This is a genomic window from Limnobacter alexandrii (genome assembly GCF_005871185.1).
Lineage (GTDB): Bacteria > Pseudomonadota > Gammaproteobacteria > Burkholderiales > Burkholderiaceae_B > Limnobacter > Limnobacter alexandrii.
Genome location: NZ_SWKN01000008.1, coordinates 173015 through 402731 on the forward strand (window position 1 = coordinate 173015; position 229717 = coordinate 402731).

Below are 229717 nucleotides of genomic sequence, written 5' to 3' on the forward strand. Positions count from 1 at the left end.
GCTGGTTCAACGTGAATTCAAGTTTGAATTGCCGTTACCATTGGACATTGAGGCTGCTTGCCCCCTGGAAGGTTTGCCACTTGAGTTTTTCGAGTACGACAGCGATGAATCTTTGTTGAGCCAAACCGCCAAAGCAATTACTGCATGTTTGCGGCATGGTTTTACGCGCGACAAAATTGCAGTGCTCAGCATGCGCGGTCATGAAAAATCGAAGGTACTGGCGCAAGCCAGTTTGGGGCCTCACAGCCTGAGGCACTTCACAGGCCGATATGATGACAATGGCAGCCAGGTTTTCACCGAGGGCAATGTGCATGCAGAATCAGTTTACCGATTCAAAGGCCAGGCCGCACAGGCAGTGGTGGTGACCGAGTTGGCTTTTGTGGAGTTTGATGAAGCGGACTTCCGGAAACTGTTCGTGGCCATGACCCGAGCCAAGTTGCTGCTGGTTCTGGTTGGACATTCGGACACCCTGCAGCGCTTGCGCAGGGCTGTATTTGGCTGACACTATTGCTGAATTTGCCAGGCCCCTTTGCTGGGGGAGCAGGCTTCACCGCGGAATTTGGTTTTTTCACCGTTCACAATCGTGACACCCAAGTATGTTCGACAAGTATCCGACTTGGCACCAGGCGACAAATACACACCCACACCGTTCACCGGGTTCAACCAGCGCACTGCTTGCCCTGAGGGCACCAATTCCATGGTGTGGCCAAAACAATGGGAGTCGACCGCGAAGGCATCCACCAACTGGGTTTCCGTAAAAATCACCTTGAAAGCATCGTTGGATTCGACGTAAGCCATTTGCTCTGTCAGAGTTCCTTTTAATGCTTCGCTTTGAACCAGCCTGGCTTCGCATTGGCCGCGCAACACGCCAAAGTCATTGTTCCAGCCCTTGCCTGTGTAACCGATGAAATTTTTTGCATGGGCAGCGTGGAAAGGCAGTGCCATGGTGAGCGCAAGCATGCAAAGAACAATGTTAGAGCGTACTTTGGCTATGGGCATGGAAGAATACTTAACAGGGCAGCCTGATGACATTGATAAAAACGGCGTGTACGAGAAATTCGTTGACGCAAAGAGTGTATCTTTTTCTGTGTAAAAAAACATAAGACAGCACCCGGAGACCGCACAAAATGACAGTTCAGGGCAAAACAGTATCCGCAATTGACATTGCAAGAGGCGCCTTGGGTTTTCTGCCTGACGTACCGCATATTTTACCTTCGCTGGCCAGTTTGGCATTTCTCAGACCCCATTCGCGCCGTTCGCTCGGCTTGTTGTTTCAGGAGACTGCACGCAAACATGCGAAATCGCCGTTCCTGAAAAGCGAACAGCAATGCTGGACTTACGCGCAAGCCAATTCAATTTGCAATCAAATGGCGCGAGGCTTGCTTTCGATGGGTGTCAAGGCAGGAGATACTGTGGGCCTGCTGTCGGTCAATCGGCCCGAAACCTTGCTTGCAGTCATTGCATGTGCCAAATTGGGTGCGGTTGCAGCGCTGTTGAATATCAATCAACAAGGGGCAGTGCAGGCGCACAGTTTGAAATTGGTCAAGCCCAAAATAATTTTGGCTTGCGATCGTGGTCTGGACATTCTCAACGAACTGGAATCAGGGCACAGCGCGCTACTCAAAGGCATTGAATTGCTCTCGTTGCAAGCCAGTAGCGCTCACTTGAGAGTGAGCGATTTTCGCAGTGCCTGGTGCACACAGCCCTCTCACAACCTGGCACAAACAGCCCAAATTGTGGCAAGTTCGCCTTGTTTCTATATTTTCACCTCAGGCACCACTGGCTTGCCCAAGGCCTCGGTGATGAGTCACTACCGTTGGTTGCAAGCAGCCTCGGGCATGAGCACAGCGGTGCGTTTGTCGTCCGACGATGTTTTTTACTGTTGCTTGCCGCTTTATCACAACAATGCGCTGACGGTGTCACTTGGGGTTGTGTTGGCCTGCGGGGCCTGTTTTGCGCTGGATGAAAAATTCAGTGCCAGTCAATTCTGGAAGCGTATTTCGCATTACAAAGCCACCGCCTTTTGTTACATCGGGGAGTTGCTGCGTTACCTGTTGAATCAGGCACCGGGCATGGACGATCAGAACCATGAAATTCGTCTGATACTGGGCAATGGCTTGCGCCCGGAAATATGGGAAGACTTTGAAAACCGCTTCGGTATTCACCAAATTTTCGAGTTTTATGGGGCAAGCGAATCCAACCTGGGCTTCATGAATGCCTTTGGTTTGAAGGAAACAGTGGGTTTTTGCCCCATGCCCTTTGAAGTAATTGCTTGCGATGCCGATTCGGAACAAGTGCTGCGAAACGCACGCGGATTTTGTGAAACTGTGGCCCGTGGTGAAGTGGGTTTGTTGATCAGCGAGGTCACTGATCTACGACCTTTTGATGGCTACACTGACCCAAAAGCCAATGAGGGGAAGTTGCTGCGCAACGTATTCAAACGGGGTGACTGCTGGTTCAACTCGGGCGATTTGGTACGCAGGCAAGGGTGGCAGCATATTCAGTTTGTAGACCGTTTGGGCGACACATTTCGCTGGAAAGGCGAGAACGTTGCAACGTCGGAAGTGGAAGGGGTGTTGGCAAAACTCCCGTTTCTTGAGCATGCGGTGGTTTATGGCGTGAAGCTGGACGGGTTTGATGGCCGGGCTGGCATGGCAGCAGTGGCTGTAAAGCCTGGAGCCCAACTGGACATGAGCGCACTGGCCGCGCATGTAACCAGCCAGCTACCCGCTTATGCCGTGCCCCAGTATGTGCGGGTGCTTCAAACCGTAGAAACAACCGGCACTTTCAAATACCAAAAAGTGCAATTGAAGAAAGAAGGCATCGACCCCCAACTGGTGAATGACCCCCTGTATCGTTTCGAGGCCGCCACCCGAAGCTACACCGCTTTAGTTTGAGGCAGTTTGTACTGTTTGGCCCTGAACCAGCTTGACGATTAAATCGAGCGTCTCGGTGTCGTACAACATGCCGCTGTGCGACACCCTTTTGCCGGGCAGCACGTCTTGAATATAAATGTTTTGGACGCCGGGCTCTTTGACAAACTGATTCTCAACGGGCAGAACCACTTTGTCGTTTTTGGTCACCAGAACACTGTATTGCACGCCCGGCATGGTGATTTGGCCTGTTTTCAGTTCGCGTAACAGTGCCGAACGAGGGTGTTGGTCTGCACAAGCCAAGCAATAATCCACCAAATCTCGGTTGGGTGTTTTTGCAATGGATGTACCATTCACGCTGGGCGCCAAGGCCACGAAGCGATCCACATGGTCGGCGCCTTGCAACATTTTGAGATAATAAAAACCAATCAAACCGCCTTGTGAATGGCCGACCAAGGTAACTTTGTTTTGTCCCGTGGCGGTTTTCACAAATTTCACAAAATCAGCCACGCGCTGAGCAGACTCGTCTACAGGGCCGACGCCCTTGAACCAGTCGCTGGGTTCGGCTGCGCCGTAATCAATTGAATACACGCACAAGTCTTGGTTGGCCAACGCGGGGCCCAATGCGCCGAACGAATACATGCTGGACGAAAAAGTGCCGTGAATCAGCACAACCGGGTTTTGACCGTTGGTGGGGCGACATGCCCAGTTGTTGACACCATCGGGCATGGTTTGCCCGCCGATCACCTGGCTTAAAAACGAGCTGGTCCAGTTGGACTTGGCCTGGTATTGGCCAGTCGAATTGGCTGGGCTGGTTGTGCTGCAGGCCGCCATGGTCAGCATGGTCAGGGTGGCGAGTAGCAAACGGCGAGTGAACTGCGTGGGCATACGTGTTCCCGGGTAAGCGTAGTTGTTCCTTAAGACCAGAATCTCAGCAAAGGGTTCTGCAATGCGCCAGCAAACAAATAGAGTGTTCCTCCAATTTCTGCCAACACCAAGGCGACCATGAAGGCTGCCACGCCCGCACGGGGCATGGGATGTTTGCCCATTTTGTGCGGCTGTCTCAACTGGTTGTCTGGCCCTTTCAAGGCGGCTTGCATCAGATAGCCGGCAACAGCCAATGCAAAAAATGCAATCACGATTGCTACTGCGAACAAATTGCGCTCTGGATGGAATGTGCTGAAATGTGCAAGGACGGCCAAGGTGATGCATGCGAAACCGTAGAGCAGGCTAGCCCTGTGGGCGATGTCCACGTAGGGATGTGCCAACCCTTGTTCACTACGCCACATCTGCAAAAACTTCCACAATCCGCTGAAAAGCCCAACGAGCAAAAAGATACCCGCTGAAATAACGGCAAAGGCACTGGCAGAACTGATTGTCATCTGGTTTACCTCTTGGGGGTAGTCGATTAAGGTGGCCCCCTTTGTGGGAAAGACTCACCCGTGTTTTTGGACTTAAATAGAGTCATCAAAACACATGTGCATTATGCACCGGGAGTATTGTCATGGACGATTTTGCAAACAAGAGCTTTGATGTGACCATGCTGGGTGAGCTGGAAACCAAACGGGAGTGGTTTGTCGGCGTTCTCGGTGCCTGTGTGTGCTACGGCCTCATTCTTTGGTTGCTCTGATCGCCCAGTCAATAATTCACTGCAGCCATAAAAAAACCCTCGAAAATTCGAGGGTTTTTTATTTACTCAAAGCTCAGCTCCAGCTGGGCCGCGTCTTTTCAGACAGAAGCCTTTGGTGTAGCGGCAGCACGCTTGGCACGTGGTGCAGCTGCTTTCTTGGCAGCAGGCTTCTTGGCAGCTTTCTTTACGCTGGCTTCGCCTTTCACGCCAATTTTCTCGAACAACTGGGCAGCAATTTGCTCAGCCTGTTCAATGGCGGGCTTCAGGGTTTCGTTTTTTTTGGCTTGCTCCAGGGCGCTTGCACCCATGGTGATTGCGTTTTCAGTCAAAGACTCGGCTTGTGACAGGGCCAAGGCAGCGTAGGAAAAACCTTTGTCGATTACAACTGGCAGTTGCTGTTCGAACAGTTCAACACCTTTCTGTGTGTAAACCTGGCTAACGCCAACTACTTTTTCCAAGCCTTGCTTGATCTCAGTGCGAGCGTTTACAACCACAGGCTTGTCAGCCAAAGGCAGCTTCTCGGCAGCGGTGAATGCGTTGCCCAAACCTTGTGACAACAGACCAAATTGAGCTTGTACCAGGCTGTTCAGAGCCTTGGCTGCAGCTTGGTGCTGGTTCTTCAGTTCAGTGTTGGTTTTGGTCAGCAGTTCAGCTGTTTTTTCAAATGCGTACATCGTGAGATCTCCTTGGGTAGCGGGTAGTCAAATTTCGTGACACTTCGCACTATAGGGAAATCGCTTTAGCAATGAAAGGGTTTGAACCTGAGGCTCTACACTAAAAATGAGTGTAAAAGCCTCAGGGGATTGAGTTTTTAGTCCATTCCGCGCGCAGGCACGATTGGCTCAGGCGCAGGTTTACCTTTAAAAAACTTATTAAGAACAATTGCAATCAAGGCGAGTACTGCGCCAGCAATGTCAGTGTACAAGCCACCCTCGATCATGCAGAGGGCTGCCAGCAACAAGACGCCGCGTACTACCCAATTTGAGTGCGCGCCCCAGAACCAGCCCTGGATTGAAGCGGCCAGGAAGAATACGCCGATACATGCTGTGACGAAGGCGCGCAAAATGACAAACCATTCACCTTCCATGAGCAGGGCGGCATTGTAGAAGAACATGAAGGGCACGATAAAGGCAGTCAAACCGATTTTGAAAGACGTGAATGACGTAGCCATGGGGTTGGCCCCGGAAATACCTGCTGCTGCATATGAGGCCAGCGCGACGGGTGGCGTGATGGCGGAGATGACAGCGAAATAGAACACAAAGAAGTGGGCCACCAAGGGCTGAATTCCCAGTTCAATCAGGCCGGGTGCAACCACGGATGCAGCCACCGCGTAGGCCGCAGTGGTAGGCATGCCCATGCCCAGCAAAATGGCGATACACATGGCGAAGAACAAAGCAATCAGCTGCGAGTTTTCCGCAATGTCCAGCAAAATTGAGGAGAACCGGGCACCCACGCCAGTCAAGGCGATTACCCCAACGATGATGCCCGCACAGGCGCACACCGTGATGATTTGGATGGACATGACACCGGCCAGATCGAACGCCTTGAAAATACTTTTGGGTCCCATTTTGAAAGGTGATAGCCAACTGACTACCGCCGCTGCGGCCGTGGCCAAGGTACCAGCGCGAATCACCGAATAACCCATGAACAGGGCAACAATCAAAATGATGATGGGGATGAAAAGGTATACCTGTTTCACCATTTTGGAGAACTGGGGCAACTCATCCGAACGCATGCCACGCATACCCAGCTTGGCCGCCTCAAAATCGACCATCAGGTAAGTGGAAAGGAAGTACAACACCGCCGGAATAACAGCAGCGATTGCAATTTCCGAATAAGGAATCCCGGTGATTTCAGCCATGATAAATGCGCCTGCACCCATGATTGGGGGCATGATTTGCCCACCAGTGGACGCAGCAGCTTCAATCGCGCCAGCGGTTTTTCCGTTGTAGCCCACTTTTTTCATGAGCGGAATGGTCAGTGAACCCGTGGCGACCACATTGCCCGCGCTGGTGCCGTTGATCATGCCCATCAGGCCTGAAGCGAATACTGCGACTTTCGCGGGGCCGCCCCGTGCGCGGCCAGCGGCGGCGAAGGCAAAATTCACGAAGTAGTCGCCTACTTTGGAGGCCTGAAGGAATGCCGCAAACACAATGAACAAAATAATGTAGGTAGAAGACACAGCGGTGGTTGCGCCCAATACACCGGCATCGGTGTAGATGTAGGAAAAGAAACGACTGAAATCAAAGCCGTCGTGGGTCAGAAAGCCTGGCAGGTAGGGGCCCACAAAGGAATACACCACGAAAATTGAGGCAATGATGACCAGGGCGCTTCCGGCGACACGGCGGGTTAGCTCCAGAATCAAGGCGAGCCCAACCATGGCAGCCCAGGCGTTGCCGGGCGAGGCGAAAGGAGTGCCTGCGCGCATGCGCAGCGCCGTGCCATCCAGGTGCACCATCAGGTACGCAGTGCTTGCAATGGTGGCCAGTACAAGCGTGCCGTCCAGCCAGTTGAAGCGGTGGCCTTCCGGGCGCAGAAACCACGAGGCCACAATGGCACCCAGTGCTGCTATGGCCAAGGGAATGCCAAACTGGTTGACTTCCATTTCGGGTGTGATCATTTCGCCGCTGGCGATGATCTGGCTCATATCGAACACGACATAAAGCGAATAGAGGGCAGGCAGGGCCAGTAAGACAGCCAATGCTTTGATCAGCATTTGATTGCCCCGTTGAGGCTGATCAATGTTGGCTGAGGAATAGGCAATGAAGCCGATTATTAGTGCGCCTGAAACGTGCAGTATGCGAAACGCCCAGGTTTCAACCGGTGCGACGTTCAAGGAAAACACATGCCAAAACGCATAAGCGGCAGAAATGATTGAGACAAACAGCGCCGTTTTTTGCACAAAATTGCGTTGGTTGCTCGCCATGGGCTCGTCATCGACGCCTTGGGCAATGAGGCGTTCCTCTTCTGCCTGACTGGATATGCTGGTGGATTTGGACATGATTGGACCGATTCAGAAAATTGAGAATTGAGGTTTGAGAAAAGCGCCGAACTCGCAAGTCGAGCTCAGCGCTTTCCGGTTCAGCCTTCAAGGCTGCTTGCTTTTTACTTGAGCTTCAGATTCGCCGGAATCTTGAAGCCTTTTTCTTCGTAGTACTTCACTGCACCTGGGTGGAAGGGGATGAAGGTGTTCTTGTCCCAGTTTTCTGCCAGGGTAGTGCGGGCACCTTTGTGGATGTTCAACATTTTTTCGTTGTTGTCCAATACCGCCTTGGTGGCCTCATAAACAAAGCTCTCTGGCAGGTCGCAATTGGCAATTGCGTAGTTCCACATGGAGACGGCGCGTGCGTCTTTGGTCAAGGTTTTATAAGTGTTTGCCTTGATCGGGAACGCAGACACGGGGTAGGTGTCCATGATTTTCTTCTGTTCAGCTTCTGTGAACTCGAGAATATTGATTTTGGTTTGTACTTCCAGTTGAGTTACCGCAGGAATGGGCACACCCGCTGCGAATGCCACCACATCGATCAGGCCATCTTGCAATTGACCGCCCAAGTCGCTCCAGCCACCGTTGCGACGCTCGAATTTCACGCCCAGGGTTTCAAGCATTTTCGGGAAGTAGGTGTCCGAGGTGGAACCTGCTGGACCAAAACCGATTTTTGAGCCAGGAGGGATGTCCTTGATGGATTTGATGCCACTGGAGGAAAGCACTGTGACAGAAAATGGGGTTTGGTACATGGGGAACATGGCGCAAACCTTGTTCATTTTCAAGCCGGGAGCCAGGGGGCTTTTGCCGTCCAGTGCCTCGCGGGCCGGGCCCATGGTGGTCATGCCAAACGCCAGCTTGCCGGTGTGCACCAGTGCCAGGTTCTGAGTGGGGCCACCAGTGACTTCCGCACCGCCTGTGATTCCCACAGTTTCGGCCACCAGGTTGGCCCAACCAGCACCGTAGGCATAGTATGTGCCGCCTTGTGAGGCGGTGCCTACTGTAAAGCTTTTGGGCCATTTGGATTTGTCGGCGTAAGCTGCGCCCATGGCGAATGCTGCCAGGCTGACCGCAACGGCGGTTTTTGCCAGAATTGCTTTCATTGGTATCCCCTATGTTTTGATGAAACTTGTGCCCATTGGGTATTGGGCTTTGTGGTTGTTTTCGTTCTTTTGTTGAACGAGTCGATTGTGTAAGAACACCTGGGTAATGTCGTATTTATAATAAAAATGAGCAATACGGGATGTCCGCAACAGGGTTTTTGTCAGGGTATTGATTTATTGATCGATATGAAAATGAAAGGGGGTGAATTTAAGCCCCCAGGCGTGTAAAATCACGGCTTTTGCGCCAAAGGGCTGCTGTGTCCATTGAATCCGAAGTCAAACGTCGCCGAACGTTTGCAATTATTTCCCACCCCGATGCAGGCAAAACAACGCTGACCGAGAAGTTGTTGCTGTTCGCGGGTGCCATTCAAATTGCGGGCAGTGTGAAAGCACGCAAGGCAAGCCGCCACGCCACCTCGGACTGGATGGAGATTGAAAAGCAGCGCGGTATTTCGGTGGCCAGTTCTGTGATGCAGATGGAGTACCGAGACCAGGTCATCAACTTGCTTGATACCCCCGGCCACCAGGACTTTTCTGAAGACACCTACCGTGTGCTGACCGCAGTGGACGCCGCCTTGATGGTGATTGATGCTGCCAACGGCGTTGAACCCCAAACCTTGCGTTTGATCGAGGTATGCCGCGCCAGAAATACACCCATTATCACTTTTGTTAACAAGATGGACCGCGAGGTGCGTGACCCCCTTGAACTGATGGATGAAATTGAAAGCACGTTGGGTATTCCTTGTGTGCCGTTTGCCTGGCCAGTGGGGCAGGGCAAGCTGTTCCACGGTATTTTCGATATTCGCAAAAACCACATGCGTGTGTTCACCCCGGGTGCCGACCGCCGCCGTGAAGAGGATGAAGTGGTTGATGGCGACAATCGAGAGTTGTTGCGAAGCCGTTTTGGTGCCGAGTTCAAGCAGGCTGAGCAGGAAATTGAGTTGGTGACGGGTGCTGCGCCAAGTTTCGATGCTGCGGAGTTTTTGGCGGGCAAGCAAACCCCGATGTTTTTTGGCTCTGCCGTGAACAACTTTGGTGTTCAAGAAGTGCTGGACGCCTTGGTAGACGTTGCACCACACCCAGGACCCCGCAAAGCGATTGAGCGTGAAGTGGCCCCCACCGAGAGCAAATTCAGCGGTGTGGTGTTCAAGATTCAGGCAAATATGGATCCTTCTCACCGTGACCGCATTGCCTTTGTGCGGGTACTTTCCGGGCGGTTTGAGCATGGCATGAAGTTCAAGGTGCTGCGCACCGGAAAAGACTTCCGCCCCACCAGTGTGGTGACCTTTCTGTCTCAGCGTCGCGACCGGGTGGATGAAGCCTACGCTGGTGACATCATTGGCTTGACCACGCATGGTGGTTTGCAGTTGGGCGATTCGCTCAGTGAAGGCGAAGGCTTGCAATTCACGGGATTGCCGTTTTTTGCACCGGAATTGTTCGCATCCGTTGAACTCAAAGACCCCATGCGAAGCAAGCAGCTACAGAAAGGTTTAATGGAACTGGGCCAGGAGGGCGCCATCCAGGTGTTCAAGCCATTGCTGGGTTCAGAAATGTTGTTGGGGGCCATTGGTCAGCTTCAATTCGAGGTAGTGCAGGCGCGCTTGAAAGGTGAGTACGGGGTAGAGGTGCGCTTGGCCCCGAGCCGCTACAGTTGTGCCCGTTGGGTGACCAGTAAAAATGCCAACGACCTGCGCCGGTTTATGGATGCCAATGTGGGCCGCATGGTGACTGATGCGGCCGATACACACGCCTTTTTGGCGACCTCAAGGTTCGATCTGGATGTGATGCAGAAGCGCTGGGAAACAATTGAGTTTCACCCAATGCGTGAACACGCCGGGCTTTTGCTCGCCAATCACTAAGCCTCTACCCCCGTGTAAAAACGGGGGTACAATCGTTCCAATATAAAAAAACACATCGGTCATGCTATGAGTGAACTGGATTCCCTGCTGGAACAAGTGTCTGGCTACTTTGCAGTCTTGTCTGAACCCACGCGACTAAAAATCATCCATGCCTTGTGCAATGGCGAGAAGTCGGTCAACGACATTGTGGAAGAGGTTGATTCAACACAGTCGAATATTTCCCGGCATCTGAATTTGATGTACAGGGCTGGTGTATTGCAGCGACGCAAAGAGGGAACCCTGGTGTTGTATCAAGTCAAAGAGCCCACTGTCGTGGAGCTTTGCAGAACCGTGTGTGTGCACGTGGCCGCGAAACTTGATGCTGTGCCAGTCGATTCCAAACAGTTACCAGATTTTTTCAAGCAGCCATAAAAAAACCGGCCATTGGCCGGTTTTTTTATGGGATTCATTGCCTTGATTTATTTCAGCGACTCAATCAGATCAATGTAATTCTGCATGGCCTGGTCATTGCTCGTGCCTTCAAGGCCTTTCCATGCATCGTATTTTGCACGCCCAACAATGTCGGTGAAGCCAGGGCGTTTGCCGGTGTTGTCGCCTTCTGTTGATTGTTTGAACAGGGCGTAAATTTTCAACAGGGTTTGGTTGTCAGGGCGGGCGGGCAGTGATTTGGATTCCGCCACGGCCTTTTCAAAACGGGCTTTCAAGTCGCTCATAAGTTCTCCTAAGTCTTGTTATGTGTTTTCTTCAGTAATAAATGATTGGGCCAGGCTTTCAAAAAGTTCTTTGGCATTGCCTTGCAAATAGGGCGCCAGCAAACACATCACCTGGTAAACGCCATTGGCCAGTGCGGCACTCATGGTGGCCTCATCGTTGAAGTGGCGTGGGTCGCGCACGTATTCAAACGAGAGCCAATAGGTGGCTACCACCACCATATTGGTGGCCAGTGCATTGATTTGTGGTTGAGAGGCCATCATGTCGCCCGACTCAACGAGGCCCTGGCACAGGCGGCGTGCAACATCCACCTTGTGTTTCAAAATTCGTTTGAAATGAATTTCAAGGGTACGGTTGCGCGACAGCAGGTCGTTCAAGTCGCGGTACAAAAAGCGATAGCGCCAGATCAGTTCGAATGAAACCTGAAGATAAAGCCAGGCATCTTCAATGTTGGCCTGACGGTTGCCAGGTACGTCGAGCAGGCCATCAATTTCCTTCTCGAAACTGGCAAAAATGCTGTTGACGATGTCGTCTTTGTTGCGGAAGTGATAGTACAAATTACCGGGGCTGATGTTCATTTCATCGGCGATCACGGTGGTCGTAATATTGGGCTCCCCGAATTCATTGAAAAGCCTGAGCGACAAATCAAGAATTCGTTCTCTTGTTCTTCTTGGAGGCTTGCGTTCCATGTTCTGGTCGTCTCCTGTCTGGCCAAAGTCCTGATCAAGCTTAAGACTTCATGCAGCAAGTCTGTTATTGGTATTTTTGAATTTTATTAGTCTACGTTGTTTTGTCGAGTATTTGGGGCTTCACTGCCCTTGTTACCAGTGTGTAATGGCGTCATCAAGCAGCATTTCTGGTTTTTGCAATCCGGATGTAACGATCAAGCTCGTTCAGCGAGTCTTCAAGCTGATCAAACTTTGACACCATCGATCCCGTGCGTGCCGGCTTCTTGCTGACCTTGTTGCTCAAATGCAAGGTGGGATCCTTCAATACTTCCAGGTTCAGTTCCAGCCCATGCCGTGAAAACCGTTCGGCCAGATCGTATCTGCGTGCCCACAATTCTTCGCGGGTGCGTTGGTAAGCGTGTTCGCACAAACGGCGCCTGCTGGCGTAGCTGAAAGGATTGGTGAAGAAAAATTCGCCGTCGCCGTGTTGCGGTTCAAACAGCACGATATCTGCATTGGGATAAAGGTGTCCGTAGCGTTCCATGCCAATGTCCATGCGTGAATGGATAATTGAGCGGAAGGTTTGTGACAACACCAATGGCAAGCCGCCTTCATACAAACGCGAACCGGGCTGGAAGGCCTTTCCCTTGGCGCGGCGGCGGTGATTTTTAGGGTTCAGCCTGTCGTCGTAAGGCACCAGCGGGTTCAGGCAAATCAATAGCTCTACACCTTCTTTCAAGGCGGTGGAAGCATGCAGGGTTTTTTTCAACGCACCGTCCACGTAATGCCGGTTGGCAATGCGTGTGGGCGGAAACAGGCCGGGTAGCGACGCGGAGGCCTGCACGGCTTTGGAAATTGGCACGTCATCAAACCCTGGCATACCAAAGGGAATGGAATCGCCCGAATCCAGGTCGGTGGCCACCAGAATGAGGCGGTTGCGCAGGCTGCGGAAATCGTTGGTGCCACCACCTTTGGCGATCAGGTCGGCCATCCATTCATGCAGTTCGTCGCCATTGAACAATCCAGTGGGTATTGCAGCCCCCAGGCGCTCGATGCAACTGACCCATGTGGCGTCGTCGCGCAAAAAATAATCTGAAATGGCGGTGCCCAACAGGCTGGGTACCTTGCGAAGGCGCATCCAGTATTCTTTCCAGGCCGGGCGCAACAAAATGGAAGGATCAAATGCGAATTCTTCGGGTTCGCCCTCTATGAACAATTTGTAGATTTGATGTGGGGTTAAATCGTGTGCCAAACCGGTGGCCACAATACCGCCTGCCGAAACACCCACATAGACACTCATGTCGTTCAGGTCGAGTCCGTCGACAGCCTCGGAAAGGGCGACCAAGGCACCAATTTCATAGATAGCGCCCAAGGGGCCGCCACCAGCCAAGGCCAACCCGATTTTCGGGCCAGGGTTTTGATTGTTCATGCGGGTTGTGAGCTCCAGCCCTGAAGAGTGTTCGACAAGACCGCCATTGGTCTTGTCGGCATGGGGTTCAATTACTCAGCAGATTTTTTGGTGCGCGCGGTGGTGCGCTTTGCAGTGGTCGCTTTGGTGTCCACTTTTTTGCCAGTCAATTCGGCAATCGCGGCAGACAACTGATCAATTCGTTCGGACAGTTGCTGAACGTCCTTGTTGGTGGGAACGCCCAATCGGCCCAAGGCGCGGGCTACGCGTTCCTCGAACACTTGTTCAAGCTTGTCCCAGTGCTGGGTTGCCTTGCTGGACACAGAGCCGGCCAGCTTGCTGACCTTGCCTGTCACTTCAACCACTTTTTGATCTGCAAATTTCACGGTTCGCTCCTGAATTTCATGGCCTTCCTTGACCAGGTTTTCCAAAACACGGTTGCTTTCTTCTTGCGCTTTGGTGATGGCACCCACGCCAGCGGTCCACAATTGTTGCGCGCTGTCGACTGCACCTTTGATGGGCTTTTTCTTACCGGCCATGTTGTCTCTCCTTGTGATGGCGAAAGGACCCATTGGGGTCACTGCCTTTTTTGTTTATTGTAGTAGTTTATCGAGGCCACACTAGAGAAGGCACACTAAACCCTACCTCGTGTTTTCCCGTAAGCAGGGTGCTGACAAAACACCGTCACAGCCCGCATGGAGTTTGAGAATTTCGGGCGGGCAGTTATAGTAAGCCTTCCAGAGACGTATCTTCCATAAAAAAACCCCGCGCGGAGAAGACATACATGAATTATTTTGTGACCGGAGCCACTGGCTTCATCGGTAAACGATTGGTGAAGCGCTTGGTTGAGCAAAAGCGCAAAGGCACCATTTATTTTTTGATTCGTGAATCAAGCCTGGACAAAGTCCCCGAGCTGCAAAAATATTGGGGTGCGAAAAAAGGCCAGTGTGTGCCTGTGGTTGGTGACCTGACCAAACCCAAGCTGGGTTTGAAAGCCACCGAAATCAAGGAACTCAGCAAAAATATTGCCCATTTTTTCCACTTGGCAGCGATTTATGATTTGGCCGCCGATGCGGAAAGTCAGCAAGAGACCAACATCAAGGGCACCGAGAACGCAGTTGACCTGGCCAATGCAATTGGCGCAGGCTGCTTTCAACTGACTTCCTCGATCGCCGCTGCGGGCTTGTATGAAGGCGTGTTCCGCGAGGACATGTTTGAAGAGGCCGAGAACCTGGACCACCCTTATTTCCGCACCAAGCACGACTCCGAAGAAATTGTGCGCAAGAAAGTAAAGGGTGCCTGGCGTGTGTATCGCCCCGGCTTTGTGGTGGGTGATTCCAAAACCGGCGAGATGGACAAAATTGACGGGCCTTATTACCTGTTCAAGTTGATCCAGAAAATGCGCAAGTTGCTGCCTTCCTGGGTGCCGACCATTGGTATCGAGGGTGGCCGAATCAATATTGTGCCCGTCGATTTTGTGGTCAACGCGATGGATTACATTGCGCATCAACCTGATTTAGACGGCAAGGCATTCCACCTGGTTGACCCCAGCCCCAATCGAATCGGCGATGTGCTGAACATTTTTGCGCGCGCAGCCCATGCGCCGAAAATGGAAATGCGGATTAATGCAGCCATGTTCGGTTTTGTGCCCGGGGCAGTGAAGAAAGGTTTGATGAGCCTGACCCCCGTTCGCCGAATTCGCAATGCTTTGCTGAAAGACCTGGCTTTACCTGAAGAAGTGTTTGGTTACATTAACTGGCCAACCCGTTACGATTGCCGCCAAACCCTGGCCGCGCTGGATGGCAGTGGCATTGAGTGCCCGCGCCTTGAAGACTATGCATGGGCGATTTGGGACTACTGGGAGCGTCACCTCGATCCCGACTTGTTCATCGACCGAAGCCTGACCGGGCAGGTGAAAGACAAGGTGGTGCTGATCACCGGTGGTTCATCCGGTATTGGTTTGGCTGCTGCACAAAAATTCGCAGCGGCGGGAGCAATTACCGTAATTTGTGGCCGCGATGAAGAAAAACTGGCAGAAGCCAAAGCCCTGATCAAATCAGAAGGCAACACCCTGCACACCTACTCCGTTGATATCGCAGACATGCAGGATTGTGATCGTTTCGTTGCGCAATTGCTGGCCGATTTCGGCCATGTGGATATTCTGGTCAACAACGCCGGCCGCTCGATTCGCCGGGGCATTGAAAACAGCTTCGACCGCTTCCACGACCTGGAGCGCACCATGCAGTTGAACTACTTCGGTGCACTGCGGGTAACTTATGGTTTGCTGCCAAAAATGATGGAGCGCCGCAAAGGCCATGTGGTGAACATTTCTTCGATTGGTGTGTTGACCAACGCGCCGCGCTTCTCGGCCTACGTCGCATCCAAAGGTGCGCTGGATGCCTGGACACGTTGCGCAGCCTCTGAATTTGCAGACTTGAACATTACTTTCACCACCATCAACATGCCGCTGGTGCGCACACCCATGATTGCGCCCACTAAGCTGTACAACAACGTACCTACATTAAGCCCCGAGCAGGCGGCCGATTTGATTGCGCAGGCAGTCATTCACAAGCCGGTTCGAATTGCAACGCGCCTGGGTGTGTTGGGCCAAGTGATGCATGCGCTGATACCGAAGCCGGCACAAATTTTGATGAACACGTCTTTCCGCATGTTCCCGGATTCGGAATCGGCGGCCAAAGGCAAGAAGGGCGGTGGACCCTCTGCAGAACAGGTGGCCTTCTCAACCTTGATGCAAGGTATTCACTTCTAAGCGCGATTTTCTGCCAGCGGGTAGGCCTGTGCATCTTCTGCAAGCCAGTTGAGAATCAGGTCTTCCGTGGTGGAGTCGTTCACCAAAGCCACGTGCCCACAACCGGGCACGGCGGTGTTTTTTCCAAACTCCAGTTTGCTCGAAACTGGTGGGCACACAATGTTGTCTTGTGGGCTCCAGAGTGACCAAATTTTGGTTTGAAATTCCCGGTCTGTGGGGTGCTCGCGCAGGGTTTTCAAGAAGAAACTTCCCCATGCCATTTGCTTCACATTTTTTCCGATACCCAAGGTGGACAAAGCAGTGCCGTAATGCGGGCTGCCAATCGTAATCATGCCGGCAATGCGGTGGTGCCCGTATTCGGTTGCGTGATAGCGCACCGCCACACCGCCCATGCTGTGCGCAATGATCTTGACTTGAGGGGCGCCAGTTGCCACCAACAATTCATCAATCGCCTCGTGAATGGCGTCGGAATAACTGCGAATGGACCCGATTGCAGGCTCAAGCGTAATGGCGTGGCTGCTTACGTCGGCGCGTTCAAGCAGGGCACGCGTGCCTGCCCACACTGCGGAATTGCACAGATAACCATGTACAAGCAATACGGGTAAAGGTTTCTTCTTGCGCCAGTTTTTGCCTGCCAGTTGAATGCCGTCGGGGTTGGGTGCCCAGGGCTGAAGCAGTGTGATCAGTTTCAATGAGCCAATACTTTCAGCCAACACTGCTTTAATCCAACGGGCAAGGCTAAGCCGATGAAAGCCTTCACCTTCGGTGCTGTGAAAGGGCAGCCCCTTGTCGCGCACTTGTGGAATTTGACGAACACTGTAGGACAGGGCAAAACCGGATATGTTGAAGCCCACATGGGCTGCAAACAACACACCGACTACCAAAGCAATGGCAGCCACGGCAGCGTTGTCTGTCCGTATCCCAAACCAGTGATGGAGCGCCCAATACAAGCCAAACATGACTGAAATGTAGCCAATCCAGTACAGCCTGTTGAGTTGGCGAATCATGTATTTCAGGCCAGCGCAGAGGCAGCCTGACCAGTCAGTTCAGCCACCAATTGCTGGCTGAGTTTGTTGGTAAGGCCGTAAATGGACAACTGCGGGTTAGCGCCAATGCTGGTGGGAAACAGAGAGCCATCGTGAATGGACAGATTTTCGATTTGCCAGTGGCGGCCATCCGGCCGTGCAACGCCCAGTTTTTCCTCACCGGCCATGGCGCAACCGCCCATCACATGGGCCGAAACCACTTTCATGGCCAAGGGCTTCATGTCGAGTTCATTGATCTGCTTCAAGGCTTCATCAATGTTGTTGGCAGGTTTCGAAAATTCATGCACGGGCAGGGTACTGAGCGCGCCCGCGGCATGTTGCAGTTCGGCCATGGCCACCAGGGCTCGGCGGGCAGCATCCCAAATTGCCGGGGTCAGTTTGTAGTCCAGCACAGGGCTGCCGTCGCTGTTCAAGCGCACTTGGCCGCCCACGCTGCCTGAATTGAAACCATCGCGAAGCAAGGCGAGTTGCATGTGCGTTTTTGAGAAATTGCGCATGACATCTCTGTGCTTTTTCGCAAAGCCGGGCAGGGTCGATGCAAAAATAACCGGGTGCAGGGGCGGTGCCTCCAGCTTGAAGCCCACTGGCCCGTCGATCGGGTCGGTGTGCAGGTAATGGTCGCTGTAGATGGTTTGTGGCGCACCGGCGTCCGCGCGCACTTCCTGTTCCATTGCAGCGGCAGAAATAACCACTGGGTGCAGGAAGGTGCGTTCGCCCAATCGGTCATAAGGATCGCTTGCATTTGATCGCAACAGTACGGCCGGGCTATTGATGGACCCGCCAGCCAACACAAAGTGCTTGGCAGTAATTTCCACTTCTTTACCAGAGGGCAACACGCCATCCGGGTTCATGACCTGGCAGCGCAGTGTGCGAATTCGACCCTGAGAAATTTTGAAAGAATGGGCTCGCAGCGAGGCGATCAATTCCGCACCTTGTTGCAGGGCGGTGGGTATGGTGGAGACCAACATGGATTGTTTTGCGTTGGTGGGGCAGCCCATGCCGCAATAGCCCAGATTCCAGCAGTCTTTCACGTTGCGGCGAATTGCACCCCATGAAATGCCCTTGGCCTCGGCACCACGGCGCAAAATGTCGTTGTTTTCGTTCGGTGGCACTTGCCAGTCTTCAATATTCAGGCGGCGTTCGGCTTGCTCAAACCAGGGGGCCATGGCCTCCACGGTCATGTCTTTCAAGACAAACTGGTTTTGCCAAAATGCCAGCGTGTCTGCAGGGGTTCTAAAGCTTGAAGTCCAGTTCACGGTGGTTGAACCACCCACGGCACGACCCTGCAAAATGTTGATGGCCTTGTCGGCTGTTTTGCGGCCAGCGCTTTCCTGGTAAAGCGTGGGGTAAGCCACGGATTCCAGCATTTTGAAATCTTTCGACGTTTTCAGCGGGCCTTCTTCAATCAACAACACCTTCAGGCCAGCCTTTGCACAAATTTCAGCAGTAATGCCGCCACCCGCGCCGGTGCCAATGATCACCACATCCGCACTCATCTGCTTGGGCATTTCGCGCTTGTGCGCCTCATAGGCTTTCCAGCCATTCGCAATGCCGGCTGCAAAAAGGTCGGGCACTAGTTCGCCCGATAGGGTAGCCATGGGTTTGATTTCTTGTTCAATCATTGGTGAGAAAAAGGGTCAGAGAACTTGGAAAGGTGGGCCAGGATAGCCCATGTCGGCCCACTGACTGGGCAGTCCATACCAGCCCGCCATCATCAGGTCGTGCAGTGCGTGGTAGCCGGGCTGAAGTGCTGGAATTGGGTGGTCACGAAACGACACCAGAAAGGCCTGCACCTGGGCTGGCGTGGCTTCTTCCCAGCTGTTGCCCAAATCAGCAATCAATCTTCTTCCCACCGGATTTTCAAGAATATTCAGCAATTGGCCCAGCTCGGCTTGCGCACTGGCAGCCAGTGTCTTCGTGGCATCCACAAACGCGTTGACTGCGGCCTCGATGGATTGTGTTCTGCCTGTTGCAGGCAGCGCAGGGTCCAGCAGCCCCTCTGCAATTGCTTTCAGCATGGGGATGTGCTGCTGCTGAACAACGGACTGACCAGCAAGCACTTCCACCTTGGCAAAGTGTTTGCCCAACCAGCTCAGGCCACCAGCCAGCAGCAGGCCGGCGGCACCGAACTTGAAAAATTGACGTCTGTTCATGAAGCTTTGGCTTATACCTTGCGGGTTAGCAGTTTGGTCATGAAGGCAAACATTTTGTTGTCATAGGGTGGCGACAACATTTCCATGACGTGGAAACGGCTTTGTTTGAAAATCGGCTTCAATTTGGTCATGGTGTCAAAACCGAACTTGCCATGGTAGTGGCCCATGCCAGAGTCGCCCACACCGCCGAAGGGCAGGTTTTCCTGTGCAATGTGGAACAGGGTTTCATTCAGACAAACGCCGCCAGCAATGGTTTGCTTCATCACCATGTCTTGGGTTTTCGATTCGTCGTCAAACAGGTACAAGGCCAGTGGGCGAGGGCGGTCGTTGATGTAGTCCAAGGCTTCATCCAGCCGTTTGTAAGTGATCACAGGCAGCACAGGGCCAAAAATTTCTTCCTGCATCAGCATGGAATCGGGCTTGGCATTGAACACCAAAGTCATTGGAATTTTGCGCCCCGGGCTGTCGCCAGTTTTCATGAGTGTCACCACGCGCGCACCTTGTTCCGCAGCTTCGTCAATTAGGCGTTGCAGGCGGGTGGCATGGCGATCGGAAACAATACCTGTGAAATCTTTGGACAAAATGCCGTCCGGGAAGCGGCGGTCAATAATGGCTTTGGCATGCTGGATCAACTGTTCTTCGCAGCCTTCCGGCACCATCAGGTAGTCTGGGGCAATACAGGTTTGCCCGGCATTGATCGACTTGCCGGACAATGTGCGCGCAATCGCATTTTCAAACCGGCTGGCGTTGGCCACGGTAGGCGCAGTGATAATCACAGGGCTTTTGCCGCCCAATTCAAGTGTCACAGGAACCAGGTTTTCGCTGGCGGCTTTCATGACCATTTTGCCCACCGGTGTTGAGCCAGTGAACAGCAGGTGGTCAAACGGCAAGCGGGAAAACTCTGCAGCCACTTCAGGGCCACCGTTGATTACCTGTACCACCTCGCGGCCCAAGGCTTTGCCCAATAGCTCGTCAAGCAAGGCGCTAAAGCGGGGGGTGTATTCGCTCATCTTGATGAACACACGGTTGCCTGCGGCCAGCGCGGCAATCATGGGGCCGATGGACAAAAACAGGGGATAGTTCCAAGGCACAATCACACCCACCACACCCAAGGGTTGGGGCATCAGGCGAGTGCTGGCAGGCTTGAACCAAATGCTGGCGCCTTCGTTGCGCGGCTTCATCCAGCTTTTACCGTGTTTGATGGCGTGGCGTATGCCTTCGAGTGAGGGGAATACCTCAGCCAACAGGGTGTCATTTTTTGAGCGGTAGCCGAAATCCTCGGAAATGGCTTCCGCGATTCGCAGCTTGTTGTCATAAATCATGTCGCTTAAGGCCATCAACCATGCTTTGCGCTGGTTCCACTCCGGGTAGGGGTTGATGCGGTAAGCTTGCTTCAAAGACTCCAAAGTTGCTTTTAGTTCTGCTGCTGTCAATTCTTGGCCGTGTGCTTTGGATGGGGCGTTCATTGTTGTCTCACTCTCCGGTTTAACATTAACGGATGTAAACATAAATTTTGACTATTTTCCATGTCTGATTTGTGTTGCTCTGCAGCATTTGTTTTCAAACTGATCTCAACCAACGATTGCCAATGACCATGCTCGACATTCACAGCGCACCCCTGGAGCTACAGAAAGCCATCACAGCCCTTCGTCAGGGGCAGGGGCGTTCCGCCGAGTTTTTAAAGTTGAAAAAAGACATAAAAATATTTCAAAACAACAGATTGGAAAGTACATATCAGGATTTACTTCAAGACAAGGGAATGCGTCCCGCTTGTCGCTTTTTCCTGGATCAGCTGTACTGCACACAAGATGTGAGTATGCGAGATCACCAAGTGGAACGTGTGTTGCCCAAGCTGGAGAAACTGCTGCCCGGTGCCGCAGTAGATACCGTGCGAAAAGTGATTTACATGGATTACCTGGCAGAACTTATGGATGATGAATTAACTTTATTTATCAATGAGAAAGGGTTTTATTCGGATAATTCACATCAAGTTATTTCCTACATTGAAGCCTTTAAGAAACAAGGGCAATTCGAATTGCGGGAACAGCAAATTCTTTTGGTTCGGGAAGTGGGCGAGTCCTTGCGCAAGTTGATGCGCCTGCCATTTTTGCGACCTTTGCTGCGAATGACGCGTGGTGCAGCGCAAAAGGCCAATTTAGAGGATTTCCACGATTTTTTAAGTCAGGGCCTGGATGCCTTCGCCTCGCTGGAAAAGCCAACCCTGTTTTTCCAGTTGATTCAAGAACGTGAAATGTCCATTCTGGAAGGGATTCGACAAGGAACCTTGTCGAAATTTCCTTGATCATGCCTTCAGGGCAGGTACACATCGCAATCGTAGTGCATTAGAATCCATGCTCTTTGATATTCCGGTATTGTTTTCCATCAATACAAAACAGTTGCGAAGCACGGCAGTGCCTACAAGAAGGAGACATTTGTGACAGATAAAGCCTGGATTCAAAGCTACCCGCCGGGTGTATCCACGTCGGTTGACTTGGATCAGTACCCCTCTATTCGGGATATTTTTGAAGACGCCAGTCGCAAGTTTGCCGATAAAACTGCATTCAGCAACATGGGTACAGCACTGACCTATGAGCGCCTGGATTCACTGACCCGCGATTTTGGAGCCTACCTTCAAAGCCTTCCGGGCATGAAAAAAGGCGATCGTGTCGCCTTCATGATGCCCAATCTGTTGCAATACCCTGTAGCCATGTTGGGTGCCATTCGTGCCGGTTTTGTGGCCGTGAATGTGAATCCGCTTTACACACCCACCGAGCTGGAATATCAGCTGCGCGATTCTGGCGCTAAGGTGATTGTGGTGTTTGAGAACGTGGCCCACACGTTGGAAAAGGTGATCAAAAACACGCCAGTTGAGCACATCGTATTGGCTTCAATGGGCGAAATGCACGGTTTTTTCAAACGCATATTGTTGAATTTTGTTGTGCGTTACGTGAAAAAACTGGTGCCCGCATTCAATATTGCGGGAACCATTACATTCAAAAAGGCGCTGGCCCAAGGCCGCAACAACGAACTGCGCAAGGTTAATATTACGCACGATGACCTGGCATTTTTGCAGTACACCGGCGGCACCACGGGTGTGGCCAAAGGTGCCATGCTGACTCACGGCAATATTGTGGCCAATTTGCAGCAGGCATCAGCCTGGTTGAGCCAGGACATCGAAGAGGGCAAGGAAATTGCGATTACCGCGCTGCCGATGTACCACATCTTCTGCCTCACGGCGAACATTCTGGTATTCATCAAGGTGGGGGGGCATTGCCTGCTGATTACCGACCCCCGCAACATGAAGGCGTTTGTAAAAACGCTGGCAGCGGTGCCGTTTACGGCGCTTACCGGGGTGAATACCTTGTTCAACGGCTTGTTGAATACGCCGGGATTTGAACAAGTTGATTTTTCTCATGTGAAGCTGGTGCTGGGTGGTGGTGCGGCCATTGAGCCCGCGGTGGCCGATCGTTGGAAGAAAGTAACCGGCACGCGTTTGTCTGAAGCCTATGGCCTGACCGAAGCGTCGCCTGCGGTTTGTATCAACCCCTTGCACGAGGAATACAACGGCTCTATCGGTTTACCCGTGCCTTCCACCGAGGTAACCATTCGCGACGATGACTTCAATGAATTGCCTGTTGGGCAAGAGGGCGAATTGTGCGTAAAAGGCCCGCAGGTGATGCGGGGTTACTGGAACAAGCCACGTGAAACCGCCGAAATTCTGACCCAGGACGGCTGGTTGAAAACAGGTGATATCGCCTACATGGATGAAAACGGCTACTTTTACATCACCGACCGCAAGAAGGACATGATCCTTGTGTCGGGTTTTAATGTGTACCCCAAGGAAATCGAGGCCGTGGCAACCTTATTGACCGGTATCTTCGAGGCTGCGGCGGTGGGTGTGCCTGACAGTAAAACCGGCGAGGCCGTGAAGCTGTTTGTGGTTAAAAAAGACCCTGATTTAACGGCGGAGCAGGTCATTGAGCATTGCCGCAAACACATGACCGCCTACAAAATTCCCCGCCACGTGGAATTCATGAAGGAGCTGCCAAAGAGCCCTGTGGGCAAAGTGCTGCGCCGCGAGCTTCGAGACATGGAAAAGAAGCGCTTGCAGGAGCAAGCTGCCTGATTTTTTAGAATCGTTGCCTGTTTTCTTAAAACCCACTATAATTTCGGGTTACCTGCTGCTACACCACGGGGGTGTGGCGGCTTTTCCAATTGTGGAAAATCCATAGGAGTTTATCAATGCGTCACTATGAAATTGCTTTCATCGTGCATCCCGACCAAAGCGAGCAAGTGCCTGCCATGGTTGAGAAGTATCGTGGAACCATCGAAGCCAACGGCGGCAAAGTACACCGCCACGAAGATTGGGGTCGCCGCCAATTGGCCTACCCAATCCAGAAACTGGCCAAAGCACACTATGTGTTGTTGAACATTGAATGCAGCCAGGAAGTTCTTGAAGAACTGGAAACCGCGTTCAAATTCAACGACGCCGTACTGCGTCACTTGACTGTGAAGATGAAAAAAGCTGAAACAGCGCCTTCTCCAATGATGAAGGAAGTTCAGCGTGAGCAAGAGCGCAAAGCCGCTTCTGCTACTGCGTCTTCGAGCGACGACAGTTCCGATTCAGACGAGGGTGATGACGAGTAATTCGTCCTTGCACAACACTGAATCAATGAATCAGGAGGAAGCAGCGGAAAATTCGAACAAGCTTGGGGAAGAAGGAAAAGCTGGCATTAACCAGTTCACCCTCACCGCCACATTGATTGCGAAATCAATATTGCGATACACCCCGGCAGGTTTACCCATTTGCGAATTCGAGCTTGAGCACGACAGTGAACAGCTTGAAGCCAGCAAGCCAAGAGTGGTGAAGTGCACAGTTTCAGCGGTCGCGCTGGGGGTGGCAGCCAACCAAATCAACGGCCTTGAAGTGGGAAGCCTGAAAAACTGGTCTGGATTTATAGCGCTTCGTTCGCACAAATCAAAAAGTCTTCGATTCCATGTTTGCGCAGTGCGCGAATGTTGAAGACTTGAAATAGTTGGAGAATATTATGGCTTTTGGTCGTAAAAATGATCGCAAGGGACGTCGTCCACAACAGAACCCCTTGTTCAAGCGCAAGAAATTTTGCCGCTTCACAGTGGGCAAGGTAGAGCAAATCGATTACAAAGACATCGACACGCTCAAGGATTTCATCAGCGAAAACGGCAAGATCATGCCCGCTCGTATCACTGGTACCAAGGCGAACTATCAGCGCCAGTTGGACACAGCGATCAAGCGCGCACGTTTCCTGGCTTTGCTGCCTTACACCGACAACCACTAAGCAGTACGGGAGAACACCATGCAAGTAATTCTTCTTGAGAAAATGCCCAATCTGGGTCAACTGGGTGACGTGGTTCGCGTAAAAGACGGCTACGCACGTAACTTCCTGATTCCTTATGGCAAAGCCAAGCGCGCCACAGAATCAGCAATCGCCGAATTCCAGGCTCGCCGCGCCGAACTGGAAAAAGCCGCTGCTGAAAAGCTGGCTGCTGCCCAAGCCTTGGGTGCAAAGTTGAGCGCAACGACTGTTCAACTGAGCGAAAAAGCTGCTGTAGATGGCCGTTTGTTTGGTTCTGTAACCAACCACGACATCGCTGCTGCCTTGAACGCATCTGGCTTGAAAGTAGAAAAAGCACAGGTACGCATGCCCAACGGCGCGCTGAAAATTGCTGGCGAGCACACCGTAACTGTAGCCCTGCACCCCGACGTGGTTGTAGACGTGAACGTCGTAGTTGCTGGCGAAGCGGCTTAATAAGTAGGCCAAGTCATACCCGGTTTTAAGGCGAATTAGACCCAAGAGATTGACCGCATTCGGTTATACTTTTTGGTCTGCCTGAACCAACAAAAAAGGTCACCTCAGGGTGGCCTTTTTCTATTGCGAAACTATGTCCGAAAATCGACTTACAGAACAAGAAATGACGGGCCTGCGTGTTCCGCCTCACTCGCTTGAATCCGAGCAATCCGTGGTGGGCGGCTTGCTGCTTGATAACCAGGCTTGGGACAAGATTGGCGACGTGATTCGCGCGGAAGACTTCTACCGATACGATCACCGGGTTATTTTTGAGCACATTGCCAAGTTGATTGATGGCTCCAAGCCAGCTGATGTGATCACTGTGTATGAATCGCTGCAATCTTCCGGCAAAGCCGAAGATGTGGGCGGACTGGCCTATTTGAACACCTTGGCAACCAATACACCTTCTGCTGCCAACATTCGCCGCTACGCGGAAATTGTGCGTGACCGCGCAGTGTTGCGCCGGTTGATCACGATCAGCGACGACATTGCCACCACCGCACTGAACCCCCAAGGCAAAGACACCAAAACAATTCTGGATGAAGCCGAAAGCAAGATTTTCAAGATTGCTGAAGATGGTGCGCGGGGCGCTGGTGGTTTTCAAGACCTTCAGCCGGTGCTGAGCAAAGTGGTGGAGCGTATCGATGAGCTTTACCACCGCGACAGCACCAGTGACATCACCGGGATTTCTACCGGCTTTGTAGACCTGGACGGAAAAACCTCCGGCTTGCAGCCCGGGGATTTGATTATTGTGGCTGGCAGGCCCTCAATGGGCAAAACGGCATTCAGCCTGAACATTGGTGAACACGTGGCAGTGGAAGAAGGGCACGCAGTGGCCGTGTTCTCCATGGAAATGGGCGCAACCCAGTTGGCCATGCGTTTGCTGGGTTCGGTGGGGCGTTTGGACCAACACCGTTTGAGAACTGGGCGATTGACTGATGAAGATTGGCCGCGGCTTACCTATGCGGTTGAGAAAATGCAGAACGCTCAGTTGTTTATTGATGAAACACCGGCTTTGTCGTCGATGGAAGTACGCGCCCGTTGTCGCCGTTTGGCGCGGCAGTGCGGCCAGCTTGGCTTGGTCATCATCGATTACTTGCAGTTGATGGGGTCTTCTTCTCCGGGTGAAAACAGGGCCACCGAAATTTCTGAAATTTCACGTTCCTTGAAAGGTTTGGCCAAAGAATTGAACTGCCCGGTGATTGCGCTTTCGCAGTTGAACCGCTCGCTGGAACAGCGGCCGAATAAACGCCCTGTGATGAGTGACTTGCGAGAATCGGGCGCGATTGAACAGGATGCTGACGTCATTCTGTTCATTTACCGCGATGAGGTTTACAACCCCGATTCACCTGACAAAGGCACGGCCGAAATTATTATCGGCAAGCAGCGTAACGGCCCGATTGGCACGGTGCGGGTGACGTTCCTGGGTATGTACACCAAGTTTGAGAACTATGCTGGGATGCAGCCGGAAGGGGAGTAGGCCAAATTGACCGCGCTGATTTTACTTCATGGCGCGTGCAAAAGGTTTGCCATTGGCGAGTCATATTCCCTGTTGGTGAATATAGGCTTCGCAGCAGCGCCACATCATTCTGCCTAGATCCAAGTCGAATTCCCCGGTGTTGAATCTGGCTCGGTTCATGCGAAACGCCAAAGGCGTGTTCGCATCGACCTTACAGGTCGCCCCTCGCTGCGAATCAAACCGGGCGACTTGATCTTGAATCGGCAGAACGATGCAACACTGCCGCGAAGCCTAGCCGGACCAATCACGCAATCAGTGTCGCTTGCAAAGTCGAATGTCACCGTCCAATTCCAAGCATTTGCGAAGTTCGCTTTGCCGTCTCTCCGCCTTCAAGAAAGCCTGCCCGTTTGAATTCAAACGCCACGTTCGGCTACAAGCCGACACCGAGTTCGGCCATCTGTTTTGCCGAATCTCGGTGAGTCAGTGTGAATTCAATGAGGGGGCATTCAGGCTTTCAGGCGGAGGAGGGCATGCGACTTTGCAAGTGCATGGTAACGGTCAGCCTTTGCGACTTTGCAGATGCAAACTAACGAAACGGTCAGGCGACTTCGCAAATGCGAATTAACGTAACGGATGGGCATGCAACTTCTCACATGCCCATCAATACATCAAAGGTTATCCGACGCAAAATCAGCCAGCCTTGAACGCTCGCCACGTTGCAAGGTGATGTGCCCCGCATGCGGCCAGCCCTTGAATCGATCCACCACATACGTCAGGCCAGAAGAACCTTCAGTCAAATAAGGCGTATCAATTTGCGCCAGGTTACCCAGACAAATCACCTTGGTGCCGGGGCCAGCCCGGGTAATCAGGGTTTTCATTTGCTTGGGCGACAGGTTTTGTGCTTCATCGATAATCAAAAACTTGTTGATGAAGGTACGGCCCCGCATAAAGTTCATCGACTTGATTCGGATCTTGGTGCGGATCAAGTCGGTTGTTGCTGAGCGGCCCCAATCACCACTGCTGGGATCTGGCTTGTTCAGCACTTCCAGGTTGTCTTCAAATGCGCCCATCCAGGGGGCCATTTTTTCCTCTTCCGTACCAGGCAGGAAACCAATGTCTTCACCGACCGGCACGGTGGCACGGGTCACGATAATTTCAGAGTATTGTTTGCTTTCAAGCACTTGTGACAAACCTGCAGCCAGGGCCAACAGGGTTTTGCCTGTGCCGGCTTGTCCCAGCAGCGTGACAAAATCGCATTCCGGGTTCATCAACAGGTTCAACGCAAAGTTTTGTTCGCGGTTGCGTGCAGTAATACCCCACACGCTGTTCTTGTTGTGGCTAAAGTCGCGCAGGGTTTTCAGTACCGCCGTGCGGCCGCTTACCTCCAGCACCTGAGCAATCAATGGAATGCCAGTTTCGCAGTACACAAACTGGTTCACCATCATGTCTTTCACTGCAGGGCCGCTGATGCGGTAGAAGGTGCTGCCACCTTGCTGCCAACTCTCGATCCCTTTGCTGTTCTTTTCCCAGAAGTCTGAAGGCAATTCCATGATGCCCGAGTACAGCAAATCGCGGTCTTCAAGCACCTGGTCGTTGAAATAGTCTTCGGCCAACAAACCCAAGGCACGGGCCTTGATGCGCATGTTGATGTCTTTGGACACCAAAGCCACTTCGCGATCAGGGTGTTGTTTGCTCAGCGCAAAGACCACGCCCAGAATTTGGTTGTCTGCTTTGCCCACAGGCAAAGTTTTGGGTAATTCTGCCGACAGTTCTGTTGTTTGAACCAGCAAACGCCCCATGGCGTCCACATTGCCCAGCCGGTCAAGTGCCACGCCTTTTTCAATGTCCTCAATGTTTTCCATCAAAGCATCTAGCGCGCGGCTTACTTGCCTGGCGTGGCGAGCCACTTCAGACATGCCTTTTTTGTGGTTGTCCAGCTCTTCCAGCGTGATCAGCGGCAGAAATACATCGTGTTCTTCGAAGCGGAACAGCGATGTGGGGTCGTGCATCAAGACGTTGGTGTCCAGCACGAAAATTTTCTTGCCCGTGTGGGTGACCTGTCGCTTTGTTTTGGTGATGGGCGTGGCCACGGGCTTGCGTGCTTTACCGGAGGCCGCCGCTGGAATGTTGCGTGTGCGGTTCGTCTCAGGGGCTTTGGCGGTAACGGTGTTGTCGGAGGCCAAAGTAAGCGGCGCTTTGCCTGTTGCAATGGTGTTGTCTGAAACTTCAGTTTTCTTGGCCGGCTTTTTCGGTTTGGGCGCCGTGATTGGAGGAATTTCGTTCAGTGTGGTTGCGGGTTTGCTGGGTTCTTTGGGCAGAGGCATTGTCAACGATCTGAAGTAGGAAGCTCATGAATCGCGCGGGGTCGTCACTCCCGCGCCCGTTGGGATATTAGTCCCCGATTGTGCGTACAAAGTCAAGCACCGCTTGCGCATGGCCCGGCACCTTCAAGCCGCGCCACTCCTGCACAAGAATGCCTTTCTTGTTGATTACAAAGGTACTTCTTTCCACGCCACGTACTTGTTTTCCGTACATGTTTTTCATTTTCATCACGTCGAAAATTGTGCACACCTTTTCGTCCGGATCTGAAATCAATTCAAATGGCATTTCCAGTTTGGCCTTGAAGTTCTCGTGCGATTTCAGGGAATCGCGTGAAACGCCGAAAACAAGGCAGTTGGCTTTCAAAAACTCGGGGTGCAAATCGCGAAAGTTTTCGCCTTCGGTGGTGCAGCCCGGTGTGCTGTCTTTGGGGTAGAAATAAATGACCAGGTTTTTGCCAGCATGGGCCGACAGGGTAAAATCGGCGCCGCCTGTGCAAGCTGCTGAAAAATCAGGCACTTTGCTGTTGACTTCAAGTGACACGGTACTGCTCCCTGAGGTGTTGTGCTTGTTGGTTGATGATTCAGTATAACCACAGCTTTTGACAGCAAAATGCAGGCAGTGTCAGGAACGCGCCAAAAGCGCCACACCCAGTACGATCACGCCAATGGCCACCCAGCGCTGCAGGCTAACCGGTTCATTCAAAAAATACTGTGCGGCAAAGGCATTGATTACGTAACCAATTGCGAGCATGGGATAGGCCAGGGTTACGTCTACCCGTGAAAGTGCCATCAGCCAAATGAGCAGTGAAAACCCATAGCAAAACAGGCCCAGGATCATGGGCCATTGCAAAAACAGGGCCGACATGGCGCCCAGGCTTAGCGCGCTGGAGGCCTCAATCACCCCCACCTTATTGGTGGCCATTTTGAGCAGCAATTGGGCCAGTGCATTCAAGATAACGCCAGAAAGCACCAAAATAGCGGCGTATGCGGTCATAGGAGAATCGCGGCAATCACGTGCCGGCCTTCACCAATCAAAATGTTGTAGGTACGGCAAGCGGCCTGACTGTCCATGTATTCTACGGGGCAGCGTTTGTTGGCGAAAAACTTGCGAATGTCCATGCCCGGAAAAACCTGTTTGGGACCTGTGCCAATCAGCAGCACTTCCATGCTTTCAGGGCACTGGCTGTATAGCCATTCGCAGTGGGCCAATTCCAGCGGGCCTGAACCCGCGTTTTCCCAAATTTTTGGGGTGAAATCGGTGCCAAACACCACGCTTTCAGTTTGAAGCCTGCCGCTGATCACGACACCTTCTTCGTCATACCGCTGAACGACGAATTGATTGTCGAGCGATTCAGGTTGAAATTTCATTCGAAAGATGCTCCAGGATGGGGCCAAAGCCTAGCAGGCATTGGCCTAAACGGTTAAATTATAAGACTTTGCGCGAGCAAAAGAATAAGCACCTTAATAACCACCACAACAATCCACACACAGGTCGACATGAAACCCATTCTCAAATCTGCCAAGCTGGCCAATGTTTGCTACGACATCCGCGGACCGGTGATGCAGCGAGCGCGGCAATTGGAAGAGGAAGGGCACCGAATTCTGAAGCTGAACATCGGCAACTTGGCCCCTTTTGGCTTTGAGGCGCCCGACGAAGTTCGGCAAGACGTGATCATGAACCTGGGCGATGCTTCGGGTTATAGCGACAGCAAGGGCCTTTTTGCTGCACGCAAGTCCATCATGCACTACACCCAGCAAAAGAAAATCAAGGGTGTCACACTCGACGACATCATTGTAGGCAATGGCGTGTCTGAACTGATTGTAATGAGCATGCAGGGCTTGCTGAACAACGGCGATGAGGTGCTGGTGCCCGCGCCCGATTACCCCTTGTGGACTGCTGCTGTCAGTATTTCTGGTGGCACACCGCGGCATTACCTGTGCGACGAGCAAAGCGACTGGTACCCAGACACCAAGCACCTGCGCAGCCTGATCAATGAAAAAACCAAGGCCATGGTCATCATCAACCCCAACAACCCCACGGGTGCTTTGTACCCCGAGGCGGTGTTGCAAGAGCTGATTCAGATTGCCCGTGAACACCAGTTGATTATTTTTGCAGACGAAATTTACGACAAGATGTTGTATGACGGTGCGGAACACACTTCCATTGCATCGCTGGCCGACGATGTGTTGTTCATCACCATGAACGGTTTGTCTAAAAATTACCGTGCCTGTGGTTACAGGGCAGGATGGATGGTCATTTCTGGCGACAAGCGCCACGCCACCGATTACATCGACGGTTTGGGCATCATGGCGTCCATGCGTCTGTGCGCCAATGTGCCGGGCCAGTACGCCATTCAAACCTCGCTGGGTGGTTATCAAAGCATCAACGACCTGGTCGGCCCGGGCGGGCGCCTTACTCGCCAGCGCGATTTGGCCTACGACCTGATGACAGCAATTCCCGGCGTTACCTGTGTGAAGCCCAAGGCAGCGTTGTACCTCTTCCCGCGGCTGGACCCTAAAATTTATCCCATCAAAAACGACCAGCGCTTTGTGCTGGAGTTGTTGGAGGCTGAAAAGGTGCTGGTGGTGCAGGGTACAGGCTTTAATTGGATCAATCCGGATCATTTCCGGGTGGTTTTCCTACCCAACACCGATGATTTGACGGACGCAGTTGGTAGAATTGCACGCTTCCTGGAAAGTTATCGAAAACAACACCTTGGCTGATTTAAAAATGAACAAACCTCTACGAGTGGCCCTGCTGGGTTTGGGTACTGTCGGTTCCGGCACTTTCAATGTGCTGAAAGACAATGCGAATGAAATTGAACGCCGTGTGGGTTTCCCCATTCAGATCAAAGTCATCGCCGACCTGAACACTGACAAAGCCCGTGAACTGGCTGGCCCAGGCGTTGAGGTGTTGGGCGATGCATTTGAAGCCGTGAAGCGCGACGACATTGATGTGGTGGTCGAGCTGATCGGTGGTTATACCATTGCCAAGCAATTGGTACTTGCTGCAATTAACGCTGGCAAGCACGTGGTTACTGCCAACAAAGCCTTGCTGGCTGTGCATGGCGATGAAATTTTCGCGGCAGCTGAAGCCAACAATGTGATGGTGGCGTTTGAGGCCGCAGTGGCTGGTGGTATCCCGGTGATCAAGGCAGTCAAGGAAGGCTTGGCGGCCAACAAAATTGAGTACGTGGCCGGCATTATCAACGGCACTTGCAACTTTATTTTGTCGGAGATGCGCGACAAGGGATTGCCATTTACCGAAGTGTTGGCGCAAGCCCAAGCCTTTGGCTATGCCGAAGCAGACCCTACCTTTGACATTGAAGGTGTAGACGCAGCCCACAAAATCAGCCTGTTAAGCTCGCTTGCTTTTGGTGTGCCGGTTCAGTTTGAAAAAGCCTACATTGAAGGCATCACCAAGCTGACCAAGGAAGACATTCAGTTCGCCGAGCAGCTGGGTTATCGTGTGAAATTGCTGGGCATTGCCAAGCGCACCGAGCAAGGCGTGGAATTGCGCGTACACCCCACGCTGATTCCTGGCAAGCGCTTGATCGCCAATGTGGAAGGTGTCATGAACGCAGTGCTGGTGAAGGCCAACGCGGTAGGCCCCACTTTGTACTACGGTGCGGGTGCAGGCAGTTTGCCCACAGCCTCTGCTGTGGTGGCTGACCTCATCGAGATTGCGCGCTCAAGCCAGGCGCCCTTGGCCAGCCGTGTGCCAGTATTGGCTTTCCAGAAAGCAGGTATTCAAAACCTGGACGTGTTGCCCATGGAGAAGGTGGTCACTGCCTTTTACCTGCGTTTGGCTGTGGATGATCGCCCGGGTGTGCTGGCTGAAGTGACCCGTTTGCTGGCTGACAATCAAATTTCAATTGAAGCCATGATTCAACGCCAAGCCACCAGCGAAAAAGAAACCGCTGAAATTGTGTTGTTGACCCACCGTTGTGTGGAAGGTGATGTGAACGAAGCCATTGCCAAAATTGAGGCCTTGGATAGCGTACATGGCCCCTTGACCCGAATTCGTGTAGAGGACTTGAGCTGAAATGAAATACTTCAGCAGCCGTGGGGGCATGGATCCCCAAGATTTCTCGGAAATTTTGCTGGAAGGCTTGGCACCTGATGGTGGTCTGGCCGTGCCCGAGTTTTACCCGCAAGTGGCTTTGCATGTGCTGGAAAGCTGGAAAAAGCTGAGCTACGGTGAGTTGGCGTTTGAGGTGTTGAAGCCTTTCGCCACCGACATTCCTGAAGCCGACTTGAAAGCACTGACCACCAAAACCTACACCAAAGCCGTGTATGGCACTGAAGAAATTACGCCAGTGCGAGAGCTGTTTGATGGCATGAAGGTGTTGGAGTTGTCCAACGGCCCCACGCTGGCTTTCAAAGACATGGCCATGCAGTTGCTCGGTAACCTGTTTGAATACCAGTTGGCCCGCACCAACCGTGAGTTGAATATTCTGGGTGCTACCAGTGGCGACACTGGTTCTGCGGCTGAATACGCCATGCGTGGCAAGAAGGGTGTGCGGGTTTTCATGTTAAGCCCGGCTGGAAAAATGAGTGCTTTTCAGCGCGCTCAAATGTACAGCTTGCAAGACCCGAATATTTTTAATATTGCCATTGAAGGTTTGTTCGACGACTGCCAGGACATCGTGAAGGCAGTCAGTGAAGACCTGGAATACAAGGCGCGCCAGAAAATTGGCACGGTGAATTCCATCAACTGGGGCCGCATTTCTGCGCAGGTTGTGTACTACTTCAATGCCTACCTGCGTACGGCTGAAAAAATTGGCGATCCGGTCAGCTTCGCAGTACCTTCCGGCAATTTCGGTAACGTGCTGGCCGGCCACATTGCACGGCAAATGGGCTTGCCCATTCGCAAGCTGATTGTGGCCACCAATGAAAACAATGTGCTCGATGAGTTTTTCAAAACTGGGGTGTATCGCCCGCGTAAATCTGCGGAAACGTACATCACTTCCAGCCCATCCATGGACATTTCCAAGGCCTCGAACTTCGAGCGCTTTGTGTACGACTTGCTGGGCCGCGACCCCAAGGCCTTGAAAGCCTTGTGGAAAGATTTGGCAGCGAATGGTCAGTTTGATTTGTCGCAGGATTCGCGTTTCAAGCACATCGAGCAGGATTTCGGTTTTCAGTCGGGTTCATCGAATCACCAAAACCGCCTGGACACCATCAAGGAAGTGTATGCCCGTACCGGCACCTTAATCGACACCCACACTGCCGATGCAGTGAAAGTGGCTCGAGAACTTGTGGAGCCAGGCGTGCCCATGGTTATTCTGGAGACCGCCTTGGCTGTGAAGTTTGCAGAAACCATTGAAGAAGCCACAGGCCAAACACCACCCGTGCCCGAGCAGTTTCAGGGCATCGAAAAGCTGCCACAGCGAGTCACGGAAATGCCAATTTCCGCAGACCAGGTCAAGGCTTTTATTGCCAAGAATACCGGGCTGTAATCTGGTGGGTTTCATTTTCAAACAATCGTTTGCCTGCAAGTAATAGGGTTTACCTAACTTGCAGGTCCAAACGGAATCATGAACAATGGCAAAGTTAAGTAACACCCCGTGAAGCCACTGTTTTGACCTCTCAATCCAACACTGTTGACCTCCCCAAAGTTGCCACCGGCCAAGGCATCGATGCCCAGCCCAGAAAGGGTTTGTCGGCGTTGGCTGTGGATGATGAGCCTGGCATGCGCCATTTCCTGGAAAAGGCGCTGGAAACCCGTTTTGCACGTGTAGATACCGCAGGCTCTGTTGAAATGGCCCAGGCCCTGTTCGACAACCATGACTACAGCACTGTGGTGCTGGACGTGAGCTTGCCCGGTAAAAGTGGCCTTCAATGGCTGAACGAGTTGCGCCAAGGTGGCTACGAGGGCGATGTAATCCTGATTACTGGCTATGCCGACATGGACACCGCCATTGGTGCCCTGCGCGCAGGCGCGCAAGACTTTCTCCAGAAACCCTTTCGTATTGACCAACTTTGGTACGCACTTGATCGCGCAGCCGACCAAAACCGCTTGAAACGTGAAAACTTCGTGCTGAAAAGGGCTGTTTCCAATCTTCAGCAAAACGAGCAGGTGATGGTCGGTGAAAGTCCGATTGTGCGCCAACTGCGAAAGCTGGTGGCCAAAGTGGCCCCAACCGATTCCACTGTGCTGCTCACGGGCGAGTCTGGCTCGGGCAAAGAAGTATTGGCCCGTACCCTGCATGGCATGAGTCTGCGAAGCGAGCGCCCATTTGTGCCCATTAACTGCGGTGCCATTTCTCCGGAATTGATTGAAAGCGAGTTGTTTGGCCATGCCAAGGGCGCTTTCACTGGCGCCAATGAATCGCACCAGGGCCTGTTCTACTACGCACAGGGCGGCACTCTGTTTCTCGATGAAATAGGCGAGTTGCCGCTGAGCATGCAAACCAAATTGTTGCGAGTTCTTGAAGACCGGCGAATTCGTCCGGTGGGCAGCACCAAAGAAGTGGATGTGGATGTGCGCATTGTTGCTGCGACAAACGTGAATCTGGATGTAGAGGTGAAGCGCGGGCGCTTCAGGCAAGACTTGTATTACCGATTGCAAGTGATGCCGATTGAAATGCCGCCTTTGCGCAGCCGCCCCGAAGACATCGAGCTTCTGGCCAACTACTTCATCAAGGTGTTTGCCAAAAAGCTGCGCATTGATCCCTTGAAAATAAGCCCGGAAATGCAGGCGCGTTTACAGGCCTACGAATGGCCAGGCAATGTGCGTGAACTGCGAAATTTCATTGAGCGTTCATTGATTTTGGGTTATTTCCCCAAGGAAGATTTGCCTTTGAATCTTGATCTGGATGAGCGGACTGCCATTGAAGAAGACCCTCAGAGCGAGTCGCTGGAGCAGGTTGAAAAAGCGCACATTCTGCGTGTGTTGAATGCCTGCAGCGGGAATAAATCCGAAGCAGCACGCCGCTTGGGCGTGTCCCGAAAAACACTTGAACGAAAGTGCATGGCGTGGAGCCAAGAATAGGTCAGCGGCCATTTCCGCCACGCGGGCATTTTTGGCCCAGCCACTGGACTGTCAAGACCAAACTGGTTGTAACAGCCTGCATCCCTTTGCTGGTGCTCATTCCCATTGTGGCCATGCTGGTGTGGTCGGCTGGGCAGGCCGCTTATACAAAAATTCTCATTTCAAAAGTGCGCAGCGATCTTGTGCTTGCGCAACAAGAGTTCACCGATGTGCAGGAAAGCAGGTCACAGGCCTTGAAAGCCTGGTCGGAAAGTGCCTTTCTTCGAAATCTGCTGAGCCAGCGGGGTGGCAAGCTGAACAACAAGGACCTGCAAACTCAAGCAGAGCGGCTCGGTTTTGCTTACCTGCGTTTGATCAGTCCAACTGGCATGGTGGTGAATTCGTTTCCCTCACGCTTGCCTTACATGCTCGACCCCGAGGTGCAAAAGTCAGTGAAGTTTCGCGAGTCAGGCAGCTACACCGTGTTGCTGTCGAACAAGGAGCTGATGGACATTTCCCCCGATCTCGCCTCGCGCGCGGTGCAGGCCATTATTCCAACTTCCAACGCAAGCCCATCATCCAAAAGCAAGGAGGACAGGGGCTTGGTTGTTCAGGTTTTGCAACCTGTTTTCAACGACGGGAATATGTTGGGTTATCTGGAAGGCGGTTTGCTGTTAAACGGCAATCTGGGTTTGGTAGATGAGATTAACAACCTGATTTATTCACCAAACACTTTGCTGGAAGGCTCCATCGGTACCACCACCATTTTTCTGGAAGACGTGCGCGTAGCCACTACGGTTCGTCGCGATGGCGAGTCACGTGCTTTGGGTACCCGTGTTTCTGACGTAGTTCGACAAAGCGTTTTGGGGCGCGGCGAAGTGTGGCTGGAACGTGCCTTCGTGGTGAACGACTGGTATGTGGCCGCTTATGCTCCGCTGTTGAGCCCGGAGGGCGCGCGGATCGGCATGTTTTATGTCGGCTTTCTGGAGGCACCTTACGCCAATATCAAAACCCAATTGCTGATTTTGTTTTTACTGGCAGTGGGGGCAGCCATGGTGCTGGGTGCCATGATGGTGGTGCGCTTAACTTCGGGTATTTTTTATCCTCTGCGCCGTATGAATTACATCATGAGCTTGCAGGAACGTGGTGATACGGCAGCCCGTGTGGGCGATCTTCGCCGCGAAGATGAATTCGCAGACCTGGCCAATCACTTCGATGCGCTGCTGGATCAACTGGATGCGCGCCGCAGCGAACTTCTTGGCCTCAATGAACAGCTGGATGAGCGCGTGCGGCAGCGAACCGCTGATTTGCAGGCGGCCAATCAAAAACTTCATCAGGCGGTGGAGCAGTTGCTGGCTTCGGAAAAATTGGCGGCATTGGGACAGTTGACTGCCGGCATTGCGCATGAATTCAACAACCCTTTGGCGATCATGATGGGGCATCTGGATTTGATCCGGATTACCCTGAATGATCCCGAAAGCCTTAAAACAGTGCGTTTGCTCGATGAGCAAGTACACCGCATGCGCAACATCGTGCAAAAGCTGCTGCAGTTTTGTCGGCCAGATGAATACGCGTCATACACCGAAGAGATCAATGTTAATGAAATCATTCAGGACAGCATTTTGTTTGTCCGCAATGAAATTGACATGGCACGTGCGCAGTTGAAGTTTGATTTTTCTGCACAACAAACTGTTCAAATCAGCAAAACTGAATTGCAGCAGGTCATGGTGAATTTGTTGATTAACGCAACCCATGCCCTTGAAGGGCCATTCGATGCGCAGTTTGCCGCATTGAACGAGGGCCCCACCATTTCGATAAAAACTGCAGATGTTCTCTTGAGCGATGGCCAGCCGGCCGTGCAAATTCTGGTACAAAACAACGGCGAAGCGATTCCTTCAGATCGCTTGCAACTCATTTTCAAAATGTTCTACACCAGCAAACAGGCGGGCCGAGGAACCGGCTTGGGTCTGCCGGTCTCGCGCATGCTGGTTCAACGTTATGGCGGCGATTTGTGGGCCACCAGCCCAGTGCTGCCGGAAGTTGAGCCACAATTCGGTGCCTGTTTTGAAATTGTGTTGCGTTGTAAGGCACGCCCATCCGCAGATATTTTGAAAGAAACAGGTCAGCAACTGTTGTTGATTGAAAAACAACTGTCAGAAGGAAACTGAAGTGCCCAAGGTGTTTGGCTTTGCCGGTTTTTCCGGCGTGGGTAAAACCACATTGATTGAGCAGCTCTTGCCCATGTTGATCGGCGAGGGCGTTCGCGTGTCTGTGATTAAACACGCTCACCATGATTTTGACATTGACCGCCCAGGCAAAGACTCCTACAGACATCGAGAAGCAGGCGCCTATGAAGTGCTGATTACTGCCAACAAACGCTGGGTGTTGATGCATGAGTTGCGCGATGAAAGAGAACCCACACTGGAGGAGCAACTTGAAAAACTATCCCCTTGCGACCTGGTGATTGTTGAAGGATTCAAGCGGGCAGATATTCCCAAAATTGAAATTTGGCGAGAAGCCAATGGCAAACCCATGTTGTATCCTCAGGATTCGAACATTATTGCAGTGGCCTGCGACACTGAAATTGAGTGCCGTGGTTTGCCGGTTCTGCCTTTGAACGACCCGGCTTCGATTGCGCAATTCATCCTGAAACGGTTTGTGAATGATTGATTTGAACGACTTGCTTGAACAGGTGTGGCCCATTGCCACCCAGCAGGCAATATCCACTGAATCTGTGAATTTGAAAAATGCCTTGGGCCGGGTGCTGGCCCAAGACATTCATTCCATCTTGAATGTGCCGCAACACGACAACAGTGGCATGGATGGTTATGCGGTTCGTTGTGGCGATTTCCAGGCCGGGCATAATTTTCAGGTGTCCCAACGTGTGCCAGCCGGTTCTTCACCAGAGCCATTGCAAGCAGGAACCGTGGCGCGAATATTCACTGGCGCACCAATTCCTGCTGGCGCTGATTCTGTGGTGATGCAAGAAGATGTTGTGGTCAATGACGATGCCAGTGTCACGTTCAGCGTTGTTCCAAAGCCCGGGCAATGGATAAGGCGTGCAGGTGAGGACATTTCAAGCGGGCAGGTGGTGTTGTCCAAAGGTACCCGTCTGGACGCCATTCATGTGGGCTTGCTGGCCTCAATTGGCGTGCCCATAGTGTTGGTCACCAAGCGCCTGAAAGTGGGGGTCATGGTTACTGGCAGCGAGCTTCAAAACCCCGGTCAAGTTTTACAGCCCGGCCAAATTTACAATTCCAACGAATATGTGTGGTGCGGTCTTCTTGAATCGATGAATGTTGAAGTGAGCTCGGTGGGTATTGTTCCTGATAATTTGGAAGCCACTTGCGCTGCGCTTCAATCATTGGCCGATTGCGATGCGGTCATCAGCTCTGGTGGTGTTTCGGTGGGCGAAGAAGACCACGTTAAACCCGCAATAGAGAAAGTAGGGCAGTTGCGTTCGTGGAAAGTGGCCATGAAGCCCGGCAAGCCAATTGCTTTTGGTCAGATTAATCGACCTGGTGGCGGGCAAAGCTGGTTTTTCGGACTGCCCGGTAATCCGGTTTCAAGCGCAGTGGCCTTTCAACTGATTGTGAAACCCTTTTTGAGTTTGCTGGAAGGGCAAACCCGGGAGCTTGTGGACTGGCGCCAGCGCACCAGACAGGTTCAGGCCAATTTCTCGTGGCCCACGCCCGACACTCGCCGCGAAGAGTTTTTGCGTGCGGATGTACAATCTGAAAAAGCAAGTTTGTTTGCAAACCAGAGTTCAGGGGTTTTGACCTCGCTGGCCTGCTCCAGTGGTTTGGTCAGGGTGGCCAAAGGGCAGCGGGTCCACCCGGGTGACTGGGTGGATTACGTGTCGTATCAGGATTTGATGAGATGAAAGTAAAAGTGCGGTTTTTCGCCAGTTTGAAAGAGCAGTTCGGGCAAGACAGCCTCGAAGTGAATGCAGCATTTTCACCGGCGACCGTGGCCGGTTTGCGCGCCCATTTGTGTGCTGAGTATCCTGGATTTGCCAAAGCCATTTCCGAGGTCGGGCGTTTGCGTGCCGCTGTAAACCAGGACATGGCCGACGATGAAACACCGGTTGGAGAGCTGGCTGAAGTGGCCTTTTTCCCGCCGGTTACTGGGGGGTGAAATGAAACGCGCCAAGGTGGTGGTTCAGGAGGCTGATTTTGATGTGGCTGAGGAAATTCGGTGGCTTCGACAGGGTTTGCCCGAAATTGGTGCGGTGGCAACCTTCATTGGCACTGTGCGCGACATCAATGAAAACAGCACTGTAAGTGCCATGACACTGGAACATTATCCCGGCATGACTGAAAAGGCACTTGAAAACATTCTGAAAGTGGCTGATGAACGGTTCGAGATTACATCGGCCATGATTATTCACCGAGTAGGGCCCTTGTATCCGGAAGATCAAATCGTGTTTGCTGCAGCCACCAGCGAGCATCGTCAGCAGGCTTTTTTGGCCTGTGAATTCATCATGGATTACCTGAAAACGGAGGCACCTTTCTGGAAAAAGGAAGATACGCCTGAAGGCGCCCGTTGGGTGTCTGCCCGTGACAGCGACGACTCTGCCAAAGAGCGTTGGGAGCAAGCGCAGTGAATGCATTGAATGCGCTGGCCGTGTTTGTGGGGGCTGGCCTAGGCGGTGTGGGGCGTTATGGCCTTGGCTTGCTGTTGGCTCAACCAGCGTGGCTGCCGTTTCAAATCGGCACTTTGACGGTCAACCTGATTGGCGGTTTTATTGCAGGCGCATTGTTTTCGGTGTTGGGGCCAGTCTGGCTGAAAGCCAACCCGGTGGGGCTGTTTCTCATGACTGGCGTATTGGGCGGGCTTACTACTTTTTCCGCTTTCACTGCAGAGGGTGCAAACCTGCTGCTCGACAAACCCATGCTTGCTTTGGGCCATGCCCTTGTTCATGTGCTGGGTTGCCTGGCTGCGTTCATGGTGGCTGGCAAGTTGTTCGGTCTTTTTGGGCAATAAAAACCCATTCAAGCCATTGGCCGGGCTGCTCAATGTTGCTCCCAAGGTAGCCCGTGAAAACGCCAGCCGTTGAGGCTTGAACGTTGGTGGAAATCGTTCTTGTCGCCCTCAAATCCTTCCAGCACATTGATTGCAAATTCAAATCCATGTTTGGCAGCCAAGGTGGCCGCGTGGTGGGACCGCGCTCCGCTTCGGCAGATAAAAAGAACTGGTTGATGCTTCTCAACCCTTGCCTCGATTTGCGCAATGAAATCGGGGTTGCGAATGCCATCGGGGTAATTGTTCCACTCCACATGAAACGAGCGGTCCTCTGAAAAGCTCACCTGACCAACCCAATCCAGTTCAGCGTCGGTGCGCACATCGATCAGAACAGCGTTCTCATCGGCATTCAGTAACTCCCAAGCTTCTTTGGGGGTTAGTGAACCCAAGTAGCCCAGACCCTTTTCAGAGGCGTATTGCCTAGCTTGGTCGATCAATTGTTGTGAAGTGGAGGACATGAAGTTGCATTCGCAAGTAATTTATTGATGAGTGTATTGTAATACAAGCATGCGATCGATTAGGTGAAATGCTAATAGGCACCAAATTAGTGCTTTGTGCACATTGTTGGTGCAGAAGTTTTGCGATGGATTCCATCGAACCAGCCAGAAACCTTGATTCAAGGTTGTCCATAACTTGGTATGGTCTTTGCTTTACGTCTCTATGTTGAAGTTTGAATTCGCTCTGAGCGTCATATATAGCGTTATCGAACGTGCTATTGTTTCGCTTAAATCAAAGCGTTCAACTTAGGTTTTTTTAAGATCACTATTCCACCTCACGTACCAGGAGATTTTCAATGGCGACCGCCCAAGAAGTAATGAAGATGGTTGCGGAAAATGAAGTGAAGTTCATTGACTTCCGCTTCACCGACACCAAAGGCAAAGAACAGCACGTGTCTGTGCCAGTTAAGATGTTTGACGAAGACAAGTTCGAGTCTGGCCACGCCTTCGACGGCTCTTCCATCGCCGGCTGGAAAGGCATTGAAGCCTCTGACATGCTGTTGATGCCTGATCCTGACACTGCGCGCATGGATCCATTCCGTGAAGAGCCCACTTTGATTTTGACTTGTGACGTCATTGAGCCAACCGACGGCAAGGGTTACGACCGCGATCCACGTTCCATCGCCCGTCGCGCTGAAGCCTACCTGAAGTCCTCTGGCTTGGGCGACACGGCCTACTTTGGTCCAGAACCCGAATTCTTCATTTTTGACAGCATCACCTGGGGTGATGAAATGTCTGGCTGTTTCTTCAAGATCAAGTCTGAAGAAGCCTCCTGGTCAACCAGCATTGATTACGAACACGGTAACCTGGGCCATCGTCCAACCGTGAAGGGCGGCTACTTCCCCGTGTCCCCAACAGATTCTTTCCAGGACATCCGTTCTGAAATGTGTCTGTTGCTGGAACAGCAAGGCGTGCCTGTTGAAGTGCACCACCACGAAGTGGCTGGCGCTGGCCAGAACGAAATCGGTACCATGTTCTCCACGCTGACCAAGCGCGCTGACTGGACACAAATTTTGAAGTACACCGTGTGGAATGTGGCTGCCAGCTATGGCAAAACAGCCACATTCATGCCCAAGCCAATGTGGGGCGACAACGGTTCAGGCATGCACGTTCACCAGTCAGTCTGGAAAGACGGTGTGAACCTGTTTGCTGGCAACGGCTACGCTGGTTTGTCTGATTTCGCCCTGTACTACATCGGCGGTATCATCAAACACGCTCGTGCCTTGAACGCGATTACCAACCCATCAACCAACTCTTACAAGCGTTTGGTACCTGGTTACGAAGCACCGGTGAAACTGGCTTATTCTGCCAAAAACCGTTCAGCTTCCATCCGTATTCCGCACGTGGCCAACCCCAAGGGCCGTCGTATTGAAGCGCGTTTCCCGGATCCCATGGCCAACCCATACCTGGCATTCTCTGCCCTGTTGATGGCTGGTCTGGACGGTGTTCAAAACAAGATTCACCCCGGTGAAGCAGCGACCAAAAACCTGTACGACCTGCCCCCAGAAGAAGACGCAATGGTACCAACCGTGTGTCATAGCCTGGAGCAAGCATTGGAAGCCCTGCAGGCTGACAACGAGTTCCTGACTCGTGGTGGTGTGTTCAGCAAGGAAATGATCGATGCTTACATCGAGTTGAAGATGGAAGAAGTTCAGCGCATGCGCATGAGCCCACACCCCATTGAATACGACATGTACTACGGTCTGTAATTCATACCGTATATATTGATCGGACGTGAAAATGGCCCTGCACTGATCAAGTGCAGGGCCATTTTTCATTTTCAGTTATTTGTAAAGAATCTACCCCGTCTGGTATCAGCACCCGCCTTCAATGGGGAGGGGCTTCAAGGAGGGATCGAGTATCATGAAAGTCGTCCCGAATTCTGTAGATATGCAATCATGGTGAAGTCGACTGTTTTTCAATATTCGCTAATGGTCTCGGTAATGGGCATTCTGTTGCTGCCTGCGGCGCAGGCCAAAGGCACCGAGATGTTCGTTTGCACCGGCGCCGACGGTGTGCGCACCTACCAGAACTCCGATGGTGGCGACGGTTGCGTGCCCTTGAACCTGAATCCGATTACTGTGGTTCCATCCCCGCGATCAGCCTCAAAAGGCAGCAGCATGTCCGAGCCCTCCTCAGCGGGCGGTTCAGGCAGACGGGCCACAGCCGCTTATGACAATCGCTCTGCCGCCGACTTCAATGCAAAAGACGATCGAATGAAAATTTTGCAGGAAGAACTGCGCATCGAAGAAAGCAAGTTGAAGTCTTTGCAGGACGAATACAAGAATGGTCAGCCCGATCGTTTGGGCAATGAGAAAAATTATCAAAAATATTTGGACCGGGTTTCTCGACTTGAACAGGAAATCATGGTGACCAATGACAATATTGAAATACTTAAAACCGAATTGATCAGGCTGTCAAAGTAAATTGATTAAACCGATCAGATCATTATGAGGATGAATTGAAAAAAGAACGCTTTCAAGGCCTGGAGTTGTTGGCCACTGCGGTTGTGGTCAGTAATCCGGAAGGCGTTGTGTTGTACGCCAATCTGTCCGCCGAAACCCTGCTGGAGGTTTCAAGGCGCAGCCTGGACGGGCAGGCCCTGGCGGCCTTGTTTGTAGAGGCGAATGCATTTCGGGAGTTTCTGAACAAGTCCCATGCCGATCCCTTTGGCGTGAAGCGGCAGGTATTCGAGTTGATTCGGCCCAGCGGAACGTCTGAACATGTGCATGTCACTTTGTCTTGTCCCGATGGCGCGAATGGCGTCACCATTATTGAACTGCGGGAAATCGAGCAGCAGTTGAAGGTGGATCGTGAGGCCCGAATGCTCGATCAGTCGCTTGCCAACAAAGAACTGATTCGCAACCTCGCCCATGAAATCAAGAACCCGCTGGGGGGCATTCGTGGTGCTGCGCAGCTGCTTGAAGTTGAGCTTCCTTCGCCGGAGCTTAAAGAGTACACACAGGTGGTGATCAAGGAATCGGACCGCCTCCAAACCCTGGTTGACCGCCTGCTGGCCCCGCACCGTAAGCCTCACATCGTGTCCATGATGAATATTCATGAGGTGTGTGAGCGGGTGCGTTCGGTGATTCTGGCTGAGCACCCGAAGGGCTTGAAATTTGTTCGTGACTACGACATTTCCATTCCCGAGTTTTTAGGGGATCTGGAACAGCTTATTCAGGCAATCCTGAATATAGTGCGCAATGCTGCACAAGCTTTGGCACCACAAATCGCGGAAGGCACCGCGCAAATAACACTATGCACCAGAGTGGTGCGTAGAGTAACCTTAAACCGCAAGCAACACAGGCTGGCATTAGACTTGCAAGTGATCGACAACGGACCCGGCATTCCTGCAGAAATCATGGAAAGAATTTTTTTCCCGCTGGTTTCGGGACGTGAGGGCGGCAGTGGTTTGGGCTTGACGTTGGCTCAAACATTCGTGCAACAACACGAAGGCATCATTGAATGCAGCTCCACACCGGGAAGAACACTTTTCAAAGTCACATTGCCGCTGCAGTTTGATCACGCTACCAGCTGAGCGGTTTGAAGGAACCACAATTAATGCGTCCTATTTGGGTTGTTGATGATGACCACTCCATTCGTTGGGTTTTGCAAAAAGCAATTTCCCGCGAAGGAATTCCTTGCGAAATTTTTTCGTCAGCCTCCGAAGTACTAGAACGACTCGAAACCGAGGTGCCGCAGGTGCTGGTTTCAGACATTCGCATGCCCGGGCAAAGCGGGCTCACGCTTTTGTCCAAGGTTCGCGAACTTAAACCCGATTTGCCGGTGATTATCATGACCGCCTATTCCGACCTGGACAGTGCGGTTTCGGCTTTTCAGGGTGGGGCGTTTGAATATTTGCCCAAGCCTTTCGACATTGAAAAAGCGGTCGAGTTGATTATGCGTGCCGTGCGCGAATCGCAAACTGAAGAGTTTGTTGAAGAAGCAGATTCAGCAGCGCCCGAAATTTTGGGGCAGGCACCCGCCATGCAAGAGGTTTTTCGCGCCATTGGCCGTTTGTCGCAGTCCAATGTCACCGTGCTGATCACCGGTGAAAGTGGTGCAGGTAAAGAATTGGTGGCCCGTGCCTTGCACCGTCACAGTCCTCGCGCCTCAAAGCCATTCATCGCACTGAACACGGCCGCCATTCCCAAAGACTTGCTTGAATCCGAGTTGTTTGGACATGAGCGCGGCTCCTTCACCGGAGCCCAGGCCCAACGGCAGGGCCGGTTTGAGCAGGCCGAGGGCGGTACCCTGTTTCTGGATGAGATTGGTGACATGCCGGCCGAGTTACAAACCCGATTGTTAAGGGTTTTGTCAGACGGTCACTTTTACCGAGTGGGTGGGCAACAACCCATCAAGGCCAATGTGCGGGTAATTGCAGCCACGCATCAAAACCTGGATGAACGTGTCAAACTGGGCATGTTCCGGGAAGACTTGTATCACCGCCTGAACGTGATTCGGCTCCGTTTGCCGCCACTGCGCGAGCGGCAAGAAGACATTCCCATTCTGGCTAAACATTTTCTCAATGTGTCCGCACGCGAGTTGGGTACTGAAACCAAGCGGCTGTCTGATTCCGCCATTCGTATCATCAGCGAGTTTCCGTTTCCGGGCAACGTGCGCCAGCTGGAGAATGTGTGTCGCTGGATCACTGTCATGGCACCTGCCCAGTTGGTTGAAGCGCGTGATCTGCCGCCTGAACTCAAAGCCTTTCAGAATGGTGGCGCCCCGGCACTTGAAAAAATGGCGGGCAATTCACCCAGTCCAAATCTTTGGCTTTCAGAGAATGCTCCAGCCACACAGGCAGCAGTAACCCCTCCAATGCAGACTGGTATGGGAGGCATGTCGGCTGGCAAGTATCCCGTTGACACTTCAACGTCTGATGCATTGACGAATGCGCCAGTGCCTGCGGGCAGCGCCAGTTGGCTCGAGTTGTTGTTTATCGAAGCAGAGAAAGCACTGGAAAGTGGCCAACCCGATGTAATGGATGCCCTGACTGCCCAGTTTGAAACCACCATGATTCAAGCCGCTTTGAAGGCCACCCATGGCAAGCGGATTGAGGCGGCGCAGCGTTTGGGAATAGGGCGTAACACCATTACCCGGAAAATTCAGGACTTGAATATTGATGTGAAAGACATCGATTGACTGGTTCAACTACAGCAATAAAAAAAGCCTCTGCATGCAGAGGCTTTTTTATTTTCAGGTGAACTGAAATTACATGTTCTTGACCTGAAACTTCTTGAGGATATTGGACAGATCCGTTGCCACACCTTTCAGACCCGATACGGCATTGGCCGCGCGGCGTGCCATGTCCAGGTTGCCTTCCGACAACTGGGCCACCACTTCCACTTGCTGCCCAATACTTTCAGAAGCCTGGTTTTGTTCAAGCAGCGCAGCGTGAATGTTTTCAACCGAGTGGGCCACAGCGGATGAGTCTGCTGTGATCTGGTTCATGGCCTGACCAGCGCGGTCGACAAGTTCAACGCCTTTTTTCACGCTTTCTACAGCCATGTCCATGTTGTTCACAGCCACACCCGAACTGCTTTGAATGGCTTCAATCATGCCGTGAATGTCGTCGGTTGATTTGCGGGTGCGTTCAGCAAGCTTGCGCACCTCATCGGCCACAACTGAGAAACCTCGGCCTTGTTCGCCGGCGCGTGCCGCTTCAATTGCAGCATTCAAGGCCAGCAGGTTGGTTTGTTCGGCAATGCCTTTGATGATCAAGGCAATCTCGGAAATTTCCCGGGATTGTTCGCCCAGTTGTTGAATCACACTGGCGGTGCCTTGAACGTTCTCGGAAATTTTGTGCATTTGCTGGGTGGCTGAATTAATTGCACCCAGACCATCGTCGGCCAACTGACGCGCTTTGTTGCTCACATCTTTGGCTTCTGTGGCCGATTCGCCCACGCTGGAAATTGACGACGACATTTCTTCAACCGCAGAGGCCATGCCCGAGGCAGCATCACTACCCGATGCGGCACCCTTGCTGAGCTCTTCACTGGTTTGAACCAGATCCTCTGATGCAACCTGCACTTGGTCTGTGCTGCGTTTTACGGCACCCAAGGCTTGCTCCATACTTTCAGCCATGCGATTCATGCTGCGGGCCAACAGGCTGATTTCGTTTTTGGTGGTGACGTTGCCGTTGGTCACTTCATCGTCCGCACGCGCAGTCATGTCGCCATTGCCAAGCTTCAAGGCCAATGCGGTAAGCACCTTGGTCGAGCTGGTCAGGCGGCTTGTGACCCAGAACAGGGCCAAAGCAATGATTGCAGAGGCGATTAGACCCATGATTACCATCATGCCTGACATGGCATAAATGGTACTGAACATTTCAGAAGTTAGGGCCGGAGCAACAATGGCGGCGCCGCCCCACTGGGGTACTTTGCTGAACGCCACAAACTCGGTGCGACTTTCACCTGATTTCGGATCGTTCCAGCTAATTTGTGTAATGCCTTTGTCTTCCTTGCTCATCTTGTCAAGCAAGCCTTGCAAATCAGATTCTTTGGCGGCCAGTTCCTTGAATTCGTCGCCTTTGAATTGCGAGTGAATCATCACCTTGCCTGCGTTGGCACCTGTGGTGTACAGCACGTAGGGAATGCCGGTTTCACCAATGCGTGTGCCCAATACCGCATTCTGAACGTCGGCGAAAAGATTGGTCATGTCGAAACCGATGTACAGCACCAGGTCATGTTGGCCATCGCTGCTTTTGATTGGCAAGTACTTCGACATGTAACGCTTACCGAATAACAGCGCCTCGCCCACGTAGGTTTCGCCTTTGATCACTTTGGCATAGCTTGGGTGGCTGCGATCCAGCTTGGTACCCACGGCACGGTCACCATTTTCCTTTTTCAGGCTGGTTGAAATTCTTAGGTAGTCGTCGCCGGTACGAACAAACACCGTGGCAATACCGCCGGTCATTTTCGTGAAATTGTCCACTACACCGTAGTTGCCGGTGATGAAGGTGGAATCCAGGGTAACCATGGGGCCGTCAATTTCAGGCGTAATCGAGATAAGTTGCTCTGGGTCCACCAGCAATTCGCCGTTGAACTCGACCTCGAACAAATCGGCAAGCTGAGTTACAGAGCCTTCCGACAGCTTGTAGGCGATCTCCATGGTTTGTCGCAAACCTTCAGCCTGCGTGGAAACTGCTCGCTCGGTGCGGGCAGTGGCTGCATTGAAGGTGTAGGCGGCAGTAATGCCAACCAGGCTCAATACAATCAAGGCCACCAAAGCGGCGCTGGTGAAGCTGATCTGTTTGGAAAGGGGCAGAGTCTTTAGGTTCATGGTGCGAAGCGATTGGGAAGGTGATGAACAGCTTCGATCATCGCACCGACTACCTCGTGCTAATTGCCTAATTAGAGGGGTAAATCGCCTGTTTAAAAACGCTAAAGAACCTGTGTTTTTGCAAACTATTCCCCTTTTTGAAGGGGGGTAGTCAATCAAATATTCACGGTTGCAATGGCGGGGGCGTGGTCTGAGGGCTTCTCCCACTTGCGGGGCGCGCGGTCAATGACGCTGGCCGTGCACTTGTCGGCCAAGGGCTGTGAAAGTAAAACATGGTCAATTCGCAAGCCCTTGTTTTTCTGGAAACCCAACATGCGGTAATCCCACCAAGAAAAGGTTTTCTCGGCTTGCTCAAACAGGCGGAAGCTGTCGACCAAACCCATGCCCAGCAGGGTATTGAAACGGCTGCGTTCATCGTCTGAGCACAGCACTTGCCCAGCCCAAGCCTTGGGATCGTGTACGTCTCGGTCGTCGGGGGCAATGTTGTAATCGCCCACCAAAGCCAGTTTTGGATACTGGGCCAGCCAGCCCTCGCAATCCTTGAGCAAGGCATCCAGCCAGGCTTTTTTGTACTCAAATTTATCCGAACCCACCTCGGAGCCATTGACCACATAGGCGCTGATGAAGCGTAAATCACCAAATGTGGCTGCAATCACGCGTTTTTGCTCATCGGGAAAGCTGGGCAAGTTCACCAGTACGTCCACTGGTTCAGGCATGGTGGCCTTTTTGTACAGAATGGCCACGCCGTTGTATGTTTTCTGGCCGGCGAACACCGCGCCGTAACCCGCTGCATCAAGCTCGGCCACGGGAAAATTCTCGTCGGTCAGTTTCAGTTCTTGAAGGCCCAGCAAATCAACCGGATTGGTTTCAAGCCATTGCAGCAGGTGCGGCAGGCGCACCTTGAGCGAATTGACATTCCAGCTTGCAAGTTGAATATTGGCCATCAAGCAGCCTGCCTGTTGTCAACCATGCCGGTGTGGCGAAGCAGGGCATCAATGCTGGGCTCGCGACCTCGGAAGGCCTTGAACGACTCTGCCGCAGGGCGGCTGCCGCCCACTGAAAGGATTTCTTCCAGGAATTTCTTGCCTGTTTCAGGGCTGACCACGCCGTTTTCTTCGAACATCGCAAAGGCATCGGCCGACAACACCTCAGCCCACTTGTAGCTGTAGTAACCCGCGGCGTAGCCACCGGCGAAAATATGACTGAATGAATTCGGGAAACGGTTGTAGGCCGGTGGAACAAGCACAGCCACTTCCTTTCGCACTTGGGCAAGCAGGTCAAGAATGTTTGCCTCGCTGTGCGGGTCAAATTCGGTGTGGACCAACATGTCGAATAGCGAGAACTCGATTTGGCGCAGGGTTTGCAAGCCACTCTGGAAATTCTTGGCTGCCACCATTTTGTCGAACAGAACCTTGGGCATGGGCTCGCCTGTTGTTTCGTGCGCGGTGAGTGATTCAACCACACTCCATTCCCAGGCAAAGTTTTCCATAAACTGGGAGGGTAGTTCCACTGCATCCCATTCCACGCCATTAATACCCGCCACATCCAGTTCGTCTACACGAGTCAGCATGTGGTGAATGCCGTGCCCGAATTCATGGAACAGGGTTTGCACGTCGTCGTGCGACAGCTGCGCAGCCTTGCCCGCAGCCGGTTTGGTGTAATTGCAGGTGAGGTAGGCCACAGGTGTTTGTACACCTTGCTCGGTGCGCTTGCGGCCGCGGGCGTCGTCCATCCAGGCGCCAGAGCGTTTGCTGGCGCGCGCGTATGGGTCCAGGTAAAAATGCGCGATTGCCTTGCCTTCTTTTTGGACTTCAAAGAAGCGCACATCCGGGTGCCATGTGTCGGCTTGTGCCTTCACAATTTGCACGCTGAACAGCTTTTCTGTCAGCTTGAACAGGCCATCGAGCACACGGTCTTCCTGAAAGTACTGGCGCACTTCGAGATCGCTAAAAGCGTACTTTTTTTCTTTCAGTTTCTCCGAGGCGTAGCTCATGTCCCAGCTTTGCAATTCATTCATGCCCAATTCGACTTTGGCGAACGCCTTGATTTCCTCAAGATCGCGTAGGGCAAAGGGCTTGGCTTTCAAGGCCAGTTCACGCAGGAAGTTCACAACCTCACTGGGCGTGTTGGCCATTTTCGGAACCAGACTGAGTTCACCGAAATTTTCGTAACCCAACATTTGGGCCTCTTCAAGGCGCAGTCGCAACAGTTCTCGAATCAGTGCCGTGTTGTCGAGCTCTGCAGGGCCAAATTCAGAAGCCCGTTTGGCATAGGCCTCGTAAAGTGTTTCGCGCAGCTCGCGTTTCTCGGCATATTGCAGTACCGGGAAATAAGAGGGGAATTGCAGCGTGAACTTGTAGCCTTCCTTGCCTTCCGACTTGGCAAGTTCTTCGGCGGCTTGCACTGCATATTCAGGAATGCCTGCCAAATCGGCTTTGTCGGTCACAATTAATTCAAAGGCGTTGGTGGCGTCGAGCACGTTTTCTGAAAACTTGGCGGTAATTGCAGCTTGCCGGTCTTGAATTTCTGCGTAACGCGGCTTCTGATCGGCAGGCAGTTCGGCACCGCCCAACTTGAAACCACGAATGGAATTGGCCAGTACCTTCAAGCGCGCGGGCGTGAAAGTTTTGGCGGCCTCACTTTGCTCAATGGCTTTGTAAATGGCATACAGGCGTTCGTCTTGCCCAACCATGGTCCAGAACTCGGTGGTTTTTGGCAGGCAGGCATTGTAGGCCGCGCGAAGTTCTTCGGTGTCGGCCACAGAATGCAAATGCCCGACCACGCCCCAAGCGCGGCTAAGTTGTTCGCAGGCTATGTCGAGCGGCAGAAGGGTTTCTTCCCATGTGGCTTGTTCCGGCGCCGTACCGGCCGTAATTTCCAGCTGTTTTTTTGCAGCCGCCAGTAACGTGTCAATCGCTGGTTCCACGTGCTCGGTTTTGATGTCCGAAAAACGGGGTAGTCCGGAAAAGTCGAGTAGGGGATTGTTCATGTTCGCGTTCATAGGTTTTGGGTCCTGCTAAAAATTCTTGAAGGCTTGGCTTATATGCTACGTTCAACCGCTTCAATGGTGTTTTGCAACAGCATGGTGATGGTCATGGGGCCTACGCCACCTGGCACGGGTGTAATCCATCCAGCCACTTCTTTGGCGGAATCAAAATCCACATCGCCGCACAGCTTGCCATCGGGCAGGCGGTTAATGCCCACATCAATCACCACTGCACCGGGTTTGATCATGTCACCTGTAATCATATTGGGACGACCCACCGCAACTACAAGTACGTCTGCACGCTGGCAGTGCGATTTCAGGTCTTTGGTTTTGCTGTTACATAAGGTCACAGTGGCACCTTGTTGCAACAACAACATGGCTTGTGGCTTGCCAACAATATTGCTGGCACCAATCACAACCGCCTCAGCACCGCGCAATTCGATTCCCGTCAGTTCAAGCATTTTCATCACGCCATAAGGCGTACAGGGGCGAAACAGCGGCTTGCCTGTCATCAACAAACCAGCGTTGCTGATGTGAAAACCATCCACGTCCTTCTCGGCGCTGATTGCTTCAATCACCAGGTGCGAATCCAGGTGTTTTGGCAAGGGTAGTTGCACCAAAATACCGTGAATGGAGGGGTCGGCATTTAACTGTTCGACCAAACCCACCAGCGCGTCCTGACTGGTGTTTTCCGGCATGCGGTGCATCACCGATTTGAAGCCGGCTTTTTCGCAGGCCGACACTTTGTTGCGCACATAAACCTGCGAGGCGGGGTCTTCGCCCACCAGCACCACAGCCAAGCCGGGCTGGTGACCCAGGGCCGTTAATTCGGCAGCGCGCTTGGCAATGGTTTCACGGATTGAGGCGGCCAATTCTGTGCCGCTGATGATTTGTGCAGACATGATTAAATGAGTTCGAAAATTTGAAATGGTTCAATTGAACAAGACCCGCCTTTAGGAAAAAAGCAGGCCTTGCTGGGGATGTTCAGGGCTGTGCCAGTTCCGGTGATTTGCGTAGCGCAATTTTTAGCAAATCAGCCACGGTGGTTACCTGCAGCTTGTCCATGATATTGGCGCGGTGGGCTTCAACAGTTTTAATGCTGATGTTCAAATCGTCTGCAATTTGCTTGTTCAGGCGACCCGATACGATTCGTTCCAGTACCTGCAATTCACGTGTGGTCAACTTGGAATACAGTTTGTTGATTTGTTCATCGAGCTTGGCGGTTTGAGCCAGCTCGTGTGCAAGACGCATGTGTTGATGAATCAAGTCTTTGATTTTGGCCTCATCGAAGGGCTTTTCCAGAAAATCAACCGCACCGTTCTTCATCGTTTCAACGGCCAAAGTCACGTCGCCATGGCCCGTAATAAACACGATGGGAATGGGAATGCCCCGTTCGTTCAGTGTTTTTTGAACTTCAAGGCCAGAAAGCTTTGGCATGCGAATGTCCAGCAGCAGCACACAGGGTTGCGGCCACACCAGTTGCTCCAGAAACAACTCAGGGTCTGCATAGGTTTTCACCTGATAACCCTCAGTTTCAATAAGCCATTGTAGCGAGTCGCGTACCGCCTCATCATCGTCCACGATGAACACGGTTTCTTGCATTTCAGTGTGGCGTGGCTGGGTGTGGAGCATTGGCTTTATTCCATAACAGGTGGGTTGATGTGCGCAAGCACCGTGTCTTCGGCCAGTGGAAGCGTGAACTTGAAGACGCTGCCTTGGCCTTGCGCGGGTTCTACCCACAATTGGCCTTGATGATACTCAATAATAGTACGACAGATGTTCAGGCCCATGCCCATTCCATCGGATTTGGTTGTGAAAAACGATTCAAACAGCCGCTGACGGATTTCCTCGGGCACCCCAACACCGTGATCCCTCACCTCGACCAGCGCAAACTGGGCCGATTGGCCAACCTGAATTTCAATCAATTTTTGCTCGGGTGGCAAATGGCCCATGGCCTCAAGACCGTTCTTGATCAGGTTCATCAGCACTTGTTCAATCAGTACCGGGTCAGCCACCACCGACATCAGCGCATCAGGCAGGTTCATCTCAATGCGGGCAGATTGGTGTTTGGCTTCCAGCCGGGAAAAGCTGATCGCGTCTTCAATGATTTTGCCAATCGGGCAGGGGCCGCGTTTGGGCTCCTGTTGTTTGACAAATTCTCGAATTCGGCGAATCACGTCTCCTGCGCGTTGGGCCTGTACATTCACCTTTTCAAGCACTGGTAAAAGGTCTTCAGGACTTACCTTGCCCGCTTTAAGGCGGGTCACGCTGCCCATGTTGTAATTTGAAATGGCGGCCAGTGGCTGGTTGATTTCATGGGCCAGCGAGGAAGCCAGCTCGCCCAGCGTAATTAATCGGGAGGTGAACTGGAGTTTTTCTTGTTGTTGACGTGACATGTCTTCCGCCTCCTTGCGCGACGAAATGTCAGTGGCCACCTGCATCACAACTGTCGCGCCATCTACCCAGGATATCGAACGGCGCCGAACTTCATACCACCGCTGGGACACAGGATTAAGCCATTCGAATGGTTCGTACAGATTCGGGCGATTGCGGCGATTCTTCGACATGCGGGGTGGGGTGGCCTTGGCAAACCATTCCCGGTGTAGCCGGTTCACAAAAATATACTCATCAGGCCCGGCCTCGGGGCCTTGAATGCACACGGCGGCGTCCAGTTCTTCCAGAATACGAACAAAGCGTCGGTGCGCTGCTGCCAGTTCGTCACGAATTCGGCGTGGCTCGGTGATGTCTGTCATCGAGGTCATCCAGCCGCTTTGTTGGCCGTCGCTGTCAACCAATGGCGACACATACATGCGGGCATCAAACACGCTGCCATCGCGCCTGCGCACTTGTACCTCGATGCCTTTTTGCGGAGCATTGCCCGACAAAATCAGGTCCAGATTGGTTTGTTGCTCTTCATAGGAGCGGTCGGGCCAGTAAGGGAAGGGCGGAGCCATGCCCACCAGTTCAGATTCTTTGTAGCCTGTCATTTTGCAAAAGGCGGGGTTGACGTAGGTGATTCGTCCTTGCATGTCGATGGCCCGCATGCCGGTAACCACTGAGTCCTCCATGGCCCGTCGAAACTTGGTCTCAGCCAGCAACCGTTTCTCCGCCTGGCTGCGAAGCTTGGCATGTCGAAACAGTAGGATGAAACTCCACACAATCACCAGTGAAAGCCCAAACACTGCCCAGGCCAGCATGTTCGAGAACAGCTCGGTGTTCGTTTTGTAAAGCACTGCACGCAGCTTCAGGCCATGGCCTGGCGGATCCAGGGGTACCTCGTGGCTTAGTTTGGCATTGTCGATCGACCGGCTGACATTCGAGGCAACCGGGTTGCCGCCGCCATCCACAATGCTGACCAAATAAAGCTGAACAAATGATTCGGGCACCGCATCATTGAGCAGTGAGCCCAAGGGAATGGTTGCCGCCACTGTGCCAATGAAATCACCTTTGCTGAAAATAGGGCTGTGAACCTCAATAAACACTTTGCCTGACGGGTCGAGAAAAGGTCTTGAAAACACGGGCAGCCGGGTTTCTCTGGCTGTGTTGAATGCCCAATAGCTTTCCGCATCTTCGATGGTTTGAAACAGTGGATGGAGTACTTCCGAGGATCGGGAGCCGGGCAAGGCCAAATTGGTTACTCGCCTTTCTTCGTCAATGATCAATACGCTGCTGATTTCCTGAAACTCGTTCAACAGAGCCTGTGCCGAGAAGCGAAACCCCTCTACATCACTGCTGTTTTGCTCAAAACCGCGTGCGATCTGGTTGAGTCGTTCCTGCGAGGCGAGCAAACGGGTGCGAATGGTTTGCCTTGCCAGTTCTACGTCGCGAATAACGCGCAGTTGCGTCTGGTTCTGATCCTCGGAATGCAGGGTATAGAAAAACGCGCCCATGGCGAGCAAAAACAAAATAATGCCCACCAGCGGTGTGGCCCAAACCAAAGGGCTTGTACGGGGTTGATCGCTGAGGCGCACGGTCGAATAAGTCTCGAAATTCTATTGATGACTGAAGTGTACAAAACAAGCGGGCGAGTGGGTTGACTGGATTTGAAGGGATTCGGGAAAATCCTTATAAATTCCACAATATGAAAACTCAAATCATAATTTGAAACTTTATCAATTAGGTGTGATACTCTAATATCAACAGGAAATACAGCCAAAAGCTCGTACTTCTGCAAAAGAACCCAGAGACCCAAGGAGGAAGCAATGTCAGCGCAACTCAATTTCCCCGGATCGGACGATCCCGATTTCCAAGAAACCCAAGAATGGCTAGATGCCCTGGAGGCCGTGCTTGAACGAGAAGGCCCTGAGCGCGCGCATTACTTGCTCGAACAACTGATTGCCAAAGCACGCCTGAGTGGCGCCTTTATTCCGTTTTCGGCCAATACCGAATATGTGAATACCATCCCCGTGCATTTGGAAACGCGCTGTCCCGGCAATATGGAATACGAAGAACGCCTGCGTAGCTGGATGCGTTGGAACGCCATGGCCATGGTGGTACGTGCCAACAAGAAAAGCCCACCTGATGGCGGTGATCTGGGCGGTCACATTGCATCGTTTGCTTCGCTGGCCACGATGCTGGGTGTTGGTTTCAACCACTTTTGGCATGCTGAAGATGAAAACCACGGTGGCGACCTGCTGTACCTTCAGGGCCATGTGTCCCCGGGTATTTATGCGCGTGCCTTTCTGGAAGGCCGCCTGACCGAAGACCAATTGAACAACTTCCGGCAGGAAGTCGATGGCAAAGGCTTGTCCAGCTACCCGCACCCGAAGTTGATGCCTGATTTCTGGCAGTTCCCGACGGTGTCCATGGGGCTTGGCCCATTGATGGGTATTTATCAGGCGCGTTTCCTGAAGTACCTGCACGCCCGCGGCATTTGCGACACCTCCAAGCGCAAAGTCTGGGTGTTCTGCGGCGACGGTGAAATGGATGAACCTGAATCACTGGGCGCGATTGGCATGGCTGCTCGCGAGAAGCTGGATAACCTGGTGTTTGTGGTGAACTGTAACTTGCAGCGCCTGGATGGTCCGGTGCGTGGCAACGGCAAAATCATTCAGGAACTGGAAGGTGAATTCCGTGGCTCTGGATGGAATGTGCTCAAAGTCATTTGGGGCGGCTACTGGGATGAACTGCTGGCCCGCGACAAAGACGGGCTGATGCGCAAAGTCATGCTGGAAATGGTCGACGGTGAATACCAAAACTGCAAGGCCAACGATGGCGCTTACGTTCGCAAGAACTTCTTTGGCAAGCACCCCAAGTTGCTCGAAATGGTCGCCCGCATGACCGATGAAGACATTTGGCGCTTGAACCGTGGCGGTCATGACCCGCACAAAGTACACGCGGCTTACGATGCGGCCATGAAGCATGAAGGCCAGCCTACTGTCATTTTGGCGAAAACCGTGAAAGGTTTTGGTATGGGCAAAGTGGGTCAGGGCAAGAACACCACCCACCAGCAGAAGAAACTGGACATTCAGTCCATCAAGGAATTCCGCGATCGCTTCAACATTCCAGTGTCCGACGACATTATTGAAGATGTACCTTTCTATAAACCCGCTGACGATGCGCCTGAAATCAAATACCTGCATGAGCGTCGACAGGCCTTGGGTGGATACCTGCCCAAGCGTCGCCGCGAAGCCGATGAAAAACTGAAGGTGCCTGGCCTGGACGCATTTGAAGCGGTGCTTGAACCCACCAAGGAAGGCCGTGAAATTTCAACGACCCAAGCCTTCGTGCGCGTGTTGACAGCACTGGTGCGCGACAAGGAAATTGGCCAGCGTATTGTGCCCATTGTTCCAGACGAAGCCCGTACCTTTGGTATGGAGGGCATGTTCCGTCAATTGGGTATTTATTCTTCACAGGGCCAGTTGTACGAGCCAGTCGACAAAGACCAGGTGATGTATTACCGCGAAGACAAGGCCGGCCAAATTCTGGAAGAGGGTATCAACGAAGCAGGCGCATTCAGCTCCTGGATTGCGGCGGCTACGTCGTACTCCACGAACAACCGCGTGATGATCCCGTTCTACATTTACTACTCCATGTTTGGTTTCCAGCGCGTGGGCGATTTGGCTTGGGCTGCGGGTGACATGCAGGCGCGCGGTTTCTTGCTGGGCGGTACTGCCGGCCGCACCACACTGAACGGTGAAGGTTTGCAGCACGAAGACGGTCACAGTCATATTCTGTCCTCAACCATCCCTAATTGTGTGAGCTACGACCCAACCTTTGCGCATGAACTGGCCGTGATTATTCAGCATGGTTTGAAGCGCATGGTTGAAGACCAGGAAAACGTGTTCTATTACCTCACCGTAATGAACGAAAACTACGCACAGCCTGGCCTGAAGAAAGGCACTGAAGAAGGCATCTTGAAGGGCATGTATGTGTGCCGTGAATCGGCCATGAAGAAGGCTGGCAAGAAGCGTGTTCAACTGTTGGGCTCGGGCACCATTTTGCGTGAATCACTGGAAGCGGCCGAGTTGCTTGAAAACGACTGGGGCGTTGCGGCTGATGTGTGGTCGGTTACCAGCTTCACCGAGTTGCGCCGTGAAGGTCTGGATGTAGAACGTGAAAACATGCTGCACCCCGAGAAGAAGTCCAAGCAAAGTTATGTTGAAAAAATGTTGGCGAAAACCGAAGGTCCGATTGTGGCCTCCACCGACTACATGAAGTTGTTCGCCGATCAAATTCGCCCATTCATGCCCAAGGGCCGTGAGTACAAGGTGTTGGGCACCGATGGTTTTGGTCGCTCCGATTTCCGCTCCAAGTTGCGTGAGCATTTTGAGGTAAACCGTCATTTCGTCACTGTTGCTGCTTTGAAGGCTTTGGCCGATCAGGGCGACATTCCACTGAGCATCGTGGGTGAAGCAATCAAGAAATACGGCATCAACCCCAACAAGCCCAACCCAGCCTACGCATAAAAAGGACGACTGAAATGACAATCGAAATCAAAGTACCCGACATCGGCGATTTTGAAGGGGTGGAAATCATTGAAGTACTGGTCAAGGCGGGCGACACTGTGGCGGCGGAGCAATCCATCATCACCGTGGAATCTGACAAAGCCAGTATGGAAATTCCATGCCCGCAAGCGGGTGTGGTGAAAGAAATGAAGGTGAAAATTGGTGACAAGGTAAAAGAAGGCACCTTGATGCTGATTCTTGAACCAGCAGAAGGTGGTTCGGCTACCGGGGCGGCAGTCCCCAAAGCCGAGGAGGCACCGAAAGCCGAAGCACCCAAGGTAGAAGCAGCGAAGTCTGCTGCACCGGCCGCAGCACCAGCGCCCGTCGCGAGTGCAGCACCCGCTGCGCCAGCGAGTGCTGAGCCACACAACCCAACAGCAGCATCGGTGAACGCACCCCACGCAAGCCCGTCGGTTCGCAAATTTGCGCGTGAACTGGGTGTGAACTTGGCGACAGTTTCAGGCACAGGCCCGAAAGGCCGGATTACGCCCGATGATGTGCGTAACTTTGTGAAAGCAGCGGTTGCTGGCGTGGGCTCTTCCTCGGCCGGCGCAGCCAAGGGCGGCAGTGGTGTTGGCCTTGATTTGTTGCCATGGCCCAAAGTCGATTTCACCAAGTTTGGCGAAATTGAAGAGCAAGAACTGTCACGCATCAAGAAGTTGTCGGGTCCGAACCTGCATCGCAACTGGGTCATGATTCCCCACGTTACCCAGTTCGATGAAGCAGACATTACTGACCTTGAGCAGTTCCGCAAAGACACCAATGCCGCACTGGCCAAACAAGGCGTGAAGCTGACCATGTTGGCTTTCGTGATGAAAGCGTGTGTGGCTGTGCTGAAAAAGTACCCAGCCTTCAATGCATCGCTGAACGAAGCTGGTGACAAGCTGATTTTGAAGAAATACTGGAATATCGGTTTTGCTGCTGACACCCCCAATGGTCTGGTAGTGCCGGTGATCAAGGGTGTGGATCAAAAAGGTTTTGCTCAAATTGCCAATGAGTTGGGCGAGCTGTCTGCTCAGGCCCGCGACGGCAAGCTGAAAGGCGCCGACATGCAGGGTGCTACGTTTACCGTTTCGTCGCTTGGCGGTGTGGGTGGAACCCTGTTCACACCAATTATTAATGCGCCTGAAGTGGCCATTTTGGGTTTGTCCAAATCAGCTATGAAACCCGTTTGGAACGGCAAGGAATTCGAGCCACGTTTGATGTTGCCTTTGAGTTTGAGTTACGACCACCGTGTCATCGACGGCGCCATGGCGGCCCGATTCACCACCGAGCTTGCTGGCGTGTTGGCCGACATGCGCAAAGTGCTGTTGTAAAGGGGGGATGAACACATGAAACTGATCGTTCCTGATATTGGTGATTTCGATTCCGTAGAAATTATTGAAGTGTTGGTAAAAGAGGGCGACAAGGTGAGCAAAGAGCAATCTTTGATCACGGTGGAGTCTGACAAGGCCAGCATGGAAATTCCGGCATCGGATGATGGCGTAGTGACAAAGCTGCTTGTGAAAGTGGGCGACAAAGTATCCAAAGGCAGCGAGATTTGCGAAATAAGCGGTGGTGGTGCAGCTGAGCCCGCGCCTGCTTCTGCGCCCGCTGCCGATTCTAAGCCAGCAGCGCCTGCGACAGAGTCCAAACCGGCCGCCCCCGTGGCCGCCGCACCCGTGGCCTCTGCCGGCCCAGCCAGCAGCTACAGCGGTCAGGTTGACCACAGCTGCGATGTGCTGGTGTTGGGCGCAGGCCCCGGTGGTTATTCTGCTGCTTTCCGCAGTGCCGATCTCGGCATGAACACCATTCTGGTTGAACGCTACAGCACCTTGGGTGGCGTGTGTTTGAACGTGGGTTGTATTCCTTCCAAGGCACTGTTGCACACCGCACAGGTGCTGGAAGAGGCGCAGCACATGGGCGAGCACGGCATTGCCTTTGCAAAGCCGAAAATTGATCTCGACAAACTGCGTGCGCACAAAGCAGGTGTGGTTGGCAAGCTTACGGGTGGTTTGGCTGGCATGGCCAAAGGCCGCAAGGTAAAAACCGTGCAGGGCGTGGGCAGCTTTGTCAGTGCCAATCACCTTGAAGTGGTGGCAGCCGATGGCAGCAAGCAAGTCATTCAGTTCAGCAAAGCTATTATTGCCGCGGGTTCGCAGCCAGTCCATTTGCCTTTCATTCCTGAAGATCCGCGCATTGTTGACTCAACCGGCGCACTTGAACTTCCGTTTGTTCCCAAGCGAATGTTGATCGTTGGTGGCGGTATTATTGGCCTGGAAATGGCCACAGTGTATTCCGCACTGGGCGCCCGTTTGGATGTGGTTGAAATGCTTGATGGCTTGATGCAGGGTGCTGACCGAGACCTGGTGAAGGTTTGGCAGAAGCGCAACGCACCGCGATTTGACAACATCATGATGAAAACCAAAACCGTGGGTGTTGAGGCCACGAAGAAGGGCATTTTGGTGACCTTTGAAGGTGAGCAGGCCCCCAAAGAACCCCAGCTTTATGACATGGTGTTGGTGTCAGTGGGGCGCACGCCGAATGGCAAAAAAATTGGTGCCGAGAAAGCAGGTGTTGCGGTAACTGACCGTGGCTTCATTCCTGTGGACAAGCAAATGCGCACCAATGTGCCCAATATTTTTGCCATTGGCGATGTAGTGGGCCAACCGATGCTTGCCCACAAGGCTGTGCATGAAGCCCATGTGGCTGCTGAAGCCGCTGCGGATGAAAAGGCTTACTTCGATGCGCGGGTTATTCCAAGCGTGGCCTACACCCATCCCGAGGTGGCATGGGTTGGTTTGACGGAAGACCAAGCCAAAGACCAGGGCATTAAAGTGGGCAAGGCGGTATTCCCGTGGGCTGCTTCTGGCCGTGCCATTGCCAACAACGCAGACGATGGCTTCACCAAACTTTTGTTTGATGAAGAAACCAAGCGTGTTGTGGGTGGCGGTATTGTCGGCATGAATGCTGGCGATTTGATCGGTGAAGTTTGCTTGGCTGTTGAAATGGGTGCTGATGCTGTCGACATTGGCAAAACCATTCACCCGCACCCAACCTTGTGTGAAAGTGTGGGCATGGCTGCCGAGGTGTACAAAGGCGTGTGTACCGATTTACCAGCCCAGAAAAAGAAGTGAGAACAGCTACATTGCTTCGAAGCCCGGAAAAACCAACTGCATGCAGTTGGTTTTTTCCATTGAAGGGTCACTTCTGCCTTTAAAATACGGCATGTCCGCTCGTTCATTCAAATCGATTTCTCAGGAATACCAAAACTCTCATGGATGCTTTAACGCTGAAGAAAATGGTGGCCAAGGCCGCGCTGCAGTACGTTCAACCCGGTACGGTGTTGGGCGTAGGCACTGGTTCAACTGTGGACTGTTTTATCGATGCCTTGGCCGAGTCAGGCATTCAATTGAAAGGTGCAGTGTCCTCTTCCGTGCGTTCGGAAAAAAAACTGCGTGAAATTGGTGTGTCGATTGTTGACATGAACGATGTGGAAAGCCTGTCGATTTATGTGGATGGCGCAGATGAAGTGGACCCGGCGAACTGCCTGATCAAGGGCGGCGGCGGCGCCAACACCCGCGAGAAAATTGTGGCGGATATTTCTGGAAAATTTGTCTGCATCGCCGACCAATCGAAGCTGGTCCAAGTGTTGGGGGCTTTTCCTTTGCCGGTTGAAGTGCTGCCCATGGCGCGCAATGCGATAACGCGAAAACTGACGGCACTGGGTGGACAAGTAAAGCTGCGCGAAGGATTCACGACCGACAATGGCAACATTATTCTTGACGTGGCAGGTTTGAAAATTACTGACCCGGTGACCATGGAAAAAGAGATTAATCACTGGCCAGGCGTAGTCACCAACGGGCTTTTTGCGATCCGGAAGGCCGATGTGGTGCTAATCGCAACAGCAGAGGGCATAAAAACCCTTTAATCCAGCATACAGGCAGGATGAAGACCTGAATAATTGTGTAGAACATGGCAGAATAAAGTGACGGTGTGGCACGGTTTGACAAATTCCTGTCATGTGCCTGTGTCACATTGTATTGATACAACAATTATCCGGTTAAGGAAGACAAATGACTGAACACACCTCCAAGCAGTACGACGCCGAACTGGAGTCGCTGCGCACTCGCGTTCTACAGATGGGCGGCCTGGTGGAGAATCAGATCGTGTCAGCCATTGAGGGTTTGGGCGCGGCCGATACCCAGATTTTCAAAGACGTGATTCGTCGCGAAAAAGAAGTCAACGACATCGAACTTGAAATTGACGAGCTGTGTAATCATATTTTGGCTCGTCGCCAGCCCGCTGCTGTCGACCTGCGTTCAGTGATCGTCGCCATCAAAATGATTCGTGATCTGGAACGAATTGGTGATGAGGCCGAGAAAGTGGCGCGCATGGGCATGATAATTGCCGATGCAGGCAAGCATTTCGTACCCAAAGTTGATTTGCACCGCATTGCCAGCAACGCAATTGCCATGTTGCGCAAGGTATTGGATTCTTACGCCCGTGTGAACGCGGTTTCTGCTGCCGAAGTGGTGAAAGCCGACATCGAGGTGGATGATGAATTCAAGGCAATTTTGCGCCAGTTGATCACTTTCATGATGGAAGATCCACGCACCATTTCCCGTTCCATTGAAATTTTGTTCATCGCAAAAGCGATCGAGCGCATTGGTGATCACTCCAAGAACATGTCGGAACATGTGGTTTACATGGTGAAAGGCCGCGATGTTCGCCACCAAGGCCCGGAAGTTGTGGCTCAGGAAGCTTCAGACAACTGATCACGTTTGGAATGAAACCAGGCCCGCTCCACTGAAAGTGCAGCGGGTTTTTTCTTTTTTATTCAATGAGTTAAAGTTGGCGTTTGCCGAGGAAAATCCATGCCACAGTGATTTTGGCAATGGTGCAGGTACACAACGCAGCCACAGTGTAAAAAAACACGCAAGCTGGGGTATTGAACTGTTCCAGCATGATGCCTGCGAAGTACATCAGCAGGGTAAGTGCGATCCAGCGCCGAAGGTAGGCCAACAAGTGGTGCCGGTTGGCCCTGTTGTGGGCAATTGCCGCCGATCGTTGATACAACTCCTTCACGCTGGCATCGCGAAACAGCCAGTGAAAGAAAAAATAGCGAAACAACACGCTGTCTTGGAAGCTGGTCATGCTAAAACTCCGGTTGACGGTTTCAGTATGCAACGGCTGCAGCAATAAAAAAAGCCCCTTAGAACAGGGGCTTTTTACTGCTTTGACTTCGCTTTGGTCGGTCAGTTGGTGGGGGGTACATAACCCGCAGCTTGTTCGGCACCATCACCAAAAAAGTGTTTTTCCATTTGTTCCATCAGGTACTTGCGGGCGCGGGCATCGGCCAGGCTCAAGCGGTTTTCGTTTACCAGCATGGTTTGGTGTTTCAGCCAGTCTTGCCAGGCTTGCTTGGACACATTTTCAAAAATTTTCTTGCCCAACTCGCCGGGCGCGGGAGGAAAGTCAAGTCCTTCGGCCTCTTTGCCCAATTTGATGCAGTTCACTGTACGTGCCATTTTTTACTCCTTCTAACCCCTTATGGGCCTGATTCTTGGGTTTAATTCTTCGCGGGTTGATTGTTCACTTTGGCGTATTTTACAAAATCAAAGCCCCACGCGCGTTCTGGTGTGGCGGGATTGACGATTCGATCTGTTTCCATAAAGCTTGCGCGGTCCCAGTCGGGAAAGCTGGCGTCGCCTTCAAAGCTTTGGTGAATCTCGGTCAGAATCAATTCGTCGACCAGGTTCTGGTCAAGTGCTTGTTGATACAAATTGCTGCCGCCGATCAAAAACACCTGTTCAAAGTTTGAAAGCCATTTCAGCGCATCGGGCAAATTTGTGGCTGTGGCAATTTGAGTGGTGCTGCCTTCCGGCAGCGCTGCAGGGTAGGCGATCACGTTGCGCGGTGTACCGTCCTTGGCGGGGCCAGGTTTCCAGCCTGTGTTGCTGGACAACACCACATTCAAGCGGCCAGGCAGTGGACGGTTGATGGATTCATAGGTTTTTCGGCCCATCAGTACCGGGCAGCCCAGGGTGGTTTGCTTGAAAAAAGCGAGGTCTTCAGGCAAGTGCCAAGGCAAACTGTTGTTGATGCCAATAATGCCGTTCTGGGCCACCGCGGCCACAATGGATACTTTCATGATTTAAACCGCCACGGGCGCTTTGATGTGCGGATGGCAAGTGTAGTTCAGGATTTCGAAGTCTTCGAACTTGTAATCGAAAATGCTTTCGGGTTTGCGTTTGATTTGCAGCGTGGGCAGTGGGTGCGGCTTGCGGCTAAGCTGCTCAGCCACCTGTTCCATGTGGTTGCTGTACAAATGGCAATCGCCACCTGTCCATACAAAATCACCCACCTCAAGATCACACTGCTGAGCCACCATGTGGGTGAGCAGGGCATAGCTGGCAATGTTGAAAGGCACGCCCAGGAAAATATCAGCACTGCGCTGGTACAACTGGCAACTCAGTTTGCCATCGGCCACATAGAACTGAAACAGTGCATGGCAGGGGGGCAGCTTCATGTTGTTGATTTCAGACACATTCCAGGCGCTCACAATGTGGCGGCGGGAATCGGGATTGTTTTTGATTTGCTGCATCAACTGTGAAATTTGGTCGATGTGGCGGCCGTCGGCTGTGGGCCAGCTTCGCCATTGCACGCCATACACTGGGCCTAGGTTGCCGTTTTCATCGGCCCATTCATCCCAAATGCTCACGCCGTTTTCTTTCAGGTAGCGAATGTTGCTGTCGCCCATCAAAAACCACAGCAATTCGTGAATGATGGAACGAGTGTGCAGTTTCTTGGTGGTCACCATGGGGAAACCGTCTTGCAGATTGAAGCGCATTTGGTAGCCAAACACGGAGCGAGTGCCTGTGCCGGTGCGGTCCATTTTGTCGGTGCCGTGGTCCAGCACATGCTGCATCAAGTCGAGGTACTGTTGCATGGTGTTTTGGTTGTGAAATTGGTTGAGACGTTTGCTTCCAAGTTTACCCTGTTGAGATGCTCTTTCGGCATGCTTATCACCCAATCGCCGCGTATGCGTTATCGCGCAATCGTCGCGCACCCCAATGCGCTCGCCTGAAAACCTGTGGATCCCTTGTTGAAGTTCACACTGACTCACCAAGCTTGGCAAAACAGATGGCCAAGCCTTGGTGTCAGCCTTCGGCTGAACGTGGCGTGTGAATTCAAACGGGCAGGTTTTCTTGAAGGCGAAACGATTGGGACATCGCTGCCGATTGCGTGATAGGCGAGTCGCCGATTGGCGCGTCGGATCAGCTCGGTGCGACTGGTTGAGTGATTAAATGCACCGGTGACTGGCGGTGTTAGCTGACCTGCAGCGGCCAGTTTCTTTCGCCAACTCGGCAGTGGGTTTGCCTGTTTCGCACATTCAAGAAAACCGCCCCGTTTGAATCAAGGCTTCAATGCTCGCCACTTGACGACACCCAAGACCCGACCATGTGTTTTGTCGGGCTTGGGTGAATTGAATGCCTTGCTTCAAGAAGGGATCAAGCGGTTTTCAGTGCGGAATCGGGCAACCCCGTCGAGTTCGCGAAAGAAACCCGCAATTTCACGCCATCACTTTCTGCGCATTTTCATGAATGAACTGAAGCGAGGCCAGTTTGGCATACAACCCTTGCCGCGCCATCAGGTCTTTGTGGGTACCCATTTCGACAATCTTGCCTTCATTCATCACCACAATGCGGTCGGCCGCCATTACGGTGGCCAGGCGGTGGGCAATAATCAGTGTGGTCCGGCCATGGCGGCTTTTCTCGATCGCTTGCTGCACCAATTGCTCGCTTTCAGCATCCAGGCTGGCGGTGGCTTCATCCAGCAGCAGCAAGCCAGCGTCTCGCAACACAGCGCGCGCAATCGACACCCGTTGGCGCTCCCCGCCGCTCAAGCGCACGCCTTTTTCACCCACGTTGGTATCCAGGCCTTCAGGCATTCGACGCACAAAATTCGTGGCAGCTGCATCGGCCAGTGCCTTGTCAATTTCTTCGGCGGTGGCGTCGGGTTTGCTGTAACGCACATTGTCTTGCAAACTGCCCGAGAAAATAACAGCTTCTTGAGCCACATAGGCGCAATTGGCCCGCCATTGCTCCAGATGCAGACTTTCCAGTGACTTGCCTTCAATCAGGATTTGACCCTGGTTGACGTCGTACCAGCGAAGCAGCAGGCTAAACAGCGTCGATTTCCCGGCACCGGAAGGGCCTACCACGGCCAGCGTTTCGCCGCGCTGAATGCTGAGGTTGAAATCTTCGAGAATGAATTTTTCCGGGGCTGAAGGATAGGCAAAATCAACATGGCTGAATTCGATCAAAAAGCCGCCTTGTTTGGCAGGCGGTCGCAGACCATGTTTGTGAATGGTGGTGTCCAGGTTGAGCAATTCAACCAGGCGTTCAGCGGCGCCTGCGGCACGCTGAAATTCACCCAGTACTTCAGACAAAGCCGCGAAGCCCGCACCCACAAAGGCTGCGTACATTACAAACTGGGCCAATTCGCCCGCACTCATTTCGCCGCTGGCCACGGCCTTGGCCCCCATCCACAGCACCACCACCAAGCCTGAGAAAGCCAGACCAATGGCCACAAACAGCAGGGCTGAGCGGTTCACGGTGCGCCTGCGGGCCGTTTGGTAGGTTTGCTCGCTGGAGGTGGTGAATTTCGCTGCCTCAGCATGTTCCTGGTTAAACGCTTGAACGGTTGTAATCTGGTTTAAAACCTCTTGCGCGATGGCGCTGCTGTCGGCCAGTTTGTCTTGGCTGGCTCGCGACAGTTTGCGAACCCTGCGTGCCAGAATAACCACCGGGATCATGACCACCACAACCAGCAACAACACAGCACCGGAAAGCAATGGGCTGGTGAGTAACAACATCACCAAGCCGCCAAGCGTGGTCAGGCTGTTGCGCAGGAAAAATGACAAACTGCTGCCAATCAGGGTTTGAATCAGTGTGGTGTCAGCAGTCAAGCGTGACAACACTTCACCTACTTTCAGGGTTTCAAAAAACTCGGGGCGTTGCACCAACAAGTGGCTGTACACGCGGTTGCGCAAGTCGGCAGAAATGCGCTCGCCCAAGGTGGTTACCAAATAAAACCGCACTGCACTGGCCATGGCGAGAACAAACACCAGCACCAAAAGGTAGCCAAAGGCGCTGTTCAAACCTTCCGGGTTCTCTCCCGCGAGAAATCCGCTGTCGATCAGCCAGCGGAACATCACCGGCATGGTCAGCGACATGGCCGAGCCAAGCAGTAGCGCACCCAGCGCAGCGAAGGCCCAGGCTTTGTGTGGGCTGACCAAGGAGGCCAGGGTAGAGCCAAGGGTTTGAAGTTTGTTGGTGTTGCTCATTCGGTGTGTGGTGCTTGGCTTAAAGTTGCATCGGGCGATCATACCCTGTCATTTCTAGATAGCCGCGCCCCCAAGGTGAAGCACTGTCGGTTTTCACGCGCACCGCGCCTTCCCAGTACAAGGTGCCTGTGCTGGCGCGTGCGTCCAGTTCCTGGTCGTCAAACAAGGGTTCAAGCTCAAAGGTTTGATCATCCAGCTGTAAGCGCTGGGAAACCGGGTATTCAATGCCGGTTCGGGTTGATTTCCAGCGTTTCATTACTTCGAATTTCACTTGCCGGAAATTGCGCACGGTGCCGTCTGCCTGCCGTAAAGCGGCATGGGTCCACACTGGCGGTTTGGTTTGGTCGCGATCGCGAATTTGAAAGGCCATCAACGATTCTCCCTGATCGCCGTGTAAACCAACCCAGTCCCAGCCTTGGGCATTTGGGGCCAGCACCGTGCTTGACCATTCATGGTCCATCCAGAATGTGCCTTGTACGGGCAGTGTTTGGCCATCCACGCGAATGGTGCCACTGCTGCGCATGTGGGGCAGGGTGATGTAGTAGCTTGATTGCTCGGGCTTGGGGCCTTTCTGGGAATAGCCGCCTTGCCCCTGCATCCAGGGTGCCTGGGTTTGCTCCATGCGCAGGTTCATGGCCAATTGCGGGTTTTGAATGGTGCATTGCCACTGCTCGCCTTGGGCAGTTTGCAATAGCCAACCCGGCATTTGAATATTCAGCACCTGCTGGTTTGTACTTTGAATTGAGGCACCACCGCTACCCGCGCGGCGAATAATTTGATCGTGCTTCAGTTTGCCTGCGGTAGGCATGGCCACGGCAGCATGGGCGAACAGCAGTTGTTTGGGGGTGAAAGCACTGGGGTTCAACACATTCACATTGGGTGCCGATCGAAAAAATGTAATTTGAACACCGATGGGTTCGGTCAATTCCGGGCTTTCAAACCAGCCGGTGAAATACCACCATTCGGTTCTGAATGCGGGGTGTGCGCCGTGGTCACGGGGCAAGCCGGGTGGCATGCTGGCATTGGGTTGCGCATACACGCGTTGCAGGCCAGGTTCGGCAAGCGTCAGGCCGGCATGGGTGAACAGTGGCAGGCCAAGGCCGGCTTTCAACAAGTCGCGCCGTTTCATGCCCAGTCCTCTTTGAGTTGTTCAACAAGGCGGCTGCCCAGTTTGTTGCGCAGGGCCAATGTAACCGTCGCGCTACTCATAGCGATTAACACAAGTACCATCAAGGCAAGGTCTCGCCAGGGGGTGAACCATTCCATGGTCCAGTGGAAAGACTGTGGATTCACCACAAAAATCAGGATGGCGGCAAATGCCAAGCCAATAATCAAACCCACCAAGGCGGCCACGGCCGATGCAATCAAGGCTTCGCGGGCAATCAGTTTCAAAATCCAGTTGGGGCTGGCACCCATGGCACCCAGCAGGGCAAACTCGCGTTTTCGTTGCAAGGCCATGGCTGAGAACGTGGTGCCCACGCCGAACAGGCCAATCACCACTGCTGCAATTTCAAGAAGATAAGTTACGGCAAAGCTGCGATCAAAGATATCCAGGCTCAGTTGCCGAATTTCGCCGGGTTCTGCAAAGTCAATTTTCTGTGCCACTGGCGTGGTGCTGGCAGCCTGCTCTATGCGTGCCACCATGTCTTTCACAGCCACGTTTTCTTGCGGCCAAACTGCGCCTTGCGTGTCTTTGAATTGCACATTGAATTGCTGCAGCAGTTCTGCCTTGGGCAACACAATTGCCCCATGTTGGCGGGTGTAATCGCGCCACACGCCCATCACTGTAGTAGGTACACGCACACCCTGATCCAGTTGCAGCTCAAGTGCACTGCCTGCTTGCAGACCGTATAAATCAGTCATGGGCTCGCTCACCCACACGGGAAGCGTACCGGCTTTGGGTTCTGTGATCGTGTTTCCAGTCATGGGCAGGCGCTGGCTGGCTGCTTCAAGTGAAATTGGTCGGGCTATCAGTTCAACAGCAGGTCTTTTCGGGTCGAGCACAATTGATTGTTGCCCCCAAAATTCAGCCAATTCCACACCCGGTAAGTCAGCCACTTTTTGCTGGAAGGAATCGGGAAAAACCGGAATGCTTGCGCTGTTCAGTTTGACATACAAGGGGGCAGGCAATACCTGGGTCAGCCAGTTGTCCAGTGAATGACGAAAGCTGTAAATCATCACGTGCATGGCCACCACCAATGCAAAACTGGCCACCACACCTGACAAGCCCACCGCCAGCAAATTGGGTGTGCTGGCCAGGCGCGATTTCGCAAGGTCGGCCAGTTGGGCCAATTGCGCGGGTGGACGGATCAGGCCGCGCACCACCACGCCAATCATCGCAATACCACCGAACAGACCAAACGCCACTGCCAGGTAACCACCCACAGGAATGTTGCCATAAGGTGGAATAAACAAGCAGGCAGCTGCCACCAAGCACAGCATCAAACCAAACCAGTGCGCCTTGTTGGCGAATTGAAGGCCTGCTTCTTCAGTGCCTGCACGCAGGCGTTGATGCAAAGCCATTTGACCGGTTTGCAGGGCAGGGGATAAACCGCCCAGCAAGGTGGCCACAACGCCGAAGGTGGCAAATAGCAAGGTATCAATAAATGGCAAAGCCACTGTGCTTTGGCTGGTTTGAAAGTAACCTGCGCCCAAATCGACGCCCAGATAACGCACCACAGCCAGCGATAAGCCCCAGCCCAGGGCAACGCCCAGCACACCACCTACTACGCCGCAGCACATTGATTCAAACAACACCTGCATTCGCAGTGCACCTGCACGTGCCCCCAAGGCCGCAAGCAGCGCCCATTGGCGTGACCGCTGGGCCACAGCCAGCATTTGTGTAGAGAAAGTTAAAAAGCCACCTGTGAGCAGGGCCACCATGGCCAGAATGGACAGGTTGGCGCGGTAAGCCTGCGACACGCTGGCACCGCGTGTGCCTTGTTCAGCGGGTGTTTCAAAGCGCCCAAGTTCGGCAAACTCATCGCCATACTGCTTTTGAAAGCTGGCCGGCGTGACACCTTCCTGTAGCTTCAAATCTACCCGGGATATTTGACCCAGCGTGCCCAAGCGCCATTGCACCGCTGCAATGTCTGCCACGGCAAGCAGCTGCCCGGCACCAGCCGCAGGCACTGTACCTGCCACCTGCCATGGTTGGCTGGTGTTGTTGTGCAGTGTGCTCAGCGTGCGTTGTTCATTGGGTAGTTGTTCGTTCAGCGCGGGGCTGACAAAAACATTGTTGGTGCTTAACAGCGGAATTTCGCCTTGTTGGGCCGAGTCGCTTGTTTCACCACTGCTTTGCCCAATGAAGTTGGGCGTAACGGCTGCAGCGGTGAACACGTCCAGCCCAAGCCAGCGCAATGGTTTGTCCAAACCCTGCACCGGCACATTGAGGTCAATCACCGGGGAGGCCACTGCCACTTCAGGCAAGGCAGCAAGCTGTTCCAGAATTGTTTCAGGCAATAAAACGCTGTGTGGCAGCAACTGCAAATCAGCCTGTCCTGAGAATTGCCGCACACCGTTGTTGAACTGATCCAGTGCCTGTTTGTGAATGAGGTGAACCGCAAAACCCAGCCCCACACCCACGGCAATGGACACGGTTGCAATCAGCCACTTTACCGGTTGGTCACGCAAAGCGCCCGCAAACAGCTGAAATTTCAATGCAAGGCTTGGTGGCAATGCCATGGTTTAAGCCTTGTTGAATTCGGCCAAGTGGTGATCTGCCAAATTCAGTCGATGGTTTAAATGGCTGGCTGCTTTGGCAGAATGGGTCACCATGACCAGGGCGCAACCCTGTGCTGAACAGGCTTCCAGCAACACTTGCAATACACGTTCGGCATTGTCTTCGTCCAGGTTGCCTGTGGGTTCGTCTGCAAGAATCAGTGGTGGGTTCAAAGCCAGCGCGCGTGCAATGGCAACACGCTGTTGTTCTCCGCCCGACATTTCGCGTGGGTAGCTGCCTGCTTTGTGCGCCATGCCCACTTGTTCAAGCAATTGCATGCAGCGTGAATGATCGGGCTTTTCACTGGCCAGCAAAAACGGCAGTTCAATGTTTTGTTGGGCGGTTAAATGTGGCATCAGGTAATAGGCTTGAAACACCAGGCCCACATGCCGAAGCCGCTTGGCAGCAATTTGATTGGTGCTCAGGGTATGAATTGCAGTGCCCGCCCAGTACACCTCGCCCGTGTCGGGCTTGTCCAGCCCGGCCATCAGGTGAAGCAGGGTGGATTTGCCTGAGCCCGATTCACCAATGACAGCCAGGGACTGTCCCTGTTGCAATTGTAGATTGACCTCGGTGAACAGTTTGACTCCACCGAGTGTTTTAGAAACCCCCGCCACTGCGAGGGTTGTTGAACTTGCAAGCTGTTGGTTCACCCGAATTACCGCCCTGTGGTGAAACGTTTAAGGAATCACATTCCTTATTCTGCCATGCCGCCTACCACTGTGCTGTAGCCAGCATCCACATAGGTAATTTCGGCGGTAATGCCACGTGCCAAATCAGACAGCATGAAGGCAGCGGTGTTGCCCACATCATCAATGGTCACATTGCGGCGAAGTGGTGCGGCTTCTTCCACAGCATGCAAAATTTTGCTGAAACCTTTGATACCCGCCGCAGCCAGTGTTTTGATGGGGCCAGCTGAAATACCATTCACACGAATGCCCTTGGGGCCCAGCGATTCAGCCAGGTAGCGAACCGATGCTTCCAGCGACGCCTTGGCCAAGCCCATGGTGTTGTAGTTGGGCACCATGCGCACAGAACCCAGGTAGCTAAGTGTGAGCAAGGCACCTTCGCGACCTTGCATCATGGGGTAGGCTGCTTTGGCCAATGCGGGGAAACTGTAGGCAGAAATGTCGTGCGCAATTCTGAAAGCTTCGCGTGAAATACCTTCCAGAAAATCACCTGCAATGGCTTCGCGCGGGGCAAAGCCAATCGCGTGTACCAAACCATCCAGCCCATCCCAGTGTTTGCCAAGCTCCGCAAACAGGTTTTCAATTTGCGCGTCCTCGGCTACATCCAAGGGAAACACCAGTTTGGAATCAAACTCGGCCGCCATGTCGGTCACGCGGTCAATGAAGCGCTCGGTTTGATAAGTGAAGGCTAGTTCTGCGCCCTGCGCGTGGCAGGCCTTGGCAATACCGTAGGCAATTGAACGGTTTGACAGCAGGCCTGTGATCAGAATTTTTTTACCGGCTAGGAATCCCAATTTGTATTGCTCCCGAGAATAGGTTTTGAGTTTTCATTTTGTGCCTATTATAGGCAATTCACAGGGCAATCGACTTCAGGGGCGGTTGGACAAAGGTTTGGGGTTGCCCGGCAGCTTCTTGGGAGCAAGGTTGCCCAGTCCAATTGGGGCCAAATAACCTTGAAACTGCTCAGCACAGTTTTCCCAGGTAAACGTGCTGGCGTGTTTCAGTGGCGCGTTTCGTTCAATTCTCAATGCGGCCATGGCGGCTGTTTTCAGGTTCCAGTCCAGCACGCCAGCACCGGAACTGCCTACTACATCCAGCGGGCCGTTCACGGGGAACGCCGCCACGGGGCAGCCACTGGCCATGGCCTCAAGCAGCACCAATCCAAACGTGTCGGTCAGGCTGGGAAAGACAAACACGTCAGCACGTTTGTACAATTCAGACAAGGCAGCATGGTTCAACATGCCAAACCACTTGGCCTCGGGAAACTGCCTTTGAAGCGCCTTGCGGGCAGGTCCATCACCAGCAATCCACTTCTCGCCGGGCAATTCAAGACTTAAAAAAGCCTCCAGGTTTTTTTCCACAGCCACTCGACCCGCGTACAGAAACACCGGTTTTTCCTCCGTGAATTCATTCAGTCGACGCAGCAGTTCTACTTGTTGCGCGTCATCTTGAGGCAAATCGCGCGGGCTGTAACTTAGGTGCTTGCTGGCGGCCGATTGATCGGGATTGAAGCGTTTCAAATCCACACCCCGTTGCCACAGCACGCAGTTGGATAAACCACGATTTTTCAATGTGGTGATTACTGATTGGGTGGGCACCATGACTGCGCGGGAGGGCTTGTGGAACCACCGCAACAGTGCGGCAGTAAAGCGAATGGGAATGCCCGACCTCGCTTTGACATACTCGGGAAACTGCGTGTGGTACGCCGTGGTAAAGGGCAACTTGCGGCCATGGGCCAGCAAACGCATGGCCAAGCCGATGGGCCCTTCGGTCACAATGTGCACGGCATGCGGTTTAAACTGGTCGAGTTCAGTGCGCAGGCGGGTGAAAGGCCACAGGGCCAAGCGAATTTCAGGGTAGGTGGGGCAAGGAATGGTTTTGAACAAACCAGGGTGAATCACCCGCACGTCGTGGCCGCGGGCAGTGAGCTGTGCCACCACCTGGCTGAGCGTTTGTACCACACCGTTGACTTGTGGTGCCCAGGCATCAGTTGCTATCAGAATTCGCATGGTGGTTCACTCCGCTGCTGTGTGCGCAAGCGCTTTTTGTTTGCGAACCGGCAGGTCACGGTGTGGCCAGTGAACAATGTCCAGTTTGCCGCAAGGGTGTTCAACCAGGGCGGTCAGGCTTTCCACCCAGTCGCCATCGTTGCAGTACAACAAGCCGTCGACTTCTTTAATCTCGGCTTTGTGAATATGGCCACACACAACACCGTCGTAGCCGCGGTGTTTGGCTTCATGTATCAGGGCATGTTCAAATTCGAGAATGAAGTTCACCGCGTTCTTGACCTGCTGCTTCAAGAACTGGGACAGCGACCAGTACGGGTAACCCAGCTTGATTCGAATGTTGTTCAGCATTCGGTTCATGGTCAAAGCGAAGGTGTACAGCGTGTCGCCCAGGTAGGCCAGCCACTTGGCGTAGCGCACCACCTGATCAAATTCATCTCCATGCACTACCCACAAACGTTTGCCGTCTGCAGTGACGTGCACCGCATTTTCCATAATCGGAATATCGCCAAAGGTCATGCCTGCAAACTGGCGCGCGGCTTCATCGTGGTTGCCGGGAATAAACACCACTTGCGTGCCCTTGCGCGCTTTGCGCAACACTTTCTGAATGACATCGTTGTGGCTTTGCGGCCAAAACCAGCTTTTGCGCAATTGCCAGCCGTCAATAATGTCCCCGACCAGGTACAGCGTGTCGCTTTCATTGTGTTTCAGGAAGTGGAGCAGGGCGTCGGCCTGGCAACCGGGCGTGCCCAGGTGAATGTCTGAAATCCAGATGGTGCGGTATTTGTTGGAACCTTGTTCCTCTGGGGCGGGGTCAGCCGGGTCAGCGCCCTGAGAAACTGCGGATGCCGCTGCATTGAGGGAATGTTCTTCAGTTGTCGCTTTCGCAAACAGTTGTTCGGCAAGTTGCTGCTTGAAATTCAACTGGTTCGAGCGCATTTTTAATGTCCATGTTCTTGTCATGGCCCCATTAAACGCGCTCGATTTGACTACCTTGTGACAGTTATATGACTCTTTTTTGACAAAAAACCCGAGCCATAAACAGCAATGTGACTGGTTTTATTTTGCTTCCAGGCTTTTCGGCAGCCACCAGGTGAAGCCATACAGCAGGGTTTTTGACACCACTTCCATGGTTGGCAAGTTTTTGCCGCGCAGTCGCAAGAAGGCAATTGGCAATTCCAGCGTGTGCGCCACCAGCAACAAAGCGGCCAGCACCAACAGGAAAGGCATGACCAGGCTAATCAGCAAATAGGCTGGAACCACAATCCAGAAGCCGTTCATGACTTTGCGCATGGATTCAAACGATTGAGGGCTGACTTTAATGGCCATTTGCTTTCCTTGTGGGTGAGGTAGGTCGTGAAAAATTGAATATGACAATAGTTCTTGTCAGAAGTCTTGTCAAGCGCGTTTGGACTTGCCCCCGCAAGCGCACTGGTGTATATTTCGCACTCTTCTTTAGGACCGTAGCTCAGCTGGTTAGAGCGCTGCCTTGACATGGCAGAGGTCGCTGGTTCGATTCCAGTCGGTCCTACCATCAAATTCCCCAAGCTTTTGTAGTCATTCAACAACTTCACAGCCACCTTTGTTGCGTCTAGCCGCTAAAATAGAAGGTTGCTGAAAAACAATCCAAGCTTATACATTCGTAAGGGAAGTACATATGCCAGTTATCCGCCTGCCTGACGGATCCGAACGTGTTTTCGATCACCCCGTGACAGTCGCCCAAGTGGCTGCAAGCATCGGCCCCGGTTTGGCGAAAGCCGCCTTGGCCGGCACGGTAAACGGCACGCTGGTTGATACCTCCTACACCATCGAAAGCGACTCCTCACTTTCTATCGTCACTGAAAAGGACGAGGAAGGGCTGGACATGATTCGCCACTCAACGGCCCACCTGTTGGCCTATGCCGTGAAGGAATTGTTCCCCACAGCGCAGGTCACCATTGGCCCGGTCATTGAAGACGGCTTTTACTACGACTTTTCTTACGAGCGCCCCTTCACCCCTGAAGACCTGGAAGCAATCGAGAAAAAAATGGCTGAACTGGCCAGGCTCGACGAAGTGGTTACCCGCGAAGAGTGGGTGCGCGACGATGCCGTGCAGTTTTTCAAAGACCAAGGCGAGCATTACAAAGCGGAAATTATTGCCAGTATTCCAAGCAACGAGAATATTTCTCTGTACCGCGAAGGCAAGTTCATCGATTTGTGCCGTGGCCCCCACGTGCCCAACACCGGCAAGTTAAAGCATTTCAAACTGATGAAAGTGGCTGGTGCTTACTGGCGCGGCAACTCCAACAATGAAATGTTGCAGCGTATCTACGGCACGGCCTGGACCAAAAAAGAAGACCTGGCCGCTTACCTGCACCGCCTTGAAGAAGCTGAAAAGCGCGACCACCGCAAACTGGGCAAGCAGCTTGATTTGTTCCACATGCAAGACGAAGCGCCAGGCCTGGTGTTTTGGCACCCCAAGGGGTGGGCACTGTGGCAGCAGATTGAGCAGTACATGCGCAAAGTGTATCTGGATGGTGATTACCAGGAAATTCGCTGCCCCCAGATTCTGGACCGCAAGCTGTGGGAAAAGTCGGGTCATTGGGACAACTACAAAGAACACATGTTCACCACCGAATCGGAAAAGCGCGACTACGCCTTAAAGCCGATGAACTGCCCGGGTCACATCGAGGTGTTCAAGAGCGATTTGCGTTCATACCGCGACTTGCCTATGCGCTATGGTGAGTTTGGTGCATGCCACCGCAATGAAACCTCCGGTGCCTTGCACGGCATTATGCGAGTGCGTGGCTTCACGCAAGACGACGGTCACATTTTCTGTACTGAAGACCAGGTTCAAGAAGAAGTTACGCGCTTTAACCAAGTGGCCATGCAGGTGTACGCCGATTTCGGTTTCAATGAAATCAATGTGAAGCTGGCCCTGCGCCCAGAGGCCCGCTTGGGCACAGATGAAACCTGGGACAAAGCCGAAGATTCTCTACGTGCCGCCTTGAAGGCTTGTGGCGTGCAGTGGACCGAGCTGCCGGGCGAGGGTGCCTTTTACGGTCCAAAAATTGAGTACCACATGAAAGACTCGATTGGCCGCTCCTGGCAGTGTGGCACCATCCAGGTGGACTTCCAGTTACCCGGTCGACTGGGTGCTGAATATGTGGCCGAAGACAACAGCCGCCGAGTGCCTGTGATGCTACACCGCGCCATTGTGGGTTCCATGGAACGCTTCATCGGTATCCTGATTGAAAACCATGCAGGCGCCATGCCGCTGTGGTTGTCGCCAGTTCAAGTGGTGGTGGCCACAATTACTGAGGCGCACAATGAATACGCGCACAATGTGGTGCAAATGTTGAAAAAACAAGGCATTAGGGTGGAGGCGGATTTGCGTAATGAAAAGATCAATCGTAAAATCCGTGAGCACACCATGCAGAAAACCCCGTATATCGCTGTAATCGGCGATGCGGAACGTGATGCAAACCAAGTTGCTGTGCGCTTGCGCGGCAACGAAAACCTGGGCTCATTGCCTGTTGATGAATTTGTTCGGCGCCTGCTGAATGAGATCAACAGCAGGGCCTGATTTTATTTAACCAGAAGAAAGAGGCTAGACATCGTAGCAGAAAAGAAAAATCGCATTAACGAGGAAATTCGTATCCCCGAAGTGCGCCTCATTGGAATTGAGGGTGAGCAATTAGGCATCGTTAAAACACCAGACGCGCTGCGGATGGCAGAAGAAGGCGGTGTAGATTTGGTAGAGATTGCACCCCAAGCGGTGCCCCCGGTGGCCAAGCTGATGGATTACGGCAAGTTCCGTTACCAAGAGCAAAAGAAAGCTGCTGAGGCCAAATCCAAACAAAAACAGGTTCAAATCAAGGAAATCAAGTTCCGCCCCGGAACAGACGACGGCGATTACAATGTGAAGTTGCGTAATTTGACCCGTTTTCTGGAAGACGGCGACAAGTGTAAGGTGACATTGCGCTTCCGCGGACGTGAAATGGCTCACCAAGACATTGGTGCCCGCCTTTTGGAGCGTGTTCGCACCGACCTAGAAGAAATTGGTCAGGTAGAACAAATGCCCAAAATGGAAGGCCGCCAAATGGTCATGATGATTGCGCCACGCAAAAAAGCGTAACTTTCCAAAAAGATTGCCAGTATTCGCAAACCCGCGTTATAATCGCGGGCTTGCTGCATTGTGCGTAAAAACACAGCGCAACAAATTGCCCACCAGGTCAGAAAAGTGCTTCGTCGAAGCCACCTGCAAGCAGGTTCAATCAATATTGAACAGTAATAGGAGCACCAAGATGCCCAAGATGAAGACCAAAAAGAGCGCCGCAAAGCGTTTCTTGGTCCGTTCAAGCGGATCGATCAAGCGTGGCCACGCCTTTAAGCGCCACATCCTCACCAAGAAAACGACCAAAAGCAAGCGTCAATTGCGCGGCATGGAAACGATTCACAAATCAGACATCGGTCGCGTTCGCGACATGATGCCTTACGCATAACCGGGAGGAGTGTCAAATGCCTAGAGTAAAACGTGGTGTAACGGCTCGCGCCCGTCACAAAAAAGTTATCGCCCAAGCCAAAGGCTTCCGCGGTCGTCGTAACAATGTATTCCGCGTTGCCAAGCAAGCGGTGATGCGTGCTGGTCAGTACGCATACCGTGACCGTCGCAACAAGAAGCGCGTATTCCGCGCCCTGTGGATCACCCGTATCAACGCAGCAGTGCGTGAACACGGCATGACCTACAGCGTGTTCATCAATGGCTTGAAGAAAGCTGCAATTGGCCTGGACCGCAAGGTGTTGGCTGATTTGGCAGTGACCGACAAAGCAGCATTCGCTGCCATCGTGGGTCAAGTGCGCGCAGCGCAGGCGTAATTCGCCAGCCAAGTCAAATTTTTGTCACAAGTGTTGCCTCTGAGGTTTTTCACTTAAGTTGGCGAAAAGACTAAACAAAACGGAGCTCTCGGGCTCCGTTTTTGTTTTCAGGCGGTACAATTCAGGGCTCTACGCAAAGCCGTTCCAATCTCAAGAAGAATCGACCCAATACCCATGGATGCATCGCTTTTAGCCATTCTTACCGAGGCCGAACAGGCCATGTCATCGGCAACCGACCCGGCCAGTCTTGAAAACATCAAGGCCCAGTTTTTGGGCAAGCAGGGCAAGGTCACCGAGTTGCTCAAAGGCATGGCAGCGCTGTCGCCCGAAGAAAAGAAAACCCGCGGCGCGGAAATCAACCAGCTTAAGCAGCAGGTTGAGGCCGTGTTGAATGCCAAACGCCAGGCGCTGGCCGATGCCGCCATGCAAGCCAAGCTGCAGGCACAGGCCATTGATGTCACCAAGCCTGGTCGCATGCGTGGCACCGGCGGTTTGCACCCAGCCATGCGCACACTAGAGCGCATTGAAGAAATTTTCACCACCATTGGCTTTGATTTGGCCGATGGGCCTGAAATTGAAACCGATTTTCACAACTTCACCGCATTGAACACACCGGAGAATCACCCCGCGCGTTCCATGCACGACACCTTCTACGTTGAAGGCACCGGCGGTAACCTGCTGCGCACGCACACCTCGCCCATGCAGGTGCGCTACATGCAAACCAACAAGCCGCCCATTCGCATTATTGCGCCGGGCCGCGTGTACCGCGTAGACAGCGATGCAACCCATTCGCCCATGTTTCATCAGGTTGAAGGTTTGTGGATCGATGAAGGTGTCAGTTTTGCTGATTTGAAAGCGGTGTTCATGGATTTCCTGAAAACCTTTTTCGAAACCGACGACATCACCATTCGTTTTCGCCCCTCGTTTTTCCCGTTCACTGAACCGTCTGCGGAAATTGACATGGCATTCACCAGTGGCCCCAACAAGGGCAAGTGGCTGGAAATTGCCGGTTGCGGACAGGTGCACCCGAATGTGTTGCGCCATGTGGGCATCGACCCGGAAACCTATACGGGCTTTGCCTTTGGTGTGGGCCCCGACCGTTTGACCATGCTGCGCTATGGCATCAACGATCTGCGCCTGTTCTATGAAAACGACATTCGTTTTCTGCAGCAATTCAATTAAATTTAAATAAACCAGTTTTGGATATTTCAAGATGCAATTCACAGAATCCTGGTTGAAGTCTCTCGTCAACACCCCTTTAAACACGCAAGAGCTGGGCGACAAGCTCACCATGGCGGGTTTGGAGGTTGAAGAACTTGAACCCCTGGCCCCAGAATTTTCTGGCGTGGTGGTGGGTTTGGTTGTTAAAAAAGACAAGCACCCCGATGCCGACCGCTTAAGCGTGTGCCAAGTGCAGGTTGCCGAGGGCGATGTGCGCCAAATTGTGTGCGGTGCCCCCAATGTGGCTGAAGGCCTGAAAGTACCTTGCGCCTTGCCCGGTGCCGAGTTGCCTGGTGGCTTTAAGATCAAGCCCACCAAAATGCGCGGTGTTGAAAGCGGCGGCATGTTGTGTTCCGGCAAAGAATTGGGCGTGCCCAGCGATGTCGATGGCCTTCACATTCTGAGCAGCGACTTCCCCGTGGGTGGCAATGTGCGTGAACTTCTCGGATTAAACGAGATGAAGTTCACCCTGAAAATGACACCCAACCGCGCGGACTGTTTAAGCGTGTGGGGCGTGGCCCGTGAAGTGGCAGCACTGACAGGCGCAGCACTGAACGCACCTTCATTTGCACCTGTGGCCGCAAGCATTGGCGACACACTGAATGTGAAAGTTGAAAACACCGATCTGTGCGGTCGTTTTGCCGGGCGCGTTATTCGTGGTGTGAACAACAATGCAAAAACACCGCAGTGGATGGTTGATCGCCTTGAAGGCGCAGGCCAGCGCAGCTTGAACGCCTTGGTCGATATTTCCAACTACGTGATGCTTGAACTGGGCCGCCCCAGCCATGTGTTCGACCTGGACAAAGTGCAGGGCGACCTTACCGTGCGTTGGGCACGCGACGGCGAGAAGCTGAAGCTGCTCAACGACATGGAAGTAACGCTGAAGCCGCACATGGGCGTGATTTGTGATGCCAATGGCCCCGAAGCGCTGGCTGGCATTATGGGTGGGGACCACACTGCAGTGAACGAAGGCACCACCCATATTTTCGTGGAAGCAGCGTTTTGGCATCCGGATGCGATTGTTGGGCGGGCGCGTGAATTCAATTTTTCATCGGATGCATCGCACCGCTTCGAGCGTGGCGTGGACTTCCAAACAATTCCCGAGCACATTGAGCGCATTACCAGTTTGATTCTTGAAATTTGCGGTGGCCAGGCTGGCCCCGTGGTAGACCAAGTGCTGAACTTGCCTGCACGCAAGCCGGTAACGCTGCGCCATGCGCGTGCTGAAATGGTGATCGGCATGCCATTCACTGTTGAGCAAGTAAACGATGTGTTCACCAAGCTGGGTTTTCAGTTTTCAACCGAGGGGCAGGGCACTGAAACCCGCTACGTGGTCAACCCGCCCAGCTACCGCTTTGACATCAACATTGAAGAAGACTTGATTGAAGAAGTGATCCGCGTAGTGGGCTACGACAGCCTGCCGTTGCGCGCACCCATGGGCAAGCTGAAAATGCTTCCTGCGGCTGAAGGCAAAATTGGCCGCCATGCCATTCGCCGGCAAGTGGCTGCGCTGGGGTATCAAGAGGTGGTTAGCTACAGTTTCACGCCTGAACAATGGGAAGCCGATTTCAATGCCAACACCAACCCGGTTCGCTTGCTGAACCCGATTGCAAGCCATTTGAGCGTAATGCGCTCTACCTTGATTGGCAGCTTGGCTGGCGTGTTGAAACACAACCTGGGCCACCGTGTAGACCGCTTGCGCGTGTTTGAAGTGGCCCGCGTGTTCGAGAAAGACGACAAAGTGCAAGACGGTGCACAGACGGTTGCTGGTTTCAAGCAAACCTGGAAAGTGGGCGGCTTGGCCTATGGTTTGGCCGACCAACTGCAATGGGCTGCTGGCAATAACCGCGCACTCGACTTTTTTGATGTGAAAGGCGACGTGGAGCAACTGCTGCACGGCCGCAAAGTGGATTTTGAAGTATTCGATGCCGCCAACCCCCACCCAGCCTTGCACCCAGGCCGCAGTGCCCGTGTACTGGTGAACAAGCAGCCCATTGGTTTTATCGGTGAACTGCACCCCAAGTTGGCACAAGAATACGATTTGCCCCAAGCGCCTATTGTGTTCGAGTTGCTGCTGGATGGCCTGAATACCCGCAAATTGCCTGCATTCAAAGAGGTGTCCAAGCAACCCGTGGTGGTTCGCGACCTGGCCTTTGTAGTGGATCAGGCGATTGCTGCTGCGCAACTTAAAAAAGCCTTCACGGAAGTGAAAGATGACAACCTTGCATGGCTGAAATCGGTTATCCTTTTTGATGAATTCGTACCGAAAGAAGAAGGTAAGGGTCTGAATCTAAATGAGAAAAGTTTGGCGTTCAGGTTAACCCTCCAGGCTGCGGACCGTAGCCTGACCGATGCAGACATCGAGCCATTGTTAAAGAAAATGATTGAGCAAGCCGGCCAGCGTTGCGCTGCCCGTTTGCGATAAAAAATATTTGGTTAATAGGTAGAACTCACTGTGGATCAATTTGTGTTGAACGACGACCGAAGTAACGAGATGACAGCCCGCTCCGACCGCATGGACCTGATTGAAGACGGTCTGGCATCGGGGTCCTTGACCAAAGCCGAGCTGGCTGAAATGCTGTTTGACAGCTTGGGCTTAAACAAGCGTGAAGCGAAAGATTTCGTCGACGCGTTTTTTGATGAAATTCGCACCACCTTGGAAGGCGGTGACTCGGTCAAATTGTCGGGTTTCGGCAATTTCCAGCTGCGTGACAAACCACAGCGCCCAGGTAGAAACCCAAAAACTGGCGAAGAAATTCCCATTGCAGCGCGTAGAGTGGTAACCTTTCATCCCAGCCAGAAACTTAAAGCTTTGGTTGAATAATTTTCACTAAATTATTTAAGTACAAGCCTATTACTCAATGCAAAAAACCGTAAATCCAGACGGAGCGCCACCCTCAGCCAGCTTGCCACCCATTCCGGCCAAGCGTTACTTCACCATTGGTGAGGTGTCTGAATTGTGTGGCGTTAAAACTCACGTGCTTCGCTATTGGGAGCAAGAATTTACGCAATTGAAGTCGATTACCCGCCGTGGCAATCGACGTTACTACCAGCACCACGAAGTGCTGTTCATTCGTAGAATTCGTGAACTGCTCTATGAACACGGTTTCACCATTAACGGCGCACGCAATCGTTTGGATCAGGAAAAAAATGGCCCAGCCGGCGATGCACCGCTGCCAATTTTGATTGATCGCGAAGTTTTAAAAGAACAATTGCTAAATTTGCGCGAAGCTCTGAAAGCTTAGGCGTTTCTGGGTATAATCCAGCCTTCTCGGAATGTGGCGCAGCCTGGTAGCGCACTTGCATGGGGTGCAAGGGGTCGGAGGTTCGAATCCTCTCATTCCGACCAAAAACTGAAAAAGCCCAAGTGTAAAAGCTTGGGCTTTTTTGTTTTGTGCGTCGTCGTTGTATCTATCCACGCCGTCTGGTTCTTTAAGCTATGCTTGTGGCTTAAATTACTTATTCAGCCCTACCATGCAAGTTGCTGCTCAACCTGATTCAGCAGTCCAACATATTTTTTCTCCTAATCCCCTGCCCAGGCCCCTTAGCGATCCGCTTTACACCTTTCGACCTTTTGTTGCTGTTTTAATTGCGATCAATTTGCTCGTCAGCGCGGGGCTTTTTTTATTAAGCTTTTCGCAAAATGATCAGGTTTCCTTGATTCAGGCTGGCACGGCTTTATTTGCGCCTGCTTTCTTGATTGTGGTGTATGCGCTTGCACTGCCAAAGCAAAGTACCAATGTGTTTTATCTGCGCAGTTTTAAAAAAGATGCCAGCAGTTACAAAGTGCGAGAAATGCTGGAAGTGGCTTTGGGGGCAGACTTCAGGTTGTCTGGCATTCGTGACCCCAAAAAACGTGTGCCACATTTTCTGAAACCGGTTTTGTTGGTGCCCATGATGCTGGCCTATGCAGGCTCAAAGTATTTGAACCTGGAAGCCAAAGAGGACTGGAAGGCGCGCTTGTGGCGCTCGCTGGGCGATGCGCGGGCAGTGGTTCTGGATGTGCGCGACTTGACAGATTTCGTGATGGAAGAAATTGAGTTGGTGTTGACCTGCATGACACCTGAACGAATTTTGTTTGTGGTTCAAAACGAGGAGGAATTGAATCAGCTTCGCCAACACTTTGCCACCAAGAGCGTTGAATTTCCAGTTGGCACCCATGTGGCTGTGTGGAATGAAACACGCAGCGACAATACCCCGAAGTTCATGTTAGCCAGTCAACTTTTTGTGCAACAACTGCCCAAGCCAGCCGCGGGCCTAGCCTTGCAGGCCGCGCCCTTGGTTGCGGATTTTGTAAAAAGCGGACAGGCCCTGCGGCGTGAGAAATTCAATGCCCTGACCCAGTACACGCTTGGCGTGACCCTGTTGGTTGCGCTGTCTTCATTGCATGGTGAAATGGGTTGGCTGGGTGAATGGCCTTTGCTGGGAGTGATACTGGCCATGCTGGTGGTGTTGCAGTTGGTCCTGTTGCCCAAACATTGCGTGGGTGTATTCAAAAAAATTCGCATGGCGCGCAGCTACAACCCGCTTTACCAGCGGATTCTTCGTGTTGATTTGATCAAAGGCCTGGGGCTTGCGCTGTTGCTGCTCGCCATGGCTGGGGGATTGATGTTTGTTGGTCTACGTGAGGTGTATACGGGCTACACGAACAGGGCAGAGCAGTACAGTTTCGATGCGCGGTACCGTGCTCTTGAATTGATCACCATGGGCGCATTTCTTGACGATGCCCCGGCGATTGTGGATGCCGCTACGCTGCTTGATTCCCTGGGGCCTGACTTGAACAACAATTTTAAATTGAACGGAGCCAATCTAGATGTTGTTGGCACACCCGCCAGCGTTTGGGTGGCAGTGCCGCAAACAGTAGAAAAGCAAGCAATTTTGGGTTTTAGTTGGGGTGAGCGGGAAATTGCGCCTGCATGTGCTGCTGAAACGCTGGAAGTGCTGCAAGTGGAATTTAATGGCCAGGGGCCAATTTACCAACGATGTTTGATGAATTTGAGGTAGCTGAGGCACCTTATCGCTGTGTTGGGTAATGCGTTTGGCTTGGGCAGTGTCGTGATCAATTAGCCAGAAAGTAGATTGCTAAAAGAGCCAAGCGTGTTTTGATTTTATTGGTAGCGGAGTTGTGTTTTCTTGCCGATGAACATATGTGCGCGGCAGCCTGCACGTTTGGAGCCAAAGCTTCGCGTGGCTTGTTTGTACGAGTCCGTTGAGATCCGATAGGGAACTGGTAAGAATTTTTTCATTGATAATTTTTTGTGAAAAGATTGATGATTAAAGATGTGTCTAAAGATGTCAAAAATGAGTCTGGCTCTGAGGGACGGGGACAGGGACAGGGATAGGGCTTGATGTTGGTTTTGATGGCTGGTTTTCGGCCGGAGCTGACATTCAAGGCAAGTTGAGTAATTGGCTGGTTTTCGGCTGAAGCAGTCACAATGCTGCTTTGTTAGCATGGCCGATCGGCCGAGAGCAGAAATTCGTCATCATCAGAGAGCGGTAACTTGAACGGCTGCTACGCCTCTGAAACCTACCAGAATACCAATTCACACTGATCTGCAAACCGGTCAACAAGACATACTCAGCCTCGGTCCCCGATCTCGACCAGCGCCAACGTTAAGAAGGTTGACCTTGGCTATACGTCCTCTGTTGATGAAAGTACTCCAGGAGCACATTGAAGGTCGAGAACGTCATGTGAGTGGATATCCTCGTCCTCACCTCGGCCAGTGATTGCACGCTGTTCAATAGGACGTCGAGCTGGGCCACGCTCGCGGAAGCGGCATTGAGAGGATGGGCGTTGATGTGTTGGCCTGCCGCCTCCAGCAGGCGTGTCTCTTCCTGAAACAAGCGCAAATTGGTGTTGAATTCCTCGACTTGCCTTCTTTTTGTATAGCTTGAATCACATGCGAATTGGACCGACAACAAAGCGTTATAGGCGTTCATAAGCATCCATCGATCCTGGAGCGCGCCGTGGTCCAACAGAGTCACAGTGAGGCGTGTGATGTGCCGGTCTCGAAATTCCAGCAGCGTCCCGTCGCGGAAATGTATCGCGCCGGAACTCCGCAAAATACGCTCATGTCTGAGTGCCTGAGCTTGAGACGCAAATAAGCCACCCGCAAAATCGAGTAACGCATCGCCCTGCGTGCCTGTCATGGCGCCCCGGGTCAGCGCCTTCGCTTTGCACTCGACAAGGATGATATTTTCCTCATCCTCGAATACGAAATCGCACTCGCCGGCACCTTCTTCACCCAGATCGTAGATCGCGTTCTCGAAGCAAGGTTGAAAGCCGTGCTTGGCGAATAGGTGTTTTGTCAGCCGCTCTGCCGCATCGCCTCTCAGGCAGGAAATTTCCTGATTGGTCTTGTTGGCTCTCCAGGCTGCGAATGTGGCTTCGAATAGAGCTGGGCCCAGCACCGAGGCCGCTGGCAGAACGACACTGTTTCCCTTGAGCAGAATGAGCGGTTTGAAGATTGCGTCTGGACCCTCGGCCCCGAAAGGGGAACGATAGTCTTTATTAGCCTCTCCCTCTCTGTGTGCAAAGAACGGTAACATGGATTTAAAAACTCCCTGGTCGAAGCTGTTTTCAACCAACGGGATCGGTACTACTTGAGTTCCCGGTTTGGCATGAGCTCTAAGAACCTGGGCCAACTGTATCGCATCCGAAACATTCCAGCCGAGCTGCTGCTTCATATCGGCATCGAAGCCGTCGCCGAAAAAACCGGTGAGAAACTGAGGCGTGAAGCTAAGATGCCACTGACGAAGAGAGAAGCAGTGGTCGTAGTGAGCAACCTCTCGAAGTCCATCCTCCAAGGATTGGGCATCCAATCCTAGAAACGCAAATTGTGAATAGGGTTCGAGGTCGAGCATCGCCACGAGATCGCGTGCTAGGCAGACAGCCTTTTCCCAAAAGGACTTGGCATTTCGTTCGTTGGATCCTCGAGCCGGTAGCTTGACGGCAATGTTATAGAGCAGCCCGGTCGGCAACGCTGGGGACCGATAGCCAAGGCCGCTGGCATATTTCCTGCCGAATAGAATTTGTTCATAGGCGTAATCTTGGGTATCAAGGGCCGCCTGCATGATATTCGCCAGCGCATTGAGACAGCCTAGGCGATGGAGGCATTTCCAAATTTCGCCGACGATATTTTCGATACTCTCAGCCCTAAGCTGGTATCGGCCTGAGCGGATCGAAAAGGCGTAGCCGAGCCGTTTGATCCGAGTCGCTGCGTCCGCAACCGCTTTCGTGCGAGCATTCGAGAATGGAAATCGCTTGAGGACCGTGAAGGCACGGCCTATGAGCATGGCTTCCAGCCAAGCCGACTCATGGTTGAGTGCGCGCACGAAGGCAGTGACTTGCGGAGAAGGAGAAGTGCCCGGTTGAACGGGTCCAGATGGAATTCTATTACCGTCTGGCTTGGCAACTCCGGGCAGGCAAGCCGCAATGTTGTTGAGCGCCTCGGCAATCGGCTCGCTAACCCTATCTAGCACATCAGCCAAAAAGAAATGATTGGCTAGAGAGCGCACGGTGCCAACTGTTTGGCCAGTATTCTCCAAGACAATCAATAAATCGAAGAGGCGATCCGATGCGTGTTGAAGGCTCTGATAGGCTTTCAAGGCCTCATTCGCTGCGGCTTCATCTGCTATTGGTACGGATGTGATGGAACTCAGAAAAATCGCTCTTAGTTTTTGCACCTGATCGTCCAAGTCCTGCATACGGGTCTCCTTAATGCGCGATATTTTATGATGGGCGATGCCGCAAATTTAAATGAGCATCGCACACTGGCTATAGCTAGGCATATTGAATTAGCAACTCAATAATTTTCTGTCCGTCAGATCGATATAAATATGAGTCTTTCCGTCACGATGACAAAATTGGCTGGTTCGGCAGATCAGTTCGCGTTCAACTACGGCTCAGGACGTCAGCAGTACTCGGAAAGCCGCCATTGCTTTGCCCGATAGGTTAACGTCGGCTGAGGGTCGAAAGCTGTGATTTTTCAGCAATTAACTGAAGTCCACTTCGGCCGAAATTCAGTCATTATTTTTGCTGCACTCGCTCAAATCCCCGCATGAATCAAAAAACTATCCACAAGGTTGTTGAACTCAATCGATGTTCAAGTCACAAAAGAAATTCCACATGCAACTCTTGCCTAACGAGCCTCAACCATGCGTCGTTGTTATTTTGAACTAAACAATCAACCGATGAGTAGTCTTCGTCTAGGGGCCAGTGAATTCCCGGCGTTCTCCGGTCTTGGAGGGCATGTCAATCAGCGATTATCAGTTTGCTTTCATTCTCAAGGGCCCATACCGCCCGGAGAGTATTGTGTGCTTGATAGACAGTCTGGTGGCAAACTAGGGTGGTTGTATGATCTATTTAATGGGCGTAGTGATTGGTTTGCGTTGTACGCAATCGATGAAAATATCGATGATGAAACCTGGTGTGATCAAGTAAAACGTGGCAAGTTTCGATTACATCCTAGGGGGCCAAGCGGCATCAGCGAAGGATGTATTGTGATTGATAAGTTATCTGATTATGTTCATTTAAGAACCATGTTGCGATCAGGGCAATTATTCGAAATTCCAGGGAAAAGCATTTCAGCTTGGGCAAAACTGGTGGTCCGATGAATAGAAAAACTAAATACTTTTTGAGCGTGCTGTGGGTGATGCTTTTCAGTGTAGCGTTTGCTGCAATGTGGCTGCGAACACCCGCGCTATGGTTTATCAATTTACCGCAATCAGTTTGGGAAAGTTTGGCAATTCAGCTGGGCCAAAACTGCTGCGAGAGCACAGCTGATTTGGAAATGCTGGTTGGTTTGGGATTCGGTTTTTTGATTGCTTTGTCTCTACTTCTGATTTTCCTTAGTGTCGCTGGCAGGTATAAAAACAAGTAGTACTTCTAAACCACCCCCACAATTAACCACACCAAAACCCCCAACACTCCCACACCCACCAGGCCAGTCATAATGCCCGCGATGATCGCTAAACCATCGCGCGCCATTAACCCGAGCCCAATCAAAATGAGCGCAACTGCGGGGGTGCCGTTGCCACCGGGTATGGGTAGAAAAATAATAAATCCCATCAGGGCAATGAAGGGTACAAGCCAGCCCCTGTGGGCGGGGCTGCTCAGTGCTTCAAGCCGTGGTTTGCACACCAGGTCGGCTTTGGTGTATATCCACGTCAAAATCTTGATCATCCGGGTAGCTGATGTTTTTGACAGTTGAACGCGGCACACCGATTCAGGCAGGCCGTGGCTGCTGTCGTTGATCCACATCATGCGTGCAATTGCCCATATTCCAAATGAGAACAAAAAGCCTGAGAAGGGAATGGGCAGTAGCGTAAGTACTGCGAGAAAAAGCAGAAGTGCGCCATGGGCGGATTCGCCGTGCATGTCGGCTAGAAAACGCACGGAAACTTTGTCGTCGTGAGGGTGTGCAACTGCCAGTTTCAGGCGCAGAAGTAATTCGTTCATGCGGCAGTATACCTGCGATGTATTGCACTCAAATGTAGCCTTTCACGCCGAGTTCGCGGCCCATGCCGCCAAACACGCGCTCGGTGCCGTCCACCAGTTCCTTGACTGGTTGTTTGAAGTCGGTGGCTATCAAGCTTTGGCACAAATGAATAATTACACCCACAGCGCTTTTGGCCATTACACGCAGCACTTTGTCGGGCACTTTGGGGTCGCTTAAAAACGGCCGGGTAAATTGCAGCATCAGATCGACAAACGCATCGTAACGCTCACCGTACATTTCGCCCAGTTGGCCACGCACGGTCATGGCTTCAATCAAAATTAGCCGCGCTTTAACAGGGTTGCGCTGTACAAAGCCAAAGCTTTCCTCAAGCCCGGCGCGGACCAGTTTGCGGGCGTCCATGAGGTGGGGGGCCACTGCCGCCAAAATGGATTGCATGTAGTCTCGCGTGGCTGATTCATAGGCAGCAGTCAACAGGGCTTCGCGGCTGGGAAAGGTTTGGTAGAAGTAACGTTTGGTCAGGCCTGCCTCTGCACAAATGGCATCAATGCTTACGGCCGCAAAACCTTGCGTGCCAAACAATTCAACGGCAGCTTCCACCAATGCGCGTTTGCGTGCAGCCTGCCTTTCCTCGGCGGATTTGCCACCATAGCTGCGAAGTGTGGCTGGCTGGGGCAGGGTTTGATTGGGTTCAGTCACGGTTTTTTGCATATTTTTAAAATATTTGACACGAAATCGTATCACATTTATTCTGATACGCAATCGTGTCAAATTTTCCAATTCCTGCCTTTTTATGAATATTCCATTCACGCGTGTTGTGGGCCTGGCCTGTGCCCTGTTGCTGGCAGCCTGTGGTGGTCAGCAGGGCGGTGACACCGACAGCTCTGCCATGGTGCGTGCAAGTAGTGCCAACTTTTGCACATCCATTCAGGGCAACACAGTGCAGGACCGCGCGGTTACCTCATGGAAAACTGCACCCGGCGACGCGCTGATTACGCACCCCATCAGCTTTTTGACGGTGCGGCAATCGTTTGCACCGCACTGGGCGGGTAATGTGGTGCGCTTGCGTTTAAGCAACAGGTACTCAAGCCTTCCAGTTACTTTTAGCAATATTCATTTGGCTGAGGAAGCCGCACCGGGCAGTGCCGATATGGTTCCAAATACGCAATGTTTACTCACCTTCAATGGCCAGCCCAGCGAAACTTTACAGGCCGGTGAAACGGTGGTGAGCGACTGGATGGTGTACCCGGTGCAAGCATTTAAACGCTTGGGGGTCAGTTTTTACGCACCGGGCCTTACGCCACAGGTAACCCGCCATTTGAATGCGAATGAAGTGCTGTACCTGAGCCTGCCCGGCGACCATGCGGCCAGTGCAGATGGCAGCGTGTTTGTGGCGGCGCCTGAAGGTTACACCGCCAATTTTTTGGTGATTGAAGCACTGGAGGTGCTTGCGCAACCCGAGGTTAGCACAGTGGTTGCGGTGGGCGATTCCATCACCGATGGGTCAGATTCAACGACAGCATTTTTAAGCGGAAGAAGTTCGCCACTGGTGGCCACCGACCAACGTTATCCCAATCACTTGCAGCGCCGCTTCAACAATGCTGGCATGCCTTTTACCGTGGCCAATGCAGGCATTGGTGGCAACGAGTTGTTGCGTGATGGCTGGTTGCCCCAGTTTGGCAAATCACTGCTTGCCCGTTTCGATGCCGATGTACTGCAAACCCAGGGTGTAAGCCATGTGTTGGTGATGATAGGCACCAACGATTTCGGAAACCCCAAGCCGGGGCAAGCACCCACATCTGAAGTATTGATTACCGGGTACAAAGAGTTGATTGCAAAAGCCCGGAATGCAGGCTTGAAAATTATTCTGGGCACGATACCGCCTGCGCAAGGAACAGTGACAGAGTTGGTGCCTGTATTGCACGGTACTGATGCCGCAAAACGTTCTCGTGATGAAGCCAATGCCTGGATACGCAGTCAACATTTGAGTGACGGTGTGGTGGATTTTGAGAAGTGTCTGGAAGACAAAAACCGTGCGGGTTTTTTGGCTGCGGAATACAACAGTGGTGACAACCTGCACCCCAACCCGGCAGGTTATGCCGCAATGGCGGACTGCGTGAATTTGAATCTATTCAGAAATTGATTTGAGGGATGGGCATGAACACTTTGTTTAAACGCAGTATCCACTTTGCATTGCCTTTGTTGATGGTTGCAACAGCAGGCCTGCTCAATGGCTGTTTGGGCAGCAGCGACAGCACAACGGCGGCCAATGCTGCACGCACGTCCCCCAGCGCTGTACAAGCCGCGCAGGTAGAGATGGGCGAGCAAACCATCGCCATGCGCAATGCCAATGGCAGGGTGGAAGTATTGAAAAACCCGTTGAGGATTCGTTTTTTTAATGCAGCCGACGAGTTGGTGCTTGAGCAGGTGAGTAGCAGTGGTGGTGTGTTTGAACCGGGCTTTGCTGTGGATGAACCGTTGGGCAGCGACTACCTTCCGCGCATGTTGTTGAATGCGCCTTTCAGTTACATGGTGGGCGCTGAAATTGCGCCCCAGTTGCGGGCCACGCCATGGGTGGGCAACTACCTGACACAGGCTTTGGTGGGTTTGCAGTACCACGGCACCGAAGTGTTGGAGGCCAACAAAACCGCAACCGGTGTGGCATTGACAATTGCCACCAACGACCCGACGGGGCGTGTGATTGATGTGGAAATGGCGCCTGCAGACAACAACAGTTTTGAAGTGCGCATGGCAGTAAAGCCAGCTTCGGGTGTGGTAATGGTGGCTGACAGTTTTGTATTGCAGCTAGAGGAATCGTTTTACGGTTTTGGTGGGCGGCACAACGCTGTAAACCAGCGCGGCAACTTGCTCACCAATTTTATTCAGGCACAAAATATTGGCGCAGGCCCCTTGGCACCTGTGGCCAATTTGGCTTCCGGGCAGGGTGAGGGCTATATGTTCCCTTCCGGGCCTGATGCTGCGTACTACATTTCCACAGCATTTGCGTCTACGGGCGGATATGGCTTCATGCTGGACAGCACACGGCCTTCACGCTACGACTTGGGCGCATCAAATACTGATGCATGGCAGGTGAATGTGTCGGGCAGCGAGATGACTTACCTGCTGGTACCCGGCACAGAGAAAAAAGCATTGCAAGGTTTGTCGGGTTTGCAGGGACGCCACCGAGTGCCGATGCAAGCTGACCTAGGTCCAACTCTGTCACGTGCAGTGCGGGTGCTGTCTGCTGAGGCGGATGACGCCACCAGTTACGAGGCTAAAATTTGGGACGACATTGCGAAGATGGATGCTTTCAAATTGCCTGTGAAAGGTTATGTGTTTGAAGGTTGGGAAATTTTGCAACGCGAGACCAGCAAAACAGTCATCAAGGCATTGCATGACAGAAACATACGCGCGTATTTGTACATTCGAAATTATGTGGGTATTGATGTGGCCAACACCGAGAGGCCTGAAACCTTCACTGAAGCTTTGCAAGAGGGGTATGTGGTGAATGATGCTGCCGGTTTGCCCTACCTGTTTGGCACGCCCTTTGGCGGGCTGGGTGCTGCCATCGACTTCACCAACCCTGAGGCGGTTGCTTGGTGGGAAGGTCGCATTCGAGAGATGCTGGAAGAGCTTGGGGCCGACGGGTTTATGCAGGATTTTGGCGAACACATTGCGCTGGACATGCATTTTTTTGACGGCAGCACAGGCGCGACCATGCACAACCATTACCCGACCGTGTTTCACCAAACCACCCGAAAAATCATCGATGACATTGAAAGTAAAACCGGGCGACACATTTTTTTCTGGACCCGTGCCGGGTATTCGGGGCGGCAGGGCAGTTCGGGGTTTGAGTCATCGAATTTTCCCGGTGATGAAACCAGCGATTGGTCCCGCGCCTCGGGCATCGCCTCATTGACCACAGACATGTTGAGTCGTGGTGCGACAGGTTCGTACGGCTACAACACCGACATTGGTGGCTACTTTGACTTTCACACAGGCCCGGCCAGCGCTGAGCTTTACACACGCTGGTCATTCTGGGCAGCGTTGTCGCCTGTGTTCAGGGTGCATAACTCTTCCAGCAACGGCGTGCGCATGCCCTGGTTTTATGGCGAAGAAACTTTGGAACACTGGCGCAAGGCGGCCGAGCTGCATTTGAAAGCGGCACCACTGATCATCAAGCTGTGGCAAGAGGCACAAACCACGGGTGTACCGCCTGTTCGGGGTTTGTGGGTGGAGTATCCCAAGGATGAACGCGCCCGGCAGGAAGACCAGCAATGGATGTTGGGCCCGGATGTATTAGTGGCCCCGGTGGTAGAGCAGGGGGCTAGAAGCCGCAACGTTTATGTACCAAAAGGTTGCTGGAAGCATGTGGATACCGGTGTGCAGTACGAAGGGCCGCGAGATGTGACGGTGCCAGCGCCGATTGATTCGCTGCCCTATTTTTTCCGTTGTGGAAGCAATCCGTTTTAAATGATCACTTGATTTTCGCAAGCATGCGCCGGTATAAACTGGGCAAATGCGACTTAACTCTTTGATATTCAGAATGTGGGGCTTTGGCCTGTGGGCTGCACTCATGCTTGTGCTGGCGTATCCGCACGATTGGGTCACGCTTGCGAATGCGCCCGTGGTGCTGGTTCTGGTGTCCTCCATTTATTCCCTGTTATTGCCTTTGGCGCTTTCGCTGGCACTCAGCGCGCTTGCGGTGCTCATGTTCAACTACCAAATGGTGCCCCCCGTGCACACATTTCATGTTGACCTTCATGAGCATGGCATTTTGCTGATCACGATGATGGGCGTGTCGTGGCTAATTACCTATTTGTTGCGGCGGCAAAAGCAAATTGCAGCGCTTGAACGGCAACAGGCACAGCGCACCTTGCAGCTGATGCAGTGGAGTGAAACGCTGCGTGAGGTCGACAAGCCGGAACAACTTCTTTCAGATTTACAGCAGTTGTTGTTTGGCATGGCCGAGGGTTGTGCACAAGTGGTGGTTGGTTTTGCTGCGACCGAGGTTGACTCACTGAATGCTGCACAAATCAAGGCGTTCAATGCCTGCCTGAAGGAGAACAAGGCGCTGGGGAAAAGCACCGGGCGTTACGACAACCTTGAAGACCTTTACCTGCCCATGCGTGGCAAATCGAAGGCCTATGGTGTGTGCGTCTGCGTGGGTGGTGATGTTGATTTTAACCAGACCTTGTGGGTGCGGGACGCACAGGCCCTGTTGGACCAAATGGGTTTGGCCTGTGAGCGTCGCGACAATGTGTTGCGTGCCCAAAGTGCACGTGAATCGGCGCAAACCCAGAAAACCCGAAGCTTGTTTTTAACATCGATTGCGCACGATCAGCGCACACCGCTCGCCAGCATCATGACTTCCGCCTCGGCGATACTGGAACAAACTGACCGTTTGAGCAAAGATGAAATTCGACATTACGCTGAGTTGATTCAAGAGGAATCGCAGCAGGTGGCACGCCTGACCGACAACACGTTGACGCTGGCACGGCTGAGTGGTGAACAGGTACAGGTGCCCATGCAACTGGAATCGGTGGAAGACATGGTAGCGGCCGTGTTGCAGCGCCTGAGGAAACGCAAGACCCTGTATTTGCCCACCGTGAAAGTGGATGCTGGCTTGCCCTTGGTGAATTGCAATATGGTGCTGGTGGAGCAGGTGTTGGACAATTTGATTGACAATGCCATGAAACATTCGGGTGCTCCTGGTTCAGTTGAACTGCTTGTGTTGCAACAGCAGAATGAGGTGGTGTTTCAAGTGGCAGACCGTGGCCAAGGCATGCAGGGTCAACACAAATTGCAGGGTGATGAATCCCGTGGTTTGGGCATAGGCTTGCAGCTTTGCCATGCCGTGGCGCAGGTTCATTCAGGTCGTTTGAATTTTTCCTCGCCAGCAAATTCAGGTCAGGGCGTTTTGGCTACTTTTGCGTTGCCCCTGGCCGCTGTGCAGGAACAACACGCATGAGCATTCGTATTTTATTGATTGAAGACGACCGCGAGCTGGGCAAGGCGTTGCGCAACACCTTGAGCACGGAGGGGCATTCAGTGGCCACGGCGGCCAGTTTGTCTGAAGCCAAGGCCTTGTTGGCCAATCAGCCCGATGGGCAAACTTTTGATTTGTATTTGCTTGATTTGGGTTTGCCCGATGGCGATGGCAAAAGCTTTCTGCAACTAGCCCGCAAGGCAGGCAGTGCGCCCGTGATTGTGATTTCAGCCCGCCCGCATGAAGACAGCAAAATTGAATTGCTGGATGCTGGTGCCGATGATTACCTGGTGAAGCCCTTCAGTGTGGGCGAGTTGTTGGCGCGCATTCGCGTGGCCTTGCGCCACCGTGGCAATTTGGCGCAACCAGCCACTTTGCAGTATCAGCGCGATGGTTTGAATATTGACCTGGTGAAGCGTGAAGTGTTGTTGCAAGGTCAAGGTGTCAAGTTAACGCCGACTGAGTACGAGTTGCTGGCCCGGCTTGTTCGTAGCGCCGGGCAGGCGGTAAGCCACCGACAACTGCTGGCGGATGTATGGGGTGCTGAGTACCTGGAGCACACCCAGTACACACGTTTGTATGTTGGCCAGTTGCGCGCGAAAATTGAGAACAATCCGGCAGATCCACACTTTATTTTGACTGAAACCGGTGTTGGCTATCGTATGTTGGCCAGCGAATAAGTTTCCTTATAACTTCCTAATATGTTGCAGCGCATGATGCAGGCTGTTTTCACACTGCTGAAGCGTTGTAATCATGAACAAGCCCGACTCAAAAGATAGAACCAAAGCTGGCCTGGCTGCCCTGACCTTGGGCGCCATTGGCGTGGTCTACGGCGACATTGGCACCAGCCCGTTGTACACAGTAAAAGAGGTGTTTGGTGAGAACAGTGGCGTGCCATTGAATCCCGAGAACCTGACTGGCGCCATTTCCGTCATTTTTTGGGCCTTGATGCTGGTGGTCACTTTGAAGTATGTGATCCTGATTTTGAAGGCTGACAACAATGGTGAAGGCGGTGGATTGGCGTTGACAGCCCTGGCTTCGGAAGCTGTGCGCAAAAATCCCGGATTGAAAACTGTTTTGTTGTTGGTGGGTGTGTTCGGTGCCACGCTGTTTTATGGCGACAGTGTCATAACACCGGCCATTTCAGTGCTGGGTGCCATGGAAGGGCTAACGCTGATTACTCCTACATTAACGCCCTATATTATTCCGCTCAGCGTTCTAATTTTAATTGGCCTGTTTCTCGTACAGCGCCATGGCACGTCAGTGGTGGGCAAGTTTTTCGGACCCATTATTGTGTTGTGGTTCGTGACGCTGGGCGTGGTGGGTGTGGTCAATATTGCAAATGCTCCCGAAATTTTATATGCACTGAATCCGGTGCATGCTGTTCAATTTGTGCTCGATAGAGGCTGGGGTTTGTTTGCCGCGTTTGGCGCCATTGTGTTGGCTTTAACAGGTGCGGAGGCTTTGTATGCCGACATGGGACACTTTGGTAAAAAGCCGATTCGCCTGGCGTGGACATTTTTTGTATTCCCCAGCCTGGCTTTGAATTATTTGGGGCAGGGCGCATTGCTGATCGCAGACCCCAGCGCCATTGAAAACCCGTTCTATCGCTCGTTCCCTGAAACCACGGTCATTCCTGCATTGGCCTTGGCCACCATGGCAGCCATTATTGCATCACAGGCGGTTATTTCTGGTGCGTATTCCATGAGTAAGCAAGCCATTCAACTGGGCTTTTTACCGCGCATGAAAATTCAGTACACCTCGGCCAAAGAATCCGGCCAAATCTACATGCCCGCTGTGAACTGGCTGTTGTTGGCGGGCGTGTTGCTGGCGGTATTGATGTTCCAGAATTCTTCGAACCTTGCGGGGGCTTATGGTATCGCGGTCACCTTGACCATGTTGATCACCACCACGCTGACTTACTTCGTGATTCGCCACAGCTGGGGCTTGCCTGCGTTGCTGTCACTGGGTGCCACTATCTTTTTCATTCTGATCGACATACTGCTGGTGGTCAGCTGCGCATTTAAATTGCTGGATGGTGGCTGGTTCCCGATTGTGTTGGGCCTGGCCCTGTTTGTGGTGATGTCCACCTGGTGGCGTGGCCGCAAATTATTGATTAAAAGCATTCAGAAAGACGGTATTGATTTGAACGATTTTTTGCCCACACTGAATGTGGATCAAATTAACCGTGCTTACCGCACGGCCGTGTACCCTGTGGCGGATCCTGACAAAGTACCCATGGCTTTGTTGCACAACCTGAAGCACAACCAGGTGCTGCATGCATCGAATGTAATATTGACGGTGGTGTTTGAAAGTGTGCCGTGGGTTGGCAATTTGAACCGCGTTGAGGTGAAGTCGCTAAGCCGCGGGTTTTGGCAAGTGACGGTGCGCTATGGCTTTATGAACACGCCTGACATTCCCAAGGCTTTGGAGTTGACTGACGAGGTGGGCCTTAAAGTTTCTCTGTTCGAAACCACTTACTTTTTAAGCCGCGAAACTGTGGTGCCCACGGCGGGTTCGGGCATGGCGAAGTGGCGCGAGCAATTGTTCGCCACCATGAGCCGCAATGCGGGTGGTGTAGTGGATTTTTTCAGATTGCCCTCGAATGCGGTGGTGGAGTTGGGTACGCGGGTACAGATTTAACGCGCAAGGGTAAACCTTGCTGGGCGGCGGGTTTCATGCTTTATAATTTTTAAATGAATCCAGACGATCTACAAAAGCTTGTGACCATGAAAATGCCTTTTGGTAAGCACCAGGGCAAGTTGCTTGCAGACCTGCCCGGCAATTACCTGAACTGGTTTGCCCGTGAGGGCTTTCCGAAAGGTGAAATTGGTCGTTTGCTTGCCTTGATGCAGGAAATTGACCACAACGGTTTAAGCCACTTGCTCAAACCACTTCGCAATTAAACTTCAAATTAAGCCTATCACTGCATGCCTGACACCTTGAATAAATCAGTGGCCATTGTTGGCGGCGGTCCTGCGGGCTTGATGGCCGCGGAGGTGCTTAGCAACGCTGGCGTGCAGGTGGATGTGTTTGATGCCATGCCTTCGTTTGGACGCAAGTTTTTGTTGGCGGGCATCGGTGGGCTCAATATTACACACAGCGAAGAGTACACAAAGTTTTGTACCCGCTATGCAGACCGGCAACCCAATTTACAAACCACACTGGATTTGTTGCCCCCTGCGCAATTGTGCGAATGGGTGCACGGTTTGGGCATTGAAACCTTTGTGGGTACTTCAGGGCGAGTTTTTCCGAAGGAAATGAAGGCAGCGCCTTTGTTGCGGGCCTGGTTGCATCGATTGCGAAGCAAAGGAGTGCGTATGCATGTGCGCCACAGGTGGCAAGGTTGGGACGCGCAGGGCCAATTGCAATTTTCTACGCAGAATGGTTCAGTTGAATATTCACCCACGGCCACAATACTGGCGCTGGGCGGCGCAAGTTGGCCCAAGCTGGGTTCCGATGGCGCATGGGTTCCCCTGTTGCGTGGGGCCGGTGTTGATGTGGCTGAACTTGAAAGCGCGAATTGCGGTTTTGAGGTGACGTGGAGCGATTACCTTCGCGAAAAATTTTCCGGCTCACCGTTGAAATCTGTAACTTTGAAATTCACGAACGAGCATGGACGGGAAACCGAGCGGCCAGGTGAAATGGTGATTGGTCAGCATGGTGTAGAGGGCAGCTTGATCTACGCATTCTCGCGCGAAATTCGCCAACGCTTGAATGCGCAGGGGAGTGCAACGTTCACGCTCGATTTGTTGCCGGGGCGCAGCGTTGATCGGGTTCGAACTGAAGTGGCGGGTTTGGCTCGCAGCAGCCAGTCTGTGTCCAGCTACTTAAAAAGCAAGCTGGGCATTGCAGGTGTGAAGTTGGCCCTGTTGCATGAAGTGTTGGGCAAAGATGATTTCAAGAACACTGACAAACTGGTTTCAACCATCAAGGCCCTGCCGATTACCGTTCATGCGGCGCGGCCAATTGATGAAGCCATCAGCACAGCGGGCGGCGTGCGCTTCGAGAGCATGGACAACAATTACATGTTGACCAACAAGCCCGGTACTTTTGTCGCGGGTGAAATGCTGGATTGGGAAGCACCCACTGGCGGCTATTTGCTGACTGCTTGCTTCGCCACGGGAATGGCTGCAGGACAGGGCGTGCTGCGTTGGTTGAACGACTCAACTACGGATTGATGAATGTGATCATGTTCTGCCAACTCAGGCTTTCGGCCTTCTCGTACTTCAGGCCCAAATCTTCTGCCTCTTTTTGAACCTGCGTCACGCTCATGGTGTGCAGGGCTTTGATCGGCACATCGGGGTCAAAGGCCCTGTACTCTACAAACACAATTTTTCCGCCTTTTTTGACAGCCTTCATCAGCGATTGAAGCGTTTCGCGCGGGTATTCAAGCTCGTGATACACATCGACCATAATCGCCACATCCAGTATTCGGTCGGGCAGGTTCAGGTTCTTCTCGTCCGATTGTCGAATTTGCATGCGGCCTTTGGGCAAACCCTCCGCTTTCTTTTGCAGCATTTTGATCATTTGGGGTTGAATATCAACTGCCCAAACCACACCGTTGGGTGCAATTTTTTCAACCATCAGTTGGGCGATGTGCCCGGTACCCGCGCCAATGTCGCCGATCACCATGCCAGGTTTTAAATTCAATTTCTGGATCAGTAAATCGGTGCGCTCTTCTTCAAGACGCTGCGGGCGCTCAAGCCAGGGTGCACCTTGCCAGCCCATTACTTTTGAAATTTGACGGCCGCAATACGATTTGCCAATGCCATCCGGGTGGGGGTTGGCAATGGTGGTGTAAGTGCATGCGGCCCATGTTGATCTGCTTAATGCAAAAAATATCAGCAGTGTGCCAAGGATCAGCTTAAGCATTCGAGAGCTTGATTGGTGCATACGAATTTATTTGTCGTTGTTGTTCTCATTGGTTTCTCTGAGCGTCACCCAATGTGTTCCACCCTCGTATTTGGTTGTTAAATCAGGAAAAGTCTTTACCATTTCGAGCAATCCGGAATGACCAAATTTTTTCGGTGTAAATCCTGGATCGCTGCGACGCAAGTAATTGCCGAGAGCACCCAAACCTACCCAACCTTCCGGGGAGTCGGTTACCAACAAAGCCACGGCTGACTTGAGCATTTTGGGTTTTTGCTTCTTGGCAACTTGTTTGGACTGATCCTTACTGGGTGTGGCTTCTGGTGGTTGGAACTCGAAAAACTGATCCGTTGCATTGCGCAGTGCATCCGGTGTTTTTTCTTCTCCAACGATATAAACCATTGCGCTGCGTTCTCTCAGCTTTCTGCACAAATAAGCAAAGTCGGAGTCACTGGTCACCAGGCAAAAAGTGTCAACTCGTTCATCAAACAATATTTCAACTGCATCCAGTGCCAACGCAATGTCTGCGGTATTCTTGCCTGAGGCATATTGATATTGCAAACAGGGGGTGAATGCCAAGCGAACCAAGGCGTCTTGCCACTTGTTGGCCAGGGTTGAATGATTTCCGTAACCACGACGCACCACCACTCGACCAAATTGTGCAACCACTCGAAGTGCATACTCCAGAATTTCTGGTGTGGTGTTGTCGCAGTCCACGAGTACTGCGACACGTTTTTCCTGGCTATTGATTTCTGATGTCATATGATTCTCTGAGGTGGCTGTAGTCAATATTAGCACTTCGCTTCTAGTTCCATGCGGTGACCCAAATTCATCTCACCTTCTGCTAATCTGAGTTGGCTCGCTAGAGGCACACTGAACAATAAAAGCAAATGGAGACGTGAACAATGAAAGAATTCAACGGCAAAACTGCCGTGATCACTGGGGCGGCCAGTGGCATTGGTTTGGCTTTGGCCAAACATGCAGCAGCACAGGGCATGAATGTGGTGCTGGCCGACATCGATGAGGCTGCACTTTTTGCGGCGACAGAACAACTGAACTTGCCGGCTGATCGGGTGTTGGCGGTGCGCACCGATGTGCGCCATGCAGCAGAAATAAAATCCCTTGCCGATGCAGCATATTCAAAATTCAACGCCGTGCATTTGCTATTCAATAATGCGGGAGTGGCCTTGGCGCGCACCACCTGGGAACACAGCGTGGCCGATTGGGAATGGGTTTTGCAAGTGAATTTGTGGAGTGTGGTGCACGGTATTTCTGAATTCCTGCCACGCATGCAGGCACAGGGTGGCGAGGCGCATATTGTGAACACAGCCTCGGTGGCCGGGTTGGTGTCTAACCCCGGTATGGCGGCTTACAACGTGAGCAAGCACGGTGTGGTAACGCTGAGCGAAACCTTGAGCCTTGAGCTTCAAATGACTCAATCAACGGTGGGTGTTTCGCTGTTGTGCCCGGCTTGGGTGCCCACTGGTATTGGCAATTCCGAGCGCAACCGCCCAAGCGATGTGGCGCAAACCATGCCAATTGAGGGGTTTTCTGCACAATTGAACAAGCGAATTGGCAAGGCCATTGCCAGCGGGCAGTTAACTGCAAGTGACATGGCCGTGGAAACTTTCAATGCAATTTCCGAGAAGCGTTTCTATGTGATTCCACACAGTTACATGTTCCCGGTGATTGAAACACGTATGCAAGAAATTCTGGGGCAACAAAATCCCACATTGCCAAAATAAGAAGGAGACAAACAATGAAAGCATTGATGTGCAATAGCCTTGGTTTGCCCGACACCTTGGTGTTTCAGGAAACTGCCGACCCACAACCGGGCCCGGGGCAGGTGGTGGTGGACATGAAAGCCGCGGGGGTTAATTTTCCCGATGCCTTGATTATTCAAGGCAAATACCAGTTTAAGCCCGCCTTGCCGTTTGCTCCTGGCGCTGAGTTGGCCGGTGTAGTGGCTGCGCTGGGTGAGGGTGTAAAGAATGTGAAAGTGGGTGACCGCGTGATTGCAATGTGCACACACGGAGCGTTCGCTGAAAAAGTGCTGGTTCAAGCCAAGCAGATTATTCCAATGCCTGCGGCCATTGATTTCGAAACTGCCGCCTCGTTTACCTTGGCCTATGGCACTTCCTACCATGCCTTGAAAGCTCGAGGACAACTGAAAGAAGGGGAAACCCTGTTGGTGCTTGGTGCTGCGGGCGGCGTGGGTTTGGCTGCCATTCAAATCGCGAAAGCTTTGGGCGCGAAGGTGATTGCTGCCGCTTCTTCAGAAGAAAAGCTGGCTATTTGCAAAGAGAACGGGGCTGATGAATTGATCAATTACAGCACCAGCGATTTGCGTGAACGCGTGAAAGAATTGACTGGTGGTAAAGGGCCGAATGTAATTTTTGACCCGGTGGGCGGCAAGTATGCAGAGCCTGCATTTCGAAGCATTGGCTGGAATGGACGTTATTTGGTGATTGGTTTTGCAGACGGTGAAATTCCCAGCCTTCCTCTGAATTTACCACTGTTGAAAGGTGCCGCGGTTGTGGGTGTTTTTTGGGGCGAGTTTGTGAATCGACAGTTGTTTGACTTCATCAAAGACCTTGGCGAAATGTTTGCCTTGATCGAACAAGGCAAACTGAAACCACTGGTGTCCAAGCTTTATCCGCTCTCGCAGGGCGCACAGGCCCTGCAAGACTTGTTGGACAGGAAGGTGGTGGGCAAGGTGGTGATTACTGCCAACAGCTGAGGGGCTAGGTGATGTAGTCACCACTGGCCTCGGGTTGAAACAGTATCTCTTTCACCATGGCGAAATGTTGCTCGCCATTTGGGCTTGCCCATTGTGCCAATGTGCCTGCTTTTCGCCCCAGCAAGCTGGCACCCACCGGGGATAACACGGAAACACAGCCTTTTGCAGGTTCCGCATCGCTGGGGTAACACAGCATCAGTTTTTTGCTGTGTCCACTTTCTGTTTCAACAATCGTGAACAGGCTGTTCATGGTAATTACATCGCTTGGCATTTCTTGCGGTGTGGTTACCTCGGCATCATCAATCGCTTCCAGCAACTCAGGCGGGAGTGAGGTGTTCAATTTGGAAATGCGAGCCAAATCCAGCTCGTTTATCCATCGTTCGGACGTGCGTAATTTTGTCATCTTTAACTCTCAGGCTGTTGCGCTTGGAGTTTGCCCGGCGATGCGTTTGGTGTGCGCGAAATTGAAAGGTGTGGTGGGTGATCGCCGGGCTTAGGAATGTGCGGCCGGCGGACAAAGCTGCACGCAGCCACACGCCTTGCCGTTCAGCAATGCGAGCAGTGAGGCTGCAGTGAGTCTGTTGAGTGTAATCATGGCCGAATGGTAGGCCGCTTCCGCAATTTGGTCAACTCTTGAGCAAACCCTGCGCAGCCAGGGTGTCATCGATCAACTCCAGGCGCAGCAAAGGATTGTCGAGCGCTAAAAGCTGGAGTTTGGTGGGTTTGTCCAAGGGCAGTAATTCACACCAGCGGTTGGCCACCCAGCCGCTGTCCATCAACTTGTAAGGTTTTCGAAATGGCAGTTGTTCTTCGGTAATTCCTTGTTCGTCGATTGAATTGATCAAGTTGGCCAGGGCATTGGCGCTGCCTTGAAGGTAATCTGGAATTTCAATAACAGGGTCAGCAGGCAGCATTTGAATTTCGCCCATCCACAAGCCGTTTTTCTCTTGTGTGGCATTTAATAACTTGAATCGCTGGCTGCCCACGGTTGAAATTTCGATCAGTGTAGGTGTCACAAACTCGTGTTTTTCGATGTTCACCAGCGTGCCAATCTTGGCCAATTGGATTTTCTCGTCTGGGCGGCGCACTTCATTGCCATCTAGCAGGCTTACAACACCAAAGGGCGTGTTGTCGCGCAGGCACTTTTTCATCAAGTCGAGATAGCGCACCTCAAAAATTTGAAGGTTCAAAATACCCTGTGGGTATAGCACCGTGGTGAGAGGGAAAAGGGGCATAGCCGCTTGAGACATTGTCAAATTCCTTGGGCAAATCTTCTACAACAACCCAAGCATATCAACCCAAGGCCTGTAATGCCATCTCTGCGCTTAAGGCCAGTAAAGTAATTCCCATGAGCAGGCGTTGAGCCAAAAGTAACGCGGGTTTTCGAGCCAAAAAACTGGCCATGCTGCCAGAAAACATCGCCATGCCCGCATTCACGCCAGCGAACATCGCGATGAGTATACCGCCGTAAAAGAGCGACTGTTCCAATACCTGGCCTTGTGTTTCGTCAATGAATTGCGGCAGTAGGGTGAGAAAAATTAGCGCCAGTTTTGGGTTCAACAAACTGGTGGTGGCACCCATCGCGAATAGTTTGCCTGTATGTTCGCGCGGTAAGTGGTCGCGAATTTCAAGTGGCGAGCGACCACTGGGGCGAATGGCACTCCACCCCAGCCAACCCATGTACACCGCACCACAGGCACTCAGTATTTGCGCGGCATGAGGCTGTGTTTTAAAGAAAGCAGTGATCCCAAATGCGGCACCAAACATGTAAAAAAGGTAGCCCACAATGACGCCGCCCAGCGAGGTCAACCCAGCGCGTCGCCCCTGAGTAATTGAACGCGAGATCACATAGATCATGTTGGGGCCAGGTGTAATGGACAACAAACTGCCCACCACCAAAAACGCATACAGCGAACTCAGGTCTTGCACTTTGAATATTCCTTGATGGGTGAATCGCGAGGTGAATTATTGAATGCTGGATAAATTTCGTAAAACGAATTAAATTGAAGTAATTATTCAGAAAAACTGATGAAATGAAAAAACTCGATCTGGACGCTCTGGCCATGCTTGTTGCAGTGGCTGACTCGGGCAGTTTCGCGGCGGGTGCTGCTTTGGTACATCGCTCGCCCTCGGCGGTCAGCATGCAGATCAAGGGGCTGGAGAGCCTGCTGGGTAAACCCCTGTTTTTGCGCGACACCCGGAACCTGGAGTTGACAGCCGAAGGGCATACCTTGCTGGGCTATGCCCGACAAATGTTGGCCTTGCGTGATGAAGCGTTTGCAGAATTAACCCGACCTGCATTGACTGGGCGGGTCAGCATCGGTGTGCCCGATGACTATGCTTCGTCTTTGCTGCCACCGGTGTTGCGGAAATTTTCTGCGACTTACCCCCGAGTGGAAATACAGGTGGTGGGTCGACCCAGCCATCACATTGCGCAGATGGTGAAAGACAATGAAGTGGACTTGGCCGTGATTACACGCACCAAGGGTTGCCCGGGAGTGTTGTTGCGCATGGAGCCCTTGGTGTGGGTTGGCTCGCCCAGCAACAAAAATATCTGGAAAGAGCGCCCCTTGCCGCTGGCTGTGTTTGGTGAGGGCAGCACCGCACGCGCCCATGCCCTGAAAGCCTTGCAGCAAGCCAAAATTCCCTATCGCATGTCGTATGAGAGCCCGGCTGTGCAGGGCTTGGTCAGCATGGTAGACGCTGGTCTGGCCATTGCGCCTTTGGCCCAGTGTGGCGTGCCCTCGCACCTGGTGCGACTGGGGGCAGAGGAAGGCTTGCCCAGTTTGCAGCCAGTGGAGGTGGTGTTGTCCAGAAGTACAAAGTCAAAGCGCCCGCCTTGTGATTATTTTGCTGAATTGTTGGTTCAGGAGTTGGCGAATTGAGCAGCTTAAGGCATTGTGGACGGGTTGCAATTTAAACTGAACATGTACAACTACACGGAAATTGACCGATGAAAATTCACCACATGAATTGCGGCACCATGTGCCCAATCTGCAAACGATTGATCAACGGCAGTGGTGGTTTTTTTGAGCGGGCGAACATGGTGTGCCATTGCTTGCTGGTTGAAAGCGAGCAGGGTTTGATTCTGGTGGACACAGGCGTGGGCACAGGTGATGTGCGTGAGCCCAACCGGCGTTTGGGCGCAGGGTTTGTGGCCATGCTGGCACCACAATTGAAAATGGAAGAAACAGCCATTGAGCAAATCAAAACCATGGGGTTTAAAGCGAGTGATGTGAAGCACATTGTTCCCACCCACCTCGACCTGGACCATGCAGGCGGTTTGAGCGATTTTCCCGATGCGCAGGTGCATGTGTTTGAGCCAGAACACCGGCATGCAATCAAGCCAAGCCTGCGCGATTCCCTGCGATTCAGAAAAGCGCAGTTTGAGCATGGCCCACAGTGGGTTATTCATTCAGAACCAGTTGAAACTTGGTACGGCTTTCAAGCCATTCGCCCGATCGCAGGCGTTGACCTGTTGATGGTGCCACTGATCGGACACACCCGCGGCCATGTGGGGGTGGCGGTCAAGCAGGGCAATGACAGTGGCAAGAAGTGGCTGTTGCATTGCGGCGATGCCTATTTTCACCGAAGTGAAGTGGCCTTGAAGCACGAAGACCCCATGCCCGCTGGCGTGGCATTTTTTGAAAAGCTGGTGCAAACACTGCCTGCGGAGCGCGTGGCCACGCAGGCGCGTTTGCGTGAGTTGGTGAAAAGCAGTGGCGATGAAGTAGAACTGTTTTGCGCGCACGACCCCGTGGAGTATGCGCGCTACCAATAAAGCAGATTTAGCTTTTGGCTTTCCGCGCTGCGGCCAGTTGGGCTTGCAGCGCATCAATGCGCTGGTGGTTGTCTACTGAACCAATGTAACTTCTGAACAGCCATTCCTGCGTGCGCATGGACATGTCCAGGTCTTGATTCAGCACCACATTTGAAAGCCGCTTTGTTTCAGCCAAACACGCACGGTCGTACTGCGCCATGTCGCGTGCAATTTGTGCAACAGAACTCAACAACTCGCCTTCTGGAAACACCTTGCTGACATAGCCCATGCGCTCAGCTTCAGCCGCATCATAAATGCGACCAGTCAGCGCCACTTCCTTGGCGCGGCCCATGCCAATGATGCGCCACAGCGGGTCCATGATGGGCGTTAACGACAACACAATTTCACGCTGCCCGAACTTGGCACGGGTGGAGGCATAGCGAATGTCGCACATCATGGTCAAATCAAAACCGCCTGCAATGGCAGCACCGCCCACAGCGCAAATGACAGGTTGTTCGCAGAATAAAATTGCGCGGTATGCGCGGTGAAACAGGGCAGTGTAGGCTTCGTTGTTCACCTTTTCCAGTTTGCGAATTTCGTTGAGGTCAAAGCCTGCAGAAAAGTATCGCTCGCCACCGGTGAACACAATCACGTTCACATCTTGCCTTGTACCCAGCGCGTTGAACATCGCCGTTACTTCTTCAAGCACATCAGGCGCCAAGGCATTGCCCTTGTCGGGCCGGTTGATGGTGACTGTGGCTACACGGTCGGCCACTTCAAGATTCAAATACTGAAAGTTCATTGAGATCAATTCCGGTTGAATTATTTCCACGCGTTGTTGGTCACCTTGACCACATAAAAGCCTTGGTATCCATCGGTGTACCAAATCTCTTTGCGTTCAGGCACAAATGCCGGGCTGGACATGGCCCAGTTGCTGGCGGGTGCTGGCAACGTTAACACACGCGGCTTCACCGGGGCGTTGAAATAGGCCACTTCAACCGGGTTGGCGGGGTCGCGAATGTCAAAAATTCGCAGACCTGACAAAATCATGCTGCACGCCACAATGGTCGGGTTCACACGCGTTGGAATGTTGCAGTAGTGTCCTGCGTACCCACCTGTGGGGTTCTGTGCGCCGGGGTCACTTGCAATTTCTTCGCGGTTGGCAATGTTGTGCACATCAAGCCGCAAGTTTGAAATGACCTTGGGTTTGGTTTCATCCGAAATATCGATAATGCGCGCCGCACCCACGTTGGGGCCGTGAATGCCCACAGGCAAGGGCCCACTGTTGCCACCGGAATACTCGTCTACTTCCATCACATATTGTTTGCCATTGCTGGTGAACGGAATGGCGTTTTGTGGAATGGTCACCGTGTCCCAGGTCAGGCGGGAAACCTCACGCACTTCGGGGTTGGCTTTGCGGGCCTGAATGTCGGTAATGTCCAGCACCAACATACCGGCCGGGTCGCCAATACTGGCCACATAAGCGCGGTTGCCATCGGGGCTGATCGACAAACCATGCGATGAATATTGCCCTGCCCACAGGGGGCGTGGCAGGCTTGGATTGGAAATATCGAGTGCTACCAATGTGGAGGTGGAAGGCGAGCCCGAGAAGAATGTTTTGCCGTCGGGAGAAATGCCGCTTTCATGGCCAAACAAGCCCAGGGGTGTTGACGATTTCAACACCGGGTTGCGGCAGTCCTCGGACACATCGTAAATATCGACAATGCCCGGGCCAAATGCCGGATTGCCCAACACGGCGGCCAACACGCCACCTTCCTGGCTCACCACCAGTGATTCATGCGGCGACAGCATGGCGGGTGTGATCAGGCGGGCGGTGCGCACGGGTTTGGTGGGGTCGCTCATGTCGAACACATTCACGCCCAATTCCAGGTCCAGAATATTGGTGGGGAACAACAAGGTGCTGTCTGCGAATGCGCAGTCACGGCCAGCCTTGTCGCGGTAACGTTCAACCTTGAAGCCACCCACGGTACCAATTACGCGCTCGGGCGCAAACGAGCCCACCATTTGTGTATTGCAAGTGAAGCCTGCCGCAGCCAAACCCGCATCGTGATCCGCTTGAGAAACCCGACCCTGCATGCCTGTTTCAGGTCTTGAGCCTGGGCCACACTGGCCTTGTGGCGTGGCGGTAATGTTTAATCCATCCACGACCTGACTGGGGTTGGTGCGTACCCCGGCGTTGCTGCTGCTGGAATCGGAGCCGCCCAGGCAGCCGGCAAGCAGCGTGGGTAACAGCACAGCGCCAAGCGCCACTTGTGTTGGTTTATTCAACATGATTGGGAATGTCTCCGGTTCAGGATTTTTTGAGTTGTTGTAGTTTCAATTGGATCCAGCCAATTTCCATGCCTTGGTCTCGAATCATGGCACTGGCCAAGGCTTTGACCAGGCTTGCTTCACCATTTCGGTTGGCAAACCAGGCCATTGGAATGGCTGCACGGTGGTGGGCTAGCATCAATTCAAGAAAAAGAATTTCCTTTTCCGTGCCCGTGGCGTTTTCAAGTTGTTGAAGTTGTTCAGGGGTGGCTACACCAGCCATGGCACCGCCGTCGGCTTTGCATTGGGCCTGGTAAAGTTGGTCGTCCAGGTGCCTCACATTGGTGGCATTTTCTACCCAAGCCATGGGTGGACCGGCCAGCATCACGGGTTCGTTCCAGGCGGTTAGCCAGCCTTCCATCACGCCCATTTCCCGGGTTTGCTTCATGATGATGGACTGGGCCAAGGCTTGAATTTCGGGAGACGCCTTGTCGCGCATCATCATCGACATTTGAATGGCTTGGGCATGGTGCAACAACATGCTGCGGGCGAAGCCTGAATCGATGGGGCTTACCGCGTCGGGGTTTTTCTGTGTAGCTTGATAAGCGTAGGCACCCAAGCCAATGGCCAGAACCAAAACGGCCATCAATGCAAAAATTACACGCATGCGGCGTGAGGCAGGTGTTTTGGGCTGTTGCATGTCTCGCGAAATTGTTGTGATGTATATACCACTTCTACTTCGAAAAACCTGTCTTGGATTCAGTCCCTTACAGTGGTAAGAGTGCTGACAAGTTCGCGCGTTATCAGTGCCGCGCCTGCTTCCCTGCAGGCACTGGCGTTCTGGCCAGCCCACAGGGGCGAGAAGTCGCCTGAACCCATGCTTTCTGCTTTGGCCCGCAGTGGCGCAATGCCGGGTGTAGCCAATGGAAATTCAGGTGGAAATTCGGATAAGGGCCCGAGTTCACGCATTACCCTGTTCACAATCCCGCGCGCAGGCCTGCCGCTGAACAGGTTGGTTAGCGCCGTGTGGCGTGCAGCCTCACTTTGCAGGGCCTTGCGATGAATGGCACTGGTGCTGCATTCATCGGCCAGCATGTAGGCTGTGCCCACTTGTACTGCGCTGGCACCCAAGGCCATGGCCGCAGCCACACCTTCTGCAGTGGCAATACCACCAGCCGCGATCACCGGCACGTTTACCGCTTTAACCACTTGGGGCAGCAGGGCGAACGTACCCATTTGCAAATTCAAATCATGGTTTAGAAAATGCCCGCGGTGCCCGCCAGCCTCCAGCCCTTGGGCGATGATGAAGTCACAGCCATTGGCTTGAAGCCACAACGCTTCTTCCACCGTGGTGGCTGAAGACATAATTTGTGCGCCCATGGCCTTCACGCGTTTCAGCAATTCCGGTCTGGGTAAGCCAAAGTGAAAACTCACAACGGGTGGTTTGAATTCTTCGAGCAGTTCGGCTGATTCCGCGTTGAAAGGCGTGCGCCCCTGGCCGCTCGGAAATTCATCAACGTTCAAACCCAATTCATGATAATAGGGCGCCAGTGCGCTTTTCCATTTCAGGTTGCGCGCAGCATCGATTTCCGGCGGGGTGTGTGCGAAAAAGTTGACGTTGTAGGGCTTGTTGGTGCCCGCTTTAATTGCCAGCAGTTCAGCACGAAGTTGTTCAGAAGTGAGCATGGCGCAGGGCAGGGAGCCCAGCCCGCCGGCATTGCTGACTGCATTGCACAGCGCACTGGTTTGCACACCCGCCATGGGCGCCTGCACAAGCGGGTATTGGGTATTGAACATGGTTGTCAGTCTTTCAATTCCAGCGCACGGTTCAGGCTCAGTGCGGCCAGCGAACCAACAGCACCGGAAAGCAGGTACAGGCTAACGTATTCCAAGCCAAAATGTGCGGCCAGCCCCAAGGCCACCAGTGGTGCAAAACCTGCGCCCACCAGCCAAGCCAAATCGGATGTCAACGCGGCACCCATGTAGCGGTACTTGGCTTTGAAGTTCGCGGTGACTGCACCAGCAGCCTGACCATAGGACAAGCCCAGCAATACAAAACCGATCAGGATAAATGCCGTTTGCCCGTGGTCGCCACCGTCCATCATGTGGGGTACAAAGAAGCTGAACAAGGCAATCAAAATGGCCAGGAAGCCCAGGGTGTTTCTACGGCCCAGTTTGTCAGCAATTACGCCACTAAGCACCACTGCACCGGCAGCCAACACAGCCCCTGCAATTTGAATGACCAGGAATTCGGAAATAGAGCGTTCAGAGTGCAGCGCAATCCACGACAGGGGGAACACGGTAACCACATGGAACAAGGCATAGCTGGCCAGTGCAGCCAAGGCACCCACCAAAATGTTGTGGCCTTGCGAGCCCACAATTTCAGTCACCTTCACGGGCTGCAGTTCACGTTCTTCAAGTAAGCGCGCGTACTCACTGGTGGCCACCAAGCGAAGGCGTGCAAACAAAGCCACTACGTTGATGGCAAATGCCACGTAGAAGGGGTAACGCCAGCCCCAGTCCAGAAAATCGGCGCTGGACAATGCAGACAGCAAGTAGGCAAACAAACCCGCGGCGATAATAAAACCGATTGGCGCGCCCAGTTGACCCAGCATGGCGTACCAGCCACGCTTGTTTTCAGGTGCGTTCAAGGCCAGCAAGGAAGGCAGGCCGTCCCATGAGCCACCGAAGGCCAGGCCCTGGCCAATTCGAAGCACGGCCAGCAACACGATTGCTGCTGCACCCAGCGAAGCGTAGCTTGGCAAAAAGGCAATGCCTGCCGTAGAAATACCCAGCATAAACAAGGCCACAGTCAGTTTGGTTTCTCGGCCAAACTTTTGTTGCACCATCATTAATGCCACTGTGCCAAACGGGCGGGCGACGAAGGCAAACGAGAAAATCAGGAAGGAATACAGGGTGCCGGTGAGTGGATCTTCGAAGGGGAAGAACACCGCAGGAAACACCAATACCGATGCAATGGCGTACACGAAAAAGTCAAAATATTCAGACGCGCGACCGATGACCACCCCAATGGCAATCTCGCCAGGTGTCACGTTGCTGTTACTGCCATGGTGGCCCGGTGTAACGCCTTGTTCCGCGTGAATTGTGCTTGTGCCGGACATTTGAAGTTCTCCTCGAATCTTTGCTTGCAACAATATTATTTTTATTTTCAATGGCTTGAAAGTGAAATCTGCCGGCTGGGACAATATGTCCAATGCACAGCGCCACCCCATGTCAGTAAATTAGCATGAAATCATTTCCTAACTGTGCTGGGTATTATGTTCAAGCCACTGAAACGTAGTCTTTTGTTGCTGGTGCCGCTTTTCCTGCTTGCAGGGTGTAACACCATTGTGATGAATCCCAAGGGAGACATCGCATCGCAACAAGCCGATTTGATCGTGCTGTCCACAGTGTTGATGTTGATCATCATTGTGCCGGTCATTTTCCTCACCTGCTTCTTCGCCTGGAAGTATCGCAAGGCCAATACCCAGGCCGAGTACGATCCCGAATGGGATCACTCCACCAAGCTGGAACTGGTCATTTGGGGTGCGCCACTGTTGATCATCATCATTTTGGGCTTGGTCACCTGGGTAAGTACCCACAAACTGGATCCCTATCGCCCACTGGACCGGATCGATGCAAGCACACCGCTGCCAGCCGACCACAAGCCGTTGGTGGTGCAGGTTACATCGCTGGATTGGAAGTGGTTGTTCATCTATCCCGAGCAGGGCATTGCCACCGTGAATGAACTGGTAACGCCGGTCAATGTACCCGTGCGCTTCAAGATCACTTCAAGCACGGTGATGAATTCTTTCTACATTCCTGCGCTGGCTGGCCAAATTTATTCCATGGCCGGTATGGAAACCACGCTGAATGCTGTGATCAACGAGCAGGGCGAGTGGGAAGGTTTTTCAGCCAACTACAGTGGTGCCGGTTTTTCCCACATGCGGTTCAAATACCGTGGTGTCAGTGAAGGTGAATTCGACCAGTGGGTCGCCAAGGTGAAATCGGCCGATCAAACCCTGGACCGTGCTGCTTATCTTGACCTTGAAAAGCCCACCACCAAACACCCCGTGGAGTACTACGGCAATGTGGAGCAAAACCTGTTTCACGCCATTGTGAACCGTTGCGTGGTTGAGGGCACTGTGTGCATGGACACGCAAATGATGGCCGATGCCATGCGCAACCGCACCAATTTGTCGGCCGACGAGCTGGCCATCCTGATTAACGAAGCCATGTGCACCATTGCACCCAACGCAGACGCGCTTCCACTCATTACTTCATCCAAGAAGAACGGCTATGACTCAGTATCCAATTGAAACAAGCCCGATATTCGGGCGGCTAACACTTAACGCGATTCCCACCTACGACCCCATCATTATGGGTACGCTGGCCGTGACCATTTTGATTGGTATCACCTTGGTGGCCCTGATTCACAAGAATCGTTTGTGGGGTACCTTGTGGAACGACTGGTTCACCAGCATTGACCACAAGAAGATCGGCATCATGTACATGATCCTGGGTTTGGTCATGATGATGCGCGGCTTTGCAGACGCCATCATGATGCGTGCTCAACAGGCCATTGCCTTCAATGGCAATGAAGGCTTTTTGCCACCGCACCACTACGACCAAATTTTCACAGCCCACGGCGTGATCATGATTTTCTTCGTGGCCATGCCGCTGATCACCGGCTTGATGAACTACCTGATTCCGCTGCAAATTGGCGCGCGCGATGTGGCGTTTCCGTTCCTGAACAACTTCAGTTTCTGGATGACCGCCATGGGCGCCGCGCTGATTATGGCGTCGCTGTTCGTGGGTGAGTTCGCCATGACTGGCTGGTTGGCCTACCCACCCCTGTCTGGAATTTTCCAGAGTCCTTACGTGGGGGTTGATTACTACATCTGGGCTTTGCAGATCGCAGGGGTTGGTACCTTGCTGTCGGGTGTGAACCTGATTGTGACCATTGTGAAAATGCGCGCTCCTGGCATGAGCCTGATGAAAATGCCGATTTTCACCTGGACTTCCCTGTGTGCGAACGTGTTGATTGTTGCTGCATTCCCTGTGCTTACCGCAGTATTGGGCATGCTGACCATGGACCGTTATTTGGGCACCAACTTCTTCACGAACGACCTGGGCGGCAACTCCATGATGTACGTGAACCTGATCTGGATTTGGGGCCACCCTGAGGTCTACATTCTGATTTTGCCGCTGTTTGGCGTGTTTTCTGAGGTGGTGTCTACGTTCAGCCGCAAGCGCTTGTTTGGTTACAGCTCCATGGTGTACGCCACAGTCGTTATCACAATTCTTTCTTACCTGGTGTGGCTGCATCACTTCTTCACCATGGGTAGCGGGGCCAGCGTCAACGCCTTCTTCGGCATCACGACGATGATTATTTCCATCCCGACAGGTGCGAAAATTTTCAACTGGCTGTTCACCATGTACAAGGGCAAGATCAGTTTTGAGTTGCCCATGATGTGGACCATCGCTTTCATGATCACCTTCGTGATTGGTGGCATGACAGGTGTGTTGCTGGCCGTACCACCCGCTGATTTTGTGTTGCACAACAGCCTGTTCCTGATCGCGCACTTCCACAACGTGATTATTGGTGGCGTGTTGTTCGGCCTGTTTGCAGCCATCAACTTCTGGGCGCCCAAAGCGCTCGGTGTGAAGTTGAACGAGTTCTGGGGCAAGGTATCTTTCTGGTTCTGGGTGATTGGTTTCTACTTCGCCTTCATGCCGCTGTATGTGTTGGGCTTGATGGGCGTTACCCGTCGCATGAGCCAGTTTGACGATCCATCACTGCAAATCTGGTTCCAGATTGCAGCGCTGGGTGCAGCCATGATCGCAGTGGGCATAGCCGCCATGATCATGCAGTTTTATGCCACATACCGTGATCGCGCCAAATTGCGCGACACCACGGGCGACCCCTGGGGTGGCCGTACCCTGGAGTGGGCCACTTCAAGCCCACCCGCAGAGTACAACTTTGCATTCACACCCGTGGTGTACGACACCGATGCCTGGGCTGACATGAAAAAGAATGGCTACAAGCGCCCAAGCAACGGTTTTGTAGACATTCACATGCCCAAGAACACTGCTGCTGGTTTCATTATTTCCGCAATCAGCGCAGTGATCGGCTTTGCCTTGGTATGGCACATTTGGTGGTTGGCCGCAGGCGGCTCGGTGGCCCTGTTGGTGGCCGTGATTGCACACACATTCAATTACAAACGCGACTTTTACATCAAGGCCGATGAAGTGGCCGCAACCGAAGCCGCGCGCACGAAACTGGAGCAAGCCCATGTCTGATTTAGTGATGAATTCAGCTGTGAATGCAGCCGGGACTGCATCGGCTGATCCAAGTTCACGTTATTACGTGAAAGACCACCATCCGAAAAACGGTTCCTCGCTGGGTTTTTGGATTTACCTGATGAGCGACTGCCTGATTTTCGCTTGTCTGTTTGCAACCTATGCAGTGATTGGTCGCAACTACGCGGGTGGCCCCACTGGCGCAGAAATTTTTGATCTGAACCTGGTGGCGCTGAACACCGCATTCTTGTTGCTCAGTTCAATCACCTATGGCGTGGCCATGGTGGGCATGCAAAACCGCAACTTGAAAAAAACCATTCAGTGGCTGGCAATTACCGGTGTGCTAGGTCTGGCCTTTTTGGCGGTTGAAATCTACGAGTTCTGGCACTTCATCAGCATTGGCGCTACACCGCAAACCAGTGGTTTTCTGACTGCCTTCTTTGCCCTCGTGGGCACGCACGGTTTGCACGTGTTCTTCGGCATCATCTGGTTGGTGGTTTTGCTGTTCCAACTGAAGAAGCACGGCCTGATTGTTGAAAACCGTCGCCGCGTCATGTGCCTGTCCATGTTCTGGCACTTCCTCGACGTGATCTGGATCGGCGTGTTTACCTTTGTCTATTTGATGGGAGTGTTGCCATGAGCGCAAATTCACACAATTCCAACGACCATCATGATCACCATGATGATGAGGATGAAATCCATGTCAGCATGCGCGACTACACCATCGGCTTTGTGCTGGCGGTCATCCTGACGGTGATCCCGTTTGCCCTGGTGATGGGCGATGTATTTGAAAGCTCGACCACCACCGCCTTGGTGATCCTGGCCTTGGGCGCTGTTCAAATGGTGGTGCACATGGTCTACTTCCTGCACATGAACAGCAAATCGGAAGGTGGCTGGACCATGCTGGCCTTGATGTTCACCCTGATTATCGTGGTGATCACGCTGGTGGGTTCAATTTGGGTGATGTACCACCTGAATACGAACATGATGCCAGGCATGAACCACGAGGCCATTGAGTCGATTCAACAATTGAAGTGAAGGAGGGTGGTGCGCGATGAATGATGTTTCTAAAACCCATTCAAGCCGTGCCCACAACCCCTTGAAAAGGCTGCTGGGCTTTGCCCTGGCGGCCTTTTTTTTCAGCACCTTTCTGGCACTGGGCACTTGGCAGGTGTATCGGCTCGACTACAAACTTGACCTGATCGACCGAGTAGAAAGCCGCGTGGATGCTCCGCCTGTGGATGCCCCTGTTGCACCGGAATGGCCAACAGTTGCTCGCGACACCCATGAATACCTGAGTGTGAAAGTGCAGGGTGAATTGCTGCCCCAGTACACCACCCGCGTGCAAGCCACCACTGTGCTTGGGGCAGGGCACTGGTTACTTACCCCTTTGCGCCGGGCTAATGGGGAAATCGTCTGGATCAATCGTGGGTATATTCCGGTGAATGAAGCGGACCCGATGACCGTTCAAAACACCCAAGGTCAGTTTCAAGTGCTGGGCCTGCTAAGAATCAGCGAGGCGGGCGGTGCTTTTTTGCGAAAGAACGACCCGGCAGGCAACCGCTGGTATTCTCGCGACATTCAGGCGCTTTCTCAGCACCACAAGCTGCAAACAGTTGCGCCTTATTTCATTGATGCAGGTACTCCCCGAAATCTGGGAGAGGAAATCACGGGGTTTACCCCCAAAACCTATCCGGTTGATGGATTAACGGTGATCAAGTTTCACAACAGCCACTTGGTGTACGCCTTCACTTGGTATGCTTTGGCCTTGATGGTGGCGGGTATTACTGTTTGGCTGAATCGTAAGCAAAACGCTCAGGCCTGACTTCCGCTTTTTTTCAGGTTCAGCAGCAGGATTCGCATTTCAATGGCCATTAATTCCGACATTGTTTCCATTCGGCAGGGTGCCAGCGCGTTTGATGAAACAAACGTGTTGAACGAAACCGGCCACAAAAACATGTTGCATTTGATTCACCTGCGCTGGTTGGCTGTGGGTGGTCAAATCGCCACCATATTGGTGGCCACCTGGGGCTTCGGTATTCAACTGCCCCTGTTCAATATGCTGGCCGTCATGGTGTGCCTGATTGCGTTCAACATTGGCAGCCACTTGCGTTGGCACGAAGAACGGGTGGTCAGCAATCGCGAGCTGTTCTTGGCCATGCTGGTCGATATTGCCAGCCTTACCGCACAGCTTTATTTCACTGGCGGTATCAACAATCCCTTTGTGTTTCTTTTCCTCTTGCAAGTTATTTTAAGCGCTGTGTTGTTACGGGCTGAGTCCACCTGGCTGGTGGTGGCCATTACTACTTTGTGCCTTGCGTTCTTGTCCATCATGAACAAGCCGCTGGTGTGGCCGCTGAACAGCACCTACAAACTGGCCGACTTGTATGCCACCGGCCTGCTTATTTGTTTTGTGTTGAACGCCGCCTTGCTGGTGATATTCATTACCCGAATCGGGCGCAACCTGCGTGCTGGCGATGCCGCACTGGCCAGCCTTCGGCAACGCGCTGCCGAGGAAGAACACATTGTGCGCATGGGCTTGTTGGCCAGTGGTGCGGCACATGAACTGGGCACACCATTGGCCACCATGTCGGTGGTGCTCGGCGACTGGAAGCGGATGCCGCAGTTTTCAAACGACCCAGCCATGCTTGAGGAAATTGAGGAAATTGAAGGGCAGCTGCTTCGCTGCAAAAGCATTGTCAGCGGCATTTTGTTGTCGGCTGGCGAAACCCGTGGAGAATCCTCTTCGAAAACGAGCTTGAATGATTTCTTTGAAAGCCTGGTAGAGGAGTGGGAAAGCAGCCGCCCTGCCCAGCACTTTGAATACAACAACAGCATCGACGAAGAGTTCACCGTGGCCTTTGATTCAACCGTGAAGCAAATGGTGTTTAACGTGCTGGACAATGCACTGGAAGTGTCGCCGAACTGGTTGCGATTTGAAGTGTCCAAAAACCAAGAGCAGTTGCTTCTCACAGTTTCAGACCAAGGGCCGGGTTTCAGGGCTGATATTCTTGAACAGGTGGGCACACCTTACAACTCCAGCAAAGGTCGCCCCGGTGGTGGTCTTGGTTTGTTCCTGGTGATGAATGTGGCGCGCACATTGGGCGGCACACTGACTGTGAACAATCGAAAAGAGGGTGGTGCTGAAGTGGTGATTGCCCTGCCACTGAACGCCATGATTTTGCAGGAGAACAATTCGCCATGAGCCAAGGTAGCAGTATGGAAAGGCTTTTGTTGCTGGTTGAAGACGACGAGGCATTTGCCCGCGTGTTGAAGCGTTCTTTTGAGCGGCGCGACTACAAAGTAGTTCATGCCAGCAGCCAGGAAGAAATGCAGAACCTGCTCTTGAAGCAAACGCCAACTCACGCAGTGGTGGACTTGAAGCTGAGTGGCAATTCATCAGGCCTGAATTGCGTTCAGGCCTTGCATGCGCATAATCCGGCCATGTTGATTGTGGTGCTAACTGGCTTTGCAAGTATTAACACCGCAGTTGAGGCGATTAAATTGGGCGCTTGTCAGTACCTTGCCAAACCCTCAAACACCGACGACATCGAGGCCGCTTTTGGCCATGTGGCTGGCAGTGAACCAGTCGAACTCACCAACCGGGCCACCTCGATCAAGAACCTTGAATGGGAGCGGATTCACGAGGTGTTGGTAGAAACCGATTTCAATATTTCAGAAACTGCCCGCAGGTTGGGCATGCACCGCCGCACGCTGGCCCGCAAGCTTGAGAAGCGTCGCGTCAAATAGGCGGCACCGCCAACACTTCATCAGTTCAATTCTTCTTCACTGGGCAGCACGGGCAAGGCAATGACTTCGATGCCTTCGTCGCGCAGTTCTTCAAATTCCTCGGGGCTGGCCTGCCCGCGAATGGCGCGAATGGGAGCCTCTTCGTAGTGAATTTTGCGGGCCTCTTCGGCAAAGCGGTCGCCCACATCTTCAGAGTGATTGATCAAAGCCTGAATGGCCTGTCGGGCCATGACAAAGGCGGTGGCCACATCCACTGAATTGGGCTTTTGTACGGCTGGTGCTGCTGGTACATCGGCACTTTTCGCTTCACTACCCTTGGACTCAACAGGTGCCTTACTGCCAATGTTGATTTTGGAAGGTACTTTTCGAATGGCCGATGTGCCACACTCGGGGCAGGTCAGCAGTTTTTGTTCGCGCTGCTCGTCGAAATCCTCGTTGGATCGAAACCAGCCTTCGAAGCGGTGGGAGTATTCACACTCCAGGTCGTAAATGATAATTGCCACAATGTTTGAATCTGTCTCTGAATTTGGGTATTTTACAGTGGAATGGTTTGCCTACCGCTGAATTCGAATCTCTTCTAGAATTCGATCAACAACAATCAAGGCCCAAAGAGGTTTGTATGTCCCGAAAAAAGTCACTTGAACCGCATTTGCGCGGCATCGTTGACTTGGTCTCCGCCACGCTCGACGAAGGCACGCGTCAGGTTGAAGGCGTGCATCGCCGAATTGCAGACATTCCATTTTCAGTGCTGAAGAAGATTCGTCCAATTGCCCCAATTTCCTCGGCGGTGCACATGGTCGAGAAGAAAATTACCCACTCCGCCTATGACACCGTGCGCCTTGTGGCCAAGGTGGGTGCACAGGCTGTTCACAATGTATTGCCCACCGATCCCACCAGCCAAGGCATTTCCAAGCCCGACTACAAAATAGACCACGATAGCCTGAGAAAGCAGAAGACTGAGCAGAAGGCCGGGCAAAAGACTAAGAAGAAACCCTAGGTTAAAACTGCTTGCACAAGTGGAATTTAGAGCGTAAATTCTAGATATGAGCATATGCGCATATAAGATTTAATAATCAAGCGCAAGCAGCAATAAAACGCCATATCCAGGAGACATTTGTGTCGTTTGACATTCCCTCAGACACCCCCTTGGGCCAGATTCGACGCGCCCCTGAAAACTTTGTAAGTCGCAGTGACGTTGCTTTTGTCAATCGGGCCAGCGACACTGATCGCCGAGGGTTCTTCAAAAAAGCATTTGCCGCCGCTTTGGCCACCAGCACAGCAGGTGCAGCGCTGACTGCGCCGGGTTTGGCTACAGCAGCGCAGGGTGACCCGGCCATACTCAACTTGCCTTCGCACACCAAGGGCTTGGGCCAGCCAGTAGCGGCCTTGCCTTATGGCATGCCCTCGCAGTATGAAAAGAATTTACAGCGCAGGGAATCTCCGGGCTTGACCCGTGTTTCTGCCGCATCAGTTTCATTCTGCCCGCTTCAAGGTTTGTTCGGAATCATCACGCCTTCAGGCCTTCACTTTGAACGCCACCACCAGGGTTGGTGGGACATCGACCCCACCCAGCATCGCTTGATGATCAATGGTTTGGTGAAGAAGGAAATGGTGTTCACCGTCGATGAACTCATGCGCATGGAATCGGTTTCTCGCGTGCACTTCATTGAATGCGGCGCCAATTCAGGCATGGAATGGGCCAATGTGGCGGTGCCCACCGTTCAGTACACCCATGGCATGTTGAGCTGTTCTGAATTCACAGGCGTGCCCCTCATCAAGGTGCTGGAATACTGTGGCGTTGATTTGAAGAAAGGCCGCTTTATTTTGGCGGAAGGTGCAGATGGTTCTTCCATGACCCGCACCATACCCATGGAACTGGTTGAAAGCGGCGAGGTGCTGCTGGCCTATGGGCAGAATGGCGAAATGCTGCGGCCCGAAAATGGCTACCCTTTGCGCCTGGTGGTGCCCGGCGTACAAGGCGTAAGCTGGGTGAAGTACCTGCGCCGCATCGAAGTGGGCGACAAACCTTATGGCAGCAAAGACGAAGCCATTCATTATGTCGACCTGATGCCCGATGGTACCCACCGCCAGTACACCTCGATCCAGGAATGCAAATCAGTCATCACCACGCCATCGGGCGGTCAGCAATTGCTCAGCCCGGGTTTTTACAACATCACCGGGCTGGCCTGGAGCGGCAGAGGAAAAATTACCACAGTGGATGTGTCCACCGATGGCGGTAGAAACTGGAAATCAGCCAAGCTGCAAAGCCCAATTCACGACAAGTCGCTGACCCGTTTCAATTTGCCATGGGTTTGGGATGGCAAAGGCAAGGCCTTGCTGCAAAGCAGGGCTGTGGACAGCACAGGCTATGTGCAGCCCAGTTACAGAACCCTGCGTGAAAAACGCGATGACAAAAGCATCTACCACAACAATGCAATTCAAAGCTGGCGCGTGGATGCCGCCGGTGAAGTGCACAACGTGCATGTGGGGTGAGGCATGAAATTCGAGCTTGGATCTTTGGCCGTCTTTTTTTCAGTAATTCTGTTGAATGGCACCGCGTTTGCTTTTGAAGGGTTGGGTCGCGTGGCCACGCCTGATGAAGTCAAGGCCTGGGACATTGATGTTCGTCCTGATTTTGTCGGTTTGCCCAAGGGCAGCGGCAGCGTGGCCAAGGGCATGGATGTGTGGGAAGCGCAGTGTGCGTCTTGCCACGGTGTGTTTGGCGAAAGCAATGAAGTGTTCACGCCCATCGTTGGTGGTACCACCGCGGCTGATATTAAAAAGGGTCGCGTGCAATCCTTGAAAGACGGCTCCTCGCCCCAGCGCACCACATTGATGAAAGTGCCCACCTTGTCTACTTTGTGGGATTACATCAACCGGGCCATGCCATGGACCGCACCGAAAAGCCTGAGCACCGAAGAAGTGTATGCAGTGACCGCTTATATTTTGAACATGGGTGGCATTGTGGATGACGACTTTGTCTTGAGCGACCAAAACATGGCGCAAACCCAGGCCAAGTTGCCCAATCGCAATGGCATGCAAACCAACCATGGCATGTGGCTTCCCTCGGGTAAACCCGATGTGAAAGAGCCACGTTGCATGTCAAACTGCAAACCTGACGCGAAAGTCATTTCTTTTTTGCCAGATTACGCGCGTGATGCGCATGGCAATTTGAAGGACCAGAACCGCCTGGTTGGCCCTGTGCGTGGTGTGATTACCGTGGCCCAAACCAGTGACAGCGCTGTCGCACCCAAGGTCAGCCTGCATTCGGGCGAATCCTTGTTCAATGCCAATGGTTGTGTGGCCTGTCACGGCGTAGAGAATAAAAAACTGGGCCCATCCGTGGTGGCGGTGGCCAATAAGTATGCCGACAAAGCCGATGCGAGAGCTTATCTTGCAGGTAAAATAAAAGCAGGTAGCAGCGGTGTTTGGGGCGACATGCCCATGCCGGCGCAGTCGCATTTGTCTGAAGAAGATTTGAATGCACTTTCTGACTGGTTTTTGTCCAAGAAGAAGTGATTGATGGAATTTTTAGGAGGAGTTAGTCAATGAACCAAAACAGACGCACCATGCTGAAAGCCTCGTCTGGCTTGACAGTACTGGGCTTGGCAGTTGCCGCCGGATTGATCAAACCCAATGAGGTATTTGCAGCAGCTGGCTATCCGGAAAAGGCCTTTGGTGCCAAATCACTGGATGAGTTGATGAAGGCATTGGGTGGCAGCATGCCCACCGAAAGCAAAGACATCACCGTTATTGCTCCCGACATTGCGGAAAATGGTGCTGTGGTGCCCGTGGGTGCCGACAGCAAGATCAAGAACACCAGTGAGGTGGCACTTTTGGTGGCCAACAACCCATCCATGTTGTCCGCGCAATTCATGATCCCGGCTGGCACCGAAGCCAAGGTCAATACCCGCGTAAAAATGGGCAAATCCAGCGATGTGTATGCACTCGTGAAAGCCGATGGCAAGTATTACTTTGCCAAGAAAGAGGTCAAGGTGACCCTCGGTGGTTGCGGCGGTTAATTAAATATTCAGGAGAAAAGCATGGGTGATCCAATGAAAATTCGCGCCAAAGCCAATGGCGACGAAGTTGAAGTAAAAGTATTGATGGCGCATGAAATGGAAACAGGTCAGCGCAAGGCCTCTGATGGCAGCTTGGTGCCGGCCTGGTTTATTCAGAACGTAACCGCCAAGTGCAATGACAAAGTGGTATTGCAAGCCAATTGGGGTCCAGCGGTGTCCAAGAATCCTTTCCTCTCTTTCTCTTTCAAGGGTGGCAAGGCTGGTGACACCGTGGAAATTACATGGACCGACAACAAGGGTGATTCCCGTACCGACAAAACCAAAGTGGCGTAATCTCCAATTAATTCATAACCATAAAAAGGGGTGTGAGATGAGGCAAACAGCAAGAACGGCGGCCAAGCTAGCCGCCGTGGCCTTCATGGGCGCAGGTGCAATGGCGTCCTTCAGCATGAGTGCACATGCACAAAAAACCACCGAACAGGGTATTCAGGAATACCGCGACATGCTGGCCGATGGCAACCCGGCAGAATTGGTCGAATTGCGTGGTGAAGACATTTGGCAAAAACCGCAAGGCCCCAAGAATGCCTCGCTTGAGCAATGCGATTTGGGCGCAGGCCCAGGCAAGCTTGAGGGGGCGGTGGCTACCATGCCGCGCTTTTTCAGCGATGCTGGCAAGGTCATGGATGTTGAAACACGCTTGGTGCATTGCATGGTCACATTGCAAGGCCGTGACGTGGCTGAAATAACCAAGAAGCCTTATTCCAGCGCAGGCGAAAAACCCACTGAACTGGAATCATTGGTGGCTTATGTTTACGCGCAATCGCGCGGCGCAACCATCAAGGTTCCGCAAGGTCACCCGGAAGAAAAAGCCTCTCGCGCACGTGGCGAGAAAATTTTCTTCTACCGCGCAGGTCCCTACGATTTTTCATGTGCAAGTTGCCATGCCACAGACGATCAACGCATTCGCCTGCAAGGCTTGCCCAACCTGACCAAGCCTGAGCCTGCCCAAGCGGCATTTGCAGCCTGGCCCGCGTACAGGGTGTCACAAGGGGCGGTTCGTTCCATGCAATGGCGCATGTACGACTGCTTCCGTCAGCAACGTTTCCCCGAGTTGAAGTATGGCTCGCAAGCGTCGATCGACCTGATCACTTTCCTGGGCGTCAAAGCCGAGGGCGGTACCATGCAGGCCACATCGCTTAAGCGCTAACAACAAGGAGAACAAACATGCTTCGCACAATCAAATACTCAACCGGCCTGGTCTTGGTCGCTTTGTTGGCTGCCTGTGCAAACACAGACAGCAAGCCTGTGGTTGCCGAGCCCAGCAATGAGGAAATCAATCAGTTGATGCTGGCTTCTTTCAAGACAAAAGGGCAAGCCGGTGTTGACCGTCTCAACCAAACTGATTTGCAGAAAGCCTGCTCACTGGCGGAAACCGCACCCGGTGGTTTGCCCGATACCAAGCGCACTGAACTGCAAAATGCTGCCTTGGCCGCAGTCAAGTATCCTGCCGATGGCAAGTACCTGGGCGACTGGAAGGCTGGCGAGAAAGTTGCTCAAACCGGTGTGGGTCTTCAGTTTTCCGACAAGGAAGGCACTGCGGCGGGTGGTAACTGCTACGCCTGTCACCAGTTGGCACCTCAAGAATTGTCGTATGGCAACATTGGTCCTTCTTTGTACCAGTACGGCAAACTGCGTGGCAATTCTGAAGAGATCATGAAGTACACCTGGGCGAAAATCTGGAATTCGCATGCCTACAATGCATGTTCAAACATGCCACGTTTCGGGGCAGAGGGTATCTTGACTGAAACCCAGTTGAAAGATGTCATGGCCCTGTTAATGGCACCCGATTCACCGGTCAACAAGTAACACAATCGTTCTGACCACCTGTGCCTGAAAAGGCGCAGGTGCAAACCTTCTGAAAAGCGAAACTATCCAATGCAGATGAATCGACGCGAATTCATGGGCATGCTGGCGGCCGCCTCGGCAGCAGGCATGGCAATCAACTCACCCCAAGTGCTGGCAGGTGGTCATGGTGAAAAACTGTACGACCTGAAACCCTTTGGCAATGCCAGCCTTTTGCACATGACCGATTGCCATGCGCAACTGGTGCCCATTTACTTCCGCGAGCCCAATGTGAATTTGGGTGTGGCAGCTGCATTTGGAAAAGCACCGCATTTGGTGGGTGAGTCTTTGCTCAAAGCATTCAATATCAAACCGGGTTCAGCACAGGCCCACGCATTCACCTATCTGAATTTTGAAGAGGCTGCAAAGCACTACGGCAAGGTAGGCGGTTTTGCGCACTTGTCCACCTTGGTCAAAATGATGAAAGCCAACAGGCCCGGTGCCTTGCTGTTGGATGGGGGCGATACCTGGCAAGGCTCGGCCACCAGTTTGTGGACCAATGCACAAGACATGGTTGACGCAGCAAAAATGCTGGGCGTTGATGTGATGACCCTGCACTGGGAATGCACCTACGGCTCCGATCGAATTCTTGAAGTGGCTGAGAAGGACTTCAAGGGAAAAATCGACATCATTGCCCAGAACATCAAGACTGCCGATTTTGGCGACCCCGTGTTTCCAAGTCATGTGATGAAAACAATCAATGGTTGCAAGGTTGCAATTATCGGGCAGGCATTTCCGTACAGCCCAATTGCCAATCCGCGCTACTTTGTGAAAGATTGGTCCTACGGCATTCAGGAAGAGAGCATGCAGGAGGTGGTGGACGAGGTGCGCGCCAAAGGCGCACAGGCGGTGGTGCTGCTGTCACACAACGGCATGGATGTCGATCTGAAAATGGCCAGCCGCGTGACTGGCATTGATTTTATTTTGGGAGGCCACACGCATGATGGTGTTCCCAACGCCATTCCGGTGAAAAACTCATCGGGCACTACTTATGTCACCAATGCAGGTAGCAACAGCAAGTTTTTGGGTGTACTTGACATGGACATCCAGGGCGGCAAATTGCGCGACTTCAAGTACCGCCTCTTGCCTGTGTTTTCGAACATGCTGCCTGCCGACCCAGAAATGGACACCTTTGTAGCCAATGTACGCAAGCCCTACATTGAAAAGCTCAGCGAACCGTTGGCCGTGAGCGAGGGTTTGCTGTACCGCCGAGGCAACTTCAACGGCAGTTGGGATCAATTGATTGTCGATGCGCTGATGGAAGTGAAGGGCGCTGAAATAGCCTTCTCGCCTGGATTCCGCTGGGGCACTTCTTTGTTGCCCGGTCAAACCATTACGCGTGAACACTTGATGGACCAAACCGCCATTACTTATCCCAACACAACTCTCACAGATATGAAAGGCGAGTTCATCAAGACCGTGCTCGAGGATGTGTGCGACAACCTGTTCAACCCAGACCCGTATTACCAGCAGGGTGGCGACATGGTGCGTGTGGGTGGTTTAACTTACACGTGCAATCCCAATGGTGAGGCGGGCCAGCGTATTTCCGACATGCGACTGAATGGCAAGCCCATTGAGGCCTCAAAAACCTACAAGGTGGCTGGTTGGGCTCCTGTGGCCGAGGAAGCCCGCAACAATGGCGAGCCGCCCATTTGGGATGTGGTGGAAACTTACTTGAAAGACAAGAAAACAGTGGCCACAAAAGTGCCCTACACGCCCAAGTTGATTGGAATGAACGACAACCCGGGCTTGGTGGTCTAAATTGCATGAAAGCAATTTGGCTGCTTGTTTGTTTGGCATGGTTTTCACCCGCCTTTGGCGCGGGTGGGGGCGCTCTTGCGTTTCCGTCGAATCTTCAACAGCAACAAGTGCTCGCAGTCGTGGTTTTGTTTTCACTGCCCGATTGCGCTTATTGCGAGAAAGTCAGGCAGCAATCGCTGCGTCACATTCACACCGATCCCGATTACAAGGGAAGGGTGGTGGTTTACGAAATTGATTTTTCAGACAGCCAACGCAGGTTTACCTGGTTTGACGGCAACAGCTACACCGGCAAAGCCCTTGCTGGTCCGCTGAACGTGAAGTTTTCACCCACAGTCATGGTGTTCAGTGCCAAAGGTGCTGTGGCTGGCAAACCCTTGTTGGGTGCAAGTTTGCCCGAGTTCTATGGGGCTTATCTGGATGAATTGATCAAAGCGGCTTGGGCCATGTAGGCACGTAAAATCAGTCGCCTGAAGCGTTTTGGTTGCCCTTGAAGTCTGATATCGCTGTTCGAATTCTGTCCAGCATGGCCTTGGAGGGTTTGTGCTTGGTTATTTGGCTGGCCAACTCGTAACCCTTGGTGTCCATGCTCACTGCGAAACACAATTCCAGCAAACTGGTTAGGGTTTCTGGTTCAAGCGTAGGCAACACTTCTGCGTTGTTATCGAAAAACGAAACCAGTTTGTCGCTCGCCTTCACCCCGCGTCCATCGGCAATGTCTTTCTGAATTGCCATCATGGCTCGGGCCAAATCTAGTTCCGCCGAATTCACGGTACTGCGCATTTTTGCGGTCAGTTTCTCGGCCTCTTCATGCCGACCTTCTTTCACATAAATTTTTGAAAGCTGCAGGTAGTCGTGTATTTGCGAAAGCGAAGTGTTTCTCGATCGATCAATCACTTTCGTCAAGTAGTTTTTTGAACGGGTGTTGTCGCCAATTCGAACAGCCAGGTCTGCCAGTTTGCGCAGACGTGTTGTCGATGAAAGTGCTTTCGCGCCCATTTTTTCGAGAATATCCAGCGCATCGGCCGGGCGGTTTTGCTCCCAAAGTACATCGGCGAACAAATCGCTGGCGGCCAGGTATTCCGGGTTTGTTTTGACCACATCACTAAGCAACTCATTGGCCTGCTCAAACTGCTTTTTTTCAAGGTTCACCTTGGCCAGCAACAATTGCATCCAGGGTTTGGGGGCCTTTTCAAGCTTGGTGAGCAACTCCTGTTCGGTTTTCTCGTATTCAGCCAATCGATAGAACGATTCAACGCGCATGCGTTCAAGCTCATTCAGATACTGCGGAAATTTCGATTCCAGGTCTTCGCAAATTCCAGGTACTTCTTGAAAACGTTCCTCAAACATCGAACGGTAGGCGTCAGCCAAGCGAATTTTTCGGTTGAATATTCGAACCACTCGGTCCGACAGTGTCGATGCTGTGAATGGTTTGATCAGGTAGTCGTCGGGCTCAAACTCGGCCACGGCAACCACATTGCCGTAGCTTCGCTCCCCGGTCACCATCATGAATGCGGTGGACCAGGCCAGTTTCTTGTTCACCCGCAAGTCCTCCAGCAATTGCTGACCATTGCGGTCACCCTCAAGCTGGTATTCGCAAACAATCAGCGCGAACTCGCGAGAGCTTAGGTGCTGTTCAACTTCAGAAACCGAACTCGCGAAAATCACCGACTTGGCGCCCAACTGTGAAAGCTGCTCCTGAAGAGCCCGGCGAGTGGCCAAGGCTGAATCCACCACCAATGCAGTTTTTCCCTTCAGTGGGGTCATGTCTTTCACGGCCTGCTTCATCCGGTCAGGCTTGTCAGCGCTGTTCCTCGCTGCTGTATCCGAATTGTCTGCCGGGAGATCGATCTGCATCATGAATGTCGAGAAGGCAATATGGAGATTCTTCATTCTCCGCGCTTTTTAACAATTTATTGCCTTCAATTGGAGGGTGTTTTGGCATCTATCTTCCAGTTTGGCGGGTTAAATAGAATGACGCTTCTATTAACAACTGTTTACTTTCCCTTGGATGGGTGAATATTTCATGGTTTAATAACGTGCGCAAACCTTGTTACTCAAAGGTCAAATCCAAATATTGACTAGGCAAGGTATAAAAGAAAAATCAACGGAGACATCAATGATCAAAGCTGGCGTATGGCGTGTATTGGCCATTTCGGGAGTGGTTGCATTTGCGGCAGGTTGCGCAAGCGTCGAAAGGGGGGCTACAAACCTCGCGATTAACCTGATTGAACGCAGAATCATTCCCCCACAGCTTGAAATCGATGATGTCGACATGGCCTGTCGTTTTGCCACAGGCAACTATCCCCTGATCTCTGGTGGCACCCGCGCTTTTGGTGGTGACCCCCAACTGCTTGAATCCCTCTTGCTGGTCTCATCGGCCGCCTGTTCCGAGCAGCGTGCCGTGGAAGAAGAGCTTCGCTACTTGCGCGCCTCCAAACAAAACAACATTGAAGAAGCGCAAGATGCCCGCATCGGCCAGAAGCGTTTGCTTGAAATTACCGCCCGCCGGCAATTGCGTGCTTTCGAAGCCATGCGCAACAAGCTGGAAGACAAATACAACTTCGAGTACGGCGAAGGCTGTCCGGAGTTTGAACGTGATTTCGATGAACTGACTTACCTGTTGGGCACTGTGGCTGGTTTGCAAGCCGTGGTGAACGACATTGCCTCCCAGCAAATGGTTGGTGTGCCCACCGACATTGCGCCAAAATCCGAACGTGCGCTCACCTGTATTTCCAATGCCAAGTGGTGGGGCGCGCCAAATGCCGCCCGTGCCGTGGTGTGGAGTATCTTGCCTGGGGCCTCTGAAGGCAAGGACGTGTGGGGAACCTTCCGCTTGTCCATGTTGATCGGTGAACGCCAAGGTGTACGCCTGTCACATGTGATGTACGGTTTGTCCGCGCTGGCCGTGGGTGATACCCCTCGTTTCCGTGACGCAACCAAGCGGTTCGCCAATGTGAAAGACTTCAAATCAAGCAAACAATACGCCTTGGTTGACAACCTTGCTGGTGCGGTCATGCTTAATCTTTCCGATCGCTACTGGACAGAAAACGTGGGCACCCGCACCCCCGTGAACAGCATGGGTAAATATTGGGATGAAGAAGCCGCGATGCCAGCCGGCATGAACGTGGACGACTTGTTGAACTAAGTTTTTGCTCACAGCAAGCCTTGGCTGCACTCTAGCAACGCAGTGCAAGGCGCAGAAACACAATTTTGGGAGACCAGACAATGAATTTGAAAATGAAAGCAATCACCGCCGGCTTTGGCTTGGCTTTGATGGCATCCGCATCACCGGCCTTGGCCAAGCAGAAAGTGTGTGTATTTGACATTCTGGGTGCTGGCGGCGACGTGTTCAACTTGAGCAAAGACTACGTACTCGCAGCCAAAGGCTTCGGTGCAGACTTGCACCTTGAAGCGTTTACCGATGAGAAAATTGCGTCCGAGAACTTCAAAACCGGTCAGTGCGACATGTTGGTCGCAACCTCGTTCCGCACACGTGCCTACAATTCGGTTGCTGGTTCAATCGACGCATTGGGTGCAGCATCTGTGGTGAAAGACGGCAAGGTGGACATGCCTTTGAGCTACGAAGTGGTTAAACGGACCATCCAGTTGTTTGCCAGCGAGAAGGCAGACACTTTGATGACCCAAGGCAACTACCAAGTGGCCGGTATCATTCCTTTCGGCGCTGCGTATTTGTACGTGAAAAGCCGCGACATCAACTCGGTTGAAAAGCTGGCTGGTAAGAAAATCGCTTCGTTTGACTACGATTCAGCCCAGAAAGAAATGATTTCCAAAGTGGGTGCCTCACCAGTATCAGCAGACATCTCCAACTTCGGCGCCAAGTTCAACAACGGTTCGGTGGACATCATTGCCGCACCCGCTGCGGCCTACAAGCCACTGGAACTTTACAAAGGTCTGGGTAATGCCGGCGCGATCGTTCGCTTCCCCGTGGCTGTTCTGACTTATCAGGTGATTGTTAACAAATCCAAATTCCCGGAAGGTTTTGCCCAGAAGTCTCGCGACTACTGGTTCAAGAAATTTCCGGCTGGCATGCAAATCATCACCAACGCCGAGAAAGGCATTCCCAACGGTGCGTGGATGGACATTCCAGCTGCCGACTCTGTGAAGTACACCATTTTGTTGCGTGAATCACGTGTGGCTTTGGCCAAGGGCGGTTCTTACGACCCCAAGGCATTGAACATCATGAAGCAGATTCGCTGTGGTGTGAACCGTGCCGATTCCGAGTGTGCCACCAAGACCGAGCTGTAATCGATCCAGGGCGGGGCTTATTCCCGCCTGTTTGCCTTTGCAGTAAAGGGGGCTTGCCGTTGCCCCCTTTTTATTACCTTTAATTCGCTATTTAGATCAGCCAACTGAATGTTGGCGCTGACAAGGATCCTTTATGCAGAGTTCCGCCGGCAAAAAATGGTTGGGTCGTACACCATCCGAATGGCTGTCCAGCCTCCCGATTTTCTCCCTGTTGTTACTCACCCTGATTATTGGTACAGGTGAGATGGTGCATGGCCAGCTGTTGCGGCTTGGCGAGCGCATGTTTGGTAATCCTGAAAACCAGGTGCAGTACTTCCTGCTGCGAGCCGATCCTTCGGCCCCCACTTGTGAAGCCAACCCTGATATCGATGCATTGGTGGCCAAGCAGGTTGCCGATGCTGAAAGTGCACCCAAATCCGATCTGGATTTGTTGTTTGGCGATGTTGCTATTGATCCGAACGAGATTCGTGCATCTCTGGAGGCAGCCCGTGACCAGTGTCGCGAGCGCTTTGCCGTGTATGAGCGGGTGAGCCAGGCCATCACGCCTGAAGTCGAAGTTTTCCGCGAAATTGAAACCGGATTTTTCGGCATTTTCAAATTCGGTACCGAGAATCGCCCATTGATTCTGTTGATCATGGTGGCAATTGCCGCCATTTCAACCACCAAGCAGTTCCATCACATCAGCTTGCGGCCACCGCGCACCAAGAAGGACTTCCAGGTCTATTCCCTGGCCATGCTGGGCGCAAACCTGTTGATGACCATTTCGGCAAGCTACTACCTGAAACTTCAATATGACTCGGGTGTGGCAGTTGAAAATCCGCTGATCAGTATTATTGCCATTGCCCTGTTTGCCAGTCTGTCGTTCATCAGCTTGAAAGACGTGCTGAAAATTCCGGCCCAGGCAGAAGAGGGCGGAAGCTATGGCATGGGGTTGTTGAGTATTCCGCTGTATGCCTTCATGGCGTTGAATGCGGGTATCAACTTCTTCATGGACGACTACATCGCTGGTTTGGCAATTTACTTTGGCCAGATCACCGAATTGTCGAGCATTTTCCTGAACCTGGCCTTGTATCTGTGGGCAGGTATGTTGCTCAAGCAAACACGCGTGGTGTCCCTGTTCATGGACATTCTGAAGCCCTGGAAGCTTCCACCTGAGGTGTTTACCTGGATTGTGTTGCTCGCAGCAGCCATTCCAACTGCATACACAGGCGCGTCTGGTGTATTCGTGATTGCAGCCGGTGCCATTGTGTATCGGGAGGTACTTGCCTCTGGTGCACGTCGTCCGTTTGCTTTGGCCGCTACTGCCATGTCGGGTTCCTTGGGTGTGGTACTGCGCCCCTGCTTGCTGATTGTGGTAATTGCAGCGTTGAACAAGGAAGTGACCACCAGCGAGCTATACGGCTGGGGTCTGTTCGTATTCATCCTCACTTCCACCATTTTCATGTTGATTGCGCTGCTGAAAGCCGAGGGGCGTGTCACTGAACGTGCCAAGGCTAAGGAAGCACTGCCGCAATCACTGCGTGCATTGGTGCCAGTGTCGCCCTACATCGTGATCGTGATGCTGGTGGTTTTTGGCTACGAGTATTTGCTGGACACCAAGCTGGATGAATTCACCGCACCGGTAATGTTGCCCGTGATCATGCTGTTCGTGATTATTTTCGACAAGCTGCGCGGCGGCCCCACCAAAGTTGGCGGGGACACCCCAGCCGACAAGAAGAAAAACCAAGGCCTGGAAATGGCGGTGCGCAGTGCCACCAGCGAAACCATCGGCCACATTGGTGCCCTGATCATGTTGATGGCCTTGTCCATTAGCGTGGGCGGCATGATTGAGCGCTCTGGATTGATGAGCATTGTTCCTGCTGAAATGGCCAGTATTTGGGGCGCATTGACGCTGTTCATGATCATGATGGTGTTCATCGGTATGGTGATGGATCCATTCGGCGCGGTTATTCTTGTGTCGGCCACGGTGGCACCAATTGCCTACAGCAATGGCATACACCCGGTTCACTTCTGGATGATCGTGATTACAGCCTTCGAGTTGGGTTATCTCTCGCCACCTGTGGCCTTGAACCAGCTGCTCACCCGACAGGTGGTGGGTGAGGCTGAAATGGACAAGGTTGCCGACGAGGTGAAAGGCAAGCCGTTCTACTACAGGTACGAGCGTTGGTTGCTGCCCGTATACACCTTGTTCATTGGTTTGTTGATCGTGACCTACGGCGGTCAAGCCCTGATCAACAATGCCGATAACTTGAAGCCGGTCAGTCATTTCCTTGGACTTGACCAACTTCGCCCGACGGTGCTTGATCAATCGCCTGCGCCAGCTATGGAGCCACCATCAGTCGAGACGCCTGCTGCCACAGACCCTGCAGCGGATACGATGTTGGATCCTGCATTGCCCCCAGCGGACGATTTGCTGGGTGGAGAGCCAAGCCTGGCGGAAGAGCCCATGGCGGCTGCACCTGCGGCACCGGCAGTAGCCCCTGAAATGCCAGCGGGTCCAAGTCCGGCGCAGCTTCAGACCGAGGTAACCGAGGTGGTCAGCAACTGGGCCGCTGCCTGGAGTGCTCGGGATGTGGAAGGCTACCTCAGCTTCTACTCGGCCAACTTTGAGTTGCCTGGTGCGCAGAGCAGGGCACAGTGGGAAAGCCAGCGCCGTGCCCGAATCGCCAACAAGTCGAGTATTGAAGTGGACATCAGCAACCTGAATGTTGAAGTCAACGGCGAAGAGGCAACTGCCGAGTTTGACCAGGCTTACAAGGCCGACAAGTATTCTGACAATGTGCGTAAAACACTGCGTTTGAAGAAAGAAGAGGGTCGTTGGAAAATTGTGACCGAGCAGGCCAGCTGAACAAGCCGGCGTGCCAATGAAAAAGCCCCTGACATGTCAGGGGCTTTTTTTATGCCTGGTCTCGCGGACAGGAATCGAACCTGTATCTAAGCCTTAGGAGGGCCTCGTACTATCCATTGTACTACCGCGAGATGAGCGCATTTTACACCGCATCGGGAGTCAGCCCGCAGCCGGGCTGGTGTTGATTTATAGATTTTGCATCATCCATCCGCGCAAATTCAGAAAAAATCCAATTCTGCTCGGGAGTTAATCAATAAATAAACCATGAAATCAGTGGTTTAAAATTTATCCGATCCTGGCATGCACACTGCACAACGCTTGTTATCACCCACAAGCAAACAGAGGCAGGCCATGGAACACACAGCAAACATTCAACAGTTCGAAATCACCGTTTCTGGTATTGATGAAAATACACCTGCGCCTTTGAGTGCAGCGCAACTTCGCACACTTGAAGCTTTGTTGAAATCCCAGCAATCACGCTTGACCCATTTTGTTCGCAAACACCTGCGTCGCGAAGATTACGTGGATGATCTTATCCAGCAAACCCACATGGCCGCATTTCGAAATTGGGCTCGTTTTCGTGGTGAGTCCAAGCCCGAAACATGGCTGTTCGGCATTGCACTGAATCTGGTTAAAAACTTTCGGTATCGCGACACCAGTTTTCGGTTTCAAGGCGACGATTTCGATGAGCAGATCAGCATGATTCCCGCTGATTCAATCTGCGAGCCCGAAGAGTCCTTGATGCGTCAAGAGCGCATGGAAACCTTAAAGTCTGCAATTGATCAACTCCCCGGGAAAATGCAGACAGTGGTTCAGCTTGTCCTGCTCGAGGGTTTTACTTATCAGGATGCTGCACTAGAGCTCGATTTGCCAATCGGCACTGTGCGCTCAAGGTTGTCACGTGCAAGGGACATGCTTCGCATGGAGGTAATGGGACATTCCGATTCACATCATTGAGTCGCTCTGCAAAGTAGGGTGATTAATTCCAAGGGGTGATTTATTTGGAATGTGCAGCCCGCACAATAAACTCTGATTGATTCATGGTGAAAAAAACCGCGAATGACCGAGTTAACCCTTTGCATTGAATCGCCTGAACTGAAAAGCAGGTTGCGAGCTGCTGCGCTGCTGATGCAAGCCAGTGTTCACGAATTGTCGCTCTCCGATCTGTTGAAAAAGCGCAGCCTGCCAGCGCACTGGTTGCTGGTTGATCACGGTCTGGAAGATCTTGGCGAATTGATCGAACATTTCAAGGCACAAGGTCGAAAGCCAGAGACCCAAATCATTCGTTTCATAGAAAAACCCTGGCAAGAGTATGTGTATCACGACATTCCCATATTCGCCTCGATCGTACAGCCCGCCAATCCTTTGGCTGCTGTACAGGTACTTGAAAAACTCATACACACCAAGCCTTTCCGGTTCGGTAAAAGGAAATTGACAGCTGACTCTTCAGGACCTTACAACGACGAGTTTGTACGCTCGCCACCCATGCGTTATGCCGTGTCCCAGCTTCAACGTTTGAAACAGCTGCCAATAGACACCGTACTTCTTGGGCCCACGGGTGCTGGCAAGGACACCGCAGCACGCTGGTTACACGCGCAGTCGGGCGTGCAGGGCGAGTTTGTCCACGTGAACTGTGCGGCCTTGCCCGAACAGCTTTTTGAAGCAGAATTGTTCGGTGTAATGGCGGGCGCATTTACCGGTGCCCAGAAAGACAGGCCAGGAAAACTGGAGCTGGCCAACAATGGCACACTTTACCTCGATGAAATGGACAGCCTGCCCTTGTCTTGTCAGGCCAAGCTATTGAATGCACTGCAATACCGCGGCGCCATTCGGCTGGGTGGTCATGCGTTCTATAACTCCACGTTCAGGGTGATCGCTTCAACCAAAGTCAATCTTGAACACTTGGTTGAGCAAAACAAGTTTCGCGAGGATCTTCATTTCAGACTGAGCGTGTCGCAGGTTCGTATTCCTGCCCTCGCAGAACGACTCGAGGACATCGTTCCCCTGTATCAGCATTTTCTGAATGAGGTGGCCGCGCAGTTCAAGCTAGAAGTGCCGAACCTGGAACTCGATGATGTTGATGAACTACTCAGCCGCCCCTGGCCGGGCAATGTGCGCGAGCTGCATGCCGTCGCACAGCGCCATGTGATGGGCTTGGGTGAGCCTTGCTTGGCACCTTGCAGCGAGGCACAAACGGGTTTGAAACAACGCCTGCTGGCTTTTGAGAAAGCAGTGCTAATGCAAACACTTCGCGCACACAAAGGTTGCGCCCGGCAGGCCAGTCAAAGTTTGGGAATTCCCCTGCATTCCCTGTACTACAGGATGAAACGTTTCGATCTTCTTGAGAAAACCGGGAACCATTTCGAAGTTCAAACCACTCAATTCTCATGAAACGACGTTTATCGGTGTCTTACAAATGATCAACACCAATTCCTCTTCACGGCCACCTGTATCCGCCCTTGCTGCCAATTCTGCTGACAGCACTAGTTCTGCCGTGAGTAATACCTTTAAATCCATTCTCAACGATTTGAAAGCGCGGCCACTGAAGCCGCTTGCTTTGCAGCGTTTCTCGGGTCTTCCTGCTCCTCGAAGCCTTGCGCAACAAATCCACAGTGACACCACTGTTGTTGTCTAGCCATTTCCTTATTCCATGACACAAACCAATTCTGGAAACTGGTTTTTAGTTGATGAAACCTCTGTCGAGGGTCTGGGGCATTGTGAGCTTTTGCAGTCCTCTTTGTGTCCCGCAAATTTTCAAGCCATACTTGTCTTGAACAGCTATGAGAGTAACTGCCTTCGTGATTGGCTTTCACAGCGTTGGCTTGCAAAGTCGCTTGAACAAACCGGAATTTTCGAGCTCGAGCATTCCAAGGTGATCATTTCCAAGGCCATGTCAGCCATCAATTTGCTTGATGCAAAGGACAAATTCGAAGTTTGGCTTCAGGCAGTATTAACTGATCGATCCAATGCCGCACAAAGCAGGGGGTAATTGTATTCAGTGCATGCTTTGTTGCTGGAAGTAGGTTTGCTTGTAGGCGAATGCCACATGAACAAACTCTTGAAACTGGTTCGTGACGAGATCGTTGTTTTCACTCACAATTTCAAGGCACAAACGCAGGCAGTTGTCGTGATTTGAAATGGCTGTCGAAATACCTGCGGGGATGTCGTCTTTAAGTTCGCTAAACAGGGCCAATGCCAGTTTGATTTGGTTTTCTTGAACTTGCAACGATTTTCCCAAGCTGAAAATTCTTGCACTTACCCTGCAATCTGCACCGCCAAGGTGTTGCAACTCAATGGTGAAATTCTTTTCAAAATCAATTCGATAGCCTTCTGCTGCGGCACACTGCTCGGTCTCGTTGGGGCTCATTCCCAACGATTCCAGAATTTTGTCGAGTGCGCCATATTGGATTGCCAAGTTTGCGTTCATCAGTCCATGTAAAGGTCGTAGATTGATTTCAGTTGCGCGCGCGATCTTGAGATTCGTGATCTGACGGTACCGATCGGAATGCCCAGAATGTCTGCTGCTTCCTGGTAGGAATTTCCCTGCTGAACCACCAGAACCAGGGTTTCACGCAGGTCTGGAGGCAAGTTGCCGATTGCCGATTCCAGCTTGATGCTGAACTCGTTCTTCATGCAATGCTGCATGGGGTCCGAGCCCTCGGCCTGTTCCAGTTCAAGGTCTTCATCCGATGTGAAGTGAAATTTGTACTGTGGAGAACGGCGTGCAGTGTTTCGAATAATATTCAGAGCAATGCCAAACAGCCAGGTGGCCCTTTTTGCATCGCCTCGAAAGCTGTCCCAGCAGCAGTAAGCTTCAATCAGCGTTTGCTGAAACACATCTTCAACGGCGTTTTCATCACGAAAATGTTTGATGATGAAGTTGCGTAAGCGCTTCTCCTGCTTGGCCACCAACAATTCAAACTCTGAGCGCGTTGTTTCCAGATCAGCCCTTGAACACCTCTGAATTGCGGTGATCTTTAACTTGGGGGCAATCGGTTTCATGTCGAGCCTCTCTACTTGAAACGGGAGTGGAATCATGGTCGGCCTTGGCGAATGGTTTAAATAACGCCACAGCGTATCAAGGCCGCAAAAAGTCCGAATGAGGTATCACCAGGGATAGGGGGTGGGGTGATGTGCTTCTTTATTAGCCTTGAAAAATGTGATAACCACGCTACACAAATTTCCTATCTTGCTGATGAGTGCTGACACAGCCTCAGATGGTTCCAGTACCGCCCGAAATGACGCCAAATTGTTGGTATCATCAAGCGGTTATTGAACTATCAGGTTGTCATGAGCCAGTACCAAGAATCGTCTATTCGCGTCCTTAAAGGGTTAGAGCCTGTCAAGCAGCGCCCTGGCATGTACACCCGCACCGATTGTCCCTTGCACATCATTCAAGAGGTCATCGACAACGCGGCTGATGAAGCTTTGGGTGGTTTTGGTTCAAGAATTACGGTGACCATTCACACAGACGGCAGCGTGTCTGTGCAGGACGAAGGGCGGGGCATCCCGATTGGCCTTCACCCCGAGGAAAAAGTGCCAGTCATTGAACTGGTGTTCACCCGTTTGCATGCAGGTGGCAAGTTCAACAAGGCCGATGGCGGCGCTTATCGCTTCTCAGGCGGCCTGCATGGTGTGGGTGTGTCGGTCACCAATGCCTTGTCGACTCGCCTTGAGGTGAGTGCGGTACGCGACAAGCAGGTGGGCACATTGGTGTTTAGTGGTGGCGATGTAATCGAACCCCTGAAAGTTCGCCCGCAAACCAACAGTGATCCAAAAAAAGGCACCACGGTGCGCGTGTGGCCTGATCCCCAATATTTTGACTCGGCGGTACTGCCCCTTCATGAAATGGACCGCTTGTTGCGCAGCAAAGCTGTGCTGCTCAAGGGCGTTGAAGTGGTGTTGGTGTCTGAAAAAACCGGTGAAGCCAAACGTTGGAAATTTGATGATGGTTTGAGTGGTTTTTTGCGTGAGGAATTGCTGGACCGTGAGCTGGTGGCACCCATGTTCAGCGGCGACCTCAGCGTTGATGTACTTCGCGACGAGGGCTTTGCTGAAGGCGAGGGTGCGGCCTGGGCCTTGGCTTTTGTGGCCGAAGGTGCGCCTGTGCGTGAAAGCTATGTGAACCTGATCCCAACTTCGGCTGGGGGTACGCATGAATCGGGCCTTCGCGAGGCGGTGTTTCAGGCCATCAAGGCGTTTTGTGAAATGCATTCCCTGATGCCCAAAGGCATCAAATTGATGCCTGATGACATATTTTCAAAAGCCAATTTTGTGTTGTCGGCCAAGGTGCTCGACCCACAGTTTCAGGGGCAAATCAAGGAACGCCTGAACAGCCGTGATGCGGTGCGTTTGGTGTCTTCACTGGTGAAGCCAGCGTTTGAGTTGTGGTTGAACCAGCATGTGGAAGACGGCAAAAAAATTGCTGAACTGGCCATCAAGCAGGCACAAGCCCGTTCGCGCGCTGCACAAAAGGTCGAGAAACGAAAAAGCTCTTCTGTGGCGATATTGCCAGGCAAGCTGACCGACTGTGAAAGCACAGACACCAGCTTGAATGAGGTGTTTCTGGTTGAGGGCGATTCCGCAGGTGGTTCAGCCAAAATGGGCCGTGACAAAGAGTTTCAGGCCGTGTTGCCTTTGCGTGGCAAGGTGCTCAACGCTTGGGAAACCGACAAAGATCGCCTGTTTGCCAATCAGGAAATTCACGACATTGCAGTGGCCATCGGCGTAGACCCCCACGGTGTGAACGACAACCCCGATTTAAGTGGTTTGCGCTACGGCAAAATTTGTATTCTTTCAGACGCGGACGTAGACGGTTCGCACATTCAAGTGCTGTTGCTCACCTTGTTCTACAAACATTTCCCTGCACTGATTCGCAGTCAGAATTTGTACGTCGCTCGCCCACCATTGTTTCGTGTGGATGTGCCAGCGCAAGGTAAAAAGCCAGCGCGCAAGTTGTATTGTCTTGATGAAGCCGAGCTGTATGCCGTGCAGGACAAACTGGGCAAGGAAGGCGTGAAGGAAGCGAACATCAAGATTTCGCGCTTCAAGGGCTTGGGTGAAATGAATGCCGAACAACTTTGGGAAACCACTTTGAACCCGGACACACGCCGTTTGTTGCCAGTTACTTTGGGTAGCCTCGATGTGGACCAAACCAACGCCATGATGCACATGTTGATGGGGCGCACGGAAAGTGGTGCGCGCCGCACCTGGCTGGAAGACAAAGGCAATTTGGTGGAAGTGGATATTTAAATTTTTCAGTAATTATTTGAAATCGCGTGAAGGCGTTTGAAGTTGTGCAAGCAGGTGGGTGTAGTCCACCAACCTGCGTGCCACCAAATTACACACTTCACCTTCGCGCTGCCAAATGCCAAAGACACCCATAATTTGCGCATTGCGCAGCACCTGCCGTTGTTCTTCGGCCAGGCTGTTCCACACAATTACATTGACATTGCCTGTTTCATCTTCAAGATTCAAAAACACGGTGCCATGCGCAGTGGCTGGGCGTTGCCGGTGCGTCACAATGCCGCAGGCCCGCGCCAGTCTGCCGTTGGGGTAGGTGCGCAATTCTTCAACCTGCCTTATTTTGTACGGTGTAAGTTGCTTGCGTAAAAATGAAATGGGGTGGTGGGCAAGGCTTGCACCCGTTGCTCGGTAATCGGCCAGCATGTCCTCCAGTTCACTGGCTTTTGGCAATTCAAGCGGTGTTTCATTGCTACGTGTATTGGCCAGCAAGTCGATGTTTCTTGCACGCTGCCGAATGCCTTTTGTTTCTGTTGCAGCCGTTTGCCACACCGCTTGGTGGCGGTGCCCAGCCAGTTGTTCCAGTGCATTGGCATCGGCCAGTGCAAGCAGGTCGCCGCGGTCAAGCTGTGCACGTTTGCTCAAGTCTTCCACGCTTTCAAACAAGCCTTGTTCGCGGGTTTGAACAATACGCAAAGCAGCATCGTGTTTCAGGCCATTCACACGGTTCAAGCCCAAGCGAACAGGCAACAGGGCGCCGCTGTTACCGCCCGGTCCGGTTTCCAGTCGGGTTGCAAGGGCACTTTGCTGTATATCCACTGGCAGTACTTTCACGCCATGCCTTTGCGCATCTTGAATCAGTTGTGAAGGCGCATAAAAACCCATGGGTTGTGCGTTGAGCAGCCCACACAAAAATGCATCCGGGTGGTGGCATTTCAGCCAGGCTGAGGCATACACCAGCATTGCGAAACTGGCGGCATGGCTTTCCGGAAAACCATATTCACCAAACCCTTCCATTTGCCTGAAAATACTTTCAGCAAATTCGCGGGTGTAACCACGCTCCAGCATGCCACTTACCACGCGCTCATAAAAATGGTGCAAGCCGCCTTTGCGCTTCCAGGCGGCCATGCCGCGGCGCAGGGCATCGGCCTCGCCTGGTGTAAAGCCAGCAGCCAGAATGGCCACTTGCATCACTTGTTCCTGAAAAATAGGAACACCCTTGGTGCGGCCCAGTGCTTCTTTCAAGGCTTCAGAAGGGTAGGTTTCTTCTTCCAGGCCTTGCCTGCGTTTTAAAAACGGGTGCACCATGCCACCTTGAATGGGGCCGGGCCGTACAATGGCCACTTGAATTACCAGGTCGTAGTACTCACGGGGTTTCAGGCGGGGAAGCATGCCCATTTGTGCGCGGCTTTCAATTTGAAACACACCCACGGTGTCGGCCTTGCACATCATGTCGTAAGCCACGCTGTCTTCAGACGGTATGGTTTGCAGGGTTCGTGGGGCATCGGGTTTTTTGTGCAATTCGTCCAGTGTCATGCGGATGGCGCTCAACATGCCAAGCGCCAATACATCCACTTTCATCAAACCCATGGCGTCCAGGTCGTCTTTGTCCCACTGAATCACGCTGCGCTCTGGCATGGATGCATTTTCAACGGGCACCAGTTCAGTCAGGCTGTCACGTGCAATCACAAAGCCGCCTGTGTGTTGCGACAAGTGTCGCGGAAACCCAAGCAGTTCATCGGCCAAATGCACACAATGTTGAATCGCGGTTTGGCGTACATCAATACCGGCTTGCACCATGTGGTCAACACTCATGCTGCGGCTGTAACCACCATCTTGTGACTTGGCCAGTTGTTCAATTGCGTCAGTGTCCAATCCCACGGCTTTGCCCACATCCCGCAATGCCGAGCGGGGCCTGTACACCACCACACTGGCAGCCAATGCAGCCCGGTCACGACCATATTTGTTGTAAATGTATTGAATCACTTCTTCGCGGCGTGTGTGTTCAAAGTCCACGTCGATGTCGGGTGGTTCATTGCGTTCGCGGCTAATAAAACGTTCGAACAGTACGGCCATTTTGTCGGGGTTGACTTCCGTGATGTGCAGGCAATAACACACCACGGAATTGGCGGCCGAGCCACGGCCCTGGCACAGAATATTGCAGGACCGTGCAAAGCGGACAATGTCGTAAACGGTTAAAAAGTAGGCCTCGAATTTCAGTTCTTCAATCAGGAGCAGTTCATGTTCAATTTGTTTTCGAACTTTGGCAGGCACGGTACCGTTGTAACGTTGCAAAGCACCTTCTTCCACAAGTTGACGCAAGTATTGGGTGGGCTCCAGGCCTTCGGGGCTGATTTCACGTGGGTACTGGTAGCGCAATTCATCGAGCGAAAACACGCATTGCGCTGCCAGCGTCGTGGTTTGTTCAAGCAAGGTGTGCGGGTAGGTTTGGGCGAGTCGCTGCAAGGGTTGCAGGCAACGTTGTGCATTCGTTTCCAGAAAGGGTTTGGCCTCGTTCAGGCTGCAATTCAGTCGAATCGCGGTGAGTACGTCGTGCAGGTTTTTTCGTTCGCTTGAATGCATCACAGGCAAATTGCTGGCCATTAATTCGACGCTGTGCAAGTGGGCCAAGGTTTGCAAATGCAGCAGCCATGCGTTGTCAAAACCACGGTGCTGCAAATTGCACACCAGGTGCATTCGGCCAGTGAAGCGTTTGGCGCACCAACTTAGCAACGCTGGAAAGTTTTCTTTGCTGCGCGCATCGGGTATCAGCAACAAGTGCAAGCCTGGTGGAATATCGGCAAGGTCTTCGCGGGTAAACAGGTAGTCGCCTTTGGCTGCCCGGCCACGGGCCTGTGTAATCAGCCGGCACAAGTGGGTGTAACCAGTTTTGTTTTTTACAATCAGTGCAATTCGCTGGCCAGCAAAAGGACTGCTGTGTGCAAACACAAACTGTGCGCCCACCAGCAGTTGAATGCCGCACTCTTTGGCAGCCTGGTGTGCGCGAACAATGCCCGCAAGTGAGCATTCATCCGCAATGCCAATGGCCCGGTATCCCAGCAGTTTGGCCTGCTGTACCAGCTCTTCCGGGTGTGATGCACTTTTCAAAAAACTGAAGTTGCTCAATGCCAAGGCTTCAGCAAAGTAAATTGGTTTATCCAGGGTTTCGTTCATGCGAAGTAACCATGTAAAAACCAGCGCGAATTCTCGTCAAGCAGGTCTTGGTACAGCCACACCAAACTGGAATTGCTATCACGTGCGCAGTAGTAGTCGCGTTTGCAGGGCTGTGAATCCCACCAGCCGAATTCAACACGTTCGGGGCCGCTGAGTAGCTGCCAGGGTCCACCCGTTTTCCATTCCGGGGCTTTGCCTTGCAAGGGTTTGGCTTGCGGTAACAACCACAAAGGCCTTGGTGCGCTGCTGGGCAGGGTGGAGTTATCCAATTCAGGGGTGTGTTTTTTTTCTCCTTTTTTGAACGCAGTATTTGTATTTTTAAGCAAGGGTGTGTGCTGCAACACAATGCTGCATTCTGGCCTTGGATCACTTTCTGTGGCGGCAAACAACACGGTTTGTTCACCCAAGCGTGCGCGAAGAACATCGCAGGTGCTGTTCCAATTGTGCGTGCTTTCTGCAGGGTCGGGTAAAAAACTGTTGTTCACATTGGGCAGCAATTCACTGTGCGCGCAGCACACCTTCAGGCTGCGTATGTCGTCATCAAACTGCATTCGTACCAATTGGTGATGCAGCAGGCGCTTCCATGTTTCAAGGCAATCAGTGGGCTGTGCACTGCGCAAGCGCAAAACCTCTTCACCGTGTGCGTGCATGAATGCCCAGTGCAATTCACGCGTGCCGCATTTTTGCTGCTTCAACCAGTTGCACACTGCCTCAAGCAGGGCTTGCGCATGGTGCTCAATCAGGTCAAGCCTGTCACTGTGAAACGGCAGTTCTTTTTCTTTCTCGAAAGTGTTGGCGGGTTTGTGTGCAACTGCAGCGGGAGCCAGTTTATTTTGCGCACCAAAACCCGAATCAAGTTCAGCCAGTGCCTGCGCGCCGAAGCGCCTTAAAAATCCGTCTCGTGGCAAGCGCCACAAATCGCCAAGGCGATTAAAGCCGCATTGTTGCCAGGTGCTTTGCAGCTTTGTATCGCAATCAAGTACTGACATTGGCAATGCGAGCAAGCTGTTTTCATTGAAGTTCAGCATGGCCAAAAAATCATCATGACTGCGGGCCGGTGCGCATTTGCCAAGCCACCATGCGCCAGTGGCTGTGTGGTGATTGGCCAGTTGCAGTTCTGCTGGAAATTCTTCTGCGTTTTGCCACAACTGTGAAAGCAAGGCTTGTGCGCCACCAAACAAGCGGAAGCTGCTGTGCACTTCAACCAGCCAACCCATGTATTCATGGTGTTGGTCTTGCCGCCAGCACACCATTGGACTGTAGCGTGCTGCCAATTCAAACAGAGAACTGGCATCAAATTGCGATTCGGCTTCCTGTGGCTTGCTGGGCTTTTGGCAAGTTTGTTTGTAACTCAGAGCGATCCAACGCACGAACAAGCTCCTGTGAGTGCGGGGTGTCGGGTAAAGCACCTTGCGGTTTGGGCAAATCAATCAACACGGGTTCTTCAAGTACAGGGCCCCTGCGTTTAATCAAATGCACGCGCAAGCTGTTGGGGCTTTGGGCAGTTAGGCACAAACGCAGTGAGGCCGGTGACGGTTGCATTTGCGCACGAATGGGGCGAAACACGAAACTTAAACCCTGGGACCGCGTGGCCTGGTACTGCAAGCGGCGCAACACCGTGGGGTTACACAGTGCTTTTTCTTCGGGCAACCACATGAAAAGCGCACCGAAGGAATCGCTTTGCAGCACTTGCTCTATCGCCCAAAGCCTGTCTTGGGGTTTGTCGGTTTGAATCAAATGCACTTGATTCAAAGCCACACCAAACTGTTCAAACACAGGTGTGAGCGGAAGCAATGGTGCACCGATCAACACCAGTTTTTTTTGTTCCAGCGAAAGCTTGCGCAACACCGGCATTAAAAAGCGAAGCTCGCCGATGCCATGGTGCTTTAATAGCAGTTCAATCAGGTTGCGGGTGGGCCATCCACCCCCCGGCAATTGCTGATCAAGGGCAGCAAAGCCGCTAGGTATGCGTACGCTTGTGTCGCTGGCAAGCTGGTGGGCCCGCCACACGCCAGGGTGAATGTTGGCAATGGCAAGATCAGACGACACAACTACCCCCCGACATTGCTTTTCAGTGCAATTACTGCGCTTTAGTGCAATTGGCCCTGGCGAATCAAGCCAACAGCCAAACCTTCAATCGCGAATGTTTCAGTTCGCAGATCAACTTGAATGGGTGCGAAATCGCTGTTTTCGGCTTGTAGTTCAACCACATGGCCTTTCTGGAAAAAACGCTTCACGGTGACGTCATCGTTCACGCGTGCAACCACCACCTGGCCAGCGCGTGCGGTGCTGATTTTTTTCACTGCCAGCAAATCGCCATCCATGATGCCGATGTCTTTCATGGACATGCCGCGCACCTTTAGCAGGTAGTCGGGTTTGTCGGGAAACAGGGCTGGGTCTACAGGAATCTGTTTTTCAATGTGTTCTTGCGCAAGAATCGGACTGCCAGCTGCAACGCGGCCAATCAGTGGCAGTTGCATGAATTGCTCGATTGCACGTTCAGCTGCTTTGCTGGCAATTTCCTCCAGGCCTTCCGCGTATTCGCCCAGCAAACGAATGCCGCGCGATGTGCTGGCATCAAGCGCGATGACATTTTTCTTGGCCAAGGCCTGCAAGTGGTCTTCCGCTGCATTGGCAGATCGAAAGCCCAATTGCCGTGCAATTTCAGCGCGTGTGGGGGGCCTGCCAAATTGGCTGATTTGGTCGCGGATTAGATCAAGAATTTCTTGTTGACGAGCAGTTAAACCTTTCATGGCAGCAATCTCGAATTGACATGCTGTGATTATATACAGTAAATCAAAACTTGCAAACACATTTGCCTGAATCCATTTGGGCATATGACAGGTAATACATTCATCTTCGGGAGAGACAGTCTGGGAGACACGGCCAGAAGCGGAGCGACAAAGTCGCATCCGCGGCCAACCTCACAAAACCAGCCTCTCGCATACCTTGCATTGGGTATTTTTTCCCGGCTTCACACCACCCTGTCCCTGAATCACCTGCCAGATCCTGCGATAATAAACCCGTAGTAACAACCAGGTGATTCATGTCCATGCTCGTAGTTCTTTCTCCCGCAAAATCGCTCGATTACGAAACACCCTTGTCCGTTTCAACCAGTACGCAGCCGCAGTTTGTTGAGCAGGCCGCTGAGTTGGTGAACATTCTTCGCCCCATGAGTCCGGCTGATATTTCCGAACTCATGTCAGTCTCTGACAAGTTGGGGGTGCTTAACGCAACGCGTTACAGCGAGTGGTCAAGCAAGTTCACCAAGAAGAATTCACGCCCTGCGTTGCTCGCATTCAATGGCGATGTGTACGATGGTTTTGATGCCAAAACCCTGGACGAGGAAGGTTTGGCTTTTGCGCAAAAACATGTGCGCATTCTGTCTGGTTTGTATGGCATTTTGCGTCCACTCGACTTGATGCAGCCTTATCGCCTTGAAATGGGCACCAAGTTGCCCAATCCCGCTGGTAAAGATTTGTACGCCTACTGGAAGCAAACCGTGGCACCTGCTTTGAACAAAGAGCTGGGTAAAAAAGACCCAGTGCTGGTGAATCTGGCATCAGACGAGTATTTCAAATCGGTTGATACAAAGGCTTTGAATGCACGCGTGGTGCAGCCTGTGTTTCAAGACTATAAAAATGGTCAGTACAAAATCATCAGTTTCTTTGCAAAAAAGGCGCGTGGCTTAATGGCCCGTTACATCGTTGACCAGCGAATTACCGAGGTTGAACAACTGAAAAAATTCAAGGTTGCCGGTTATTCCTTTGCAGCCAAGGAATCTTCTGAAAACACCTGGGTGTTTCGTCGCAAGGAAGCCTGATCTTGACTGTTCCCCATATTCTGATCAGCAACGACGATGGCTACAGTGCACCGGGCATTCTGGCCTTGCATGGTGCCTTGCTAGAACGATTCGGCAACACGGTTCACCTGGAGGTGATGGCCCCCGAGCAAGACCGCTCGGGCGTTTCAAATGCGCTTACGCTGGACCGGCCGCTGACCGTGCGCACCGCTGCAAACGGATTCCGTTACGTGAATGGCACGCCCACCGATTGCGTGCATGTGGCGGTCACCGGTTTGCTGGCGCGTCGCCCCGACCTTGTTGTTTCCGGCATCAACAATGGTGCCAACATGGGCGACGACACCATTTATTCAGGCACTGTGGCCGCTGCCATGGAAGGATTTCAGTGTGGCTTGCCCGCAATTGCTTTTTCGCTGGCGGGCAAAGGTTATGCTCACCTGGACAGCGCAGCCCGCGTGGCTGCTGAAATCGTGGAGCGTTTCCTGGACAACAAGCTGGGTCTGGAACATTGCCTGTTGAATGTGAACATTCCACCGATTCCTTACGATGACATGCAAGGTTACGAATGCACCCGTTTGGGCAAGCGTCACCACGCCGAGCCCGTGATACCCACACAGAATCCGAAAGACGAAACCGTTTACTGGATTGGCCCGCCCGGTGGTGCGAAAGATGCTGGACCCGGAACCGATTTTTATGCAGTCAAGCAGGGTAAAATTTCCATCAGTCCCTTGAAGGCTGACCTTACTCACACCGAACAAATGAAGACCCTGGCCGATTGGCTTTAAAACAAAAAAATGGACCAAAAGCCCCGCTTCAAGCCAGCACCTGCGCTGATCACCCAGTCTGCGCGCAAACTGGACCGCATTCCGGAACGCATCGGCGGTTCAAGCCTGACCTCTGAGCGTGCCCGCGGGCATTTGGTTCAAAAGCTCAAAACTTTGGGTATTGTGAATCAGCGTGTGCTGGATGTAATTGGCACTGTGCCGCGTCATTTGTTCGTGGATGAAGCATTTGCTTCGCGGGCCTATGAAGATGCAGCCTTGCCAATTGGACACCAACAAACCATTTCCCGACCTTTCACCGTGGCCCGTTTTGCTGAATACGCGCTAGACGGTCGAAAAGACCTCGACAATGTGTTGGAAGTGGGCGCCGGTTGTGGCTATCAGGCCGCCGTTTTCGCCAATATTGCAAAGCGGGTGGTCAGCATAGAACGCATTGAGGCGTTGTACGACAAGGCCCAGCGCAATTTGAAACTCGCCGGGTTCAACAAAGTCAAAGTAATTCATGGTGATGGGCTGGCGGGTTTGCCTGCACAAGCACCGTTTGATGTCATTATTGTGGCCGCTGCAGGCTTGGAAATACCACAAGCCCTGCTGAAGCAGTTAAAAGTTGGCGGGCGCCTTATTGTGCCCGTGGCTGATCAAAATCAGCAAAATCTGGTCATTGTTGATCGCCTTGCGGTCGACAAATGGCACCGAGAGAAAAAAGACTTGGTAAAATTCGTACCCCTGTTACAAGGAACTCGTATCGTATGAAACGTGGCGCATTGATCAGAACCCGCTTTCTTGGGCACACACGTGCATTGGCAGTCGGGTTTGCAACATTGACCTTCCTGGCCGCCTGTACAACAACGGGCAATCAGGCCCCGGTGGTTGACCGTTTGCCCTCCCGTTCTACGGACACCGCAGTGGCCACTGATGGCGTTTACACCGTGAAGGCTGGCGATACGCTGTATAGCATTGCCCTTGATTTTGGTCTGGACTGGCGTGAACTGGCGCGTGCCAACAATTTGAGCGATCCCAGCAAATTGAGCATTGGTCAAAAGCTGCGTGTGACAGGTGCGCCTGCTGCTGTTGCCGGCGGTGCTTCGGGATCCACCATGGAAGACAGTGGTGTTGAAGTAACTCCGATTACACCTGCAGGCGGCGCCAAGCCAGTTGAAGCCACGCCAGCGCCTGAAATTAAACCGCCAGCACCGGTGGCAGTTACCTTGGGCTTTATTTGGCCACACCCGGGTGAAATTATCCAAAGTTACAAAGCCGGTGTGAACAAGGGCATTGACCTTGCAGCCAAAGTGGGCGACCCCGTGGTGGCCTCTCAGGCCGGGCGTGTGGTGTATTCAGGCAATGCGCTGCGTGGTTACGGCAACCTGATCATTTTGAAGCACGACAACAATTTGCTGACTGCCTATGCGCACAACAAAACCTTGTTGGTGAAAGAAGGCGAGCCTGTTACCAAGGGCCAGAAAATTGCGGAAGCAGGGCAGTCTGATTCCGATCGCCCCAAGTTGCATTTTGAAGTGCGCAAGCAGGGCAAGCCTGTCGACCCGATGGATTACCTCCCGGCCCGTTAATTTTTATTGAATGTAGCCATGGGCCGCAAAAAGAAAAAAGACCGTACACCTGTGGTGTTTCCACAGGTGCAAGTTGCCATTGAGTCAATCGACCTGGATGCCAACGGCATTGGCCATGTGGATGGCAAAGTGCACTTCATCGACGGCGCTATCACTGGTGAAACTGTTGTTGCTGAAATTACGCGAATAAAACCCAGTTATTCCAAGGGCAGAACGCTTCAGGTACTCAACACCGTGTCCACACGCACAACCCCAAAATGCCCGCATTACGGGGTGTGTGGTGGGTGTGCAATGCAGCACATTGAGCCCAATGCCCAGGTGGCCATCAAAAACCGCGCCCTTGAAGACCTTCTTGAGCGAATTGGCCGACAAAAACCTGAACAGATGATGCCGCCCATTTATGGCTCGTTCTGGGGTTACCGTCACCGTGCGCGTCTGAGTACTCGCTTTGTGATCAAGAAAGACCGCTTTTTTGTGGGCTTTCACGAAAAATCTTCTTCTTATGTCGCTGACATGCAGGAATGCCACGTCCTGCCCAAGCATGTGTCCAACATGATTGTGCCGTTGGGCAATATGCTTGTAACACTCAGCATTTTCATGCGTGTTCCCCAAATTGAACTGGCTGTGGGCGATGGCGTAACCGCCATGGTGTTGCGTCACCTTGAGCCTTTCAGTGAATCCGATCTGGACACGCTTCGGTCGTTTGGCCGAGAGTGGGGCATAGACTGGTGGCTGCAACCGGGTGGTCCGGCCACTGCACACCGCCTTGAGGCAGACAAGCCCGTCGATCTCACTTACAGAATTCCCAGTTTTGGCATTCGCATGCGGTTCAGGCCCACTGATTTCACGCAAGTGAACCACATGATCAACGACGCCATGATCAGCCGTGCGGTGTCATTGCTCGACTTGAAGCCCGAGGACCGCGTGCTTGACCTGTTCTGTGGCTTGGGCAATTTTTCTTTGCCTTTGGCTACAAAAAGCAGCTATGTGAAGGGTTTTGAAGGTTCGCAAGACCTGGTCGACCGCGCTGGCGAGAATGCCGAGTTCAATGGCCTGGCTGATAAAACCGAATTTCATGTGCGCAACCTGTTCGAAGTGGAAACACCAGAATGGGAAAGCTGGGGGCAGTACGACAAAGTATTGGTCGATCCTCCACGCGATGGAGCCCTGGAAATTTGCAAGGCCATTGTGGGTGCGCGCGCAGAGTTTCAGCCCAAGCGCATTGTGTATGTCAGTTGTAACCCAGGCACTTTGGCGCGCGACACGGCCGTGTTGTGCAATGTGGGTTCATACAGGCTGATGAAGGCAGGGGTGGTGAACATGTTCCCTCACACTTCACACGTGGAGTCGATTGCTGTGTTTGAGCGATTGGCCTACAGCGAGTATTCGTGACAAGTTGGCCGCACAAATAACAAACGGGGCCGTTGCGGCCCCGTTTTCGTTGGTGCGTTTGCCTCACCAACTCGGCGGTCAGTATAGATACCGACCAACTGAAACTTCATATTGCGCTTCTGAAATTCACTTTGCAACAACTTTCGATGCTGCAAAGTGTCAAAAAATCGCTTGAAAATCAGTTACTTCGCAGTAACTTTTGCTCAAATTGCGCTTGTTTACTCGCGACTGCCACCGGCGAACACCATGAGCAGTTGCAGCAAGTTCACGAACAAATTGTACAAACTCAGGTAGATGCTCAGGGCGGCTGAAATGTAGTTGGTTTCACCACCACGCATTACGCGCTGCAGGTCGTACAAAATGAACAGCGAGAACAAACCCACACAAATGGTGGAAATGGTCAGCGACAAGGCCGGCATTTGCAGGAAGATGTTGGCCACGGAAGCCACAATCACCATGACCAAACCAATCAGCAGGCCTTTGCCCATGTTGGTGAAGTCACGCTTGGTCACGGCAGCGTAACTGGCCAGGCCGAAGAAGATACCCGCTGTACCCAGTGCGGCCATCATGATGATGGAGCCACCGTTGGACAAGCTGAGTGCCACCGACAAAATACCGGAGAGCATCAGACCCATGAAGAAGGTGAAGCCCAGCATGAGCACCACACCAAATGAATTGTTGCGGTTACGCTGAATACCCCAAATAAAGCCGAACATGGCGGCCAGCATGACTACAAACGAGAGGATTGGGCTGCCCGCAAACAGACGGAAAAACCCGAACTGAATGCCTGCAAACGCGCCCAAAGCGGTTGGCACCATGGACAGGGCCAACAGGAAGTATGTGTTTCGCAGAACACGGTTGGTTTCTACGGATGAAACACCACCGGCTGTGCGGCCAAATTGTGCTGTTCTTAAATCAGACATGTGTTCTCGCTCCTTTGTAAAACACGACTTTCTACAAATTTAGAGTAATGGTAATGCCGAAAAGTTTCAATTCAAGGGGTGGGTCAGGCCTGTGATTGGGTTTTTTACATAAACCAGCTATAATTGCGGGTTAATTTTCACGCTTTTCTAATCTTTTCGGAGTGGTTACACCATGGCAATCGAGCGCACCCTGTCCATCATCAAGCCTGATGCTGTTGCAAAAAACGTAATTGGTCAAATTTACAGCCGCTTTGAAGCCGCTGGCCTGAAAGTAGTTGCTGCCCGCATGGCCCACCTGTCACGCGCTGAAGCCGAAGGTTTTTATGCAGTACACAAGGCACGCCCCTTCTTCAACGACCTAGTTGAATTCATGATTTCCGGCCCAGTGATGATTCAAGCCCTGGAAGGCGAGAACGCCATTGCCAAGAACCGTGAACTGATGGGCGCAACAAACCCCAAGGAAGCCGCTGCCGGCACCATTCGCGCCGACTTCGCGGAAAGCATTGATGCCAACGCTGTTCATGGCTCTGATGCGCCTGAAACTGCTGCGAACGAAATCGCTTATTTCTTCCCGGCGTCACAAGTATTTTCACGTTAATCTGAATCGGTTGCGTTGAATTCCGGGGGCGCACGTGCGTCCCCGTTTGTTTTGAAAGGACACACCATGAGTGAACAACTCGACAATTTGCTGGACTACTCGGTGCCCGAGTTGATTCAGTGGTGTGGCAATTTGGGTGAAAAGCCATTCAGGGCCAAGCAGCTGGCCAAATGGATTCACCAATCCGGCATGGACAACTTCGAGTCCATGACTGATCTCGCGAAGTCATTTCGCCAGAATTTGAATAGCCGTGCCTGTATCAAGGCACCCAACATCATTTCCGACAATGTCTCCAAAGACGGTACACGCAAGTGGCTCTTTGACGTCGGCAACGGCGACGCTGTTGAAACAGTATTCATCCCCGAAGAGCGCCGTGGCACGCTGTGCGTCAGCTCGCAGGCGGGTTGCGCAGTCAATTGCCGTTTTTGTTCCACTGGCAAGCAGGGTTTTTCACGCAATTTGAGTACCGCAGAAATTGTGGCCCAATTGTGGAAAGCCAATGTCTTGCTGCGTGAGGCGGGCGATCGGGTTTACGCCCAAGAGCGCCCAGTGACGAATGTTGTCATGATGGGCATGGGCGAGCCCTTGCTGAACTACGATGCCTTGGTGCCAGCCTTGCAACTGATGCTCGACGACACGGCTTATGGGCTGTCCCGTCGCCGGGTCACTGTGTCAACTTCAGGTGTGGTGCCGTTCATGGACAGGCTTTCTCAAGATTGCCCCGTGGCCTTGGCTGTTTCTCTGCACGCGCCCAACGACGCGCTTCGCGATCACTTGGTGCCGCTGAACAAGAAGTACCCGCTGCGTGAATTGCTGGACGCCTGCTTGCGATACCTGAAATTTGCACCACGTGATTTCATTACTTTTGAGTACGTAATGCTCGATGGTGTGAACGACAAACCCGAGCATGCCCAGCAATTGCTTGAGATCGCAAAAATCGTACCCTGCAAATTCAATTTGATTCCGTTTAATCCCTTTCCGGAATCTGGCCTGCTGAAGTCAACCACCCCAGCCATTAAAACGTTCGTTGAAGTGTTGGCTGGAGCGGGTGTGGTGACTACGGTGCGCAAAACTCGCGGCGATGACATCGATGCTGCCTGTGGGCAATTGGCCGGTGAAGTTCGAGATCGCACGAAAGTGCGGGAAAGATCGGTAAGCACTGTGTCGCTGGAAGAACTGAGGGGTTCCTCCAAACGCAGGGGCTAGGGAAATACCCTGCAGGCTTTGTCATACAATAAGGTCATGACGATTGATGTTGTGGCATGGAAAGTTGCTTGATTCCCCTATAAAAACCATATTTTGTTGCCGAACTTGTAGCGCTTTCTCAAAAAACTCCTCAACACATTGAATTTTCATAGAAAACTCTTGAACCTACCAGCTTGCTTCGATTATGCTGCAAAGGTGGTGGCGGTAAAGAACTACAATTACTAATCGGGGCCGTATGTGCCTGCCGACGCTTGGAAAGACCAAATGAATGAAAATCGTGCCATGAGCAATACTGAATCGTCAGATGCCAGTGCAGGTCAAGATGTGAAACCGGAGCAATTGAGTGGCTCTGTCGCCGAAAAGCACCCTAATCTGACTCTGCTTGAGTCCGGTCAAAACCCCGGAGAAATTCTTCGTGCTGCGCGCGAGAAGGCTGGGCTCAGCCTGAGCGACATCAGCGCCCAAACCAAAATCAATGAACGCCAGCTTGAAGCCATCGAAAGTGGCGACGTTGGGCGCCTGCCACCTGAAACCTTTGCCAAGGCTTTCATCAAAAGCTATTGCAAAGCCCTCAAGATGGATCCGGCACCTGTGATCATGTCTTTTGGTTTTTCCGAGGGCAGTGCCCCGGTTAAAGCCACCCGCTCAACCCAGCCTGAGGGCAGCCGCCCTGAGCCGCTTGAGCCAAAGATGCCCAACAGTTCCAAGCGCCTGTCCACTTTGAACTTTGACCGCAAAACAGGCAAGAAGTCGCTCAGTTACGGTATCGTGCTGGCGGCTGTGGTTGTCATGGCTGTGTTTTACATCCCGGTGTTCATGTCTGGTCAAGACGTTGCAGTGGGCGAAGCTGAAGTGATTGAACCCAACGAGGCGCCTGTGGCTGTCGCTCCGGCACCTGATACTGCGGTGCAGTCTGAAGGTTCACTGCCCTTGGGCCTGGGAGCACCAGCCACAGCTGGCGACACCGCTGTTTTCCCGGCTTTGCAACAGCCACAAGCTGCTGCACCTGAAGGCCAAGCCTTGGCGCCTGCGGCAACCCCCGCAACTCCTGCACCAGCTGCCGCGCCTGCTGCAACAGCGCCCGCGCTTGCTGGCGGTGAGGGCGTGTTGCGCTTTAATTTCCAGGAACAATCTTGGGTTACTGTTCGTGATGCGAACGACAAAGTATTGATTTCCCAGCTCAACGATGGTGGCAGTAATCTGGAAGTGAAGGGCCAGGCGCCTTTTAAGCTGATTGTTGGTAACGCCAAGGCGGTGAGTGTTTCCAGCAATGGCACACCGGTTGATTTGACTTCATCCATTCGTGGCGAAGTGGCGCGTATCACCGTTCAGTAATACCAGCAGGGGGCCAAACAGCCCCCGCTTCCTTAGTAACCCGTCTATATCTGCCAGAAGTTCATCGTGATTCCAAATACCCCCTTGAAGCGACACAAAACCCATCAAGTGGATGTCCGCTGGAAAGAACATGTTGTGTCTATCGGCGGCGGTTCTCCTGTTTTGGTGCAGTCGATGACCAACACCGACACGGCTGATGCCCTGAACACGGCTTTACAAATCAAGGCTTTGTATCTTGCCGGCAGCGAGATGGTTCGTATCACGGTGAACAATGACGCGTCTGCGGAGGCTGTGCCTTACATTCGCGAGCAGTTGGACAAAATGCGAATTCCGGTGCCTTTGGTGGGCGATTTTCATTACAACGGGCATTTGTTGCTTCAAAAATACCCGGACTGCGCAAAGGCACTGTCCAAGTACCGAATCAATCCCGGCAACGTGGGGTCTTCCCGGTCGCGTGATGACAATTTCGCTGCCATGATTTCAATTGCCGCCGAGCATGACAAGCCTGTTCGCATTGGTGTGAACTGGGGCAGCCTGGATCAAAACCTGTTGGCCCGCATGATGGACGAAAACGGCAAAAAAGCCGACCCCTTGCCGGCGCAACAACTCATGTACCAAGCCCTGATTGAATCGGCGGTCAGCAGTGCGCACAAGGCGGTCGAGCTTGGTTTGCCAGCCAATAAAATCGTGTTGTCCTGCAAGGTAAGCCAGGTTCAAGACCTGATCGCGGTGTACCGCGAACTGGCGGGCCGAAGCGAATTTCCCCTTCACCTTGGTTTGACCGAGGCTGGCATGGGCACCAAAGGCATCGTGGCTTCTACAGCCGCCTTGGCCGTGTTGCTGCAAGAAGGCATTGGTGACACCATTCGGGTGTCGCTGACGCCCGAGCCCAATGGTGACCGTTGCAAGGAAGTGCTTGTTGGTCAGGAAATTTTGCAGTCGCTGGGTTTGCGGGCTTTCACGCCGCAGGTCATTGCCTGCCCCGGCTGTGGCCGTACCACCAGCACTGTGTTTCAGGAACTGGCGGATCAAATTCAAACCTACCTGCGCGATCAAATGCCGATCTGGAAAAACCAGTATGTCGGTGTTGAGGAAATGAAAGTGGCTGTCATGGGCTGCGTGGTCAACGGGCCGGGCGAGAGCAAACATGCCGACATCGGCATCTCATTGCCGGGCACTGGCGAAGCACCTTCCGCCCCCGTGTTTTTGGATGGCAAGCGCACAGTAACCTTGAAAGGCGAGAATATTGCCCAGGAATTTCAGGCGATTGTGCAGCGTTATGTTGAGCAAAGGTACGCCGGCGGCAACAAGTAGCCCAAGAATAGGCGACAATACCGGGTTGAGAAATTAAGTTGAATGCGTCAATGAGTCATCCTGAGTCGCCGGAACAATCCAAAGCCAAAAAGCAACCCCGACTTCAATCCGTCAAGGGAATGAACGATGTATTGCCTGTAGAAGGCATTCATTGGGAAAACCTTGAGGTCATGCTTCGCGAGTGGCTGACCTCTTATGGTTACCGCTTGATCAAAACCCCTGTGCTCGAGCCCACGTCGCTGTTTCGTCGTGGTATCGGTGAAGTCACTGACATCGTCGAGAAAGAGATGTTCAGCTTCGTTGATCGCTTGAACGGCGATGAACTCACCTTGCGCCCGGAGTTTACTGCAGGCATTGCACGCGCCACAATTCAGCACAACTTGACCTATGCAGCACCTCAGCGCGTGTACTCCATGGGGCCGGTGTTTCGCCATGAACGGCCGCAGCGCGGGCGTTACAGGCAGTTTCATCAATTGGACGTGGAGGCACTGGGTTTCGCCGGGCCTGACATTGATGCGGAACTGATCGTGATGCTTTCACGCCTGTGGCGTGAAATGGGCCTTGACGATGTGCGGCTTGAAATCAACTGCCTGGGTGAAGCGCCAGAGCGGCTGGCCCACCGGCAAGCATTGATCACCTATTTTGAGGCGCATGCCGACTTGCTTGATGAAGACGCCAAACGCCGTTTGCACAGCAACCCCTTGCGTATTCTGGATACGAAAAACCCCACCATGCAAGACATGGTGAATGGTGCACCCCGTTTGTCGGAGTTTTTAGGCTCAGATTCCCTGGCGCATTACCAGGGTGTAAAACGCCTGCTCGATGATGCCGGTGTGCAGTATATTGAAAACCCGCGCCTGGTCCGTGGTCTGGATTACTACAACCTCACTGTGTTCGAGTGGATTACCGACGCCTTGGGAACTCAGGGTACTATTTGTGGCGGCGGCAGGTACGATGGCTTGATCGAAATTCTGGGTGGCAAGCCCACGCCTGCCATAGGATTTGCGATTGGCCTGGAACGTTTGCTCGAGTTATACCTCGAAGTCAATCAGCCCGATGACACGGCCGACCTGGATGTGTATGTTGTGCATCAAGGTGAGGGCACGGCTCGCCGTGCGTTTACCCTGGCCGAAGAACTTCGCGATGCCGGCTTTGCAGTGGTGCTGCATGCGGGTGGTGGCGGGTTTAAAAGCCAGATGAAACGCGCCGATGTCAGTGGTGCTGCGGTGGCAGTCATTCTGGGCGAGAACGAATTGCATGCAGGCACTGCAGCAGTGAAATTGCTGCGTGGCGAGAGCAAACAGGAAGAATTCAAACAAGAGGGATTGGCCGAAGCCATTTTCGGTCTGCTTTACGGAGAAGGAGAGGAGTCTTGAGTCGATACAGCCTTGAAGAACAAGAACAACTGGCCAGTTTGAAGGCATTCTGGTCCAAATACGGCAGTTTCATTCTGACCGTGTTGATTCTTGTGTTCGGTGCCTTTGCCTTGAACAACGGCTGGAAATGGTGGCAGGCGCGCCAGTCCACTGAGTCGGTTGTGGTGTACGAACGTCTGGAAGCTGCAACTCGCGAGGGCGATATCGAACTGGTGGGAGAAATCCAGAAAACCCTGTTTGAAGAACATGCAGGTTCACCCTACGCACAGCGTGGTGCTCTTCTTGCGGCCAAAGCCTTTTTTGATGAAGGCAAGCTCGATGAGGCAAAGGCATCACTGAAGTGGGCCTCTGACGAAGCCAAACTGGATGAATATGCAGCAACAGCCCGTTTGATGCTGGCTGGCATATTGATTGAGCAATCCGAGTTCGATGCCGCCAAAGCCGCTTTGAGCGAAAACTATCCCGGATTCGAAGGCTTGTTCCACGACCGCCTTGGTGATTTGGCCCTGGCCCAAAAAGACGTGGCGACCGCTCGCAAAGAATATGAACTGGCGTTAAGCACCATTCAAACCGACAGCCCCTGGAAGCAGGTCATTGAGCGCAAAATCAGCGCCTTGCCCAAACTGGAGGCCAAACAATGAGTGCACCCATGAAGCAAGTCATTAAAGTTTCCTCTCTTGTCGCCGTTCTGGCCTTGCTGGGTGGCTGTGCTGCCATCAGTTCAACCATGAGCAGCTTGAACCCCTTTGGCAGCAGTGCTGTGAAGCCTGCGGAGTTGCAGTCTTTTACGCCGCAACTGAAAATTGCCAATGCCTGGTCTGTGGATGTAGGTGACTCCGAGCAGGGCAGTTTTACGCCAGTGTTGCTTGAGTCCACTGTTTACGCAGCGTCGGAAGAAGGCCAGTTGGTGGCAATCGACAAAGCCACGGGCAAAACAAAATGGAAAGTGAAAGTGGGAGCCGAGCTGAAAGCGGGTGTGGCTGCCACGCTTGACACCATCGCCGTGATCGATGTGAACAACAATCTGGTTGCGTTTGATGCCAATGGCAAACAAAAATGGCAAGTCGGTGTGGGCGCTGATGTAAGCAGTGTGCCCGTGGGTGCAGCGGGCACCATTCTGGTTCGCGGCATCGATTTTTCAGTGATTGCTTATTCCGCTTCAAATGGCGCACAACGCTGGAAGTACACGCGCCAATTGCCCCCGCTGACATTGCGAGTCAACACCCCTGTGGATGTGAACAATGCACGCGTGTATGCGGGTTTCCCGGGTGGCCGTTTGGTTGCACTCGACCTGAGCGCAGGCACTGTGGTGTGGGAAGGCACCTTGGCTACACCCACTGGAACCACTGAAATCGAACGCATCACCGATGTAACCGGTACTCCGATTTATAACTTCCGTGAAGTGTGCGCCGCCGCGTTTCAAGGCAAGGTGGGTTGTCTGGATTCAGTCAGCGCTCGTCCCATTTGGACCACCGATTTTTCCGCACCCAGTGGCGCTTCTGTCGATGACCGTTACATGATTGCCCCCAATGAATTGGGCGATTTGTTTGCTTTCTCACGCAGTGGCGGCAAGCAGGTTTGGAAAATTGAAAACTTCCAGAGTCGCCAGCCAACTACACCGACTGTGATAGGTCGTGCGGTGGCCGTGGGTGACTACGAAGGCTATGTTCATTTCATTGATCGAGACACCGGCAAAACCATTGCGCGAACGAAAGTGGGTTCAACCGCTTTTGCCAGCCAGCCTGTGCCTGCTGAAACCGATGCGCTGATTGTGCAATCGCGTGGTGGCAGTGTGGCCCTGATATCTGTCCAGTAAAGTAAAACATGAAACCTGTCATTGCCCTGGTTGGGCGCCCGAACGTAGGCAAGTCCACATTGTTCAATCGTTTGACCCGAACAAGAGACGCCCTGGTGGCCAACCAGCCAGGCTTAACCCGTGATCGCCATTACGGTGTTGGCCGAATTGGACCCCGTGAATATTTGGTGGTGGACACCGGCGGGCTGGAGCCCGTTGCCAAAGACGGCATTTACGCTGAAATGGCCAAACAAAGCAGGCAAGCGATTGTTGAGTCTGATTTGGTGTTGTTTCTGGTGGATGGTCGCCAGGGTGTAACCCCGCACGACCACGTGATTGCAGCCGAGTTGCGCAAGGCCAAACGCGACGTTATTTTGGTCGTGAACAAAACCGAGGGCTACACGCACTCGATGGCTGCTGCTGATTTCTTTGAATTGGGTTTGGGTGAGCCCGAGACCATTTCCGCAAGTCACGGTGATGGTGTGCGCCAGTTGATGGACATGGCTTGTGAAAAGCTGCCGGTATTGCCCGAGGATGAAGAGGGCGGAAGGCGCATCAAGGTGGCCATTGCCGGTCGTCCGAATGTGGGCAAGTCCACCATGATCAATACCTTGTTGGGCGAAGAGCGCGTGATCGCCTTTGACATGCCGGGCACCACCCGTGACAGCATCTACATCGATTTCGAACGCAACGACAAGCCTTATACCTTGATTGATACGGCTGGTTTGCGCAAACGCGGCAAAGTATTTGAGTCGGTAGAAAAGTTTTCAGTGATCAAAACCCTGCAGGCCATTGAAGACGCCAATGTGGTGATTTTGATGCTGGACGCCCAGCAGGACATTTCTGATCAAGATGCCTCCATTGCAGGTTTTATCGTGGAGGCAGGGCGTTCTTTGGTTCTGGCCGTGAACAAATGGGACAGTCTGGACGACTATCGGAAAGACCGCATCAAGGTTGAGGTGGGTCGCAAGCTGACTTTCCTCAATTATGCAAAATTTCACTATGTGTCTGCGACCAAGCCCTTCGGTATCGCTGCCATGATGAAGTCTGTGGACGAGGCGCACGCTGCGGCTTTCGCCAAGTTGTCGACACCCAAGCTGACACGCCTGATCCAGGAGTGTGTTGAGCACCAGCAACCCCCTCGCAAGGGCATTTTCCGGCCCAAATTGCGTTATGCCCACCAGGGCGGGCAGAATCCGCCCATTGTGATTGTTCACGGCACCGCTTTGGACGCCATTCCGGACAACTACAAGCGCTATCTCGAAACCCGCATTCGCGAGCGTTTCAAACTGGACGGAACGCCACTTCGGGTTGAGTTCCGAAGCAACGTCAACCCGTTTGACAAGAAAGATTAACGCGAAAATTAGAACGGAATTTTGCGGGTCAGGATGTCTTTGTACATCACCCAGTCACCCATGAAGCTGTAAAGCGGGTACTTGAATGTGGCGGGGCGGTTTTTCTCGAAGAAAAAGTGTCCAACCCATGCAAATGCGTACCCTGTCAGCAAACCATACAGCAGCCACATGGGCTGGCCTGTGGTGATCAGCTTGAACAAACACACCAGTGCCAGCGTTGAGCCCACAAAATGCAGTCGGCGGCAAGTCAGGTTGTTGTGTTCAGCCAGGTAAAAAGGGTAAAAATCAGCAAAAGTCTGAAATCTGTTTCCGGTTTTTGGCATGCCCATGTCTCCATTTGTTTATTTTTAATCGTTGTAGTTTACATCCCTTGCCGCATCAGGCCTGTGTCTGCCCAGAAATTTGGACTTGAAAGCTGCGTCATTTCGGGTAGGATGAATAAAACGACCATAAGAATATTTTAGGAGGTTTACGATGCAAGTTAAAGAAGTCCTGCGTGTGAAGGGCAACACGCTTTTTACCGTTACTCCAGAAACTCATTTGTCAGACTGCGTGGTTACCATGGCTGATCATGATGTGGGTTCACTGGTTGTGATGGACAAAGGGGCGCTGGCCGGCATCGTGACCTTCCGCGAGGTTATTCGCGTGCTGGCCAAACGGCAAAAAGAGCACCGCACCGGCCCCACGCCGCCAGTGGCGGAGATCGTGGTTCGTGAGGTGATGAACACCGAGCCTACGGTGGCTACCTTGGATATGGAAGTGGACAGTCTTCGCAAATTGATGCTTGAGAACCACCAACGTTATTTGCCGGTCATGGATGGGAATACCTTGTGCGGTGTTATTTCGTTCCACGATGTGGCCAAGGCGGTGCTCGAAGAGCAGGGTTTTGAGAACAAGATGTTGAAAGGCTATATTCGCGATTGGCCAATGGAAGAAAGCAGCAATTGAGTTGAAACCGAAGCAGTACAGGTGGTATCAAATTGAAGAAAAGAGTTGCGATTATCGGTGCAGGCATGTCGGGCTTGGCATGCGCACAGGAATTGGTTCAGCAGGGCCACGAGGTTACTTTGTTCGAGAAAAGTCGTGGTCCGGGTGGGCGCATGCCCACGCGTTGGCTGAATCGCGACATCGATCCCCCTTTGGGCTTTGATCACGGAACCCAATATTTTCAGGCCTCGGCTCCCGCTTTTGTTCAATTGATCGATAAGGCTCAAAAAGCGGGTGCAGTAGCCCCTTGGGACGGCAAAGTTGTCAATTTGGGCTATGGTTTTTCTTCACCTCACCACAGCACCACCACACGCTGGGTCGGTACGCCTGGCATGGCCAGCCTGGCGCGCTTTATGGCGCATGGGCTGGATGTGCGCTTGCAATGCCGAGTCGCCGGGATGGCCCGAATTGAAGGCGCTTATCAACTGACCATTCATCTTGCAGATGGCACGGTGCGGGTTGAATCCGGTTTTGATGCAGTAGTAAGTGCAGTGCCTGCCGAGCAGGTTGTTCCCTTGTTTGAGGAAATCGATCAGCCTTTGGCGAGTCTGGCTTCCAGTGTTCAGTCGAATGTAACCTGGTCGGTCATGCTGACTCCCCGCGAGGCAGTCAAAGTTGATTTCGATGGGGCCTTCGTCGTGGACAGCCCCTTGGGCTGGATTTGTCGCGATTCCTCCAAACCGGGCAGGGCGGTGGGCGACCGCTGGATTTTGCAGGCCACAGCAGATTGGTCCCGACTTCATCAGGACTACGCTGCAGATGAAGTGGGCAAAATGTTGCTTGATGTGTTTTGCAACGTGACTGGCCAGCTGATTGAAGAACCTTTGACAATTTCCGCACATCGCTGGCTGTACTCCTTGCCCAGCAACCCCGTGGGCATGCCATGCCATTTCAGCGAAGAGCACATGCTCGGCGCTTGCGGCGACTGGCTCAATGGTGCGCGTGTTGAAGATGCATTTTTGAGCGGCCACACACTGGGGCACCAGCTGTCAAATGCATTCGACAGCACCTTGATTCAGTAACAACTCAGCCGCAAATAATTGGTAATTGAGAAGTTGCAATTGAGCAAGGTCAACGCCCGCGCCGTTCAGGTGCGGGATATTCCGATAAAATAACGTTTTGCTTAATCGAGTGAACACGCATGTCCGGAAGCAGCCTGGGTCGCCTTTTTGTGGTCAGTAATTTTGGGGAAAGCCATGGGCCTGCCATTGGTTGCGTGGTGGATGGCTGCCCACCGGGCTTGCCACTGACTGAAGCAGATCTGCAGGCTGACCTCGATCGACGCAAGCCAGGCACTTCCCGCCATGTTACTCAGCGTCAGGAAGCCGATCAGGTTGAAATTCTTTCCGGTGTGTTTGAAGGTATAACCACGGGCGCGCCGATTGGCCTGCTGATTCGCAATCAAGACCAGCGCAGCAAAGACTACGGCAATATCATGGACACCTTTCGCCCCGGCCATGCTGATTACACTTACTGGCACAAGTACGGCATCCGTGATTATCGTGGAGGCGGTCGTTCATCAGCCCGCATGACCGCGCCCATGGTGGCTGCTGGCGCTATTGCGAAAAAATGGTTGCGCGGCAAGCTGGGCATCGAGATCCGAGGTTGCATGACTCAAATTGGTGAAGTGGACATTCCATTTTCAAGCTGGGACGATGTGCACACCAACCCGTTCTTCGCGCCAAACAACGGCAAAGTCGCTGAGCTTGAGGCTTACATGGACGCCTTGAGAAAGTCGGGCGATTCCTGCGGTGCAGGCTTGCGTGTGCAGGCCACTGGTGTACCCGTGGGATTGGGTTCACCCTTGTACGACAAGCTGGATGCCGACATCGCCCATGCCATGATGAGCATTAATGCGGTGAAGGGTGTTGAAATTGGTGCGGGTTTCGCGTGTATTGCTCAAAAAGGCTCTGTGCATGGCGATGAGATGACCCCCGAGGGCTTTGGCTCAAATCACGCAGGCGGTATTCTGGGCGGCATTTCAACCGGGCAAGACATCGAAGTTCGCATGGCAATCAAGCCAACCTCCAGTATTCGTTTGCCCAGAAAGTCAATTGACAAGACAGGCAATCCGATCGAGGTTGAAACCTACGGTCGCCATGATCCCTGCGTTGGAATTCGGGCAACGCCCATTGCAGAGGCCATGCTGGCCTTGGTGATTATGGATCACCTGCTGGTGCACCGCGCGCAGTGCGCAGACGTCCAGGTGGATACACCTCAAATTCCCCCTGGTATTTCAAATTATTAAACCGTCAACCTCAAAACGGGCAGGCATTTGCAACTGGGCTGGTTAGCGCTTTTTTACGCAGCGTATTTCGCATTTGTAGGCCTGTATTCGCCGTTTTTAGGGCCTTACCTGAAGTCGATTGGCCACAACCTTGACGTAATCGCCCTGGCTTTGGGCATGATGCAGTTGATGCGAATTGTGGGCCCCTTTGCCTGGGGCTGGCTTGCTGATCACACCGGCAACAGGGTTCGCTGGATTCGGCTGGGTACTTTTGCAGGCTTTTGTTTTGCAGCCCTGGCATTTTGGTACCAGCAAACCCCCTCGCACCTCATTGTTCTGGTGTTGTTGCTGAACCTCAGTATTTCCGGTTTGGTGCCCATGTCCGATTCCTACGCCATGGAGCGTTGTGCTGGTTGCACGGGCCAGTATGGCCAGGTGCGCTTGTATGGTTCGCTTGGGTTTGTACTGGCGGTGCTGGTTTTCGGGGCAGTGGCTGACCGTTTTGGTTTTTCCTCTTACCCGTTTTGGGCTTGTGCCATGCTGCTGCTGGGGTTTGTTGCAGCCTTGAAGTTCACGCCCGATTCGCCCCGGGTAGCCAGTACTGAAAGTTCTATTGCCTTCACCGGCAGCGGATTCAAGCGCCTGTTATTGCCCGGGCCCATGCCGCTGTTCTGGTTGGCTGCATTTTTCATGATTTTCGCGCATGGGGTTTTCTATGCATTCTTTTCGCTCTATTTGCTTGAATTCAATTACTCAGAAATGAGCATTGGCGGCTTGTGGGCCTTTGGCGTGATGTGTGAGGTGGTATTTTTTGCCCTACAAACCCGGTTTTTCAAACGTTTTTCCCTGAACACCTGGCTTTGTGTCAGCTTTGCGGCCTGTGCATTCCGCTTTGCCCTGACCGCAGCATTTCCGGAATATGGCTGGGTTATGCTGTTTGCCCAAGGTTTGCATGCTTTAACATTCGCGGCACACCACACCGCTACCATTTCCTGGTTGAGAGAAAACCTGCCAGTGAAACTGGTGGTTCGAGGGCAAGCCATGTACGCCACGATTGCCTATGGACTTGGTGGTTCGGCGGGTACATTTTTGGGCCGCTTTGCCTGGGAGTGGGGCGGGCCAGCCAGCGCTTTTGTCATGGCCTCAATCAGTGGTTTGATTGCTTTGCTTCTCGGCTGGCGTTTTACGATAGCCAGCAAGCAGTCAACTTCGGCACTTTTGTCGGGATAAACTGTCCTATACGGGTAATTGATGTCAACTTCTCGGCATTGTGTGCCGTTTCTAGAAAGCGGTTTTACTGAAAATTACAGGTGAAAAACAATGGTATTTTCCGGACTTAAGCGACGCACCACTTTAACGCTGACACTTGCGTTTTCAACGGGGGTGTTGGCAGCGTGTTTAACCACCCAAACCACCACGGGTGGGGCTGTTGGGGTTGAGCGTTCCCAGTTTGTGCTGGTTTCCTCGGCCGAAGTGGACGCGGCCGCTGCGAAAGGCTATGCCGACGTTATCGCCAAGGCCCAGAAAGAGGGCAAGTTGAACCGCGATGCCAAACAAGTGGCCCGGGTACGCGCCATTGCCAATCGCCTTATTCCTCAAACCGTGGCCTTTCGGCCCGATGCGCCGCAGTGGAAATGGGAAGTCAACGTGATTGAATCGGACCAGCTGAATGCTTGGTGCATGGCGGGGGGCAAAATTGCTTTTTACTCCGCCTTGATTGAAAAACTGGCCCTGACTGACGATGAAATCGCGGCCATCATGGGGCATGAGATTGCTCATGCTTTGCGGGAACACAGCCGGGAACGAATTTCGCAGCAACTCGCCACGAACCTTGGGTTGGATCTGGCTTCGGCTGTTTTTGGTTTGTCTCGTGGTGCATCCGACCTGGCGGGTATGGCCGCGAATGTTGCAATTTCGCTGCCGTATGGCCGATCTCACGAAGTTGAGTCTGACCGGATTGGCGTGGAGTTGGCGGCGCGTGCGGGTTATAACCCCCGCGCTGCAATTAGTGTTTGGCAGAAGATGAGCAAGGCTGGTGGTGGTTCGCCTCCCGAGCTGTTGTCAACTCATCCTTCGCCTGAAAATCGAATTCAGGATCTTGAAGTGTATTCGGCCCGGGTTCAGCCTTTGTATGAGCAAGCCAAGAAGCGTTAAGCGCGGGCTACTTGATTTTGGGGCGCGGCCATACCGGCTGTGCTGCAAGGCCTGGGCTGGCTGTGGCATAATTAGGGGTTATTCCACGTAATTTGCTGACCCTTTTGGTGCACCAGGTGAACTGAATGAGTCGGCCCGAAGCAGGTCTTTGAAAATGGCAAAAACTCTTTACGACAAACTCTGGGAAAGTCATGTGGTGCGCACCGAAGACGATGGCACCTCGCTGATCTACATTGACCGCCATTTGCTGCATGAGGTGACCAGCCCTCAAGCCTTTGAAGGTTTGGAGCTTGCCGGCCGTGACTTGTGGCGCAACAGCGCCAACCTGGCTGTGGTAGACCACAACGTGCCCACCACCGATCGTTCCAAAGGCATTGCAGACCCTACCTCGCGTTTGCAGGTTGAAACCCTGGACAAAAATGCAAAAGCCCACGGTTTGACCTATTTCGACATCAAAGACCTGCGTCAAGGCATTGTGCATGTGATCGGACCAGAGCAGGGCGCGACCTTGCCGGGCATGACTGTGGTGTGTGGCGACTCTCACACCAGCACTCATGGCGCAATTGGTGCGCTGGCGTTTGGCATTGGTACCTCGGAAGTTGAGCATGTCATGGCCACCCAGTGTTTGCTCATGAAGAAGGCCAAAAACATGCTGGTGCGTGTTGAGGGCACTTTGGGCAAAGGCGTGTCTGCCAAAGATGTCATTCTGGCCATTATTGGCAAAATTGGCACAGCGGGTGGTACTGGCTATGCCATTGAATTTGCAGGCTCAGCCATTCGCGGCTTGTCGGTTGAAGGCCGCATGACCATGTGCAATATGGCCATTGAGGGCGGGGCCCGTTCTGGCATGGTCGCTGTGGATGAAAAAACAATTGAATACGTGAAGGGGCGCCCGTTCAGCCCGAAAGGCGACATGTGGGATGCCGCTGTTGCTTACTGGAAAACCTTGCATTCAGATGAAGGTGCACATTTTGACCAGGTGGTTGAACTGCGCGCTGAAGACATTCAGCCACAAGTGAGCTGGGGTACTTCACCCGAGATGGTGACTGATGTGCACGGCGTGGTGCCCGATCCCGCCTCTGTGGCAGACCCGGTGAAACGCCAGGGCTACGAGCGCGCCTTGCAATACATGGGCCTGAAGCCTTTGCAGAAAATCGAGGAAATCAGCGTGGACACGGTGTTTATTGGTTCTTGCACCAATTCGCGCATCGAAGATTTGCGCGACGCCGCAGCAGTGGTAAAGGGCAAGAAAAAAGCGGAATCGGTCAAGCTGGCCATGGTGGTTCCGGGTTCAGGATTGGTCAAGGCCCAGGCGGAACAAGAGGGCTTGGACAAAATTTTCCTCGAAGCCGGATTTGAATGGCGCGAGCCCGGTTGCTCCATGTGCCTGGCCATGAATGCGGATCGCTTGGGCAGTGGAGAGCGTTGTGCCTCTACCAGCAACCGGAACTTTGAAGGACGTCAAGGTGCGGGCGGCCGTACACACCTTGTCAGCCCGGCCATGGCGGCTGCGGCAGCGATTGCAGGCCATTTCACTGATTCCAGAAACTTCTAAAACAGAGGAGTGTTTGATATGAAAATCGTTTCCGCAATTTTGCTTGCTTTGTCAGCCTTGTCGTTGTCTGCCTGTAACACCATTGAGGGCATGGGCAAAGACATCAAGGCCGGTGGCGCAGCCATTGAACGCTCAGCCGACGAAAACAAGAAGTAATTTTTTTGCATTTCTATGCCGTGCGAGCAAGCGTTTGCTTGCATGGCTTGAACTCCGGATGAACCGGAACATTCACGGATTAATTATGGACAAATTTGTAACCCACACTGGCATTGCCGTTGCGTTGAACCGCGCCAATGTGGACACCGACGCCATCATCCCCAAACAATTCCTGAAAAGCATCAAGCGCACTGGTTTTGGTGAGCACTTGTTTGATGGTTGGCGCTATCTGGACGAAGGTGAGCCTGGCATGGATTGCACCAAGCGCCCCCTGAATCCCGATTTCGAACTGAACAAACCAGAATTCAAGGGCGGTACTGTGCTGGTGGCAGGTCCCAATTTTGGTTGCGGCTCTTCTCGAGAGCATGCGCCTTGGGCACTTCAGCAATATGGTTTCAAGGCAGTTATTTCGAGCAGTTTTGCTGATATTTTCTTCAATAATTGCTTTAAGAATGGATTCTTACCTATTGTTTTAAAAGAAGAAGAAGTTAAAGATATTTTTTCAGCGATTGATGCCAAGCCTGGTATTGAAATCACGGTAAGCCTTGAGCACCAAACGGTGAGTATTGCTGGCAAAAGTTATGGCTTCAACGTGGATGCATTCCGCAAGCACTGCCTGATGAACGGTTTTGATGACATTGGCCTGACCTTGCAGCATCGTGAAGAAATTGTCGCTTTCGAGAAAAACCGCTTGGCCAATCAGCCTTGGCTGGCCAACACCATTTAACCAGACAATAAACCGAGAACACGAATGACTTTAAAGATTGCCGTAATGCCCGGTGACGGTATTGGCCAGGAAATCACAGCCCAAGCAGTGAAGGTGCTTGAAGCCCTGAAAACCGATGGTTTGAATATTGAGTTTGAGCACGCCCTGATTGGTGGCGTGGCTTACCGTGAAAAAGGTGTTCCACTGCCGGAAGAGACGGTGGCCTTGGCCAAGGCTTCAGATGCAGTGTTGTTCGGTGCCGTGGGCGATTTTTCTCTGGACACGCTTCCGCGCCATTTGCGCCCCGAGCAAGCCATTCTGGGCATTCGCAAGGCTTTGAATTTGTTTGCCAACTTCCGCCCAGCCATGGTGTACGAGGAATTGGCCGATGCGTCTACGTTGCGTCCGGAAGTGGTAGCGGGGCTGGACATTCTGATTGTTCGGGAATTGACTGGCGACATTTATTTCGGCACGCCACGTGGCAACCGCATTGCTGAGGATGGTCCTTTCAAGGGCGAACGCGAGGCATTTGACACCATGCGCTACGCCGAAACCGAGATTCGCCGCATTGCCCATGTGGCCTTTCAGGCTGCGCAAAAGCGCGGTGGCAAGCTGTGCTCTGTCGACAAGGCCAATGTGTTGGAAACCACCCAGTTTTGGCGCGACATTGTGACTGAAGTGGGCAAGGAATACAGCGATGTTGAATTGAGCCACATGTACGTGGACAACTGCGCCATGCAGTTGTTGAAAAACCCCAAGCAGTTTGATGTCATCGTGACGGGTAACCTGTTCGGTGATATTTTGTCCGATGAAGCGTCGATGTTGACTGGCTCTATCGGCATGTTGCCCTCGGCTTCGCTGAATGAATCAAACTTTGGCTTGTACGAACCAATTCATGGTTCAGCGCCTGATATTGCTGGCAAAGACCTGGCCAACCCCATGGCCACGGTGCTTTCTGCGGCAATGATGCTGCGTTATACATTCGGTCTGGAGGACTACGCCACACGCATTGAAAATGCGGTGAAATCCGTGCTGGCCACTGGCCCGCGTACAGGCGATATTTGGCGCGAAGGCAAGGTACGCACCGGCACTGCAGGTATGGGCGATGCGATTGTTGCAGCGCTGGCCAAGCAGTGAGAAGGCGTAATCGCAATTCAAGAATTTAAAAGTACTGGAGTTTTGTTATGTTGAAAGTTGGTTTGGTTGGATGGCGTGGCATGGTGGGTTCCGTGCTGATGCAACGCATGCAAGAAGAGAATGATTTCGCGCATTTCGAGCCGATTTTCTTCTCCACTTCGAATGCGGGTGGCAAGGCACCGGCTTTCGCTGGCAACGCTGGCCCATTGCAAGATGCAAACAGCATCGACGCCTTGAAGCAAATGGATGTGGTATTGACTTGCCAGGGCGGTGACTACACCAATGAGGTGTTCCCCAAGCTGCGCGAGGCGGGCTGGAATGGGTACTGGATTGACGCGGCTTCAAGCCTGCGCATGAAAGACGACGCCATCATCATTCTTGACCCCGTGAATATGAACGTGATCAAGGATGGCCTGACCAAGGGTATCAAGAATTATGTAGGTGGTAACTGTACAGTGTCGCTGATGCTGATGGCATTGGGTGGCTTGTTCCAGAATGACAAGATCGAATGGATCACCTCCATGACTTACCAGGCTGCCTCTGGCGCTGGTGCACAGAACATGCGCGAACTGATTTCGCAAATGGGTAGCATTCACGGTTCAGTCAAAGACCTGTTGGCCGACCCGGCATCTGCCATTCTGGAAATCGATCGCAAGGTGGCCCAGCATATTAATTCTGATGCTTACCCAACTGACAATTTTGGTGTGCCACTGGGCGGAAGCCTCATTCCCTGGATTGACAAAGACCTGGGCAATGGCCAGTCCAAAGAAGAATGGAAGGGCGGTGCTGAAACCAATAAAATTCTGGGCAAACCCGCCATGGGTGCACCCGGTTGTGTGCCTGTAGACGGCTTGTGTGTGCGTGTGGGTGCCATGCGCTGCCACTCGCAGGCTTTGACCATCAAGCTGAAGCAAGACATTCCTTTGAATGAGATCAATGACATGCTTGCCAAGGCCAATGATTGGGTTAAAGTGGTGCCCAACGAGCGTGATGCATCCATGCGCGATTTAACCCCGGCTGCTGTCACTGGCCGTATGCATGTGCCTGTGGGCCGTTTGAGAAAAATGGCCATGGGCGGCAGCTACCTGAGCGCGTTTACTGTGGGCGATCAGCTGTTGTGGGGTGCGGCCGAGCCCCTGCGCCGTATGCTGCGTATTTTGATCGAACGCTAAGCTGCATCAATATTGATCCCAAAAAAGCTGCCGAAGGTGGCTTGTACATTCATGGAGTAAACGGGTGAGGCATACCAAAAAGAAGATTCTGCCCTTTGTTTTTGCGTCAGGTTTGTTGGCAAGTTCCTTCGCGCAGGCAGCGCAGCTCGGTAAGCTCGAAGTGCTGTCGGGTGCGGGCGAGCCCTTTTTGGCTGAAATCCAGGTTGATTTGGTGTTGCCAGAGGAACGTGCTTCCTTGCAGGCCAAGCTGGCTTCTGCTGAGGCTTTCAGGGCGGCGCGCCTGAGCATGGATCCAAACCTGAAGAATCTTCAGTTTGCCGTGCAAGATGGCCCCCAGCCCGGTACAGCCCTTGTCAAAATTACGTCGGCGCAGCCTTTGCCCGCCGGTTTCATCGATACCTTGGTTGAATTGACTTGGGCGGGTGGGCGTGTTGCCCGCGAATACACCCTGACTGTGCCAGTGGGTGTGGCCAAGGCCGATGAGCCTGCAACAAGCCTTCCTGAAATTCGACCCCCGATGGCGCCGCCGCCAGTGGCCGCGCCTTCCCGCCCGCCCGCAGCTTCCGCGCCGGCCCCGGCTGCGCCGCCCGTAGTGCCTGAAGGCACTTTGAATGTTCAGCGTGGTGACACCCTGTCGGAGTTGGCTTTGCAGCTGGTGGGCGACGGTGTGACGCTGAACCAGGCCATGGCGGCAATTTACCAGGCCAACAAAGATTCATTCATCAACGGCAGCGTGCATTTGATTCGTGAAGGTGCACAAATTCGGGTTCCCAACCGAGCTGCGTTGCGGGCCAACAATGCCAATGAGGCTTTGCTGATACTTGCGCAGAACGACGATCGCAATGTGTACTCTGCTTATGCTCGTCAAATCGGTTTGCTGACGGTGGACAATCAAGTTGCTTCCGCAGATTCGACCAGTAGTCAGGGAAGCATTACTCCGAAAGAGCAAGCCCCCAACGCAAACAGCGGTGCGCCAGCAGATCGCTTGCAAATTGCACCCGGCGCTGCCCAAGGTTCGGGCAATGCGGATGCGAACGCAGAAGAGTTGCTTGCCAAAAACAAGGCACTGGCCGAGGCGAATGAACGAATTGCATTGCTTGAAAAGAATGTGAGCGATTTGCAGCGATTGCTCGACATGCAAAAGGATTTGAGCGGCGAACCTGCGGCACCTGCTGGCGCAGGAACAACAGCAGAGCCCACTGATTCGACTGAGCCGGCCGCTGTCGATGTGCCGTCGGAAACACTGGCGGATGATGAAGCCACTGAGCAAACAACTGAGCAATTCGCTGATGCGCCACAGGCTGGCGAAGCGGCTGAAGCCACAGAAGGTGTGCAAGCGCCCGTAGAACAAGCGCCAGTCGAAGAGCAACCGTTTGACTGGATGCCCTGGATTTTGGCTGGCGCGGGTGGTTTGGCTGTGTTGGTTGTACTGCTGCTGATTGCCCGTGCACGCAAGAAAAAAGCCGGGAATGAGGAAGATCAGTTTGATGCGGAAGACGATTCTTCTTTCAGTGAAGTGAATGAGTTTGATGAAACCATAGCAGCGGCCAGTGCGGGTATTGCAGCTGAGCGCGCCAGCAGTTTGAACAAGGCTGAGAACTCTGATTTTGATCTGGATGAAGTGCTGAATGATCGATTGAAGACGGCGGACTTGGATGATGCCACGCAGATGCGTGCGGCCCCTGAGGAAGTGAAAGCTGAACCAGCTGCGGATGACGACATTCCTGAACTGAATGAGGCTTCTGATGAGGCACTGCAGCACAAGGAGTCTTTGGACAGCGAGGTGACGCTCGATTTTCCTGAGGAAGAATCAGGCAAATCAGAATCGGGTTCAATTCTCGATGATCTGGATGAGATCGAGAAGGGCACCTTGGCAGCGCAGGAAGAACTGGATGAATTGCGCAAACAGCCCGCGCCCGATTACGAGGATGCTGCAAGTGAAATAGATGCCGCCTTTGATGATTTGGTGGACATTGAGGACGAGAAGGGCAGCCCGGATTCCACTGAGGCAACGCCTGCTGACGTGTCCGAGGAAGGGGACAAGGTGCTTGCTGACCTGGATATGGATGTTCCAAACCCGAAGGTGGACGATGCCACATGGCAAGAAGTTGCCACCAAGCTGGACCTGGCGGGCGCGTATGTTGAAATTGGCGATGCCGACGGTGCCAAAGAGTTGCTGAACGAAATAGTCAAGAAAGGCGATGATGACCAGGTTCGCAAGGCCAAGGCGCTTTTGGCCACGTTGAGCTAAATGAACAGAGTGGCCTTGGGCCTGTGCTATGACGGCCACGAGTTTGAAGGCTGGCAAACCCAACCGCATGGCCGCACTGTTCAGGATTATTTGACCAAAGCCATTGAGGCCATAGCCCAAGAATCCATTTCCTTAACTTGTGCGGGCCGAACCGACACTGGCGTGCATGCCCGCCAGCAGGTGGTGCATTTTGATACTGCGGCCGACAGGCCGCTGACGGCTTGGGTTAAAGGGGTCAACAACAGCTTGCCACCCACCATTTCCGTGCAGGGTGCAAAGCAGGTTGATTCCGGTTTTCATGCGCGTTTCAGCGCGGTATCACGTACCTACCGGTACTATTTTTACAGTGCGCCAGTTCGCGATCCGTTCAAGCGTTTCATGACCTGGGTGTATTACCCGCTCGATTTGGCAGCCATGCGCCGGGCGGCTGCCTGCCTGTTGGGTACCCATGATTTCAGTGCCTTTCGTGCCTCGCAATGCCAGGCGGCAAGCCCGGTGCGCACTTTGTATGCTTTAAACCTGATTGAAGCTGGTGACCATTGCTATTTTGAGATTCACGGCAATGCGTTTTTGCACCACATGGTGAGAAACCTGATGGGCAGTCTCATGGAAGTAGGCCAGCACAGACAAGCCGAGGGCTGGTTGAAAGAGGTTCTGGAATCCAAAAACAGAAGCCTGGCGGCAAAAACTTATCCCGCCCAAGGTTTAAGCTTGTGGAATATTGAGTACCCTGAGCATTACGGAATACAGGACCTGTTTGCATGAGAACCCGAATCAAGTTGTGCGGCTTTCAAACGGAAGACACGGTGCGTGCGGCCACACGGGCCGGGGCTGATGCTGTGGGTTTCGTGTTTTACCCGCCTTCACCGCGCCACATTGAGGTGAAGCAGGCTGGCCTGCTTGCTCGTTGTTTGGGTGCCTGGCAAACCCCGGTTGCCTTGTTTGTGAACCCGCAGGCTGATTTCGTGAATTCCGTAATCTCGGAAATTCCCAATGTGCTGTTGCAGTTTCATGGCGATGAAAGCCCGGAGTTTTGCGAAAGTTTTCTTCGTCCCTACCTCAAAGCCATTCGAATGAAGGCTGGGGTGGACTTGCGGGTGGAGAGCGCGCGGTTTGAGTCTGCGCAGGCGCTTCTTGTCGATTCCTGGAGCGAGGCGTATGGTGGAACTGGACATACTTTTGACTGGTCTTTGCTGCCCAAAGCAGGTGAACTGAAGCAGGCTTTGGTATTATCCGGGGGGTTGGATGCAGGCAATGTTGAGCAAGCCATTCATGGTTTGCAACCCTACGGCGTCGACGTGTCCAGCGGGATTGAGTCGGCGCGCGGCATCAAGAGCATCGAGAAAATTGAAATGTTCTGCAAGGCGGTCCAGAAGGCCGATGCAGGGCTGTTGTAAGTGAACCCAGATAGAGCAGCATCATGAACAAACCCTATGAATTTCCAGACGCCACAGGCCACTTTGGCCCCTACGGCGGCACCTTTGTGTCTGAAACCCTGGTTCACGCCCTGGAAGAACTGAAGAGTGTGTATGCACACTATCAAAATGACCCCGAGTTTCTCGCCGAGTTTGAAAATGAGCTGAAGCATTTTGTGGGTCGCCCCAGCCCCATTTACCATGCCAAGCGTTGGTCTGAACTGGTGGGCGGCGCACAAATTTACTTCAAGCGTGAAGACCTGAACCACACTGGCGCCCACAAGGTGAACAACTGCGTTGGGCAGGCCATGTTGGCCAAGCGCATGGGCAAGCCCCGCGTGATCGCTGAAACAGGTGCAGGTCAGCACGGCGTGGCCACGGCCACCGTGGCGGCGCGTTACGGCATGAAATGTGTGGTGTACATGGGGCAGGAAGACGTGGCCCGTCAAGCGCAGAACGTATTTCGCATGAAGTTGTTGGGCGCCGAAGTTATTCCAGTGACCTCAGGCTCCAAAACCCTGAAAGACGCACTGAATGAAGCCATGCGCGACTGGGTGACCAACGTGGAAGACACGTTTTACATCATTGGCACGGTGGCTGGTCCACACCCTTATCCCATGCTGGTTCGCGATTTTCAAAGCGTGATAGGTCGCGAATGCATTCAACAAATGCCAACAATGGTGGGCAAGCAGCCCGATTATGTGTTGGCCTGTGTGGGCGGCGGCTCAAACGCCATGGGTATTTTCCACCCCTACTTGAACGTGGATGGTGTGAAGCTGGTTGGCGTGGAAGCGGCTGGCGAGGGCATTGAAACTGGCAAGCATGCTGCATCGCTGAGCGCTGGTACTCCTGGTGTGTTGCATGGCAACCGCACCTATTTGCTGCAAAGTGATGATGGGCAAATTATTGAAACCCATTCGGTTTCTGCGGGCCTGGATTATCCCGGTGTGGGCCCTGAACATGCATGGTTGAAAGATTCTGGCCGAGCAGAATATGTGGGCATTACCGATGCAGAAGCCTTGGAAGCTTTCCACCAGTGCTGTCGAATCGAGGGCATTATCCCGGCGCTGGAAAGCAGCCATGCACTTGCCCATGCGGCCAAACTGGCCAAAACCCTGCCGAAAGACAAAGTAATTTTGGTGAATTTGTCTGGCCGTGGCGACAAAGACATGCACACCGTGGCGCGCCTGAGCGGCGCTGAGTTCTATTGCCACCCCGATTGCAAAACAGGCGCTGAAATGGCCTGCAACAAGAAATAATTTTTACAACACACCATGTCAAGAATCAAAGCAGTTTTCGAGAAGTTAAAAGAAGAGGGGCGAAAGGGTCTGATTCCTTTCGTCACGGGCGGTGACCCCGATCCAGGCCAAACCGTGGCCATGTTGCATGCCTTGGCCGATGCCGGTTCCGATGTGATTGAATTGGGTGTGCCGTTTTCGGACCCCATGGCCGACGGCCCCGTGATTCAACGTTCCAGTGAACGCGCGCTGGAGAAGGGCGTTACCTCACGCAAAATTCTCGACTACGTGGCGGAATTCCGCCAAACCAACCAGCACACTCCGATTGTGCTGATGGGCTATGCGAACCCGATTGAGCGCATGGGTGTTGAAAAATATGTGGCTGAAGCCAAAAAGGCTGGAGTAGACGGTGTGCTTGTGGTGGATTACCCACCCGAAGAATCGCTTGAGTTTTCAAAATACCTGCGTGCGGCCGAACTGGATCCTATTTTTTTGCTGGCACCCACTTCGTCGGATGAACGCATTGAAAAAGTGGCCAAAGTGGCCAGTGGTTATGTGTACTACGTGTCACTCAAGGGTGTGACAGGTGCGCAAAACCTGAATGCCGCCGAAGTCAGTTCCAAATTGCCAACCATCCGCAAATTCACAAACGTGCCCGTGGGTGTTGGTTTTGGGATTCGCGACGCGGAATCAGCCTGTCGCGTGGCCGAGTCGGCTGATGCAGTGGTGATTGGTTCCGCTTTGATTCAAACTCTGGAAGCAGGCAGCCCGCAAGAGGCAGCCGCTTTGGCGGGCAAGTTCATTGCCCCGATTCGTGCCGCGCTTGATTCAAAGTTCGGCTCAAAATAAAAATACCTCAGCAAGGGAAAGTGTATGAGTTGGTTTGACAAAATTATTCCACCACGCATTTCTTCGAAAACACCCGGCGACGCTGCCAAAAAAAGCGTGCCGGAAGGCATTTGGGCGAAGTGCAAAAGCTGTGATGCGGTGCTGTACCAAAACGACCTGGTCAGCAACGCCATGGTTTGTCCCTCGTGCACTTACCACATGCGCATTGGTTCACGCGAGCGCTTGAATTTGTTGTTTGACAACGAGGAGCGCGTGGAGATTGGGCAGGAAGTGCTGCCCATGGACACCTTGAAATTCAAGGACAGCAAAAGCTACACAGCGCGTTTGAATGAGGCCAAGGAATCCACTGGCGAAACCGATGCTTTGGTGGTGCAAAAAGGCACCATGAACGGTATTGAGGTGGTGATTGCCTGTTTTGAATTTGAATTCATGGGCGGTTCGATGGGCTCTGTGGTGGGCGAGCGCTTCTGCCGGGGTGTGCAGGCTGCATTGGACGCCAATGTACCGTTCATCAGCATCGCAGCATCGGGCGGTGCCCGCATGCAGGAAGGTTTGGGCTCGCTCATGCAAATGGCGAAAACTTCGGCCATGTTGGTCAAACTGAGCCAAGCCAAACTCCCCTATATTTCTGTGTTGACTGATCCCACCATGGGTGGCGTGTCTGCCAGCTTCGCATTTTTGGGCGATGTGGTGGTGGCTGAACCCAAAGCCTTGATCGGTTTTGCGGGCCCCCGCGTGATCGAACAAACTGTGCGCCAAACCTTGCCTGAAGGTTTTCAGCGCGCTGAATTCTTGATGGAAAAAGGTGCGGTGGATTGCATTGTGGATCGCCGTGAGATGAAAAAAACCTTGGCCAGCCTGTTGGCGCTGTTGATGAAGAAACAGATTGACCAAGCGGCCTGAATCGTTATGAATCAAGCAGTACCCCAACCGAACCCTTCGAAGCCAACAAAGCCAGCCGCCAACGCAACACTGAACGAGTGGCTGGTTTATCTGGAATCAATCCACAGCAAGCCAATCGACATGGGGCTGGACCGCCTGAAAGTGGTTCAGCAACACATGGGTTTTGCCCTGAACGGCGTTGTGTTCACAGTGGCGGGCACCAATGGCAAAGGGTCGACCTGCGCCATGTTGGAAAGTATTTTGATTCAGGCGGGCTACAAAGTGGGCATGTACACCTCGCCCCACCTGATTCGCTTTACCGAGCGGGCACGCATCAATGGTGCTGAGGTGGCTGAGCCTGAGTTGATTTCAGCGTTCGAGCAGGTCGAGCTGGCGCGCACAGCAACCGGTATTTCCCTGACCTATTTTGAATTCACCACCCTGGCTGCGGCCTTGGTCTTTTCTCGCATTGATCTGGATGCGGTCATTCTGGAAGTGGGTTTGGGTGGCAGGCTGGATGCGGTGAATATTTTCGACGCCGATTGTGCAATTTGTACCAGCGTGGACATTGATCACCAGGCCTTTCTTGGCCCAGACCGTGAAAGCATTGGCCGCGAAAAAGCCGGTATTTTCCGTGCGGGCAAACCTGCAATTGTGGGCGACCCCAAGCCGCCACAAAGCGTGATTGACCATGCCAATTCAATTGGTGCCGATTTGTGGTTGTTCGCCCGCGATTACAACTACAGTGGCGACAAGCAGCAATGGGCCTATGGCGGCCGCAGCATGCGTCGTGCCGCCTTGGCTTACCCGGCTTTGCGCGGTACCAATCAATTGTTGAATGCATCGGCTGCGCTGGCCGCACTGGAGTCAGTGCGGGATCGCTTGCCTGTTCCGGCTCAATCGATTCGTCAGGGTTTTCTCTTGGTGGAGTGGCCAGGGCGTTTTCAGGTGTTGCCGGGTCAACCCACGGTGGTTTTGGACGTTGGACACAATCCGCATGCGGCGGCGCATTTGCGTGAAAGCCTCGACAACATGGGTTTTTTTCCGTACACCCATTGTATTTTCGGAATGTTGGCCGATAAAGACGCAGTTGAGGTGGTCAAAGCGTTGAAAGACAGGGTTGACCATTGGCACCTGGTGCCACTTGAAGGTGACCGGGGCCGCAGCACAGCCCAATTGAAGCAGCAACTGGAACTAGCGGGTGTTGACTCAGCAGCTTTTGACTGGGTGGGTAATTCCCAGGCACTGGCCAAAGGTGGTATTGCGAAGCAGGCACCGGAAAAAAGCGTGCAGAGCTACGAGAGTGTGAGTCAAGCGTATGCGGTGGTCACTTCTGCGGTGCCACCCAATGATAGAATTCTGGTTTTTGGATCCTTCCTGGTTGTGGCCCAAGCAATGCAAGCCAAAGAAGCGCTTCGAAAACGTCCCGGTTAATTTTTTTCAGGAGTGCAGGTGAGTTCAAATTCGCGTTCTACTGCCAGGAACAAAGTCAACAACGATCCGGTTGATGAGTTGAAACGCAGGTCCAGAAGGCGATTGGTTGGCTCCATTGCACTTTTTCTGGCGGCCATTATCATCGTTCCCGCTTTGGTGGAAAACGAGCCATCCCAAACCAGCAGCGATGTTGAACTGGTGGTGCCTGACCGTCCTTCCGCTGAAATTCCTGCGCAAGCTGCACAGGTTCCCGAACAGCCAAAAATTGAAGCACCACAATCTACTCAAGAGCAGGCGGTGGCCACTGCGCCTGTTGCTCCCCCTGTAGAACCACCCCCCGTGATGCCCGAGCCTAAAGCGGAGCCCAAGCCAACACCAAAGGTAGAGCCCAAGGTGGAAGCCAAACCAGAGCCCAAGCCCGAACCCAAGGTGGAAGACCCGATTGCCGCCTTTGCCAAGGCTGAGGTGTATTGGGTTCAGGTGGCTGCGGTCAGCGACAAGCTTCGTGCCGATGCATTGAGCAAAGAATTGAGTGGCAAGGGTTTTCCTGCAAAAGTGGAATCCACCAGCACAGCCAATGGCACGGTGTACCGGGTCAGGGTTGGGCCAATCGCCGGGCAAGCCAAAGCTGATGAAACCAAGGCCAAGCTGGCCACTGCTGGTTACGCCTCAGGGAGAGTGGTGCAGTGACGATATTTGATTACATCGTCATTGCCGTGGTGGTGCTGTCGGTCATTCTGGGTTTGTTCCGTGGCATGGTCAAAGAAGTGCTTTCCCTGGCCAACTGGGTGTTGGCCTTCTGGGTTGCAAACCGTTATGGCGCAGATCTGGCGGTGTATATGGACTGGGCTGAATCGCTGAGCCCGCCCATGAAAGCGCTTATTGGGTGCGCCGCTGCTTTTTTTGCCACCATGTTGGTGGGTGCCATTCTGATTTCACTGCTGGGCAAAATTGTTGCCGCGGCAGGTTTGGGTTTTGCGGACCGTGGCCTGGGCGCCACGTTCGGCTTCGCGCGTGGTTTATTTATTGTGTTGGTGCTGGTTACCGGGGCAGGGTTCACTTCGCTTCCGGAACAGCCATTTTGGCGAAATGCCATGTTGTCCCCTTTGGCAGTGGATGCGATGAGAGAAATCAAACCGCATTTGCCCGAAAGTGTGGCCAAGTGGGTGCGCTACTAGGAGCTTTCAATGTGCGGGATTGTCGGTATTGCCGGTTTTTCTCCTGTTAATCAAATTCTTTACGACAGCTTGCTGTTGTTGCAACACCGTGGCCAAGACGCTGCCGGCATTGCAACGGCACACAGCAATTCGTTTTCAATGTCCAAAGGCAATGGCTTGGTGCGCGATGTATTCCGCACCCGCAATATGCGTTCATTGCCCGGCAACATGGGCATTGGCCATGTGCGTTACCCCACGGCAGGTTCAGCGGCCAGCTCTGATGAAGCACAGCCTTTCTATGTGAATGCGCCTTACGGTTTGGTGTTGGCCCACAACGGCAACCTGACCAACAGCGAGCGTTTGAAAGCCGAGCTGTTCAAGAACGATCGTCGCCACATCAACACCAATTCAGATTCCGAGGTGTTGCTTAACGTGTTGGCTCACGAGCTGCAATCCAATGCCTCAGGTTACTCGCTTGATCCAGTCACAATTTTCCGCGCAGTGGCGGGTGTGCATGCACGTGCCCGTGGTGCTTATGCCTGCGTTGCACAAATTGCAGGCTATGGTTTGTTGGCTTTCCGCGATCCGTTTGGTATTCGCCCGCTGGCTTTGGGCAAGGCCGAGACAGAGCAGGGCACCGAGTACATGTTTGCCTCTGAATCGGTGGCACTGGTGGGCATGGGTTTTGAGTTTGTGCGTGACATTGAACCAGGCGAAGCAGTGTTTGTTGATCTCGACGGCAAGCTTCATGCGCAGCAGTGTGCCGAGAAATCGTCACTGAACCCCTGCATTTTCGAATACGTGTATTTGGCGCGCCCCGACTCTGTGATGGATGGCATTAGTGTGTATGAAGCTCGCGTGAAAATGGGCGAATACCTGGCCGATCAAATTCGCAAAGGCATGCCTGCCGGTGAAATTGATGTGGTCATGCCAATTCCCGACTCCAGCCGCCCGGCTGCGCTGGAACTGGCGAATCAACTGGGTGTGCCTTACCGCGAGGGTTTTATCAAGAACCGCTATATCGGCCGCACTTTTATCATGCCAGGCCAGGCCGTGCGCAAGAAAAGTGTTCGCCAGAAGCTAAACGCCATTTCTGTTGAATTCAAGGGCAAAACCGTGTTGTTGGTGGATGACTCCATTGTGCGCGGTACCACCAGCCGGGAAATTGTACAAATGGCCCGTGAAGCCGGTGCCAAAAAGGTAATTTTTGCGTCGGCTGCGCCACCCGTGCGTTTCCCAAATGTGTACGGTATCGACATGCCCACACGTGATGAATTGATTGCCTCAGGCCGCACTGATGAAGAAATTTGTGCGGAGATCGGTGCAGATGCCTTGTTTTATCAAGACATCGAGGACATGAAACGCGCTGTGCGCGACTTGAACCCGAAAATTCAAACCTTCGATGCCAGCTGTTTTGATGGTTCGTACATTACCGGTGATGTGACCACTGAATATCTGGATCGGCTTGAATACATGCGCAAGCACCCGGAGGTGCTGGAGTCAGCCGGCTTGCAAATGAACCTGGGTTATTCCGCGAACCAATAAGAGTAGCCAGAATTTCAGGTAAAATGTTCAACTGATTGATTTAAAAGCGCGAAATGGTTCGCGCTTTTTATTTGTGCAGGGCGATCTGACTATGTCACTGATAGTACATAAATACGGTGGCACCTCCATGGGGTCCACAGAACGTATCAAGAATGTAGCCAAGCGTGTCGCCAAATGGCATCGCGCGGGCTTTCAAATGGTGGTGGTGCCGTCGGCCATGTCTGGCGAAACCAACCGCTTGATTGGCCTGGCCAAGGAAATTCAGGCTGAGCCTGATCCCCGTGAACTAGACATGCTGTGTTGCACAGGCGAGCAGGCCTCCGTTGCCCTGTTGGCCATGGCTTTGAAAGCCGAGGGATTGGACGCAATCAGCTTTTCTGGCTGGCAAGTACCCATTAAAACTGACAGCAGCCACACCAAGGCACGCATTGAGTCGATCGACGACACGCGCGTGAAAGCGGAATTGAACGCCGGCAAGGTGGTGATTATTACCGGCTTCCAGGGCATTGATGAAGCGGGCAATCAAACCACGCTGGGCCGTGGTGGCTCCGATACTTCTGCCGTTGCGATTGCTGCCGCCATGGGTGCAGCCGAGTGCCTGATTTACACCGATGTGGATGGTGTTTACACCACCGACCCCCGTGTAGTACCAGAGGCACGCCGCATGCGTGTGGTTAGTTTTGAAGAAATGCTGGAAATGGCCTCTTTGGGTTCCAAGGTTCTGCAAATTCGCTCCGTGGAATTTGCCGGCAAGTACCGTGTGCCTACCCGAGTGCTTTCCAGCCTGACCGATCCAATGATGTCGCTGGACGAAGAAAAGGTTTCCGGCACGCTGATTACTTTTGAGGAAGATGAACATATGGAACAGGCTGTTGTTTCCGGTATCGCTTTCAACCGTGATGAAGCAAAAGTGACCATTCGGGGTGTGCCTGACAAGCCCGGTGTGGCTTATCAAATTTTGGGTCAGGTTGCTGAAGCGAACATCGACGTGGACATGATCATTCAGAACCAGGGCACGGATGGCACCACCGATTTCACTTTCACAGTGCATCGCAATGAATTCAACAAAACCATGGACTTGTTGAAAAACAAGATTCAGGGCAGTGTTGGTGCGCGTGAAGTGGCCGGTGACACGAATGTGTGCAAGGTGTCGATTGTGGGCATCGGTATGCGTTCGCATGTGGGTGTGGCCAGTTTGATGTTCAAAACCTTGTCGGAAGAGGGCATCAACATCCAGATGATTTCAACGTCTGAGATCAAGGTGTCGGTGTTGATCGATGACAAGTACATGGAATTGGCAGTTCGTGCTCTGCACAAGGCCTTTGGTCTGGAAAAAGAAGCCGCTTGAACTTCGGTTTGAGCTGAGTTTGGAGTGATAGGAATGCGGTGCAAGTTGTGTGAAAGCGATTTGCGCCTGCATTCAACATTTTGGCCGAAACCGTGTATAATTCGGCCTTCTGGAGACGTGGCCGAGTGGTCGAAGGCACTCCCCTGCTAAGGGAGCATACCCCAAAAGGGTATCGGAAGTTCGAATCTTCTCGTCTCCGCCAGAATGAAAAAGGGATCCCGTTTGGGATCCCTTTTTTTATTCCATCGCCACAAATTGAACAGCAGGCGCGCTGCTGATCTGAATTGACTTCACTGGCGGGTGTACATCGCCGTCGAGTTGCCATGCTGTGGGCGAATCAAACTGAAATTCAATGCTTGAAATGGTGCTGCGCTCGACGCCGACGCTGGCTGGCATGGTCCCGAACCAGATTCTCATCAGGTTCAACACGAGTGCAAGTTTGTTGGGCACACCAGCGATCAGGCACATGTCTTGGTTGGCCTGGTGCCCGCCACTGGTGGATACACGGAAACGAAGTGGCAAACACCGAATACTCAGCGCAAGGCAGGCCTGCCAGGCAAACCTTTGTGGTGTTGAGTTGTTGCGGGTTTGCTGCCCTTTGACGGTGGAGAACAGGTTATCTACAAAGCTGTTGCGCCGAATAATTCCCCACGCGATTTTCGCCAGGAGTTTGGTGGCGGCAATTGGTCCGCTGCCCATGCTGTAGTACGCATGCATGAAGTTCACTGTGACGCCAAAACCAAATACAAATCCGTATTGTTCATCCGAGGTTTTTACGGGGTAGCGCGGTGTGCTGTGTAACAGGGCGTTTGCCTGGTGTTCAAGCAACCAGCGCAGGGCTTTCAGTGGTGCTGTTTTGGGGTAAACGTCCCAAGCAATCATGTTCATGGTGCCTGCATGCAAGGGGAAAATGGCAGGAATGGCATGTTCGCCCCACACTTTGGCGGCAGCACCCAACACCGCAGATACGGTGCCATCTCCGCCAAAAGGCACAATCACAGTGGGAGGTTTGTCTTGGTAGGCAAGTAGGGCTTGTTCAAGTTCTTGTGCGTTTTGAGTCAAAGCCACATGCCCCGCATTGCCCAATATGCGATGAATTTCAGCAAGGCTGCCACTTGAGTGGCGTGTTTTGAGGTATCCGGCTTTCGGGTTTGCGATGACAAGAATCACGATGATCCTTTTGTTAAAGAATGATCTGTGTTTAATTTAACCTATTATTTGCGTTGCAAACCAGTGAATAGAAGCGTGTTCTGCCAGCGTGTAGGAGATTGCTCACAACTTCTTCAGCCTAAGCTGACCTACTTTTTCACTTAAGGCGTTTACTGTAAAGCGTCAACCAACCAGACCCTCAAGGAGTTGATCATGTTGCATTACGCAGTTGTGTTCTTTGTGATTGCATTAATTGCCGCTTTGTTTGGCTTCGGTGGTATTGCAGCCGGTGCAGTGGAAATTGCAAAAGTATTGTTTTTCATTTTCATTGTGCTGGCGGCGATTACTTTTGTTGTGAATCTGATTAAATCCAGGCCGTAGTTGTTTGAATTGACTGGGTAGTTTCACAGCGGGGCCACTTACAAAGTGGCCCTTGTTTCGTCTTAAAGGTCTGTTTGAAGAATTCGGTTCACCATTCAATTCAATCCGTGCGAAGCCAGATTCGGCATGGTCGTCCGTACTGGCTTTTCATCTTCGGCTGCGCCATGGTGCTGGCCTTGTTGGGCATTACCTATACGCATTCAAGAATGAATGCCGAGGTGGTGGCGATGTCTGAAATCAATCAAAAAAGAATTGATCGACTTGATCAGTTGTGGGTGTTGTTGGTGGATGCAGAAGCCAGCGCCTTGTCCTTCCTGTTGATGCGCAACGATGTTTACCTTGAGCCCTACCGCAGTACGGCAGCCCGACTGGAGCCTTTGATGGCTTCCATGAATTTTGATATTCCACCAGGTTCGGATGACCATGCTGATTTACAGGTATTGAGGCGTTTGGTGGATGCGAAGTTTCAGTATTTGGGTGAAATGTTGAGCCAAGGCCGTGCGCCTGTGGTCTTGTCGGAGGAATACGGTGAACTTGGCAAACAGTTGATGGATGAAATTCGCGTTCGCCTTGCTGTACTCAAAGCGCGGCGGGAGAAGGCGCATCAAGACCTTGAAAACATGTACTTGGCGCGTGCTGAAAAAATTCAGTATGTGGGGTACGCGTTGGGTGTGGGTTCTATGTTGCTGATTATTGCTCTGTTTGTGGTGCAACAAAGGCAGGTGGCTTTGCGTGCCCGAATTCAGGATTTGTTGAAGACCGAGAACACTCGTCTTGAGGCCAAAGTGCAGGCGCGCACCGTTGAGTTAAGCAATTTGGCCAGTAACCTGACCAAGGCACAAGAGGAGGAGCGCCAGCACATTGCCCGTGAATTGCATGATGAAATGGGGTCTGCGCTGACTGCTGCGAAAATGGATGCGGGCTGGTTGCGCCGCTCGCTGGGCGGGCAGGTGGATGACCCTGTTCAAGAGCGTTTGTTGCGCCTGATCGAGAATATTGGCAGCACCATTACACTGACGCGTCGCCTGGTGGACGATTTGCAGCCCCCTTTGCTGAAAGGTTTGGGGCTGGTGGAAGCCTTGCGCTCATTGGGGCAACAGTTTGAAATGGATGTGCCGATTCAGATGAGTTTTCCGGATCGTGAATTGCATCTTACCGAGGAGCAGTCCTTGGCCTTGTTTCGTGTGGCACAAGAGTCTTTGAACAATATTCGAAAATATGCGAAAGCCAGCCAGGCGTGGTTAAGTTTGAGCCAGGAAAAGGGCGCCGTGTGCTTGTGTATTCGAGACAATGGTGTCGGGTTTGACACTCAGGACATTGAGTTGCATGGTCATGGCATTGCCGGCATGAAGCACCGTGCCCAAATGTTCAGTGGACGGCTGGAGTTAAGCGCTAGCCCGGGTCAGGGAACCCGGATCAAGGTGCACTTGCCAGTGGTGGACGCTGCGGGTTCAGGCAAAGATTAGTCCGTGCTGATGGGCGTAGGTTGCCAGTTCGGCATTGCTGCCAAGCTGCAGCTTCTCAAGCAACCTGGATCGATAAGTGCTGACTGTTTTTACACTGAGGTGAAGCACGTCGGCGATTTGTGACACGCTTTCACCTTTGGCCAATCTGATGAACACCTGCATTTCGCGCTCTGACAATTGTTCATGTGCGGTTTTCTCTGCTTCGCCAGTGATTTCTCGCGCAAGCAGTTCAGCGGTGTTGGCAGAAATATAGCGGCGTCCCTGTGCAACAGTGTGAATGGCATTGATCAGGTCGTTGCGGTCGCAGTCTTTGCACAAATAGCCGCTCGCGCCACTGCGAATCATGGGCAGGGCATAGCGGTCCTCCGAAAAGCTGCTAATGATTAACACCTGTGTTTCATCGTGTCGTTGTTTCACGGTTCGAAGCAAATCGATGCCGTTTTGATCCGGTAGCGACAGGTCGAGCATGAGTACATCGCAGGGGTGTTGTCCAAGCAATGTTTTCGCTTCTTCGGCGCAAGCGGCTTCAAACTGAATGGACATGCCCAGCTCGTCATTCAGCATTTCGCGAAAGCCAGCGCGCACAATGGCATGATCATCAACAATGGCCAATCGAATCATCTGAAGGTTCCTCATGTGGTTGTTCGGAGAGGAGGCCAGACCAGTCCTACATTCGAATCATCTTTGTCGGACAGATCCCAGTTTCGCTCCTCCGTAGTATTGAACGCATGAAGCTTGATCAATACATACTTTTGATCTCGATTTCTTGTCGGTAGTCAGTTCAATAACCTTGAAGGAGTACAACCATGAAAAAATTGATCACTCAAACTTTGATCGCCTCTGGTGTTGCGTTGTCTGCGTTGAGCCCTGTGTATGCCGCTGAGCAGGGCAAGGAGCCCATGAAAGCAGTGGGGCAGTATGTGGATGACGCCACCATCACCACCAAGGTGAAAGCCAAGCATGCAGAAGATGACAAAGTGAGCGCTTTGCGTGTGAATGTGGAAACCAAGCAAGGTGTGGTGGTGTTGTCAGGTGAAGCCAGAACCGAGGCAGAAATTGATCGTGCCGAGGCCTTGGCCAAACAGGTGGAAGGTGTCAAAGCCGTTTCCAACATGATTGAGTTGAAGCCCAAGTCTTAAAGGGCGGTCATGACGCCTCACCAGCCTTTTGGCTGGTGGGGGCGTTTCAGGTGTTTGCCATGAAAAAGAATTGCACAAACCAGTTTCCCTTTCGTGTGCTGCTGGTTGAAGATTCGGTTGAGTTGCAAGCCATGTTGCAAGCCATGCTGTGTGAAATTCCCAGTGTGAAGGTGATTGGCAGTGTGGGTTCCGAGCAAGAGGCGCTTGAAATGATGCGCAGTGAATGTGCGGATTTGGCCATTGTGGATTTGGAGCTGGAATCGGGTACCGGGCTGGGTGTACTGAAAAGCCTCAATGACGACTGCATGCAGTTGAACAACAAACTGCTCGGTGTTGTTGTTTTTTCCAACTATTCAAATTTGGTGATTCGACACCGTTGTTTAAGCCTTGGTGCGAAGGCTTTTTTCGACAAATCGTTTCAAATTGACGAGTTGCTGGAATTTGTGCAACAACAAGCCTTGGGCAGGACCAAAGGCTTGTCAGTCTGATTGCTTGATGGCCTTAAATGGCTTGTGCCGGGCCAAAAAACTCGAAATGCTGGCGGTCTGCCGGAACGTCAAGTTTTTCGAGCATGTTTTTCACTGTGCCCATGAAACCAACCGGCCCCAGGAAGTAAACCTGTGCATTGTTGGGCAGGTTTTTCTCAATCGTTTGGGGTTTGATCAGGCCATGCTGATTTTCATAAACATATTCAGTGGTGATGTTGCTGTGCTGGGCGCTCAGTTGTTCCGTCAGGTTCTTGAATGAGTGCTGCGCGGCGTTTTTGCAGGCGTGAATGAAGCGCACCTCGCGCTGGCCCGCGGCTGCCTTCAGCATTGCAATGGCTGGGGTCAGCCCAACACCCGCAGTAATCAAGACCAAGGGGTCTTTGCTGTCATCGAGCACAAACTGACCACATGGCGGGCTTAGCTGCACGGTGTCGCCCACAGCCAATTGCTTGTGCAGGTGATTGGACACCACGCCGCCTTCTTCTCGCTTTACCGAGATGCGGTAGTGCTGCCCGTTGGGTGCGTCTGACAACGAGTAGTTACGCATGATGGTGGCGCCATTGATGTTCAGGTGCAGGGTGATGTATTGCCCTGGTTTGAAGGTCATGATCTCTTTTCCGTCAACGGGTTTCAGGTAAAAAGATGTGACCAGTTCGCTTTCTTGCTCTTTCGCGGCAATTGTGAAAGCACGTTGCCCCTCCCACCCTCCGGTGGACATGGCTTGTTTGGCATACAGCTTGGCTTCTGCATCAATCAACATATCGGCGAGCTGGCCGTAAGCGGCTGCCCAGGCGTCGATGATTTCAGGCGTGGCTGCGGCACCCAATACTTCTTGCATGGCCTGCAGCAGGCATTCGCCCACGATTGGATAGTGTTCTGCTTTTACACCCAGGGCCACGTGTTTGTTCACAATCAGGGTAACTGCGCTCATTAGCACGGCCGGGTTGTCGATGTGCCTGGCGTAGGCCAGCACGGCATTGGCCAGGGCTCGGGGTTGAGTGCCTTTTTGCTGGTGGGCAGGGTTGAAAAAAGTGGCTGTAACCGGGTATTTGCTGAACATCAGTTTGTAAAAGTGAGTGGTCAATGCCTCGCCGCCCTGTTCAAGTGCAGGAATGGTTGCCTTGATCCACTGTTTTTGTTCGGTGCTGACTGACATGGTGATTTCCTTTTTGCCGGATTGTAAATTGACTCATACTTTTCAATGACAAACACTATCAAGATGCGTGCCAGGTCTAATTAATTCTGTAATTGATTGATAAATATAGTTAATGTGAAATATTGGTTTTGTTAAATATTTCAAAAAGTTGTGTAAATGACATATTTTCTATATTGTTAATATCACAGCAATTGTTTAAATGACAACAAGGATTGAAAGCCATGGAAATGTCCAGTTTTGTGTTGGCGGTGATTGAAGACCTTGGCGCCGACCTGGATCCACCTACCCGCTACATGCGCTATGTCAATTCTTTGGCTGCTGCATTGCCTGGCAATGCATGTGCTTTGCTTAAAAAGGAAGGCTCGGCTTTAAAGCCGTTGGCTGTTCGGGGTTTGACGCCAGACAGCCTGGGGCGCCGCTTTGAATTGAACGAGCACCCCCGCTTGAATGCGATTGTGACTTATCGCGGTGTTACCCACTTTCCGACCAAATCAACCTTGCCCGATCCTTACGATGGTTTGCTGGAAGGCGTACATGCTGGTGATTTGAATGTGCACGATTGCATGGGTTGCGCCTTGCATGTGAACGGCAAATTGTGGGGTGCCATTACGCTTGATTCGCTCAAGGCTGGCGTGTTTGATGTGAAAGTTGAACGTGCCATGGCCATGTTTGCCCGCTTGGGTGAGGCTGTGGTGCATGTGGCTGAACTGACCGAGCGCAATGCAAGTGCCTTGGCGCTGGGCTACAACAGCGATGGCAATGGTTTGAACGCACTGGAAGGGGTTCAGTTGTCGCGCCGGGAGATGGTTGGGGACAGCAAACCGATCCGCGAATTGAAACATGAAATTTTGACAGTGGCCAGCAGCCAACTGGCGGTGCTGATTCACGGTGAAACTGGCGTGGGCAAAGAATTGGTGGCGCAGGCATTGCACGCCATGTCCAACCGGGCCAGCCTGCCTTTGGTGGTTATTAACTGCGCCGCATTGCCCGACCAATTGATTGAAAGCGAGTTGTTTGGTCATGTCAAAGGTGCGTTTTCCGGGGCAGAGCGTGATCGGCAAGGCAAGTTTGAATTGGCCAATGGCGGTACTTTGTTTCTTGACGAAGTGGGGGAGCTAAGCGCGTCTGCCCAGGCCAAGTTGCTGCGTGTATTGCAAAGCGGGCAGGTGCAGCGTGTGGGCAGCGACAGGGAGCACCGGGTGGATGTGCGCATTGTGGCAGCCAGCAATCGCGATTTGTCTGCCGAGGTGAAAGCAGGGCGGTTCAGGGCTGATTTGTATCACCGTTTGTGTGCCTACCCATTGCACATTCCGCCTTTGCGTGACCGGGGCGACGATGTGGTGTTGTTGGCCGGCTATTTTCTGGAGCAGAACCGCAGCCGTTTGGGCTTGCGAAATCTTCGTTTGGGGCGGGGGTGCGAGGCTGCTCTGAAGCGCTACAGCTGGCCGGGCAATGTGCGCGAACTTGAACACACACTGGGGCGAGCCGCCTTGAAGGCACGCAGGGACGAGCCTGGCCCCATGGTCACTGTCGAGCTTGAACACCTGGACCTTGTGAGCGAGGCCGACCATGTGCATCCTTCACACACCAGAGGCCCAGCGACAATTCCTGATGCGGGAATTGTCACTCCAACCGAAGGCTTGCCCTACCGGGATGCGGTGGATACTTTTTCGAGAAACCTGATACAGCAGGTGCTGGCGCACACCGGTGGAAATCAAGCCGCTGCCGCAAGGCAGCTGGGGCTCGATTCCGGCAACTTTCACCGCATGGTCAAGCGGCTTGGTCTTTAAGCAGACGCCCGCGCAGGTTCACCAGTGGTGTTTTTCTGCAAATATTGCAAGGCTTCATTGACCTGGTCGATCAATACCAGCACCAAGTGGTCCGGGCCAGTTTCATCCAATGCCATTTGAATGGCCTTGAATTCACCGCGCACCTCTACAACAGACGGCTTTTTGTCGCTTGTGGCAAGTGCGATGCCTTGTTGCAGCAAGGCCAGTGTTTCACCATCGGGGCGACCACGTTGGCAGGCGTCTTCGTACAAAATAATGTGATCGAAAAAGCCGCCCACCAATCGACCCTGTTCGATGATGTCTTGGTCACGTCGATCGCCCGCAGCACTGATCACCACAGTGCGTTTAATCGCAGGAATGTTTTTCAGGGTGTTCACCAGCGTCGATACAGCATCTGGATTGTGGCCGTAATCGGCAATCACCGAGCCGCCTTTGTGCTTGAAAAAGTTAAAGCGGCCAGGCACCGTGTCGGGCGTTGACTGGAAACTGCCCAACGCCGCACGAATGGTGTTAAACGGCACGTTCAGGCCCAATGCGGCTGCCATTGCACACATCACGTTTTGCACCTGGAAGGTGAACAAACCGTTGTTGGTCAGCGGCACATCCATCAAGTCGATGGTTTTTTCCATGTCGTCATAACTGATGTTGATCACACGGCCGTCATGAATAATCACAGGGCGGCCTTTGGCTTTGTGTGCAGCCACAATCGGGTTGTCCGGGTTGCTGGTGAAAAACAGCACACGGCCCGGTGTCAGCTTGGCCATGTTGGCGGCATGCCGGTCATCCGCATTCAAAACCGCCAGGCCATTGGGTGCTACGTTTTGTACCAGCACGCTTTTCAGCAAGGCCAGGTCTTCCACACTGTCGATGAAGTTCAGGCCCAAGTGGTCGCCTTCGCCGATGTTGGTCACAATGCCCACATCGCACATGTCAAAACCCAAACCCTCACGCAACATGCCACCACGTGCGCATTCAAGCACGGCGGCGTCTGCCTCGGGGTGAACCAGCACTTTGTGGGCGCTTTTCGGACCACTGCAGTCGCCAGTGTCGATCAGGTGCCCGTTCACCACCACGCCTTCAGTGCCGGTAAAACCAACGCGCAAATTGTGGTAACGCAAAATTTGTTCAATCAGGCGCACGGTGGTGGTTTTACCGTTGGTGCCTGTGACTGCAACCACTGGAATGCGGCCGTTTTCGTCTTTCTTGAACATGAGGTCGATCACGGCTGCGCCCACGTCGCGCCCCTTGCCAATCGACGGCTCAAGGTGCATGCGCAAGCCCGGTGCTGCATTCAATTCAACAATGCCGCCACCTTGGGCTTCAAGGGATTCGTCCACGCGTTCACACACCACATCGACACCACACACTTCAATGCCGATTTGCTGGGCGGCTTGAATCACCATTTCTGCCATGGCGGGGTGAACGTTGTCGGTAACGTCGGTGGCGCTGCCGCCTGTGCTCAGATTTGCATTGTTGCGAAGCACTACCCGCACACCTTGCTCGGGCACTGATTCCGCCGTGAAGCCCTGTTTCTTGATTCGGGCAATTGCAATTTCGTCCAGGCGAAGCTTGCTCAGGGCACTGCCATGGCCCTCGCCCCGCAAAGGGTTGCGGTTTTCAATCTCGACCAGTTCTGAGATGGTGTGTGTTCCGTCGCCAACCACGGAAGGCGGTTCGCGACGCGCTGCGGCCACCAGTTTGTCACCCACCACCAGGAAGCGATAGTCGTGGCCAGGAATGAATTCTTCAACAATGGGTACACCGCTGCCATATTTCTTGGCAGCATCAAACGCAACACGCAAGTGTTCTTCATCCACGATGTTGACAGTAACCCCTTTGCCTTGGTTGCCGTCGCTGGGCTTGATCACCACTCCTTTTTTGGTGGTTTGGGTCAGTTCGCGAAACGCCTCTAGCGCTTCTTCAAAGGTTTTGACCAGTTTGCCGCGGGGAGTAGGAATTCCAGCGGCTGACAAAATGGTTTTGGTCAGGTCTTTGTCTTGGGCTATTTCCTCGGAAATGGCGCAGGTGGTGTCGGTTTCTGCGGCTTGGATTCTTCGTGCTTTCGATCCCCAGCCCAATTGAACCAGGCTGCCCTGAGTCAGGCGGCGAATGGGAATGCCGCGGCGCAATGCTGCGTTCACAATAGAACCTGTACTGGGCCCCAGCTTGCAGTCTTCATAAATTTCTTTCAGGCGTTCAACGGCCGCATTTGCATCAAAGTCTTGCCCAGCCAGTGCAGCCAGAATAAGTTGGTGCGCTTCTTCGAAAGCTGCACGCGCCAGGTCTTCTTCCTCGTACTGCACCACAACCCGGAAATACCCGGTGGTGATGTTGTCGGCCACATGGGCGAAGGTGACCTGCGAGCCAGCTTCAACCTGAAAGCGCAGGGCGGTGCGGCCCAAAATATGCGCGAGGGCAATGTTGTTTTGCTCGAAGCCGGTGGCCCGCAGCGAACCAATGCCTGGCAGGGCGCTGCGAACGCGCATTTCAATGTTGGCAAAGCGGTCGTAGAGGCGTTCATTTTCTTCACAAAACACCAAGGCTTCCATGCTGGTGTTTTTGCTCCACAAATTGGGGCCGCGCAAGGCGCGAATGCGTTCAATTTTCATAATTCATCAACCTGTTGTGTGCGTCAGCATGGGGTTCAGTAGCGCTGCCGAAGATCGGCGCGCAGCAGGTGGTGTGGCACATCCATGGCCCAGCCAGCCGCTGCCAAGGCCAGTGTCTTTGTCAGGTTTACCGGGGGCTGTTTCAGCGGTATGGGGCTGCGTTGTTCAGATTCAGCTCGATTGCCCATGAAATGAATGTTCTCACCCTGATAAATCACGGCCATTCCACCGTTTTTCAAATGCTCATTCACAATTGGATTGTCGGCGGTGCTGCTGATCCAGATTACTTTGCCATCACAAAGGTCTTTCAAGGGCAGCAGGCTGACTTCGTCTGCATTCACAACGGCATGGCCGCTGCCCAGCACCAGGTCAACCACCGTGCGCATCACATTGAAATGTTGCTCTTTGGTGAGAATGTCCCATTCGTCCAGCCCGTCCATGCTGCCCAGGCTGGTAATTACCGCCAGGCTTGAGCGGTCGAAAGGCAAGCCTTCGGACAAGATGGTACTGGCCTTGACCTGCATCACCAAGGTGTCGAGGTTTTTGTTGATCAGGCAGTTGCGGCCCGATTGCCAGTTGGCCGAGGGCGTTTTGTTAATAGTGCGGCCATTCATGACCAAGCCCTGATCGCTGGCCAAACCAACCCGGTGGCCCTGGTCTTCCAGAATTTCAGTGAGTTCCGGGCCGAAACCATCTATTTCATCGCCGCCCGAGTAAGAAATGGTGGGGATTCGGCCATTCGCATCGCCGGGAAACAGCGACTCGATGATCGGTTTGCCCACATTGCGTGGTTGCCCCTTGGCAGGTTTGATGTGCATGATCAAGCCTGGCCCAGCGTTGACTTCAACCACTGCCAGCGATTGCGCTTTCGGCGATTGGTCAATGTGCTCACACACCAGGTCGATGCCCGCAACGTCCAGCCCTACCACACGTGCAGCCATACAGCACAAGCGCGCAATTTCAGGATGAATCAAGTCGGTGACATCTTCCGAGGCATTGCTGTTTCGTTCAATCAGCACTTTCAAGCCGTCGTCAATTACTGAGGAGGCTGTGTATCCCTGGCGTTGTACTTCCAGAAATACAGCGGGGTTTTTCTCAATATTGACAGGGCGCAGGGGGAAAATTTCTGATTCGCCACGGCGCGGATCAATATTGATTTGTTGATTGCAAAGTTCCTGCAAGGTTGATTTTCCGTCACCGACCACATGAACCAATTCGCCACGAGACACCGCTGCCACCTGGTAATTCACCACCAACACGCGATGCTCAGTACCTCGAATGAATTTTTCAACAATCACACCTGAATAGCTTTCTTTGTCTGCCAGTGGCCATGCGGTTTTTACGTCTTCTTCTTTGGTCAACTCAAGTGAAACGCCGCGTCCCCAGTTGCCGTCGACCGGCTTTACAACCACGGGCACGCCGATGTCTTGCGCAATTTCCCAAGCGTGCTCCGGGCTCTTGGCGATTTCGCCTTCGGGAACCGGCACGCCACATTGGGCCAGCAATTCCTTGCACAGGTCTTTGTCGGCAGCGATACCTTCGGCAATGGCTGAGGTTCTCGATGTTTCAGCAGTCCAGATTCGCTGTTGCATGTTGCCGTGCCCCAGTTGAACCAGGTTGCCGTCGTTCAGCCTTACGATAGGAATGCGGCGTTCGTAAGCCGCATCCAAAATGTGTTGAGTGCTTGGGCCCAAGCCATGCATGTCGCAGTGATGCTTGATCACTTTGAGTTCGGCTTGCAGGTCGTAATCCGTTCCTTCGATCGCTGCATGCAACAGGCGTGCACCAGCTTCCAGGCACGCCATACCCACCACAGGGTCGGGTGTGCGAAACACCATTTTGTAAACGCCTTCTTTGCTGGTCATTCGGGCCTTGCCGAATCCCACTTCAAGCCCGGCTTGCGTGTGAAGTTCAATCACAATGTGTTCAAGCATGTGGGCCGCGTAAGTGCCTTCACGCACCCGCAAGAGGAAGCCGCCCGGCTCACCAATTCCGCAGCGGTGGTCAACCAAACCGGGGAGTAAAGCCGTTAATCGCTCGTAAAAACCCGGCAACAGGTTAGAAGGAAATTGTTCCAGTTCCTGTATGTCAACCAACGCTTCAATGCAACTTCGATAGGTCCAGATATTGGGGCCGTCAAGCCACATGGTTCGGAGTATTACAAGGCGTTTTTGCGTCATAAGCTGTGTGTCGGCGGGTTTGTTTTCGAGGATTGGATTTTCGATCAATGTTAACTCCGTGTCGCTGGAAATAGTGGTGTAACATCAGCGAATTCGCGAACTGAGGGGGTAATCTCATTGAAAATCGTTGGATTTTCACCGTCTGAAAACGAGGTACAACGCCTTTCAGAGGTTTGGGCCGCAAATTCACCAACCCGAGCGGTGTTTGTGGCTGACATGAATACTCGGCGTGAGTTTTCTCGCAGCCTTGTAGCCTTTAACGCCTATGAATTAATTGTGGTAGACAAGGAATTGCAGGTGCCTGTTTTTAAAGCACCTTTCTCAAGCATTGAGAACATTTCCATGTCCGATCATTCCGGTCTTTCTACGGTCTTGATTCAGGTCGATTCCGGGCAGGTATTTCGCTTCTACGCAAGCTTCAGTTTGCACCGTGCACTCGAAGAATTTGTCGAATTGCTGGAAACCGCTGTGCGTGAATTTGAGCAGGGCACTGCTCACACTGCGCAAATTCAGCATCCGGTGCCGCGCTTGCTGGCCGATGAAGATCTGGAGGACAATGGTTTTGAAGAACCCGTGTCTTCTCGCGCTTTGCTTCGTTTGTGGCGTTTTGCGCATCCGTATCGCTGGCGTTTGTTTGCCGGGCTGATTCTTACTTTGCTGTCGACCGCTGCAACCTTGGTGGCGCCTTACCTGTCCATGCCACTCATGGACGAGGTGCTGATTCCATTTCAGAACGGCCAGCCCATGAACACCGAACTCGCAACCTTTTATCTAGGCGGGTTGTTGATTTCCGCCGTGGTGGCGGCTGGCCTGAGTTGGGCTAGAACCTACTTGCTGGCTTTGGTTTCCGAGCGAATTGGCTCGGATTTGAGAACCACCACCTTTAATCACTTGATGAGTTTGTCACTTGACTATTTCAGCGCGAAACGCACGGGCGATTTGATTGCGCGTGTCAGCGCTGAAACCGATCGAATCAATTTGTTCCTCTCCCTGCATGCACTCGATTTCATCACCGATGTGATCATGATTTTGATGACAGCGATCATTCTGATGAATATCGATTTTGAGCTGGCCTTGCTCACCTTGCTGCCATTGCCAATCATCGCCTGGATGATTCACCTGGTTCGCGAGAAGCTGCGCACGGGGTTTGAGAAAGTCGACCGGGTGTGGGGTGAGGTGACCAATATTCTGACCGACACCATCCCCGGTATTCGTGTGGTGAAAGCCTTTGCACAGGAACGCAGAGAGTCGGATCGCTTTCTGAAAGCCAACACCCGCAACCTGGAAGTGAACGACCGCATCAACAAAACATGGTCCCTGTTTGCGCCCACAGTCAGTTTGCTGACTGAACTTGGCATTCTCGTAATTTGGGCTTCAGGCATCTGGATGATCATGAACAACGACATCACGGTGGGTGTGCTAACTGCTTTCCTGGCCTACATCGGTCGCTTTTACACGCGCCTGGATTCCATGAGCCGGATTGTGTCTGTAACCCAAAAAGCAGCGGCTGGCTCCAAGCGCATTTTCGACATTCTCGATTACAAGTCGTCTGTGCCCGAAGCTGTGAATCCGGTGAAAATCGACCAGTTGAAAGGCGAGCTTGAACTTCGCAATGTGTCGTTCCGTTACGGAAGCCGGCAGGTACTTGATGGTGTGAACCTGAAAGTGAAGCAGGGTGAAATGGTCGGCTTGGTGGGTCACAGTGGTTCAGGCAAATCAACGTTGGTGAACTTGCTGTGCCGTTTCTACGATGTAAGCGATGGTGAAGTGCTGGCCGATGGCATCGATATTCGAAAGATTGAAATGGCCAGCTACCGCAGAAATATCGGCCTGGTGTTGCAAGAACCTTATTTGTTTTTTGGCACCATCGCCGAAAACATTGCCTATGGACGCCCCGACGCCACCCGAGAGGAAATTATTGCGGCTGCGCGGCTTGCACATGCCCACGAATTCATTCTGCGCCTTCAGCACGGTTACGACTCGCTGGTGGGCGAGCGTGGCCAGAGCTTGTCGGGCGGTGAACGTCAGCGAATTTCAATTGCACGCGCCTTGTTGATCGACCCGAAAATCCTGATTCTGGACGAAGCGACCAGTTCGGTCGATTCTCAAACCGAGAAAGAAATTCAGAAGGCTCTGGACAACTTGGTGAAGGGAAGAACCACCATTGCCATTGCGCACCGGCTTTCAACCTTGCGCAAAGCCGACCGAATTGTGGTGATGGACCGTGGCAAGGTGGTTGAAGAAGGGCCACACGATGAATTGCTGGCCGCGAAATCACATTTCTGGCACTTGCACCAGGCCCAGGAAAAATTGAAGCAGGAGCAAGCCCAATATGAGTGACTGGCGATTGCGTGAATCAACACAGGGCAAGTTGGCCTTGTACAAAGGTGAGGCACTGGTGGCGGACCATGTTATGCCAGTGCTTGCCTTTCCGTTTTCAGCACCCGATGAAAGCATTTCTATTGTGGATGAGTACAGCAAGGAGCTGGCTTGGCTGAACAGGCTTGATGAGTTGGATGCCGATTCTCAAGCTGTGGTGAAGGATTATTTGGCTGTGCGCGAATTCAGGCCCAAGGTGCTTCGTATTACCTCGGTGTCGACGTACTCCACGCCCAGCATCTGGACTCTTGAAACCGACAAAGGGCCCTGCAAGTTCGAGCTGCCCACTGATGAAAGTATTCGACGACTGGGTGGCAGCCGCTTGGTGCTAACCCATGCCAATGGCATGCAGTTCATCATCGAAGACCTCTTCGCGCTTGACGCCCGAAGCCGCCAAATTCTTGCCCGCTTCATGGCTTAAAAAAAACACCTGTGAGCAATCGCTGACAGGTGTTTGAATTGTCCTTGTACTACGGGACAGGGGAGAGAGACAAAAAACAAGCTACTGCTTGGTACAACGGCACTGCAATTCAATTCTTTAGGCAGTTTCCAGCATGCTTTCTTCGTTGAAGAAGCGGGTGGCTGCGTCCTGCTTGGTTTTTCCGGCCCGGGAAGGCATATTGCACAGGCCACATTCGTAGTTGTTCACCAAGTCGTAGGTGTGCACCACAAAGTTGCCCGAGCAGGTTTTACATGCAGTGGTGGTCAACATGCCGGCATCAAAAAACTTCACAAGGCGCCATGCGCGGGTTAGCGACAACACTTCAGGCAAACCCAAGGCGCTAATTTGCTCGCGATACAGCTTGTAAGCTTTCACCAGGCATTCACCGTCTTCAAGGTCGGTGTGCTTGATGCAAGTGGAGTAAAAATTCATGAACAGGGAGCAATGGATGTTTGGCTGCCAGGTCATGAACCAATCGGTAGAGAAGGGCAGCATGCCCTTGGGTGGCGATTTCTGCTTGATTTCTTTGTACAGGCGAATCAGGCGTTCACGCGACAGTTGGGTTTCGCTTTCCAGTACTTGCAAGCGTGCATCCAGCTTGATGAGGTCAGAAGCAAGTTTGATTTGGACAGCCTCAGCCATCAAGGATTTAATCTTTGACATATCGTTCTCCAGCGCACCCACAGGTGCATGAACCACGGTTGTTTTAAGTGCGCTTAAGCTGCAATTTGGGCACTGCGGCCAGCCATCAGGATGGCGGCGTGCATGCCCGAAATGGCGCGTTCTTTTCCGTGGTCGGAGAGCAGTTTCCACACGGCAGGGTCTTCGAACCGAATGCTGCACATGGGCACATTGTTTGCTGCGATGCGCAAAACCTGTGCGGTGGTCAGTTGGTCCAGCAGGTCTGCTGTGTTTTCATCGATGCCCAGGCGAATGATGGCCTCGGCTTTGTCTTCGTTGATGAGTTGTTTGGCCAGAAGCAGGTAAGATAAATTGGCTTCGCGAATTTGTTCCAGTAGTTCATTTGCTTTCATTTTGAACATCCTCCTATTCAAATCAAGCAATCTTTTTCAGAAGGTTTCGACGCTTCCCACAGACATCGATCCCAGTGAATGTATTGTTGATGAACCGCGAAAAAAACTAAGCCATCCAATTGCTGTAAGCGAGATCAGCGAGCAGCCATTGAGCATGTAAGAAGAAACCAGACAACGAGACAGGTGAAACAACAATGAGCAATGCGTTTATGAATTGGCTGTGCCGCAAATTGATCGATTCCAAATGCAAACAAATGGGCCTGGTCAAAAGCAGCATCAACACCGTAGACGGGCGCACCGTGTACTTCAAGGGTGGGCAAGGGCCCGACATGGTGTTGGTCCACGGCTTTGGTGCCAACAAGGAAAACTGGCTGGCACTGGCCCCGCGCTTGATGCGCCATTACACCGTGTGGATTCCCGACCTGATCGGCTTTGGTGAATCAGACAGGCCCAGCAATGCCCGCTTTAATATTGCCGAGCAGGCCGACCGGGTTGTGCGTTGGCTGGACGCAGTGGGTGTGAAGAATTTCCATGTGATGGGCAATTCCATGGGGGGCTATTTGGCGGGTGCTTTGGCGGCAAACTTTGAAAACCGGGTTCTCAGTGCGTGTTTGTTGAACCCCGCGGGTGTGAAGGGTACCGAACACACTGCCATAGGGCGGGCTTTTGCGGATGAAGGCAAAATTATTCTCGCGCCCACCAATTTTGAAGAATATGAAAAGGTAGTCGACCTTTGCTTCAACGGAAAAGCGCCGCCCATGCCCGGTTTCATGCGCAAATACTTTGGTCGCATGTCGATCAAGAACAAAGCTTTGCTTGATCGCGTGTTCATGGAATTCGTGAACCCGGATGCCAATGTGAGTTTGAACGACATGGTGCAGAAAACCACGGTGCCCATGATGGTGGTGTGGGGCGATTCAGACCAGTTGGTTCACCCCAGCGGCTTGGCTGTGCTGAAAGAGGCCAAACCCGAGATTGTGGATTTGATGCTTGAAAACACTGGCCACTGCCCCATGGTGGACAGGGCCTCGCTGGTGTACAAGGCTCACCTGGAATTCATGCCAGCATCTTGAATGGTTGGGCTTGCTCAATTTCCAGTGCAAGCTCAATCAACCGGAATTCATGGCCCATGGCTGCAGCGAAGTGCACGCCCACTGGAATGCCCTCAGTGGTGTGGTGCATGGGCAGGCTGATGGCTGGCGCGCCGGCCACGTTTTGTGCGGCGGTGAAGGATGCAAAGTTAAGCAGTCTTTCACGGGCCTGCTCAAAAGGCAGATCAAGTCCCAGGTAACCGAGCGGCGGTGCGGGCTGGCCCAGTGTGGGGCTCAGTAGTACATCAAGGTCGGTAAACGCAGTGGCATATTGGGCTTCAAACTGGTAAAGCCTGCGCAAGGCAAAGGGAAACTTCAGCAAATTGCGCGTGAAGTGTCTGGCCAAGCCGTGGGTGAGGGGCTCAAGCTTGCTTGTGTCCATTTGCCGGTCCACTGCCAATTTTCCAAGGTGTGAAATAGATGCAGCCAGCATGCCCCAGTACAACAAAAAATCATCGGCAAACTGGGCGCTAATCGGTACCTGAATTTCCTGCACCTCATGGCCCAGCTCTTCACACAAAGCAGCGGCTTTGTGCACGGCCTCGACGCAGGCGGCATCGGTTTCGTGGCCAGAAATTTTCTGCGTGAACATGCCAATTTTCAGGCGTTTGCGGCCCGGAGCTGTGATGTGCCCCAGTGGTGGCAAGGTGGGGTTTTTGTAGTGCTCTTCGGCCAAAGCGAAAAATGCGGCGGTGTCGCGGACGCTGCGCGATACGATCCCGTCGCTGACAATGTTGATCGGCAGGCTTTTGGCCATTTCATTCATGGCCAGTCGCCCACGGCTGGGTTTTAAACCCACCAAGCCGCAACAGGCCGCAGGAATGCGGATAGAGCCGCCACCATCATTGGCATGGGCAATGGGAACCACACCCGCAGCCACCAGGGCCGCTGAGCCGCCCGAGGAGCCACCCGTGCTGTGCCCGGTGTTCCAGGGATTGTGCGCGGGTTCCGCTTTGCTGTACTCCGTGGTGGCGGTTAAACCAAATTCAGGTAGTTTGGTTTTACCCAGCAGCACCACACCGGTGTCAATTATTTGCTGTGCCACCGCACTGGTGTGTTGCTTCGCCATGGCTGGCATGGCCGCGGAGCCATGCTGCGTGGGCAAACCTTGCAAATCCAGATTGTCTTTCAAAAATCCCGGTATGCCTTGAAATGCCCTGAAGTTGCCCACTTCATCGTAAAAACGCGCTTGGGCCAGTGCAGCTTCCTCTTGAAGGCACACCGTGGCATGAAGCGCCGGGTTGACCTGTTCAAGTCGTTGAAAGGCGGCTTGCACCAGTGCTGTTGCACTGGTGTCCCCGCGTTGAAGTTGTTCGGCCAGGGCCACTGCATCGTGATGACCCAAGGCATCGGCATGGTTAAATGCATGCACTTGTGAAAGCTTAATCGTCATTGTTGTTGGTCTTTGGTTGGCTGTCTCTGGCTTCAGTCTAAAATGAAAAATCTGCACAGTTCACCGGCTTTGCCCCACATGGTCCAAAAAAATAAATCACTGCTGTGCCCTTGTGGCAGGGGCAGCTACCAAGCCTGCTGCCAACCTTTCCATCTCAACGCGGCACTGGCCCCCACGGCGGAGGCCCTGATGCGTTCGCGCTACAGCGCATACGCCATGGGTCTAGGTGACTATGTGTTGTCAACCTGGCATGTCAGCACGCGCCCCAAGCAGCTGGACTTGCAGCATGAACTTGCGCAGGGGAAATGGCTGGGCCTGAATGTGAAGGGGCATTGGCCACAAGGCAGCAAAGCCGAAGTGGAGTTTGTGGCACGTTACAAGCCCAGCAATGGGCCAGCCAGCCGGCTGCACGAGCGCAGCCGCTTTGTGCTGGAAGAAGGGCGATGGTTTTACGTGGACGGTGATTTATTTTCGACCTGAAAAATTTAACAAACAGCCCTTGAAATTTTCCGGGGTGGCACATAAATCGGGTGTGTGGGAAATGTCTCTGTGAGAGTTTCCGCACACTTTGAACAACTGATTTTTTGCTTCTCAGGAGAATGAATCATGGCAACAATCGACCTTACCCCTTTGTACCGCAGCACCATTGGTTTCGACCGCATGGCCAGTATTCTGGATGCCGCAATGCGTGCGGACACTTCAACTGGTTACCCTCCCTACAACATTGAAGCACTGGAAGAAAACCGCTATCAAATCAGTGTGGCTGTGGCTGGTTTCGACGACAAAGAGCTTGAACTTGAAGTGGAGCGTGGCGTGCTGACCGTACGTGGCCGCAAAGCCGATGAAGAGGGCAAACAATACCTGCACAAGGGCATCGCGTTTCGCAGTTTCGAGCGCAAGTTTAACCTGGCTGACTATGTGCAAGTGGAGGGTGCAAACTTGAAAAATGGTTTGCTGGTGGTTGAATTGCGCAAGGTGATTCCTGAGCAAATGAAAGTGCGTCGAATCCCGATTGGTGAAACCAATCTTCGAACCATCGAGGCCAGCGAGTCGAAGGACGACAAGCAAGCCGCCGCGTAAATTACACAGCGATTCGCGCATTGCAAAAAAAAGCAGCCATTGGCTGCTTTTTTTATGTTTAAACTGAAAGCCTTCAGTTCACCACGAATGAGTGCGCATGCCCAGGGCTTATCTTCTTTCTGATCGCGCCATCCAGATCGACTGGAACACCGGTCATTCAGCCTCCGGGAAACTCACTTCTGCCAGTGAACTGGCAGTGCTGCGGCAGGAATTGATGGACACCATTGAGCTTTTGGCTTTACCCGCATGCCAGTGTGTTCAAGCGGATCAATCGCTGACGGTCTTGTTTGCCAATTCCATGTTTGCCAACAGGCAGAGTGAATCGCTGCTTGATCAAATTCACCGAATCGTTCCGAAACTTGGGAACAGCAGGCAGGCAGCACAACAAGCCGGCCGCCACCATCAAATTGTGGTGAATTACGGGGGTGTGGCCGGGCAAGACCTTGAGTGGTTGGCCAGGCAAACCGGGTTAAGCCCCGCTGAGGTCATAGACCTGCATTGCAGTGCCACCTACACCGTTCAGTTTCTGGGTTTTTTGCCCGGCTTTGCTTACCTTACCGGTTTGCCCAAGCCACTTCAGTTTGCGCGTCGGGAAACACCGCGCCCACGCGTGCCGCCGGGTACTTTGGCCATTGGCGCCCACTATTGTGCGGTATACCCCTGGGAAAGCCCCGGTGGGTGGCATTTGTTGGGGCATGTGGAGCAGGTGCTTTTTGATCCTGAACGCACCGATGAGGAAGGGCAGTCACTTTTCAAGGCCGGTGACACGGTGCAATTCATTCGGGCTGATCATGCTTAAAGTGGTCAAGGCACAAGGGCAGGGCATTGTCAGCGATTCGGGTCGCTGGGGCTACCAGCACGAGGGCGTACCAATTGGGGGTGTGCTCGATGAATTTTCATACCGCTTGGGCAACCTGGCACTGGGCAATCCCGACAATGCGGCCTGTCTGGAGCTGATGGGGCAATTTGATTTCGTATGCGCCAAACCATGCCGTGTGTTGTTTGCAAACCGGGGCGCTCAGGCCTTTTTGAACGGCAAACCCCTGCTGTGTGGGCAACTTGTGGTCTTGCAAGAAGGCGATTTGCTGCGCACAAGGCCGCCGCACCTGGGCTTTTGGAATTTGCTGTGCGTGCAGGGTGGCGTCGATGTGCCGGAAATCATGGGTTCTCGCAGCACATGCCTTTCTGCTGGTTTTGGGGGCTTTCAGGGCAGGGCCTTGCAAGTTGGGGATGAATTACACTTTGGCCGGCAATTCACCAGCTGCATACAGGCGGGAATCCGCCTGGCCATGCCTTTGGCCCGCTCTGAACATTCAAGCCAACTGACACTTCATCTGCTGCCGGGGCCAGAGTATTTTGAGCTGACTGAGAATTCTCAATACCTGCTGGCCCATCAGCTTTTCAGGCTGGGAATGCAAAGCAGCCGAATGGGGTACCGTCTGGAGGGCTCTGAACACCCACTGTCGCTCAAGCAAGCGGTGTCCTTGCGCTCACATGCCGTGCACCCCGGGCTGGTGCAGCTTCCACCCAGCGGGCAGGTGGTGGTGCTGTTGTCTGAAGCCCAGGTCACTGGTGGTTACCCGCGCCTTGGCAGTGTACTGTCTTGCGACCTCTGGAAATTGTCTCAACTGGGGGCCGGAGAAAGCGTAAGCTGGGTAATGGTGGATGAAACGCGGGCGATGCACTTGCAGGCCAGGCATGAACATGACCGCAAGCGTTTTGAATACGCAATTGAATGCAACAAGGCAATTGGCAATGTGGATTAATGCAGATTTGGGTGAAGGTTGCGCCCACGATGAAGACCTGTTCAAGATCATCGATTGGGCCAACATTGCTTGCGGCGGGCATGCTGGCGATGAGCACAGCATACGCCTGGCCTGTATGCTGGCGCTTGAACATGGCGTGCAGGTGGGGGCGCACCCCAGTTACCCGGACCGAACCGGGTTTGGTCGCCAAAAGCCAATGAGCCCGCCCGCACAGTTGCTGGGTGACTTAAAACGACAAATGGAATTGTTCGAAAGCATCGCCACGAAACTAGGGTGTTCGCCAGCCCATTTCAAGCCCCATGGTCAGCTTTACAACGACGCTGCCTTTCAGCCCGCCGAGGCGGAAATATTGATCGATTTGGCCCGCGCTTTTCCACACCTGAAATTGCTGGCCTTGGCTGAAAGCCCATTGGTGGCTTGGGCCCGTTCTGCCGGTGTTGAGGTGGTTGAGGAGGCTTTCCCGGATCGGGCGTATTTAAGTACAGGTGCTCTTGCACCCCGAAGCCAGGTTGGTGCTGTGCTTCACGATCCCCTTCAGGTGAAAGCCCAGGCGGCTTTGATTCTTCGGGGTGGGCCATTGAAATGCCTGGATGGCTCTAGCCGTGTGGTTAGCGCACAAACGCTGTGTGTGCATGGCGACAGTGCGCAGGCTTTGGACAATGCAAAAGCGGTTCGGGCAGCAATCACCGAACACGAACAAGACATGTTTAACGGCGCAGACTGATCAATATCCAGTATTGATTTCCGGGATAGGCAGGGTAATGTGGTCGGGCACACCGGCCACAGGTACAAAACGCACATTCAAGGGTGCCAGGCCGTGTTTGGCGCGCGCCTGGTTGCAACGTGGGTTCAGTTCGCCTTGGGCATCAAATACATCGTACTCACGGCAGGGCGAGGGGCGGTTCTCGTAAATGGTGCAGCTGACTGACTCACCGATATTGCCTGCCAGTGCAATGCAGCGCGGCTTGGCTTGCGAGCTTCCTTTCATGCAACTGCGGTAAAGGTTCATTTGCTCGGTTAGTTCAACCGGCACCACACCACCTTCAGCTGCTGTGGTTTCTCCCCAATAAAAGCTGATCCGGAAGGTCGAGCAGCACACGCCGCAGCTTTGGCACAGAGCTTCAACGCCGGTGCCGTCGACAATAATTGTGGTGGGATTTGACTGCAATTTAACCTCGGAAAAGAACAGCCATTGGGGGAGTTGCGCGAATATATTCCTGGCACAGACGCAAAGCAAGCACTATTTTCAGGGGACGTCGTTTGGAAGAAACAAGCTTTTTGTAAGGCGCTGAGGCTACAATAGGGAAAACCATTATAAAAACCATTTAGCCCAGCAAATGGAGAGACTGTGAATCGACCGAATGCCGCTTCTGTGGCCGATTTGGGGGTTGCTGCCCCTGATTCAGCCCAAACCAGCACCAGCCCCTCTGGGCAAATGCTGGATTACATCAAACAAAGACTCGTCGAGCATGCACCCTTCAGTGAAATTCCCCTTCGCGACCTGGACTGCCTGCTTGAAGGCTGCGCTGAAACTTACTTTGCACCCAATGAAGTGATTGTGCGGCCCGAGGACGGCCCACCCCAATTTCTGTATTACGTCGAGAAAGGCTCAGCCGTGGGCCGCAAGGGCCTGGCCGACCTGTCCTCCACCGGGTTTCAGTACGAAGCGGGTGAAATGTTCCCTGTGAACGCTTTTCTGGCCAAACGTGCAGTGACCGCCACTTACAGCGCCCGTGAAGACACCTTTTGCCTCATGTTCACTTTTGAAGGTGTACAGGCATTGGCGCGAAAAAGCCCCGTGTTTTCCGACTATCTAACCCGCCGCACCATGCAGTTTCTGGACCTGTCCAGAAAGGCCATACAAGTGGCTTACTCCTCGCAAACCCTGGCCGAGCAAACGCTGGAAAAGCCCTTGCGGGATGTGTGCCGTCACGAGCCTTTTTCATGCGCCCCAAACACACCGCTTAAACAGGTGCTCGAGGTAATGCACGAGCATCGAATCGGTTCCATGATTGTGGTGAATGAAGCCATGACGGTGGAAGGAATTCTGACCCGTCAGGATGTGCTGTCCCGCGTGGCCATGGCCCAGAAACCGCTGACCTCACAAATCTCTGAGGTGATGAACACCCCAGTTCATACCCTGGATGAAAGTTGTACGGCGCAAGACGCAGCCCTGCTGATGTCCAGGTTCGGCATTCGCCACGTGCCAGTAACCCGCAACGGCAAACTGAGCGGCATAGTTTCTGAGCGCGACATTTTTGCCATGCAGCGTTTGTCGCTCAAGCAGATCAGCAGCAACATTCGCTCAGCGCAAGACGCCGAAATGTTGCGAGCCTGCGCCAATGACATACGCAGTTTCGCCAAAAACCTGCTGGGCCAAGGCATTGCCGCCAAGCAGCTTACCGAATTGATCAGTCACTTGAATGATGTGCTCACCGAGCGCATTCTGGAAGTGGTGGGCAACCGCATGGGCATTGATGCCCAAAGCTATTGCTGGCTAAGTTTCGGCTCGGAAGGCCGTTCAGAACAAACCATTGCAACCGACCAGGACAACGGCCTGTTGTTCATTAGCGATCAACCCGAAGTGGACAGGCCCCGCTGGCTGGCTTTTGGCAAAGAGGTAAACCAAACCCTGGACCAATGCGGTTACCCGTTGTGCAAAGGCAACATCATGGCCAGCAACCCCGATTGCTGCATGACCGCCGGCGAATGGCTGAACAAATTTGCAAGATGGATCGATGTGGCCACGCCTGAAAACCTACTGCGCGTGAATATTTTCTTCGATCTTCGCCCCCTGGCCGGCAACAAAGAACTGGCGCAGCCGCTGCGGGATTACATCGTGACCCGCGCCAAAGAGTCCACAATTTTCCTTCGCCTTCTGGCAGAAAACATCATGCGTTTTCGCCCACCCTTGAACTGGCACGGCAGCATAGACACCACAGAAATTGAGAACATTCGCACCCTGGATTTGAAAAAGCAGGGCACAGCCGTTTTTGTGGATGCAGCCCGCTTTTTCTCATTGGTGTTTGGCATTGATGAAGTGAATACCCGCCGTCGGTTCGAGGCTGTGGCCAAACGTTTGAGTGTAGAAGAGCAACGACGCGATGCCTGGGTTAGCGCCTTTGAGTTTTTGCAAATGATGCGCCTTCGAATTCAGCTTGACGAAGGCGTGGCCGTGCCCGATTTGCCGGATCAGCCCAATGTGGTGAACTACGATGTGCTCGACAACATTGACCGTCGAATATTGAAGGAATGTTTCAGGGTAGGGCGTCGCTTGCAGCAGCGCATCGAGATGGAGCACATGCGTTGAGCACCACACTGCAGGGCCAATTGCTGCCCACTCAAGGTTGGGCAAGCTACATCAAGAACCGCTTGGTTCAAACACTCGATTTTTCCAGCCCCAACCCTGACCGCTGGGTGGTGCTTGATGTGGAATCTTCGGGGCTGAACCCGAAGAAAGACCGGCTTATTTCAATTGCCGCCACCGCGATTGTGTTCGACGCGCAGCGCCGCCCGCGCATTTCGCTCACCGATACCTTTGAGGTGGTCATTAAACAGCCGCCCGAAATTGTCGACATGATCGAATTTGAAGCGATCGACAAAAACAACATTCTGATTCATGGCATTGGAATTGGTGCGCAGCAACGCGGCGTAAAGGCTGAGGTGGCATTGTCTGAATTCTTGCAGTATGTGGGCAACTCGCCATTGATCGCCTTTCACAGTTGGTTCGATGAAATCCTGATCAACAAGGCCATGCGCAAGGTGTTGGGCCGGGCAACCCACAGGCACTGGCTTGATCTTGAACATTTGGCCGCCGTGTTGCACAAAGAAAACCACCAGCTTCCGCTGGATGTGTGGATGCAGCGTTACGGCATTGAGTGTGAGCAACGCCACCAGGCCGCAGCCGATGTACTGGCCACCGCGCAACTGCTCATGAAGTTGTGGCCCATGTTGCAAAAGCGAAAGGCCACAGACTGGAAAGAGCTGAAAACCATCGCCAACGGCCTGAAAACCTTGCCGGGGCGCAATCTGCCCACTTAACTTCCGGGCAGCCTTGTTTTACGCTATTCTGCCGGGCTGAACATTTTGATTTGAAGTTGCCTGCCCATGCAAGATTTTTCCAGTTACGCCCTGATTATTGACGCACGCTCGCCCCGCGAGTTTGAGGAAGATCATATTCCCGGTGCCGTCAACATGCCTGTGGTGAACAACGATGAATATGCAGAAGTGGGCACACTTCACCGCACCGACAAAATGGCGGCCTACAGCATTGGTGTGCGTTATTCACTGGCCAATATTGCACGTCATTTGAGCGAGGATTTGCCCAAATATCCCAAAGACGGCAAGGTACTGGTGTACTGTTTCCGGGGTGGAAAGCGCAGCAAATTGTGGTTTGACGCACTGGAAACCATTGGCTACGACGTTCACAAGCTAAACGGCGGCTGGAAAGCCTACCGGCGTTGGGTGAATGAACAGCTTGAAACTGCACCCACGAAGTTGAATTACCACGTGCTTAGCGGGCCAACAGGTTGTGGCAAAACCCGCTTGCTATACGCCTTGCGAGAAGCAGGTTGCCAAGTGGTTGACCTGGAGGCGATTGCCCGACACAGGGGGTCAATTATTGGTGCATTGCCCGGTACTCCGCAGCCCTCCCAGAAGTATTTTGACACCTTGTTGCTCAGTGAACTGAGCCAGCTCGACCCTTCAAGACCCGTGTGGGTAGAAGCCGAGAGCAAGAAGATTGGCAATGTGCAAATTCCTGCGTCCATGCTCGATTCCATGCGAAAAGGCAAAACCATCCGCGTGCACGCCGACATGCAGCAACGGGTCGAGTTGTGGCGTCAGGATTACAAACATTTTGAAGAAGATCCGGAAGGACTTCTTGAGCGCCTGCGTTTTATTCGCAGCCTGGTGGGTGGCAAGGAATTTGAGGCGTGGGAACAACTGGCTGCGCAGCGCCACATGCCCGAATTGTTTGAACGTTTGATGACCCACCATTACGACCCGGCTTATCGCCGTTCAATCCTTCGCGAATACCCGAACATTGATGAATCGCCCCTGATTGAACTGCACGACCTGTCGCCAGCAGGCCTGCTCAAAGTGGCAAAAGAAATTCGAGAGAAATTCGACCAGAAAGGCTGAGTCGGTTTGTTCAAAACTCGTGCTTAAACCACCAACAAAGCCAACTTGCTTCGCAGGCTTTCGGGTATCGGCGTTGGTTTGTTGTCAGCCTTGGTCACAAACACATGAATGAAATAGCCTTCTGCACACAACTCGCCTTTGGCATTGAACAGGCCCAATTCATAGCGCACTGAACTGTTGCCCAATTTCCCCACTCGCAGGCCAGCTGTGACAGGTTCCGGGTAGGCCAGTGGCTTCAGGTATTTGCACTGGCTTTCCACCACAAAACCTACCACCTCACCGTGGTGAATGTCCAGTCCACCTTCTTCAATCAGGTAGCGGTTCACCACGCTGTCAAAGTAGCTGTAATACACCACGTTGTTCACATGGCCGTAAATGTCGTTGTCGTGCCAGCGGGTTTGAACCAGTTGGTGCAGTGGGTAGTGGGCCAGTGTGGTCATTGTGGTGTGGTTCAGTAAGCAGCTTGGTAAATTGAAAGTGCTTCCGCTTCGCTCACATCCCGCGGGTTGTTGCTCAGCAAGCGGGTTTGCAACATGGCAGCACTGGCCATCACGGGCAAATCTTTCTCGGCAATACCCACCTCACGCAAGCCCACGGGCAAGCCAGTAGAGGGCGACAAGGTGGCGGTGTAATCAATAAAGGCCTGGGCTAGTTGGGCAGCGTTGTCACCGTGGTGGCCAAGCTTCAAAACCTGTGCCAGCTCGGCATAGTGCTGTTCGGCGGCGGGCAAGTTGAACCGCAACACGTGGGGCAATACCAGTGAATTGCTCAAGCCATGCGGCACATGAAAAATGCCACCGATGGGATACGCCAATGCATGCACCGCCCCGACAGGCGCATTCGCAAAAGCTTGGCCCGCCATACACGAACCCAACATCATCGCCTGGCGTGCTTCGCGGTTGCCGGGTTCTTTGCACACGGTGTGAAGGTTTGCGGCCAGCAGGCGCAAGGCTTCGCAGGCCAGAAAATCTGCGTAAGGGTTTTTCAGGCGCTTGCTGGTATAAGCCTCAATGGCATGCACCATGGCATCAATGCCGGTTGCTGCAGTCACATGTTGGGGCAGGCTCAGTGTCCAGTCTGCATCAAGCACAGCCAAATCACCGTACAGAACAGGCGACACCACGCCCATTTTCGTGTCCACGCCTGTGGTCACAATTGAAATGGGAGTTACTTCACTGCCGGTTCCAGCGGTGGTGGGCACCAACACCAAAGGCAACCTGTCGCTGGTCACATTGCCAACACCGTACATGGTTTTCAATTCCTGTTTGCCACGGGCCAACACGGCAATCAGTTTGGCCACATCCAATGTGGAGCCACCACCAATGGCCACCACCACATCAGCCTTGAATTCCATCGCGAGTGCCGTGACCCGGTGCACCAAAGCCTCGGGCGGGTCGGGTTCTACATCGTTGCAACTGTGAACAGCATGGCCAGCATCGGCCAGGTTGTCGCAAATGGTTTTGAATGTAGCCGTGGCAGCAATAAAAGGGTCCACCAACATGAAGACACGCGCAGTTTTCAGACCCTGCTGGGCCAATAAAGGCGCCAGCAAGTCTGCCATTCGTATTGAACTACCCGATTCGCACACAATGCGGTTCACGGTTCTGAATTCAAATGGCGCCATGTGGGTGTCTCCTTGCTGTGTTTTTGTACCGATAGTTTAGCCCTTGCGCTTGGGGGTCCAAGCCCAAATGGCGCGAACAAAGATAGGTTCTTTGCTTTCGCCATCGGTAATGGTCACTGCCACATCCACTTCACCGCGTTCTTCAGTTTGCATCATGGTGATTTGCTCTTGCGTCAGCATGGCCTCAGCGCGCATATCGCCTGCAGCGCGTTTGCGGTAATCCACTTCCATGCGCTTGATCACAGGTATGGCATTCGCGGGTACATTCAAACCCACCAGTGCACCTGTGGCTGATTCCGCAATCATGATCATGGCCACTGCGTGCACAGTACCAATGTGGTTTTGCACGTAGGGGCGGTTTTTAATCACCACGATTGAATGGTTGGGCTCAATCCACTCAAACTTCAAACCACTGGTTTTGAAATACTTCACCGCACGGCCAAACAGCAGGGTAAAGGCGCGGGTTTTCAATGGTGTTGGCAGCTTGTCTACTTGCGCATACACTTTTTGCAGCATCGATTTCTGAGTCATTTCTTGGTTCTGCCTTTACAGGGTTACAGCCAGGCGGGTGGCTTGGTTAATTGCGCGTTTGGCATCCAGTTCGGCGGCCACTGACGAGCCACCCACCAAATGCACGGGTACGCCCAATGCCTCAATGGGTTCCACCAACTCGCGCAAGGGGTCTTGGCCAGCACACACAATGATGTTGTCCACTTCCAGAATTTGCGGGCCATGGGCACTCATCACGTGCAAACCACGGTCGTCAATCTTCAAATACTCAACCCCTTGCATGAAGTGAACACGGCGGCTTTTCAAGCTGGCCTTGTGCACCCAGCCCGATGTTTTGCCAAGGCGCTTGCCCAAGGGTTCGTCTTTGCGCTGGCACAGCCACACTTCGCGAGCAGGCTTGGGTGGCTCTGGGTGTACGCCATCAATACCGCCTGCATTCTTCGGGTCAAAGGTGATGCCCCATTCTTTTTTCCAGCTTTCCAAATCAAGCGTGGGGGAAGGGTGGCTGAAATCATGCGTCAGGTATTCCGACACATCAAAGCCAATGCCACCCGCACCAATCACAGCCACTTTCTGGCCCACTTCCTTCTTGTGCAGCAGCACATCGATGTAGCTCATCACCTTGGGGTGATCAATGCCTTCAATACCCGGCGTGCGTGGCTTGATGCCTGTGGCAAGAATGACCTCTTCAAACTTTTCTTTGGAGATCAGCGCTGCATCTACTTTCGTATTCAGGCGAACATCCACTTTCTTCAATTCCAGCTGGCGTTTGAAGTAGCTGATGGTTTCATGAAATTCTTCTTTGCCCGGAATTTGTTTGGCCATGTTGAACTGGCCGCCAATTTCGCCAGCTTTGTCAAACAAGCTTACGCTGTGCCCACGTCGTGCCAATTCAGTGGCTGCGGCTAGGCCAGCGGGGCCAGCGCCCACCACGGCAATCTTCTTTTTGCGCTCAAGCGGTTTGTCCACAATTTCCAGCTCATGGCAAGCGCGTGGGTTCACCAGGCAAGAGGCACGCTTCAAACTGAAGGTGTGGTCAAGGCAAGCCTGGTTACAGGCAATGCACACATTGATTTCGTCGGCACGGCCTTCCTTGGCTTTGATTGCGAATTCCGGATCGGCCAACAAAGGGCGAGCCATCGACACCATGTCGCATGCGCCGTCGGCCAGCAGTTGCTCGGCCACATCCGGTTTGTTGATGCGGTTGGATGCAATCACCGGAATCTTGATTTCCTTGCGCAGGCGGGCGGTTAACTCGGCAAATGCCGCGCGTGGAACCGATGTAACAATGGTGGGCACCCGGGCTTCATGCCAGCCAATGCCGGTGTTGATCATTGTGGCACCAGCCTTTTCGATCTCTTTGGCGATGTAGCTGACCTCATCCCAGGTGTTGCCACCTTCAACCAAATCCAGCAGGGAATGACGGTAAATGATGATGAATTTTTCGCCCACGGTTTCGCGAATTCGACGAACAATTTCAACCGACAATCGCGCACGGTTTTCTACTGAACCGCCCCAGCGGTCAGTGCGCTGGTTGGTGCGCTTGCAAATAAACTGGTTCAGAAAATAGCCTTCCGAACCCATCACTTCCACACCGTCGTAACCCGCTTCCTGCGCAATTTTTGCAGACCGTGCAAATGCAGCAATGGTGCGGCGAATGCCGAAGTCACCAATTTCGCGTGGTTTGAATGGGTTGATGGGTGACTTCACATTCGATGCGGAAACGCTGAGCGGATGGTAGGCATATCGACCCGCATGCAACAGTTGCATCACGATTTTGCCATCGTGCTTGTGCACAGCTTCAGTCACCTTCTTGTGGTGCTTGATGGCGCCGCTGCTGCTAAGTTTCGATGCGAAGGGGTACAACCAACCTTCAAGGTTGGGTGAAAAACCACCGGTCACGATCAAAGCCGTGCCACCCTTGGCGCGCGCTTCAAAATAGGCAGCAAACTTGTCAAATTCCTTGTACTTGTCTTCAAGGCCAGTGTGCATCGAACCCATCACGATTCGGTTGCGCAATGTGGTAAAGCCAAGGTCGAGCGGAGAATTCAAATGGGGGAATGCGTCAGACACGTTACCGTCTCCTTAAAAATCGGTAGTTTTTTGTAATGTATTTACTTATGTTACTTAAAAGTAATTTTTATTGTTGGAGTCTGTGCTCAAAATAGCACGATCGGTCAATTTTTTGCGTGTTTTATTCGTGAAGAAATTACTGCGCCGCAATAAACAGGGGAACCTGTGTGGCTCGTCTTTGTCCTAAACTGGTGTTTTATCCAGCAAGCGCTTTTCCCATGCAGTCTTTCCAGTATTGGGCGCGGCAATCACGCCGTGCGTCGTTCCGTATTTTGTTTGTGGCTTTGGTGTTGGCCGTGGCCGCGATTTCCTCAGTGGGCGTGTTTTCAGCCCGCATTGAGGCGGCTTTGATGCGTGACGCCAGCCAAATGCTGGGCGGCGACTTGGTCATCGAGTCCAAGCGCAATACAGAAAACGCACCCTGGCTGTCTATTCTTGACAAGCCTGAATATGCCAGCCTGAAGCAAGCGGAAAGTGTGGTGTTTCCAAGCGTGGTGCCTTCCGAGCGAGTAGACCTGCTGGTTTCACTGAAAGCGGTGAACAACACCTACCCCCTTCGCGGGCAAATGACAGTGCGCAATGCCCAGGGGCAGGATGAAAAATTGGCCAGTGGCCCGCCTGCGGGTGAATTGTGGGTAGACCAAGGCGTGTTGGGGTCACTGGACATACAATTGGGCGACTCAATTCAAGTGGGTGAAATTACTCGCCCTGTCACCCGGGTTATTTTGGTAGAACCTGACCGTGGCGGCGGCTTTGTGAACTTTGCCCCGCGGGTCATGATGAACACAGCCGACCTTGAAGAATCGAAATTATTGGGTTTGGGCTCACGCGCAACCTGGCGAATTTACTTCACTGGCGCACAGCCTGTTGTGGATCAGCTGATTGGCGAGTTGACCCCTGTGCTTTCACCGGTTGAGGAAATTGAAACACTGGAAAATGGTCGGCCTGAGGTGAGTAACACCCTGGAACGTGCCAACGACTTCCTGGCCATGGCCGCCTTGATTGGCACCATGGTGGCCTGTGTGGGCATTGCACTGGTGGCACACCTGTTTGCCAAAGAACAGGCCAGCGAATTGGCCGTGCTGAAAAGCCTGGGCTATACACCCAAGCGTTTGCTGCGCATGTGGGCAATCGGCATGGGCATGTTAACGCTGGGCGCAGGTGCACTTGGCGTGGCTTTGGGGTGGGCAGCCCATTGGGGTTTGCTGGCGCTGTTGGCCGAGCTGGTGGGTGTTGACTTGCCACTGGCGGGCTTGCATTACCTGCCCATGGGCATGTTGCTTTCGGCGCTGTTGTTGCTTGGTTTCGCGGCTGTGCCCACCTGGTATGCCTTGCGTGCGCCTGCAGTTGCAGTAATTCGTCACCAAACCTTGAAAAGTAGCCGGGGGCAATTGCTGCTGTCGGTTTTGTTTGGCGTGTTCACTGCGATCGCCGTGTGTTTGCTGATCGTGAACAACGTGGTGTTGGCGCTGCTGCTGTTTGCCGGCTTTGTAGGCACGTCGCTGGTGTTCGCGGTGCTGTTTTGGGGTTTGCTTAAGGGTTTGGCTTATCTTGGGCGGGGCAGGTCTTCCAAAGGCACCAATATTGCGGTGTTTCAAAGCATGTCCAAACGCGCCAGCACCTTGGTGTTGCAAGGTGTAAGCCTCGCTTTGGGGCTGGCTGCATTGCTCATGTTGGCCGTGGTGCAGGGCGATTTGATTGACCGTTGGCAAGAAGCCGTGCCGGAAGACGCACCCAACCGTTTCGTATTCAACATTCAACCCGATCAGGTTCAAGGGGTGCAGCAAACACTGAACACGGCGAGTCGAAGCCCGGTGAATTTGTACCCCATGGTGCGTGGGCGTTTAAGCGCCATCAATGGTGAAATTATCACCGCCGAAACATTCAGCGATGACCGCGCCCGCAACACTGTGGAACGAGAACTTAATTTGAGCTTTGCAGACAGCTTGCCCACGCACAACACCATCGCGGCCGGCAGCTGGTTTGATGAAACACCTGTGACGGCTGAGGTGTCGGTGGAAGACGGCGTGGCCGAGCGTTTGGGCATAGGCATGGGCGACCAATTAACCTTTGACATCGCCGGCACACCCTTAACAGCCGAAATCACGAGCATTCGTGAATTACGCTGGGATTCCATGGAAGTCAATTTCTTCATGGTGTTTCCAACCGAGGTGCTGCAAAGTTTCCCGCAAACCTGGATTACCTCGGTCAGCTTGCAAGATGACAAAGCCATTCCAGTGTCGCGTGAACTGGTGCGCGATTACCCCAACCTCACTGTGCTGGACACTGAACTGGTCATCACCCAACTGCGCAAAATTCTGGGGCAGGTGGGGCAGGCTGTGCAGTTTGTGTTTTTGTTCACCGTGGCCGCGGGTGGATTGGTCGTGGTCGCTTGCGTCATGACTGGTGCTCGCGTGCGCACCCGAGAAGCTGCAATTTACCGGGCCATGGGTGCCTCTACGGCACAATTGCAACGTGCAGCCTGGTTGGAACTTTCCGTGCTGGGCGCCTTGGCCGGTTTGGTGGCCGCCATTGCAGCACAAGGCCTGGGCTGGGGTGTGGCACATTTTGTGTTCGAGTTTGAGTACTTCCTGGCACCCATGCACATTGTGGCCGGTGTGGTTGCTGGTGCCCTTGTGTCGGTGTTGTTTGGCGCCTGGTCTGTCAACAAGGTGTGCCGCGCACCTGTGATGCAAACCTTAAGGCAGGCCGCCGCTTAAACCTGTTGCATGCCGGTACAATGTGGGTAACTGATTTTCAGTGATTCAAACCCACATTCATACCGGTCTTTTCATGAGCAACAACGATACAACCAGCAACACCCCAAGCGACGACGCGCAGCCCAAGCCGCCAATCGTGTACTTCGGCAGCACGCCTGAAGAGCAACAGGTGGGTGTGCGCAAGCTGGTTGATCTGTTTTACGACGAAATGGATCAAAACCCGAGTTTCGAGCGCATTCGCAAACTACACCCGGTTCATCTCGATCATTCACGCGAAAAGTTTTATCTGTTTCTTTCAGGCTGGTTGGGTGGCCCCGATTTGTACTCACCCCAGTTTGGTCACCCACGTTTGCGCATGCGACACATGCCATTTCCAATTTCCAGTGAAGACCGCGACCAATGGTTGCTGTGCATGGTGAATGCCCTACGTGCCATGCAGTTGCCCGAGAAAGTCATCGAAGGCCTCATGTTGTCATTTTTCCGCACCGCCGACTGGATGCGCAACAAACCCGATCCCGAAGGCAGCGCCAAGGGTTTGAACACCATTTCGATCAAGGGCGAATAAGTTTGATGGAAACTCAATTGATTTGGGCTGTTGTGGGCCTGCTGGTATTGGTGTTATTCGGTTTGGTGCTGGTGTATCGAAAAATGACTGCTGATAACTCGGCTGAGTTGGCACAGTTTCAGCAGCAGGTGCTGGCCAACCTCGATGAGGTAATGGACGCGCAGGCGCAACAGCGTTTCGTGTCTGAAGAATTGGGCAAGCAACTGCGTCTGGTGAACCAGGACATCGAAGCGCGCCAAGGCAAGCAAGCCGAGTTGCTGGCGCAAACTTTTGCGCAGGCGCGCACCGAAAGCCAGCAGGCTGCGCATGGTTTGCAGCAAATTATTGTGGGGCAGTTCACGCAAGGCAATCAAATTCAATCTGAAAAGCTGAATCAGTTTTCTGAAACGCTTCACCGCACCAACACTCTGATTCAAGATCAGCTTACGCAAATTCGTTTGTCGGTTGAACAGAAGCTGAAAGACATCCAAGACGACAACGCCAGCAAGCTGGAATTGATGCGTAAAACGGTGGATGAAAAACTGCATGCCACACTGGAAACCCGCTTGGGCGAATCGTTTAAACAGGTCAGCGAAAGGCTTGAACAGGTTTACAAAGGCTTGGGTGAAATGCAAACCCTGGCCACAGGTGTGGGCGATCTAAAGCGCGTTTTAACCAATGTGAAAACCCGGGGCACTTGGGGTGAAGTGCAGTTGCAGGCCTTGCTGGAGCAAATGCTGACGCCCTCGCAATTCGGTCGCAATATTAAACCTGTACCGGGCAGCAACAACATTGTTGAATTTGCAGTGCGCCTGCCGGGCAAGGAGGAAGACCAGCCCGTGTGGCTGCCCATCGACTCCAAGTTTCCCAAAGAACAATACGAGCGCCTGTTGGAGTGTTTCGACCGGGCCGATGCAGATGGCGTGGCGGCTGCTTCCAAGGCGCTTGATGTGGCCATACGTGCCGAAGCCAAAACCATTGCCGAGAAATACCTGGCTCCGCCATACACCACCGATTTCGGCATTCTGTTTTTGCCCACCGAGGGCTTGTATGCAGAAGTGGTGAAACGCCCTGGTTTGGTCGATGATCTGCAACGTTTGCACCGGGTTACCGTGGCTGGTCCAATTACCCTGACCACCTTGTTGAATGCATTCCAGTTGGGCTTTAAAACACTTGCGTTGGAGAAGCGTTCCAGCGAGGTGTGGACAGTGTTGAGTGCCGTGAAAACCGAATTCAGCAAGTTTGGCGATATTCTCGCCAAAACCCGGGACACACTTGAAAAAGCAGCCAAGAACATTGAAGGTGCAGAAGTGCGTTCACGGGCCATGCAGCGCAAGCTGAAAGGGGTGGACGAACTGCCCGAGAAAGATGCATTGAGTGTTCTAGGATTCAACGACAGCAAGGTGGACCCACTTGATGATGACGACACGCCCGCAAACACCTGATGCCTTGCCTTGTGTGGCCTTGGTGGCCACTGGTGGCACCATTGCCGGCACACTGATTGAAGGTTCTGAAACCTGGGCTTATGAATCGGCCCAGCGCAGCGGCGAAAGCCTCGTGATGGGAATACCCGGTTTGTTGCGCCGCGCGCAGTGGCACTTCGAGCAGCCGTACAGCATTGGTAGCCAAAACCTTGAATTGGCCCACATGCTGCAACTGCGCGCCACGTTAATCCGTTTGCTTCAGTCCCCCGATATCGACGCTGTTTTGGTGACGCACGGCACAGACACCATGGAAGACATACTGTACTTCCTTTATCTCACTTTGCCTGTGGCGCTTCTAAGCAAACCGCTTATTTTTACGGGGGCCATGCTGCCCTCCGATGCAGAGGACGCCGACGGACCTGCCAACCTAAGTGGTGCCCTCGATTTCGCTTTGCAGTGTTTGCCGGGCGACCCGGTTGATGGCACTGTGCCATTTGGTTTGTATATGCAGGGCTTGTTTACCCCTGCGCAATGTGTTGAAAAACAAAGTACCGCAGGCTTGGACGCATTTGATGGTCCGTACTCAGTGCTGCCGGATTCAAGCTGGTTCAGCAGTTGGGTTGCGCTTGACCCGCCTGCCGATGCTGGGGTGCAGGGTCAGTTTGCCAACTTGTTTGATGAAACCACACAGGCACATCCTTTGTTTGAAGCCATGGAAGTACCTGTTGTGTTTTGCGCGCCAGGCAATGGGCCTTTGCGCCAATTAAATGACTTGCTGAATCGCAAGCCTGCTTCAGTGGTGGTGGCTGCACCCGGGCATGGCAACATTCCTGAAGCCTGTGTGCCAATGTTACGGCGATTGTTGTTGAACGGTGTCAGTGTGGTGCGTGCAAGCCGTGTAGCTGTGGGTGGTGTGGAGCAGGGCGGTGAGTTCAATGCCTTGGACAGCTTCCGAGAGACTGCAAACGCTGAAGGCACTGCCTTGTTCTGTGAGTCTGGAAGCCTTAGCCTTACCAAGTGTGTGGTGTACGAAAGGCTGCGGGTTTTGGCCCGCAGCCTGATCGGGCAGTAATTCCTGAATTATTCGACTGCCGCTTCTGCAAGATTCAAACTTTTCTTGCCTTGGATTTGTGCCGTGCTCTCCGGCATGTTTTGTTCCCGAATAATTTGCCAAATACCTTGATTTTCTCTCCAGGTCAGCACTTTTCTTGAGCGCTCCTGATAGAACTTCGCCCGATAGTCTTGAACAAAGCTGATTTCATATTCATCGGGTTTGTCGAAACTTGGAATCACTTGTAGATCTGAAATCTCGATATCAATGCCTTGCGCTTTCGAAATTCGGTCGCGGCGGTTGGCAGCCCACGCTTCATAGCTTCCTTCTTCAGGTTTGAAGTTGGGTGCGTAAAAGGCAATGTAGCTATTCAAATCTTTGCTTTCCCAGGCTCTGGCCCATGCTTTTGTTTTATCGATCAAGCTTTTCGATACTTCGGCGGGGTCGCCAAATGCAGCCACCTGTTGCGAAGCGCCACCATTGTCCAATTGAGCCAACTGAACAGGAGGCAGCGTATTGCCTGCATCCACCGACTTTAGCGCCTCGTCGAAACCTATGTTGGGCAAGTCGAAGTCTTCAAGGTTAATCAAACTGGCAGGGCAACCCTCTGCCTCTGCGCCGCTTTGAGTTTGCTCTTTGTAAAACAGCACATTGCGCTTGGTCGGTTCATCGGCATTGACCAGTTCATCGACAGCAAACAGCGTGGTGAGTTGACCGGTGGCCGCCAGCAATTTGAGTTTTGAAATACTTAAGTCAGCTTCAATATTGATCAGGGCCCGTTGCGCCTGATAGTACTCATTTTCAGCACTCAGCAAATCGAGCAGGCTGCGTCGGCCTACGGCAAACTGCTGTTCATAGGCAGCGCGGGCTTTGGTAATTGCAGCTGCCTGCTCTCGAAAGTAGTTCAGTTTTTTCTGTGAACTGACCACATCGAATAGCGATGTTTGGGTGGATTGCCGAATGGCGCGGCAAATTACCAGCTTGTCGTCCAGACTGCGAAGGCGGCGTTTGATTGCTGCGTTTCGAGACGCATTATCGGCGCCACCACGATACAGGTTGATGGTGGCGAGCAAGTCGATTGATGAAATTTGACGTTCATCAAATGTCGACAGGTAGTTGCTGTACACGTCAGTTTTTGCGCGCAGGTCCAGGCGCGGGTGGAACCCCTCACTGGCTGCCGTTATCTCTTGTTTTGCGGTGTTGATTGCTGCGTTGGAGGCTTTCAGCAAGGGATGGTTGTTCAAGGCAAACACGAGACGCTCGCGGTTTTCAACCTCAAAGTTGGCATTCACAACGTATTCACCCGCCTGGTTGACTGGCCAAACGGTGTCGGTAATTCGTTGGTAGTTGGCCATGGCGGAGAATGTGTTGGCCTTCTCGGTGGCCAGATTGCCCAGAGCAAGTGTGTATCGGCTGCGCGCCTGTTCAAGGTCGGATTGACGGGTTACGCCGCTTTTTACTTTCTCTTCAATACGGTTCATCAAGTCCTGATGGTATTTCAGGTTGTCTTCGGATAACCGGGTCAGGGCCTGAAAGCGGGACACGTCGACATGTGCACTCGAGGCCTCGAAGGCCACTTGGTTGGCTTTGTTAAGGTACCTGTAATAACTCTGCATGGCGCCCGAGTAAGCCGCCAGGTAACGGGCCTGAGAGGCAAAACCGTTGTAAAGGTTTTGGCGTGCCTCAATGCCGTAGGAGTTCGCGTTGTAAGTGCGGGTATCAGCATCTTCAATCCGGGTGCGTTCACGGCCAGCGGAACCCCTAGCATCGACGGTGGGAAGCAAGGTGCCAAATACAACGTTGGCCTCTTCCATTTGCGCCTCAAGTGCATGTACATCAGCATCCAGCGCTGGGCTGTTTTGCAAGCCTTTGATCACGCTTTCTTGCAAAGGGTTGGGGGGGCTGTCTGCGGCTGCGGTGGCAGTGGTTTCAGTCGGTACGGGTGCTTGTACCGCAGGAATGTCCTGATTCTCTTGTGCCCATGCGGCGGGCATGCTAACTGCAAGCAGCGCCAAAAACACCGCGCCTGGCAAGGTTTTCAATTGGGTGTTCAATGTGAGGCTTTTTTTCATATTGGCTCGTTCGTTAAATTGCATCAGCACACCGCGACCGCTTCGTCAGCGGGTACACAGGCCGAGGAATCGAATTCATTTGCACCGAAACTCGAAGCCCATCCCGCTTTGCTTTGGGTGTATTCATTGATTTGTTCTTTTGCGTTGTCCAGGTAGCTCTGTATTTTTTCCTGCGTGGCTTCAGCGATGGCTTCGACTGAATATTCTTCAGATGAGTATTCATAGTCGTGCATTTTGTTGTCGCCTGAATCGTAGGCGCAGTCTGTGTAGTCTGAAGGGCAGTCTTTGTCGTAAGCTGGCGAGTCTGTAGACTCCACGTTCATATACACATGGGCTGTGTCGGTTAGGCAACTGTCGTCACCAATGGTGTAGCTGATGACATCTTCGCCACAGAAGCCTTCATTGGGTGTGTAGTGCAATTTGCCACCCCTGATTTCAACTGTGCCGTTTTCTGCACTGGCCTCAGTAATTTTCAGGTCGCCACAGCCCAGGTCGTTGTTCAGTACATCGACAATGACAGGGCAATCCGCCTTGGTGCTTGCGCAGTCATCCACAGCGTCAACCTCGGGACAATCCGGGTCTGTTTTGCACTCAGGCTCAGGCTCAGGCTCAGGCTCAGGCTCAGGCTCAGGCTCAGGCTCAGGCTTGCAGTCTTCCTGTTCGTCTACAGGGGGGCAGGTAGGCGGTGTAGGGCATTCGCAGTCTTCCTCTTCGTCTACAGGAGGGTCTACAGGCGGTGGTTCTTCATTTTCATCCACAGGTGTTGGGGGTGGCGTGTCTTTGCACTCCACGCTTGCAGGGCCCTCTTTTTCAACCACGCGAACAGTCTCGGTGCCATTCTCGCCGGTTTTCTCATCCATGCTGGGTAGCGGGTCTTGGTTGACCCGCTCGACCACATAACCTTCGCTCAACTTCGGAAGGTCTTCGGGAACATCATTGTCTTGAGCGCCGACTGTAATGTATTTGCGAATGACGTCTTTTTCGGGTGGCGTGCCTGCCTCCAAAGGAACAATCTCGCCGGTTTTTGGTTTGATCAACCATTCCGTGGGGCCTTCGAGGGGGCGAACCATTTCGGGCGCAGTAATTTGCCCATCAGTGAAGGGTCCCAGTTGCACAACCACTTCAGTTTGCGGCTTGCGCTTCAGGGCAGGGCGCGGTTTTCTGGCCAAGCCCAGCGTACTTGGGTCGCATTCCTGGGCATTCACAACTGGCTTCTCGCTCATACTGGTCCTCGGGTTCAATGTCATTAATAAGTGAACGAGTCGCGAGTTTGGTTCCAAATCACCGGTGTGCCAAACAGGTGATTGGGTCAGGATGAGCGAGAGTTAACTCTATGGAGTTATTTTCGTGATTGGAGTTTGTTTACTGTTCTGTGAATGCCTGAATTGAACCCCGTAAAACTGGCTTGGTGAGGTAAGACAACACTGTTCGATCTTCTGTTTCAATACTTACATTGGCAACCATACCGGGCATTAAACGAATTTTTTCATCCACATGCTCGCGTTGCACGGTCACTTTTACGCTGAAGTACGGGCGACCAAATTCATCAAGCAGGCTGTCAGCGGAAATACTTTCCACGGTGCCTTGCAATGCGCCGTAAATGGCATAGTCATACGCGGTTACGCGAATATTGGCCTGTTGCTCAGGTCGAATAAATGCGATGTCTTTGGGGTTGATCCGAGTCTCGAAAACCAGTTGCTCGTCTATCGGTACAATTTCGATAACCTCTTTCCCGGCGGGCACAACAGCCCCACGGGTGTTGTATAAAACACGTTGTACCAGCCCGTCTACCGGGGTTCTCAAAGTGGCCTGGTTCACACGGTCGGTGAGTTCGATCTGGTTTTGCTCCAGACTAGCCAGCCTTGCCTTGACTTCTGAAAGTTCAGTGCGCGCTTCGTTGATTTGCTTCAGGCGTATTTCTTCGATTTTCTGGCGTGCTTCGCGAATGGCAGAATGAAGGCGACTGGTTTGCGCACTGGCACCGTCAAAGTCGCCTTTGGCTTTGGCCACATCACGTTCCAGTCGCAGTACTTCGACTGGAGACACCGCGCCACTTTTTAACAGTGGCCGCATGCTGCTCAGTTCTTGTTCTGATATTTCCAGATTGCGTTTGGCAGCCGTGGCGTTACTTTGTGCTTCATCAAGTTCTCGCTGTCGTTGGTCGAGTTGCTGTTCATAAATTTGCGTTTGTGCGGCCCATTCCTGCAGTTTGGTTTGAAGCAGTTTTGATTCTTGCAGATACAGGTCGGGGTATTGTTGAATCAAGGGTGTGGGTAAATTCAGCGGGGTGTTGTTGAGTTGGGCCAGCAGCCGTGCTTCACGAAATTGAAAGGAAGCATCAATTGCTTCCTTTTCCTTCAGGCTGGATGAAAAACGGGTGATGTCGATTTGTACCAGTTTGTCACCGGCCTTCACCAGTTGCCCCTCACGTACAAACACCTGGTTGATTACTCCGCCGTCCACAGCCTGAATCACCTGCAAGCGTTGAGAGGGTACTACCCGTGCTTCGCCATGCGCCGCTTGAGGTACGGTTGCAAGCGCAGACCAGGCAAGCAAGGCGAGTAGGGTAAGCGCGCAGCAATGCACAAGGCGTCGGGTTAATACCTGCTGTTCCTGCCAAAGTCGTGACTGGTCAAGCGCTGCTGTTTCTGGCATGTGGTGTTGTTCATTTTTACCCATCAACCATCGAATGGCGCGTTTTGCAAGGTGTAAAGCTTTCATGGTTCAACCTGTTTGTCTTGTTTGCTGTGTGTGGCCAGCGCCTTGGCTGCGTGCAGCACTTCAGCTTTGCTTCCCTGCGCATGAATTTGGCCTTGCTGCATAAGGACCAGGCTGTTGGCGCACCCAAGCAAGCCCAGTTTGTGTGTGGTGAATACGAGAATGGTTTGCTCAGGCAGTTGCTGTAGGTGTTGGGTCAGCTGATTTTCCATGTGTTGATCCAGGCAAACGGTGGGTTCATCAAGAACAATCAATTGCGGCTGCCCAGCCAGCGCCCTGCACAGTGATATCGCCTGTTTTTGCCCAGAAGACAAATTGTTGCCCTGGCTTTCAATGGCCATGTGTAGTCCGTCCGGGTGTTGGTCTACCCAGTCTTTTAAACCCAGTTGCCGTATCACTTGCCAGCAGTCTGCGGTGTTGATGTGGGGGCGCATGAAGCGAATGTTGTCGAGCAAACTTCCTTTGATCAGCACTGGTGGCTGGCTGGCGTATCCCACTTTGGATTGAAATTCACTGCTGTGAAAATGCTCAATCGACAGTTTGTTGACAGTGAGTTGACCCTGATCACATTTGAGCTGTTGAACCAGAAGTTTCAGCAGCGAGGTTTTCCCGGAGCCGGTTGTGCCGATAACCCCCAGCCGACCGCCTGAATCCAGTTTCAGGCTCACATTTTGAAGAATGAAATCGAAGGGTTGTGCTGTGTGGTGGCTGCGCCCTGGCTTAAGTACGCTCGCGAATTCAAGCGAAATGTTGTCAACACGCTCAAGCGCTGCGCCTTGTGCCACTGGTTGATTTTGCCGACTCAAGAATTTGTCGAGTTCTTCAAAGCTGGCTTGGGCCGAATGGGTTTGCACCAAATGCGCCTGTAACTTTTGAATGGGTGCAAAGCATCGCATGGTCAGCATGGACACTGCGATCAAACCACCCACCGTGAGTTGTTTTTCAACAATGAAGTAAACACCCAGTGCAATGGTCAGTACCCAGCTGCTTTGTTGTAGCAGATGAATTCGCTGGTTGACTGCAAACAGTTGATCTCGGACGGCGTTGCCGCACAAACGCGATTTCAATTGCAGTTTGTTCAGCAAGTGGCTGTGGCCCTGCTGCACGCCATGGGCTTGAATGTTGTCCAGGCAGGCCAGTGAATCAAGCCACTGGCTTTGGGTTTCGCGGCTTTGCCGCATTTGGTTTTGTCCAAGCCGGGAAATGGTTCTGTGCGAGGTGGCGACGAACAACAGGGTCAATGCAATTACGCCACCCGCAATCAGCAGGAAAGCTGGGTGAATCAGGGTAATGACGGCCAAAAAGAGCAGCAAAAAGGGCAGGTCGATCAGGGCCAGCAGGAATACACCGGTGATCAATTCCCGCAGTTGTTCAAATGAGCGCAGATGTTGCAAAAGTAGGGCGGGCTCTGTGTTGTGGACCGGCACATTCAGCAAGCATTTCGACAGGTGTGTGGTGCAGCGGGTGTCGATCGAGGTCGCGGCAATTTCCATCAAACGGTGGCGGGCATGCTTTAACGCATGTTCAAAGCCCAGGCAAAGGAATACACCCAAGAGCAGCGCAATCATGGACGCGTAAGCCTGATTGGGGATGATTCGGTCATACACCTGAAGTGAAAAAAGAGGACCTGCCAGGGCCAGCAGGTTGATCAGCAGCGAGGCGTAGACAACTGGTTTGAAGCTTCCGTTTTCGAAGTTCAGAGCCTCGCGCAACCATTGGCTGTCGCGAAGTTGTTGCCAAAAACCAAGCAGGTTAGATTGTGCAGGGGTGTTGTGGGTGTGGGCATGCCCGGGTTTTTTTGCATCAATTTGAAGCGCCCATTTCAAGGCTGTCAGTTCGGGGTTTTGGGCAATCAGTTCTTCAAGTCGCCCGCACTGACCGTTGTGCAGCATGGCCAGCGTGTGCATGCCCAAGTGCTTGATTTCATCGGGGGCTACGTCGTGAAACAGCTGACAGGAAATATTGCAGGCCGAGAGGTAGGCCAAGAGCTGGTTCAGTTCTGCGTTTTCGGTGGATTCAATCAGGTCGGCTTGCAGGGCCCATTGGCTGGGTACAAACTCCAGTCCCAATTCTTCAAGAACACTGCACACGGCGTGTTGAAGGGGCTTGATGGGGCGGGGATCTTGGAGCATGTAAGGGGCCGAAATTCAAGAGCGCCCATGGTAGCGCTTGAATTTACCCCTGAAAATCACTCACTTGGTTCACTCCCCCGGGTGGGGTTGATTGGGACATTAAATCAGTCCCTCGAAAGGCAGTGCCAACGCAGTGTCACCTGCTTTCAAATCACCTTGTTCGTGTTCCAGCACCAGCAAGCCATCAGATTCGGACATGCTGCGCAATATTCCGGATCCCTGCGCACCAGTCAGGTGTGCAGTCAATACGCCGTTTTCCATCACCAATCTGGCTCGTTGATACTCAGTTCGCCCCGGGCGCTTGCGTACGTTTTGAGCCAACCTGGCGCTCACCATGGGAATTGGCAGGGCGTTGGCATGGGCCAGCTTGAACAGCGCATCACGCACAAATGCGTAGAAGGTGACCATGACTGCAACCGGATTGCCGGGCAGGCCAAACAGATAAGCGGAGTCGCCAGTGCTTTTGTTGTGCACCTGACCAAACGCCATTGGGCGCCCGGGGCGCATGGCAATTTTCCAGAAATTAACGCTGCCCAGTTTTTCCATCACGTGTTTGGTGTAATCGGCTTCGCCCACAGATACACCACCTGATGTCAAAATGACATCGGCCTGGTCCATGGCCTGTAACATGGCTTGTTCAAGGGCTTCCGGGGAGTCGTGTGCCACACCCATGTCGAGTAATTCAATGAAGCGCAGCCGGGTCAACATGCCCCACAGGGTGTAGCGGTTGCTGTCGTACACGCAGCCTTCGTCCAGTGGCTGACCTAAAGACCGCAATTCGTCTCCAGTGGAAAAGAATGCAACCCGCAATTTTCTACGCACTGAAATTTCCGCTATTCCCAGTGAGGCCAGTAAACCCAGATCGGCAGGCCGAAGCACTTTGCCAGCACGCAGGGCGGGTTTCCCGATTGTCAGGTCTTCACCGGCCAGTCGGCGGTTGTCTCCAGCCCTCACTGCACCTGGCGGAAAACTGATCAGGTCGCCACTCACTGTGGCATTTTCTTGAACCAGTACAGTGTCGCAATTCTCTGGCATGACTGCGCCAGTCATGATTCGCACGCATTCACCTTCGCCACAGGTGCCTGCATAGGCCTTGCCCGCGTAGGCTGTGCCAACCATTTTCAGGTTGGTGATCTCGGCGTTTTTCAGGCAGTTGCTGTTGAACGCATAACCATCCATCGCAGAATTGTCGTGTGCAGGCACATTGATGGGCGACAGTAAGTCGGCGGCCAACACCTGGTCCAATGCATCGCGAATGGCCACTGTGCGGGTGCCTGTGATGGGGTGGAGCAGCGCCAGTATTTTCAGTCGCGCTTCTTCGACCGTTTGAAAATCAGTTTCCATAACTTGCCTTGCTACTCAGGATTTCTGTTCAAGTTCTTTGAGCTCTTCGAGGGTGTTGACGTTGTGAAAGGCTGCCTCATCGTCAAACTCAACCGCCTCGTGCGGAATGTTGGCGTACCAGGCGTCAATTTTCCGACCGCCCTTGCGCAGGAACTCTTCCATGCTGGGCAACAGTTCGGTGCGCATCATGCAGAACACCGGATGGTGACGGCCTTTGGTGGATGCAACGGTCAACATCAGTCCAACATTTTTTTCAAATGGTGCGCTCAGTTTTTCCACAAGATTGGACGGGAACATGGGTACGTCACACGGTACTGTGACCAGAAAGGGCACGGTTGCGTAACTGAGGGCGGTTTGCATGCCTGCCAGTGGGCCAGCAAAATCGGGTTGCTGGTCACAAATTACAGGTATGCCAAAGCCTTCATAAACACCAATATTTCGGTTGGCATTGATGGTCATGCTGCCCACCTGACCATTCAGTCGCATCATGGCATGGAGTGCCAGCGGTGCATTTTTGAAATTGCGAAGTCCTTTGTCGATGCCACCCATGCGACGGCCCATGCCGCCCGCGAGGATAACGCCGGTGATGTCATCCAGAGAGATACTCATGCGTATTGTGTGTCAGTTAAAGAGTTGAATCGATGTGTGCCGGTGTAGAGCAAATAATGTTTGCCCTGGCAGCGGCCCAGCATGGTGATGTTGAGTTTTTGGGCAATTTCATAGCCCATTTGCGTCAGGCCCGAGCGAGACACGAGAACCGGTATGCCCATCTGGGCACACTTGATGACCATCTCGGAAGTGAGCCTGCCGGTGGTGTAGAAAATTTTGTCCTCGCCGGTCATGCCATGCAACCACATTTGGCCAGCGATTGCATCCACGGCATTGTGCCTACCCACGTCTTCAACAAACAGCAAAATTTCTCCCCGATTTTCGCCGCTGTTGGAACACAGCGCGCAACCGTGCACGGCACCTGCTTGCTTGTAAATTGATTCGTGTTTTCTCACGTGGTCCATCACGCCGTACAACACATCTTGCGACAGGTTGTAGGCATTGCTTAACTGAACCTTGTCGAGGTCTTCCATCAGGTCGCCAAATACAGTGCCTTGTCCGCAACCTGATGTGGTTGTTTTCTTTTCCAGTTTTTGCGCTTTCTCGGTGGTTTCCCAAATGGTTTGGCCTGTGTTTTTCAACACGGTAGATGTCACGGCCACACTCTCTGTTTCCCAGTCCACATGAATTGCTGCAATTTCGGAGGGGTCGGCCACCAATCGCTGATTGCGCAGCCAGCCCAGCGCCAAGGCCTCGGGTTGAGCGCCCAGCGTCATGATGGTCAACAGTTCTTTTTTGTCGAAGTACAAAGTAAGTGGATGTTCACCAGAAATTTGAACGGGCACCTGTTCACCACGCTCATTGATTGCCGTTATTTCAACCGTGCTGGGTATGCTTG

The 229717-nt window shown here is 52.9% G+C and carries 212 protein-coding genes and 4 tRNA genes (2 of these 216 cut by a window edge); 135 read left to right on the top strand and 81 right to left on the bottom strand.

From position 1 onward, the window contains the following. A protein-coding gene (locus FCS97_RS10410; protein ID WP_138518369.1) for an ATP-binding domain-containing protein crosses the window boundary here: on the top strand, positions 1–502 show its 3' portion. 1178 nt of this gene lie to the left of the window's left edge; only the last 502 of its 1680 coding nucleotides appear in the window; its start codon lies beyond the left edge, outside the window; its stop codon occupies positions 500–502. 2 nt (positions 503–504) lie between these two features. On the opposite strand, the gene FCS97_RS10415 is transcribed toward FCS97_RS10410, so the two are convergent. Further along, complete coding sequence (locus FCS97_RS10415; protein ID WP_138518370.1) at positions 505–945, bottom strand: hypothetical protein; 441 nt, start codon at positions 943–945, stop codon at positions 505–507. A gap of 13 nt (positions 946–958) precedes the next feature. On the opposite strand from FCS97_RS10415, the gene FCS97_RS16795 reads away from it, so the two are divergent. Both FCS97_RS16795 and FCS97_RS10420 read left to right on the top strand, forming a co-directional pair. Then, positions 959–1093 carry a hypothetical protein gene (locus FCS97_RS16795; protein WP_281283836.1) on the top strand — a complete coding sequence of 45 codons (135 nt, stop codon included), beginning with the start codon at positions 959–961 and terminating at the stop codon, positions 1091–1093. Positions 1094–1127: 34 nt separating this feature from the next. After that, positions 1128–2897 (top strand): long-chain-acyl-CoA synthetase, encoded by a 1770-nt coding sequence (locus FCS97_RS10420; RefSeq protein ID WP_138518371.1) that lies wholly within the window; start codon positions 1128–1130, stop codon positions 2895–2897. On the opposite strand, the gene FCS97_RS10425 is transcribed toward FCS97_RS10420, so the two are convergent. After that, entirely contained in the window at positions 2889–3761 is an 873-nt protein-coding gene (locus FCS97_RS10425; protein ID WP_138518372.1) for an esterase/lipase family protein, read from the bottom strand. The genes FCS97_RS10420 and FCS97_RS10425 overlap by 9 nt on opposite strands. A gap of 29 nt (positions 3762–3790) precedes the next feature. Then, complete coding sequence (locus tag FCS97_RS10430; RefSeq protein WP_138518373.1) at positions 3791–4255, bottom strand: hypothetical protein; 465 nt, start codon at positions 4253–4255, stop codon at positions 3791–3793. A 122-nt stretch (positions 4256–4377) separates the two neighbouring features. Between FCS97_RS10430 and FCS97_RS16800 the strand changes: the two genes are divergently transcribed. After that, positions 4378–4503: a hypothetical protein gene (locus FCS97_RS16800; RefSeq protein ID WP_281283837.1), complete on the top strand. Its 126-nt coding sequence runs from the start codon at positions 4378–4380 to the stop codon at positions 4501–4503. 98 nt (positions 4504–4601) lie between these two features. On the opposite strand, the gene FCS97_RS16705 is transcribed toward FCS97_RS16800, so the two are convergent. From FCS97_RS16705 to FCS97_RS10445, 3 genes are all read right to left on the bottom strand, one after another. Continuing rightward, a complete protein-coding gene (locus tag FCS97_RS16705; RefSeq protein WP_246066245.1) occupies positions 4602–5177 on the bottom strand; it encodes a hypothetical protein in 576 nt (191 codons plus the stop codon). A gap of 137 nt (positions 5178–5314) precedes the next feature. Further along, positions 5315–7504 carry a TRAP transporter permease gene (locus FCS97_RS10440; protein ID WP_138518374.1) on the bottom strand — a complete coding sequence of 730 codons (2190 nt, stop codon included), beginning with the start codon at positions 7502–7504 and terminating at the stop codon, positions 5315–5317. Positions 7505–7608: 104 nt separating this feature from the next. Further along, positions 7609–8589 carry a TAXI family TRAP transporter solute-binding subunit gene (locus tag FCS97_RS10445; protein WP_138518375.1) on the bottom strand — a complete coding sequence of 327 codons (981 nt, stop codon included), beginning with the start codon at positions 8587–8589 and terminating at the stop codon, positions 7609–7611. A 257-nt stretch (positions 8590–8846) separates the two neighbouring features. On the opposite strand from FCS97_RS10445, the gene FCS97_RS10450 reads away from it, so the two are divergent. Together FCS97_RS10450 and FCS97_RS10455 are read left to right on the top strand one after the other, a co-directional pair. Continuing rightward, complete coding sequence (locus tag FCS97_RS10450) at positions 8847–10448, top strand: peptide chain release factor 3 (protein ID WP_138518376.1); 1602 nt, start codon at positions 8847–8849, stop codon at positions 10446–10448. Between the two features lie 66 nt (positions 10449–10514). Continuing rightward, complete coding sequence (locus FCS97_RS10455; RefSeq protein WP_138518377.1) at positions 10515–10859, top strand: ArsR/SmtB family transcription factor; 345 nt, start codon at positions 10515–10517, stop codon at positions 10857–10859. Between the two features lie 47 nt (positions 10860–10906). Here the strand turns inward: FCS97_RS10455 and FCS97_RS10460 are convergent, their stop codons facing one another. The 4 genes from FCS97_RS10460 to FCS97_RS10475 form a co-directional block, all read right to left on the bottom strand. After that, entirely contained in the window at positions 10907–11161 is a 255-nt protein-coding gene (locus FCS97_RS10460) for an acyl-CoA-binding protein (protein WP_008249852.1), read from the bottom strand. A gap of 18 nt (positions 11162–11179) precedes the next feature. Then, on the bottom strand, positions 11180–11848 hold the full coding sequence (locus FCS97_RS10465) for a TetR/AcrR family transcriptional regulator (protein WP_138518378.1): 669 nt from the start codon (positions 11846–11848) through the stop codon (positions 11180–11182). Between the two features lie 154 nt (positions 11849–12002). Further along, on the bottom strand, positions 12003–13256 hold the full coding sequence (locus FCS97_RS10470; RefSeq protein ID WP_138518379.1) for a patatin family protein: 1254 nt from the start codon (positions 13254–13256) through the stop codon (positions 12003–12005). 71 nt (positions 13257–13327) lie between these two features. Continuing rightward, positions 13328–13774, bottom strand: a complete 447-nt coding sequence (locus FCS97_RS10475) for a phasin family protein (RefSeq protein ID WP_008249861.1) — start codon at positions 13772–13774, stop codon at positions 13328–13330. A 245-nt stretch (positions 13775–14019) separates the two neighbouring features. Here FCS97_RS10475 and FCS97_RS10480 point away from each other — a divergent pair, with 245 nt between their 5' ends. Continuing rightward, entirely contained in the window at positions 14020–16005 is a 1986-nt protein-coding gene (locus tag FCS97_RS10480; RefSeq protein ID WP_138518380.1) for an SDR family oxidoreductase, read from the top strand. Here the strand turns inward: FCS97_RS10480 and FCS97_RS10485 are convergent. From FCS97_RS10485 to FCS97_RS10500, 4 genes are read right to left on the bottom strand one after another with little or no spacing between them, the layout of a single operon-like run. Continuing rightward, positions 16002–17012, bottom strand: a complete 1011-nt coding sequence (locus FCS97_RS10485; RefSeq protein WP_138518381.1) for an alpha/beta fold hydrolase — start codon at positions 17010–17012, stop codon at positions 16002–16004. The genes FCS97_RS10480 and FCS97_RS10485 overlap by 4 nt on opposite strands. A gap of 5 nt (positions 17013–17017) precedes the next feature. Then, positions 17018–18649, bottom strand: coding sequence for a GMC family oxidoreductase (locus FCS97_RS10490; protein ID WP_246066247.1), 1632 nt, complete (start codon positions 18647–18649; stop codon positions 17018–17020). Positions 18650–18688: 39 nt separating this feature from the next. Continuing rightward, positions 18689–19204, bottom strand: coding sequence for a hypothetical protein (locus tag FCS97_RS10495; RefSeq protein WP_138518383.1), 516 nt, complete (start codon positions 19202–19204; stop codon positions 18689–18691). A gap of 11 nt (positions 19205–19215) precedes the next feature. Then, positions 19216–20670: a coniferyl aldehyde dehydrogenase gene (locus FCS97_RS10500; RefSeq protein ID WP_138518384.1), complete on the bottom strand. Its 1455-nt coding sequence runs from the start codon at positions 20668–20670 to the stop codon at positions 19216–19218. A gap of 122 nt (positions 20671–20792) precedes the next feature. Between FCS97_RS10500 and FCS97_RS10505 the strand changes: the two genes are divergently transcribed. From FCS97_RS10505 to FCS97_RS10535, 7 genes are all read left to right on the top strand, one after another. Further along, positions 20793–21506, top strand: a complete 714-nt coding sequence (locus FCS97_RS10505) for an FFLEELY motif protein (RefSeq protein WP_138518385.1) — start codon at positions 20793–20795, stop codon at positions 21504–21506. Positions 21507–21638: 132 nt separating this feature from the next. Continuing rightward, positions 21639–23330 (top strand): AMP-binding protein, encoded by a 1692-nt coding sequence (locus FCS97_RS10510; RefSeq protein WP_138518386.1) that lies wholly within the window; start codon positions 21639–21641, stop codon positions 23328–23330. A 116-nt stretch (positions 23331–23446) separates the two neighbouring features. Continuing rightward, positions 23447–23851 carry a 30S ribosomal protein S6 gene (rpsF, locus tag FCS97_RS10515; RefSeq protein WP_138518387.1) on the top strand — a complete coding sequence of 135 codons (405 nt, stop codon included), beginning with the start codon at positions 23447–23449 and terminating at the stop codon, positions 23849–23851. After that, entirely contained in the window at positions 23841–24227 is a 387-nt protein-coding gene (gene priB, locus FCS97_RS10520) for a primosomal replication protein N (protein ID WP_138518388.1), read from the top strand. Before rpsF ends, priB begins: the two co-directional genes overlap by 11 nt. A 25-nt stretch (positions 24228–24252) precedes the next feature. After that, the gene (rpsR, locus tag FCS97_RS10525) at positions 24253–24522 is read left to right on the top strand and encodes a 30S ribosomal protein S18 (protein WP_008249877.1); all 270 of its coding nucleotides are present in this window, start codon (positions 24253–24255) and stop codon (positions 24520–24522) included. Between the two features lie 18 nt (positions 24523–24540). Next, on the top strand, positions 24541–24993 hold the full coding sequence (gene rplI / locus FCS97_RS10530) for a 50S ribosomal protein L9 (protein WP_138518389.1): 453 nt from the start codon (positions 24541–24543) through the stop codon (positions 24991–24993). Positions 24994–25126: 133 nt separating this feature from the next. Continuing rightward, a complete protein-coding gene (locus FCS97_RS10535) occupies positions 25127–26512 on the top strand; it encodes a replicative DNA helicase (protein WP_138518390.1) in 1386 nt (461 codons plus the stop codon). A 647-nt stretch (positions 26513–27159) separates the two neighbouring features. On the opposite strand, the gene FCS97_RS10540 is transcribed toward FCS97_RS10535, so the two are convergent. From FCS97_RS10540 to FCS97_RS10555, 4 genes are all read right to left on the bottom strand, one after another. Continuing rightward, complete coding sequence (locus tag FCS97_RS10540) at positions 27160–28815, bottom strand: PhoH family protein (protein WP_138518391.1); 1656 nt, start codon at positions 28813–28815, stop codon at positions 27160–27162. A gap of 67 nt (positions 28816–28882) precedes the next feature. Further along, complete coding sequence (locus FCS97_RS10545) at positions 28883–29353, bottom strand: peroxiredoxin (RefSeq protein WP_138518392.1); 471 nt, start codon at positions 29351–29353, stop codon at positions 28883–28885. Between the two features lie 81 nt (positions 29354–29434). After that, positions 29435–29806 carry an SMR family transporter gene (locus FCS97_RS10550; RefSeq protein WP_138518393.1) on the bottom strand — a complete coding sequence of 124 codons (372 nt, stop codon included), beginning with the start codon at positions 29804–29806 and terminating at the stop codon, positions 29435–29437. Continuing rightward, complete coding sequence (locus FCS97_RS10555) at positions 29803–30180, bottom strand: Mth938-like domain-containing protein (RefSeq protein ID WP_138518394.1); 378 nt, start codon at positions 30178–30180, stop codon at positions 29803–29805. Before FCS97_RS10555 ends, FCS97_RS10550 begins: the two co-directional genes overlap by 4 nt. 129 nt (positions 30181–30309) lie before the next feature. Between FCS97_RS10555 and FCS97_RS10560 the strand changes: the two genes are divergently transcribed. The 10 genes from FCS97_RS10560 to FCS97_RS10605 all read left to right on the top strand — a co-directional run bounded on the left by FCS97_RS10560 (position 30310) and on the right by FCS97_RS10605 (position 40774). Then, positions 30310–31536 (top strand): pyridoxal phosphate-dependent aminotransferase, encoded by a 1227-nt coding sequence (locus FCS97_RS10560; RefSeq protein ID WP_138518395.1) that lies wholly within the window; start codon positions 30310–30312, stop codon positions 31534–31536. A gap of 7 nt (positions 31537–31543) precedes the next feature. Next, positions 31544–32857 (top strand): homoserine dehydrogenase, encoded by a 1314-nt coding sequence (locus FCS97_RS10565; RefSeq protein ID WP_138518396.1) that lies wholly within the window; start codon positions 31544–31546, stop codon positions 32855–32857. 1 nt (position 32858) lies between these two features. Further along, a complete protein-coding gene (thrC, locus tag FCS97_RS10570) occupies positions 32859–34274 on the top strand; it encodes a threonine synthase (RefSeq protein WP_138518397.1) in 1416 nt (471 codons plus the stop codon). Between the two features lie 122 nt (positions 34275–34396). Next, positions 34397–35809 carry a sigma-54-dependent transcriptional regulator gene (locus FCS97_RS10575; protein WP_138518398.1) on the top strand — a complete coding sequence of 471 codons (1413 nt, stop codon included), beginning with the start codon at positions 34397–34399 and terminating at the stop codon, positions 35807–35809. Further along, positions 35794–37956, top strand: coding sequence for a sensor histidine kinase (locus FCS97_RS10580; protein WP_138518399.1), 2163 nt, complete (start codon positions 35794–35796; stop codon positions 37954–37956). The genes FCS97_RS10575 and FCS97_RS10580 overlap by 16 nt, the downstream gene beginning before the upstream one ends. Next, positions 37928–38458, top strand: a complete 531-nt coding sequence (gene mobB / locus FCS97_RS10585) for a molybdopterin-guanine dinucleotide biosynthesis protein B (protein ID WP_138518400.1) — start codon at positions 37928–37930, stop codon at positions 38456–38458. Before FCS97_RS10580 ends, mobB begins: the two co-directional genes overlap by 29 nt. Beyond that, on the top strand, positions 38451–39671 hold the full coding sequence (locus tag FCS97_RS10590; RefSeq protein ID WP_138518401.1) for a molybdopterin molybdotransferase MoeA: 1221 nt from the start codon (positions 38451–38453) through the stop codon (positions 39669–39671). Before mobB ends, FCS97_RS10590 begins: the two co-directional genes overlap by 8 nt. Next, positions 39668–39925 carry a molybdopterin converting factor subunit 1 gene (gene moaD, locus FCS97_RS10595; RefSeq protein WP_138518402.1) on the top strand — a complete coding sequence of 86 codons (258 nt, stop codon included), beginning with the start codon at positions 39668–39670 and terminating at the stop codon, positions 39923–39925. Before FCS97_RS10590 ends, moaD begins: the two co-directional genes overlap by 4 nt. Position 39926: 1 nt before the next feature. After that, complete coding sequence (gene moaE, locus FCS97_RS10600) at positions 39927–40394, top strand: molybdopterin synthase catalytic subunit MoaE (RefSeq protein WP_138518403.1); 468 nt, start codon at positions 39927–39929, stop codon at positions 40392–40394. Further along, complete coding sequence (locus tag FCS97_RS10605; RefSeq protein ID WP_212746478.1) at positions 40391–40774, top strand: fluoride efflux transporter FluC; 384 nt, start codon at positions 40391–40393, stop codon at positions 40772–40774. Before moaE ends, FCS97_RS10605 begins: the two co-directional genes overlap by 4 nt. A gap of 29 nt (positions 40775–40803) precedes the next feature. On the opposite strand, the gene FCS97_RS10610 is transcribed toward FCS97_RS10605, so the two are convergent. Continuing rightward, a complete protein-coding gene (locus tag FCS97_RS10610; RefSeq protein ID WP_138518405.1) occupies positions 40804–41271 on the bottom strand; it encodes a rhodanese-like domain-containing protein in 468 nt (155 codons plus the stop codon). Positions 41272–41606: 335 nt separating this feature from the next. Here FCS97_RS10610 and glnA point away from each other — a divergent pair, with 335 nt between their 5' ends. From glnA to ntrC, 4 genes are all read left to right on the top strand, one after another. Next, entirely contained in the window at positions 41607–43019 is a 1413-nt protein-coding gene (gene glnA, locus FCS97_RS10615) for a type I glutamate--ammonia ligase (protein ID WP_138518406.1), read from the top strand. A gap of 234 nt (positions 43020–43253) precedes the next feature. Further along, entirely contained in the window at positions 43254–43736 is a 483-nt protein-coding gene (locus FCS97_RS10620) for a DUF4124 domain-containing protein (protein WP_138518407.1), read from the top strand. 35 nt (positions 43737–43771) lie between these two features. Beyond that, positions 43772–44848, top strand: a complete 1077-nt coding sequence (gene glnL / locus FCS97_RS10625) for a nitrogen regulation protein NR(II) (protein WP_138518408.1) — start codon at positions 43772–43774, stop codon at positions 44846–44848. A 23-nt stretch (positions 44849–44871) separates the two neighbouring features. After that, entirely contained in the window at positions 44872–46455 is a 1584-nt protein-coding gene (gene ntrC / locus FCS97_RS10630; protein WP_138518409.1) for a nitrogen regulation protein NR(I), read from the top strand. A gap of 69 nt (positions 46456–46524) precedes the next feature. Here the strand turns inward: ntrC and FCS97_RS10635 are convergent, their stop codons facing one another. From FCS97_RS10635 to FCS97_RS10660, 6 genes are all read right to left on the bottom strand, one after another. After that, positions 46525–48594, bottom strand: coding sequence for a methyl-accepting chemotaxis protein (locus FCS97_RS10635; RefSeq protein WP_138518410.1), 2070 nt, complete (start codon positions 48592–48594; stop codon positions 46525–46527). A 155-nt stretch (positions 48595–48749) separates the two neighbouring features. Then, positions 48750–49529, bottom strand: a complete 780-nt coding sequence (gene xth, locus FCS97_RS10640; RefSeq protein ID WP_138518614.1) for an exodeoxyribonuclease III — start codon at positions 49527–49529, stop codon at positions 48750–48752. An 8-nt stretch (positions 49530–49537) separates the two neighbouring features. Next, positions 49538–51595 (bottom strand): M3 family metallopeptidase, encoded by a 2058-nt coding sequence (locus tag FCS97_RS10645; protein WP_171035273.1) that lies wholly within the window; start codon positions 51593–51595, stop codon positions 49538–49540. 38 nt (positions 51596–51633) lie between these two features. After that, positions 51634–52482, bottom strand: coding sequence for a bifunctional methylenetetrahydrofolate dehydrogenase/methenyltetrahydrofolate cyclohydrolase FolD (gene folD, locus FCS97_RS10650; RefSeq protein ID WP_138518412.1), 849 nt, complete (start codon positions 52480–52482; stop codon positions 51634–51636). An 82-nt stretch (positions 52483–52564) separates the two neighbouring features. After that, positions 52565–53212, bottom strand: coding sequence for a response regulator transcription factor (locus FCS97_RS10655; protein WP_246066249.1), 648 nt, complete (start codon positions 53210–53212; stop codon positions 52565–52567). A gap of 5 nt (positions 53213–53217) precedes the next feature. Beyond that, positions 53218–55551 carry a PAS domain-containing sensor histidine kinase gene (locus FCS97_RS10660; protein WP_138518413.1) on the bottom strand — a complete coding sequence of 778 codons (2334 nt, stop codon included), beginning with the start codon at positions 55549–55551 and terminating at the stop codon, positions 53218–53220. Positions 55552–55782: 231 nt separating this feature from the next. Here FCS97_RS10660 and aceE point away from each other — a divergent pair, with 231 nt between their 5' ends. The 5 genes from aceE to phoU all read left to right on the top strand — a co-directional run bounded on the left by aceE (position 55783) and on the right by phoU (position 63284). Beyond that, positions 55783–58488 carry a pyruvate dehydrogenase (acetyl-transferring), homodimeric type gene (gene aceE, locus FCS97_RS10665; RefSeq protein ID WP_138518414.1) on the top strand — a complete coding sequence of 902 codons (2706 nt, stop codon included), beginning with the start codon at positions 55783–55785 and terminating at the stop codon, positions 58486–58488. 14 nt (positions 58489–58502) lie between these two features. Continuing rightward, positions 58503–59843 carry a dihydrolipoyllysine-residue acetyltransferase gene (gene aceF / locus FCS97_RS10670; RefSeq protein ID WP_138518415.1) on the top strand — a complete coding sequence of 447 codons (1341 nt, stop codon included), beginning with the start codon at positions 58503–58505 and terminating at the stop codon, positions 59841–59843. 15 nt (positions 59844–59858) lie between these two features. Further along, entirely contained in the window at positions 59859–61643 is a 1785-nt protein-coding gene (gene lpdA, locus FCS97_RS10675; protein WP_138518416.1) for a dihydrolipoyl dehydrogenase, read from the top strand. Positions 61644–61783: 140 nt separating this feature from the next. Beyond that, the gene (gene rpiA, locus FCS97_RS10680) at positions 61784–62437 is read left to right on the top strand and encodes a ribose-5-phosphate isomerase RpiA (protein WP_138518417.1); all 654 of its coding nucleotides are present in this window, start codon (positions 61784–61786) and stop codon (positions 62435–62437) included. A 145-nt stretch (positions 62438–62582) separates the two neighbouring features. Continuing rightward, positions 62583–63284 (top strand): phosphate signaling complex protein PhoU, encoded by a 702-nt coding sequence (gene phoU / locus FCS97_RS10685; RefSeq protein ID WP_138518418.1) that lies wholly within the window; start codon positions 62583–62585, stop codon positions 63282–63284. A 70-nt stretch (positions 63285–63354) separates the two neighbouring features. Here the strand turns inward: phoU and FCS97_RS10690 are convergent, their stop codons facing one another. From FCS97_RS10690 to FCS97_RS10745, 12 genes are all read right to left on the bottom strand, one after another. Beyond that, positions 63355–63663: a hypothetical protein gene (locus FCS97_RS10690; protein WP_138518419.1), complete on the bottom strand. Its 309-nt coding sequence runs from the start codon at positions 63661–63663 to the stop codon at positions 63355–63357. Between the two features lie 101 nt (positions 63664–63764). Further along, positions 63765–64037, bottom strand: coding sequence for an oxidative damage protection protein (locus FCS97_RS10695; RefSeq protein WP_138518420.1), 273 nt, complete (start codon positions 64035–64037; stop codon positions 63765–63767). A 41-nt stretch (positions 64038–64078) separates the two neighbouring features. Next, the gene (locus FCS97_RS10700; protein WP_246066251.1) at positions 64079–64660 is read right to left on the bottom strand and encodes a dihydrofolate reductase; all 582 of its coding nucleotides are present in this window, start codon (positions 64658–64660) and stop codon (positions 64079–64081) included. 3 nt (positions 64661–64663) lie between these two features. Beyond that, on the bottom strand, positions 64664–65458 hold the full coding sequence (gene thyA / locus FCS97_RS10705; protein ID WP_138518422.1) for a thymidylate synthase: 795 nt from the start codon (positions 65456–65458) through the stop codon (positions 64664–64666). 624 nt (positions 65459–66082) lie between these two features. Next, the gene (locus FCS97_RS10710; protein WP_138518423.1) at positions 66083–67858 is read right to left on the bottom strand and encodes an ABC transporter transmembrane domain-containing protein; all 1776 of its coding nucleotides are present in this window, start codon (positions 67856–67858) and stop codon (positions 66083–66085) included. 19 nt (positions 67859–67877) lie between these two features. Then, positions 67878–68987: a lipocalin-like domain-containing protein gene (locus FCS97_RS10715; protein ID WP_138518424.1), complete on the bottom strand. Its 1110-nt coding sequence runs from the start codon at positions 68985–68987 to the stop codon at positions 67878–67880. After that, on the bottom strand, positions 68984–71542 hold the full coding sequence (locus FCS97_RS10720) for an ABC transporter permease (RefSeq protein WP_138518425.1): 2559 nt from the start codon (positions 71540–71542) through the stop codon (positions 68984–68986). Before FCS97_RS10720 ends, FCS97_RS10715 begins: the two co-directional genes overlap by 4 nt. Positions 71543–71545: 3 nt before the next feature. Continuing rightward, a complete protein-coding gene (locus FCS97_RS10725) occupies positions 71546–72232 on the bottom strand; it encodes an ABC transporter ATP-binding protein (RefSeq protein WP_171035274.1) in 687 nt (228 codons plus the stop codon). 44 nt (positions 72233–72276) lie between these two features. After that, on the bottom strand, positions 72277–73062 hold the full coding sequence (fabI, locus tag FCS97_RS10730) for an enoyl-ACP reductase FabI (RefSeq protein ID WP_138518427.1): 786 nt from the start codon (positions 73060–73062) through the stop codon (positions 72277–72279). A gap of 75 nt (positions 73063–73137) precedes the next feature. Continuing rightward, complete coding sequence (locus FCS97_RS10735; RefSeq protein WP_138518428.1) at positions 73138–74277, bottom strand: glycosyltransferase family 4 protein; 1140 nt, start codon at positions 74275–74277, stop codon at positions 73138–73140. Between the two features lie 6 nt (positions 74278–74283). Then, positions 74284–75213, bottom strand: a complete 930-nt coding sequence (locus tag FCS97_RS10740; RefSeq protein ID WP_138518429.1) for a UDP-2,3-diacylglucosamine diphosphatase — start codon at positions 75211–75213, stop codon at positions 74284–74286. A 120-nt stretch (positions 75214–75333) separates the two neighbouring features. Next, on the bottom strand, positions 75334–75603 hold the full coding sequence (locus tag FCS97_RS10745) for a hypothetical protein (RefSeq protein ID WP_008249951.1): 270 nt from the start codon (positions 75601–75603) through the stop codon (positions 75334–75336). A gap of 128 nt (positions 75604–75731) precedes the next feature. Here FCS97_RS10745 and FCS97_RS10750 point away from each other — a divergent pair. The 11 genes from FCS97_RS10750 to FCS97_RS10800 all read left to right on the top strand — a co-directional run bounded on the left by FCS97_RS10750 (position 75732) and on the right by FCS97_RS10800 (position 85356). Further along, positions 75732–75808, top strand: a tRNA-Val gene (locus FCS97_RS10750). 123 nt (positions 75809–75931) lie between these two features. Then, positions 75932–77839 carry a threonine--tRNA ligase gene (gene thrS, locus FCS97_RS10755; RefSeq protein WP_138518430.1) on the top strand — a complete coding sequence of 636 codons (1908 nt, stop codon included), beginning with the start codon at positions 75932–75934 and terminating at the stop codon, positions 77837–77839. A 30-nt stretch (positions 77840–77869) separates the two neighbouring features. Further along, positions 77870–78391 carry a translation initiation factor IF-3 gene (infC, locus tag FCS97_RS10760; protein ID WP_083797136.1) on the top strand — a complete coding sequence of 174 codons (522 nt, stop codon included), beginning with the start codon at positions 77870–77872 and terminating at the stop codon, positions 78389–78391. Positions 78392–78560: 169 nt separating this feature from the next. Continuing rightward, the gene (gene rpmI / locus FCS97_RS10765) at positions 78561–78758 is read left to right on the top strand and encodes a 50S ribosomal protein L35 (protein ID WP_105029855.1); all 198 of its coding nucleotides are present in this window, start codon (positions 78561–78563) and stop codon (positions 78756–78758) included. 16 nt (positions 78759–78774) lie between these two features. Next, on the top strand, positions 78775–79131 hold the full coding sequence (gene rplT / locus FCS97_RS10770; RefSeq protein ID WP_008249959.1) for a 50S ribosomal protein L20: 357 nt from the start codon (positions 78775–78777) through the stop codon (positions 79129–79131). 219 nt (positions 79132–79350) lie between these two features. Then, positions 79351–80313 (top strand): phenylalanine--tRNA ligase subunit alpha, encoded by a 963-nt coding sequence (pheS, locus tag FCS97_RS10775; protein WP_369745970.1) that lies wholly within the window; start codon positions 79351–79353, stop codon positions 80311–80313. 31 nt (positions 80314–80344) lie between these two features. Continuing rightward, positions 80345–82777 (top strand): phenylalanine--tRNA ligase subunit beta, encoded by a 2433-nt coding sequence (gene pheT, locus FCS97_RS10780; RefSeq protein WP_138518431.1) that lies wholly within the window; start codon positions 80345–80347, stop codon positions 82775–82777. Between the two features lie 45 nt (positions 82778–82822). Further along, entirely contained in the window at positions 82823–83176 is a 354-nt protein-coding gene (locus FCS97_RS10785) for an integration host factor subunit alpha (protein ID WP_371717251.1), read from the top strand. A 37-nt stretch (positions 83177–83213) separates the two neighbouring features. Further along, complete coding sequence (locus tag FCS97_RS10790; RefSeq protein WP_138518433.1) at positions 83214–83597, top strand: MerR family transcriptional regulator; 384 nt, start codon at positions 83214–83216, stop codon at positions 83595–83597. A gap of 27 nt (positions 83598–83624) precedes the next feature. Beyond that, positions 83625–83701: transfer RNA gene (locus tag FCS97_RS10795), tRNA-Pro, on the top strand. 308 nt (positions 83702–84009) lie between these two features. Further along, the gene (locus tag FCS97_RS10800; protein WP_138518434.1) at positions 84010–85356 is read left to right on the top strand and encodes a hypothetical protein; all 1347 of its coding nucleotides are present in this window, start codon (positions 84010–84012) and stop codon (positions 85354–85356) included. Positions 85357–85965: 609 nt separating this feature from the next. On the opposite strand, the gene FCS97_RS10805 is transcribed toward FCS97_RS10800, so the two are convergent. Beyond that, a complete protein-coding gene (locus FCS97_RS10805; RefSeq protein WP_138518435.1) occupies positions 85966–88059 on the bottom strand; it encodes a hypothetical protein in 2094 nt (697 codons plus the stop codon). Positions 88060–88509: 450 nt separating this feature from the next. Here FCS97_RS10805 and FCS97_RS10810 point away from each other — a divergent pair, with 450 nt between their 5' ends. After that, a complete protein-coding gene (locus tag FCS97_RS10810; RefSeq protein ID WP_138518436.1) occupies positions 88510–88968 on the top strand; it encodes a DUF2778 domain-containing protein in 459 nt (152 codons plus the stop codon). Further along, a complete protein-coding gene (locus tag FCS97_RS10815; RefSeq protein ID WP_138518437.1) occupies positions 88965–89234 on the top strand; it encodes a hypothetical protein in 270 nt (89 codons plus the stop codon). The genes FCS97_RS10810 and FCS97_RS10815 overlap by 4 nt, the downstream gene beginning before the upstream one ends. 5 nt (positions 89235–89239) lie before the next feature. On the opposite strand, the gene FCS97_RS10820 is transcribed toward FCS97_RS10815, so the two are convergent. Beyond that, complete coding sequence (locus FCS97_RS10820) at positions 89240–89812, bottom strand: exopolysaccharide biosynthesis protein (protein WP_138518438.1); 573 nt, start codon at positions 89810–89812, stop codon at positions 89240–89242. Between the two features lie 28 nt (positions 89813–89840). Then, positions 89841–90509 (bottom strand): TetR/AcrR family transcriptional regulator, encoded by a 669-nt coding sequence (locus FCS97_RS10825; RefSeq protein ID WP_171035275.1) that lies wholly within the window; start codon positions 90507–90509, stop codon positions 89841–89843. A 94-nt stretch (positions 90510–90603) separates the two neighbouring features. On the opposite strand from FCS97_RS10825, the gene FCS97_RS10830 reads away from it, so the two are divergent. The 7 genes from FCS97_RS10830 (at position 90604) to FCS97_RS10860 (ending at position 99980) form a co-directional block, all read left to right on the top strand. Next, the gene (locus FCS97_RS10830) at positions 90604–91953 is read left to right on the top strand and encodes a GDSL-type esterase/lipase family protein (RefSeq protein WP_138518440.1); all 1350 of its coding nucleotides are present in this window, start codon (positions 90604–90606) and stop codon (positions 91951–91953) included. Between the two features lie 14 nt (positions 91954–91967). Next, positions 91968–94283, top strand: a complete 2316-nt coding sequence (locus tag FCS97_RS10835; RefSeq protein WP_171035276.1) for a TIM-barrel domain-containing protein — start codon at positions 91968–91970, stop codon at positions 94281–94283. 46 nt (positions 94284–94329) lie between these two features. Beyond that, positions 94330–95781: an ATP-binding protein gene (locus tag FCS97_RS10840; RefSeq protein WP_138518442.1), complete on the top strand. Its 1452-nt coding sequence runs from the start codon at positions 94330–94332 to the stop codon at positions 95779–95781. Then, on the top strand, positions 95778–96479 hold the full coding sequence (locus tag FCS97_RS10845) for a response regulator (RefSeq protein WP_138518443.1): 702 nt from the start codon (positions 95778–95780) through the stop codon (positions 96477–96479). The genes FCS97_RS10840 and FCS97_RS10845 overlap by 4 nt, the downstream gene beginning before the upstream one ends. 73 nt (positions 96480–96552) lie before the next feature. After that, positions 96553–98442, top strand: coding sequence for a potassium transporter Kup (locus FCS97_RS10850; protein WP_138518444.1), 1890 nt, complete (start codon positions 96553–96555; stop codon positions 98440–98442). 53 nt (positions 98443–98495) lie between these two features. Next, on the top strand, positions 98496–98705 hold the full coding sequence (locus FCS97_RS10855; protein ID WP_138518445.1) for a DUF3820 family protein: 210 nt from the start codon (positions 98496–98498) through the stop codon (positions 98703–98705). 24 nt (positions 98706–98729) lie between these two features. Then, positions 98730–99980 (top strand): TIGR03862 family flavoprotein, encoded by a 1251-nt coding sequence (locus tag FCS97_RS10860; protein WP_138518446.1) that lies wholly within the window; start codon positions 98730–98732, stop codon positions 99978–99980. On the opposite strand, the gene FCS97_RS10865 is transcribed toward FCS97_RS10860, so the two are convergent. Together FCS97_RS10865 and FCS97_RS10870 are read right to left on the bottom strand one after the other, a co-directional pair. After that, positions 99970–100674 (bottom strand): class I SAM-dependent methyltransferase, encoded by a 705-nt coding sequence (locus FCS97_RS10865; protein ID WP_246066258.1) that lies wholly within the window; start codon positions 100672–100674, stop codon positions 99970–99972. The genes FCS97_RS10860 and FCS97_RS10865 overlap by 11 nt on opposite strands. A 27-nt stretch (positions 100675–100701) precedes the next feature. Next, positions 100702–101433, bottom strand: a complete 732-nt coding sequence (locus FCS97_RS10870) for an NYN domain-containing protein (RefSeq protein WP_138518447.1) — start codon at positions 101431–101433, stop codon at positions 100702–100704. A 143-nt stretch (positions 101434–101576) separates the two neighbouring features. On the opposite strand from FCS97_RS10870, the gene FCS97_RS10875 reads away from it, so the two are divergent. Further along, positions 101577–102416: an SDR family NAD(P)-dependent oxidoreductase gene (locus FCS97_RS10875; RefSeq protein ID WP_138518448.1), complete on the top strand. Its 840-nt coding sequence runs from the start codon at positions 101577–101579 to the stop codon at positions 102414–102416. A 14-nt stretch (positions 102417–102430) separates the two neighbouring features. Beyond that, positions 102431–103411, top strand: a complete 981-nt coding sequence (locus FCS97_RS10880) for an NADPH:quinone oxidoreductase family protein (protein ID WP_138518449.1) — start codon at positions 102431–102433, stop codon at positions 103409–103411. Between the two features lie 4 nt (positions 103412–103415). Here FCS97_RS10880 and FCS97_RS10885 read toward each other — a convergent pair whose 3' ends face one another. From FCS97_RS10885 to FCS97_RS10895, 3 genes are all read right to left on the bottom strand, one after another. Further along, entirely contained in the window at positions 103416–103814 is a 399-nt protein-coding gene (locus tag FCS97_RS10885) for a GreA/GreB family elongation factor (RefSeq protein WP_138518450.1), read from the bottom strand. A 223-nt stretch (positions 103815–104037) separates the two neighbouring features. After that, positions 104038–104661 carry an LON peptidase substrate-binding domain-containing protein gene (locus FCS97_RS10890; protein WP_138518451.1) on the bottom strand — a complete coding sequence of 208 codons (624 nt, stop codon included), beginning with the start codon at positions 104659–104661 and terminating at the stop codon, positions 104038–104040. Between the two features lie 43 nt (positions 104662–104704). After that, positions 104705–105340 carry a LysE family translocator gene (locus FCS97_RS10895; RefSeq protein WP_138518452.1) on the bottom strand — a complete coding sequence of 212 codons (636 nt, stop codon included), beginning with the start codon at positions 105338–105340 and terminating at the stop codon, positions 104705–104707. Positions 105341–105444: 104 nt separating this feature from the next. Here FCS97_RS10895 and FCS97_RS10900 point away from each other — a divergent pair, with 104 nt between their 5' ends. Both FCS97_RS10900 and FCS97_RS10905 read left to right on the top strand, forming a co-directional pair. Continuing rightward, positions 105445–106296, top strand: a complete 852-nt coding sequence (locus tag FCS97_RS10900) for a LysR substrate-binding domain-containing protein (protein ID WP_138518453.1) — start codon at positions 105445–105447, stop codon at positions 106294–106296. Positions 106297–106364: 68 nt separating this feature from the next. Continuing rightward, the gene (locus FCS97_RS10905; protein WP_138518454.1) at positions 106365–107192 is read left to right on the top strand and encodes an MBL fold metallo-hydrolase; all 828 of its coding nucleotides are present in this window, start codon (positions 106365–106367) and stop codon (positions 107190–107192) included. Between the two features lie 7 nt (positions 107193–107199). Here the strand turns inward: FCS97_RS10905 and FCS97_RS10910 are convergent, their stop codons facing one another. The 5 genes from FCS97_RS10910 to FCS97_RS10930 are packed head-to-tail and all read right to left on the bottom strand — an operon-like array spanning position 107200 to position 112564. After that, positions 107200–107973, bottom strand: coding sequence for an enoyl-CoA hydratase/isomerase family protein (locus tag FCS97_RS10910; protein WP_138518455.1), 774 nt, complete (start codon positions 107971–107973; stop codon positions 107200–107202). Between the two features lie 20 nt (positions 107974–107993). After that, positions 107994–109463, bottom strand: a complete 1470-nt coding sequence (locus FCS97_RS10915; RefSeq protein ID WP_138518456.1) for an LVIVD repeat-containing protein — start codon at positions 109461–109463, stop codon at positions 107994–107996. A 19-nt stretch (positions 109464–109482) separates the two neighbouring features. Further along, positions 109483–110142 carry a DUF305 domain-containing protein gene (locus tag FCS97_RS10920; protein ID WP_138518457.1) on the bottom strand — a complete coding sequence of 220 codons (660 nt, stop codon included), beginning with the start codon at positions 110140–110142 and terminating at the stop codon, positions 109483–109485. 59 nt (positions 110143–110201) lie between these two features. Further along, entirely contained in the window at positions 110202–111239 is a 1038-nt protein-coding gene (locus tag FCS97_RS10925; RefSeq protein ID WP_138518458.1) for an NAD(P)H-dependent flavin oxidoreductase, read from the bottom strand. A 5-nt stretch (positions 111240–111244) separates the two neighbouring features. Further along, entirely contained in the window at positions 111245–112564 is a 1320-nt protein-coding gene (locus tag FCS97_RS10930) for an MFS transporter (protein ID WP_138518459.1), read from the bottom strand. A gap of 156 nt (positions 112565–112720) precedes the next feature. Between FCS97_RS10930 and cyoA the strand changes: the two genes are divergently transcribed. From cyoA to FCS97_RS10965, 7 genes are read left to right on the top strand one after another with little or no spacing between them, the layout of a single operon-like run. Continuing rightward, the gene (gene cyoA, locus FCS97_RS10935; protein WP_138518460.1) at positions 112721–113761 is read left to right on the top strand and encodes a ubiquinol oxidase subunit II; all 1041 of its coding nucleotides are present in this window, start codon (positions 112721–112723) and stop codon (positions 113759–113761) included. Then, positions 113742–115745 carry a cytochrome o ubiquinol oxidase subunit I gene (gene cyoB, locus FCS97_RS10940; protein ID WP_138518461.1) on the top strand — a complete coding sequence of 668 codons (2004 nt, stop codon included), beginning with the start codon at positions 113742–113744 and terminating at the stop codon, positions 115743–115745. Before cyoA ends, cyoB begins: the two co-directional genes overlap by 20 nt. Next, complete coding sequence (gene cyoC, locus FCS97_RS10945) at positions 115738–116385, top strand: cytochrome o ubiquinol oxidase subunit III (RefSeq protein ID WP_138518462.1); 648 nt, start codon at positions 115738–115740, stop codon at positions 116383–116385. Before cyoB ends, cyoC begins: the two co-directional genes overlap by 8 nt. Next, positions 116382–116783, top strand: a complete 402-nt coding sequence (gene cyoD, locus FCS97_RS10950) for a cytochrome o ubiquinol oxidase subunit IV (protein ID WP_138518463.1) — start codon at positions 116382–116384, stop codon at positions 116781–116783. Before cyoC ends, cyoD begins: the two co-directional genes overlap by 4 nt. 16 nt (positions 116784–116799) lie before the next feature. Beyond that, on the top strand, positions 116800–117570 hold the full coding sequence (locus tag FCS97_RS10955; protein ID WP_138518464.1) for an SURF1 family protein: 771 nt from the start codon (positions 116800–116802) through the stop codon (positions 117568–117570). A gap of 42 nt (positions 117571–117612) precedes the next feature. Continuing rightward, positions 117613–118950, top strand: coding sequence for an ATP-binding protein (locus FCS97_RS10960; RefSeq protein ID WP_138518465.1), 1338 nt, complete (start codon positions 117613–117615; stop codon positions 118948–118950). Then, complete coding sequence (locus tag FCS97_RS10965; RefSeq protein WP_138518466.1) at positions 118947–119495, top strand: response regulator transcription factor; 549 nt, start codon at positions 118947–118949, stop codon at positions 119493–119495. The genes FCS97_RS10960 and FCS97_RS10965 overlap by 4 nt, the downstream gene beginning before the upstream one ends. A gap of 20 nt (positions 119496–119515) precedes the next feature. Here FCS97_RS10965 and FCS97_RS10970 read toward each other — a convergent pair whose 3' ends face one another. After that, positions 119516–119998 (bottom strand): DUF1178 family protein, encoded by a 483-nt coding sequence (locus FCS97_RS10970; RefSeq protein WP_171035277.1) that lies wholly within the window; start codon positions 119996–119998, stop codon positions 119516–119518. A gap of 116 nt (positions 119999–120114) precedes the next feature. On the opposite strand from FCS97_RS10970, the gene FCS97_RS10975 reads away from it, so the two are divergent. The 9 genes from FCS97_RS10975 to FCS97_RS11015 all read left to right on the top strand — a co-directional run bounded on the left by FCS97_RS10975 (position 120115) and on the right by FCS97_RS11015 (position 127629). After that, positions 120115–120492 carry a hypothetical protein gene (locus tag FCS97_RS10975; protein ID WP_138518468.1) on the top strand — a complete coding sequence of 126 codons (378 nt, stop codon included), beginning with the start codon at positions 120115–120117 and terminating at the stop codon, positions 120490–120492. 119 nt (positions 120493–120611) lie between these two features. After that, complete coding sequence (soxC, locus tag FCS97_RS10980) at positions 120612–121988, top strand: sulfite dehydrogenase (protein WP_138518469.1); 1377 nt, start codon at positions 120612–120614, stop codon at positions 121986–121988. A gap of 3 nt (positions 121989–121991) precedes the next feature. Next, the gene (locus FCS97_RS10985) at positions 121992–123014 is read left to right on the top strand and encodes a c-type cytochrome (RefSeq protein ID WP_138518470.1); all 1023 of its coding nucleotides are present in this window, start codon (positions 121992–121994) and stop codon (positions 123012–123014) included. A 29-nt stretch (positions 123015–123043) separates the two neighbouring features. Next, entirely contained in the window at positions 123044–123517 is a 474-nt protein-coding gene (gene soxY / locus FCS97_RS10990) for a thiosulfate oxidation carrier protein SoxY (protein WP_138518471.1), read from the top strand. Positions 123518–123538: 21 nt separating this feature from the next. Next, entirely contained in the window at positions 123539–123850 is a 312-nt protein-coding gene (gene soxZ, locus FCS97_RS10995) for a thiosulfate oxidation carrier complex protein SoxZ (protein WP_138518472.1), read from the top strand. A gap of 37 nt (positions 123851–123887) precedes the next feature. After that, a complete protein-coding gene (gene soxA, locus FCS97_RS11000) occupies positions 123888–124724 on the top strand; it encodes a sulfur oxidation c-type cytochrome SoxA (protein WP_246066266.1) in 837 nt (278 codons plus the stop codon). 17 nt (positions 124725–124741) lie between these two features. Continuing rightward, positions 124742–125383 carry a sulfur oxidation c-type cytochrome SoxX gene (soxX, locus tag FCS97_RS11005; protein WP_138518473.1) on the top strand — a complete coding sequence of 214 codons (642 nt, stop codon included), beginning with the start codon at positions 124742–124744 and terminating at the stop codon, positions 125381–125383. Positions 125384–125452: 69 nt separating this feature from the next. Continuing rightward, positions 125453–127180, top strand: a complete 1728-nt coding sequence (soxB, locus tag FCS97_RS11010) for a thiosulfohydrolase SoxB (protein WP_138518474.1) — start codon at positions 125453–125455, stop codon at positions 127178–127180. Positions 127181–127185: 5 nt separating this feature from the next. Beyond that, positions 127186–127629, top strand: coding sequence for a thioredoxin fold domain-containing protein (locus FCS97_RS11015; protein ID WP_138518475.1), 444 nt, complete (start codon positions 127186–127188; stop codon positions 127627–127629). 10 nt (positions 127630–127639) lie between these two features. On the opposite strand, the gene FCS97_RS11020 is transcribed toward FCS97_RS11015, so the two are convergent. Next, positions 127640–129070 carry a response regulator gene (locus FCS97_RS11020; RefSeq protein ID WP_138518476.1) on the bottom strand — a complete coding sequence of 477 codons (1431 nt, stop codon included), beginning with the start codon at positions 129068–129070 and terminating at the stop codon, positions 127640–127642. A 226-nt stretch (positions 129071–129296) separates the two neighbouring features. Between FCS97_RS11020 and FCS97_RS11025 the strand changes: the two genes are divergently transcribed. The 3 genes from FCS97_RS11025 to FCS97_RS11035 all read left to right on the top strand — a co-directional run bounded on the left by FCS97_RS11025 (position 129297) and on the right by FCS97_RS11035 (position 134294). Continuing rightward, positions 129297–130325 carry a hypothetical protein gene (locus FCS97_RS11025; RefSeq protein WP_138518477.1) on the top strand — a complete coding sequence of 343 codons (1029 nt, stop codon included), beginning with the start codon at positions 129297–129299 and terminating at the stop codon, positions 130323–130325. Between the two features lie 80 nt (positions 130326–130405). Beyond that, positions 130406–131446, top strand: coding sequence for a putative solute-binding protein (locus tag FCS97_RS11030; RefSeq protein WP_246066267.1), 1041 nt, complete (start codon positions 130406–130408; stop codon positions 131444–131446). A gap of 133 nt (positions 131447–131579) precedes the next feature. Next, entirely contained in the window at positions 131580–134294 is a 2715-nt protein-coding gene (locus tag FCS97_RS11035; RefSeq protein ID WP_138518478.1) for a TRAP transporter large permease subunit, read from the top strand. 56 nt (positions 134295–134350) lie between these two features. Here the strand turns inward: FCS97_RS11035 and FCS97_RS11040 are convergent. Next, positions 134351–134425, bottom strand: a tRNA-Arg gene (locus tag FCS97_RS11040). Between the two features lie 220 nt (positions 134426–134645). Here FCS97_RS11040 and FCS97_RS11045 point away from each other — a divergent pair. From FCS97_RS11045 to FCS97_RS11055, 3 genes are all read left to right on the top strand, one after another. Continuing rightward, positions 134646–135251: an RNA polymerase sigma factor gene (locus FCS97_RS11045; RefSeq protein WP_171035278.1), complete on the top strand. Its 606-nt coding sequence runs from the start codon at positions 134646–134648 to the stop codon at positions 135249–135251. 102 nt (positions 135252–135353) lie between these two features. Continuing rightward, positions 135354–136685, top strand: a complete 1332-nt coding sequence (locus FCS97_RS11050) for a sigma 54-interacting transcriptional regulator (protein WP_138518480.1) — start codon at positions 135354–135356, stop codon at positions 136683–136685. A gap of 25 nt (positions 136686–136710) precedes the next feature. Continuing rightward, positions 136711–136929 carry a hypothetical protein gene (locus FCS97_RS11055; RefSeq protein WP_138518481.1) on the top strand — a complete coding sequence of 73 codons (219 nt, stop codon included), beginning with the start codon at positions 136711–136713 and terminating at the stop codon, positions 136927–136929. Positions 136930–137289: 360 nt separating this feature from the next. Here FCS97_RS11055 and FCS97_RS11060 read toward each other — a convergent pair whose 3' ends face one another. Then, positions 137290–137721, bottom strand: a complete 432-nt coding sequence (locus FCS97_RS11060) for a hypothetical protein (RefSeq protein ID WP_138518482.1) — start codon at positions 137719–137721, stop codon at positions 137290–137292. Continuing rightward, entirely contained in the window at positions 137721–138296 is a 576-nt protein-coding gene (locus FCS97_RS11065; protein WP_171035279.1) for an RNA polymerase sigma factor, read from the bottom strand. Before FCS97_RS11065 ends, FCS97_RS11060 begins: the two co-directional genes overlap by 1 nt. A 288-nt stretch (positions 138297–138584) precedes the next feature. Here FCS97_RS11065 and FCS97_RS11070 point away from each other — a divergent pair, with 288 nt between their 5' ends. Next, positions 138585–140546, top strand: a complete 1962-nt coding sequence (locus tag FCS97_RS11070; protein ID WP_138518484.1) for a DNA topoisomerase IV subunit B — start codon at positions 138585–138587, stop codon at positions 140544–140546. A gap of 12 nt (positions 140547–140558) precedes the next feature. Here the strand turns inward: FCS97_RS11070 and FCS97_RS11075 are convergent, their stop codons facing one another. Genes FCS97_RS11075 through lexA form a run of 4 tightly spaced genes read right to left on the bottom strand, consistent with a single transcriptional unit; the run spans position 140559 to position 146464 of the window. Next, positions 140559–143711: an error-prone DNA polymerase gene (locus FCS97_RS11075; RefSeq protein ID WP_138518485.1), complete on the bottom strand. Its 3153-nt coding sequence runs from the start codon at positions 143709–143711 to the stop codon at positions 140559–140561. Continuing rightward, positions 143708–145081, bottom strand: coding sequence for a DNA polymerase Y subunit UmuC family protein (locus tag FCS97_RS11080; protein WP_138518486.1), 1374 nt, complete (start codon positions 145079–145081; stop codon positions 143708–143710). The genes FCS97_RS11075 and FCS97_RS11080 overlap by 4 nt, the downstream gene beginning before the upstream one ends. Next, positions 145005–145760 (bottom strand): translesion DNA synthesis-associated protein ImuA, encoded by a 756-nt coding sequence (gene imuA, locus FCS97_RS11085; RefSeq protein WP_171035280.1) that lies wholly within the window; start codon positions 145758–145760, stop codon positions 145005–145007. Before imuA ends, FCS97_RS11080 begins: the two co-directional genes overlap by 77 nt. A gap of 41 nt (positions 145761–145801) precedes the next feature. Continuing rightward, positions 145802–146464, bottom strand: a complete 663-nt coding sequence (gene lexA / locus FCS97_RS11090; RefSeq protein ID WP_138518488.1) for a transcriptional repressor LexA — start codon at positions 146462–146464, stop codon at positions 145802–145804. Between the two features lie 299 nt (positions 146465–146763). On the opposite strand from lexA, the gene yaaA reads away from it, so the two are divergent. Genes yaaA through rlmD form a run of 5 tightly spaced genes read left to right on the top strand, consistent with a single transcriptional unit; the run spans position 146764 to position 151258 of the window. Continuing rightward, positions 146764–147534 (top strand): peroxide stress protein YaaA, encoded by a 771-nt coding sequence (gene yaaA / locus FCS97_RS11095; protein WP_138518620.1) that lies wholly within the window; start codon positions 146764–146766, stop codon positions 147532–147534. Positions 147535–147536: 2 nt separating this feature from the next. Beyond that, the gene (gene surE / locus FCS97_RS11100) at positions 147537–148298 is read left to right on the top strand and encodes a 5'/3'-nucleotidase SurE (RefSeq protein WP_138518489.1); all 762 of its coding nucleotides are present in this window, start codon (positions 147537–147539) and stop codon (positions 148296–148298) included. 9 nt (positions 148299–148307) lie between these two features. Further along, positions 148308–149048, top strand: coding sequence for a protein-L-isoaspartate(D-aspartate) O-methyltransferase (locus FCS97_RS11105; RefSeq protein WP_138518490.1), 741 nt, complete (start codon positions 148308–148310; stop codon positions 149046–149048). Further along, positions 149045–149866: a peptidoglycan DD-metalloendopeptidase family protein gene (locus FCS97_RS11110; RefSeq protein WP_138518491.1), complete on the top strand. Its 822-nt coding sequence runs from the start codon at positions 149045–149047 to the stop codon at positions 149864–149866. The genes FCS97_RS11105 and FCS97_RS11110 overlap by 4 nt, the downstream gene beginning before the upstream one ends. 18 nt (positions 149867–149884) lie before the next feature. Next, positions 149885–151258: a 23S rRNA (uracil(1939)-C(5))-methyltransferase RlmD gene (gene rlmD / locus FCS97_RS11115; RefSeq protein WP_138518492.1), complete on the top strand. Its 1374-nt coding sequence runs from the start codon at positions 149885–149887 to the stop codon at positions 151256–151258. Positions 151259–151476: 218 nt separating this feature from the next. Here rlmD and FCS97_RS11120 read toward each other — a convergent pair whose 3' ends face one another. Next, positions 151477–152181, bottom strand: a complete 705-nt coding sequence (locus FCS97_RS11120) for a Bax inhibitor-1/YccA family protein (protein ID WP_138518493.1) — start codon at positions 152179–152181, stop codon at positions 151477–151479. A 172-nt stretch (positions 152182–152353) separates the two neighbouring features. Between FCS97_RS11120 and ndk the strand changes: the two genes are divergently transcribed. From ndk to der, 8 genes are all read left to right on the top strand, one after another. Next, on the top strand, positions 152354–152779 hold the full coding sequence (gene ndk, locus FCS97_RS11125; RefSeq protein ID WP_105028939.1) for a nucleoside-diphosphate kinase: 426 nt from the start codon (positions 152354–152356) through the stop codon (positions 152777–152779). A gap of 66 nt (positions 152780–152845) precedes the next feature. After that, positions 152846–153985, top strand: coding sequence for a dual-specificity RNA methyltransferase RlmN (gene rlmN, locus FCS97_RS11130; RefSeq protein WP_138518494.1), 1140 nt, complete (start codon positions 152846–152848; stop codon positions 153983–153985). A 264-nt stretch (positions 153986–154249) separates the two neighbouring features. After that, positions 154250–155320 (top strand): RodZ domain-containing protein, encoded by a 1071-nt coding sequence (locus tag FCS97_RS11140; RefSeq protein ID WP_138518495.1) that lies wholly within the window; start codon positions 154250–154252, stop codon positions 155318–155320. A gap of 66 nt (positions 155321–155386) precedes the next feature. Then, the gene (ispG, locus tag FCS97_RS11145; RefSeq protein ID WP_138518496.1) at positions 155387–156634 is read left to right on the top strand and encodes a flavodoxin-dependent (E)-4-hydroxy-3-methylbut-2-enyl-diphosphate synthase; all 1248 of its coding nucleotides are present in this window, start codon (positions 155387–155389) and stop codon (positions 156632–156634) included. Positions 156635–156684: 50 nt separating this feature from the next. Then, the gene (gene hisS / locus FCS97_RS11150) at positions 156685–158010 is read left to right on the top strand and encodes a histidine--tRNA ligase (RefSeq protein WP_138518497.1); all 1326 of its coding nucleotides are present in this window, start codon (positions 156685–156687) and stop codon (positions 158008–158010) included. Further along, positions 158007–158651 carry a YfgM family protein gene (locus FCS97_RS11155; protein WP_171035281.1) on the top strand — a complete coding sequence of 215 codons (645 nt, stop codon included), beginning with the start codon at positions 158007–158009 and terminating at the stop codon, positions 158649–158651. Before hisS ends, FCS97_RS11155 begins: the two co-directional genes overlap by 4 nt. A gap of 8 nt (positions 158652–158659) precedes the next feature. Further along, positions 158660–159826, top strand: coding sequence for an outer membrane protein assembly factor BamB (gene bamB / locus FCS97_RS11160; protein WP_171035282.1), 1167 nt, complete (start codon positions 158660–158662; stop codon positions 159824–159826). A gap of 8 nt (positions 159827–159834) precedes the next feature. Beyond that, positions 159835–161160 (top strand): ribosome biogenesis GTPase Der, encoded by a 1326-nt coding sequence (gene der, locus FCS97_RS11165; protein WP_138518500.1) that lies wholly within the window; start codon positions 159835–159837, stop codon positions 161158–161160. Between the two features lie 8 nt (positions 161161–161168). Here der and FCS97_RS11170 read toward each other — a convergent pair whose 3' ends face one another. Beyond that, the gene (locus FCS97_RS11170) at positions 161169–161489 is read right to left on the bottom strand and encodes an Mpo1-like protein (protein ID WP_138518501.1); all 321 of its coding nucleotides are present in this window, start codon (positions 161487–161489) and stop codon (positions 161169–161171) included. Between the two features lie 145 nt (positions 161490–161634). On the opposite strand from FCS97_RS11170, the gene FCS97_RS11175 reads away from it, so the two are divergent. The 22 genes from FCS97_RS11175 to FCS97_RS11280 all read left to right on the top strand — a co-directional run bounded on the left by FCS97_RS11175 (position 161635) and on the right by FCS97_RS11280 (position 183575). After that, positions 161635–162108 carry a CBS domain-containing protein gene (locus FCS97_RS11175; RefSeq protein WP_138518502.1) on the top strand — a complete coding sequence of 158 codons (474 nt, stop codon included), beginning with the start codon at positions 161635–161637 and terminating at the stop codon, positions 162106–162108. Positions 162109–162140: 32 nt separating this feature from the next. Beyond that, the gene (locus tag FCS97_RS11180; RefSeq protein WP_138518503.1) at positions 162141–163169 is read left to right on the top strand and encodes an NAD(P)/FAD-dependent oxidoreductase; all 1029 of its coding nucleotides are present in this window, start codon (positions 162141–162143) and stop codon (positions 163167–163169) included. Positions 163170–163288: 119 nt separating this feature from the next. Next, entirely contained in the window at positions 163289–164395 is a 1107-nt protein-coding gene (gene aroC, locus FCS97_RS11185) for a chorismate synthase (RefSeq protein WP_138518504.1), read from the top strand. 27 nt (positions 164396–164422) lie between these two features. Continuing rightward, the gene (locus tag FCS97_RS11190; RefSeq protein ID WP_138518505.1) at positions 164423–165604 is read left to right on the top strand and encodes an MFS transporter; all 1182 of its coding nucleotides are present in this window, start codon (positions 164423–164425) and stop codon (positions 165602–165604) included. Positions 165605–165694: 90 nt separating this feature from the next. Then, positions 165695–166528 (top strand): M48 family metallopeptidase, encoded by an 834-nt coding sequence (locus FCS97_RS11195; protein ID WP_138518506.1) that lies wholly within the window; start codon positions 165695–165697, stop codon positions 166526–166528. 154 nt (positions 166529–166682) lie between these two features. Next, positions 166683–168083, top strand: coding sequence for a 3-isopropylmalate dehydratase large subunit (gene leuC, locus FCS97_RS11200; protein WP_138518507.1), 1401 nt, complete (start codon positions 166683–166685; stop codon positions 168081–168083). Between the two features lie 18 nt (positions 168084–168101). Continuing rightward, positions 168102–168239, top strand: a complete 138-nt coding sequence (locus tag FCS97_RS11205; RefSeq protein ID WP_138518508.1) for an entericidin A/B family lipoprotein — start codon at positions 168102–168104, stop codon at positions 168237–168239. 85 nt (positions 168240–168324) lie between these two features. Beyond that, positions 168325–168966, top strand: a complete 642-nt coding sequence (gene leuD / locus FCS97_RS11210) for a 3-isopropylmalate dehydratase small subunit (protein ID WP_138518509.1) — start codon at positions 168325–168327, stop codon at positions 168964–168966. A gap of 24 nt (positions 168967–168990) precedes the next feature. Then, positions 168991–170082 carry a 3-isopropylmalate dehydrogenase gene (gene leuB / locus FCS97_RS11215; protein WP_138518510.1) on the top strand — a complete coding sequence of 364 codons (1092 nt, stop codon included), beginning with the start codon at positions 168991–168993 and terminating at the stop codon, positions 170080–170082. 50 nt (positions 170083–170132) lie between these two features. After that, complete coding sequence (gene asd / locus FCS97_RS11220) at positions 170133–171254, top strand: aspartate-semialdehyde dehydrogenase (protein WP_138518622.1); 1122 nt, start codon at positions 170133–170135, stop codon at positions 171252–171254. Between the two features lie 115 nt (positions 171255–171369). Next, positions 171370–173505: a FimV/HubP family polar landmark protein gene (locus FCS97_RS11225; protein ID WP_138518511.1), complete on the top strand. Its 2136-nt coding sequence runs from the start codon at positions 171370–171372 to the stop codon at positions 173503–173505. Next, positions 173506–174270 (top strand): tRNA pseudouridine(38-40) synthase TruA, encoded by a 765-nt coding sequence (gene truA, locus FCS97_RS11230; RefSeq protein WP_138518512.1) that lies wholly within the window; start codon positions 173506–173508, stop codon positions 174268–174270. Then, positions 174267–174902, top strand: a complete 636-nt coding sequence (locus tag FCS97_RS11235; protein ID WP_138518513.1) for a phosphoribosylanthranilate isomerase — start codon at positions 174267–174269, stop codon at positions 174900–174902. Before truA ends, FCS97_RS11235 begins: the two co-directional genes overlap by 4 nt. A 23-nt stretch (positions 174903–174925) precedes the next feature. Then, positions 174926–176179 (top strand): tryptophan synthase subunit beta, encoded by a 1254-nt coding sequence (gene trpB, locus FCS97_RS11240; protein ID WP_138518514.1) that lies wholly within the window; start codon positions 174926–174928, stop codon positions 176177–176179. A gap of 15 nt (positions 176180–176194) precedes the next feature. Next, positions 176195–177007 (top strand): tryptophan synthase subunit alpha, encoded by an 813-nt coding sequence (gene trpA / locus FCS97_RS11245; RefSeq protein ID WP_138518515.1) that lies wholly within the window; start codon positions 176195–176197, stop codon positions 177005–177007. Positions 177008–177031: 24 nt separating this feature from the next. After that, positions 177032–177910 carry an acetyl-CoA carboxylase, carboxyltransferase subunit beta gene (accD, locus tag FCS97_RS11250; RefSeq protein ID WP_138518516.1) on the top strand — a complete coding sequence of 293 codons (879 nt, stop codon included), beginning with the start codon at positions 177032–177034 and terminating at the stop codon, positions 177908–177910. Between the two features lie 6 nt (positions 177911–177916). Continuing rightward, on the top strand, positions 177917–179323 hold the full coding sequence (folC, locus tag FCS97_RS11255; RefSeq protein ID WP_138518517.1) for a bifunctional tetrahydrofolate synthase/dihydrofolate synthase: 1407 nt from the start codon (positions 177917–177919) through the stop codon (positions 179321–179323). 18 nt (positions 179324–179341) lie between these two features. Continuing rightward, a complete protein-coding gene (locus FCS97_RS16555) occupies positions 179342–180013 on the top strand; it encodes an SPOR domain-containing protein (RefSeq protein ID WP_171035283.1) in 672 nt (223 codons plus the stop codon). Continuing rightward, entirely contained in the window at positions 180010–180501 is a 492-nt protein-coding gene (locus tag FCS97_RS11265; protein ID WP_008248980.1) for a CvpA family protein, read from the top strand. Before FCS97_RS16555 ends, FCS97_RS11265 begins: the two co-directional genes overlap by 4 nt. 9 nt (positions 180502–180510) lie before the next feature. Further along, a complete protein-coding gene (gene purF / locus FCS97_RS11270; RefSeq protein WP_138518519.1) occupies positions 180511–182025 on the top strand; it encodes an amidophosphoribosyltransferase in 1515 nt (504 codons plus the stop codon). A 91-nt stretch (positions 182026–182116) separates the two neighbouring features. Continuing rightward, positions 182117–183373 carry an aspartate kinase gene (locus tag FCS97_RS11275; RefSeq protein ID WP_138518520.1) on the top strand — a complete coding sequence of 419 codons (1257 nt, stop codon included), beginning with the start codon at positions 182117–182119 and terminating at the stop codon, positions 183371–183373. Positions 183374–183484: 111 nt separating this feature from the next. Further along, positions 183485–183575 (top strand) — tRNA-Ser (locus FCS97_RS11280). 35 nt (positions 183576–183610) lie between these two features. On the opposite strand, the gene FCS97_RS11285 is transcribed toward FCS97_RS11280, so the two are convergent. Then, entirely contained in the window at positions 183611–184543 is a 933-nt protein-coding gene (locus tag FCS97_RS11285; RefSeq protein ID WP_171035284.1) for a diacylglycerol/lipid kinase family protein, read from the bottom strand. A gap of 192 nt (positions 184544–184735) precedes the next feature. On the opposite strand from FCS97_RS11285, the gene FCS97_RS11290 reads away from it, so the two are divergent. Beyond that, a complete protein-coding gene (locus FCS97_RS11290) occupies positions 184736–184903 on the top strand; it encodes a DUF1328 domain-containing protein (RefSeq protein ID WP_138518522.1) in 168 nt (55 codons plus the stop codon). Between the two features lie 107 nt (positions 184904–185010). Further along, the gene (locus FCS97_RS11295; RefSeq protein WP_138518523.1) at positions 185011–186369 is read left to right on the top strand and encodes a sensor histidine kinase; all 1359 of its coding nucleotides are present in this window, start codon (positions 185011–185013) and stop codon (positions 186367–186369) included. Here the strand turns inward: FCS97_RS11295 and FCS97_RS11300 are convergent. After that, entirely contained in the window at positions 186355–186990 is a 636-nt protein-coding gene (locus FCS97_RS11300; RefSeq protein WP_138518524.1) for a response regulator, read from the bottom strand. The genes FCS97_RS11295 and FCS97_RS11300 overlap by 15 nt on opposite strands. Before the next feature lie 185 nt (positions 186991–187175). Here FCS97_RS11300 and FCS97_RS11305 point away from each other — a divergent pair, with 185 nt between their 5' ends. Together FCS97_RS11305 and FCS97_RS11310 are read left to right on the top strand one after the other, a co-directional pair. After that, entirely contained in the window at positions 187176–187508 is a 333-nt protein-coding gene (locus tag FCS97_RS11305; RefSeq protein WP_138518525.1) for a BON domain-containing protein, read from the top strand. A gap of 59 nt (positions 187509–187567) precedes the next feature. Then, the gene (locus FCS97_RS11310; protein ID WP_138518526.1) at positions 187568–187996 is read left to right on the top strand and encodes a response regulator; all 429 of its coding nucleotides are present in this window, start codon (positions 187568–187570) and stop codon (positions 187994–187996) included. A gap of 13 nt (positions 187997–188009) precedes the next feature. Here the strand turns inward: FCS97_RS11310 and hmpA are convergent, their stop codons facing one another. Next, entirely contained in the window at positions 188010–189152 is a 1143-nt protein-coding gene (gene hmpA / locus FCS97_RS11315) for an NO-inducible flavohemoprotein (RefSeq protein WP_138518527.1), read from the bottom strand. 221 nt (positions 189153–189373) lie between these two features. On the opposite strand from hmpA, the gene norR reads away from it, so the two are divergent. Next, positions 189374–190942 carry a nitric oxide reductase transcriptional regulator NorR gene (gene norR / locus FCS97_RS11320; RefSeq protein WP_246066269.1) on the top strand — a complete coding sequence of 523 codons (1569 nt, stop codon included), beginning with the start codon at positions 189374–189376 and terminating at the stop codon, positions 190940–190942. Here norR and cphA read toward each other — a convergent pair. Together cphA and FCS97_RS11330 are read right to left on the bottom strand one after the other, a co-directional pair. Then, positions 190939–193551, bottom strand: a complete 2613-nt coding sequence (cphA, locus tag FCS97_RS11325; protein WP_138518528.1) for a cyanophycin synthetase — start codon at positions 193549–193551, stop codon at positions 190939–190941. The two genes, norR and cphA, sit on opposite strands and share 4 nt — an antisense overlap. Before the next feature lie 35 nt (positions 193552–193586). Next, positions 193587–195779: a cyanophycin synthetase family protein gene (locus FCS97_RS11330; protein WP_246066271.1), complete on the bottom strand. Its 2193-nt coding sequence runs from the start codon at positions 195777–195779 to the stop codon at positions 193587–193589. 168 nt (positions 195780–195947) lie between these two features. Here FCS97_RS11330 and FCS97_RS11335 point away from each other — a divergent pair, with 168 nt between their 5' ends. Both FCS97_RS11335 and FCS97_RS11340 read left to right on the top strand, forming a co-directional pair. Continuing rightward, positions 195948–198071: a cyanophycin metabolism-associated ABC transporter gene (locus FCS97_RS11335; RefSeq protein WP_138518625.1), complete on the top strand. Its 2124-nt coding sequence runs from the start codon at positions 195948–195950 to the stop codon at positions 198069–198071. Continuing rightward, positions 198064–198531, top strand: a complete 468-nt coding sequence (locus tag FCS97_RS11340; RefSeq protein WP_138518529.1) for a cyanophycin metabolism-associated DUF1854 family protein — start codon at positions 198064–198066, stop codon at positions 198529–198531. Before FCS97_RS11335 ends, FCS97_RS11340 begins: the two co-directional genes overlap by 8 nt. A 117-nt stretch (positions 198532–198648) precedes the next feature. Here FCS97_RS11340 and flhC read toward each other — a convergent pair whose 3' ends face one another. Both flhC and flhD read right to left on the bottom strand, forming a co-directional pair. After that, positions 198649–199215, bottom strand: a complete 567-nt coding sequence (gene flhC / locus FCS97_RS11345) for a flagellar transcriptional regulator FlhC (RefSeq protein WP_138518530.1) — start codon at positions 199213–199215, stop codon at positions 198649–198651. A 53-nt stretch (positions 199216–199268) separates the two neighbouring features. Next, a complete protein-coding gene (gene flhD, locus FCS97_RS11350) occupies positions 199269–199586 on the bottom strand; it encodes a flagellar transcriptional regulator FlhD (RefSeq protein WP_201301475.1) in 318 nt (105 codons plus the stop codon). 194 nt (positions 199587–199780) lie between these two features. On the opposite strand from flhD, the gene FCS97_RS11355 reads away from it, so the two are divergent. Next, positions 199781–200659, top strand: coding sequence for an alpha/beta fold hydrolase (locus tag FCS97_RS11355; RefSeq protein ID WP_138518532.1), 879 nt, complete (start codon positions 199781–199783; stop codon positions 200657–200659). Here FCS97_RS11355 and FCS97_RS11360 read toward each other — a convergent pair. Continuing rightward, on the bottom strand, positions 200643–202070 hold the full coding sequence (locus tag FCS97_RS11360) for an amidase (RefSeq protein ID WP_138518533.1): 1428 nt from the start codon (positions 202068–202070) through the stop codon (positions 200643–200645). The two genes, FCS97_RS11355 and FCS97_RS11360, sit on opposite strands and share 17 nt — an antisense overlap. A 78-nt stretch (positions 202071–202148) precedes the next feature. On the opposite strand from FCS97_RS11360, the gene FCS97_RS11365 reads away from it, so the two are divergent. From FCS97_RS11365 to FCS97_RS11385, 5 genes are all read left to right on the top strand, one after another. Further along, positions 202149–202550, top strand: a complete 402-nt coding sequence (locus FCS97_RS11365) for a YchJ family protein (protein ID WP_246066284.1) — start codon at positions 202149–202151, stop codon at positions 202548–202550. Positions 202551–202676: 126 nt separating this feature from the next. Further along, on the top strand, positions 202677–203150 hold the full coding sequence (locus tag FCS97_RS11370) for an Hsp20 family protein (RefSeq protein ID WP_138518535.1): 474 nt from the start codon (positions 202677–202679) through the stop codon (positions 203148–203150). Positions 203151–203247: 97 nt separating this feature from the next. Continuing rightward, the gene (locus FCS97_RS11375) at positions 203248–203949 is read left to right on the top strand and encodes a 5-oxoprolinase subunit B family protein (protein WP_212746479.1); all 702 of its coding nucleotides are present in this window, start codon (positions 203248–203250) and stop codon (positions 203947–203949) included. Further along, a complete protein-coding gene (locus FCS97_RS11380; protein ID WP_171035285.1) occupies positions 203942–204916 on the top strand; it encodes a 5-oxoprolinase subunit C family protein in 975 nt (324 codons plus the stop codon). The genes FCS97_RS11375 and FCS97_RS11380 overlap by 8 nt, the downstream gene beginning before the upstream one ends. After that, positions 204906–205640, top strand: coding sequence for a LamB/YcsF family protein (locus FCS97_RS11385; RefSeq protein ID WP_171035286.1), 735 nt, complete (start codon positions 204906–204908; stop codon positions 205638–205640). The genes FCS97_RS11380 and FCS97_RS11385 overlap by 11 nt, the downstream gene beginning before the upstream one ends. Here FCS97_RS11385 and FCS97_RS11390 read toward each other — a convergent pair whose 3' ends face one another. Then, positions 205641–206084, bottom strand: coding sequence for a YkgJ family cysteine cluster protein (locus FCS97_RS11390; protein WP_171035287.1), 444 nt, complete (start codon positions 206082–206084; stop codon positions 205641–205643). Positions 206085–206264: 180 nt separating this feature from the next. Here FCS97_RS11390 and FCS97_RS11395 point away from each other — a divergent pair, with 180 nt between their 5' ends. The 3 genes from FCS97_RS11395 (at position 206265) to mnmH (ending at position 210058) form a co-directional block, all read left to right on the top strand. Beyond that, positions 206265–208226, top strand: coding sequence for a DUF294 nucleotidyltransferase-like domain-containing protein (locus FCS97_RS11395; protein ID WP_138518538.1), 1962 nt, complete (start codon positions 206265–206267; stop codon positions 208224–208226). Continuing rightward, positions 208223–208957: a 3'-5' exonuclease gene (locus FCS97_RS11400; protein ID WP_171035288.1), complete on the top strand. Its 735-nt coding sequence runs from the start codon at positions 208223–208225 to the stop codon at positions 208955–208957. Before FCS97_RS11395 ends, FCS97_RS11400 begins: the two co-directional genes overlap by 4 nt. A gap of 66 nt (positions 208958–209023) precedes the next feature. Next, positions 209024–210058, top strand: coding sequence for a tRNA 2-selenouridine(34) synthase MnmH (mnmH, locus tag FCS97_RS11405; protein ID WP_138518540.1), 1035 nt, complete (start codon positions 209024–209026; stop codon positions 210056–210058). A gap of 23 nt (positions 210059–210081) precedes the next feature. Here the strand turns inward: mnmH and FCS97_RS11410 are convergent, their stop codons facing one another. Genes FCS97_RS11410 through FCS97_RS11425 form a run of 4 tightly spaced genes read right to left on the bottom strand, consistent with a single transcriptional unit; the run spans position 210082 to position 214265 of the window. Next, a complete protein-coding gene (locus FCS97_RS11410; RefSeq protein WP_138518541.1) occupies positions 210082–210498 on the bottom strand; it encodes an acyl-CoA thioesterase in 417 nt (138 codons plus the stop codon). An 11-nt stretch (positions 210499–210509) separates the two neighbouring features. Further along, entirely contained in the window at positions 210510–211682 is a 1173-nt protein-coding gene (locus FCS97_RS11415; RefSeq protein WP_138518542.1) for an iron-containing alcohol dehydrogenase, read from the bottom strand. Between the two features lie 36 nt (positions 211683–211718). Continuing rightward, complete coding sequence (locus FCS97_RS11420; protein ID WP_138518543.1) at positions 211719–212213, bottom strand: DUF4442 domain-containing protein; 495 nt, start codon at positions 212211–212213, stop codon at positions 211719–211721. Between the two features lie 15 nt (positions 212214–212228). Then, positions 212229–214265, bottom strand: a complete 2037-nt coding sequence (locus FCS97_RS11425) for an NADPH-dependent 2,4-dienoyl-CoA reductase (protein WP_138518544.1) — start codon at positions 214263–214265, stop codon at positions 212229–212231. Between the two features lie 218 nt (positions 214266–214483). On the opposite strand from FCS97_RS11425, the gene FCS97_RS11430 reads away from it, so the two are divergent. The 4 genes from FCS97_RS11430 (at position 214484) to FCS97_RS11445 (ending at position 220025) form a co-directional block, all read left to right on the top strand. Continuing rightward, entirely contained in the window at positions 214484–216985 is a 2502-nt protein-coding gene (locus FCS97_RS11430) for an ABC transporter permease (protein ID WP_138518545.1), read from the top strand. A gap of 73 nt (positions 216986–217058) precedes the next feature. Next, positions 217059–217550 (top strand): group II truncated hemoglobin, encoded by a 492-nt coding sequence (locus FCS97_RS11435; RefSeq protein ID WP_138518546.1) that lies wholly within the window; start codon positions 217059–217061, stop codon positions 217548–217550. Positions 217551–217555: 5 nt separating this feature from the next. Continuing rightward, positions 217556–218974 carry a DNA recombination protein RmuC gene (locus FCS97_RS11440; protein ID WP_138518547.1) on the top strand — a complete coding sequence of 473 codons (1419 nt, stop codon included), beginning with the start codon at positions 217556–217558 and terminating at the stop codon, positions 218972–218974. Continuing rightward, positions 218946–220025 (top strand): asparaginase domain-containing protein, encoded by a 1080-nt coding sequence (locus FCS97_RS11445; RefSeq protein WP_138518548.1) that lies wholly within the window; start codon positions 218946–218948, stop codon positions 220023–220025. The genes FCS97_RS11440 and FCS97_RS11445 overlap by 29 nt, the downstream gene beginning before the upstream one ends. Before the next feature lie 8 nt (positions 220026–220033). Here FCS97_RS11445 and FCS97_RS11450 read toward each other — a convergent pair whose 3' ends face one another. The 7 genes from FCS97_RS11450 to FCS97_RS11480 form a co-directional block, all read right to left on the bottom strand. Further along, positions 220034–222100: a TolC family protein gene (locus tag FCS97_RS11450; protein WP_138518549.1), complete on the bottom strand. Its 2067-nt coding sequence runs from the start codon at positions 222098–222100 to the stop codon at positions 220034–220036. After that, on the bottom strand, positions 222100–223299 hold the full coding sequence (locus FCS97_RS11455) for an Ig-like domain-containing protein (protein WP_138518550.1): 1200 nt from the start codon (positions 223297–223299) through the stop codon (positions 222100–222102). The genes FCS97_RS11450 and FCS97_RS11455 overlap by 1 nt, the downstream gene beginning before the upstream one ends. Positions 223300–223438: 139 nt before the next feature. Further along, on the bottom strand, positions 223439–224797 hold the full coding sequence (locus tag FCS97_RS11460; RefSeq protein ID WP_138518551.1) for an HlyD family type I secretion periplasmic adaptor subunit: 1359 nt from the start codon (positions 224795–224797) through the stop codon (positions 223439–223441). Beyond that, on the bottom strand, positions 224794–226926 hold the full coding sequence (locus FCS97_RS11465; protein ID WP_138518552.1) for an ATP-binding cassette domain-containing protein: 2133 nt from the start codon (positions 226924–226926) through the stop codon (positions 224794–224796). Before FCS97_RS11465 ends, FCS97_RS11460 begins: the two co-directional genes overlap by 4 nt. Positions 226927–227025: 99 nt before the next feature. After that, positions 227026–228270 (bottom strand): molybdopterin molybdotransferase MoeA, encoded by a 1245-nt coding sequence (gene moeA, locus FCS97_RS11470; RefSeq protein ID WP_138518553.1) that lies wholly within the window; start codon positions 228268–228270, stop codon positions 227026–227028. Positions 228271–228285: 15 nt separating this feature from the next. Continuing rightward, entirely contained in the window at positions 228286–228879 is a 594-nt protein-coding gene (gene mobA / locus FCS97_RS11475) for a molybdenum cofactor guanylyltransferase MobA (protein ID WP_138518554.1), read from the bottom strand. Beyond that, positions 228876–229717, bottom strand: the 3' portion of a protein-coding gene (locus tag FCS97_RS11480; protein WP_138518555.1) for a formate dehydrogenase accessory sulfurtransferase FdhD. 31 nt of this gene lie beyond the right edge of the window; 842 of the gene's 873 nt are visible here — the last part of the coding sequence; the start codon falls outside the window, past its right edge; it ends in the stop codon at positions 228876–228878. Before FCS97_RS11480 ends, mobA begins: the two co-directional genes overlap by 4 nt.

What these genes read in the sequence shown, in the direction of transcription:
- pheS (WP_369745970.1), top strand. Translation starts at nt 79,351, where the DNA reads ATGTCATCGGCAACCGACCCGGCCAGTCTTGAAAACATCAAGGCCCAG.
- moeA (WP_138518553.1), bottom strand. Translation starts at nt 228,270, where the DNA reads ATGGAAACTGATTTTCAAACGGTCGAAGAAGCGCGACTGAAAATACTG.
- FCS97_RS11305 (WP_138518525.1), top strand. Translation starts at nt 187,176, where the DNA reads ATGAAAAAATTGATCACTCAAACTTTGATCGCCTCTGGTGTTGCGTTG.
- FCS97_RS10695 (WP_138518420.1), bottom strand. Translation starts at nt 64,037, where the DNA reads ATGGCACGTACAGTGAACTGCATCAAATTGGGCAAAGAGGCCGAAGGA.
- FCS97_RS10490 (WP_246066247.1), bottom strand. Translation starts at nt 18,649, where the DNA reads ATGGCTACCCTATCGGGCGAACTAGTGCCCGACCTTTTTGCAGCCGGC.
- lexA (WP_138518488.1), bottom strand. Translation starts at nt 146,464, where the DNA reads ATGAAAGGTTTAACTGCTCGTCAACAAGAAATTCTTGATCTAATCCGC.
- FCS97_RS11435 (WP_138518546.1), top strand. Translation starts at nt 217,059, where the DNA reads ATGAGCAACAACGATACAACCAGCAACACCCCAAGCGACGACGCGCAG.
- FCS97_RS10745 (WP_008249951.1), bottom strand. Translation starts at nt 75,603, where the DNA reads ATGGCCATTAAAGTCAGCCCTCAATCGTTTGAATCCATGCGCAAAGTC.
- rpiA (WP_138518417.1), top strand. Translation starts at nt 61,784, where the DNA reads ATGGATGCTTTAACGCTGAAGAAAATGGTGGCCAAGGCCGCGCTGCAG.
- FCS97_RS11430 (WP_138518545.1), top strand. Translation starts at nt 214,484, where the DNA reads ATGCAGTCTTTCCAGTATTGGGCGCGGCAATCACGCCGTGCGTCGTTC.
- FCS97_RS11385 (WP_171035286.1), top strand. Translation starts at nt 204,906, where the DNA reads ATGTGGATTAATGCAGATTTGGGTGAAGGTTGCGCCCACGATGAAGAC.
- flhC (WP_138518530.1), bottom strand. Translation starts at nt 199,215, where the DNA reads ATGTCAAAGATTAAATCCTTGATGGCTGAGGCTGTCCAAATCAAACTT.
- FCS97_RS10910 (WP_138518455.1), bottom strand. Translation starts at nt 107,973, where the DNA reads ATGAACTTTCAGTATTTGAATCTTGAAGTGGCCGACCGTGTAGCCACA.
- FCS97_RS11365 (WP_246066284.1), top strand. Translation starts at nt 202,149, where the DNA reads ATGGTCCAAAAAAATAAATCACTGCTGTGCCCTTGTGGCAGGGGCAGC.
- FCS97_RS10965 (WP_138518466.1), top strand. Translation starts at nt 118,947, where the DNA reads ATGAGCCAAGGTAGCAGTATGGAAAGGCTTTTGTTGCTGGTTGAAGAC.
- FCS97_RS10830 (WP_138518440.1), top strand. Translation starts at nt 90,604, where the DNA reads ATGAATATTCCATTCACGCGTGTTGTGGGCCTGGCCTGTGCCCTGTTG.
- FCS97_RS10440 (WP_138518374.1), bottom strand. Translation starts at nt 7,504, where the DNA reads ATGTCCAAATCCACCAGCATATCCAGTCAGGCAGAAGAGGAACGCCTC.
- FCS97_RS10975 (WP_138518468.1), top strand. Translation starts at nt 120,115, where the DNA reads ATGTCCCGAAAAAAGTCACTTGAACCGCATTTGCGCGGCATCGTTGAC.
- cyoD (WP_138518463.1), top strand. Translation starts at nt 116,382, where the DNA reads ATGAGCGCAAATTCACACAATTCCAACGACCATCATGATCACCATGAT.
- FCS97_RS10960 (WP_138518465.1), top strand. Translation starts at nt 117,613, where the DNA reads ATGGCCATTAATTCCGACATTGTTTCCATTCGGCAGGGTGCCAGCGCG.
- FCS97_RS10850 (WP_138518444.1), top strand. Translation starts at nt 96,553, where the DNA reads ATGAACAAGCCCGACTCAAAAGATAGAACCAAAGCTGGCCTGGCTGCC.
- FCS97_RS11355 (WP_138518532.1), top strand. Translation starts at nt 199,781, where the DNA reads ATGAGCAATGCGTTTATGAATTGGCTGTGCCGCAAATTGATCGATTCC.
- aroC (WP_138518504.1), top strand. Translation starts at nt 163,289, where the DNA reads ATGTCCGGAAGCAGCCTGGGTCGCCTTTTTGTGGTCAGTAATTTTGGG.
- norR (WP_246066269.1), top strand. Translation starts at nt 189,374, where the DNA reads ATGGAAATGTCCAGTTTTGTGTTGGCGGTGATTGAAGACCTTGGCGCC.
- FCS97_RS10455 (WP_138518377.1), top strand. Translation starts at nt 10,515, where the DNA reads ATGAGTGAACTGGATTCCCTGCTGGAACAAGTGTCTGGCTACTTTGCA.
- FCS97_RS11375 (WP_212746479.1), top strand. Translation starts at nt 203,248, where the DNA reads ATGCCCAGGGCTTATCTTCTTTCTGATCGCGCCATCCAGATCGACTGG.
- FCS97_RS10805 (WP_138518435.1), bottom strand. Translation starts at nt 88,059, where the DNA reads ATGCAGGACTTGGACGATCAGGTGCAAAAACTAAGAGCGATTTTTCTG.
- flhD (WP_201301475.1), bottom strand. Translation starts at nt 199,586, where the DNA reads ATGAAAGCAAATGAACTACTGGAACAAATTCGCGAAGCCAATTTATCT.
- FCS97_RS10865 (WP_246066258.1), bottom strand. Translation starts at nt 100,674, where the DNA reads ATGCTTAAGCTGATCCTTGGCACACTGCTGATATTTTTTGCATTAAGC.
- FCS97_RS10505 (WP_138518385.1), top strand. Translation starts at nt 20,793, where the DNA reads ATGACCATGCTCGACATTCACAGCGCACCCCTGGAGCTACAGAAAGCC.
- FCS97_RS10470 (WP_138518379.1), bottom strand. Translation starts at nt 13,256, where the DNA reads ATGAACAATCAAAACCCTGGCCCGAAAATCGGGTTGGCCTTGGCTGGT.
- FCS97_RS10645 (WP_171035273.1), bottom strand. Translation starts at nt 51,595, where the DNA reads ATGAACGCGAACATGAACAATCCCCTACTCGACTTTTCCGGACTACCC.
- trpB (WP_138518514.1), top strand. Translation starts at nt 174,926, where the DNA reads ATGAACAAACCCTATGAATTTCCAGACGCCACAGGCCACTTTGGCCCC.
- rplT (WP_008249959.1), top strand. Translation starts at nt 78,775, where the DNA reads ATGCCTAGAGTAAAACGTGGTGTAACGGCTCGCGCCCGTCACAAAAAA.
- cyoB (WP_138518461.1), top strand. Translation starts at nt 113,742, where the DNA reads ATGACTCAGTATCCAATTGAAACAAGCCCGATATTCGGGCGGCTAACA.
- mobA (WP_138518554.1), bottom strand. Translation starts at nt 228,879, where the DNA reads ATGAGTATCTCTCTGGATGACATCACCGGCGTTATCCTCGCGGGCGGC.
- soxA (WP_246066266.1), top strand. Translation starts at nt 123,888, where the DNA reads ATGAGGCAAACAGCAAGAACGGCGGCCAAGCTAGCCGCCGTGGCCTTC.
- accD (WP_138518516.1), top strand. Translation starts at nt 177,032, where the DNA reads ATGAGTTGGTTTGACAAAATTATTCCACCACGCATTTCTTCGAAAACA.
- FCS97_RS11310 (WP_138518526.1), top strand. Translation starts at nt 187,568, where the DNA reads ATGAAAAAGAATTGCACAAACCAGTTTCCCTTTCGTGTGCTGCTGGTT.
- FCS97_RS16705 (WP_246066245.1), bottom strand. Translation starts at nt 5,177, where the DNA reads ATGTACGCATTTGAAAAAACAGCTGAACTGCTGACCAAAACCAACACT.
- bamB (WP_171035282.1), top strand. Translation starts at nt 158,660, where the DNA reads ATGAAGCAAGTCATTAAAGTTTCCTCTCTTGTCGCCGTTCTGGCCTTG.
- FCS97_RS10565 (WP_138518396.1), top strand. Translation starts at nt 31,544, where the DNA reads ATGAACAAACCTCTACGAGTGGCCCTGCTGGGTTTGGGTACTGTCGGT.
- FCS97_RS11380 (WP_171035285.1), top strand. Translation starts at nt 203,942, where the DNA reads ATGCTTAAAGTGGTCAAGGCACAAGGGCAGGGCATTGTCAGCGATTCG.
- rlmD (WP_138518492.1), top strand. Translation starts at nt 149,885, where the DNA reads ATGGGCCGCAAAAAGAAAAAAGACCGTACACCTGTGGTGTTTCCACAG.
- hisS (WP_138518497.1), top strand. Translation starts at nt 156,685, where the DNA reads ATGAGTCATCCTGAGTCGCCGGAACAATCCAAAGCCAAAAAGCAACCC.
- FCS97_RS11065 (WP_171035279.1), bottom strand. Translation starts at nt 138,296, where the DNA reads ATGAAACCGATTGCCCCCAAGTTAAAGATCACCGCAATTCAGAGGTGT.
- hmpA (WP_138518527.1), bottom strand. Translation starts at nt 189,152, where the DNA reads ATGTCAGTCAGCACCGAACAAAAACAGTGGATCAAGGCAACCATTCCT.
- cyoC (WP_138518462.1), top strand. Translation starts at nt 115,738, where the DNA reads ATGTCTGATTTAGTGATGAATTCAGCTGTGAATGCAGCCGGGACTGCA.
- FCS97_RS10925 (WP_138518458.1), bottom strand. Translation starts at nt 111,239, where the DNA reads ATGTTCAATACCCAATACCCGCTTGTGCAGGCGCCCATGGCGGGTGTG.
- FCS97_RS10790 (WP_138518433.1), top strand. Translation starts at nt 83,214, where the DNA reads ATGCAAAAAACCGTAAATCCAGACGGAGCGCCACCCTCAGCCAGCTTG.
- soxY (WP_138518471.1), top strand. Translation starts at nt 123,044, where the DNA reads ATGAACCAAAACAGACGCACCATGCTGAAAGCCTCGTCTGGCTTGACA.
- soxX (WP_138518473.1), top strand. Translation starts at nt 124,742, where the DNA reads ATGCTTCGCACAATCAAATACTCAACCGGCCTGGTCTTGGTCGCTTTG.
- FCS97_RS10860 (WP_138518446.1), top strand. Translation starts at nt 98,730, where the DNA reads ATGCCTGACACCTTGAATAAATCAGTGGCCATTGTTGGCGGCGGTCCT.
- FCS97_RS11290 (WP_138518522.1), top strand. Translation starts at nt 184,736, where the DNA reads ATGTTGCATTACGCAGTTGTGTTCTTTGTGATTGCATTAATTGCCGCT.
- FCS97_RS10985 (WP_138518470.1), top strand. Translation starts at nt 121,992, where the DNA reads ATGAAATTCGAGCTTGGATCTTTGGCCGTCTTTTTTTCAGTAATTCTG.
- FCS97_RS10955 (WP_138518464.1), top strand. Translation starts at nt 116,800, where the DNA reads ATGAATGATGTTTCTAAAACCCATTCAAGCCGTGCCCACAACCCCTTG.
- phoU (WP_138518418.1), top strand. Translation starts at nt 62,583, where the DNA reads ATGACTGAACACACCTCCAAGCAGTACGACGCCGAACTGGAGTCGCTG.
- FCS97_RS11360 (WP_138518533.1), bottom strand. Translation starts at nt 202,070, where the DNA reads ATGACGATTAAGCTTTCACAAGTGCATGCATTTAACCATGCCGATGCC.
- FCS97_RS10845 (WP_138518443.1), top strand. Translation starts at nt 95,778, where the DNA reads ATGAGCATTCGTATTTTATTGATTGAAGACGACCGCGAGCTGGGCAAG.
- FCS97_RS10485 (WP_138518381.1), bottom strand. Translation starts at nt 17,012, where the DNA reads ATGATTCGCCAACTCAACAGGCTGTACTGGATTGGCTACATTTCAGTC.
- FCS97_RS11340 (WP_138518529.1), top strand. Translation starts at nt 198,064, where the DNA reads ATGAGTGACTGGCGATTGCGTGAATCAACACAGGGCAAGTTGGCCTTG.
- FCS97_RS11415 (WP_138518542.1), bottom strand. Translation starts at nt 211,682, where the DNA reads ATGGCGCCATTTGAATTCAGAACCGTGAACCGCATTGTGTGCGAATCG.
- priB (WP_138518388.1), top strand. Translation starts at nt 23,841, where the DNA reads ATGACGAGTAATTCGTCCTTGCACAACACTGAATCAATGAATCAGGAG.
- folC (WP_138518517.1), top strand. Translation starts at nt 177,917, where the DNA reads ATGAATCAAGCAGTACCCCAACCGAACCCTTCGAAGCCAACAAAGCCA.
- FCS97_RS11025 (WP_138518477.1), top strand. Translation starts at nt 129,297, where the DNA reads ATGATCAAAGCTGGCGTATGGCGTGTATTGGCCATTTCGGGAGTGGTT.
- FCS97_RS10635 (WP_138518410.1), bottom strand. Translation starts at nt 48,594, where the DNA reads ATGAACCTAAAGACTCTGCCCCTTTCCAAACAGATCAGCTTCACCAGC.
- FCS97_RS11455 (WP_138518550.1), bottom strand. Translation starts at nt 223,299, where the DNA reads ATGAGCGAGAAGCCAGTTGTGAATGCCCAGGAATGCGACCCAAGTACG.
- cphA (WP_138518528.1), bottom strand. Translation starts at nt 193,551, where the DNA reads ATGAAAATTGAACGCATTCGCGCCTTGCGCGGCCCCAATTTGTGGAGC.
- FCS97_RS16800 (WP_281283837.1), top strand. Translation starts at nt 4,378, where the DNA reads ATGGACGATTTTGCAAACAAGAGCTTTGATGTGACCATGCTGGGTGAG.
- FCS97_RS11445 (WP_138518548.1), top strand. Translation starts at nt 218,946, where the DNA reads ATGATGACGACACGCCCGCAAACACCTGATGCCTTGCCTTGTGTGGCC.
- FCS97_RS11075 (WP_138518485.1), bottom strand. Translation starts at nt 143,711, where the DNA reads ATGAACGAAACCCTGGATAAACCAATTTACTTTGCTGAAGCCTTGGCA.
- FCS97_RS11055 (WP_138518481.1), top strand. Translation starts at nt 136,711, where the DNA reads ATGATCAACACCAATTCCTCTTCACGGCCACCTGTATCCGCCCTTGCT.
- FCS97_RS11335 (WP_138518625.1), top strand. Translation starts at nt 195,948, where the DNA reads ATGAATACTCGGCGTGAGTTTTCTCGCAGCCTTGTAGCCTTTAACGCC.
- FCS97_RS10890 (WP_138518451.1), bottom strand. Translation starts at nt 104,661, where the DNA reads ATGTCTCAAGCGGCTATGCCCCTTTTCCCTCTCACCACGGTGCTATAC.
- FCS97_RS11060 (WP_138518482.1), bottom strand. Translation starts at nt 137,721, where the DNA reads ATGAACGCAAACTTGGCAATCCAATATGGCGCACTCGACAAAATTCTG.
- rplI (WP_138518389.1), top strand. Translation starts at nt 24,541, where the DNA reads ATGCAAGTAATTCTTCTTGAGAAAATGCCCAATCTGGGTCAACTGGGT.
- FCS97_RS10690 (WP_138518419.1), bottom strand. Translation starts at nt 63,663, where the DNA reads ATGACCAGCTTCCAAGACAGCGTGTTGTTTCGCTATTTTTTCTTTCAC.
- FCS97_RS11275 (WP_138518520.1), top strand. Translation starts at nt 182,117, where the DNA reads ATGTCACTGATAGTACATAAATACGGTGGCACCTCCATGGGGTCCACA.
- FCS97_RS10420 (WP_138518371.1), top strand. Translation starts at nt 1,128, where the DNA reads ATGACAGTTCAGGGCAAAACAGTATCCGCAATTGACATTGCAAGAGGC.
- FCS97_RS10460 (WP_008249852.1), bottom strand. Translation starts at nt 11,161, where the DNA reads ATGAGCGACTTGAAAGCCCGTTTTGAAAAGGCCGTGGCGGAATCCAAA.
- FCS97_RS11205 (WP_138518508.1), top strand. Translation starts at nt 168,102, where the DNA reads ATGAAAATCGTTTCCGCAATTTTGCTTGCTTTGTCAGCCTTGTCGTTG.
- yaaA (WP_138518620.1), top strand. Translation starts at nt 146,764, where the DNA reads ATGCTCGTAGTTCTTTCTCCCGCAAAATCGCTCGATTACGAAACACCC.
- FCS97_RS11140 (WP_138518495.1), top strand. Translation starts at nt 154,250, where the DNA reads ATGAATGAAAATCGTGCCATGAGCAATACTGAATCGTCAGATGCCAGT.
- FCS97_RS10465 (WP_138518378.1), bottom strand. Translation starts at nt 11,848, where the DNA reads ATGGAACGCAAGCCTCCAAGAAGAACAAGAGAACGAATTCTTGATTTG.
- FCS97_RS10655 (WP_246066249.1), bottom strand. Translation starts at nt 53,212, where the DNA reads ATGCTCCACACCCAGCCACGCCACACTGAAATGCAAGAAACCGTGTTC.
- pheT (WP_138518431.1), top strand. Translation starts at nt 80,345, where the DNA reads ATGCAATTCACAGAATCCTGGTTGAAGTCTCTCGTCAACACCCCTTTA.
- FCS97_RS11420 (WP_138518543.1), bottom strand. Translation starts at nt 212,213, where the DNA reads ATGACTCAGAAATCGATGCTGCAAAAAGTGTATGCGCAAGTAGACAAG.
- FCS97_RS10415 (WP_138518370.1), bottom strand. Translation starts at nt 945, where the DNA reads ATGGCACTGCCTTTCCACGCTGCCCATGCAAAAAATTTCATCGGTTAC.
- FCS97_RS11030 (WP_246066267.1), top strand. Translation starts at nt 130,406, where the DNA reads ATGAATTTGAAAATGAAAGCAATCACCGCCGGCTTTGGCTTGGCTTTG.
- mnmH (WP_138518540.1), top strand. Translation starts at nt 209,024, where the DNA reads ATGCAAGATTTTTCCAGTTACGCCCTGATTATTGACGCACGCTCGCCC.
- FCS97_RS10620 (WP_138518407.1), top strand. Translation starts at nt 43,254, where the DNA reads ATGGGCATTCTGTTGCTGCCTGCGGCGCAGGCCAAAGGCACCGAGATG.
- FCS97_RS11035 (WP_138518478.1), top strand. Translation starts at nt 131,580, where the DNA reads ATGCAGAGTTCCGCCGGCAAAAAATGGTTGGGTCGTACACCATCCGAA.
- purF (WP_138518519.1), top strand. Translation starts at nt 180,511, where the DNA reads ATGTGCGGGATTGTCGGTATTGCCGGTTTTTCTCCTGTTAATCAAATT.
- FCS97_RS11175 (WP_138518502.1), top strand. Translation starts at nt 161,635, where the DNA reads ATGCAAGTTAAAGAAGTCCTGCGTGTGAAGGGCAACACGCTTTTTACC.
- leuC (WP_138518507.1), top strand. Translation starts at nt 166,683, where the DNA reads ATGGCAAAAACTCTTTACGACAAACTCTGGGAAAGTCATGTGGTGCGC.
- FCS97_RS11170 (WP_138518501.1), bottom strand. Translation starts at nt 161,489, where the DNA reads ATGGGCATGCCAAAAACCGGAAACAGATTTCAGACTTTTGCTGATTTT.
- lpdA (WP_138518416.1), top strand. Translation starts at nt 59,859, where the DNA reads ATGAAACTGATCGTTCCTGATATTGGTGATTTCGATTCCGTAGAAATT.
- FCS97_RS10915 (WP_138518456.1), bottom strand. Translation starts at nt 109,463, where the DNA reads ATGTTGAATAAACCAACACAAGTGGCGCTTGGCGCTGTGCTGTTACCC.
- FCS97_RS11110 (WP_138518491.1), top strand. Translation starts at nt 149,045, where the DNA reads ATGAAACGTGGCGCATTGATCAGAACCCGCTTTCTTGGGCACACACGT.
- FCS97_RS11015 (WP_138518475.1), top strand. Translation starts at nt 127,186, where the DNA reads ATGAAAGCAATTTGGCTGCTTGTTTGTTTGGCATGGTTTTCACCCGCC.
- FCS97_RS10500 (WP_138518384.1), bottom strand. Translation starts at nt 20,670, where the DNA reads ATGAACGCCCCATCCAAAGCACACGGCCAAGAATTGACAGCAGCAGAA.
- FCS97_RS11460 (WP_138518551.1), bottom strand. Translation starts at nt 224,797, where the DNA reads ATGAAAGCTTTACACCTTGCAAAACGCGCCATTCGATGGTTGATGGGT.
- glnA (WP_138518406.1), top strand. Translation starts at nt 41,607, where the DNA reads ATGGCGACCGCCCAAGAAGTAATGAAGATGGTTGCGGAAAATGAAGTG.
- FCS97_RS10835 (WP_171035276.1), top strand. Translation starts at nt 91,968, where the DNA reads ATGAACACTTTGTTTAAACGCAGTATCCACTTTGCATTGCCTTTGTTG.
- FCS97_RS11465 (WP_138518552.1), bottom strand. Translation starts at nt 226,926, where the DNA reads ATGCTCCAAGATCCCCGCCCCATCAAGCCCCTTCAACACGCCGTGTGC.
- folD (WP_138518412.1), bottom strand. Translation starts at nt 52,482, where the DNA reads ATGTCTGCACAAATCATCAGCGGCACAGAATTGGCCGCCTCAATCCGT.
- FCS97_RS10590 (WP_138518401.1), top strand. Translation starts at nt 38,451, where the DNA reads ATGATTGATTTGAACGACTTGCTTGAACAGGTGTGGCCCATTGCCACC.
- FCS97_RS11105 (WP_138518490.1), top strand. Translation starts at nt 148,308, where the DNA reads ATGGACCAAAAGCCCCGCTTCAAGCCAGCACCTGCGCTGATCACCCAG.
- rpsF (WP_138518387.1), top strand. Translation starts at nt 23,447, where the DNA reads ATGCGTCACTATGAAATTGCTTTCATCGTGCATCCCGACCAAAGCGAG.
- FCS97_RS11045 (WP_171035278.1), top strand. Translation starts at nt 134,646, where the DNA reads ATGGAACACACAGCAAACATTCAACAGTTCGAAATCACCGTTTCTGGT.
- FCS97_RS11370 (WP_138518535.1), top strand. Translation starts at nt 202,677, where the DNA reads ATGGCAACAATCGACCTTACCCCTTTGTACCGCAGCACCATTGGTTTC.
- FCS97_RS10905 (WP_138518454.1), top strand. Translation starts at nt 106,365, where the DNA reads ATGAAAATTCACCACATGAATTGCGGCACCATGTGCCCAATCTGCAAA.
- FCS97_RS10495 (WP_138518383.1), bottom strand. Translation starts at nt 19,204, where the DNA reads ATGAACAGACGTCAATTTTTCAAGTTCGGTGCCGCCGGCCTGCTGCTG.
- rpmI (WP_105029855.1), top strand. Translation starts at nt 78,561, where the DNA reads ATGCCCAAGATGAAGACCAAAAAGAGCGCCGCAAAGCGTTTCTTGGTC.
- FCS97_RS10720 (WP_138518425.1), bottom strand. Translation starts at nt 71,542, where the DNA reads ATGGCATTGCCACCAAGCCTTGCATTGAAATTTCAGCTGTTTGCGGGC.
- FCS97_RS10840 (WP_138518442.1), top strand. Translation starts at nt 94,330, where the DNA reads ATGCGACTTAACTCTTTGATATTCAGAATGTGGGGCTTTGGCCTGTGG.
- trpA (WP_138518515.1), top strand. Translation starts at nt 176,195, where the DNA reads ATGTCAAGAATCAAAGCAGTTTTCGAGAAGTTAAAAGAAGAGGGGCGA.
- leuB (WP_138518510.1), top strand. Translation starts at nt 168,991, where the DNA reads ATGACTTTAAAGATTGCCGTAATGCCCGGTGACGGTATTGGCCAGGAA.
- rpsR (WP_008249877.1), top strand. Translation starts at nt 24,253, where the DNA reads ATGGCTTTTGGTCGTAAAAATGATCGCAAGGGACGTCGTCCACAACAG.
- FCS97_RS10930 (WP_138518459.1), bottom strand. Translation starts at nt 112,564, where the DNA reads ATGTCCGGCACAAGCACAATTCACGCGGAACAAGGCGTTACACCGGGC.
- soxB (WP_138518474.1), top strand. Translation starts at nt 125,453, where the DNA reads ATGCAGATGAATCGACGCGAATTCATGGGCATGCTGGCGGCCGCCTCG.
- FCS97_RS10735 (WP_138518428.1), bottom strand. Translation starts at nt 74,277, where the DNA reads ATGCGAATTCTGATAGCAACTGATGCCTGGGCACCACAAGTCAACGGT.
- FCS97_RS11410 (WP_138518541.1), bottom strand. Translation starts at nt 210,498, where the DNA reads ATGACCACACTGGCCCACTACCCACTGCACCAACTGGTTCAAACCCGC.
- FCS97_RS11440 (WP_138518547.1), top strand. Translation starts at nt 217,556, where the DNA reads ATGGAAACTCAATTGATTTGGGCTGTTGTGGGCCTGCTGGTATTGGTG.
- soxZ (WP_138518472.1), top strand. Translation starts at nt 123,539, where the DNA reads ATGGGTGATCCAATGAAAATTCGCGCCAAAGCCAATGGCGACGAAGTT.
- ndk (WP_105028939.1), top strand. Translation starts at nt 152,354, where the DNA reads ATGGCAATCGAGCGCACCCTGTCCATCATCAAGCCTGATGCTGTTGCA.
- thrC (WP_138518397.1), top strand. Translation starts at nt 32,859, where the DNA reads ATGAAATACTTCAGCAGCCGTGGGGGCATGGATCCCCAAGATTTCTCG.
- aceE (WP_138518414.1), top strand. Translation starts at nt 55,783, where the DNA reads ATGTCAGCGCAACTCAATTTCCCCGGATCGGACGATCCCGATTTCCAA.
- FCS97_RS10535 (WP_138518390.1), top strand. Translation starts at nt 25,127, where the DNA reads ATGTCCGAAAATCGACTTACAGAACAAGAAATGACGGGCCTGCGTGTT.
- FCS97_RS10560 (WP_138518395.1), top strand. Translation starts at nt 30,310, where the DNA reads ATGAAACCCATTCTCAAATCTGCCAAGCTGGCCAATGTTTGCTACGAC.
- FCS97_RS11235 (WP_138518513.1), top strand. Translation starts at nt 174,267, where the DNA reads ATGAGAACCCGAATCAAGTTGTGCGGCTTTCAAACGGAAGACACGGTG.
- FCS97_RS10920 (WP_138518457.1), bottom strand. Translation starts at nt 110,142, where the DNA reads ATGCAACAGCCCAAAACACCTGCCTCACGCCGCATGCGTGTAATTTTT.
- FCS97_RS10875 (WP_138518448.1), top strand. Translation starts at nt 101,577, where the DNA reads ATGAAAGAATTCAACGGCAAAACTGCCGTGATCACTGGGGCGGCCAGT.
- FCS97_RS10710 (WP_138518423.1), bottom strand. Translation starts at nt 67,858, where the DNA reads ATGAGCAACACCAACAAACTTCAAACCCTTGGCTCTACCCTGGCCTCC.
- FCS97_RS10425 (WP_138518372.1), bottom strand. Translation starts at nt 3,761, where the DNA reads ATGCCCACGCAGTTCACTCGCCGTTTGCTACTCGCCACCCTGACCATG.
- FCS97_RS10550 (WP_138518393.1), bottom strand. Translation starts at nt 29,806, where the DNA reads ATGACCGCATACGCCGCTATTTTGGTGCTTTCTGGCGTTATCTTGAAT.
- FCS97_RS10715 (WP_138518424.1), bottom strand. Translation starts at nt 68,987, where the DNA reads ATGAAACGGCGCGACTTGTTGAAAGCCGGCCTTGGCCTGCCACTGTTC.
- FCS97_RS10810 (WP_138518436.1), top strand. Translation starts at nt 88,510, where the DNA reads ATGCGTCGTTGTTATTTTGAACTAAACAATCAACCGATGAGTAGTCTT.
- leuD (WP_138518509.1), top strand. Translation starts at nt 168,325, where the DNA reads ATGGACAAATTTGTAACCCACACTGGCATTGCCGTTGCGTTGAACCGC.
- FCS97_RS10430 (WP_138518373.1), bottom strand. Translation starts at nt 4,255, where the DNA reads ATGACAATCAGTTCTGCCAGTGCCTTTGCCGTTATTTCAGCGGGTATC.
- FCS97_RS10740 (WP_138518429.1), bottom strand. Translation starts at nt 75,213, where the DNA reads ATGCGCTCGAACCAGTTGAATTTCAAGCAGCAACTTGCCGAACAACTG.
- FCS97_RS10480 (WP_138518380.1), top strand. Translation starts at nt 14,020, where the DNA reads ATGAATTATTTTGTGACCGGAGCCACTGGCTTCATCGGTAAACGATTG.
- FCS97_RS11120 (WP_138518493.1), bottom strand. Translation starts at nt 152,181, where the DNA reads ATGTCTGATTTAAGAACAGCACAATTTGGCCGCACAGCCGGTGGTGTT.
- FCS97_RS10475 (WP_008249861.1), bottom strand. Translation starts at nt 13,774, where the DNA reads ATGGCCGGTAAGAAAAAGCCCATCAAAGGTGCAGTCGACAGCGCGCAA.
- FCS97_RS10885 (WP_138518450.1), bottom strand. Translation starts at nt 103,814, where the DNA reads ATGACAAAATTACGCACGTCCGAACGATGGATAAACGAGCTGGATTTG.
- FCS97_RS11020 (WP_138518476.1), bottom strand. Translation starts at nt 129,070, where the DNA reads ATGAAGAATCTCCATATTGCCTTCTCGACATTCATGATGCAGATCGAT.
- FCS97_RS10610 (WP_138518405.1), bottom strand. Translation starts at nt 41,271, where the DNA reads ATGTCCTCCACTTCACAACAATTGATCGACCAAGCTAGGCAATACGCC.
- FCS97_RS11070 (WP_138518484.1), top strand. Translation starts at nt 138,585, where the DNA reads ATGAGCCAGTACCAAGAATCGTCTATTCGCGTCCTTAAAGGGTTAGAG.
- thrS (WP_138518430.1), top strand. Translation starts at nt 75,932, where the DNA reads ATGCCAGTTATCCGCCTGCCTGACGGATCCGAACGTGTTTTCGATCAC.
- FCS97_RS10870 (WP_138518447.1), bottom strand. Translation starts at nt 101,433, where the DNA reads ATGACATCAGAAATCAATAGCCAGGAAAAACGTGTCGCAGTACTCGTG.
- FCS97_RS10815 (WP_138518437.1), top strand. Translation starts at nt 88,965, where the DNA reads ATGAATAGAAAAACTAAATACTTTTTGAGCGTGCTGTGGGTGATGCTT.
- FCS97_RS10855 (WP_138518445.1), top strand. Translation starts at nt 98,496, where the DNA reads ATGAATCCAGACGATCTACAAAAGCTTGTGACCATGAAAATGCCTTTT.
- FCS97_RS10700 (WP_246066251.1), bottom strand. Translation starts at nt 64,660, where the DNA reads ATGAAAGTATCCATTGTGGCCGCGGTGGCCCAGAACGGCATTATTGGC.
- FCS97_RS16795 (WP_281283836.1), top strand. Translation starts at nt 959, where the DNA reads ATGCAAAGAACAATGTTAGAGCGTACTTTGGCTATGGGCATGGAAGAA.
- FCS97_RS10820 (WP_138518438.1), bottom strand. Translation starts at nt 89,812, where the DNA reads ATGAACGAATTACTTCTGCGCCTGAAACTGGCAGTTGCACACCCTCAC.
- FCS97_RS11300 (WP_138518524.1), bottom strand. Translation starts at nt 186,990, where the DNA reads ATGATTCGATTGGCCATTGTTGATGATCATGCCATTGTGCGCGCTGGC.
- moaD (WP_138518402.1), top strand. Translation starts at nt 39,668, where the DNA reads ATGAAAGTAAAAGTGCGGTTTTTCGCCAGTTTGAAAGAGCAGTTCGGG.
- rlmN (WP_138518494.1), top strand. Translation starts at nt 152,846, where the DNA reads ATGAGTGAACAACTCGACAATTTGCTGGACTACTCGGTGCCCGAGTTG.
- truA (WP_138518512.1), top strand. Translation starts at nt 173,506, where the DNA reads ATGAACAGAGTGGCCTTGGGCCTGTGCTATGACGGCCACGAGTTTGAA.
- moaE (WP_138518403.1), top strand. Translation starts at nt 39,927, where the DNA reads ATGAAACGCGCCAAGGTGGTGGTTCAGGAGGCTGATTTTGATGTGGCT.
- FCS97_RS11050 (WP_138518480.1), top strand. Translation starts at nt 135,354, where the DNA reads ATGACCGAGTTAACCCTTTGCATTGAATCGCCTGAACTGAAAAGCAGG.
- FCS97_RS11450 (WP_138518549.1), bottom strand. Translation starts at nt 222,100, where the DNA reads ATGCAATTTAACGAACGAGCCAATATGAAAAAAAGCCTCACATTGAAC.
- der (WP_138518500.1), top strand. Translation starts at nt 159,835, where the DNA reads ATGAAACCTGTCATTGCCCTGGTTGGGCGCCCGAACGTAGGCAAGTCC.
- aceF (WP_138518415.1), top strand. Translation starts at nt 58,503, where the DNA reads ATGACAATCGAAATCAAAGTACCCGACATCGGCGATTTTGAAGGGGTG.
- ntrC (WP_138518409.1), top strand. Translation starts at nt 44,872, where the DNA reads ATGCGTCCTATTTGGGTTGTTGATGATGACCACTCCATTCGTTGGGTT.
- FCS97_RS11195 (WP_138518506.1), top strand. Translation starts at nt 165,695, where the DNA reads ATGGTATTTTCCGGACTTAAGCGACGCACCACTTTAACGCTGACACTT.
- FCS97_RS10445 (WP_138518375.1), bottom strand. Translation starts at nt 8,589, where the DNA reads ATGAAAGCAATTCTGGCAAAAACCGCCGTTGCGGTCAGCCTGGCAGCA.
- cyoA (WP_138518460.1), top strand. Translation starts at nt 112,721, where the DNA reads ATGTTCAAGCCACTGAAACGTAGTCTTTTGTTGCTGGTGCCGCTTTTC.
- FCS97_RS10880 (WP_138518449.1), top strand. Translation starts at nt 102,431, where the DNA reads ATGAAAGCATTGATGTGCAATAGCCTTGGTTTGCCCGACACCTTGGTG.
- FCS97_RS10540 (WP_138518391.1), bottom strand. Translation starts at nt 28,815, where the DNA reads ATGCCTCTGCCCAAAGAACCCAGCAAACCCGCAACCACACTGAACGAA.
- thyA (WP_138518422.1), bottom strand. Translation starts at nt 65,458, where the DNA reads ATGCAACAGTACCTCGACTTGATGCAGCATGTGCTGGACCACGGCACC.
- FCS97_RS10900 (WP_138518453.1), top strand. Translation starts at nt 105,445, where the DNA reads ATGAAAAAACTCGATCTGGACGCTCTGGCCATGCTTGTTGCAGTGGCT.
- FCS97_RS10555 (WP_138518394.1), bottom strand. Translation starts at nt 30,180, where the DNA reads ATGAAATTTCAACCTGAATCGCTCGACAATCAATTCGTCGTTCAGCGG.